This is a genomic window from Candidatus Photodesmus blepharonis (genome assembly GCF_000731795.2).
Taxonomy (GTDB): Bacteria; Pseudomonadota; Gammaproteobacteria; order Enterobacterales; family Vibrionaceae; genus Vibrio; species Vibrio blepharonis.
On record NZ_JGVK01000027.1, the window covers coordinates 1 to 230,686 of the forward strand.

Annotated in this window: 184 protein-coding genes, 1 tRNA gene, 1 other RNA gene and 4 pseudogenes (1 of these 190 cut by a window edge); 126 read left to right on the top strand and 64 right to left on the bottom strand. The window is 35.6% G+C overall.

Annotated features, from left to right (window positions below; all coding sequences use genetic code 11):
• Nucleotides 1-319 precede the first annotated feature (319 nt).
• Nucleotides 320-1,660: a CDP-diacylglycerol--serine O-phosphatidyltransferase gene (pssA, locus tag CF67_RS03045; RefSeq protein ID WP_034414281.1), complete on the bottom strand. Its 1,341-nt coding sequence runs from the start codon at nucleotides 1,658-1,660 to the stop codon at nucleotides 320-322.
• A gap of 485 nt (nucleotides 1,661-2,145) precedes the next feature.
• Here pssA and murB point away from each other — a divergent pair, with 485 nt between their 5' ends.
• Together murB and birA are read left to right on the top strand one after the other, a co-directional pair.
• Nucleotides 2,146-3,183, top strand: coding sequence for a UDP-N-acetylmuramate dehydrogenase (murB, locus tag CF67_RS03050; protein WP_034414704.1), 1,038 nt, complete (start codon nucleotides 2,146-2,148; stop codon nucleotides 3,181-3,183).
• Nucleotides 3,184-3,188: 5 nt separating this feature from the next.
• Complete coding sequence (gene birA, locus CF67_RS03055; protein WP_034414282.1) at nucleotides 3,189-4,148, top strand: bifunctional biotin--[acetyl-CoA-carboxylase] ligase/biotin operon repressor BirA; 960 nt, start codon at nucleotides 3,189-3,191, stop codon at nucleotides 4,146-4,148.
• Nucleotides 4,149-4,359: 211 nt separating this feature from the next.
• Here birA and glmS read toward each other — a convergent pair whose 3' ends face one another.
• Nucleotides 4,360-6,192, bottom strand: coding sequence for a glutamine--fructose-6-phosphate transaminase (isomerizing) (gene glmS, locus CF67_RS03060; RefSeq protein ID WP_034414285.1), 1,833 nt, complete (start codon nucleotides 6,190-6,192; stop codon nucleotides 4,360-4,362).
• 591 nt (nucleotides 6,193-6,783) lie between these two features.
• Between glmS and pykF the strand changes: the two genes are divergently transcribed.
• On the top strand, nucleotides 6,784-8,196 hold the full coding sequence (pykF, locus tag CF67_RS03065) for a pyruvate kinase PykF (protein ID WP_034414287.1): 1,413 nt from the start codon (nucleotides 6,784-6,786) through the stop codon (nucleotides 8,194-8,196).
• A 28-nt stretch (nucleotides 8,197-8,224) separates the two neighbouring features.
• Here the strand turns inward: pykF and CF67_RS03070 are convergent, their stop codons facing one another.
• Complete coding sequence (locus tag CF67_RS03070; RefSeq protein WP_034414291.1) at nucleotides 8,225-8,692, bottom strand: FxsA family protein; 468 nt, start codon at nucleotides 8,690-8,692, stop codon at nucleotides 8,225-8,227.
• An 82-nt stretch (nucleotides 8,693-8,774) separates the two neighbouring features.
• Complete coding sequence (nadE, locus tag CF67_RS03075) at nucleotides 8,775-9,605, bottom strand: ammonia-dependent NAD(+) synthetase (RefSeq protein ID WP_034414293.1); 831 nt, start codon at nucleotides 9,603-9,605, stop codon at nucleotides 8,775-8,777.
• 118 nt (nucleotides 9,606-9,723) lie between these two features.
• On the opposite strand from nadE, the gene CF67_RS03080 reads away from it, so the two are divergent.
• Nucleotides 9,724-10,251, top strand: coding sequence for a nicotinate-nicotinamide nucleotide adenylyltransferase (locus CF67_RS03080; RefSeq protein ID WP_034414295.1), 528 nt, complete (start codon nucleotides 9,724-9,726; stop codon nucleotides 10,249-10,251).
• Nucleotides 10,252-10,487: 236 nt separating this feature from the next.
• Nucleotides 10,488-11,141: pseudogene (locus CF67_RS03085) on the top strand (AAA family ATPase); the annotation flags it as partial.
• 214 nt (nucleotides 11,142-11,355) lie between these two features.
• On the opposite strand, the gene CF67_RS03090 reads toward CF67_RS03085, so the two are convergent.
• The gene (locus tag CF67_RS03090) at nucleotides 11,356-11,787 is read right to left on the bottom strand and encodes a dCMP deaminase family protein (protein WP_034414298.1); all 432 of its coding nucleotides are present in this window, start codon (nucleotides 11,785-11,787) and stop codon (nucleotides 11,356-11,358) included.
• 369 nt (nucleotides 11,788-12,156) lie between these two features.
• Between CF67_RS03090 and CF67_RS03095 the strand changes: the two genes are divergently transcribed.
• The 3 genes from CF67_RS03095 (at nucleotide 12,157) to recR (ending at nucleotide 16,351) form a co-directional block, all read left to right on the top strand.
• Complete coding sequence (locus CF67_RS03095; protein WP_034414306.1) at nucleotides 12,157-13,500, top strand: magnesium transporter; 1,344 nt, start codon at nucleotides 12,157-12,159, stop codon at nucleotides 13,498-13,500.
• A 269-nt stretch (nucleotides 13,501-13,769) separates the two neighbouring features.
• Complete coding sequence (gene dnaX / locus CF67_RS03100; protein WP_034414308.1) at nucleotides 13,770-15,719, top strand: DNA polymerase III subunit gamma/tau; 1,950 nt, start codon at nucleotides 13,770-13,772, stop codon at nucleotides 15,717-15,719.
• A gap of 20 nt (nucleotides 15,720-15,739) precedes the next feature.
• Nucleotides 15,740-16,351, top strand: coding sequence for a recombination mediator RecR (gene recR / locus CF67_RS03105; protein ID WP_034414309.1), 612 nt, complete (start codon nucleotides 15,740-15,742; stop codon nucleotides 16,349-16,351).
• 36 nt (nucleotides 16,352-16,387) lie between these two features.
• On the opposite strand, the gene CF67_RS03110 is transcribed toward recR, so the two are convergent.
• Genes CF67_RS03110 through CF67_RS03120 form a run of 3 tightly spaced genes read right to left on the bottom strand, consistent with a single transcriptional unit; the run spans nucleotide 16,388 to nucleotide 21,170 of the window.
• On the bottom strand, nucleotides 16,388-17,086 hold the full coding sequence (locus CF67_RS03110; protein ID WP_034414707.1) for a peptidoglycan binding protein CsiV: 699 nt from the start codon (nucleotides 17,084-17,086) through the stop codon (nucleotides 16,388-16,390).
• 50 nt (nucleotides 17,087-17,136) lie between these two features.
• Nucleotides 17,137-20,595 carry a transcription-repair coupling factor gene (mfd, locus tag CF67_RS03115; RefSeq protein WP_034414311.1) on the bottom strand — a complete coding sequence of 1,153 codons (3,459 nt, stop codon included), beginning with the start codon at nucleotides 20,593-20,595 and terminating at the stop codon, nucleotides 17,137-17,139.
• Between the two features lie 8 nt (nucleotides 20,596-20,603).
• Complete coding sequence (locus tag CF67_RS03120) at nucleotides 20,604-21,170, bottom strand: hypothetical protein (RefSeq protein ID WP_034414314.1); 567 nt, start codon at nucleotides 21,168-21,170, stop codon at nucleotides 20,604-20,606.
• 211 nt (nucleotides 21,171-21,381) lie between these two features.
• On the opposite strand from CF67_RS03120, the gene CF67_RS03125 reads away from it, so the two are divergent.
• Genes CF67_RS03125 through lolE form a run of 3 tightly spaced genes read left to right on the top strand, consistent with a single transcriptional unit; the run spans nucleotide 21,382 to nucleotide 24,513 of the window.
• On the top strand, nucleotides 21,382-22,587 hold the full coding sequence (locus CF67_RS03125) for a lipoprotein-releasing ABC transporter permease subunit (RefSeq protein ID WP_034414709.1): 1,206 nt from the start codon (nucleotides 21,382-21,384) through the stop codon (nucleotides 22,585-22,587).
• Nucleotides 22,580-23,254, top strand: coding sequence for a lipoprotein-releasing ABC transporter ATP-binding protein LolD (gene lolD / locus CF67_RS03130; RefSeq protein ID WP_034414317.1), 675 nt, complete (start codon nucleotides 22,580-22,582; stop codon nucleotides 23,252-23,254). The genes CF67_RS03125 and lolD overlap by 8 nt, the downstream gene beginning before the upstream one ends.
• Nucleotides 23,248-24,513 (top strand): lipoprotein-releasing ABC transporter permease subunit LolE, encoded by a 1,266-nt coding sequence (lolE, locus tag CF67_RS03135; RefSeq protein WP_034414320.1) that lies wholly within the window; start codon nucleotides 23,248-23,250, stop codon nucleotides 24,511-24,513. The genes lolD and lolE overlap by 7 nt, the downstream gene beginning before the upstream one ends.
• A gap of 7 nt (nucleotides 24,514-24,520) precedes the next feature.
• On the opposite strand, the gene CF67_RS05195 is transcribed toward lolE, so the two are convergent.
• Together CF67_RS05195 and yaaA are read right to left on the bottom strand one after the other, a co-directional pair.
• The gene (locus CF67_RS05195; RefSeq protein WP_155994559.1) at nucleotides 24,521-24,739 is read right to left on the bottom strand and encodes a peroxide stress protein YaaA; all 219 of its coding nucleotides are present in this window, start codon (nucleotides 24,737-24,739) and stop codon (nucleotides 24,521-24,523) included.
• Between the two features lie 70 nt (nucleotides 24,740-24,809).
• Complete coding sequence (gene yaaA, locus CF67_RS03140) at nucleotides 24,810-25,181, bottom strand: peroxide stress protein YaaA (RefSeq protein WP_081847428.1); 372 nt, start codon at nucleotides 25,179-25,181, stop codon at nucleotides 24,810-24,812.
• A 389-nt stretch (nucleotides 25,182-25,570) separates the two neighbouring features.
• On the opposite strand from yaaA, the gene aroK reads away from it, so the two are divergent.
• From aroK to rpe, 5 genes are all read left to right on the top strand, one after another.
• Nucleotides 25,571-26,092 carry a shikimate kinase AroK gene (gene aroK, locus CF67_RS03145; protein WP_034414323.1) on the top strand — a complete coding sequence of 174 codons (522 nt, stop codon included), beginning with the start codon at nucleotides 25,571-25,573 and terminating at the stop codon, nucleotides 26,090-26,092.
• 35 nt (nucleotides 26,093-26,127) lie between these two features.
• Nucleotides 26,128-27,237 (top strand): 3-dehydroquinate synthase, encoded by a 1,110-nt coding sequence (gene aroB, locus CF67_RS03150; protein ID WP_034414326.1) that lies wholly within the window; start codon nucleotides 26,128-26,130, stop codon nucleotides 27,235-27,237.
• An 18-nt stretch (nucleotides 27,238-27,255) separates the two neighbouring features.
• The gene (locus tag CF67_RS03155) at nucleotides 27,256-28,611 is read left to right on the top strand and encodes an AAA family ATPase (RefSeq protein WP_034414329.1); all 1,356 of its coding nucleotides are present in this window, start codon (nucleotides 27,256-27,258) and stop codon (nucleotides 28,609-28,611) included.
• 66 nt (nucleotides 28,612-28,677) lie between these two features.
• The gene (locus tag CF67_RS03160) at nucleotides 28,678-29,529 is read left to right on the top strand and encodes a Dam family site-specific DNA-(adenine-N6)-methyltransferase (RefSeq protein ID WP_034414332.1); all 852 of its coding nucleotides are present in this window, start codon (nucleotides 28,678-28,680) and stop codon (nucleotides 29,527-29,529) included.
• A 70-nt stretch (nucleotides 29,530-29,599) separates the two neighbouring features.
• Nucleotides 29,600-30,277: a ribulose-phosphate 3-epimerase gene (rpe, locus tag CF67_RS03165; protein ID WP_034414335.1), complete on the top strand. Its 678-nt coding sequence runs from the start codon at nucleotides 29,600-29,602 to the stop codon at nucleotides 30,275-30,277.
• A 1,586-nt stretch (nucleotides 30,278-31,863) separates the two neighbouring features.
• Here the strand turns inward: rpe and CF67_RS03170 are convergent.
• A complete protein-coding gene (locus CF67_RS03170) occupies nucleotides 31,864-32,016 on the bottom strand; it encodes a hypothetical protein (protein WP_155994555.1) in 153 nt (50 codons plus the stop codon).
• A gap of 156 nt (nucleotides 32,017-32,172) precedes the next feature.
• On the opposite strand from CF67_RS03170, the gene hldE reads away from it, so the two are divergent.
• Entirely contained in the window at nucleotides 32,173-33,603 is a 1,431-nt protein-coding gene (gene hldE, locus CF67_RS03175) for a bifunctional D-glycero-beta-D-manno-heptose-7-phosphate kinase/D-glycero-beta-D-manno-heptose 1-phosphate adenylyltransferase HldE (RefSeq protein ID WP_034414337.1), read from the top strand.
• A gap of 8 nt (nucleotides 33,604-33,611) precedes the next feature.
• Here the strand turns inward: hldE and CF67_RS03180 are convergent, their stop codons facing one another.
• The gene (locus CF67_RS03180; RefSeq protein ID WP_034414339.1) at nucleotides 33,612-34,916 is read right to left on the bottom strand and encodes a TolC family outer membrane protein; all 1,305 of its coding nucleotides are present in this window, start codon (nucleotides 34,914-34,916) and stop codon (nucleotides 33,612-33,614) included.
• A 141-nt stretch (nucleotides 34,917-35,057) separates the two neighbouring features.
• Between CF67_RS03180 and nudF the strand changes: the two genes are divergently transcribed.
• The 6 genes from nudF to kdsB all read left to right on the top strand — a co-directional run bounded on the left by nudF (nucleotide 35,058) and on the right by kdsB (nucleotide 40,584).
• Nucleotides 35,058-35,699 carry an ADP-ribose diphosphatase gene (gene nudF / locus CF67_RS03185; RefSeq protein ID WP_034414340.1) on the top strand — a complete coding sequence of 214 codons (642 nt, stop codon included), beginning with the start codon at nucleotides 35,058-35,060 and terminating at the stop codon, nucleotides 35,697-35,699.
• A 105-nt stretch (nucleotides 35,700-35,804) separates the two neighbouring features.
• Nucleotides 35,805-36,614: a 3',5'-cyclic-AMP phosphodiesterase gene (cpdA, locus tag CF67_RS03190; RefSeq protein WP_242633204.1), complete on the top strand. Its 810-nt coding sequence runs from the start codon at nucleotides 35,805-35,807 to the stop codon at nucleotides 36,612-36,614.
• 295 nt (nucleotides 36,615-36,909) lie between these two features.
• A complete protein-coding gene (gene msbA, locus CF67_RS03195) occupies nucleotides 36,910-38,658 on the top strand; it encodes a lipid A ABC transporter ATP-binding protein/permease MsbA (RefSeq protein ID WP_034414714.1) in 1,749 nt (582 codons plus the stop codon).
• Nucleotides 38,659-38,661: 3 nt separating this feature from the next.
• Nucleotides 38,662-39,675, top strand: coding sequence for a tetraacyldisaccharide 4'-kinase (gene lpxK / locus CF67_RS03200; protein WP_034414345.1), 1,014 nt, complete (start codon nucleotides 38,662-38,664; stop codon nucleotides 39,673-39,675).
• Nucleotides 39,656-39,835: a Trm112 family protein gene (locus CF67_RS03205; RefSeq protein WP_034414351.1), complete on the top strand. Its 180-nt coding sequence runs from the start codon at nucleotides 39,656-39,658 to the stop codon at nucleotides 39,833-39,835. The genes lpxK and CF67_RS03205 overlap by 20 nt, the downstream gene beginning before the upstream one ends.
• A complete protein-coding gene (gene kdsB / locus CF67_RS03210; RefSeq protein ID WP_034414364.1) occupies nucleotides 39,835-40,584 on the top strand; it encodes a 3-deoxy-manno-octulosonate cytidylyltransferase in 750 nt (249 codons plus the stop codon). The genes CF67_RS03205 and kdsB overlap by 1 nt, the downstream gene beginning before the upstream one ends.
• A 27-nt stretch (nucleotides 40,585-40,611) precedes the next feature.
• Here kdsB and CF67_RS03215 read toward each other — a convergent pair whose 3' ends face one another.
• The 4 genes from CF67_RS03215 to CF67_RS03230 all read right to left on the bottom strand — a co-directional run bounded on the left by CF67_RS03215 (nucleotide 40,612) and on the right by CF67_RS03230 (nucleotide 47,049).
• Nucleotides 40,612-42,147, bottom strand: a complete 1,536-nt coding sequence (locus tag CF67_RS03215; protein WP_034414367.1) for a SpoVR family protein — start codon at nucleotides 42,145-42,147, stop codon at nucleotides 40,612-40,614.
• 12 nt (nucleotides 42,148-42,159) lie between these two features.
• Nucleotides 42,160-43,425 (bottom strand): YeaH/YhbH family protein, encoded by a 1,266-nt coding sequence (locus CF67_RS03220; protein ID WP_034414370.1) that lies wholly within the window; start codon nucleotides 43,423-43,425, stop codon nucleotides 42,160-42,162.
• A 37-nt stretch (nucleotides 43,426-43,462) separates the two neighbouring features.
• Complete coding sequence (locus tag CF67_RS03225; RefSeq protein ID WP_034414373.1) at nucleotides 43,463-45,397, bottom strand: PrkA family serine protein kinase; 1,935 nt, start codon at nucleotides 45,395-45,397, stop codon at nucleotides 43,463-43,465.
• Between the two features lie 368 nt (nucleotides 45,398-45,765).
• On the bottom strand, nucleotides 45,766-47,049 hold the full coding sequence (locus CF67_RS03230; protein WP_034414375.1) for a peptidoglycan DD-metalloendopeptidase family protein: 1,284 nt from the start codon (nucleotides 47,047-47,049) through the stop codon (nucleotides 45,766-45,768).
• 135 nt (nucleotides 47,050-47,184) lie between these two features.
• Here CF67_RS03230 and tyrS point away from each other — a divergent pair, with 135 nt between their 5' ends.
• From tyrS to clpA, 3 genes are all read left to right on the top strand, one after another.
• Nucleotides 47,185-48,372 carry a tyrosine--tRNA ligase gene (gene tyrS / locus CF67_RS03235; RefSeq protein ID WP_034414716.1) on the top strand — a complete coding sequence of 396 codons (1,188 nt, stop codon included), beginning with the start codon at nucleotides 47,185-47,187 and terminating at the stop codon, nucleotides 48,370-48,372.
• Nucleotides 48,373-48,449: 77 nt separating this feature from the next.
• Entirely contained in the window at nucleotides 48,450-50,696 is a 2,247-nt protein-coding gene (locus CF67_RS03240; protein ID WP_034414377.1) for an NADP-dependent isocitrate dehydrogenase, read from the top strand.
• Nucleotides 50,697-51,501: 805 nt separating this feature from the next.
• Nucleotides 51,502-53,748 carry an ATP-dependent Clp protease ATP-binding subunit ClpA gene (clpA, locus tag CF67_RS03245; RefSeq protein ID WP_034414379.1) on the top strand — a complete coding sequence of 749 codons (2,247 nt, stop codon included), beginning with the start codon at nucleotides 51,502-51,504 and terminating at the stop codon, nucleotides 53,746-53,748.
• A gap of 208 nt (nucleotides 53,749-53,956) precedes the next feature.
• Here the strand turns inward: clpA and CF67_RS03250 are convergent, their stop codons facing one another.
• Nucleotides 53,957-54,661, bottom strand: a complete 705-nt coding sequence (locus CF67_RS03250; RefSeq protein ID WP_034414381.1) for a DUF445 domain-containing protein — start codon at nucleotides 54,659-54,661, stop codon at nucleotides 53,957-53,959.
• 222 nt (nucleotides 54,662-54,883) lie between these two features.
• Here CF67_RS03250 and CF67_RS03255 point away from each other — a divergent pair, with 222 nt between their 5' ends.
• The 5 genes from CF67_RS03255 to hemH all read left to right on the top strand — a co-directional run bounded on the left by CF67_RS03255 (nucleotide 54,884) and on the right by hemH (nucleotide 60,233).
• The gene (locus CF67_RS03255) at nucleotides 54,884-55,831 is read left to right on the top strand and encodes a M23 family metallopeptidase (RefSeq protein ID WP_034414718.1); all 948 of its coding nucleotides are present in this window, start codon (nucleotides 54,884-54,886) and stop codon (nucleotides 55,829-55,831) included.
• A gap of 8 nt (nucleotides 55,832-55,839) precedes the next feature.
• Entirely contained in the window at nucleotides 55,840-56,220 is a 381-nt protein-coding gene (locus CF67_RS03260) for a bactofilin family protein (RefSeq protein ID WP_242633205.1), read from the top strand.
• 219 nt (nucleotides 56,221-56,439) lie between these two features.
• Nucleotides 56,440-58,344, top strand: coding sequence for a molecular chaperone HtpG (gene htpG / locus CF67_RS03265; protein WP_034414384.1), 1,905 nt, complete (start codon nucleotides 56,440-56,442; stop codon nucleotides 58,342-58,344).
• 203 nt (nucleotides 58,345-58,547) lie between these two features.
• Nucleotides 58,548-59,192: an adenylate kinase gene (gene adk, locus CF67_RS03270; RefSeq protein ID WP_034414387.1), complete on the top strand. Its 645-nt coding sequence runs from the start codon at nucleotides 58,548-58,550 to the stop codon at nucleotides 59,190-59,192.
• Nucleotides 59,193-59,261: 69 nt separating this feature from the next.
• Nucleotides 59,262-60,233 (top strand): ferrochelatase, encoded by a 972-nt coding sequence (hemH, locus tag CF67_RS03275; RefSeq protein WP_034414390.1) that lies wholly within the window; start codon nucleotides 59,262-59,264, stop codon nucleotides 60,231-60,233.
• Nucleotides 60,234-60,303: 70 nt separating this feature from the next.
• Here hemH and fusA read toward each other — a convergent pair whose 3' ends face one another.
• The 3 genes from fusA to CF67_RS03290 form a co-directional block, all read right to left on the bottom strand.
• Nucleotides 60,304-62,388 (bottom strand): elongation factor G, encoded by a 2,085-nt coding sequence (gene fusA / locus CF67_RS03280; RefSeq protein ID WP_034414392.1) that lies wholly within the window; start codon nucleotides 62,386-62,388, stop codon nucleotides 60,304-60,306.
• 182 nt (nucleotides 62,389-62,570) lie between these two features.
• On the bottom strand, nucleotides 62,571-63,953 hold the full coding sequence (radA, locus tag CF67_RS03285) for a DNA repair protein RadA (protein ID WP_034414395.1): 1,383 nt from the start codon (nucleotides 63,951-63,953) through the stop codon (nucleotides 62,571-62,573).
• 866 nt (nucleotides 63,954-64,819) lie between these two features.
• A complete protein-coding gene (locus CF67_RS03290; protein WP_034414398.1) occupies nucleotides 64,820-65,698 on the bottom strand; it encodes a phosphotransferase in 879 nt (292 codons plus the stop codon).
• Nucleotides 65,699-65,938: 240 nt separating this feature from the next.
• Between CF67_RS03290 and rplY the strand changes: the two genes are divergently transcribed.
• Nucleotides 65,939-66,220 (top strand): 50S ribosomal protein L25, encoded by a 282-nt coding sequence (gene rplY, locus CF67_RS03295; RefSeq protein ID WP_034414401.1) that lies wholly within the window; start codon nucleotides 65,939-65,941, stop codon nucleotides 66,218-66,220.
• 351 nt (nucleotides 66,221-66,571) lie between these two features.
• Here the strand turns inward: rplY and CF67_RS03300 are convergent, their stop codons facing one another.
• The gene (locus CF67_RS03300; RefSeq protein WP_034414404.1) at nucleotides 66,572-67,924 is read right to left on the bottom strand and encodes a DegQ family serine endoprotease; all 1,353 of its coding nucleotides are present in this window, start codon (nucleotides 67,922-67,924) and stop codon (nucleotides 66,572-66,574) included.
• 406 nt (nucleotides 67,925-68,330) lie between these two features.
• Here CF67_RS03300 and zapE point away from each other — a divergent pair, with 406 nt between their 5' ends.
• From zapE to CF67_RS05200, 8 genes are all read left to right on the top strand, one after another.
• Nucleotides 68,331-69,434 (top strand): cell division protein ZapE, encoded by a 1,104-nt coding sequence (gene zapE, locus CF67_RS03305; protein WP_034414407.1) that lies wholly within the window; start codon nucleotides 68,331-68,333, stop codon nucleotides 69,432-69,434.
• A 225-nt stretch (nucleotides 69,435-69,659) separates the two neighbouring features.
• Nucleotides 69,660-70,088, top strand: a complete 429-nt coding sequence (gene rplM, locus CF67_RS03310; RefSeq protein ID WP_034414409.1) for a 50S ribosomal protein L13 — start codon at nucleotides 69,660-69,662, stop codon at nucleotides 70,086-70,088.
• A 15-nt stretch (nucleotides 70,089-70,103) separates the two neighbouring features.
• A complete protein-coding gene (gene rpsI, locus CF67_RS03315) occupies nucleotides 70,104-70,496 on the top strand; it encodes a 30S ribosomal protein S9 (RefSeq protein ID WP_034414411.1) in 393 nt (130 codons plus the stop codon).
• 285 nt (nucleotides 70,497-70,781) lie between these two features.
• Nucleotides 70,782-71,375 carry a ubiquinol-cytochrome c reductase iron-sulfur subunit gene (gene petA, locus CF67_RS03320; RefSeq protein WP_034414412.1) on the top strand — a complete coding sequence of 198 codons (594 nt, stop codon included), beginning with the start codon at nucleotides 70,782-70,784 and terminating at the stop codon, nucleotides 71,373-71,375.
• Nucleotides 71,375-72,640, top strand: coding sequence for a cytochrome b (locus tag CF67_RS03325; RefSeq protein ID WP_034414414.1), 1,266 nt, complete (start codon nucleotides 71,375-71,377; stop codon nucleotides 72,638-72,640). The genes petA and CF67_RS03325 overlap by 1 nt, the downstream gene beginning before the upstream one ends.
• Nucleotides 72,637-73,374 (top strand): cytochrome c1, encoded by a 738-nt coding sequence (locus CF67_RS03330; protein WP_034414416.1) that lies wholly within the window; start codon nucleotides 72,637-72,639, stop codon nucleotides 73,372-73,374. Before CF67_RS03325 ends, CF67_RS03330 begins: the two co-directional genes overlap by 4 nt.
• An 82-nt stretch (nucleotides 73,375-73,456) precedes the next feature.
• Nucleotides 73,457-74,086 (top strand): stringent starvation protein SspA, encoded by a 630-nt coding sequence (sspA, locus tag CF67_RS03335; RefSeq protein ID WP_034414419.1) that lies wholly within the window; start codon nucleotides 73,457-73,459, stop codon nucleotides 74,084-74,086.
• A 181-nt stretch (nucleotides 74,087-74,267) separates the two neighbouring features.
• Nucleotides 74,268-74,411, top strand: a complete 144-nt coding sequence (locus CF67_RS05200; RefSeq protein ID WP_420887590.1) for a hypothetical protein — start codon at nucleotides 74,268-74,270, stop codon at nucleotides 74,409-74,411.
• Nucleotides 74,412-74,475: 64 nt separating this feature from the next.
• Here CF67_RS05200 and CF67_RS03345 read toward each other — a convergent pair whose 3' ends face one another.
• The 3 genes from CF67_RS03345 to CF67_RS03355 form a co-directional block, all read right to left on the bottom strand.
• Nucleotides 74,476-75,048: a BON domain-containing protein gene (locus tag CF67_RS03345; RefSeq protein WP_034414422.1), complete on the bottom strand. Its 573-nt coding sequence runs from the start codon at nucleotides 75,046-75,048 to the stop codon at nucleotides 74,476-74,478.
• A gap of 2 nt (nucleotides 75,049-75,050) precedes the next feature.
• Nucleotides 75,051-75,641: a phosphoheptose isomerase gene (locus tag CF67_RS03350; protein ID WP_034414424.1), complete on the bottom strand. Its 591-nt coding sequence runs from the start codon at nucleotides 75,639-75,641 to the stop codon at nucleotides 75,051-75,053.
• Between the two features lie 134 nt (nucleotides 75,642-75,775).
• Entirely contained in the window at nucleotides 75,776-77,602 is a 1,827-nt protein-coding gene (locus CF67_RS03355) for a penicillin-binding protein activator (protein ID WP_034414428.1), read from the bottom strand.
• Nucleotides 77,603-77,664: 62 nt separating this feature from the next.
• On the opposite strand from CF67_RS03355, the gene rsmI reads away from it, so the two are divergent.
• On the top strand, nucleotides 77,665-78,513 hold the full coding sequence (gene rsmI, locus CF67_RS03360; protein WP_034414431.1) for a 16S rRNA (cytidine(1402)-2'-O)-methyltransferase: 849 nt from the start codon (nucleotides 77,665-77,667) through the stop codon (nucleotides 78,511-78,513).
• On the opposite strand, the gene parC is transcribed toward rsmI, so the two are convergent.
• The 3 genes from parC to gyrA all read right to left on the bottom strand — a co-directional run bounded on the left by parC (nucleotide 78,510) and on the right by gyrA (nucleotide 85,314).
• Nucleotides 78,510-80,747 carry a DNA topoisomerase IV subunit A gene (gene parC, locus CF67_RS03365; protein WP_034414433.1) on the bottom strand — a complete coding sequence of 746 codons (2,238 nt, stop codon included), beginning with the start codon at nucleotides 80,745-80,747 and terminating at the stop codon, nucleotides 78,510-78,512. The two genes, rsmI and parC, sit on opposite strands and share 4 nt — an antisense overlap.
• Complete coding sequence (gene parE / locus CF67_RS03370) at nucleotides 80,748-82,631, bottom strand: DNA topoisomerase IV subunit B (RefSeq protein WP_034414436.1); 1,884 nt, start codon at nucleotides 82,629-82,631, stop codon at nucleotides 80,748-80,750.
• A 106-nt stretch (nucleotides 82,632-82,737) separates the two neighbouring features.
• Entirely contained in the window at nucleotides 82,738-85,314 is a 2,577-nt protein-coding gene (gene gyrA / locus CF67_RS03375; protein ID WP_052538089.1) for a DNA topoisomerase (ATP-hydrolyzing) subunit A, read from the bottom strand.
• A gap of 201 nt (nucleotides 85,315-85,515) precedes the next feature.
• Between gyrA and ubiG the strand changes: the two genes are divergently transcribed.
• Nucleotides 85,516-86,238, top strand: coding sequence for a bifunctional 2-polyprenyl-6-hydroxyphenol methylase/3-demethylubiquinol 3-O-methyltransferase UbiG (ubiG, locus tag CF67_RS03380; RefSeq protein ID WP_034414439.1), 723 nt, complete (start codon nucleotides 85,516-85,518; stop codon nucleotides 86,236-86,238).
• Between the two features lie 79 nt (nucleotides 86,239-86,317).
• Here the strand turns inward: ubiG and CF67_RS03385 are convergent, their stop codons facing one another.
• On the bottom strand, nucleotides 86,318-87,694 hold the full coding sequence (locus tag CF67_RS03385) for an MATE family efflux transporter (protein WP_034414441.1): 1,377 nt from the start codon (nucleotides 87,692-87,694) through the stop codon (nucleotides 86,318-86,320).
• 205 nt (nucleotides 87,695-87,899) lie between these two features.
• A complete protein-coding gene (gene sppA / locus CF67_RS03390) occupies nucleotides 87,900-89,768 on the bottom strand; it encodes a signal peptide peptidase SppA (RefSeq protein ID WP_034414443.1) in 1,869 nt (622 codons plus the stop codon).
• A gap of 864 nt (nucleotides 89,769-90,632) precedes the next feature.
• Between sppA and nrdA the strand changes: the two genes are divergently transcribed.
• Nucleotides 90,633-92,915: a class 1a ribonucleoside-diphosphate reductase subunit alpha gene (gene nrdA, locus CF67_RS03395; protein ID WP_034414446.1), complete on the top strand. Its 2,283-nt coding sequence runs from the start codon at nucleotides 90,633-90,635 to the stop codon at nucleotides 92,913-92,915.
• A gap of 69 nt (nucleotides 92,916-92,984) precedes the next feature.
• Nucleotides 92,985-94,118, top strand: coding sequence for a class Ia ribonucleoside-diphosphate reductase subunit beta (nrdB, locus tag CF67_RS03400; protein ID WP_034414447.1), 1,134 nt, complete (start codon nucleotides 92,985-92,987; stop codon nucleotides 94,116-94,118).
• 86 nt (nucleotides 94,119-94,204) lie between these two features.
• Here nrdB and CF67_RS03405 read toward each other — a convergent pair whose 3' ends face one another.
• Nucleotides 94,205-94,513 carry a hypothetical protein gene (locus tag CF67_RS03405; RefSeq protein WP_034414449.1) on the bottom strand — a complete coding sequence of 103 codons (309 nt, stop codon included), beginning with the start codon at nucleotides 94,511-94,513 and terminating at the stop codon, nucleotides 94,205-94,207.
• 20 nt (nucleotides 94,514-94,533) lie between these two features.
• Nucleotides 94,534-95,217, bottom strand: coding sequence for a tRNA (adenosine(37)-N6)-threonylcarbamoyltransferase complex dimerization subunit type 1 TsaB (gene tsaB, locus CF67_RS03410; RefSeq protein WP_034414451.1), 684 nt, complete (start codon nucleotides 95,215-95,217; stop codon nucleotides 94,534-94,536).
• A gap of 320 nt (nucleotides 95,218-95,537) precedes the next feature.
• Here tsaB and folB point away from each other — a divergent pair, with 320 nt between their 5' ends.
• The 7 genes from folB (at nucleotide 95,538) to rpoS (ending at nucleotide 100,761) form a co-directional block, all read left to right on the top strand.
• Nucleotides 95,538-95,897, top strand: coding sequence for a dihydroneopterin aldolase (gene folB / locus CF67_RS03415; RefSeq protein WP_034414453.1), 360 nt, complete (start codon nucleotides 95,538-95,540; stop codon nucleotides 95,895-95,897).
• Between the two features lie 275 nt (nucleotides 95,898-96,172).
• On the top strand, nucleotides 96,173-96,976 hold the full coding sequence (locus CF67_RS03420; protein ID WP_034414456.1) for an undecaprenyl-diphosphate phosphatase: 804 nt from the start codon (nucleotides 96,173-96,175) through the stop codon (nucleotides 96,974-96,976).
• A gap of 71 nt (nucleotides 96,977-97,047) precedes the next feature.
• Nucleotides 97,048-97,335, top strand: a complete 288-nt coding sequence (gene ftsB / locus CF67_RS03425) for a cell division protein FtsB (protein WP_034414459.1) — start codon at nucleotides 97,048-97,050, stop codon at nucleotides 97,333-97,335.
• Nucleotides 97,332-98,027: a 2-C-methyl-D-erythritol 4-phosphate cytidylyltransferase gene (gene ispD, locus CF67_RS03430; RefSeq protein ID WP_034414461.1), complete on the top strand. Its 696-nt coding sequence runs from the start codon at nucleotides 97,332-97,334 to the stop codon at nucleotides 98,025-98,027. The genes ftsB and ispD overlap by 4 nt, the downstream gene beginning before the upstream one ends.
• Nucleotides 98,006-98,509, top strand: a complete 504-nt coding sequence (gene ispF, locus CF67_RS03435; protein ID WP_034414462.1) for a 2-C-methyl-D-erythritol 2,4-cyclodiphosphate synthase — start codon at nucleotides 98,006-98,008, stop codon at nucleotides 98,507-98,509. The genes ispD and ispF overlap by 22 nt, the downstream gene beginning before the upstream one ends.
• Nucleotides 98,510-98,859: 350 nt before the next feature.
• On the top strand, nucleotides 98,860-99,705 hold the full coding sequence (locus CF67_RS03440; RefSeq protein WP_034414464.1) for a peptidoglycan DD-metalloendopeptidase family protein: 846 nt from the start codon (nucleotides 98,860-98,862) through the stop codon (nucleotides 99,703-99,705).
• 69 nt (nucleotides 99,706-99,774) lie between these two features.
• Nucleotides 99,775-100,761, top strand: coding sequence for an RNA polymerase sigma factor RpoS (gene rpoS / locus CF67_RS03445; RefSeq protein ID WP_034414467.1), 987 nt, complete (start codon nucleotides 99,775-99,777; stop codon nucleotides 100,759-100,761).
• 5 nt (nucleotides 100,762-100,766) lie between these two features.
• Here rpoS and mutS read toward each other — a convergent pair whose 3' ends face one another.
• A complete protein-coding gene (gene mutS / locus CF67_RS03450) occupies nucleotides 100,767-103,358 on the bottom strand; it encodes a DNA mismatch repair protein MutS (RefSeq protein WP_034414471.1) in 2,592 nt (863 codons plus the stop codon).
• A gap of 314 nt (nucleotides 103,359-103,672) precedes the next feature.
• On the opposite strand from mutS, the gene recA reads away from it, so the two are divergent.
• Nucleotides 103,673-104,713: a recombinase RecA gene (recA, locus tag CF67_RS03455; RefSeq protein WP_034414473.1), complete on the top strand. Its 1,041-nt coding sequence runs from the start codon at nucleotides 103,673-103,675 to the stop codon at nucleotides 104,711-104,713.
• A gap of 11 nt (nucleotides 104,714-104,724) precedes the next feature.
• Here the strand turns inward: recA and tsaD are convergent, their stop codons facing one another.
• Nucleotides 104,725-105,759 (bottom strand): tRNA (adenosine(37)-N6)-threonylcarbamoyltransferase complex transferase subunit TsaD, encoded by a 1,035-nt coding sequence (tsaD, locus tag CF67_RS03460; protein ID WP_034414475.1) that lies wholly within the window; start codon nucleotides 105,757-105,759, stop codon nucleotides 104,725-104,727.
• Nucleotides 105,760-105,997: 238 nt separating this feature from the next.
• Here tsaD and rpsU point away from each other — a divergent pair, with 238 nt between their 5' ends.
• The 3 genes from rpsU (at nucleotide 105,998) to rpoD (ending at nucleotide 110,075) form a co-directional block, all read left to right on the top strand.
• Nucleotides 105,998-106,213, top strand: a complete 216-nt coding sequence (gene rpsU / locus CF67_RS03465) for a 30S ribosomal protein S21 (protein WP_034414477.1) — start codon at nucleotides 105,998-106,000, stop codon at nucleotides 106,211-106,213.
• 198 nt (nucleotides 106,214-106,411) lie between these two features.
• Complete coding sequence (gene dnaG / locus CF67_RS03470) at nucleotides 106,412-108,154, top strand: DNA primase (protein WP_034414479.1); 1,743 nt, start codon at nucleotides 106,412-106,414, stop codon at nucleotides 108,152-108,154.
• A gap of 100 nt (nucleotides 108,155-108,254) precedes the next feature.
• Nucleotides 108,255-110,075, top strand: a complete 1,821-nt coding sequence (gene rpoD, locus CF67_RS03475; protein WP_034414481.1) for an RNA polymerase sigma factor RpoD — start codon at nucleotides 108,255-108,257, stop codon at nucleotides 110,073-110,075.
• Nucleotides 110,076-110,219: 144 nt separating this feature from the next.
• On the opposite strand, the gene CF67_RS03480 is transcribed toward rpoD, so the two are convergent.
• Nucleotides 110,220-110,296: transfer RNA gene (locus CF67_RS03480), tRNA-Arg, on the bottom strand.
• Nucleotides 110,297-110,460: 164 nt separating this feature from the next.
• Between CF67_RS03480 and folD the strand changes: the two genes are divergently transcribed.
• The gene (gene folD, locus CF67_RS03485) at nucleotides 110,461-111,327 is read left to right on the top strand and encodes a bifunctional methylenetetrahydrofolate dehydrogenase/methenyltetrahydrofolate cyclohydrolase FolD (protein WP_034414483.1); all 867 of its coding nucleotides are present in this window, start codon (nucleotides 110,461-110,463) and stop codon (nucleotides 111,325-111,327) included.
• Here folD and CF67_RS03490 read toward each other — a convergent pair.
• The 3 genes from CF67_RS03490 to trpS form a co-directional block, all read right to left on the bottom strand.
• Complete coding sequence (locus tag CF67_RS03490; RefSeq protein WP_034414485.1) at nucleotides 111,324-112,616, bottom strand: inorganic phosphate transporter; 1,293 nt, start codon at nucleotides 112,614-112,616, stop codon at nucleotides 111,324-111,326. The two genes, folD and CF67_RS03490, sit on opposite strands and share 4 nt — an antisense overlap.
• Nucleotides 112,617-112,647: 31 nt before the next feature.
• Nucleotides 112,648-113,328 (bottom strand): TIGR00153 family protein, encoded by a 681-nt coding sequence (locus CF67_RS03495; protein WP_034414488.1) that lies wholly within the window; start codon nucleotides 113,326-113,328, stop codon nucleotides 112,648-112,650.
• 68 nt (nucleotides 113,329-113,396) lie between these two features.
• On the bottom strand, nucleotides 113,397-114,413 hold the full coding sequence (gene trpS / locus CF67_RS03500; RefSeq protein WP_034414491.1) for a tryptophan--tRNA ligase: 1,017 nt from the start codon (nucleotides 114,411-114,413) through the stop codon (nucleotides 113,397-113,399).
• Nucleotides 114,414-114,795: 382 nt separating this feature from the next.
• Between trpS and CF67_RS03505 the strand changes: the two genes are divergently transcribed.
• The 22 genes from CF67_RS03505 to lpxC all read left to right on the top strand — a co-directional run bounded on the left by CF67_RS03505 (nucleotide 114,796) and on the right by lpxC (nucleotide 144,371).
• A complete protein-coding gene (locus CF67_RS03505; protein WP_034414493.1) occupies nucleotides 114,796-115,701 on the top strand; it encodes a manganese-dependent inorganic pyrophosphatase in 906 nt (301 codons plus the stop codon).
• A gap of 107 nt (nucleotides 115,702-115,808) precedes the next feature.
• Entirely contained in the window at nucleotides 115,809-117,542 is a 1,734-nt protein-coding gene (argS, locus tag CF67_RS03510; protein WP_034414496.1) for an arginine--tRNA ligase, read from the top strand.
• Between the two features lie 852 nt (nucleotides 117,543-118,394).
• Complete coding sequence (locus tag CF67_RS03515) at nucleotides 118,395-119,441, top strand: rod shape-determining protein (RefSeq protein ID WP_034414499.1); 1,047 nt, start codon at nucleotides 118,395-118,397, stop codon at nucleotides 119,439-119,441.
• Nucleotides 119,442-119,556: 115 nt separating this feature from the next.
• Nucleotides 119,557-120,420 carry a rod shape-determining protein MreC gene (mreC, locus tag CF67_RS03520; protein ID WP_034414501.1) on the top strand — a complete coding sequence of 288 codons (864 nt, stop codon included), beginning with the start codon at nucleotides 119,557-119,559 and terminating at the stop codon, nucleotides 120,418-120,420.
• A gap of 14 nt (nucleotides 120,421-120,434) precedes the next feature.
• Nucleotides 120,435-120,923: a rod shape-determining protein MreD gene (mreD, locus tag CF67_RS03525; RefSeq protein WP_034414504.1), complete on the top strand. Its 489-nt coding sequence runs from the start codon at nucleotides 120,435-120,437 to the stop codon at nucleotides 120,921-120,923.
• A gap of 848 nt (nucleotides 120,924-121,771) precedes the next feature.
• The gene (locus CF67_RS03530; RefSeq protein ID WP_242633206.1) at nucleotides 121,772-125,626 is read left to right on the top strand and encodes a YhdP family protein; all 3,855 of its coding nucleotides are present in this window, start codon (nucleotides 121,772-121,774) and stop codon (nucleotides 125,624-125,626) included.
• A 175-nt stretch (nucleotides 125,627-125,801) separates the two neighbouring features.
• Entirely contained in the window at nucleotides 125,802-127,247 is a 1,446-nt protein-coding gene (gene tldD, locus CF67_RS03535; RefSeq protein ID WP_034414508.1) for a metalloprotease TldD, read from the top strand.
• 172 nt (nucleotides 127,248-127,419) lie between these two features.
• Nucleotides 127,420-127,827, top strand: an RNA gene (gene rnpB / locus CF67_RS03540) — RNase P RNA component class A.
• Between the two features lie 114 nt (nucleotides 127,828-127,941).
• Nucleotides 127,942-128,895 carry a 16S rRNA (cytosine(1402)-N(4))-methyltransferase RsmH gene (gene rsmH, locus CF67_RS03545; RefSeq protein WP_034414510.1) on the top strand — a complete coding sequence of 318 codons (954 nt, stop codon included), beginning with the start codon at nucleotides 127,942-127,944 and terminating at the stop codon, nucleotides 128,893-128,895.
• A gap of 4 nt (nucleotides 128,896-128,899) precedes the next feature.
• Nucleotides 128,900-129,214 carry a cell division protein FtsL gene (gene ftsL / locus CF67_RS03550; RefSeq protein ID WP_034414513.1) on the top strand — a complete coding sequence of 105 codons (315 nt, stop codon included), beginning with the start codon at nucleotides 128,900-128,902 and terminating at the stop codon, nucleotides 129,212-129,214.
• Nucleotides 129,215-129,222: 8 nt separating this feature from the next.
• A complete protein-coding gene (locus tag CF67_RS03555) occupies nucleotides 129,223-130,950 on the top strand; it encodes a penicillin-binding transpeptidase domain-containing protein (protein ID WP_052538115.1) in 1,728 nt (575 codons plus the stop codon).
• 19 nt (nucleotides 130,951-130,969) lie between these two features.
• Nucleotides 130,970-132,454, top strand: coding sequence for a UDP-N-acetylmuramoyl-L-alanyl-D-glutamate--2,6-diaminopimelate ligase (murE, locus tag CF67_RS03560; protein ID WP_034414519.1), 1,485 nt, complete (start codon nucleotides 130,970-130,972; stop codon nucleotides 132,452-132,454).
• A complete protein-coding gene (locus CF67_RS03565) occupies nucleotides 132,454-133,830 on the top strand; it encodes a UDP-N-acetylmuramoyl-tripeptide--D-alanyl-D-alanine ligase (RefSeq protein ID WP_034414521.1) in 1,377 nt (458 codons plus the stop codon). Before murE ends, CF67_RS03565 begins: the two co-directional genes overlap by 1 nt.
• Nucleotides 133,811-134,893 carry a phospho-N-acetylmuramoyl-pentapeptide-transferase gene (gene mraY, locus CF67_RS03570; protein ID WP_034414523.1) on the top strand — a complete coding sequence of 361 codons (1,083 nt, stop codon included), beginning with the start codon at nucleotides 133,811-133,813 and terminating at the stop codon, nucleotides 134,891-134,893. Before CF67_RS03565 ends, mraY begins: the two co-directional genes overlap by 20 nt.
• A gap of 45 nt (nucleotides 134,894-134,938) precedes the next feature.
• Entirely contained in the window at nucleotides 134,939-136,276 is a 1,338-nt protein-coding gene (murD, locus tag CF67_RS03575; RefSeq protein ID WP_034414525.1) for a UDP-N-acetylmuramoyl-L-alanine--D-glutamate ligase, read from the top strand.
• Between the two features lies 1 nt (nucleotide 136,277).
• Entirely contained in the window at nucleotides 136,278-137,477 is a 1,200-nt protein-coding gene (ftsW, locus tag CF67_RS03580; protein WP_052538092.1) for a cell division protein FtsW, read from the top strand.
• Complete coding sequence (gene murG, locus CF67_RS03585) at nucleotides 137,464-138,525, top strand: undecaprenyldiphospho-muramoylpentapeptide beta-N-acetylglucosaminyltransferase (protein ID WP_034414741.1); 1,062 nt, start codon at nucleotides 137,464-137,466, stop codon at nucleotides 138,523-138,525. The genes ftsW and murG overlap by 14 nt, the downstream gene beginning before the upstream one ends.
• A 13-nt stretch (nucleotides 138,526-138,538) precedes the next feature.
• Complete coding sequence (murC, locus tag CF67_RS03590; RefSeq protein ID WP_034414527.1) at nucleotides 138,539-140,008, top strand: UDP-N-acetylmuramate--L-alanine ligase; 1,470 nt, start codon at nucleotides 138,539-138,541, stop codon at nucleotides 140,006-140,008.
• Nucleotides 140,009-140,184: 176 nt separating this feature from the next.
• The gene (locus CF67_RS03595) at nucleotides 140,185-140,967 is read left to right on the top strand and encodes a cell division protein FtsQ/DivIB (RefSeq protein WP_034414530.1); all 783 of its coding nucleotides are present in this window, start codon (nucleotides 140,185-140,187) and stop codon (nucleotides 140,965-140,967) included.
• On the top strand, nucleotides 140,960-142,219 hold the full coding sequence (gene ftsA / locus CF67_RS03600) for a cell division protein FtsA (protein ID WP_034414531.1): 1,260 nt from the start codon (nucleotides 140,960-140,962) through the stop codon (nucleotides 142,217-142,219). The genes CF67_RS03595 and ftsA overlap by 8 nt, the downstream gene beginning before the upstream one ends.
• Before the next feature lie 37 nt (nucleotides 142,220-142,256).
• Entirely contained in the window at nucleotides 142,257-143,444 is a 1,188-nt protein-coding gene (gene ftsZ, locus CF67_RS03605) for a cell division protein FtsZ (protein ID WP_034414533.1), read from the top strand.
• A 9-nt stretch (nucleotides 143,445-143,453) separates the two neighbouring features.
• Complete coding sequence (gene lpxC / locus CF67_RS03610) at nucleotides 143,454-144,371, top strand: UDP-3-O-acyl-N-acetylglucosamine deacetylase (protein ID WP_034414534.1); 918 nt, start codon at nucleotides 143,454-143,456, stop codon at nucleotides 144,369-144,371.
• A 28-nt stretch (nucleotides 144,372-144,399) separates the two neighbouring features.
• Here the strand turns inward: lpxC and CF67_RS03615 are convergent, their stop codons facing one another.
• Entirely contained in the window at nucleotides 144,400-144,909 is a 510-nt protein-coding gene (locus tag CF67_RS03615; RefSeq protein WP_172642391.1) for a DUF721 domain-containing protein, read from the bottom strand.
• Between the two features lie 234 nt (nucleotides 144,910-145,143).
• Between CF67_RS03615 and secA the strand changes: the two genes are divergently transcribed.
• The 5 genes from secA to carB all read left to right on the top strand — a co-directional run bounded on the left by secA (nucleotide 145,144) and on the right by carB (nucleotide 153,893).
• A complete protein-coding gene (secA, locus tag CF67_RS03620; RefSeq protein ID WP_034414536.1) occupies nucleotides 145,144-147,768 on the top strand; it encodes a preprotein translocase subunit SecA in 2,625 nt (874 codons plus the stop codon).
• Nucleotides 147,769-147,849: 81 nt separating this feature from the next.
• Nucleotides 147,850-148,281, top strand: a complete 432-nt coding sequence (mutT, locus tag CF67_RS03625; RefSeq protein ID WP_052538117.1) for an 8-oxo-dGTP diphosphatase MutT — start codon at nucleotides 147,850-147,852, stop codon at nucleotides 148,279-148,281.
• An 87-nt stretch (nucleotides 148,282-148,368) separates the two neighbouring features.
• Nucleotides 148,369-149,181, top strand: coding sequence for a 4-hydroxy-tetrahydrodipicolinate reductase (dapB, locus tag CF67_RS03630; protein ID WP_034414747.1), 813 nt, complete (start codon nucleotides 148,369-148,371; stop codon nucleotides 149,179-149,181).
• Between the two features lie 331 nt (nucleotides 149,182-149,512).
• Entirely contained in the window at nucleotides 149,513-150,649 is a 1,137-nt protein-coding gene (gene carA, locus CF67_RS03635; protein ID WP_034414749.1) for a glutamine-hydrolyzing carbamoyl-phosphate synthase small subunit, read from the top strand.
• A gap of 13 nt (nucleotides 150,650-150,662) precedes the next feature.
• Nucleotides 150,663-153,893 (top strand): carbamoyl-phosphate synthase large subunit, encoded by a 3,231-nt coding sequence (gene carB / locus CF67_RS03640; RefSeq protein ID WP_034414539.1) that lies wholly within the window; start codon nucleotides 150,663-150,665, stop codon nucleotides 153,891-153,893.
• Between the two features lie 32 nt (nucleotides 153,894-153,925).
• Here carB and CF67_RS03645 read toward each other — a convergent pair whose 3' ends face one another.
• Nucleotides 153,926-154,645, bottom strand: a complete 720-nt coding sequence (locus CF67_RS03645) for a 5'-methylthioadenosine/adenosylhomocysteine nucleosidase (protein WP_034414541.1) — start codon at nucleotides 154,643-154,645, stop codon at nucleotides 153,926-153,928.
• A gap of 205 nt (nucleotides 154,646-154,850) precedes the next feature.
• Between CF67_RS03645 and rpsO the strand changes: the two genes are divergently transcribed.
• The 24 genes and pseudogenes from rpsO to CF67_RS03765 all read left to right on the top strand — a co-directional run bounded on the left by rpsO (nucleotide 154,851) and on the right by CF67_RS03765 (nucleotide 176,946).
• Nucleotides 154,851-155,120: a 30S ribosomal protein S15 gene (gene rpsO / locus CF67_RS03650; RefSeq protein WP_034414544.1), complete on the top strand. Its 270-nt coding sequence runs from the start codon at nucleotides 154,851-154,853 to the stop codon at nucleotides 155,118-155,120.
• A gap of 280 nt (nucleotides 155,121-155,400) precedes the next feature.
• Complete coding sequence (pnp, locus tag CF67_RS03655) at nucleotides 155,401-157,527, top strand: polyribonucleotide nucleotidyltransferase (protein ID WP_034414547.1); 2,127 nt, start codon at nucleotides 155,401-155,403, stop codon at nucleotides 157,525-157,527.
• Nucleotides 157,528-157,773: 246 nt separating this feature from the next.
• A complete protein-coding gene (gene flhA, locus CF67_RS03660) occupies nucleotides 157,774-159,867 on the top strand; it encodes a flagellar biosynthesis protein FlhA (RefSeq protein WP_034414549.1) in 2,094 nt (697 codons plus the stop codon).
• 31 nt (nucleotides 159,868-159,898) lie between these two features.
• Complete coding sequence (gene flhF / locus CF67_RS03665; protein WP_034414553.1) at nucleotides 159,899-161,302, top strand: flagellar biosynthesis GTPase FlhF; 1,404 nt, start codon at nucleotides 159,899-159,901, stop codon at nucleotides 161,300-161,302.
• A 13-nt stretch (nucleotides 161,303-161,315) separates the two neighbouring features.
• Nucleotides 161,316-162,203, top strand: coding sequence for a MinD/ParA family protein (locus CF67_RS03670; protein ID WP_034414752.1), 888 nt, complete (start codon nucleotides 161,316-161,318; stop codon nucleotides 162,201-162,203).
• Nucleotides 162,196-162,924 carry an RNA polymerase sigma factor FliA gene (locus CF67_RS03675; RefSeq protein ID WP_034414556.1) on the top strand — a complete coding sequence of 243 codons (729 nt, stop codon included), beginning with the start codon at nucleotides 162,196-162,198 and terminating at the stop codon, nucleotides 162,922-162,924. The genes CF67_RS03670 and CF67_RS03675 overlap by 8 nt, the downstream gene beginning before the upstream one ends.
• A 46-nt stretch (nucleotides 162,925-162,970) precedes the next feature.
• Nucleotides 162,971-163,339, top strand: coding sequence for a chemotaxis response regulator CheY (cheY, locus tag CF67_RS03680; protein ID WP_034414559.1), 369 nt, complete (start codon nucleotides 162,971-162,973; stop codon nucleotides 163,337-163,339).
• A gap of 42 nt (nucleotides 163,340-163,381) precedes the next feature.
• A complete protein-coding gene (locus CF67_RS03685; protein ID WP_034414562.1) occupies nucleotides 163,382-164,089 on the top strand; it encodes a protein phosphatase CheZ in 708 nt (235 codons plus the stop codon).
• Between the two features lie 9 nt (nucleotides 164,090-164,098).
• Nucleotides 164,099-166,012: a chemotaxis protein CheA gene (locus tag CF67_RS03690; RefSeq protein WP_034414564.1), complete on the top strand. Its 1,914-nt coding sequence runs from the start codon at nucleotides 164,099-164,101 to the stop codon at nucleotides 166,010-166,012.
• A gap of 23 nt (nucleotides 166,013-166,035) precedes the next feature.
• Nucleotides 166,036-167,052: pseudogene (gene cheB, locus CF67_RS03695) on the top strand (chemotaxis-specific protein-glutamate methyltransferase CheB).
• A gap of 11 nt (nucleotides 167,053-167,063) precedes the next feature.
• Entirely contained in the window at nucleotides 167,064-167,846 is a 783-nt protein-coding gene (locus CF67_RS03700) for a ParA family protein (RefSeq protein ID WP_034414566.1), read from the top strand.
• Nucleotides 167,833-168,693 carry a chemotaxis protein CheW gene (locus CF67_RS03705; protein WP_052538097.1) on the top strand — a complete coding sequence of 287 codons (861 nt, stop codon included), beginning with the start codon at nucleotides 167,833-167,835 and terminating at the stop codon, nucleotides 168,691-168,693. Before CF67_RS03700 ends, CF67_RS03705 begins: the two co-directional genes overlap by 14 nt.
• 11 nt (nucleotides 168,694-168,704) lie before the next feature.
• Entirely contained in the window at nucleotides 168,705-169,178 is a 474-nt protein-coding gene (locus tag CF67_RS03710) for a chemotaxis protein CheW (RefSeq protein ID WP_052538100.1), read from the top strand.
• Nucleotides 169,168-169,632, top strand: coding sequence for a DUF2802 domain-containing protein (locus CF67_RS03715; protein WP_034414570.1), 465 nt, complete (start codon nucleotides 169,168-169,170; stop codon nucleotides 169,630-169,632). The genes CF67_RS03710 and CF67_RS03715 overlap by 11 nt, the downstream gene beginning before the upstream one ends.
• Nucleotides 169,633-169,749: 117 nt before the next feature.
• Nucleotides 169,750-170,370 carry a cytochrome c biogenesis heme-transporting ATPase CcmA gene (gene ccmA, locus CF67_RS03720; RefSeq protein ID WP_034414573.1) on the top strand — a complete coding sequence of 207 codons (621 nt, stop codon included), beginning with the start codon at nucleotides 169,750-169,752 and terminating at the stop codon, nucleotides 170,368-170,370.
• A 3-nt stretch (nucleotides 170,371-170,373) separates the two neighbouring features.
• Nucleotides 170,374-171,042, top strand: coding sequence for a heme exporter protein CcmB (gene ccmB, locus CF67_RS03725; RefSeq protein ID WP_034414576.1), 669 nt, complete (start codon nucleotides 170,374-170,376; stop codon nucleotides 171,040-171,042).
• 90 nt (nucleotides 171,043-171,132) lie between these two features.
• The gene (locus CF67_RS03730) at nucleotides 171,133-171,882 is read left to right on the top strand and encodes a heme ABC transporter permease (RefSeq protein ID WP_034414758.1); all 750 of its coding nucleotides are present in this window, start codon (nucleotides 171,133-171,135) and stop codon (nucleotides 171,880-171,882) included.
• Entirely contained in the window at nucleotides 171,883-172,077 is a 195-nt protein-coding gene (ccmD, locus tag CF67_RS03735; protein WP_034414578.1) for a heme exporter protein CcmD, read from the top strand.
• Entirely contained in the window at nucleotides 172,074-172,562 is a 489-nt protein-coding gene (gene ccmE / locus CF67_RS03740; protein ID WP_034414581.1) for a cytochrome c maturation protein CcmE, read from the top strand. The genes ccmD and ccmE overlap by 4 nt, the downstream gene beginning before the upstream one ends.
• The gene (locus CF67_RS03745) at nucleotides 172,559-174,514 is read left to right on the top strand and encodes a heme lyase CcmF/NrfE family subunit (protein ID WP_034414584.1); all 1,956 of its coding nucleotides are present in this window, start codon (nucleotides 172,559-172,561) and stop codon (nucleotides 174,512-174,514) included. The genes ccmE and CF67_RS03745 overlap by 4 nt, the downstream gene beginning before the upstream one ends.
• Nucleotides 174,515-175,069 (top strand): DsbE family thiol:disulfide interchange protein, encoded by a 555-nt coding sequence (locus CF67_RS03750; RefSeq protein ID WP_034414586.1) that lies wholly within the window; start codon nucleotides 174,515-174,517, stop codon nucleotides 175,067-175,069.
• Nucleotides 175,066-175,464, top strand: coding sequence for a cytochrome c-type biogenesis protein (locus CF67_RS03755; protein WP_052538103.1), 399 nt, complete (start codon nucleotides 175,066-175,068; stop codon nucleotides 175,462-175,464). Before CF67_RS03750 ends, CF67_RS03755 begins: the two co-directional genes overlap by 4 nt.
• A 10-nt stretch (nucleotides 175,465-175,474) precedes the next feature.
• A complete protein-coding gene (locus CF67_RS03760) occupies nucleotides 175,475-176,071 on the top strand; it encodes a tetratricopeptide repeat protein (RefSeq protein ID WP_052538105.1) in 597 nt (198 codons plus the stop codon).
• 140 nt (nucleotides 176,072-176,211) lie between these two features.
• On the top strand, nucleotides 176,212-176,946 hold the full coding sequence (locus CF67_RS03765) for an MlaA family lipoprotein (RefSeq protein ID WP_034414588.1): 735 nt from the start codon (nucleotides 176,212-176,214) through the stop codon (nucleotides 176,944-176,946).
• A 15-nt stretch (nucleotides 176,947-176,961) separates the two neighbouring features.
• Here the strand turns inward: CF67_RS03765 and CF67_RS03770 are convergent, their stop codons facing one another.
• Complete coding sequence (locus CF67_RS03770; RefSeq protein WP_034414591.1) at nucleotides 176,962-178,071, bottom strand: phosphoribosylaminoimidazolesuccinocarboxamide synthase; 1,110 nt, start codon at nucleotides 178,069-178,071, stop codon at nucleotides 176,962-176,964.
• A 56-nt stretch (nucleotides 178,072-178,127) separates the two neighbouring features.
• Nucleotides 178,128-178,847 carry a DUF2786 domain-containing protein gene (locus tag CF67_RS03775; protein ID WP_052538106.1) on the bottom strand — a complete coding sequence of 240 codons (720 nt, stop codon included), beginning with the start codon at nucleotides 178,845-178,847 and terminating at the stop codon, nucleotides 178,128-178,130.
• A gap of 583 nt (nucleotides 178,848-179,430) precedes the next feature.
• On the opposite strand from CF67_RS03775, the gene glnS reads away from it, so the two are divergent.
• Nucleotides 179,431-181,104: a glutamine--tRNA ligase gene (gene glnS / locus CF67_RS03780; RefSeq protein WP_034414767.1), complete on the top strand. Its 1,674-nt coding sequence runs from the start codon at nucleotides 179,431-179,433 to the stop codon at nucleotides 181,102-181,104.
• A 119-nt stretch (nucleotides 181,105-181,223) separates the two neighbouring features.
• Nucleotides 181,224-182,429 (top strand): enoyl-ACP reductase FabV, encoded by a 1,206-nt coding sequence (gene fabV, locus CF67_RS03785; RefSeq protein WP_034414594.1) that lies wholly within the window; start codon nucleotides 181,224-181,226, stop codon nucleotides 182,427-182,429.
• A gap of 88 nt (nucleotides 182,430-182,517) precedes the next feature.
• Here fabV and panP read toward each other — a convergent pair whose 3' ends face one another.
• The 8 genes from panP to CF67_RS03825 form a co-directional block, all read right to left on the bottom strand.
• Nucleotides 182,518-184,143 carry a pyridoxal-dependent aspartate 1-decarboxylase PanP gene (gene panP / locus CF67_RS03790; RefSeq protein WP_034414596.1) on the bottom strand — a complete coding sequence of 542 codons (1,626 nt, stop codon included), beginning with the start codon at nucleotides 184,141-184,143 and terminating at the stop codon, nucleotides 182,518-182,520.
• 295 nt (nucleotides 184,144-184,438) lie between these two features.
• Nucleotides 184,439-185,221, bottom strand: a complete 783-nt coding sequence (locus tag CF67_RS03795; protein WP_034414599.1) for a peptide ABC transporter ATP-binding protein — start codon at nucleotides 185,219-185,221, stop codon at nucleotides 184,439-184,441.
• Nucleotides 185,218-186,216 carry a peptide ABC transporter ATP-binding protein gene (locus tag CF67_RS03800; RefSeq protein ID WP_034414601.1) on the bottom strand — a complete coding sequence of 333 codons (999 nt, stop codon included), beginning with the start codon at nucleotides 186,214-186,216 and terminating at the stop codon, nucleotides 185,218-185,220. The genes CF67_RS03795 and CF67_RS03800 overlap by 4 nt, the downstream gene beginning before the upstream one ends.
• On the bottom strand, nucleotides 186,216-187,109 hold the full coding sequence (locus tag CF67_RS03805; RefSeq protein ID WP_034414602.1) for an ABC transporter permease subunit: 894 nt from the start codon (nucleotides 187,107-187,109) through the stop codon (nucleotides 186,216-186,218). Before CF67_RS03805 ends, CF67_RS03800 begins: the two co-directional genes overlap by 1 nt.
• A complete protein-coding gene (locus tag CF67_RS03810; RefSeq protein ID WP_034414605.1) occupies nucleotides 187,096-188,058 on the bottom strand; it encodes an ABC transporter permease in 963 nt (320 codons plus the stop codon). The genes CF67_RS03805 and CF67_RS03810 overlap by 14 nt, the downstream gene beginning before the upstream one ends.
• Nucleotides 188,059-188,388: 330 nt before the next feature.
• Nucleotides 188,389-190,587 carry a hybrid sensor histidine kinase/response regulator gene (locus tag CF67_RS03815; protein WP_052538108.1) on the bottom strand — a complete coding sequence of 733 codons (2,199 nt, stop codon included), beginning with the start codon at nucleotides 190,585-190,587 and terminating at the stop codon, nucleotides 188,389-188,391.
• A 134-nt stretch (nucleotides 190,588-190,721) separates the two neighbouring features.
• On the bottom strand, nucleotides 190,722-191,816 hold the full coding sequence (locus CF67_RS03820) for a mechanosensitive ion channel family protein (protein ID WP_034414607.1): 1,095 nt from the start codon (nucleotides 191,814-191,816) through the stop codon (nucleotides 190,722-190,724).
• 48 nt (nucleotides 191,817-191,864) lie between these two features.
• Nucleotides 191,865-193,466 (bottom strand): Na+/H+ antiporter NhaC family protein, encoded by a 1,602-nt coding sequence (locus CF67_RS03825; protein ID WP_034414609.1) that lies wholly within the window; start codon nucleotides 193,464-193,466, stop codon nucleotides 191,865-191,867.
• A 536-nt stretch (nucleotides 193,467-194,002) separates the two neighbouring features.
• Between CF67_RS03825 and CF67_RS03830 the strand changes: the two genes are divergently transcribed.
• The 3 genes from CF67_RS03830 to CF67_RS03840 all read left to right on the top strand — a co-directional run bounded on the left by CF67_RS03830 (nucleotide 194,003) and on the right by CF67_RS03840 (nucleotide 197,217).
• Complete coding sequence (locus CF67_RS03830; RefSeq protein ID WP_034414611.1) at nucleotides 194,003-194,413, top strand: H-NS family histone-like protein; 411 nt, start codon at nucleotides 194,003-194,005, stop codon at nucleotides 194,411-194,413.
• A gap of 717 nt (nucleotides 194,414-195,130) precedes the next feature.
• Complete coding sequence (pgsA, locus tag CF67_RS03835; RefSeq protein WP_034414613.1) at nucleotides 195,131-195,685, top strand: CDP-diacylglycerol--glycerol-3-phosphate 3-phosphatidyltransferase; 555 nt, start codon at nucleotides 195,131-195,133, stop codon at nucleotides 195,683-195,685.
• A gap of 98 nt (nucleotides 195,686-195,783) precedes the next feature.
• Nucleotides 195,784-197,217 carry a coniferyl aldehyde dehydrogenase gene (locus tag CF67_RS03840; protein WP_034414616.1) on the top strand — a complete coding sequence of 478 codons (1,434 nt, stop codon included), beginning with the start codon at nucleotides 195,784-195,786 and terminating at the stop codon, nucleotides 197,215-197,217.
• 39 nt (nucleotides 197,218-197,256) lie between these two features.
• Here the strand turns inward: CF67_RS03840 and CF67_RS03845 are convergent, their stop codons facing one another.
• Nucleotides 197,257-199,728 carry a penicillin-binding protein 1A gene (locus CF67_RS03845; RefSeq protein ID WP_034414618.1) on the bottom strand — a complete coding sequence of 824 codons (2,472 nt, stop codon included), beginning with the start codon at nucleotides 199,726-199,728 and terminating at the stop codon, nucleotides 197,257-197,259.
• Between the two features lie 1,140 nt (nucleotides 199,729-200,868).
• Between CF67_RS03845 and CF67_RS03850 the strand changes: the two are divergent.
• Nucleotides 200,869-202,176 (top strand): annotated as a pseudogene (locus CF67_RS03850) (MATE family efflux transporter); the annotation flags it as partial.
• Between the two features lie 199 nt (nucleotides 202,177-202,375).
• On the opposite strand, the pseudogene metG reads toward CF67_RS03850, so the two are convergent.
• Nucleotides 202,376-204,040, bottom strand: a pseudogene (gene metG / locus CF67_RS03855) (methionine--tRNA ligase); the annotation flags it as partial.
• Between the two features lie 232 nt (nucleotides 204,041-204,272).
• On the bottom strand, nucleotides 204,273-206,054 hold the full coding sequence (locus CF67_RS03860; RefSeq protein WP_034414622.1) for a DUF3413 domain-containing protein: 1,782 nt from the start codon (nucleotides 206,052-206,054) through the stop codon (nucleotides 204,273-204,275).
• Nucleotides 206,055-206,645: 591 nt separating this feature from the next.
• Here CF67_RS03860 and CF67_RS03865 point away from each other — a divergent pair.
• The gene (locus CF67_RS03865; RefSeq protein WP_034414630.1) at nucleotides 206,646-206,993 is read left to right on the top strand and encodes an Hpt domain-containing protein; all 348 of its coding nucleotides are present in this window, start codon (nucleotides 206,646-206,648) and stop codon (nucleotides 206,991-206,993) included.
• Nucleotides 206,994-207,086: 93 nt separating this feature from the next.
• On the opposite strand, the gene CF67_RS03870 is transcribed toward CF67_RS03865, so the two are convergent.
• The 8 genes from CF67_RS03870 to CF67_RS03905 form a co-directional block, all read right to left on the bottom strand.
• On the bottom strand, nucleotides 207,087-207,419 hold the full coding sequence (locus tag CF67_RS03870) for a hypothetical protein (protein ID WP_034414632.1): 333 nt from the start codon (nucleotides 207,417-207,419) through the stop codon (nucleotides 207,087-207,089).
• A gap of 271 nt (nucleotides 207,420-207,690) precedes the next feature.
• Complete coding sequence (phaC, locus tag CF67_RS03875; RefSeq protein WP_034414634.1) at nucleotides 207,691-209,463, bottom strand: class I poly(R)-hydroxyalkanoic acid synthase; 1,773 nt, start codon at nucleotides 209,461-209,463, stop codon at nucleotides 207,691-207,693.
• Nucleotides 209,464-209,527: 64 nt separating this feature from the next.
• Nucleotides 209,528-209,875, bottom strand: coding sequence for a phasin family protein (locus CF67_RS03880; protein WP_034414635.1), 348 nt, complete (start codon nucleotides 209,873-209,875; stop codon nucleotides 209,528-209,530).
• 27 nt (nucleotides 209,876-209,902) lie between these two features.
• Nucleotides 209,903-211,111 (bottom strand): acetyl-CoA C-acetyltransferase, encoded by a 1,209-nt coding sequence (locus CF67_RS03885; protein ID WP_034414638.1) that lies wholly within the window; start codon nucleotides 211,109-211,111, stop codon nucleotides 209,903-209,905.
• 14 nt (nucleotides 211,112-211,125) lie between these two features.
• Entirely contained in the window at nucleotides 211,126-211,881 is a 756-nt protein-coding gene (locus CF67_RS03890) for an SDR family oxidoreductase (RefSeq protein ID WP_034414640.1), read from the bottom strand.
• Between the two features lie 336 nt (nucleotides 211,882-212,217).
• Nucleotides 212,218-212,745, bottom strand: a complete 528-nt coding sequence (fldA, locus tag CF67_RS03895) for a flavodoxin FldA (RefSeq protein WP_034414642.1) — start codon at nucleotides 212,743-212,745, stop codon at nucleotides 212,218-212,220.
• Nucleotides 212,746-212,796: 51 nt separating this feature from the next.
• Nucleotides 212,797-213,015: a DUF2788 domain-containing protein gene (locus CF67_RS03900; RefSeq protein WP_034414647.1), complete on the bottom strand. Its 219-nt coding sequence runs from the start codon at nucleotides 213,013-213,015 to the stop codon at nucleotides 212,797-212,799.
• A 79-nt stretch (nucleotides 213,016-213,094) separates the two neighbouring features.
• Complete coding sequence (locus CF67_RS03905; protein WP_034414649.1) at nucleotides 213,095-213,868, bottom strand: alpha/beta fold hydrolase; 774 nt, start codon at nucleotides 213,866-213,868, stop codon at nucleotides 213,095-213,097.
• A 94-nt stretch (nucleotides 213,869-213,962) separates the two neighbouring features.
• Here CF67_RS03905 and seqA point away from each other — a divergent pair, with 94 nt between their 5' ends.
• The 3 genes from seqA (at nucleotide 213,963) to CF67_RS03920 (ending at nucleotide 217,189) form a co-directional block, all read left to right on the top strand.
• A complete protein-coding gene (gene seqA, locus CF67_RS03910; protein WP_034414650.1) occupies nucleotides 213,963-214,505 on the top strand; it encodes a replication initiation negative regulator SeqA in 543 nt (180 codons plus the stop codon).
• Nucleotides 214,506-214,624: 119 nt separating this feature from the next.
• The gene (gene pgm, locus CF67_RS03915) at nucleotides 214,625-216,259 is read left to right on the top strand and encodes a phosphoglucomutase (alpha-D-glucose-1,6-bisphosphate-dependent) (RefSeq protein ID WP_034414653.1); all 1,635 of its coding nucleotides are present in this window, start codon (nucleotides 214,625-214,627) and stop codon (nucleotides 216,257-216,259) included.
• A 171-nt stretch (nucleotides 216,260-216,430) separates the two neighbouring features.
• The gene (locus CF67_RS03920; RefSeq protein ID WP_034414655.1) at nucleotides 216,431-217,189 is read left to right on the top strand and encodes a Nif3-like dinuclear metal center hexameric protein; all 759 of its coding nucleotides are present in this window, start codon (nucleotides 216,431-216,433) and stop codon (nucleotides 217,187-217,189) included.
• A 57-nt stretch (nucleotides 217,190-217,246) separates the two neighbouring features.
• Here the strand turns inward: CF67_RS03920 and CF67_RS03925 are convergent, their stop codons facing one another.
• Complete coding sequence (locus tag CF67_RS03925; RefSeq protein WP_034414656.1) at nucleotides 217,247-218,533, bottom strand: citrate synthase; 1,287 nt, start codon at nucleotides 218,531-218,533, stop codon at nucleotides 217,247-217,249.
• A gap of 381 nt (nucleotides 218,534-218,914) precedes the next feature.
• Here CF67_RS03925 and sdhC point away from each other — a divergent pair, with 381 nt between their 5' ends.
• The 8 genes from sdhC to sucD all read left to right on the top strand — a co-directional run bounded on the left by sdhC (nucleotide 218,915) and on the right by sucD (nucleotide 228,364).
• Complete coding sequence (gene sdhC / locus CF67_RS03930; protein WP_034414657.1) at nucleotides 218,915-219,307, top strand: succinate dehydrogenase, cytochrome b556 subunit; 393 nt, start codon at nucleotides 218,915-218,917, stop codon at nucleotides 219,305-219,307.
• Nucleotides 219,301-219,648 (top strand): succinate dehydrogenase, hydrophobic membrane anchor protein, encoded by a 348-nt coding sequence (sdhD, locus tag CF67_RS03935; RefSeq protein WP_034414658.1) that lies wholly within the window; start codon nucleotides 219,301-219,303, stop codon nucleotides 219,646-219,648. The genes sdhC and sdhD overlap by 7 nt, the downstream gene beginning before the upstream one ends.
• Entirely contained in the window at nucleotides 219,649-221,415 is a 1,767-nt protein-coding gene (gene sdhA, locus CF67_RS03940; RefSeq protein WP_034414659.1) for a succinate dehydrogenase flavoprotein subunit, read from the top strand. It begins immediately after the preceding gene.
• Between the two features lie 13 nt (nucleotides 221,416-221,428).
• On the top strand, nucleotides 221,429-222,145 hold the full coding sequence (locus tag CF67_RS03945; RefSeq protein WP_034414661.1) for a succinate dehydrogenase iron-sulfur subunit: 717 nt from the start codon (nucleotides 221,429-221,431) through the stop codon (nucleotides 222,143-222,145).
• 97 nt (nucleotides 222,146-222,242) lie between these two features.
• Complete coding sequence (gene sucA / locus CF67_RS03950; protein WP_034414662.1) at nucleotides 222,243-225,050, top strand: 2-oxoglutarate dehydrogenase E1 component; 2,808 nt, start codon at nucleotides 222,243-222,245, stop codon at nucleotides 225,048-225,050.
• 46 nt (nucleotides 225,051-225,096) lie between these two features.
• Nucleotides 225,097-226,272: a 2-oxoglutarate dehydrogenase complex dihydrolipoyllysine-residue succinyltransferase gene (gene odhB / locus CF67_RS03955; protein WP_034414663.1), complete on the top strand. Its 1,176-nt coding sequence runs from the start codon at nucleotides 225,097-225,099 to the stop codon at nucleotides 226,270-226,272.
• A 48-nt stretch (nucleotides 226,273-226,320) separates the two neighbouring features.
• Nucleotides 226,321-227,508, top strand: coding sequence for an ADP-forming succinate--CoA ligase subunit beta (gene sucC, locus CF67_RS03960; RefSeq protein ID WP_034414664.1), 1,188 nt, complete (start codon nucleotides 226,321-226,323; stop codon nucleotides 227,506-227,508).
• Entirely contained in the window at nucleotides 227,489-228,364 is an 876-nt protein-coding gene (sucD, locus tag CF67_RS03965) for a succinate--CoA ligase subunit alpha (RefSeq protein ID WP_034414666.1), read from the top strand. Before sucC ends, sucD begins: the two co-directional genes overlap by 20 nt.
• A gap of 144 nt (nucleotides 228,365-228,508) precedes the next feature.
• On the opposite strand, the gene rnt is transcribed toward sucD, so the two are convergent.
• Nucleotides 228,509-229,147, bottom strand: coding sequence for a ribonuclease T (gene rnt, locus CF67_RS03970; RefSeq protein ID WP_034414668.1), 639 nt, complete (start codon nucleotides 229,145-229,147; stop codon nucleotides 228,509-228,511).
• Between the two features lie 152 nt (nucleotides 229,148-229,299).
• On the opposite strand from rnt, the gene motY reads away from it, so the two are divergent.
• The gene (motY, locus tag CF67_RS03975) at nucleotides 229,300-230,172 is read left to right on the top strand and encodes a flagellar protein MotY (RefSeq protein ID WP_034414670.1); all 873 of its coding nucleotides are present in this window, start codon (nucleotides 229,300-229,302) and stop codon (nucleotides 230,170-230,172) included.
• 36 nt (nucleotides 230,173-230,208) lie between these two features.
• Here the strand turns inward: motY and gloA are convergent, their stop codons facing one another.
• Together gloA and nth are read right to left on the bottom strand one after the other, a co-directional pair.
• Nucleotides 230,209-230,607 carry a lactoylglutathione lyase gene (gene gloA / locus CF67_RS03980; RefSeq protein WP_034414672.1) on the bottom strand — a complete coding sequence of 133 codons (399 nt, stop codon included), beginning with the start codon at nucleotides 230,605-230,607 and terminating at the stop codon, nucleotides 230,209-230,211.
• A 12-nt stretch (nucleotides 230,608-230,619) separates the two neighbouring features.
• Nucleotides 230,620-230,686, bottom strand: partial view of an endonuclease III gene (gene nth / locus CF67_RS03985; RefSeq protein WP_034414675.1) — the 3' end only. It continues 566 nt past the right edge of the window; only the last 67 of its 633 coding nucleotides appear in the window; its start codon lies beyond the right edge, outside the window; the stop codon is at nucleotides 230,620-230,622.

Below are 230,686 nucleotides of genomic sequence, written 5' to 3' on the forward strand. Positions count from 1 at the left end.
AAAAAAAATTGCCAACCTTCAGAATTGGATAGTCTGCTTAATCTATCAGTTCATTTCTCTATAATCAAACTTTACAACCAAATTATACTAAATGTACAGCACATATGCTAGTTTGGTGCGTTAACCATAGCCAATATTTATCAGTCATAATTCTTGATATCAAAATTATCTTCAATGGAATCAAAAGCTTGTTTTTGTTACCAACCTATATTTTTCCGATGACAATGTTAACTGCATCAGTTTAGCCCAGAGGAGGCTTACTTGGATAGTGTCTACTTTCATCTTATAAAAGCAGGAGTAGATTCAAAAATTGGTATATTTACAAAATTTGCTTTAATACTCGATCGACCTTCACTCTAGTTATTTTACGAATCAGTTTTTGTACATCTGTTGGATAATTCTCCACTTTTTCTAATTGTCGGTAGGTCCGAATTGCTTGAGTATGCTGTAAAATGTTATTTACTTCTTTGTTAAATTGTGATGTCAAATGCTGAAAGCAATCTTGAATGAGGATAGCATTTTCCAGATCAAGTTTCCATGCACGTGGGTTCAGGTTATGACCTGTAATTAACATGTAACGCTTATCAACCCAAATTCCTTTTAAGTGAAAACTGTTATTACCGTGTTTCCATAGATTAATGGAAAGTTTACAATTAGCAATATTTGTTTCATTGGTTTTAGCAAATTGCCGTAAATTTACTTCATATAAGTAAGGTAGACCGCCTATAGCCTTAAATTTTTTTTCTGGTGAAATGTAGAAGTCATTGGCTGTTTTATCACCGATGACTATTGTCACTTTAACTCCCCGTTGTATTGCGATCTTAACTTTTTTTTCTATATTTCTGGGGAAATTAAAGTATGGAGTACAAATGAAAATTTCGTTTTCTGCTTGAGTGATAAGTTGAATAATGCTTTGATTAAGTTTGTTACGGCGTTTTCCAATACCTACAATAGGTGTAATGGCAATTTGTTTCGGTCCTGCTTTTTTTGAAATAAAGTGATAGCTTGATTTTGCCAACGACGCGCGCAATTGTCGAATATCGACTTTAATTTCTTTAGTTGTAGGCTGGACACTGCAAGTTAGATCGTTAACTGCCGGGTGTTCTATGATAGCTTGGCGAACGAATTGTACCATGCTTTCAGCTAATTCTCGACACTTAAACACATGATAGCGATCAAAGCGATAGCGGTGATGATAATTTAAATACATATTATTCAAACTAGCACCGCTATAGATCACTTGATCATCAATAATGAAACCTTTCAAGTGTAATACACCAAATACTTCCTTAGCTCGAACTGGCACTCCATAAACTGGAATTTTATGTATATTTTCATTGGCAAAAGATTTATACATTGCTATATTCCCTTCTGAGACTTTTTCGCCAATTAAGCCACGTTGTGCTCGATGCCAGTCTACGCAGATATTGATGTCTAGTCCTGGTTTTTTTTGCTTTGTTGTATAGAGTTCAGACAAAATTTTTCGACCCGCTTCATCATCTTCCAAATATAAAGCAACGAGATAAATCCGATTATCGGCTTTTTGAATTGCTTCAATAATCTTAGTTCTAAAATTTTTCGCTGAGTAGAGAGTTTCAAAGTTCTCCGAGTTCATTGCGATAGTAGGAAGATGACTAAATGAATTCCTATTACTCATCATGTTAGATGTATTACCTCAATCAAGTAGTATAATCAAATTTAAGGTGTGCATAAAACTTTGAAAAGTAAATAAACAACTTATCAAAGTAGCTGTGTTAGTGACTTAATTAAATAGTATACTGAACATATGTACTTAAAGTGGGATTTCTAATTATAACTTTATTCTGCTGGTAGAATCGTATTTAAATCAGCTCGATAGTTTTAAGTATAAAATGCTGTACAAGCATGTATGAGAAAAGTGATCATTTACTTTGATAGTGAATTCTATAATTTTTAGTAGTAATGGTATCATATCCAATTATAATTGATTAGATGGATATTTTTGTAGCAAAGTAAGATTACTATTTCATTTTGTGTTAATGCAACGATAGTTTGTGCGTTGTTTCCTTTATATCTTCAATTTACCTGCTCTAAATTTATCTTTAAATTATGGTAGAATGCAATCAGTTTATGCAACTGAATCAAATCTTTATGTACTCCAACTTGATGAAAATATATTCCAATTATAATTTAAGTTCCCGTCATACCTTTTCTATTTCACAATTATGTCAGTGGCTTATTGAAGTTTTCTCAGTAGAAGATTTACTTACAATTTATCAAAGTTCTCGGTGGTGTCATTTACCTAAAATTGTATTAGGAAAAGGCAGCAATATTTTATTTACAGAGAAATTTGATGGTATAGTGGTAATAAATAAGCTTCATGGAAAATCAGTTTTTGAATCTGAAACTGATTATCATCTGCGTATTAAATCCGGTGAAGATTGGCCATCATTGGTGGAATGGAGTGTCAGAGAAGGTTATTTTGGTCTGGAGAATTTAGCTTTAATCCCAGGATGTGCAGGGTCTGCACCAATTCAGAATATCGGTGCTTATGGTGTTGAGTTGACAGATGTGTGTGAGTACGTAGATGTACTTTGCTTAAATACATTCAAGATAAAAAGGTTGAGTAGTAAGGAATGTTTATTTGGATATCGTGATTCTGTTTTCAAGCATCAACTATATGAAAAGGTTATCATAGTAGCAATTGGTCTCAAACTTACAAAAAATTGGCAAGCAAAAGTTAGGCATAAATCACTGAATAGATGTGATCCTAGATCTGTAACCGCTAAGCAGATTTTTGATAAAGTGTGTAGCGTTCGTCGAAAAAAACTGCCTGATCCTAGAGTTATGGGGAATGCAGGAAGTTTTTTTAAAAATCCAGTAATTTGCCAAGAACAATATCAAGAATTGATATGTAAATTTGCCAATATAGAAGCTTATCCTACTAAAGGTGGAATGAAAATTTCTGCAGGTTTTTTGATCGATAATTGTGGTTTAAAGGGAAAGGAAGTAGGAGGGGCTAAGGTGCATTCTGAACAGGCATTAGTCATTGTTAATGACAGTAATGCCACTGCACAAGATATCATTGATTTAGCAGTTTTTATTCGCAAGAAAGTACTAGATAGATATGGTGTTGTACTGGAATATGAGGTTCGTTTTATAGGATCTAGATCAGAAATTACTTTGCCAGTGATGTTGGATTAACGAGGATGAGAAATTATGATCTTGAGCTTTCTATTCTTCAGACACTTTCTCAAGGTTGCTTTCACTCAGGCAAAGAGTTATGCGAACAATTTTCTGCGTCTCGTATAGTCATTATTAGATCTATAAGAAGTATTCAGGAGTGGGGTGTTGATATTTTTTGTATATCAGGAAAAGGTTATCAGCTTGCTCAAGTAATGCAACTGATCGATCCAAGAGTAATAAAAGCTAAAACGAAGTGTTTAATTGAATTCATTCCTATTGTTGATTCGACCAATCAATACTTGCTAGACAGAGCAGATGTTTTAAAATCTGGAGCTGTATGTATTGCTGAGTATCAAATGAAAGGTCGTGGTAGGCGTGGTCGAAAGTGGGTGTCACCATTTGGTGCTAATTTATGTTTCTCTATGTTTTGGAAATTCGATACTCATATCGCTATTAAAATGAGATTAAGTCTAATAGTTGGCATTATCATGGTTGAGGCACTAGAGAATCTTGGCGCGAAAGGGCTTAAGTTAAAGTGGCCAAATGATTTGTATTATCAAGACCGTAAACTTGGAGGAATTTTGTTGGAAGTATCCAATCAAGCAGGTTTCTCTGTTAATTGTGTCATAGGTATAGGCATTAATCTATTCATGGAACTAGCAACAAAAGGTATCATTCACCCTTGGGCGAACTTATCTGAAGTTTTCCATGACGCTCGGCTAATCCGTAATGAATTGCTCGTTATATTGATTAACACTTTGTTTTGCATCTTAAGAGAGTGTGAATTGCATGGTGTAGAAAAATTTGTCGAGCGTTGGAATCGATTAGATAATTTTTTAGGTCGTAAAGTACAGTTGATTGTAGGAGAACATAGGATTAAAGGTATAGCTCAAGGTATCAATGAAGAGGGCGCAATAGTACTCGAAACTAAGAAAGGTTTAGAAAGCTATATTGATGGAGAGATTTCGTTAACAAAGTCATGACTTTCAGAAGTGCAAGTTATCTAATTAATACTTTAGTTGATGAGGTGCAGCAAACATATCAAGACTTTACTTGGTTTAATTGCCGATTTCGGTTTCCTGATCGGCTAATTTTCCGCATACCTTAGGTCGTTGATATTAAAGTTGCGGTCAGCTTTGTCCTTAATTAAAGTGATAAACCTCATCAACTTTTTTTCTAATTCTAATACTGATCTTATTCCACCGTTACTGATTTGGCAAGGTTACGAGGTTGATCGACATCTGTTCCTTTAATTAGCGCTACATGATAAGAGAGTAACTGCATTGGAATGGTATAATAAATTGGCGCTGTAATTTTAGCAACATGAGGAAGGGTTATGATTTTCATTGTTTTGTTGGCATTGAAACCTGCATTTTCATCGGCGAACACATATAATAAACCGCCACGAGCACGAACTTCCTCAATATTTGATTTAAGCTTTTCTAATAATTCATTATTAGGCGCAATAACTATTACTGGCATATCTGAATCAATTAAAGCAAGCGGTCCATGTTTTAGCTCGCCTGCTGCATATGCTTCTGCGTGAATGTATGAAATTTCTTTCAGTTTCAAAGACGCTTCCATTGCTATTGGATAGAATTCCCCGCGTCCTAAAAATAATGTATGCTTCTTATTAGCAAAATCTGCTGCTAGAGTTTGAATTTTTTTTTCGAAAGAAAGTACAGCCTTAACTTGTTTTGGTAATGCATGCAAAGCTTCAACAACTTCGCGTTCTTTATGACGATCAATTGATTGCTTATGTTTACCTAATGCGGTTGCCAGTATTAATAAGGTAACGAGTTGAGTAGTGAACGCTTTAGTTGAAGCCACACCAATTTCAATTCCTGCACGCATCATGAAGGCTAAATCTGATTCACGAACTAAAGATGATCCTGCCATGTTGCAGATTGTCATAGCCAGCATGTAATCTTTTTTTTTGGCTAAACGTAATGCTGCTAATGTATCTGCGGTTTCACCAGATTGTGATAATGTAATTAGTAAAGTATTTGGATGAGTAACGAATTTACGGTAACGGAATTCGGATGCAATTTCGGCATCACAGCTGATATTGGCTAAATTTTCAAACCAGTAACGTGCTGTCATAGCGGCGTGATAAGAAGTACCACATGCAACAATTTTTATATGTTCAACTTTTTTTAGAATTTCAACAAAATTTGGAGCAATGTTTTCTGTTAAAATTGAGTCTTGGGTTATGCGCCCTTTCATCGTATTAATAAAAGCGGTTGGCTGTTCGAAGATTTCTTTTTTCATAAAATGACGGTATTTACCTTTTCTACCTTCATCATTCTTTGCATTAAATTCAGTAACTTTGCGTTCAACTTTTTTACCTTGAGAATCAAATGTGTCCACTCTTTGATGAGTGATTTCAGCAATATCTCCTTCTTCTAGGTACATAATAGTCTGAGCTACATTCCGTAATGCTAATTGATCGGAAGCTAAGAAGTTTTCACCAACTCCGAAACCAATGACAATTGGGCTACCGGAACGAGCTGCAATTATGCGTTTAGAATCTTGGCGATCGACTATAACAGCACCGTAGGTTCCTTCTAGTTGAATTATTGCTTTCTGTACTGATTGACGTAACGAAGTAGAATTACGTGATTCCCATTCAACTAAATGAGCAATAGTTTCTGTATCGGATTCCGACTCAAATACGTAACCACGATTCTGCAAAGTTGCACGTAGTTCTTCATGGTTTTCAATAATCCCATTGTGAACAACAGCAATATTTCCAGATATATGCGGATGAGCGTTAATTTCTGAAGGTGCACCATGCGTTGCCCAACGAGTATGAGCAATACCTATATTTCCTGAAAGCTCTTGTTGTTTAGTTGCCTCTGCTAGTTCTTTTACCTTACCCAAGCGACGTATACGAGTTAGGTTAGATTTTTGATTAATAACAGCAATTCCTGCAGAGTCATAGCCGCGATATTCCAGGCGGCGTAGTCCTTCTATTAAAATTTCTGCAACATTTCGTTGTGCTACTGCTCCTATAATTCCACACATAATTGTTACTCCATTGTAATTTTAATTTTTAAAAAATAAAAATATAAAGGCTATAAAATCAGATCATTATATATACGAGATTTGATTTGTATGGTGTGTTTCGCAAATCACTACCCATAGACTGTATAGCAAGATTCTTTTTCCAAAAAATTAGCATTCTCGAGTAGTCTTTTTAAAGATTAAGGTATTGGAAACATTCCATAGAATTAACCATGGTTTTCTTTTTAAAAGTTGATTATAATATGGAATAGAATTTGACTTCTAATCAATAACTGATTAGTCAATATTATAATTAGATATAGATTCTTTTTAAAAAAACAAAAAGTCAATACTTTTTTTTATAACTGTCAGTTTATTTTAGGATGAGTTGCAATTGCAATCGTTCTCATTATCCCCTCATAATTTTCTCATCTCAAGGACTTAATATTAAAATAACTTTCAGTTAATGATATTATATGTAGTAATCTACAGATAGGGTTCGCCTAATTTAGAGAGCAAAAATATAAGGTTCTTGTTGTTCTAAATTTGATTTCTTGGAATTAAAATAAAAAATTTAAGTTATGATATTCGCCGATCTAGGAGCACTGTTTTATGAAGAAAACTAAAATCGTATGTACAATTGGGCCTAAGACTGAATCGATAGGTCTCTTAAGCAAATTGGTAACCGCAGGAATGAATGTAATGCGATTAAATTTCTCTCATGGTAGTTTTGCAGAACATGCAATTCGTATTGCAAATTTTCGTGAAGTAATGAAAAAAAAAGGTGAGCAACTTGCTATTTTGTTGGATACTAAGGGTCCAGAAATCCGTACGCTCAGGCTAAAGGATAGCAATGATGTTAATTTAGTCACCGGCCAAGACTTTATTTTTACAACCGATATTTCAGTTATAGGGAACGAAGGCATCGTTGCTGTAACTTATGCTGGTTTCGCTCAGGATGTAATGATAGGCAATACGATTTTGGTTGATGATGGTTTAATCAAAATGGAAGTTACTGAGACAAGCGCGATTGAAGTGAAGTGCAAAGTTCTTAATGGTGGCGTACTAGGTGAAAATAAAGGTATTAATCTTCCGGGTGTTTCTGTGCGGCTTCCTGCTTTGTCTGAAAAAGATAAAGCTGATCTTAAGTTTGCCTGTGAACAGGGGGTGGATTTTGTCGCTGCTTCTTTTATTCGAAAAGAGGACGATGTTAAAGAAATTCGTAAAGTTTTAAATAAAAATGGTGGTCAGGATATACATATAATTTCTAAAATCGAGAATCAAGAAGGGGTTGATAACTTTGATTCAATTTTGACAGCTTCTGATGGTATTATGGTTGCACGTGGTGATCTTGGTGTTGAAATACCAGCGGAGGAAGTAATTTTTGCACAAAAAAGGATGATTGAACAATGTAATCGTGCACGTAAAATGGTTATCACTGCAACTCAAATGCTTGATTCTATGATTAATAACCCGCGTCCAACTCGTGCAGAAGCAGGTGATGTTGCGAATGCTATTATGGATGGTACCGATGCTGTCATGCTTTCAGGTGAAACAGCTAAGGGTAGATATCCGGTAGAGGCTGTGACTATTATGGCTCGAATTGCTAGTCGTGCTGATAATGCACTGAAAGCTGAATTGGGTTCTCGTCTTGATAGCCCGCGTTTACGTATCACTGAAGCCGTATGTAAGGGTGCGGTGGATACTGCTGAAAAATTGGCAGCTCCATTGATTGTTGTTGTTACTGAGGGTGGTAAGTCCGCGCGTTCAGTGCGTAAATACTTCCCGACTGCAAACATTCTTGCTCTTACTACAAATGAAAAAACTGCGGCTCAGTTAGTCTTAACCAAAGGTGTTAAACCAGTTCTTATTGATTCTGTCAAAAGCACTGATGAGTTTTATATTAATGGGAAAAAAATTGCTCTGCAATCTGGACTTGGTAATAAAGGTGATGTAGTGGTCATGGTTTCCGGTGCCTTAGTTGCTTCTGGTACAACTAATACGGCTTCTGTGCATGTGTTGTAAAGAGTGAAATATGGTCTGTTAATATTTATCATCTATCCTCCTTTTCTTTTTTATGCTCGTATTCTCCCTCGAAAGTGTTACCACGTTGACAGGAGTGATCTACTGAGCTCGATCTTTGTGTAAGCCAATTTTCTAATATAGATCTCATTGCTGTCTTGTGTATTAAGTATTTAACGATTAAAGCATACGGTTTTGGGAATAGTGCTAGTGTACCCAGTACATCAGTCATAAAGCCTGGTATTAGTAGTAGAATACCTGATACCGTAAATACGATACCTTCAAATATCTTTTGTTCTAGTAGCTGTTTATAACTTGAGTAATTTTGTACTGATCTCAAGATTTGTAGTCCCTTTCGATATACTGAGGAGCCAATAGAGGTTGTTATTAACGTTAATGCGATGGTTGACCACAAGCCCAAAAAGATGCCAACTTGCACAAATAGTCCAATTTCTACAATAGATATGCCAATAAATAGCAACAACAGGACGGGAAGCACATGCTCTCCTTGCTTAAATGACGTAGTTAGGTATCTGTCTTAGAATACTTTGAGATTCAAGTTTATCATGTTCTATTTGGAATTAGTTATAAATGGTTGGAATTGCTTGACGTTTGTGTTGGGTTGCTTTGTAAATAGAAATCAAACGATTGGAAATTTCTTTGGAAACAGGTTTGCCTTCAAGAAAATCGTCGATTTGATCATAAGTTAAATTTAGTGCTTCTTCATCTGTTTTTTGCGGCGTAAGATCTTCTAGATCTGCTGTTGGTGTTTTGTTCACTAATTTTTTTGGTGCTTCAAGCGTTAAGGCTATTTCACATATCTGTCTTTTATTTAAACCAAACAAAGGAGCTAAGTCACATGCACCATCGCCGAATTTTGTGTAGAAACCGGTCATGTTTTCGGCTGAATGATCTGTGCCTAAAACGAGACCCTCTAAATACCCTGCTATTTCATATTGTACTACCATACGAGCACGAGCTTTTACGTTGCCTTTTATAAAATCTTTTTTTTTGGAATCAATGGTCATTAACCCTATATTAATTAATGCTTCATCAGTAGATTCATGCAATCTATCAACGTATTGCTTAATATTAATTGAAACAGAATGAGTAGGTTGAATAAATGAAAGTGCTAATTGCACTGCGTTTTGATCTTTCTGCTCGCCATATGGTAAGCATACTGCAATGAACCGGTAACCTTTATGGGATGACTGTGAGTTTAGTTGAGCAATTGCGAGTTGAGCTAGTCGTCCACAAGTTGTTGAGTCAATGCCACCGCTAATTCCCAGAACTAATGATTTGTGACCGCTTTCTTGTAGTTTATTTTTAATAAAATTAACTCGTCGACTAATTTCAAAGTGAGGGTTGATCGAAGGGAGCACACGCATTGCATCTCTAATTATTTGTTCCATTACTGTACCTTTTATAAAAAGTTAGACTCGTTTCTAGTACAATTATACGCTAATTTTATTCATTAATTTATTTCAAAATGGTAAATAAAATTTTCATATGTTTAATTAGGATTCCATAATGAGAAAAATTGCAGTGTTTGGTAGTGCATTTAATCCGCCAACTCTAGGACATAAAAGTATTATCGATTCTCTTGGGCACTTTGATAAAGTTTTGCTTGTTCCAAGTATCGCCCATGCTTGGAAGAAGAAAATGTTTGATTATAATGTGCGTTGTGATTTAGTGGATGTATTTATTAGTGATTTGAATTTATCCAACGTTGAACGATCTCAGATTGAGGAACAATTGCCAAAATTGGGAGGTTCTGTCAAAACTTATACGGTGTTATCAGAATTATCAAAAAAAAATTCGCAAGCTGATATAACTTTTGTTTTAGGGCCTGATAACCTGTTAAATTTTGAAAAGTTTTATAAATCAGAAGAAATCTTACAGTGTTGGAGTGTGTTGGTATGTCCTGAAAAAGTGGCGATTCGTAGCACAGAAATTCGTCAGAGAATTGCTGATGGTTCTGATATTGGCTGCCTAACCACACCTAGCGTCTCGTCTCTGTTGAGAAAATTATCTATTGAACAGTTATTTACGATTTGATTATATCTTGTTATTGTCTAATTTTTCATTAAATTGAACGTCTCTTTTAATGTTGTTTAAATCACTCCTATTTAATAGAGTGGAATTTCATTTTTGTGAAGGGATGTTAAAATAACTTAATGTTTGCATAAAAATAAATTGTTTTGAAATATACGTTTCAGTAACTAAGATGATTGAAGAATCAACAATAGATAAAATGTATAGTACTAGTCTAGAAGTATTTTGAAGAGCAAGTTATTAAACAATCTAGTTTAATTGCACAGTTATTAATTACGTTACTTTCCGATAGCCATATCGTTCCTGAACTTGCTAAAACATGAGCGGTGAAATCGTTAGTCAGTTGTATTGAATGCAATTTTCATCGTATTCAATTTACTCCAGATCTTTTTTCTGCAGATTTGACTAGTACTGATATTTTTCATCCTGAAAACGGAGAATTTATTTTCCAGCTCGGTCCTATCTTCAACTCTTTTGTGCTTGCAGACGAAATTAATAGAGCTCCGGAAAAAGTTCAAGCAGCAATGCTTGGAGCTATAGGCGAAAAACAAATTGCTATAGTCAGAATGAAAGACTTATAAGTTACCAATATTATTTTTGGTAGTAGCAATGTAGAATCCAAATAGATCAGGAAGGGACTTATCCACTGCCAGAGACCCAATTAGATCGCTTCACTGCACTTGAATGTTGATTGTCCGAGTTTTGAAAGTGAACTGACTACTATCTTGAAATCGCAATGAGATAATAAATAAAAATTGCGTAACGATACCAAATTTATCACAAGATAAAATCTTTTCCGTTCGTCAAGAAGTACTCAACCTCTATATATGGTATACATAATCAGATTGGTAATAGCTACGAGAGATCCTAGCGTATACGATACTAAAACAGCGATCATGATGAGGACGTTAAAATTAATTTTCATCTAATTGCTCTAAAAATGTATTACAATGCAAGGATACGATCAAAGTACAGTACCATGTAACATGCTGGTTTAGTAGATAAAAAACATAACCGAGAAGGAAAAACAAATTTTAGTACTGAAGTGTTAGCTAAGCTTTAACAGTAGTGTTTAGGATCATCGGTATTTTGGTTTAATTAATACTTTTAAAATAGTATCCAGTCTAGTTTTACTTGAGCCTCTGAAAACATATCTTCGCTGATCTTGATTTTATCTTGCCAGCGTAACAAGAAATTTGCAGTTTGTTTTGGGCAGTGTACCGCTGAAATTCCAGTTTGAATGATTTTTGCTGCACAATTTGGGCAGGGGAAGTGAGTAATCCAAATTTCACATTTTTCTAAGTCACTTTTCGCGAATAAAATTGCATTTTCTTCCGCATGAAGTGTTTTAAGATACTTTACGTCACGATTATCAACATTAGCACTGTCTGCAATACCATGAGGATATCCATTAAAACCAACTGAAACGATGCGATTTCGCCTGGCAATAACAGAGCCAACTTGTGTTGATGGATCTTTACTCCAGGAACTAACTAATTTTGCCATTTGGAAAAAGCGTTTCGACCACTTTGAAACCATTGTTTAATTTTTCCTAAACTGAATAAATCGGATTTCAATCCTATTTATTTTTTAAATAAATATCAATAATATATTTTGGAAAATTAGGGAAAATAGTAAAAGATGTTAGAAACAATACCTTATGATGATAAATAGGTATAAGTATCAAAAAGTAAATTTAGTAATAAATTCACATCAAAGCTAGCAGATTTTGCCATTTCGTTAGGATATTTTTCTCATTTTTTTTTATATAAATACTAAAATAACCACCAAACTCATACTTTTCATGATTTTAATGTTTTAATTAGTCGTTTATTCTGCTGTCTTTTGTTAATATTTACTTGGCTTATTGATATCTGTCTATTAACCGTTTCAAAACGGAGTTTTAAAGTGAACAAATGTCAAGATTTATCTTATCAAATTGAATTGATTTCTTTAACCAATGAAGCAGAGCAAAGTACAGTTTTTAATCATTTTATTGAAGAAGGATTGGAATCTTGCGCTATAGCCTTGATATTGGAAGCGTTTCCTATTGAAGCTCGTGTTCGCTTGTGGCGTGCTCTTTCATTGGAATTGCACATTGAAGTTTTGACTGAAATGCGTGCCGATGTGCGATTTTCGATTATTAGTTCACTTTCTAAAACAGAGTTAAAGTTGACTCTTGCTAAACTCGATAACTTGTCACTCATTGAGTGGGCTGACTCATTACCAGAGGAAATTATCAGTGAGGCAATTTGTTTAATTGAAAAGAATGAATTAGAACTATATGACCAAGCTAATGAGTTTGAAGAAGACGAGCTTGGCCGTTGGGCAGAACGTAAAGTTATCACACTGCCATCTAATATTACTGTTGAAAAAGCCAGATTGTTAATAAAACGTTATAATTATGGGCATTACCAAGTGTATTTGATTAATCATCGTAAGCAGTTTAAAGGGGTGGTTAACTGTTATGAAATCTTGCGTAGTGATGGCCATGTTAGCTTAAAAGATTTAGTCATTGATAACGTTCCTGTTCTAAATGGTAAATTAAGCTTACAGGACGGTCTTGAAGCTTTAGAGCATAACTCTTTACCCGCGCTACCAATGGTAGATAATGATCATGTTTTAATTGGTGAAATTGGTTGGCAGTTTGCTTTGAGCACTCAGCGCGAAACTTACGAGACTCGTTTGATGGCAGGTACTGGTATAGATGAAGGAGACGATCTTTTCGCTCCTGCATTAAAAAGCTCACAAAAACGAAGCGTTTGGTTAGGTATCAATTTAGTAACAGCAATTTTAGCTGCGATAACCATTGCTTTATTTGAAGATGTCATTGCTCAGTTAGTAGCACTCGCAGTATTGATGCCTATCATTGCTTCAATGGGAGGAATTGCAGGCAGTCAGACTTTGACTTTGATAGTGAGAGCTATAGCGCTCAAGCAAATTGCTTCAGGTAACCGATTAGCATTGCTACAAAACGAGCTAGCTATTGGTCTCATTAATGGTTTAGTTTGGGCAGTGATGAGTGGTGGGCTAGCTGGGTTATGGTATCAATCTTTACTGCTAGGTGCTACTGTTGCGTTGGCAATCGCAGTTAATTTCATTACAGCAGCATTATTTGGTGTACTTATCCCTATTTTGCTTGATAAGTTTAATTTGGATCCAGCATTAGCAGGCTCTGTTGTATTAACCACTGCTACCGATGTAGTAGGTTTTTTTACATTTCTCGGTACTGCAAAATTAGTAATGTTGTAAAACAGTCGTATGATTATGAAGGGGATTAATTGTTAGCTTTCGAGTTAATTTTGATAGTGAGACGGTTATGTATTATGTCAAGAATTATTTATTAGCGTCACTGTTTAAGATTTGTTTAAAAGTTGTTTTTTGCAATCAGTGAAGTATTACTTTTCCAAAAGAGAAGACTGAAATTCTCATTTAAAGTGAAATGATAAATTTTAGGAAAATGGCGGCGTTTCTTTTCGTGCATTTAAAGGAGTGTTTATTTTGTTCAATTGGAGTATGTCATGAGTTATTTTGCTTTAGCGCGGAAGTGGCGTCCAATTAGGTTTGGAGAAGTAATTGGACAGTCGCATGTGTTGACAGCATTAGCAAATGCTTTTGCTCAAAATCGGTTGCACCATGCTTACTTGTTTAGTGGAACCCATGGTGTTGGTAAAACAACTATTTGTCGTTTGTTTTCCAAAGGACTTAATTGCATAGTAGGTATCACTTCGACTCCGTGTGGTGTGTGTAATAATTGTAAAGAGATCGATGAAGGTCGTTTTGTTGATTTGTTAGAAATCGATGCAGCTTCGAGAACCAAAGTCGAGGATACCCGTGATTTGTTGGATAATGTACAATATAAGCCTTCATGTGGTCGTTTTAAGATTTACTTGATTGATGAAGTTCATATGCTATCTAAACATAGCTTTAACGCATTCTTAAAGACATTAGAAGAACCTCCAGAGCATGTCAAATTTTTGTTGGCAACGACCAATCCAGAAAAGCTACCTATGACTGTTTTATCTCGTTGTTTACACTTTCACCTGAAACCAATTAGCGCCGATGATATCAATCAGAAACTGGAATATATTCTCATGAAAGAAGAAGTTGCAGTTGAAACTCGAGCGCTGAGAATGATTTCCCATTTTGCTGATGGTAGTATGCGCGATGCTCTTAGTTTGATTGATCAGGCTATTGTTTTATGCAACGGAAACAATATTGATTCAGATACAGTTACGCAAATGTTAGGTACGTTAGATTCGGAAAAAGTTATTCATTTACTTGAAGCAATTTGCTGTAGCCAATCTCAGGCTGTCATTGATAGTGTTCGGACTTTAGATAGAAATGGCGTGGATTGGGATAATTTGTTACAGCAACTTGCTATTCAATTGCATTCTGTCGCAATGCATCAAGCGCTGCCATCAACTTTGGATAAAACTCAACCAGGATCAGAAAAAATTGAGTTGCTAAGTAAGTCTTTATCGCCACAAAAAGTGCAGCTTTATTATCAGATTGCATTAAAAGGTCGTGAAGATTTGTCTCTTTCTCCAAGTAAACGTGTTGGGTTAGAAATGATATTATTACGTATGATAGCCTTTAAACCAGAATTTCCTATAGTAAATTCCATCAGCACTAAGATTCCGGGTAAATCTTCAGCACCTGTTTTTTTCACTGAGTCACGTTCAAGAGAAATTCAACCTACCGCTATAGTTTCAAAAAAATCAAAGGTGGTAGAGACAATGAAAGCAGAGGGGTTGTCTACTAGTAGTTCAGTTATGCAATCAATTGGTTTACGACATAAATTACGTTCTCAACGCCAAGATTTAGAAGTTAGTAAAGATGTCAAAACTAGTGGTCTAGTACTCGATTATCTGGCGCAAAAACAATCAGGTACTAGCAAGAAGCAGGTATCTAGAAGACTTGATTCTGAGCAGGAATTGGTGTCGAATATTTATTTAAAAGATGAAGATGAAATTGATCGGTTGAAATTAACTAAATCTGTATTTGAAACTACAACCAAGAAATTGGATAAGGAGAAAAAAGTTCTAAAACACGTTAAAACACCGGAAATTATGAAAAAAATAGTAGAGGAGTCCATTGAACAAGACGCTTGGTCTGCTGTGATTTACGATTTGAAGAGCAGCGAACGCGCTAAAGAGTTAGCTTTGAATTCATTTTATAAGAAAGTTGGTAATTCTATTATACTTGTGTTACGTCCTAACCAGGTTCATTTAAACACTGATGAAATTCGGAAAGAATTGCTAGAGTCTTTAAATATGTTTTGGAACGCAGAATGCAATTTATCAGTGAAGATTGGTAGAGATGGAGAAACACCGATAGAATTGAGGGAGAAGATTTACCAGAGTAGATTAAAAAAAGCATTCATAAGTTTGGAAAATGACTGCAATATTCGGTTTATTAAAGAGCGTTTTTTGGCTGATTTAGATAAAGATAGTGTTAGACCGATTTAAGAGCAAGGTTAAATTAGAGTATGGGTTTATTTGAATTCGCTAGTTATGCACTAGATCATTTAGTTGATGCTTTGCGTTGCTTACCTGGAGTCGGTCCAAAGTCAGCACAGCGTATGGCATTTCATCTGTTGCAAAGAGATAGGCAAAGTGCTTTGAGGTTAGCAGAAGCCTTGTCTCGGGCTGTGAATAACATAGGGTATTGTATAGAGTGTCGAACTTTAACTGAAGAAAAAGTTTGTCAAATTTGTCTTGATCCTCAACGTAAAGAAAATGGTCAACTTTGTGTTGTTGAAAGTCTTGTTGATATTACAGCAGTAGAAGCAACTGGACAATTTTCCGGTCGCTATTTTGTGTTAATGGGGAATTTATCTCCATTGGATGGTATCGGGCCAAAGGACATTGGTCTAGATTTGCTGGATTTACGTTTACGTCAAGGTGATGTTAGTGAAGTGATTTTAGCTACCAATCCAACTGTTGAAGGCGAAGCAACTGCTTGCTACATAGCTGAATTGTGCAATACCCATAAAATATTTGCAAGTCGGATCGCTCATGGCATTCCTATTGGAGTAGAGCTTGAATTAATTGATGGTGCGACCTTGTCTCATTCTCTTATGGGTCGACGTAAACTGTAAAAAAGCCAAGCATTTATGCTATAATAGGCGCCTTGTTTACAGCAAGGTTGACTCTTCTGCGCGGCGAATCTGAACAATGATTCCTATGAATGGATGATCTAGATAGTGTGTTTCTGAGCTTCGTATAAGACGTTTTTGCTCCATCCGATAACTTTTGATGAACTTATTTTTTTTTGTTTCTTGAATAATGTTTTTTTCTCTTCTAACTGTGCTCTGTTGTACCTGGTTTCTTTCTAAAGGCACATCATCGGAAATTTTAATTTCCCTTAAATCTATTTGTGTTTCTAAGTATAAATAGTGTTGTACGTAAACTTGCAGTTTTCCATCTAGTTCGTAAAACGGTTCAGGCATACGCTTAAAACTGCTTTGTTTTGAATAATCTTCCCCTCCTTGAATATGAAATATAGGTGAATAGGCCTTCCCTTGATTGCCTTGACGCCAGGTTCTATGGAAGAGGACCGTGAAGTCTTCGTATTTTTCTAAGGACTTTGCTTGATCAATTAGTTTGTATTCGGAGTAGGGCAGTACTTTAGCTTTTTTCTTTACTAAATAATTCTTATCCTCAAAACTTCCGACATGCTCCATGCTAATTTTCGGTATGATATTGGGCCATGACTCACTACTTTTTCGTTCATCAGCAACACGTTTAAAAATGATTACTTCTATATCAAATTGCTTTTTCGCCATTGTATCTAAAGGAAGAAAAAGTACTAAAAGTGAAATGAGAGTTTTTATTCTAACTCCATTCATATAATCAATAAACAAATTTAAATAAAGTGAAGGAATCATTCGTTGGGTAATAAGTTTTTTTTAAATTTTTCTAGCATGTCAGCAATATATTGAATACATCTATCTTGTGATGGTATTGCAAATCTGAATTTCGTAGGATTTTCCATTACTAATTCTCGTGATTGAAGAAGTTCAGCTACAAAAACAGGGTTTATATCAGCATCAGGATAGAATTCAACAGAACCACGTTGCTCGTATTTATATATTTTGATTTTTTTGATTTTTAATGGTGTCGCTTGTATCCGTAAAGAACAGACAGATAATAGGTTTTGTGCAGCGTCTGGTAAAGTACCAAAACGATCAATAAGCTCAGCTTTAAGTTTGATTAACTCATTTCGGTTAGGGGTGTTAGCTATTTTTTTATACATAGATAAACGTGTATTTACATTAAATATATAACTTTCTGGTATAAATGCTGGTGATTGCATTTCTATCTCAGTTTTTTCACGCAGTAAGATATCAAGGAGTGGTTCTTTGCCTGTTTTGAGAGATTCTACTGCTTGTTCAAGCATTTTTATATATAATGCGAAGCCAATGGATTGAATTTGTCCACTTTGCTCTTCTCCAAGTAGTTCACCAGCGCCACGAATTTCTAAATCATGGGTTGCAAGAGTAAATCCTGCTCCTAAATTTTCAAGTGATGCAATAGCACTAAGACGTTTAGTAGCATCTTTCGTCATTTCTTTAGGACTTGGTGTAAGTAAATAGGCGTATGCTTGTTGATGTGCACGGCCGACACGTCCGCGTAACTGATGCAATTGCGCTAACCCTAAGTGATCTGCTCTGTTCACAATAATAGTATTAGCTGTTGGTATGTCAATACCAGTCTCGATGATTGTGGTACATACTAATAAATTGAAACGTTGATGATAAAAATCATTCATTACTTTTTCTAACTTACGTTCTGGCATCTGGCCATGAGCTGTTATCACATGAGCTTCTGGAATCAATTTTTTTAAATTAATAGCAATTTCATCAATAGTTTCTATTTGATTATGCAGGAAGTAAACTTGTCCACCACGCATAATTTCGCGTAATACTGCATCACGGATCATATTGTCATCACTTCTCATTACAAGGGTTTTTATAGATAGTCGACCGACTGGTGGTGTTGTGATGATAGAAAGGTCACGTATGCCATGCATCGCCATATTTAATGTTCTTGGAATTGGTGTTGCGGTTAGTGTTAGTATGTCGAGGTTGGTTCGCATTGTTTTAACCGTTTCTTTTTGACGAACGCCGAAACGATGTTCCTCATCAATAATTAGTAGACCTAGATCCTTAAATTTAATATTGCTTGATAGTAATTTATGTGTTCCGACAAGAACATCGATTTTACCGTTAGCCACATCTTGAATAATGATCTTTTGCTCCTTAGTTGATTTAAATCTTGAAAGGACCTCTACTCTAATTGGTAGATTAGCAAAGCGGTCTCGAAAATTTGCAAAATGTTGTTGTGCTAGTAGAGTAGTTGGAACCAAAACAGCAACTTGTTTATCATTGTTGGTGCTAACAAAAGCAGCACGCATTGCTACTTCCGTTTTTCCTAAGCCGACATCACCACACACCAACCTATCCATTGCTTTTTCTTGACACATATCAGATAACACAGAATCGATTGCTGTTCTTTGATCTTCAGTTTCTTGAAAAGGAAACCCGGCCTTAAATATTGAATATTGTTTATTGTCTAAGACGAACTTGTATCCAGAGTTTATCTCTCTTTTAGCATAGATATCAAGTAGTTCAGCTGCAATATCGCGGATTTTTTCTGCAGCTTTTCGTCGTGTTTTAATCCAAGTCTCACTACCTAACTTATGTAGATTCACATTTTCTTTTGTGCTAGTTGAATATTGACTAATTAGGTTTAATGATGAGACAGGCACGTAAAGTTTAGCGTTGTTTTGATATTCTAGTACCATAAATTCTGTCGTTACACTTCCTATGGTTAGAGTTTGTAAACCGATGTACTGACCAATTCCATGTTCAATATGAACAACAAGTTGACCTCTCTTGAGTTCTTCTAAATTGTGAATAATCGCATCATTGTTAATAGCTTTTGCATGATATTTTATTTGTTGTTGATTTTCTTGGTTTTCAAATAGATCATTTTCACAAATAAGGGCTACTTGTCGTTCTGTATGAATGAAACCATGCTCTGATTCACCTAAAATTAGGTTGTATTTAGAATTGTTTTCTAAGGCGGTATATAAATTTTTTACCGAAATGGGATAAAGTTTGATATCTTGAAGTAATGCCAACAGTGTTTCTCTGCGTCCTTCTGACTTTACAGAAAAAATGATTTTACCAGAAAATTTTTTGCTGAATTGAAGCAGTGCAGTGAGTCGTTTTGTACTCGTGTGTTTTATTAATAAATTTGGTAGAGGATTAATTAAAACATTAGTTCGTCCTTGTTTCTCTACAGTCGGGTTTATTGATAGGGTTGCTTGAGGAAATTGTTTAAATTTTTGAAACAATTTATCTTTTTTTAGCCATAGTTCATTTGGTTCTAATAATGGACGTAATGGATCTGCTTTACGTTGTTCGTAACGGTAATTGATATGAGTCAAAAAAGTATCAATTGCAGATTCTATGTTACCAATAGTGATCAATTGACTGTCTTTAGTAATATAATCGAACAAAGTTTCAGTATGTTCAAAAAAGAGGGGTTTCCAGTATTCGATGCCTGATGGCCATATACCTTTAGAAATTTTCATATAAATAGATTCTGATTCAGATCTAACATCAAAGCGTTGTTTCCAGTTATTTTGAAAGTTTTTTATAGCTGTTTTTGTAATCAGGAATTCATGCGCAGGAAGTAAAAGAATTTCAGTAATGTTTTTTGTTGAACGTTGATTTTCTAAATTGAAAGTACGAATGGTATCGATTTTATTATTTAGAAAATCAATGCGACAAGGTTTTTTATTTCCCATTGGAAACAAATCTAAGATTGAACCATGACTGGTATATTCTCCAGGTGTAGAAACTTGGTTAGTTTGGTGGTAGTTGTACTGTTTTAATTTCTTGCATAGCTCGTTAGGAGAAAAGAGAGCACCAATTTTTAATATTAAAGTGTGTTCTAATAAGTATTGACGTGGCGACTGTTTTTGCAGTAGGGTACTGATTGACACAACAGTAATGCCATTCTTTCGGTTTGGGAGTTGATATAGACATTTAATACGATCTGATATAACTTTTTTTTGTGGGGAAAAATTGTCATAAGGAAGTGTTTCCCAATCTGGAAAAAAAAATATTTTTTCGTTGGTAAATTGCTTAATCTCTCTCAGTATTTTAAGTGCGATTTGTAGGCTTGGAGAAACTAGCAGAGTATGATTATCATGTTGTTTAGCTAACTCTGCTGCAGCGATAGTCAAGCTTGCACCATGTAAGTTTCCGACCTGTTTTTTATCTCTTATTCCTGTAGGGTTCACGAGAGAAAGAAGAATGGGTATAGTCATAGTATTTGTTATTGCTCTTGATTTGAGGAACGTTGGCGTAGTAATTTTTTTTGCTGATAAAGGGCTGCTTTAATTAGTAAATCTTGATCGCAATCTTGTAGCAATCTGTATTTTACTGTAACTATCCAATTTTGTTCCATTTTTTTACAGTTGATAATTTCTCCATAGGAGTAAATCGCTGAAGGTGGATGCTCCAAGAACAATTTGACTCTTACTATAGTATTCACTTTTAACTTGTCTTCACTAACGTAAGAAAATTGGCTAGCTCCAAATGATAGAGTTGAATGTCGATATTGCTCTTGATCTTGTTGTGATAGGATGAAGGTTAGTAACAAATTTAATTTAGAGTTTTGGTTTTCAAGTAATTCAAGCGTGTGGTTGAGATTTTTATTTTGAAGTTCCAAGCGAGCTTGATGATTAAATTTATCAAGTTGGCTAAATTGGTTAATAACGCTGAACGGAGTAGGAATTTCTGATTCAAATTGTGTTATAGAAGGAAGCAGAAATTTGCAACTCATGAGTTCAATGTTAGCAATCAGTTTGTGATACACAGTAAAAAATTCTTGTTCTAACATGAAATTTTCCTTTATTAGCAAATAGGCAATGGTTTTTCTGTGTCATCTTGAGTAAAATGAACCGATATTTTTAATCTTGTGATTATCATCATACAGATGAATTAATCAAGATATTCAAGTGTTATCAAAATTATTTAGTATAATAATCAACGAAATAAGGTTGTAATTTTGCTTTCTTAATCGTTACAGTTTGTTGCTTCGTCATCGAAATATGTTTCATCCAGTTACAGTTTTTATAAGTTTGCGTTACTCAAAGGGATATTCAGGAAGCAGATTCAGTCGTCTTGTCCCTTACATCTCCGTTACAGGTATTGTGATTGGTGTAATGTCACTCGTGATAGTTTTATCAGTTATGAATGGTTTTGAGTCTCAGCTCAAGAATCGTATTTTAGGTGTTCTTCCACAGGCAGTTATTTCCTATCAAGATAACAAGACATCTAAAACTGTTACTGCCCCGGATTTCATCCTCGCCATGTCGAATATTCCAGCGAAACCGATAGTTCGTAGTGAAGTTGTTGTACAAAGTGTTTCTCGTTTCTCTGGAGGACATATTGTAGGAATAGAAGCAAACGATTATGATCCAATCGAACAATATTTGATTCTCGGATCCTTATCTGATCTTAAAGCAAATAGCTATCAGATTTTTATCGGCGAAACATTAGCTCGTTCTCTAAATGTTTTGTTAGGTGATAAAGTGCGTTTAACGGTGGTAGGTTTAAGAAGGTATACTCCATTTGGGTTGATGCCTTCTCAGCGTAATTTTACAGTTGCAGGTATTTTCAATACAGGTTCTGACGTTGATACTCAATTGATAATGACTCATATTTCAGATGCGGGGCGTTTATTACGCTATCCGATGGACACGATTTCTGGATGGAGGTTGTTTTTTGATGATCCTTTTGCCGTTGCTGATTTGTCAACTAAACCTTTACCTAAAGGTTGGTGTTGGAGTGACTGGCGTGAACAACGTGGTGAGCTTTTTCAAGCAGTACGTATGGAAAAAAACGCGATGAGTCTAATGTTAAGCTCAATTATTGTGGTTGCTGTATTCAATATTATTTCTGTGCTTGTTATGCTCGTTATCGAAAAACAGTCAGAGTTTGCTATTCTAAAAACTCAGGGTGTTACGTGTAAGCAAATATTTGCAATTATCATTGTACGTGGTCTTAGTCTTGGTGTTATAGGATCTATAATTGGTAGTTTTACTGGTGTAATGATAGCAAATAATTTAAATGTTATTCTGGGGAAGATCCCTGTTGCATTGCTTGCTTTTGGCGATCGATTTCCAGTTCTTATTAATCCAATACAAATAATAGGAATTATTTTTTTATCAGTATCGTTGAGTCTTTTGGCTACTATTTTTCCTGCCTATAAGGCATCATCCATTAAACCTGCTGAGATTTTAAGATATGAGTAACCTTATTGAATGTAGAAATCTTTGTAAAACTTATCGTGATGGTCTGTTTGATGTTCAGGTTCTTAAAGGTATTAGTTTTGCCATGAAACGTGGAGAAATGATATCAATCATTGGTGCGTCAGGTTCTGGAAAAAGCACTTTTTTGCATATTCTTGGAACGCTAGATGAAGCCAGTAGTGGAAAGATACACTTTTTAAATCGAGACATGATGAAGTTAACTTCTAATGAACAAGCCAAAATTCGTAATCAACATTTGGGTTTTATTTATCAATTCCATCATTTATTGATAGATTTTTCCATATTAGAAAATGTTGCTATGCCACTTTTGATTAGTGGAATGAAAGTTTCTCAAGCAAAGAAAGAAGCCAAGATACTTTTAGATAAAATTGGTTTAAATTGTTGTGCGAATAAGAAACCATCGCAACTTTCTGGTGGTGAGCGGCAACGAGTAGCAATTGCTAGAGCATTGGTTAATAAACCCGATTTGGTTTTAGCTGATGAGCCAACGGGTAATCTTGATCAAAGTACAGCATTGGTTATTTATGATTTGATTTTTGAGTTAAATAAAGAATCGGATACGGCGTTTTTGCTGGTAACGCACGACGCTGAGCTGGCTTCGAAGATGGATCAACAATTTAAGATGCAAGATGGTTTATTAATATGTTGAGGAAGTTGGTAGATGTTTTCTTTTTAGCTATTTGTCTTGGTATACGATTTAGTAAAATTAAGCAGTGTAACAACAAAATGGTGTTGTTTATTTCTCTTTCTTCTACGCTTGGTATTGCTATCAGCGTTTCACTAATCATTGTTGTTCTTTCCGTAATGAATGGTTTCGAGTATGAGTTGAAGAATCGTATTCTATCTGTGATTCCTCATGGTGAGTTTGAAGGTTTTGGAAAACCTATTGCTGATTGGGCATCATTGCTGGAACAATTAAAAAAGCAAAAACGTGTCGAGAGAGCGGTGCCGTATATTCGGTTGACAGCTTTAGCAGAAAAAGGATCTCAAATAAAGACACTTGAAATACGTGGTGTGACATCTCTTCTTGAAGAGAGTGGATTTCGTTTTGCAGGCTTTATTCAAGCAGGAGTATTGGATTCATTCCATTCAGATTTTCAGCAAATTATTTTGGGAAAGGGTGTTGCAGATTCTATTGGTATCGTAAAGGGGGAGTATCTGACTTTGATTATTCCAACTGTCAATTTTATTACAAAAGTACGAGCAGTTAAGCGAGTTCGTGTTAGAGTTGTTGGCCTTTTTGAATCGCATGGACAGTTTGATTACAGTTTAGCGCTAATTCCACTGAAAGATGCTCAAAAATACGCTAGCTTAGGAAATAGTATTACTGGTGTTGCCATCAAGGTAGATGACATGTTCGATGTTACAAGGATCGTATCTGAGATGAATGGTCTTATAGATTTTGATCTTTACTTTAGTAGTTGGGAAAAAAAATTTGGTTTTTTATATCGTGATATTCAGTTAATAAGGACTATTATGTACTTAATAATGGTTTTGCTTATAGGAGTAGCGAGTTTTAATATCGTTTCTACTCTCATGATAAGAGTAAAGGAACGTTTAGATGAGGTTGCGATTTTAAAAACTTTGGGCGCTACTGATGCTTTTATAAAAAGTATTTTTGTTTATCAAGGGGTATTTTCTGGTATATTAGGTAGTGCTTTAGGCAGCTTTTTCGGAGTTATCATTGCGATGCATTTTACATTGATAATCGAAGGATTGGAGTCATTATTTGAAAACAAATTTCTATCTAAAGATGTGTATTTTATAGATTTTCTTCCATCTCAAATCAACATTTTTGACGTTTTTCTAGTTTTTTGTACTGCAGTTGTTTTAAGTTTGTTAGCAACATATTTTCCTGCGATAAAGGCTAGTAGATTAAGCCCTGCTTCTGTACTTAGTTCAAAATGAAAACATCTTATACAAAATACAAACTTAGCTCAAGTAACAAATAAGTAAAAATTATTTTACAATTACCCCCCCCCTTTAATTTGATATCAATGCAGAGGATGGGTCCTTGTCGCTTCTTGTACTCTAGAGTAATAACATAGAGGAGCATTTTTCCATGAGCCTCTTTGGCATAAAAGCTAATGACGTCACACTGGCCGTTTTTGCAATCTTTAAATATTGGAGTGATTACTTAAGCGTTCAAATTCTGGATGCGCAAAACTTCATTCGTAAAGAAGAGTAGTGCTATGTTGATAGATTCATTTAGCACTCATTTGAAGACGGTATGCGTAATTGAGAGAAGTTTCAGATGAGGTTTCAACTTTAAATTCCGTATATACATTGCCTTTAAAGACAAGAATTGCTTGACGAGAATCGCTCGTTGTGGAGTTTTCACTCCATTTTTTAAATGGGCAACGCTTAGCTGCGCTATTTCTTCGCTGACTTTTATCAGTGTTAATACAATCGAAAAGAGTTAATTTTTGGTATTTTAAAATTAATTTAGCTGAATATGTTGCTAGTTCAGGTTGCGGAAGGCGTTCTGTTATCAATTTTAATTGATAGTCCAAAATATTGGATTGAGAGATCAGAATAAGCACGATGCTGATACTATATTTTTGAAAAAATTGCACATGTTATTGCGTATTGCAAGAAAAGGTTGTGTAATGCTCCCGTGAATTTTCAGTGGAAATATTGTAGGTTGCCTTCTCTTATCTTACATATTGAAGGTCAATTTATTTTTCAATTAATGATGAAAACATGCGATTTTATCGTGGAGGATAATCAACAGTGGTATGCTGTTCGAACGTTTCTATTCTTTAAGGTTATAATTCAACAGTCATAGTTATTAGTATTGATACATAAAGAAAAATAAATTTGCATTGGTGGTATCATACTTAGATAATTTTACATCCAACCACAAATTATCTGTGAGGGATTAGGTGCCGCAAGTATTTGTGAAGCTAGAATTGGCTTCTCTTGTCGGTGATATTGTTAATTAACGTTGTAAATACTTCTAAACATGGCTGAAAAACGCAATATTTTTCTTGTTGGTCCTATGGGGGCTGGCAAAAGTACAATTGGTCGACACTTAGCGCAACAATTGCATATGGAGTTTTTAGATTCCGATATAGCTATTGAAGAGCGCACTGGTGCTGATATCGCATGGGTTTTTGACGTTGAAGGTGAAGATGGTTTCCGAAAACGTGAAGAATCTATTATAAATGCTCTTACTGAGCAGAAAGGCATTGTTCTCGCAACTGGAGGGGGATCTGTAAAGAGTAAAGAAAATCGAAATCGTTTATCTGCTCGTGGGACTGTCATATACTTGGAAACGGCAATTGAGAAGCAACTAGCACGTACGAATCGTGATAAAAAGCGTCCTTTACTACTGCAAACCGATAATCCAAGGGAAACACTTCAGTCCTTAGCCAGTGAATGTAATAAGTTATATGAAGAAATAGCAGATTACACCATTAGCACTGATGATCAAAGCGCGAAAGTAGTAGCCAATCAAATTATAAAAATACTCGAAGAGCGTTGATTTTTTTATAATAACTTTAAATTAGAGAGGTACATATGGAGCAGCGAATTTGGGTCAATTTAAGTGAGCGTAGTTACTCAATCTTAATTGGTGCAGGATTGTTTAATGATTCAACCTCTCTTGCGTTTCTGAAAGAAAACCGGCGTTCTTCGAAGCAACAAAGAGTAGTTGTTGTGAGTAATGTTACGGTTGCTCCTTTGTACTCAGGACAGATTTTATTTTTGCTTAAACAACTTGGTTGTGATGCTTCTTTGTTGGAATTACCTGATGGTGAGCAACATAAGAATTTAGATACATTTAATATGGTTATAAGTTACTTGCTAGAAGGCCACTATGGTCGTGATGTTGTTATAATTGCTTTAGGAGGCGGAGTTGTTGGTGATTTAGTCGGTTTTTCCGCTGCTTGTTACCATCGAGGAGTAGATTTCATTCAAATTCCAACTACACTATTGTCTCAGGTAGATTCTGCAGTAGGTGGTAAGACAGCAATCAATCATTCTTTAGGTAAAAATATGATTGGTGCTTTTCATCAACCGAAATCTGTTGTGATTGATATAGAGTTTTTATCTACGTTGCCTAAGCGAGAGTTTGCTTCGGGTATTGCAGAGATAATTAAGTATAGTGTTGTCTGTGATGCGTGTTTTTTTGATTGGTTAGAATTGAATCTTGATAGATTGTATTTTTTTGACAAAAACGCGTTAAGTTTTGCAATTTTACGTTGTTGCCAAATTAAGAGCAAAGTAATTACACAGGATGAAAAAGAGTTTGGCGTTCGCACTTTATTGAATTTAGGTCATACATTTGGTCATGCTATTGAAGTTGAGTTAGGCTATGGTCATTGGTTACATGGGGAGGCAGTATCCTCTGGTATGGTGATAGCGGCAAAAATAGCCCAGTTACAAGGGTTTATTTTAGAGCATCAAGTTGAAAGAATTATTTCTATATTGAAAAAAGCCAAATTGCCGGTATGTATCCCTGCCGGTATACTTTTTGGTGATTTTATGAAACATATTATGTGTGATAAAAAAGTGCTATCAGGTGAATTGAGGCTTGTATTGCCAACGAGTATTGGTACAGCGAATGTAGTTACAAATGTCTCAGAGTCAGTTCTGGAGCAAGCTGTTAATTATTGCCGCACGCTATAGTTTTCATAGGACTGCTTGATGAGTCTGATGTATCGGTCGTTCCTTTTGGAGTTGAAATCTCAAACAGAGTTGCTTAAGCGTCTGCAGCTTTTAGCTAGTTTTAGTTCGAATTTGGTTGCTGTTTTAGGAGAGTCAGGTTCAGGAAAGTCTTGGTTAGCTCCCCGTTATTTGGAGGCTTGGGTAGAAGATAAAAATCAATCATTGTTAGTATGTCATCCAAATCAAGAGGATGAAGAGCGCCGTTCGATTGTTCTTAATCAAATTGTTTTAAATCCTTTATTTAATCCAAAAGAATCATTACTTGATAGCTTAAATCGTATTTTACATGATAATGTTTGCGATGTAGTTATTGTTGTCGACGACGCACATTTATTAAGCGATTTTTTTATCGCTGAGCTTTGGATGTTAGTATTAGAAGCTCAAAAAAATCCGCATTGGACAATTAATGTCGTTTTATTTGCTAGATTAAATAGTATCGAGGGTTTGTTAACTCGTTTAAGTTATGGTCAAGCACATAAACCAATTGAATTGGAGATTGATGCTTTATCTCAAAATGAAGCAGATCACTTCTTTGAATTGCTTGTGCTACGTTTTATTGAAAATGATATGGAAAAGCATATTTGTGATGCGTATAAAAAAGTTAAAAAATTACCTGGAGAGATTATAGCTTTAGGTGAACTAAAGGTTAAAGAAGAAGTTATTTCTGGCTCTATTTTTACCCCCTCAACTAAGATTCTTACCTTAGCCATCTTCTTTTTGATAATGGGTAGTAGTTTTTGGTGGTCATATATTCCAATTGTTTTCAACGAGAAAGTGGAGAGAATTATAGATAGTTTCAGACAAACCGCAATTTTTTCATTAAAATCTTCATTGGGACAATTTTCGCGAAGTGATCATATAGCAAGAATTAATATCAATGATGTGCTTTTAGATTCGAGCAATCAGAGTGATGTTTCATTTTCTTCTGATTTTAATCGGGGTATTGCTGTTGTTTTGGATGATAAGTCATCAATTGTTGATTTCCCTGAAATTGAATTGGTGATTCCTCCTGAAAGAATGGTTACTTTTTTCGAGGTGCATGAGGAATTGAAAACATTTCCACCGCATAGCTATACATTGCAGCTAGCTGCAATGCATTCATTTTCTGAAGTGCAAAGATTTATTGAGCAATACAATTTACAAGATAGAGTTAGAGTCTATTTAACATTCCGAAATGGGTTGGACTGGTACATTATAACTTATGAGAATTATTCTACTATTCAAACTGCACGCGCTAGTATAGAAAAATTATCAAAGGCCTTGAAAGAATTAGGACCTTGGGCAAAATCTATGAAACTAGTGCATCAGGAGATAGATAGTGCGGAGTGGCGATGAATTTTAAATTTTAAATATGATACAATTCGCAGTTTCATTTTTAGTGATATTGATTAGAGCAGTATGATGAGAAAACAGCGTGCTTTTCTAAAATGGGCTGGTGGTAAATATAGTCTAGTAGAGCATATTCGACGTCGTCTGCCACCCGCGGAAAAGTTTGTAGAGCCATTTGTAGGTGCTGGGTCTATATTTCTTAATACAGATTATGAGCATTACTTGTTAGCTGATATTAATCCAGATCTAATCAATCTTTATAATCTTCTTAAAGAGCAGCCAGAGAATTATATTTTTGAAGCTAAACGTTGGTTTATTTCAGAGAATAATTGCAAAGAAGCTTATTTGGATATACGTCTTCAGTTTAATAGTACTAATGATATTATGTACCGATCCTTAGCGTTTCTATATATGAATCGTTTTGGCTTTAATGGATTATGCCGTTACAACAAAAAAGGCAGTTTTAATGTTCCTTTTGGTTCTTATAAAAAAACTTATTTTCCAGAGGCTGAATTAGAGTTTTTTGCTGAAAAGGCTTTAAAAGCAACTTTTATTTGTAAAGGTTATCAGGACACTTTTAGAGGTGTTAGCAAGGGTTGCGTCGTTTATTGTGATCCTCCTTATGTACCACTTTCTATAACAGCTAATTTTACTTCTTATGTGAGGAGTGGTTTTTCTCTAGATGATCAGGTTTCTTTAGCAGATGTTGCAGAAAAAGCAGCACTAGAACGTGATATTCATGTCCTTATTTCTAACCATGATACTAAATTAACACGTCGTTTATACCATCGAGCTCATTTGAGCGTAGTAGAAGTTAAACGTAGCATTAGCCGTAATGGAAATGGGCGTAACAAAGTTGATGAATTACTTGCTTTATTTCGTCCTAAAAAGTGTTTGCGAGATAGGTTGATAGTGGAAAACTAAGAATTTGAATAATTGATAACTCTAAACATTTAGCGTTTTTTCAATTTAAAATTTACAACTAGAGGTCTGTATGAAAGATTTCCTTATTGCTCCATCAGTTTTGTCTGCTGATTTTGCTCGTCTTGGTGCAGACGTTGAGAAAGTACTTTTAGCTGGAGCTGATGTTGTTCATTTTGATGTGATGGATAATCATTATGTACCTAATCTGACCTTTGGCGCGCCAATTTGTAATGCGTTACGCAATTATGGTATTACTGCTCCGATTGATGTACACCTCATGATCAAACCAGTTGACCGTATTATTCCAGATTTTGTTAAAGCTGGTGTATCAATCATTACTTTTCATATTGAAGCTTCTGAGCATGTTGACTATACTTTGCAGCTCATCAAAAACCACAATTGTCAAGCAGGAGTGGTGTTAAATCCAGCAACGCCAACATCGTGTTTGAGCTATATTATGGACAAAGTTGATTTTATTCTTCTCATGTCTGTAAACCCAGGATTTAGTGGGCAGACTTTTATTCCTCACACGCTAGATAAGCTGCAGGTTGTTCGTAAATTGATCAATGAATCTGGCCGTAAGATTCGTTTAGGAATCGATGGTGGTGTAAAAGTGGAGAACATTCGTAATATTGCTGAAGCGGGTGCTGATATGTTTATTGCAGGTTCAGCTATTTTCGATCATATAGATTACAAACAGGTTATCGATGAAATGCGTGTAGAACTTTCAAAAGTAAATTCATATTAATCTTGGTTAAGTATGCTTTATTTAAAATGTTCTTTTTAGAAAAAAATATACTTGTTTTTTTTCGATTAGATCTATGCTTAAAGAAAATAATTTCATTTAATTATAGTATGAAAGAATATGCAATGACCCATTGATCTTGAATCTTATTCATCATTTTGAAATCACTATTCATTATGGCAATATTCTGAAATTGATAATTAGCTTAATGTTTGAATTAAATAGATATATTATCAGGTTAAGCTGCTTTGTAGTAGAAATTCTTTTCTATATTTGTTATTATGTTAGCAATTGTTCAGTATAGAATTGCGATTCGTATCGTTTCTAAGTTGAATGCAAAGATAATGCTGGTGTTCTTCGTTACTTGCTATTAATGAAAAATAGTTTGTGTTACATAGCGTGATTTTACTCAGGTGTAGTTTTGCTAAGAAAATTTAGAACATCTTGCTCGATTAGTCAAAGCGATGATTTTTGAAACTTATCGTCGTAAAATATGAAGTGCGTTGTCAGGAGTAGAAGAACACTAAAAAATAGAGCAAGACATACAGCTAATGTTGTTTATTTGTAACAGGTGAGCTGAGTGGTGAATTGCATCTTCCCTCCGATATCGATCTTATTTTCACTTATCCCTAAAGTGGTTATATGAAAGGATCTAGTTGTAGTATTTCTTATAGCATCAACTTACTGCTGTTGATGTTGGCGATCTCAATTAGATTTATAGTATTTTGTGCTGTTTTGAAGGTTTTTTATAAGCAATGTAGGATAAACAAATACGAGCTTTTCTAGATTTAGATATTGATAGATTAAAACTCACTACTGCCGTTAGGTATAAGAGTTAAGATCAACTATTGGTGCGCAACATGGTAATCTAATATGTATAGTATTTTTGAGCGCTTAATTAGTAATAAAAAAATGGAAATACAGTTAAGAAACCTTGCTCAGAACCTTTGGAATATGGCTAATAAATTTGATATGATCACGTGAATTCTGCAAAATGCAGGTGCTAAAAATGGCCTAAGTATTGTCATTGTTATTTTAAGCAAAAAAACCTTAGGCATCCAGAGGATGCGAGGTTATCAGTCTAGCTGACGTTTAAAGTATTACACGTAATTTTTAGTGACTGAGATAGAAAATTTGGCTTGTTCCGAGCGCCATATTTATTGCGTAAAATTGTTACGAGGACAACTCATCTAGAATTACTCTATTAACACCTCAAAATGTTTATTGATGTTTATGAAGGTAAAGATTTTATTACTCTTGGTTATGGAAAATTCAGTAGTTAGAAGTTAGGTTATAATTCAGATTTCGGCATTGTAAAAATTGATGGTTGTCACTTTTGCTTATGTCTTGCTGGTGTAATCGGGTCCATTATTAGTGATTTCTGTAGAAGCCTTAGTCTTTGTTGGGTATCGATAATGCGTAGACGTAGAAATATCGAGCTTTAGTTAGAGCTGGAATGATTTGTGTTGAGATCAACTACTTCATTACTGGATATGTAAAAATGCGTACGTATTTCATCGACAAAGAAAGCTTAGCGTTTTACATTGGAAAAAGGACTTAGGTGATATAATCGATGTTGAGTTTCTTGCTCAATATTGAGTACTCAGCCATAGCCATGCGAACCCAAATTGACCAGTTGGTCTAATAACGTGAGGATTTCTAAATCCCTTATAGCTGATTGCTTTATCAATAGTGAGTAAGCGACTACAGTATTGATCTATATTTTTATGTGTATTTATCATAGAAACTTGCTTAATCTTAATTTTGATGTTGCTTATGATACATTTCAACATGAAAGAGATTTAGTTAATAAAATATAGAAGAAACGGTTGGGCTAGCTAGAAAATAAAACCTATTTGATTTTCGCATCTAATTATTTAAAAGTTGGAGAGCTGTAAATGAAACCAATTGTACCAGATTACAGTCAATCTGATGTTTTAGTTGTTGGTGACGTAATGTTAGATCGATATTGGTATGGATCAACTGAGTGTATTTCACCAGAAGCTCCTGTTCCTGTAGTAAAAGTAAGGAATAATGAGGAACGTCCAGGTGGTGCTGCAAATGTAGCAATGAACATCGCTTCGCTTGGTGGACATGCCTATGTAATTGGTTTGACTGGAGTTGATGAAGCGGCTTCAGTATTAACTGAAGTTTTGACATCTTTAAAAATTACTTGTGATTTTGTCGCACTTCCTAACTATCCAACTATTACTAAATTACGAGTATTAAGCCGAGGTCAACAGCTAATTCGTTTGGATTTTGAAGAAAAATTTGAAAATATCGATGCTGAGCTTATTTTGTCTCGTGTTGAACAAGCATTGCCTAAAGTGAAATCAATGATTTTATCCGATTATGCTAAAGGAGCCTTGGAGCATGTTCAAAAATTGATTCAAAAAGCCTGTAATGGAAATATTCCGGTATTCATTGATCCTAAAGGTACTGACTTCGAACGTTATCGTGGTGCGACACTATTAACTCCAAATATGGCAGAATTAAGTCTTGTCGTTGGTAAAATCAAGTCAGAAAAAGAATTAGTAGAGAAGGGTTTAGCATTAATTAAGCAATATAACTTTGAAGCTCTATTGGTAACACGTAGTGAGCATGGTATGACGCTACTACGTCGTGATGAACAGCCATTACATCTTCCAACACTAGCAAAAGAAGTATATGACGTTACTGGTGCAGGCGATACGGTAATTTCTGTATTAGCAATTTCTGTAGCTGCAGGAAAACCTCTTGATCAAGCTTGTGTGCTTGCTAATGCGGCAGCTGGTGTAGTTGTTGGAAAATTAGGTACGTCAACATTATCAACTGTTGGATTAAAAGAAGCAATGCGTAATAGCCAAGACATATATTATGGTGTAGTCAGCGAATCTGTTCTTATTGAAGTTGTAAAACAAGCGAAAGAAAAGGGTGAAAAAGTTGTTATGACCAACGGGTGTTTTGATATTTTACATGCCGGACATGTGTCGTACTTGAATAATGCAGCTGAGTTAGGTGATCGTTTAATTGTTGCTGTCAATACTGATGAATCAGTTAGAGGTTTAAAAGGTTTTGGACGTCCAATCAACTCAACTGATAGACGTATGGCTGTGTTAGCGAGTTTATGTGCTGTTGATTGGGTTGTTGCATTTAATGAAGATACACCTCAACGTCTTATTTCTAAGGTATTGCCGAGTGTATTGGTAAAAGGTGGTGACTATAAACAGGGTGAAATAGCCGGTGGAAAAGAAGTTGTTGCAGCAGGTGGTGAAGTACGTATACTTAATTTCGAAGAGGACTGTTCGAGTACTAAGATCATTGATGCAATTAAGGGTATTAAAGGTTGAAAAATGGATTATTTCGCTAGTTTTAGGATTGAGTTAATATCTAAGATATCTTGCTCGCCTAAAGTACCAAGTACTTGGCGTAATTTTAGCACACTTAAAATATAATCATAACGAGCATTCGATAAATTTTTTTTTGCACTATATAAATGATGTCTTGAATGTAACACATCAAGTATAGTACGGGTGCCAACCTCAAATCCAGATTTTGTTGCTTCAAGGGAAGAGTTTGCGGAAATAACTATTTGTTTGTGTGCATATAATGCGTTAATTGACGCGTTGATGTTGTTTGTCAACAAACGGACACTTTTTGTTACGTTACGATATATTGCTTCTAGTTCTTGTCCTGCTATAATATAAGCAAGCTCTGCTTGTTTAGTTTTTGAAGTAATGTTACCACCAGAATATAAAGGTACAGTTAGATACAAACCAATATTAAAATCATTGTAGTTTCGGTGCGGGAAATTGATGTTATTTTCGCTTCTTTGACTATAACGACTATTTAATGTCAAAGATGGGAGATGACGAGAGTTAGCCAAAGAAATATTATTTTTTGCTATCTCCTGTGCGACTTGTGTGGCTAAAAGAGCAGAATTTTTCTGCAGTGCTTCGTCAATAAGTAAATCTACCGAAGCAGTAATTTTGTTTGTCGAAAATAGCTTAGTATCAAGGGTATTCAGATTGGAATTTTCCTGATTTGTTATTTCACGCAACTCTTCATACTGATTAGCTAATCGATTTGCAGAAAGAATTTCATTTGCGATAACTCTATCATACTCAGCTTGTGCGTTGTAAACGTCAGTAATGGTTGCAACGCCGGTTGCAAAGCGATGCTTAGTTTGTTTCAACTGCTGGGTAACCGCTGCGTTTTCTAAACGAATAAACTCTAAGTTTTCTTGAGCACGTAATACGTCGAAATACATTTTCGTAACTCGAATGATTAGGGATTGTTTTGCTGCTTTATAATAAAGATCTGATTGGATAGCTATTTTTTCTGCTTGGTTTAAAGTAATCCAGCTAGAGCGATTATACAGTTTTTGAGAAAAATTAATGCTAGCAGTTAATCTGTCGCTATCTCTTCTATCTTGGTTGCTACGACTTAAGTTATAATCGGTAGTTAAGTTAACTTCTGGTAATAGATCACTACGACTTGAAGTTATTGCTTCAAAAGCAGCATTACGCTGAATTTCTAAGCGTAATAGTTTAGTATCATTTCTCTTTGCCTGGCTATAAATACCGGAAAGCGTCTCCGAGTATGTTAACGTGCTTAAATTACTTAGTATTATACCAATCAATAGTAGAATTAGCTTATTCATTTTTTTCCTAAAACATAAAAGCTCGCTGTTTAAAACTTTAGCCTAGATTACTAGGAATTTTCCCGGAAATTTGCACAATCCCATGCATTTCCGCTCAATGTGCTTAAAGTAAAGTGCGAAGCTAATTTAAGGAGGTGTCAAATGCAACTTACTGGTAATAATCCAAAGGTTGAATTTACTACACAAGATGTAGAGATTATCTCAAAAAAAACGTTATTCCAAGGTTTTTTCAAGATCATTCAATATAGATTAAGATACCGACTTTTCGAGGGTAATTGGAGTGAGCCTATTGAACGTGAAATGTTTGAACGTGGTCATGCAGCTGCAATTTTGCCTTATGATCCGATTACTGATCAGGTTGTGATTGTTGAGCAAATTCGTATTGGTGCATTAGAAGATCAGTCTCCATGGCAATTGGAGATTGTTGCTGGTATTGTTGATGCTGAGGAATCGTCTGAAGAAGTTGTTCGTAGGGAGTCTATAGAAGAGGCCGGAATTAATATTGGACGGGTGATGAAAATTACTTCGTATTATCCTTCATCTGGAGGTTGTTCTGAAAAATTGGATTTATTCATTGGTGAAGTCAATGCGGCTAAGGCATATGGTATTCATGGTTTAAAATATAGGGGAGAAAACATTCGTGTTTTGGTGATGAACCGAAAAGAAGCATATCATTTAGTCAAAGAAGGGAGTATCGAGAATGCTTCTTCAATAATTGCATTACAGTGGTTAGAACTCAATCATTTTGGCTTAAAATCTCGATGGAACAATATCAACAAGTAAATGTATCAATTAAACTATAAATACGTAATGCTATCATGATATTTTTCAAGTTTTGTAATTTACTTAGCTAAAATTAAATAAACGACTATATTTTGGATCTCGAAATTGTTTAATTTATTAGGCAGTAGTATCAAGTTATTACAGATTACGGATACTCATTTGTTTGCCCGAGCAAACGGTAATCTTTTGAGTATTAAAACATTGGATAGCTTTCGGGCTGTTTTAGATGCGATTGTAGAAAATGATATTCAGTTTGATATTATTTTGGCTACAGGTGATATTTCTCAGGATCATAGTGCTAAATCTTACCAACGTTTTGTTGATGGTGTGTCTGTATTAAAGCAACCATGTTTATGGTTACCAGGTAATCACGATGATAAACTTAGTATGTGGAGTGGAGTACCTTCTAAGAGAATTTTCAATTTAGAGCATGTATTACTAAGTGAGCATTGGCAAATCATTATGCTTGACTCTCAAGTTATAGGTGTGCCTTACGGTTATTTGAGAAGGCGGCAAATCGAATTACTTGATAGAAAGTTAAGTCAATATCACAACTATCATACCTTGGTTTTGCTTCACCATCATCCTCTATTAGTAGGGAGTATATGGTTGGATCGTCACTCACTTAAAGACAGTAAAAAGTTTTGGAAAGTGATTGATAAGTACGATACCGTTAGAGTTGTCTTATGTGGACATGTTCATCAGAACATGGATCAATATTTTAATAATGTACGAGTACTGTCTACACCCTCAACATGTGTACAATTCAAACCAAATTCAAATAATTTTGCGCTAGATAAATTGTCTCCTGGTTGGAGAGAGCTAGAGCTTCATACTGATGGTTCTATTTCTACTAAGGTACAACGTTTGGGTAATGGTTGTTTTTTGCCTAGTTTCGATGAACATGGCTATTGAAATGAAGAGATAGAAAATTTCTTTTATTTTGTATATATACTAATCTTTAATCTGCATACTCAAGTTTTGGAAAGGAAATACTCCAAATTATAGCGAATTTTAGATAAAGCAATAAAGTGAATTACAGGACACATTTAGATGGATGTTAAGTTATGAACGCAAATATATAGTTTGGATTCTGCATAGTTACTCATTATAATCGGCAGTCTTTTGTAGAGCAAGTTATAGGTGATTTTCCATATTGAAAAAGGTAGAATGTAAGAAAGATTTAAAAATTAAGGAAAGAAATGTTTCTATGTCGCTTCATAAAGACGAGACAACTTGGCGGACTTTTAATAGACTTTGGACATACATTCGATTGTATAAAATGGGTTTGGTTGCAGCAATTGTAGCATTAATCGTTAGTGCTGTGGTTGATACTTATATGGTGTCTTTGATTAAACCTTTGTTAGACGAGGGTTTTGGAGATGCTGGATCTGATTTTTTATCCATACTTCCCATTATTATCTTTGTTATGGTAGTAATTCGTGGTTTGAGTAGCTTCGTTTCAACTTACTATTTAAGCTGGGTATCAGGGAATGTTGTAATGCAGATTCGTCGAAATATTTTTCACCAATTCATGCATATGCCGGTGGCTTTTTTTGATAAGGAATCGACAGGTGGCTTGCTTTCTCGTATTACCTACGACTCAGAGCAAGTCGCTACCGCTACTAGTCATGCCTTGATAAGTATCGTTCGTGAAGGTGCTAGTATTATTGGTTTGCTAATGCTGATGTTTTGGAACAGTTGGCAATTATCTTTAGTATTGTTTGTGGTTGCTCCTCCAGTTGCTTTGGGTATTAGTGTTGTTTCTAAACGTTTTCATAGAATTTCGAAAAATATGCAAACGACTATGGGACATGTGACCTCTTATGCAGAACAAATGTTAAAAGGACATAAGGTTGTTTTATCCTATGGAGGTCAGGAAGTTGAGCGTAAGCGATTTGATGATGTCAATAATCAAATGCGTCAGCAAACAATGAAACTAGTAGTAGCTCAGGCTATTGCTAATCCAGTGATTCAAATTATTGCGTCTACTGCTTTAGTAACAATATTATTTCTAGCAAGCATTGAATCTATTCGAATGGAGCTGACTTCTGGTACGTTTACAGTTGTATTTTCAGCTATGTTTTGTTTGATGAGACCCTTAAAATCATTGACTAATGTAACTTCAGAATTTCAGCGTGGCATGGCAGCAAGTCAAACTTTATTTGATTTGATGGATTTAGAAACTGAGTTGGATAATGGTAGGTATGTCTCAGATAGAGTTAGAGGTGAAATTGAAGTAAAAGACGTAACCTTTACTTATGAAGGTAAAGAGAAACCAGCGTTATTACATATTAGTTTTTCCATAAAGCAAGGTGAAAAGGTTGCACTTGTTGGACGTTCTGGTTCAGGCAAAAGTACTATCGCAAGCTTATTTACTCGCTTCTATGACATAGATTTTGGCTCTATTTGTTTAGACGGACATGACGTTCGCGAGTATATGTTGAGTAATTTACGGAGTCACTTTGCTTTGGTATCGCAGAATGTTCACTTATTTAATGATAGTATCGCAAATAATATTGCCTATGCAGCAAAAAAACAGTTTAGTCGTACAGAAATTGAACGCGCAGCGAATCTAGCCCATGCTATGGAATTCATTGAGAGTATGGATTCTGGTTTAGATACGATCATTGGTGAAAATGGCATAAGTTTATCTGGGGGTCAGCGTCAACGAATTGCTATTGCTAGGGCTTTGTTACGTGATGCCCCTATACTTATTCTAGATGAAGCAACTTCAGCGCTTGATACAGAATCCGAGCGTGCGATTCAGGCAGCATTGGATGAGTTGCAAAAAGATAAAACTGTTTTAGTCATTGCACATCGTCTGTCGACAATTGAGGAAGCTGATGAAATTTTAGTGATCGATGAAGGTAAAATTATTGAACGTGGGCTACATCTCGAATTGATAAAAAAAGGTGGTGTATATGCACAATTATATCAAGTTCAGTTTGGCAAGTAGTGTGTGATTGAGAAAATTTGGTTTGGACAAAATCATTCAACGAAGTACCTATTTTTTTTCCCTATTTTGTGGATATTGAGTGTACTTTTCTTAAAAGTAAGCATTCTAAGAAAATTTTTTTATGTAAATGTCAGGAAAAAAAGTTATCGTGCTCCCGTGCCCGTTGTTATTGTAGGAAATATAACTGTTGGAGGAAACGGCAAAACACCTGTTGTTATCTGGTTAGTTAAATTGCTCCAAAGTCAAGGTTATATACCAGGAGTTGTATCCCGTGGTTATGGTGGTAAGGCATCAACTTATCCACTAATCGTAGAAGCTATAACTCCGACAAAAATTTGTGGTGACGAGCCGAAATTAATTCGGCAGCGAACAGGGGCTCTAGTGGCAGTCTCGCCAACTCGTAGCGATGCAGCGAAAGCATTATTACCGTTTGGTGTTGATATAATTATTGCTGATGACGGACTTCAGCATTATGCTTTGGAGAGAGACATTGAACTTTCTGTTGTAGATGGAGTGCGTCGTTTTGGTAATAGCAAAATGATACCATTAGGTCCGTTGAGAGAACCTATTACGAGATTATCTAAAGTGGATTTTGTTATAATCAATGGAGGTAAGGCAGTAGATAATGAAATTTCGATGATACTTAAGGCTGATTTGGCTGTTAATTTGCGAACTGGAAAAAAAGTTTCAGTATCTCAGCTTGGCGAATTGGTTGCTTTTGCGGGGATAGGACATCCAGAGAGGTTCTTTGTTACGTTACAAAAGCTTGGAGCTTGTTTGGTTACAACTCATAGTTTTATTGATCACAAAAATTTTCAACAAAAAGACTTAGATGCTCTTTCAGAGCACAGATTTAATGTCATAATGACAGAAAAAGATGCTATGAAGTGTCAGGGATTTGCCAAGCATCATTGGTGGTATTTGCCGGTTTCAGCAGTCTTTTGCAGAAGAGATAAAGAGCGTATTTTAAATAAGATAAAAGAGGTAGCAGAGTATTATGGACCACCGTCTTCTTGAGATTCTAGCCTGCCCAGTTTGCAAAGGAAAACTAATCTTTAATAAAGAAAATCAAGAGCTCATATGTCAATTGGATCGTTTGGCATATCCAGTTCAAGCAGGTATTCCTGTTTTGCTCGAATTCAAGGCTCGTTGTATATCTGTAAAAGAGGAAAGTTAATGTCTTTTACTGTTATTATTCCTGCTCGTTATCAATCCGTTAGGTTGCCTGGAAAGCCGTTGCTTGATATCGCAAATAAACCTATGATACAATGGGTATACGAGCAGTCAATTCGATCTGGTGCTCGTGATGTTATTGTTGCGACTGATGACAAGCGTATACTTAACTCTGTTAATTGTTTTGGCGGTACGGCGTATCTGACTTCCTCTCGGCATCAATCTGGTACAGAACGTTTAGCAGAAGTGGTCAAGGTTGTTGGCTTTCCTAGAGATCATATTATCGTGAACGTTCAAGGTGATGAGCCATTGATTCCTTCTTGCATTATTCGTCAAGTTGCTAATAGCCTTCTTAGAAACAATTGTCCAGTGGCTACTCTTGCAACTAAGATTACTGATCAAGCCGAAATTTTTGATCCAAATATAGTGAAGGTGTTAACTGATAAAAATGGTTCTGCCATATATTTTAGTCGAGCTGCAATTCCTTGGCATGAGGTTAATGAAGATAAGGAAATTATGGAGTCGTTGTTGATGCGTCATATCGGAATTTATGCTTATCGCGCTGATTTTATCAATACTTATATTGGTTGGAAGCCGACAGTATTAGAAAAAATTGAACGTTTAGAGCAGCTACGTGTACTTTGGTATGGCGAAAAAATATACGTGGAAAAGGCTGAAAAAAYACCCCAAACAGGGGTAAATACTCCTGAAGATCTTGAAGTTGCAAGAGAAATTTTAACTAATCGTTTTTAAAACGAGTTGGCTTGTCTTACATGTTAATTAATTATTGTTGCGCTTATTAGGACAAGTTGCTAAGATGTTTCTTTTTCCTGTTTCCTCCACTTCTTCTAAAATAACATCAAAACCCCATAATCGATAAAGGTGTTTTAGTACTTCGTTTTGGTTTCCATCTAATGGAATTCGATTATGCGGTATATATTGTAATGTTAATGATCGATCTCCTCTTACATCAACATTCAATACTTGAATATTGGGCTCTAAGTTGCTTAAATTATACTGTGCTGCTAGTTTTTCCCGGATTATACGATATCCGGAGGTATCATGAATTGCACTAATTTCGACAAAGTCATTTCTGTTATCATCCATTATTGCAAATAATTTGAAATCACGTATTAATTTTGGTGATAAATACTGGCTTATGAAACTTTCATCTTTAAAGTTATGCATTGCGAAGTGCACTGCATCCAACCAGTTAGTTTCGGCTAGATTAGGAAACCAGACTTTGTCTTCATTCGTTGGTTTTTCACAAATACGTTTTATATCTCGAAACATAGCAAAACCGAGAGCATAAGGGTTAATTCCACTAAAATAAGGACTATGGTATGGCGGTTGTGCTATTACACTAGTATGTTTATGCAAGAATTCTAGGATGAATTTATCTGATACTAATCCTGTATCGTATAGATGATTTAGTATTGTATAATGCCAGAAGGTTGCCCAACCTTCATTCATTACTTGAGTTTGTTTTTGCGGGTAAAAATATTGACTGATTTTTCGAACTATGCGTATAGTCTCGCGTTGCCATGGTTCAAGGAGAGGGGCATTTTTTTCGATAAAATAGAGGATGTTTTCCTGAGGTTCGCTGGGAAATCTTATCTTAGCATATTCTTCTTTGATTTTGGTTTTAGGTACGGTACGCCAAAGTTCATTTACTTGTGATTGTAAGTATCTTTCACGTTCTTCTTGCCGAACTTTTTCTTCTGAAATCGAAATTTTCTCAGGTCGTTTATAACGATCAACACCATAGTTCATTAATGCATGACAAGAATCCAATAATTCCTCAACTTCACTGATCCCATACTTTTCTTCACATTTGGTTATGTAATTTTTAGAAAATAATAAATAGTCAACAATTGAACTAGCGTCAGTCCACGTTTGGAACAAATAATTACCTTTAAAGAACGAATTATGTCCGTAGCAAGCATGTGCAATGACTAAAGCCTGCATAGTTAAGGTATTTTCTTCCATTAAGTATGCAATGCATGGATTTGAATTGATAATAATTTCATATGCTAAACCCATCTTACCATATTTATACTCTTGTTCTGTTTGGATAAATTTTTTTCCGAAAGACCAGTGATGATAATTAATTGGCATTCCAACACTTGAATACGCATCCATCATCTGTTCAGAGGTAATGATTTCAATTTGGTTTGGATAGGTATCAAGATGGTAGTACTCAGCTGCTTGTTTTATCTCTTTGTGATAAGTCTTAAGCGAATCAAATGTCCAATCTGGATCATCCGGTAGTAGTTTATTTCTTTTTTTAATGGATTTTCGTGTTTTTATTGTCATAAGAGACCTGCTCTAAGTTATTTCTTTTTTAAATAGTTCTCGAAATATTGGAAAAATATCATCGACGGTTTTAATATTTTTCATTGCAAAGTTGTTGGATGATTGTTCAACTTTTTCATATTCATGCCATAAAGTTTGATGGGGACGTTTGGTGATTTCAATGTAAGAATAATATTGGCAATTAGGCAAGAGCTTTTTTAACAGTAGCTCTCGACAATTAGGAGAGTCATCAGCCCAATTGTCGCCATCTGATGCCTGCGCAGCATATATATTCCATTCTGCAATTGGATAACGGTCTGTATCTTGAGTGATTTTTTGCATTAATTTGAGAGCACTAGATACAAGAGTACCCCCGGTTTCTGTCGAATAAAAAAAATCATGCTCATTCACCTCTTTTGCTTGTGTATGGTGACGAATAAACACTACATCAACATTTTTATAGGTACGAGTTAAAAACAAATATAGTAGAATGTAAAAACGTTTAGCAATATCTTTGGTTATCTTATCCATAGAACCGGAAACATCCATTAGACAAAACATAACAGCTTGGTTAGATAAAATGGGTTGTCGTTTATAATTTTTAAAACGAAGATCAAAAGTATCAATAAATGGAATGCTCTCGATTTTTTTACGTAGTGATTCTATTTCTTGTTTTAAACGTTGTTCTTCATCAACTTGATTCGGTTTGATACTTTGAATTTTATTTAGTTCTATTTCTAGTTCACTAAGTTTTTTCTTTTTGTTCGCACTCATTGCTGTGCGACGAGCAAAGGACCGCTGTAATGAATGTATGATTGAGATATTGAAAGGAACACCTTTTGTCTGAAAACCTGCTCGGTGTGTTTTCCATTTAATCATTTTGTTCATTTGATTATTTTTAAAATTTGGGAGTTCTAAATTTTCAAATAATAAATCGAGATACTCATCTTTGGATATTTGAAATACAAACTCATCTTCATCTACAATCTCCGAATTAGTTGTTCCTTTGTCGGAGTCTTTAGTTTTAGAACGTTTGATTTTATCACCGAAAACAAATTGGTCATTACCAGGATGAATTCTTTCTTTTGTACCACCGTCACCTTGACGGAATATTGGTTCTCTTATGTCTCGACGTGGAATGGAGATATCTTCACAGGAATCGATATTAGTTATTGATCTACGATTAGCTGCATTAGCCACTGATTCCTTAATCTGTTTTTTGTGACGGCGTAGAAAACGTTGACGATTAACTGCACTCTTATTTTTTCCATTCAATCGTCTGTCTATAAATTGTACCATGAATTTTCTCCTGAGTTGTCATGTCGCTACAAGCTAATTAAGATGATTTACGAACACGTAAATACCATTCGGATAGCAATCTGACTTGTTTTTCGGTATAACCTTTTTCCATCATACGAGCGACAAAGTCATCGTGTTTTTTTTGATCTTCTGAGGAGGTTTTGGCATTGAAAGAAATAACTGGTAACAACTCTTCTGTATTAGAAAACATTTTTTTTTCGATGACTGTACGGAGCTTTTCATAACTTGTCCATATTGGGTTTTGACCATGATTATGAACTTTGGCACGTAAAACAAAGTTTATGATTTCATTACGAAAATCTTTAGGATTGCTAATCCCTGCGGTTTTTTCAATTTTTTCCAATTCGTTATTTAATGATGATCGATCAAATAATTGACCAGTTTCAGGATCACGATATTCTTGGTCTTGAATCCAAAAATCAGCGTAAATAACATAACGGTCAAAGATATTTTGTCCATATTCAGAGTAAGATTCAAGATAAGCAGTCTGAATTTCTTTTCCAATAAATTCGATATAACGTGGTACTAAATAACCTTTGAGATATTCCAAATATTTTTCAGTTTGTTCCTTAGGAAATTGTTCGCGCTCTACTTGTTGTTCAATGACGTAGAATAAATGGACAGGGTTTGCTGCAACTTCTGTCTGATCAAAGTTAAATACACGCGACAAGATCTTAAATGCGAAACGAGTCGATAGACCTGACATACCTTCATCAACGCCGGCATAATCGCGATACTCTTGGTAGCTTTTAGCTTTAGGATCGGTGTCTTTTAAGGTTTCACCGTCATAAACACGCATTTTAGAGAAGAGGGAAGAATTTTCTGGTTCTTTAAGACGGGATAAAATACTGAATTGGGCCAGTGCGTTTAGTGTATTTGGTGCGCATGGTGCTTTAGCTAATTCAGAATGATCTAGTAATTTCTGATAGATTTTTGCCTCTTCGGAAACACGTAAGCAATACGGTATTTTTACAATGTAAACACGATCTAAAAACGCCTCATTATTCTTATTGTTTCGGAAGTTTTTCCATTCAGACTCATTTGAATGGGCAAGAATGATGCCATCAAATGGTAACGCAGATAACCCTTCAGTACCATTGAAATTGCCTTCTTGAGTCGCTGTTAGTAACGGGTGAAGAACCTTAATTGGTGCTTTAAACATTTCTACAAATTCCATTAGGCCTTGATTAGCTTTACAAAGGGCTCCAGAATAACTATAAGCGTCAGGATCATTTTGAGAGAAATGCTCAAGTTGTCGAATATCAATCTTACCTACTAAGGAAGAGATATCTTGGTTATTTTCATCACCAGGTTCAGTTTTAGCAATAGCAACTTGATCTAAAATAGAAGGGAAAACTTTTGCTATTTTGAATTGAGCAATATTACCACCAAATTCATGTAGGCGTTTTCTAGCCCATGGAGACATGATTGAGTGAATATAGCGTTTTTCAATACCATATTCATCTTTTAGCAATTCTCCATCTTCATTGACATCAAATAGGCAAAAAGGAGCATCATTAACGGGGCTACGTTCACCGTTAGCAGAAAGTACATAAATGGGTGTCTTTTGCATTAGTGTTTTGAGCTTCTCTGCTAGTGATGATTTGCCACCACCTACAGGACCCAATAAATAAAGGATTTGTTTACGCTCTTCTAATCCTTGAGCTGCATGTTTTAAGTAGGAAACAATTTGCTCAACAGCATCTTCCATGCCGTAAAATTCTTCGAATGTTTTATACTTTGATATGACACGGTTCGAAAAAATACGACTTAGTTGAGGATCTTGTGCGGTATCTATGATCTCAGGTTCGCCAATAGCCATTAGCAGACGTTCAGCAGCGTTAACATAAGCGCTTTTATCTTTTTTGCACAATTCTAAAAAACCTTGTAATGATAGCTCTTCATCTTTAGTTGATTCATAACGTGCTTGGAAGTGATCAAAAATACTCATGATAAAATTTCCTATGAAACTGACAAATAATCTGTATTAAGGTACAAATCTTTTCTTATTCAAGGGTAGACAGAGTTTTGGAATTATGCTGAATTTTTCAGTGTTTATTTTAATTTATTAGAAATAATATGAGCTTGATTGGAATTTTGCTTTAAGACGAAGGTAATCATAAATCTTTTATAAATACAATGCTGAGAATTCTGCTTAGATCTTTATATTTATTGTTATAGTTAGTTAAATAATTTTTTCCTCAATAATAAGTAGAAAAGAATACTTTCAAAGATCAATCCATAAAACAACAAGAATAGGAATGATATGATTGAATGAGGATACGTACTACTATTTTTTTAAAAAAATAGTTTTCTCCTTCAATATAACAATTTGCTGTAGTGTTCCAACTTTTTTAAGAGAATTTTAGCGTTTGCGATAAAAGCTATCTTTGCTTTATCTTTTAAAGATTGAGATTGAGGTAGTTTAACGGTACGAGCATTTTGATGAATGCCTTTGAATAAAAATTCGTAATGTAAGTGCGGTCCGGTTACTCTTCCGGTACCACCAAGAGTTCCAATAATTTGTCCTTGCTTAACACGTTGTCCAGTTTTGACCATTCGACGTTCCATATGCAAGTATTTTGTTATATAGTCGTAGTTGTGACGAATAAATACATAGTGTCCATTTAAGTTGTTATAGCTTGATTTTTGGACTACACCGTCACCAGCAGCCCATATTGGTGTACCAATGGGTGCAGAGTAGTCAGTACCCCTATGAGGCTCCACTTTACCGGTTATTGGATGTAAGCGATGAGGATTAAAGTTTGATGTTACACAACGAAAATCGATTGGAGAACGTAAAAACGCTTTTTTCATTGCATCGCCATCTAGATTATAATATTGGCCACTTTCGTTATCTAAGATTGCTGTAAATGTATCGCCTTGATTAACAAATATAGCTGCTATAATATGACCTCGTCCTATTATTTCTCCTTCGACTATTTGTTCTTGGTAGAGAATTTTAAATTGATCACCTTTTCGAATATCTAACGCGAAATCTATATCCCAACTGAAGATTCCTGCAAGATCTATGATTTGATTGCCCGTTAAGCCAGCATTAATACCTGCATTCCAGAAATTAGAAGTAATTTTTGCCTCTTTATAATTATATTGAAAGTGTAATGCTTTTTTATTGAACTTAGATCTAAATCCTGAATTGGTTTTGTAAACTACAAACGTTTCTAGAGCATTTAATATACGCCTTATCTTGACCAAATTGTTATTTTCATCGAACCCGAATTCCATTATGTCTCCAGGTCTTAATTTTGTTAATTGGCTTTTAATATCGCTGTTTATGTTGATTAGTTCATGAAGTAGGCGAGAGGAAAGACTATGTCGTTGAAACAAAACAGCAGTGTTTTCACCAGAACCGATAGTATGTTTGTTCCAGCGCAAAATCTTGGAAGATTGAATGGAAGCGTTACTGGAAGATAGAGCCTCGGTATTAATTTTTATGGGATAAAGGGGTCCAATTTCATAGTTTTTTTTCCCTTGGCTTAGTTCCTTAGGATTTGGAAGAAAAGAGATAATGATCACTAGTAAAAGAAGGAAAAAAATAAATATTTTATGGATTGATGAAATTCGAGTGAAAATGGACGACATTTTGAGCTTTATTCTGCAAATTCTAATAGATACTAACGTGGTTTTGCTAACTTAGTTTATTTTAAAAAATATCGCTGTTCAAGTAAGATGAATAGTTTTCATGTTTTTCTAAATTTGTAGGGGGGATAAATGGGAATAGCGAACATTAAAGAGGCGTTATGGGAAATTAAACAGGGTGTAAAAGAACTAATTTCTGAAGAAGAATTAATTCTAAAATTGAAAAAGGGGTGTCCTCTTCGTGTAAAATTAGGTGCAGATCCTACAGTTCCAGATATCCATTTAGGTCACACGGTCGTTTTCAACAAGTTGCGTATTTTTCAAGAATTTGGTCATGAGGTGATTTTTCTGGTTGGTGATTTTACGGCGATGGTAGGTGATCCTTCCGGTAAGAATAATACTCGTCCGAAGCTTAGTCATAAAGATGTGTTGAAAAATGCTGAAACTTACAAGGAACAAGTATTGAAAATTTTAGATCCAGAGAAAACAGAAATTCGGTTTAATTCTGAGTGGTTATCAAATTTGAGTGCTGAAGACATGATTCTCTTAGCATCAAATCAAACTGTTGCTCGTATGCTTGAGCGTGATGATTTTAAAAAACGCTATCTTGGAGGCAAACCGATTTTTATCCATGAGTTTATATATCCATTATTACAAGGTCATGATTCAGTAGTGCTCAGAAGTGATGTTGAACTTGGTGGAATAGACCAAAAGTTTAATCTACTAATAGGTCGTGAATTACAAAAAACGGTTGATCAAAGTCCTCAAACTTTATTAATGATGCCACTTTTAGTTGGCTTAGATGGAATAAAAAAAATGTCCAAGTCAGTTGGTAACTATATTGGTATTAATGAAAATCCAGTTGAAATGTTTGGTAAAATTATGTCAATTTCTGATCGTGTAATGTGGAGCTATTATGAGTTATTATCATTCCGTTCTTCTCAAGAGATCAGTCAGTTAAAAGCGGATGTTAGCTTAGGAAGAAACCCTCGTGATATTAAAATTCTATTGGCAAAAGAGATTGTCGCACGTTTTCATAATCAAGTAGATGCATGTATGGCAGAACGAGAATTTATCAATTGCTTTCAAAAACGGCTTATCCCGGAAAAAATGCCAGAATTTGACTTTGAGGTAGGCTTGCCGATTAGTAGAATTTTAAAAGAAGCAAGACTATGCGTATCAACTTCTGATGCTATTCGTATGATTAAGCAGGGCGCAGTAAAAATTGAAGGTAAGAAGTTAATGCACACAAATTTTTTTCCTGAACCTGGTGCTTATGTGTTTCAAGTAGGCAAGAGGAGGTTCGCATGTATTAAAATTAAATGACATAAATACCTTAACAATGATAATGAGTTGGCCTCGTTTTAGATATTCAATTTAAAGCTTAGATATAGGAAAATTTTATGTTTACAGAAAAACCTACAATTATTTACACCATCACCGATGAAGCTCCAGCACTAGCAACATATTCATTACTTCCTATTATCCAATCATTTACAGCTTCTGCGGTTCATATAGATACTTATGATATTTCTTTAGCGGCTCGTATCATAGCAAATTTTCCTGAATATTTAAAAGAGGGACAACAAATTGATGATGCTTTGGAAAAACTAGGTAACTTAGCGAAAACTGCATCAGCAAATATTATTAAGCTTCCTAATATTTCTGCATCAATTCCTCAGCTAAAAGCGGCAATTAAAGAACTGCAGATGAAAGGATATAATCTTCCTAATTATCCTGAGAAGCCAACCGATTTCAGATCAGAAACTGTGAAAGCCACTTATGATCGCATTAAAGGTAGTGCGGTAAATCCGGTACTGCGTAATGGTAATTCAGATCGTCGTATACCAATATCAGTTAAAAACCACGCAAGGAAGCATCCATACTTAATGGGAGCGTGGGAACATGATTCTAAGTCTCATGTATCAAGTATGCTAGAAAAAGATTTTTTTGGTAGTGAAAAATCATTAACACTGAATAGGACAACACAAGTTCAAATTGAGTTTGCTACAAATGATGGATCAAGCAGAGTACTCAAAAATAGATTTATATTACAAGACAAAGAAATTATCGATGTTTCAGTAATGAGTAAGTCAGCATTAATAGATTTTTTTGAAAGAGAGATTGCTGATGCCAAAGATAAGAATGTACTTCTTTCTTTACATATGAAGGCAACCATGATGAAGGTTTCTGATCCAATCATTTTTGGGCATGCTGTTAGAGCGTATTACAAAGATGTGTTTGCAAAGTACGATGATGTATTTAAGAGATTAGGTGTAGACGCAAGCAATGGTTTAAGTGATGTGTATGAAAAAATTGTTTTATTGCCACAAGCTCAAAAAGAAGAGATAGAATTAGCTATCGATAATGTATATAAAACTCAGCCTGCATTAGCGATGGTTGATGTAAATCTTGGTATTACTAACTTTCATGTTCCAAGTGATGTTATTATCGATTCATCCATGCCAACGATGCTTCGTTCATCCGGTAAAATGTGGGGGCCGGATGGTCAGAGGAAAGATACAAAAGCTATGATACCAGATCGTAGTTACGCAAGTATTTACCAAACTATAATTGACTTTTGTAAAGAGAATGGTTCTTTTGATCCTTCAAAAATGGGGAGCATTTCAAATGTTGGTTTGATGGCTGAGCAAGCAGAAGAATATGGTTCACATGATAAAACTTTCATTCTCGATGATGAAGGTACAGTTAGAGTTGTTGATATTTCAGGAGAAGTCTTGTTTGAACAGAATGTAGAAAAGGGAGACATTTTTCGCATGTGCCAAGCTAAAGATACAGCAATTCAAGATTGGATCGAATTAGCCATAACGCGTGCTCGTATCACGAATTTACCAGCTGTTTTTTGGTTGGATAAAAATCGTGCGCATGATGTTGAACTTATTAAGAAAATAAAGATTTATTTATCCGATTATGATACTTCTAATTTAAATATTAAGATTTTATCTCCTTCAGAGGCATGTCAGTTCTCTTTGGTGCGTATGCGAAATGGATTAGATACAATCTCAGTAACAGGCAATGTATTGCGTGATTATCTGACTGATTTATTTCCAATTCTTGAATTAGGCACATCTGCAAAAATGCTATCAGTTGTGCGATTAATGAATGGGGGTGGATTATTTGAAACTGGTGCTGGTGGTTCAGCTCCGAGGCATGTTAAGCAAGTTGAAACAGAAAATCACTTGCGTTGGGATTCTTTAGGTGAATTTCTAGCATTATCTGCTTCTTTAGAACATGTAAGTTTATCAAGCGATAACGCAAAAGCAGGAATTTTGGCTTGCGCTTTAGATAAAGCTATAGGTAAATATCTAGATAACGATAGGTTTCCTTCATATAAAGTTGGTGAGTTGGACACTCGTGGTAGTCATTATTATTTGGCACTTTACTGGGCAGAAGCCTTAGTTGAGCAAGTTATAGATTCAGAGCTGGCTATCGAGTTTATTCCTGTTGCAAAGGCGCTTATTGAAAATGAAGGTACGATTGTGTCTGAACTTAGAAATGTACAAGGTATAGAAGGAGATTTAGGAGGCTACTATTTGTTTGACAAGAAAAAAACTGTTGCGTTGATGCGTCCAAGTTCAGCGTTAAATAAAGTTATTGATGAGCTGCAGCGATTAAATCAGCGAACTTGACCAGTGTAAAATCTGTATAATAGACATGGTTGGTTTATTTTGAGATTGTTTTGATGCTGTTTTTCGTAAGTTTGATAACACTCGCATGGTAGCTTTTATATCATGATGCAACTTGGTGTTCTGATTTTGATCGGTATCCATCTTGTTTTATACTGGAATGATAAGCAAAAATACTTCTATCCCTTCTTAGTGTGAAATGAAAAATAAATCCCTTGTTTTTGTTGATATTTTTAAATGACTGGGTTAGATGTGTGATTCAGTTTTGTATTGTGAATACAAATCCAGTTGTTGTTCATTTTAAAATTTCTTAAATTACTAATTTAGTTTATTTTTAGTGTGGTCAATAATTTTAGATTTTTTATGTCTCAACTCAATTCGTCATAGATGGCGAATATTTTTTGCAGAGAAAGTTATAATATCCTGTTAAAGAAAAAATTATAAATGAAATACGAATCATTCTATAATATGTTTTTATTTGCAGCAGCTTTAATGCTGCATTAGTCTTTAATGTAAAAAAGATTAAAAATTTAGATCTATCTACTTGTCCATATTTTCAAAATATGCGGTAAACATGGTAACAAAACTGAGTTTTTTTATCAAAATCTTCGAAGATTCATTTAATCATGATTCCTGATAAAATATGCTTTATGCTTAATTGTGGAGAAAAAAGCAGTTTATACTTACCTCGCTATGCTTGCTGGAACAAAGGCCTATCAAATTAGCGTTTACCTGACAAAATAAATATCCACTACCGTACAAAAGGAAAAAGTTTAATGCTATGGAGTTTTTCTCAAAGGAGGTACTTATGCTTAGCAAAGAATTAGAGTTGAGTTTAAACGGTGCTTTTGCCAATGCTCGAGAAAAACGGCACGAGTTTATGAGTGTTGAGCATCTTTTGTTGGCACTATTGGATAATCGTGCCGCTAGGGAAGCGTTACTAGCTTGTCAGGTAAATTTGGAAGTTTTACGTCAAGATTTGGCTTTGTTTATTGATCAAACTACCCCTCTTATTCCCGAGAACGATATGACTAAGGAAACACAACCTACTCTAAGTTTTCAACGGGTTCTGCAAAGGGCTGTATTTCATGTCCAGTCTTCTGGACGTAGTGAAGTTATTGGTTCAAATGTTTTGGTCGCTATTTTTAGTGAGCAAGAATCTCATGCTGCATATTTACTTAAAAAAAATGATATTAGTCGTCTAGATATTGTTAACTTTATTTCTCATAGAATTACTAAATCTTTAGACTCTTTACAAAATGAAAACAATATTGAAGAAGTGAATTCTGAAGAACATTTAGCAAATTTTGCTATTAATTTGAATCAAGTTGCAAAACAAGGTGGTATTGATCCGTTGATTGGTCGTGATAGAGAACTTGAGCGTATCATTCAGATCTTATGTCGTCGTCGTAAAAATAATCCGCTTTTGGTAGGGGAAGCTGGAGTTGGAAAAACGGCAATTGCCGAAGGTTTAGCATGGAGAATCATGGAAGGTCAGGTGCCTGAAGTCATCCAGAATAGTATTATTTACTCTTTAGATATTGGTTCTTTATTAGTTGGTACAAAGTATAGAGGTGATTTTGAAAAGCGCTTTAAAGTGCTTTTAAGACAGCTTGAAAAAGAAGAGAATACCATTTTATTTATTGATGAAATTCATACTATTATTGGTGCTGGTGCTACTTCTGGCGGTCAAGTTGATGCTGCAAATTTGATTAAACCATTATTGGGAAGTGGTAAGCTTCGATGTATTGGTTCAATTACTTACAAAGAGTACAGCAATATCTTTGAAAAAGAACGAGCTTTGTCTCGTCGTTTTCAGAATATCGATATTCTAGAACCTTCTTTAGAGGATTCTATGAAAATTTTAATTGGTTTGAAATCTAAATATGAAGCTTATCATGAGGTTCGCTATACCTATAAAGCTTTGCGTGCTGCTGTAGAGTTATCGGCGAAATATATAAATTTACGTCATTTGCCAGATAAAGCGATTGATGTTATTGATGAAGCTGGTGCACGTAGTCGTTTGCTTCCTGCAAGTCGTCGTAAGAAAACTGTAGGTGTTGCTGATATTGAGGCTATGGTTGCAAAAATTGCTCGTGTTCCAAAGAGGTCGATGTCGTCATCTGATAAGGATATTTTAGAAAAATTAAGTAAAAAGATGAAGATGTCAGTTTTCGGTCAGGATTTTGCGATTGATGTATTGAGTGAAGCGATTAAGTTAACTCGTGCAGGTTTAAAATCAGACAAGAAACCAGTTGGTTCTTTTTTATTCGCAGGTCCTACAGGAGTAGGTAAGACAGAGGTTACTATTCAGCTATCAAAACTATTGGGTATTGAGTTAATACGTTTTGACATGTCGGAATATTCTGAGCGTCATTCTATAAGTCGTCTCATTGGTGCACCTCCTGGGTATATCGGTTACGATCAAGGTGGTTTATTAACTGGTAGGGTAAATAAAAATCCATATTCAGTTGTACTTCTGGATGAAATTGAAAAAGCGCATCCTGATATTTTAAATTTGTTACTTCAGATTATGGATAATGGCACACTCACAGACAATAGTGGTCGTAAAGCAGATTTTCGCAATGTAATTCTAGTAATGACTACTAATATTGGAGTACGAGAAATGGAGAAGAAATCCATAGGTTTAATTCAGCAGGATAACAGCTATGACTTTCTATCTGCAATTAAGAAGGTTTTTACACCTGAATTTAGAAATCGTTTAGATAATGTTATTTGGTTTAACAGTCTTGATGAAAATATTATCCATCAAGTAGTTGATAAGTTTATAGTAGAATTACAAGCTCAACTGGACGTGCGTGGTGTGTCTTTAGAAGTTTCTTCGGATGCAAGGCATTGGTTAGCAAGGAAAGGTTATGATAAATTGATGGGGGCTCGTCCTATGAGTCGAGTGATTCAAGAGAAACTTAAAAAACCTTTGGCAGACGAACTATTGTTTGGTGCGTTGATTTATGGTGGAGTAGTTAAAGTGTCAGTTAGGGAAAGTGAGCTTAACTTTCAATATTTTAGTGCAAAGGAAAAGGTTGTATATTAAGTCTTAATGGCAAAGGTAGCTGGGTTTAAATTGTTTAGCCTAGTTATTTTATTTTTTGTAGTAAGAGAGATTCTAGATTCATTGTTCAGTTCTAATTCAGTGTTAGCTTTGTTTCAGCTAGATTTAGCTATATTATGGAAAACACCGAAAAATACTTGGCAACTTATGTAGAGAAGTAAGGTATGTTTAGCACGGCTAGAACATAAAGTTAGATTAAAGTAAAAAACGAAGATATGACACCAATTATGCTACCCAAGATTCCTCCCCAAACTACTAGCCAACCAAGATGTTTTTTTATTATAGTCTGGACCATTTTTTTAATTAATTCCGGCGTCAATTCATCTAAGCGCTGATTGATGATTTTTTCGATATTCTCCTTAATTTCGTTTGCCATAGGGAGTTCAAATTGTTTTTTGAGCGTATTTTTCACTTCTAGAGTTTGAGTTATGTCAATCATTGATTTTTGCATTTTTTTGACAAAAGGTTGTTTTAGTGATTGAAGCGTATCCTCTCCAAACATAGCCAGCATGTTTCCGAATGGGGATTCAGAAATTACTTGTATTAGGGAGTCAAAAGTTGGATTAAAGTCAATTTCTTTCAGTATTAGATTCAATTCTAGAGGGATGCTACGAGATTTTCCTTTGTTTAGAAAGCGATCTATATTTTCGGTAGTAAAGAATTGTTCCATCATCAAGTCTTTAATTGATGCTTTGAATCCTTCAAATTGAGCTGGAATGATACCAGATCCGTAAAGTCCAGGAACTTTTTCAAACAGCATATGGACGGCTAATGAGTTGGTGATTGCACCGGAGAAAGCAAAAAGACCAGCATTTAAAAAAAACTGATTGTTCAAGTAGTAACCTACCATCAGCACCATTAAAGCGAGAATATTGGTAAGTAAGCTTTTGTTCATAATTGTGATAGAATCGCAGGGGAAAATGCAGTCATTCTAAAAGATTTTTTCTTTTTAAGAAAGACCTATATTCAGCGATCTTAGGTTATAGTTATCCATAGCAATAATTTCAAAAATTAATAGACTTTTAGTAAATTAATAAGATCAATGCTGAATCACAGACTGGGGAATCAATCATTTGTTAAAATTAAAGCAGTTTTTATTTTGGCAAATCAAAAAATTATGACAGAAAGAGTCGTTGTTTCGATTTCCTCTATTCACGGTACTCGATATTTTCATTTTGATAAGTGGTTTCACCGTTTTCTAAAGGGTTTTGGTTATTTTTTTGTGTTTGGAGTCTTAACAATAGTTGGTGTGATTTATTATTTGTTAGACGAGGTTGATTTCGCTAAATTAAAACAGCAGGAACTTGAAAGTAAATCAACGTCTTTAAGGGAAGAGGTCGCTTCTCTTCGGGAACTTAAATTTACTTTAGAAAATGATTTAATTGAACGTGAAGAAAAAATAAATTTGGTTTCATATAGGCTTAGTGATTTAGAAAAAGTGTTGGGTATGAACGATAGCGAAGGTGAACTAGAGTCGCGTCTTAACACTGCAGCGATCACGTCATCAGTCAGAATGATGATGTTAAATCAGATACCAAGTGGTTTTCCTGTACGTAATGCACGGATTTCTTCAGGATATGGTAGGCGAAAGCACCCAATCACAGGAAAGACTAGTGTTCATCGTGGTCAAGATTTTGCGGTAAATATTGGAACACCAGTTTATGCATCAGCTGACGGAGTAGTTGAAGTTATTCGTTCTAGCGGTAAAGGGTCTGGAAATTTTTTGCGTCTACAGCACAATTATGGATTTTGTAGTTCCTATTCTCACTTGCAAAGGTTCAAGGTAAAGAACGGTGACTTTGTTCAGAAAGGTGATTTGATCGCTTATTCTGGAAATAGTGGTTTATCATCTGGTCCTCACTTGCATTATGAGATTCGTTTTATTGGGCGATCGTTAGATCCAATTCCTTTTGTTGATTGGACTATTAATAATTTTGAGAGTATATTTGATAAAGTAAGAGGTATTCGATGGGAATCTTTAGTAAACAAAGTCGAGCTCAGAGTCAGCAGTCAACTTCAACTCTCATCGCAAAGGGTTGTGCAATTAGCGGCGAGCTCAGGCTAAAAAGTGATATGCAAGTTGATGGAACTGTAGAAGGACAGGTGCACGTTGATAAAACATTAATTATTAGCGAAGCCGGATTTGTTAATGGTGAAATTTTTGCGGAACGAGTAATTGTTAACGGTTCTTTCGAAGGAACCTGTCGTGCTACAAGGATAGAAATTCTTAATCAAGGTAGTGTCCATGGAACGATCTACAGTGATAACTTGAGTATTGAGCCAGGTGGTAAATTTAATGGTGTAACTGACTCGAATTCTGAGCAGAAGGAGAGCGGTGGTGTTAGTAAAGCGCTCTACAACGATAACTTAATCGGTGGTCAGTTTGATGATGTAACTGACTCGAATAAACAGCAGATCGTTGAGCTTACTGATGCAAAAAAGAAATTAAGTTAAGGGTTGGTTTTTTCACTTTAAAGTAGTTTAAGTTAATCGACTCTTAATTTAGCCAGAGATTAGAGCAGTCGTTGGTGTGTTTTATTTTTCTTATCTTTGGCCTTGATATTTATTTTGGTTATCCCCATTTGGCACGGGCAGAGCCTCAATAATTAGCAAATGCTTTTTAAATTAGTATTTTTTTAGGTATCCTTAAACTGTAGATATTATGGAGTTAACATGAGCGAAACGGCGACGATAAACAAAGAAACGCGTGGGTTTCAATCGGAAGTCAAACAGTTACTTCACTTGATGATCAATTCTCTTTATTCAAACAAAGAGATTTTTCTTCGTGAATTAATTTCTAATGCTTCGGATGCGTCTGATAAGTTGCGTTTTCAAGCACTTTCAAATCCAGATCTTTACCAAGGTGATGTTGATCTTGGTGTTAGGTTATCATTTGATGAAACAACTAGTACTCTAACAGTTTCAGATAACGGTATCGGTATGAGCCGTGATGACGTAATCGAACATTTAGGTACAATTGCTAAATCAGGGACCGCTGAATTCTTCTCTAAGCTTTCAGCAGAGCAAAGTAAAGATTCACAGCTTATTGGTCAGTTTGGTGTAGGTTTTTACTCGGCATTCATTGTTGCTAAAGCAGTAACTGTTCGCACTCGTTCTGCTCTTTCATCTAGCTCTGGCGTCCAGTGGCATTCTTTAGGAGAAGGGGAATATACTATTGAGGATGTTAACAAGAAATCGCGAGGTACAGACATTATACTTCATATGCGTGAAGAAGGCAAAGAGTTCCTCAATGAATGGCGTTTGCGTGAAGTTATCGGGAAATATTCCGATCATATTGGTATTCCAGTTTTTGTTATGACAAAGGTAAAGGATGAAAAAGGTAAGGAGACAGAGGAAACTAAGTGGGAGCAGATAAATAAAGCCAAAGCGCTTTGGACTCGGAATAAGTCAGATCTGAAAGCAGAAGAATATCAAGAATTTTATAAGCATGTATCTCATGATTTCGCTGATCCTTTGATTTGGAGTCACAACCGTGTTGAAGGCAAAAATGATTATATCAGCTTACTTTATATTCCAGCCAAAGCTCCATGGGATATGATGAACCGTGATCGTAAATCTGGTTTAAAATTGTATGTGCAACGCGTTTTTATTATGGATGACGCTGATCAATTGTTGCCGTCATATTTGCGCTTTGTTCGCGGTCTCGTGGATTCAAATGATCTACCGCTTAACGTCTCTCGGGAAATTTTGCAAGATAATAAGGTGACCCAATCTTTGCGTAGCGCGTGTACTAAGCGCGTATTATCGATGCTAGAGAATTTAGCTAAAAGTAATACAGAAAAATACCAAATTTTTTGGAAAGAATTTGGTCTTGTCATGAAAGAAGGCCCCGCAGAAGATTTTGCGAATAAAGAGAAAATTTCAGGATTACTTCGCTTTACTTCGACACAAGTGGATTCTTCTGATCAAACAGTAAGTTTATCTGCTTATATCGAGCGTATGAAAGAAGATCAAGAGAAAATTTATTATTTGACAGCAGATAGCTACGCGGCAGCTAAAAATAGTCCTCACTTAGAGCAATTTTATGCAAAAGGTATTGAAGTTATTCTTATGGTTGATCGTATTGATGAATGGCTTATGAACTACCTAACTGAGTTTAATGGGAAAAAATTTCAGTCTATTACAAAGGCAGGGCTAGATCTGAGTAAATTTGAGGATAAAGAAAAAGAGGAGAAACAAAAAGAGACTGAAGAAGAATTCAGATCCGTAATTGATCGTACTAAAGAGTATTTGGGTGATCGAGTTAAGGAAGTGCGTACAACGTTTAAGTTACTGACGACGCCTGCTGTAGTCGTAACTGATGACTTTGAAATGGGTACCCAAATGGCTAAGCTTTTAGAAGCTTCTGGTCAGGATGTACCAAAAGTGAAGTATATTTTTGAAATTAATCCAAAAAATGAATTAGTCAAACGTATGGCTGACGAAGCTGATGAAGAAGTGTTCGGTCGTTGGGTTGAGGTTTTATTTGGCCAAGCAATGTTGACTGAACGTGGTTCTGTAGAGGATCCGTCTCAATTTTTAAGTGCCATTAATAAACTTTTAGCTGAGGTTGAGTAGTTTTAAAGAGCTCGTATAAGTGCGGGCTTTTTCTTCGGTTTATGATTTAGATAGTTGTTGTAGCGTTTTTTTTGACTATGCTATGTTTTGTTCTTGTAAGTTCAGATGTTCTTCATTTGATAATTGGACTGCTGTTAAATCTTAATTTTGATACTGACATGAGTTCAGTGTAGATTTAGGTTTTTACTTAAAGAGGGTCGAATATGCACATAATTCTCTTAGGTTCTCCAGGTTCAGGAAAGGGTACACAGGCTAAATTTATTATGGAGAAGTATTGTATCCCACAAATTTCTACCGGCGATATGTTGCGTTTTTCCATTAAGGCAGATACTGAGCTCGGTAAGCAAGCTAAACTTATGATTGATACCGGTCAATTGGTTTCTGATAAAATCATTCTAGGTTTAATTAGAGAACGCATTCTACAAGAAGATTGCCGAAGAGGCTTTTTATTAGATGGTTTTCCTCGGACTGTTTTTCAAGCTCGTGCTCTAAAAAGGATGGGTGTGCGTATAGACTGTGTCATTGAATTTGATGTTGCCGATGATGTAGTTATTAAACGAATTACTGGGCGTCGTATACATCTTGCTTCTGGTCGTACTTATCATACAATGTACAACTTACCTAAAGTGCTCTGGAAAGATGATATGACAGGAGAGGATTTGGCTGTTCGTGATGATGATAGAGAAGAGATTGTTCGTACTCGTTTAGATGTATACCATGCTCAAACAGCTCCGCTAATTTCCTATTATCATAAAGAAGTTGAGAAAGGTAAGACAAAATACTTTAGGTTAGATGGTAGTAAAGAAGTAACTGAAGTAAGTGAAGATGTTGAAAGAGTTCTATCGTAGGTTTGATTTTTTTAAAAAAATCCTTGCTATCATCGTTAAGATTTTATCTTCAAAGTTTTAGCTAGAATTATGGGTAATATAACACATCATAACAAACGACAAGGTGTTCTGTTAGTTAATCTTGGAACACCCAATAAAGCGACAGTTCTTGGAGTAAAGAAGTTTTTAGGTGAGTTTTTACGAGATAAAAGGGTTGTAGATGTGACTCCTTGGTTATGGTTTCCATTTTTATATGCTGTGTTATTACCTATTAGAGCAAAGAAAATAGCTAAGTTATATCAAAATATTTGGATGGAGAAAGGTTCGCCTTTGATGGTCTATTCTCAGAGTCAGGTCAATCAATTAAGAAAAAGACTAAAACTACCAGTAGAATTAGGAATGACCTATGGTTCACCAAGCCTAAAATCTGGGATAGAGAAATTAATGTTAAAAAACGTTGAAGATATTATTATTTTACCTCTTTATCCTCAATATTCAAGAACAACAACAGCTGCAGTTATGGATGCTTTATCAAGGGTATTTAAACAGATACCTGTGATACCGTCGTGTAGATTCATCTCTGGTTATCATGATCATACCTTGTATGTTCAAGCGCTTGTTGCAAGTGTTAAACAATTCTGGAAAAAAAATAATAGAGGTGATTATTTACTATGTTCTTACCATGGTATTCCGGAGAGCTATGCGGTTAACGGAGATATTTATCCTAAACTATGTAAAAAAACAACGAGTCTACTTGCTCGAGAATTAGGATTAAATTCCAGACAAATTGGGATATCGTATCAATCTCGTTTGGGTAGAGGAGAATGGTTAAAACCTTATACCGATAAAATGCTGAAGGAACTTTATAACAACGGAATTAAAAAGATCGATGTCCTTACACCTGGTTTTGCATCTGATTGCTTAGAAACTTTGGAGGAAGTTTCTAAGCAATATAAGAAAATTTATATAGAAGCTGGTGGTGTTCAATTCAATTTCATACCTTGTTTGAACGATTCAAGTTTACATATTGAAATGATGATGGCACTCGTCACGGAAAAATGAGCTTAAACCGTATTTTCCTTGATTTTCGATGATAATGTCCATTCATTGTTATCTGTATTTATCTCTTTGGTTACTTATTTTTTTCGGATTCTTTAGTCTTAGCGATTATAGTTTCGGCAATGCTTGTAGGACATGCTGAATAATGGCTGAACTCCATTGAGAATTGACCACGGCCAGAGGTCATTGTACGAAGGTGGCCAATATATCCAAACATTTCCGATAAAGGCACATCGGCTTTAACGCGTACAGTACTCCCAGCCTGTTGATCTTTGATCGCACCACGACGACGATTCAGATCACCAATTACATCGCCAACATGATTCTCCGGAGTAAATACATCAACATGCATAATTGGTTCGAGAAGCTGCGCGCCTGCTTTAGGCATAGATTGACGGAATGCGTTTTTTGATGCGATCTCAAAGGCAATAGTTGATGAATCAACTGAGTGGAAACTACCGTCAAATAGTTCAATTTCAACGTCTAATACAGGGAAACCGGCGAGAATACCGTTGTGCATCATAGATGCGAAGCCTTTTTCTACTGCAGGCCAAAATTCTTTGGGTATGTTACCACCAACAACCGTTGAAGAGAAGGTGAAACCAGAGTTTGCTTGACCTGGTTTAATGCGGTAATCTATTTTAGCAAACTGGCCAGAACCACCAGATTGTTTTTTATGTGTATAGCTATCTTCAACGATCTTCGTGATGGTTTCACGATAAGCCACCTGTGGAGCACCAACGATTAAGTCTACACCGTAGGTACGCTTGAGAATATCAATTTTGATGTCTAGGTGGAGTTCACCCATACCTTTGAGTATAGTTTCTCCTGTATCTTTATCAGTTTCAACTTGAAAAGATGGATCTTCTGAAATCATTTTGCCGATCGCAATACTCATTCTTTCAGAGCCACCTTTATTCTTTGGAGATACAGCGATCGAAATTACAGGAATTGGAAAGATCATTGGTTCAAGCATGCAATGATTTTTAACGTCGCACAACGTGTGACCAGTTTGAACATTTTTCATACCGATAATTGCAATAATATCACCAGCTTGCGCAGTGATTAATTCATTGCGTTCATCTGCTTGCATTTCAACCATACGGCCAATACGTTCAGTTTTGTTTGTCGCGGAATTAAGAATAGTATCACCCTTTCTCATTCGACCAGAGTAGATGCGAAGGAAAGTCAGAGCACCAAAACGATCATCCATAATCTTAAATGCTAGAGCACGTAGTGGCTCATCAGGAGAGACTGTAGCCACTTCGCCGGTTGCTTCACCAGTGTCTGGATCTATTAACGGTTGTGGATCTACTTCTGTTGGGGCAGGTAGATAATCAACAATTGCATCAAGAACTAGTTGCATACCTTTGTTTTTAAACGCGGATCCACAAAATGTTGGGAAGAATTGCAGATTACGAGTACCCTTACGGATACAAAGCTTTATTTCTTCGATGGAAGGTTCTATACCTTCCATATAGGTTTCCATCAAATTGTCATCCTGTTCTATGGCAGTTTCAACCAATTCCTCTCGATAAGTTTCAACATCATCCAGCATATTAGCTGGAATATCTTGAATTGTATAATTTTCAGGAAGATCAGTACTATCCCAAACGTATGCTTTTCGGTTAAGTATATCTACTACACCTATGAACTCATCTTCACAACCAATTGGAAGGGTCATAATGAGAGGATTTGCATTGAGAACGGTCTTTATTTGTTTAATAACACTTAGAAAATCAGCACCCATACGATCTAGTTTATTGACAAAAATGAGACGAGCTACTTCTGATTCGTTAGCGTAACGCCAATTGGTTTCTGATTGAGGTTCTACACCACCAGAGGCGCAAAATACACCAAGGCCACCGTCAAGCACTTTGAGTGAACGGTATACCTCCACTGTAAAATCAACATGCCCAGGAGTATCGATAATATTTAGACGATGGGTATTCCAGAAACAGCTTACAGCTGCGGATTGAATAGTGATACCACGTTCAGCTTCCTGTTCCATAAAATCAGTTGTTGATTCTCCATCGTGAACTTCGCCTGTTTTATGGATCTGACCAGTCAATTTTAGGATACGCTCAGTAGTGGTTGTTTTACCTGCGTCAACGTGTGCGAAGATACCAATGTTTCTGTATTTTGATAAATCTACCATTATCTATTACTCTGTTTATATAGGATACAAAACCGCGTGCGGAGTATATCATAATTCGTTATATCCAACAGACTTTTACTTATTAAAAAGGAAAAAAATATATTAGGTAGTATGTTGGATATTAAAATTCATATAAAACGACTTAGTTTTGGAATGTTTGCAAGATTTATCTAACTCATATGTCATAATTCTTCAAATATTTTTATTGCTTCAGATAACTTTCTAACACCATAAATTTGTATTCCATCAGTATGATTTTTTGTGATGTTGGAAGTTGGAACAATTGCTTTTTTGAATCCATGTTTGAATGCTTCTACTAAACGTTCCTGTCCATTAGGGACTGGACGTATTTCTCCTGATAAACCAACTTCACCAAATACTACAACATCCTTAGGTAATGCTTGATTTCTGAAGCTAGAAAGTAATGCTATGGATAAAGCCAGATCTGCGCTAGTTTCCATGACTTTTACACCACCAACTACATTAACAAATATATCTTGATTAGCCATTTTGAGATTACAATGCTTATGTAGTATGGCTAACAATAATGACAATCTGTTTTGTTCTAAACCGACTACAATACGTCTTGGATTGATTGATTGTGAATCATCAACTAAAGCTTGAATTTCAACAAGAAGTGGACGGGTACCTTCCCATAATACCATGACTGAGCTACCTGCTGTTTCTTCTGTGTCTCCTGATAAAAAGATTGCAGAAGGATTAGTCACCTCTTTTAGACCTTGTTTTGTCATAGCAAAAATTCCAAGTTCGTTGACTGCACCAAAGCGGTTTTTATAACTACGAAGTGTTCTAAATCGATTATTCATTTTAGAATCTAGCAATATAGAACAATCTACGATATGCTCAAGAACTTTCGGACCAGCTAAGGTTCCGTCTTTAGTAACATGTCCTACAATAAATACTGTGATATCGTTTTGCTTTGCATAACGAGTTAATATCGTAGCTGATTCACGAACTTGAGCTATACTGCCTGGTGGGGAATGGAGGCCACTAGTACACATAACTTGAATAGAGTCAATAACCATAATACATGATTTCTCTTTAGTGGAAATTTGGCAAATTTTAGAAATATTGGTTTCAGACAGTATTTGGATGTGCTTTGTAGGAAGTTCTAAGCGTAATGCACGCATCGCGATTTGTTGAAGGGATTCTTCTCCGGTAACATATAAGATGGGTACTGTTTTCGATAACAAACACATCGTTTGCAGCAGTAAAGTAGATTTACCTGCACCAGGGTTGCCACCAATTAAGATAGCGGAACCTGGAACGATTCCACCACCTAAAACTCTATCTAATTCTTTGGAACCACTTTTAAAACGCGGTGCTTTTTTCAGATTAATTTCGGATAGCGTTCGTGCTCTATTTTCAAGTTTGAATCTAGTGTAACCTGATAATTCTCTATCTTTTTTTTCAAAAATAGTTGGTGTGACTGATGTGATTTTAGACACAGTGTTCCATGTATTGCAAGAACTACATTGTCCGTGCCAACGTAGGAAATTTGTATTGCAATTACTACATATGTATGTAAATTTCGTTTTTGTCATTTCATTTTTCTTTTATTTATATCATGTGTATATGCAGTATAATTTTTGTACATTTCGGATGAAGATCTGTATAAATATATCAGTGAAATTTTGATACAATATTTTTGCTACTTTAAAAAAACAGAAAATACAGCGCATGGCGTCCTAGCTAAATCTGTAATTTTGGATATGCTGTTTCACGTTTATTTCTAAAATAGCAAGCAACGATCAGTTCTTCTTTTCATTTATTTAATAGTTGAGAGTCATCTTCAATTCTTTATATTGTCTTAATATCCAGTTCAATATTGCATTCTTTACTTTTGTGAAGTAAGATCTGCATTTTGATTTATGTTACAAAAAGCATTGCTTAAAACTACACTTACCAATTTAGCATGATCTCTAAAAATGCTGATTCTCGTTATAAAATAATTGAAAAATAAGTAAGTGAATCCTCCGAACTTGATAATTTTACTGTACCTTTGATTCTTATGTCTCTCAAGTTGCTACTATCTTAAACAAAGTCCATTTTGTTTCGTGTTTGGTTATTATCTTGAATTCTAGATATGGAATAATTTGATCAATGCACCCAATTTAAATTATTGTTAAATTTATAATAAGTCGGACTTGATCTGGAAAAATTGGGAAATGTTAAATAAATTGCCATGATCCAACTGAAGTGTTCTGATAATTTTTCTTTCCATTCATGGTGGTTAACTAAACACAATCTAAATTAGCTTTTTCTAAAAAATGAATGCAACTTGCATTAAGTTGAAGAAAAAGAGAATATTTGTGCACATTATATAGTGGATTACATACGTTAAAATGGAATTTTAATCAAAGATTTATGTTACTCTGGGCAAAACAATAGAACAGGTCAGCATTGTTTGCTAGTTTAAATTGTTTAGGCTATTATTTCTCAATTGAGATCTAAGTCCTTCAGCTTCGCGTAAATAGTTTTTCTTTTTCCATAGTTGATAACCTAATAAGTACCATAGCATTGTCATCATCATTGCTTTAGGTTGCCAAACTAAGACACTTTGAAACCAATCATCTATTTTTTCTATCTTACGTAGTTGACAGTAACGGTATACGGATTTTAGTACATCTGCTTTGTTTGTGTTAATCGTTAAAGTTAAATCTAAGCGTGGATCAGCAATCGAAGCATACTCCCAATCAATAACTTTATTTCCAAACTTTGTTTTAATGATATTTTTTTGTGTTAGATCAAAATGACAAAGTGTATTCTTAACATTATTAACTAAATTAGGAGAATCTCTCCAAGAGTGATACAATTGCCAATACTCAGAAGTTCGAAATTCGTTTTTGATCTGTAGCCAATAACGATCTACACATTTGGTAAAATTAAATGGAGGGAGTGATATGCAACTAAGATCAATCTGGTGGATTTTGACCATGATTTTAAGCAAAGAATCAAAATTCAACTGAGAGCTTAGTGGATCCTTTTCGATCCAGTCAACAAGTAAGCCTTGATCGTTCACAAGAATAGGATTAGATGCAATTGAGGAAGATCTGATATTGGAGAGGATGTGATATTCTTGGAACCGAGAAATGGAGAAGGTTTTAACTATGGATGCATTTGACTTCCAGACATATGAATTTCCATTAGTTAGCATTATTCTCCAGGGACAGTTTGTTAATCCTTCAGTAAGAGTCTCTGCATAATCTGGAGAAACTTTGAATAAACGTTGAAGAGAGAGCAATGAGGAATCAAGTTGGCATGCTTCATGCCAGGGCATTTTTGTCATCAGAATTATACTTCTTTATTTTCGATTATGTATGACTACGTATTTTAGTTTTGACGATACGCTCTATATTTTAAAGCAAGACCTATGCGAAATGGCTCTAACGAAATCTTTCAGGTTGAGATGATTATGTCAAGACAAATAATTTATTGCTTGCAAGCATGTCCTATGTGATAATAGTTCTCTCAATTTAGCAGCAAAGCTGAAGTGATATTTAATTTTACTAACATTGAGAGTAAAGTAATGAAATTTGAAGCGATAGTACGTACTGAGTTAGGTAAAGGTGCAAGTCGCCGCCTCCGCCGTGCTGGTAGATTTCCAGCGATTGTTTATGGTAACCAAGCAGTGCCAATCTCTATTGCGTTGATACATAATGAAGTGATGAATCAAATAGACAAACCTTCATTTTATGAAGGAAGAATCACTTTAATGATAAGTAGTGAAGAGATTAAAGTTAAGTTACAAGACATCCAACGTCATGCATTTAGGCTCCAAATTGAACATATAGATTTTGTAAGAATTTAGTATTTTGTTAATGAGTCAGCTTCAATTGCAAGCCTTGAAACCTATGAGATTCTTAGCCTTCTAAAGGTTTTTAAATTCAGTCTTTTTCGGTCACTTTTTCCTATCTAAGTTTTAAAAATAAGTGCCGTTTCAGTGCTATTTGGCCTCTCATTGCGTTTATCGTTTTGAAATTTATTGATAAATTTACTAGCTGGTATGGAACCTATTTAATGTTATCGCAGATGCATTAGAGCTCACATCTTTTCTATATTTCGTCTTTTTGTTTTGGATAGATTGTAGTCTGCTATTTCTAATGTAAGAGAACCTCACGCACACTAAACTAAAGCGATTTGCGTGAGGTCTTGTTTTTGCTTATTTGATGACTAAATAGATAGTACGGTCCCCTCTTTGAATATTAAGAGCTAATATCCCAGGCTTTCTCTTGATGATAGCACGAAGTTCTGAAAGATTTTTTACTCGTTTACGATTTATACCCATGATGATATCATCCGGTTTTAGCTGATATGCTGCTGCGTTTGAGCCTTGAGCAACAGAAATTATCTTTACTCCCTGAACAAAATCTTTTTCTTCCGTATTAGCTAACTCAGCTCCGGCTAATCCTTCATGCAGTTTACCAGCAGAAGTTTTATTAATTAGATGTTCGCCTAATGTTACATCAAATTTTTTTAACTTCCCATCTCTTATAACACTTAAAGTAATCTTTTTTCCTGCCCCCACAGTTGCTACTTTCGCTCTAAGTTCTCCAAAGGTATCAATTTTTTTTCCATTAATAGAAACTACGATATCGCCTGCTTTTAATCCTGCTTTATCAGCAGCACTTTCAGGTACTACTTGGCTAACAAAAGCACCTTTGCTTGATTCATAACCCAAGGCCTCAGCTAACTCTGAAGTAATTTCTCCACCTTGAACGCCTAACATACCGCGCTTTACTTCACCAAATTCTTTTATTTGTTCGATGAGATTTTTCATCATGTTAGATGGAATAGCAAAGCCAATCCCGACATTTCCTCCATTTGGACCCAGAATAGCAGTGTTAATACCAATAAGTTCACCATTAAGATTTACTAAAGCACCACCAGAGTTTCCACTGTTAATGGCCGCGTCAGTTTGGATGAAATTTTCGAAATTCTCAATGTTTAAACCACTCCTTCCTAGTGCTGAAACGATTCCTGAAGTTACAGTTTGTCCAAGACCGAATGGATTACCGATTGCTACAGCAAAATCTCCTACACGTAATTTATCTGAATCAGATATCTGAATTTGAGTAAGATTTTTTGCTTTTTCTAGCTTTAACAATGCAACATCAGACAATTGATCGCTACCGATTGGTTTAGCATCATATTCTTTACCATCGTGGAGTTTAACTCGGATCTTCTCAGCACCATTAATCACGTGATAATTGGTAACAATATGACCTTCATTGGCGTTCACTATCACTCCAGAACCTAATCCCTTAAACGGGCGTTCTTGTAGTCTCTCTGTAGGAAAATTAGGACCAAAGAAAAAATGAAATTGTTCAGGTAATTGTTGACGAGATATTCGCGTGCCTTCTACAGAAATTCTAACAACCGCAGGAGTGACTTTTTGTAGCATTGGTGCAAGGCTTGGAAGTTGCCCTGTAGGCAAAGCTGCACTGCATAGAAATGATGCGGAGATGAGAACACTCAAAGATAAAATGGTTATAGAAAGCAAGTTTTTTTTCATATGAAAACTCCTATATTGGTTATGAAGTGCTTTATAGCAATTAGATAGAATGTGCTAAGTCAGTCGTTTTCTGGTTCTTTTTTCTAAAAATTAGGACTATTTTGGGATAGTTAATTGATGTTATTTTCTGACAAGTATTAGATATGCCTTATTAATTAGATACAGGAGACTGCCTTAATTGATCAAGGACTCTAAAATTTCAGTGCATATCGATTTATCAGTTTCGCATGCCGGGCCCTATTCTGATAATATTAGAGTAAAGGAGAAGTAAAAATCGCATAGGATCATCTTTGTTTTAATAGTACTTAAATCCAAAGAACGAAATATTATGTGATGCTGTTACGATCATCCGTATCCTACAAAAATAAAATATACCCTATGGTACTAGCATGATAGTGGTGTGCTTGTGACATTTAAAGAAAAATTTCAAAAAGATTTGATGAAATTGGAATTTCAAAAAGATATAGCCCAACAAAAAGCGATCAACGCTTTAAATGACTTGTACTTAGAAATCGTTAAATATTGGAGTACTTCCTCTAGTTTTTTTATTCAATTACGGAAGTTTTTTACCCGAAAGACCGCAAAGCCCCAAATTCCTAAAGGGGTTTATCTTTGGGGTGGGGTTGGACGAGGAAAAACTTATCTTATGGATTCTTTCTACGAGTTTTTACCGATACAAAAGAAAATACGAATACATTTCCATCGCTTCATGTCTCGAGTTCATAATGAGTTAAATCAGCTAAAGAATTTGAGTGATCCATTGGAGATAGTAGCTAAGAAATTGCAGGAAGAGAGTACAATTATTTGTTTTGATGAATTTTTTGTTTCAGATATTGCTGATGCAATGATTCTTGCTACATTGTTCCAGAGCTTATTTAGGCGTGGAATTATCTTGGTTGCTACTTCAAATATGCCTCCATGCAATTTGTATCGCAATGGGTTGAACCGTATTAGATTTTTGCCTGTAATTGATTTGATTAAAAAAAACTGTATTGTTATGCGTATCGATAATGGAGTTGATTATCGATTGCGAGAATTAGAACAAGCTCAAATTTATTATTATCCTTTGAACGCAGTTGCAGATGAAAAATTGCTTGCTCATTATCCAAATAAGTCCGAAAAAACGAAAGAGAGGAAGAATAGAATCAAGATTAATTATCGTAATATAACGGTCATTGACACTTTGGACGGAATATTGCATGCAACGTTTGAGCAATTGTGTCAAACTCCTCGCAATCAAAATGATTATGTCGAAATTTCGAGAAACTATCATACTGTGCTATTGGCTAACGTAAAAAAGATGAACTGCGTTAGCGACGATGCTACGAGGAGATTTATTTCTTTAGTTGACGAGTTTTATGAGCGCAATGTTAAGCTAGTTATTTCAGCAGAAGTTAAGTTAGAATCTCTTTATACCCAGGGAAAATTGGAGTTTGAATTTAGACGTTGTCAATCTCGATTGATTGAGATGCAGAGTTGTGTTTATTTATCTAAAAAACACTTAACATAAACTAGATGTGATGTCTCAATTTTAAAATTGAGATTTTGTTCGAAAATAAGTGTTTTTCTAATCATTTTTCTCTATAATCGTCACTTATGCTATTTCTGCATGGGTTTTAAGTTGCAGAAATTTTAGCGAGGTCTCAACACTTGCAGGAGTGATACGCGGATCTCTACATGAATAAACGGGAACTTTATTTCTCGAAATGTTAATTTTAAATAGGTAATTGTTAGCATGAAAACTTTCGTTGCTAAGCTGAAGTCTGCAAGACGAGATTGGTATGTTGTAGACGCTGAAGGTAAAATTCTTGGTCGTCTGGCGAGTGAAATCGCTTCTCGTCTTCGTGGTAAGCACAAAGCAGAATATACTCCTCACGTTGATGTAGGTGATTATATCATTGTTTTAAATGCTGCAAAAATTACTGTAACTGGTAATAAAGCTAGAGGAAAAATTTACTATCGTCACTCTGGATTTCCAGGTGGCCTGAGATCTGTTACCTTTGAAAAATTGCTTAATCGCAAACCTCAAATGGTGCTTGAGCTAGCCGTCAAAGGTATGTTACCTCGTGGTCCTCTTGGTCGTGTTATGTACCGTAAGCTAAGGGTTTACGCTGGTGATCAACATAAACATGTTGCTCAACAACCGACAGTACTAGATATTTAATTGGAAATCATAAAAATGGTATATAATCGATATTATGGCACAGGTCGTCGTAAAAGTTCGACAGCTCGTGTTTTTATCAAACCGGGCTGTGGTGAGATTATGATTAACAAACGTAGCCTTGATGTTTATTTTGGTCGTCCGACGTCTCGCATGGTGGTTAAGCAGGCTTTAGAGCTTGTTAAGTTAAATGGAAAGTTAGATTTGTATATTACTGTGAAGGGAGGGGGTATTTCTGGTCAAGCTGGTGCTATTCGTCATGGTATTACTCGTGCATTGATAGAGTACGACGGGTCTTTGCGTTCTATTTTGCGTTCAGCTGGTTATGTTACTCGTGATGCTCGTAGTGTTGAACGTAAGAAAATAGGTTTACGTAAAGCTCGTCGCCGTCCACAGTTTTCTAAGCGTTAATTTCTATATTATCCAATTGTCATTCTAAACGAGCCTAGTATTTTCTAGGCTTTGTTCCGTTGTTTTGCTTAACTTAATAGATTTTTAAAATAACTAAAATTTGTTCCTGATTTTAAGATCCTGTAATGTTGTAAAAAGATCCTTATTACCTTGTTGGCAAGTAATATTTGAACTATCATTTTTCATTAATGATGGACATGGTTAAATCTGCATTTTTTGATAACGCTTTAATAAGAAAAATAACGATGCTTGGAAGTAAGCAACAGAATTAGGAGGATGTTCTAGATGAGCGATGTTCCCGTGAATAATAGTCGTAGGCGTTTTTTAACTTCAACAGCTTTGGTTGTCGGTGCCTTAGGAGTTTCTGCATTTTCTATTCCTTTTATTAAATATTGGAATCCAAGTGAGAGAGCTAAAGCTGCTGCTGCTCCTGTCGAGGTCGATATCAGCAAACTTCAAGAAGGGCAGATGCTCCGTGTTGAATGGCGTGGAAAACCTGTATGGATTGTCCGTCGTACTCAGGCGGCTGTTCATGCTTTGCAGAAACTTGATTCTCAATTGCGTGATCCACAGTCAAAGGAAAAGCAACAACCTGTGTACGCTCAGAATATTTATCGTTCAATTAGGTCTGAGTATTTCGTTGCTGTTGGTATTTGTACACATTTAGGTTGTTCTCCTACTTATTTATCGGACAATTTTAACACACAGATCCAGAATGTAAAATCAGGTTTTTTTTGTCCCTGTCATGGTTCTAAATTCGATATCGCAGGGCGTGTGTTTCATGGTGTTCCTGCACCATTAAATTTAGTTGTGCCTAAACATATGTATTTAAGTGATAGTAAAATCATCATAGGTACTGATGAAGTAGAGGAAGCATAATGCAAAAACTACTTAATTGGGTGGAAAAACGGTTACCGGTGATGAACGCTTTTAGGAAGCATTTATCCGAATATCCAATGCCGAAAACGTTTAATTTTTGGTATTTTTTTGGTGCATTAGCAATGCTTGTTTTAGTTAATCAAGTTCTTACAGGTATTTGGTTAACGATGAATTATGTGCCTTCTGCTGAGAGGGCTTTTGCTTCTGTTGAGTATATTATGCGTGATGTAGAATACGGTTGGTTATTGCGTTATATGCATTCGACAGGTGCGTCAGCATTTTTTATTGTGATTTATTTTCATATGTTTCGTGGTCTAATTTATGGCTCTTATCAAAAACCGCGTGAATTGTTATGGTTGTTCGGGATGTTGATATTTGTGGTTTTAATGTCCGAGGCATTTATGGGTTATTTATTACCTTGGGGGCAAATGTCTTATTGGGGAGCGCAGGTTATCATTTCTCTATTTGGCGCTATTCCAATTATTGGTGATGAATTAGCATTGTGGATACGTGGTGATTATGTTGTTTCTGGAGCAACATTAAATCGTTTCTTTGCCCTTCATGTTATCGCACTACCTATTGTTCTATTATTGCTCGTTGTTTTGCATATTTTAGCATTACACGAAGTAGGTTCAAATAATCCTGATGGTATTGATACTAAACTGCCCAAGGGTAGTATGGGTAAGGATTATATAACTCAGTTTAAGTTTCATGAAAGCTACACAAAAAAGTATGATATCATCGACTCTATACCATTTCATCCTTATGGTATAGTTAAAGATATGGTCGGTGTATCTGTTTTTTTGTTTTTTTTCTGTTATATTCTGTTTTTCAATCCTGAGATGGAAGGTTATTTTCTTGAAGGATCTAATTTTGAGGCTATGAACCCTCTCAAAACACCAGAACACATTGCTCCCGTGTGGTATTTTACCCCATTTTATGCAATTTTGCGGGCGGTCCCCGATAAGTTAGCAGGAGTTATTGCGATGGGGATGTCAATAATCATATTGTTTATATTGCCTTGGTTGGATCGCTGTACAGTCCGTTCTTATCGTTATCGTAGTAGACTTCATCTTTTAAATTTAATCCAGTTTACCATCAGTTTCGTTTTTCTTGGTGCTTTAGGTGCATTGCCTGCAACACCGAATCGTACCTTGTTAGCTCAAATTTTCAGTTTAGGTTACTTTATGTTTTTTGTTTTTTTGTTTTTCTATAGTAAAAATGAAGTAACTAAAGTTCTTCCAGAGAGAGTAAAATTTAAATGAAGAAATGGATTGTAATCCTATTTACAATGCTACCCTTTCTAGCACATTCAACTGCTGGAGTTTTACATTTAGATAAAGCCAATAATGATTTATCCAGTCTTCCATCATTACAAAATGGTGTTAAGTTGTTTATGAATTATTGTTTTGGTTGCCACTCTACTCAGTATCAACGTTATAAACGAGTTGCTAAGGATCTTGGTATTCCTATAGAATTGATGAAAGAAAATTTGATCTTTGATCCTGAAGCAAAAATAAGTGATTTAATGGAAAATGCAATCCCAAAGGATTCTGCAGCCAAATGGTTTGGTACTTCACCTCCAGATCTCACTCTTGTTGCTCGGGTGCGTGGTACAGATTGGTTATACACTTATTTGCGTTCTTTCTATTACGATCTCTCTCGTCCTTTTGGAGTAAATAATATTGTTTTTCCGAATGTTGGTATGCCACACATTCTAGAAGAATTACAAGGTATTCCTCAGCCTATTTACGCAACTGAAATGGTTGGTGATGAACAGGTTCAGGTAGTGGTTGGTGTTAAGTCTGATGGTACTGGTGAGTTGAATGAGGAGGAGTATAATCAGGCTGTACTTGATCTAGTTAATTTTTTAGAATATTCATCTGATCCAATAAAATTGGAACGACATATACTCGGTTGGTGGGTAATGGCATTTTTGTCCTTGTTTACTATCGTTTTTGTATTACTGAAAAAAGAATATTGGCGTGACGTGTACTAATCGTGTTATAATTGTACTTTGCACACGAATGAGAAGGTAGGTTAGAAGGCTATCCTTGTTCTGCTTCATTCTGGAGAACTTCATGGTTGCGATTGCCAATAAACGTTCTGTAATGACTTTGTTTTCCGGATCATCCGATATATACAGTCATCAGGTTCGTATTGTTTTGGCCGAAAAGGGTGTTAGTGTAGAAATTGAATTGGTTGATAAAGTGGATTTGCTTGTGGATTTAGTTAACTTTAATCCGTATAGAACGGTACCCATTCTCGTCGATCGCGAACTAGCGCTTTATGATTCAAAGATTATCATGGAATATTTAGATGAACGTTTCCCTCATCCTCCTTTGATGCCTGTTTATCCTGTAGCTCGTGCTAGTAGTCGTTTGATGATTTATCGTATTGAACGTAATTGGTACTCTTTATCTGAGCGGGTATTGAAAGGTAATGCAAAAGAGTCTGACAGGGCTCGTTGTAAGCTGTTCAATGATTTACTTGCTCTTTCTCCAATTTTTGCTGAGTATGAATACTTTATGAGCGAAGAGTTTAGCTTGATCGATTGTTATTTGGTTCCATTATTGTGGCGTCTTCCAGAGTTAGGAATTGAGTTAATTGGGAAAGGTTCGAAGGATCTTAAAGTTTATATGAATCGTGTTTTCAAGCGTGATTCTTTCTTAGCTTCATTGACAGAAGCTGAACAACATATAGCCCGTTGAGTTTATAGTTTATCTACTATGACAGCGCTGCATCCGTATATACTGCGTGCTTTCTACGGTTGGTTAATTGATAATGCTTTCACACCACATTTGCTCCGAGAACAGTCGGGAATTTGAACCTTGGCAATGAAATAGTTACTTTTAATCAATTAATACTCGTTTTAGCGGTGGTTTGTACTCAGTGGTTCTTCTTTTTCGTTCTATTCAGGCCATCTACGCACGCGAAAACGGAGTGGGTACAGTATTTGAATCTGGAAAAGTTTATATCCCTGATAATCTAGCCAATTTTTTCAAAGATGATTTAAACACAGTAGTAGGTGGTTAAACAGATGAGCTACCTCATTGTGATAAGCTAAAATTAAATAAAGTTAGGTTTGGCCAATATTTACTTATTTATCCAGATATTGAAAAGCTCTTATGACTCTTTTTACACCTGATACATTGCGTGCTATGTTTGCTGCCGTATCTGCAGTTTTCCGAGAAACGAAACCAAATAAAAATACTTCTTTATCTTCTGTCATGACTTTGGTGTCCATTCCGTTTAATTCAGCATTAATCAACAATGCTGCTTTTACCTTTAATGTAATCCAAGCGTCATGACCAACCTGCTTAATAGAAAAAAGAGGATTCTTAATTTTAACCTGATTATGTATTTGGGTGATACCAGGTATTTTTTTTACTCGATTTTTAAAATCGTCCAATTTTTTTTGATTTTTAGCTTGTCCTAGTAAAACTACTGTACCATTGTACGAAACTCCTGTTACTCTTACTTGGCCTTTTAGCGATGCTTTATTGTTAAGTCCTGCAATTTCGAGTTTTATGTTGTTGTCCTTCCATATTTCTTTAATCGTTCGTGAATATATGGCATCTTGCGAGGTATTTATTGTAAATAAACTTGCGCAACCTAATAGCGATATAGTTAATGGGATCAGTAAAAGGGTAAATTTGATAAATAATTTCATAGTTAATTTTTGTGGGTTGGAAATAGTACTTGATCTATGAGATCACATAAGCAATGTAGAGTTACCATATGAACTTCATGAATTCTAGATCTTCTATGAGATGGAACACGAATTTCGACATCATTTTCACCTAGTAGTCTTGCCATTTCACCACCATCTTTACCTGTTAAAGCGATAATTGTCATGTTTCTGGTCACTGCTGCTTCCATCACTTTTATAATATTTTTACTATTACCGCTAGTGGAAATAGCCAACAGAACATCACCAGTTTGACCAAGCGCGCGTACTTGTTTAGAGAAAATATCATGGTAGTGAGAATCATTAGCAACAGCGGTGATCGTTATGTTATCAGCTGTGAGTGCTATAGCTGGTAGGCTTGGACGTTCAGTCTCAAATCGATTTAAAAGGCATGCTACAAACTGTTGGGCGTTTGAAGAAGATCCGCCGTTGCCACAACATAATATTTTATTGCCGTTGAGCAAAGTTGCAACCATTGCTTGAGCTGCGTGAGTAATAAAGTTCGGCAAGGCTTCAGCTGCAGCAATTTGAATTTGGATACTTTCTGTAAAACTATCTTTAATGCTGCTTAGCATTGATTTTCCTTAAGTAGTTTATTCTATTTTCACACTCATTAAGTCTATAAAAGCCGATTATATCAGAACGGAAATTATTTAAACAAATATTCAATGTTTTCAAATTTCCAAAGTAATGTTATTAATGAATGGTTTCACTTGTGTTCCAACGGTGAAAAAACGCCATGTTTACCCCAGCTAATTTTACGCTGTATTACACATTGATCGTCGATAGTTAGTAAGCCAGTCTTGCCATTGATTGAATACCCATCGATTAATTTCATTTTTGGTAGCTGTTTGATTAGCGTATACGCATCCATACCGAGTGCTTGTAAGCGTTTTTCTGCGTTAGAATTTTTCCACAACATTTCCATTTGGGTTTGTAATAGGATATCTGGTTGTAGTAAAAATGGGATATCACTATATTCTATTCCAGTTAAATCTTCGTACTGTTTGCTACCATTATTGCTGTATGAGTTTGCAAATAACTTCGGTGGACGAGCATCTGGATTAATCGCAACTTCAATAAAGGGTTTAATCAGAGTAAGTTCGGAGTTGTTGGCTACGATATATATTGAATCAATGTCACGGTGGCTACGCGGTTGACTTTTAAGAGGTATCTGGATTATATGCTCTATCTGGATTATATTCTGCTTACTTGCTTCTAATCCAAATATTACATTGATATCTTGCTGTAGTTGATCTTTATCACCAAATAATCCTATTTTCACTTTATTATTATTGTATTTTTTCCATTCTGTAATAAAAGCTTCGATTATGCGTTTTCCAAGATGACCTTGAGGCGCAAGAATAAGAGGATACTCGAAGCCTTGATCTAGCAAGTATTTAGCGGCCTGTGTGACTTCTTGCTCTGGTGATAGTGTCAGATAACAAGTACTTGTTTTATTAGTAAAATTATTAGGAATATTTAAGGCCAACACTTGAATATGCGGTTTTAGTTCAACTTGAATTTGTTCTAGCTTTTTGACGTTGTCCTTTGTTAAAGGACCAACGATAAAATCGATGTTTTCTTTAATCAAAGTTATTTTAAGTGTCTGCATAGAAGTTTTATAACTGTCAATAATTATCAATTTTGTATCTGTATCTTTTTTTTTGTCATTCATCATAGCAATTATGAAACCATTTCGAATAAGTTGGGCTTGCTTGATAAAAGGACCCGACAATGGAAGAAATAATGCAATATTAATTGGTTGAGTTATTTCTATGCTCAAAATGTCGATAATAGCTTGTGGAGTGTGAAGCGCTGCTGGATGGTGAGGATTTCTTGTAAACCATTGTTGTAGAGATTTTTTAAGTTTAGGAATATTATTCGATAGTTTTTTTGTGTACAAAGTAAGTTCAATCCAAGCATTTAAAATTTTTTCTTCAGGAGTAATATTTAGATTGGCGATTTCTTGTTTGTCGTATCGATTTAAGTAATTCCAAATCATTGTTGCGATTTTGTTTTGTTGCTCTATCGTTTCATATTGTGTCAGTTTAATTAATTCTTTAGCAGCGAAAAAATAATTGTGTTGTTCAGCATATAGTTTTGCTCTAATTTCGTGATATTTTTTCCACTGCTTGTTTGGTAATTTCCAATTTGGATGAAAATAAAGCTGAGATAATCCTGTTTCAGATTGTTTCATTGTCATGAACCATTTAGTTTTTATTAATTTCAATTCAGCTTTTTGGACTTCAGATAGCGATTGTTTTATGATGTGATTGTTTAAATCTTGAGCTAAGTTTAAGTCTTGATGGTTGATGGCAGCTTTAAGGGCCATAATTAACCAATTATTTTTTAGATCACCTTTACTGTAATATGATTCTATCAGGTACTCTTGTGCGGGTCCTAATGCATCAAGGGTGATATCTATGTTATTAGATATCAACGGTTTAGAGGAACAAGCAAGTAATGTTATTATAAGAGAAACGAGCGTTAGTGAATGTAGAAAACTAATTTTTTTATAATTTTTTATGACCATAAATATTATTTTTAAAAAATGTAAGATTCTTCCGTATTAACTATTCAATTAATAGTAAACAAATGTTGCTAAAAGAAACACCAATTCTCTACATAGTCCCTACTCCTATTGGAAACTTAGAGGACATTACGAAACGTGCTGTTAAAATCTTATCAAGCGTAGATCTTCTTGCTGTTGAAAATACTCGGCACTCAAGCAAGCTATTGTCTCACTTTAGTATAAAAACTAAAACTTTCTCTTTGTGTGATCACAATGAACAACAAAAAGCACAAATTTTAATTGAACGATTATTAGAAGGAAAATCTATCGCGCTGGTTTCTAATGCTGGTACTCCATTAATTAGTGATCCTGGTTATCGTTTAGTCAGCAAATGTCGTCAGATAGGTATTAGGGTTGTACCATTGCCCGGTGCATGTGCGGCGATTACAGCGTTAAGCGCATCAGGTCTTCCATCTGATAGATTTAGTTTTGAAGGATTTATACCCATAAAAAGAAAAAGTCGTAGAGATAAATTTTTTCAAATAGCTAAGGTTAATCGTACTTGTATTTTTTATGAGTCACCACATCGTATCATTCAGTCTCTTGAAGATATGTTGGATATTTTAGGCTCAAAAAGAGAAGTAGTTTTAGCTCGCGAGTTAACAAAAATTTTTGAAACTATTCAAAGTATGCCTCTGGGTCAGCTGATTGAATGGATTAATAAGGATCTAAATCAACAACGTGGTGAGATGGTATTGCTAATTCGCGGGTATTCTTCATCAAATGATTATTTAGGAAATGAAGCTATAAGGATACTAACTATTTTAAACCAAGAGTTACCATTGAAAAAAGCGGCGGCGATAGCTGCGAAAATTTGCGACTCAAAAAAAAATGCATTATATCAATGGGGATTAGAAAATTTAAAGAATTAGAGCAATTGCTGGTGTTTTTCAACAGAAATGATTTTCTGTAATTCTTTGGGTAGCAGTTTGCCTTTATTATCATTTTCCTCATGAAGATCTCTAATATCTTTAGGTTTTAGGACGAGTTTACGTTTTTCTGAATAAAGTGTGATTGATTCCCCTTGAGATAATACGATTAGATGAGAGATAAAATTACGGCATCCTTTTGATGATTTGTTATTTGGAACCTTGATGATTTTATTTCCTTTGCCTTTAGATAATATTGGTAAAGATTTCGCTGATAGAAGTAATATTCTGCCTTGATTAGTTATGGCTAAGATTTCATCAGAATCCAAGCTATTGATTTTGTTTGGAATTATCATTTTAGAATTTTTTGGTAAATAAACTAAAGTTTTTCCAGATCGATTTTTAGATAGAAAGTTTGTACCTTTACATATAAAAGCGTAGCCTGCATCGGATCCAACAAGCCAAAATTGTTCGTCTGTGCTCATGATTATTTGGCGTATTTTAGTGGGTGTATTGATGTTTAAACGACCGGTAATTGGTTCACCTTGGGTTCGTGCTGATGGTAAAGAGTTAGGTTCGAGAGAATAACTACGTCCATCATTACTAAGGAAAATGATATGTTGATTGCTTTTGCCGTACGCGTGAGTAAAATAGCTATCACCTGATTTATATTTTAAACTTTTTGTATTTATATCGTGTCCTTTTGCATAACGAATCCAACCTTTTTCTGAAAGGATGACTGTAATTGGTTCAGTAGGTGCTAAATTAGTTAAAGTAGAAATTGTCCCTTTTACTGTACTTTGAACAATAGGAGAACGTCGTTCATCACCATACTTTTCAATATCAACCTTAATTTCTCTCTTTATTAATGTATTTAATCGTTTTTCAGAAGCTAATAATTGCTTTAGTTTTTCGTGCTCTTTCCTAAATTTATCTTGTTCGTTACAAATTTTTTCTTCTTCTAGTTTAGCTAGGTGACGAAGTTTAGTATCGAGGATTGCATCAGCTTGAATGTTCGAAATTTCAAAACGTTTTGTTAGTATACCTTTTGGCCTGCTTTGTGTTCGGATGATTTCAATCACTTCATCTAGATTAAGGTAGACAACTAGCAAACCTTCCAAGATATGCAATTTATTTAAGACATTGTTTAATCGATGCCGTAAACGCAAACGAACTGTTTTACGACGAAATTCAACCCATTCAGATATTATCTGTATTAGACCTTTAACCTGAGGACGGTTATTTAAACCAATCATGTTTAAGTTAACGCGATAACTTTTTTCTAGGTCGGTTGAAGTAAATAAATAATTCATTAGTTGATCGCAATTGATACGATTGGAACGAATGGCGATAACAATACGGGTAGGGTTTTCGTAGTTTGACTCATCACGCAGATCATCAATCATTGATAGTTTTTTGGTACGCATTCGTTCAGCAATTTGCTCAAGCAATCTAGAAGAAGATACTTGATGAGGTAGAGAAGTAATAATTATCTCATTTTTTTCTTGATGCCAGACAGCACGTGCCTTGATACTACCACGACCAGTTCGATAAATTTTTTCAATATCAAACTTTGAAGAAATAATCTCTGCCTTTGTCGGATAATCTGGACCTTTGATGTGTTTCATAACATCTGATAGTCCTAATCTAGGATTATCAATAAGAGCAATAGTTGCTTTAGCAATTTCGTGTACATTATGAGATGGAATATCCGTAGTCATACCTACAGCGATTCCAGTTGCACCATTTAACAAGATATTAGGGAGGCGCGCTGGAAGTATCCTCGGTTCTTTCATGGTACCATCGAAGTTAGCTTCCCATTCAACAGTGCCTTGATGTAATTCATCTAGCAAAACTTTAGAAAATCTTGATGATTTTGCTTCAGTATAGCGCATTGCTGCAAAAGATTTTGGGTTGTCTGCTGCTCCCCAGTTTCCTTGACCATCGATGAGTGGATAACGATAAGAAAAGGGTTGAGCCATAAGTACCATTGCTTCATAACAGGCCAAGTCACTGTGAGGATGATATTTGCCTAATACATCACCAACAGTACGAGCAGACTTCTTATACTTCGATTCTGATGAAAGACCTAGTTCTGACATTGCGTAAATGATACGTCGTTGAACTGGTTTTAAGCCATCGCCAATATGTGGTAAGGCACGATCCATAATTACGTACATGGAATAGTTTAAGTAAGCCTCTTCAGCAAATTTATGCATTGGAAGTTTTTCAGACATCTATTTTATTACCTTAGCCATATTTCCATGTTGCTGTAGCCAAATGCGACGATCAGCCGCATGTTTTTTACCAAGTAGCATATCCATCATTTTATCGGTAACTTCATTATCATTAATTGTTAGTTGGATAAGACGACGAGTATTCGGATCCATAGTTGTTTCACGGAGTTGAAATGGATTCATTTCACCTAACCCTTTAAAGCGTTGTATATTAATTTTGTTTTTTTTATTTAATTTTTTTAATACAGCATCTTTTTCGTTAGAATCTAAGGCATAGAAGACTTCTTTTCCAGAATCAATTCGGTATAAAGGTGGCATAGCTACATACACATGACCCACCTCGACGAGAGTTCGAAAATGACGTGTGAACAAACCACATAACAAAGTGGCAATATGAAGTCCATCCGAATCTGCATCAGCCAAAATACAGATTTTTCCATAACGTAGTTTATCTAAGTTATTACTATTAGGGTCAATTCCTAATGCAATTGAAATATCGTGAATTTCTTGGGAAGCAAGTATTCGTTCTGGGGAGATTTCCCATGTATTTAAGATTTTGCCTCTCAATGGCATTACTGCTTGATATTCACGATTACGAGCTTGTTTAGCAGAACCTCCTGCTGAATCGCCTTCCACAAAAAAAATTTCAGTTCGGTTGAAATCTTGTATAGAGCAATCAGTTAACTTACCAGGAAGGGCTGGACCAGATGCTATTTTTTTTCGAATAACTTTTTTGCTTTTTTGAATGCGACGATGAGCGTTGAGGATGCAAAGTTCAACCAAGAGTTCTGCTAATTTTGGTTTTTCATTAAGCCATAAGCTGAAGGCGTTCTTTACAACGTTCGAAACAAAAGATGTGGTTTGACGAGAGGATAAGCGTTCTTTAGTTTGACCTGAGAACTGTGGGTTTTGCGTTTTAACCGATAAAATATATGAACAGCAGTCAAAAACATCGTCACCGGTAAGTTTGACAGCACGGGGAAGCAAGCTACGAAACGCACAAAATTCACGGATTGCATCGAGCAAACCTTGACGTAAACCATTAACATGAGTGCCTCCCTGCAAAGTTGGAATTAAGTTAACATAACTCTCAGCGACTGTTTTTCCACCTTTTGGTTGCCAAATAAGAGCCCAATGTACTACTTCTTTTTCTACAGTACACTCACCGGTGAATGGATTTTCAGGTAATACTGCATGGCCTTTTATTTCCTTGATTAAATATTCTTTTAAACCATCTTTGTAAAGCCATTTATATTCATTATTATTGACCTTATCTGAAAATGAAATTTCAAGTCCTGAGCATAATAATGCTTTAGCTCGAAGATTTTTGATTAGATGCGTAGTTGAGAAATCAACAGAATCAAAATAGCTCTTATTAGGCCAGAAATGAACTTTGGTTCCTCTATCGTCTGAACTACATTGTCCTACGATAGTAAGCTCTTCTACTTTATTACCGTCTTTGAATGCCATCTCGTACACTTGGCTATTATGATAAATACTCACTCTAATGTACTTGGAAAGTGCGTTGACGACTGAAATTCCTACTCCATGCAATCCGCCCGAAAATTGATAGTTTTTATTAGAAAATTTGGCACCAGCATGTAATCTACAAAAAATTAGCTCTACGCCAGAAATTTTTTCTTTTGGATGAATGTCTATGGGCATGCCACGTCCATTATCAATAACTTCGAGAGACTGATCAGAATGAAGAATTACCTGTACTTTAGAAGCATATCCAGCCAATGCTTCATCAACACTATTGTCGATAACTTCTTGAGCTAAATGGTTTGGAGTAGCTGTATTTGTATACATTCCTGGTCGGTGGCGTACCGGATCTAAGCCCTTTAGAACCTCAATGGCTTTGGCGTTATATTTTTGAGTCATAGTATAAAATAGTGACAAAACTCCTATTTCACAAATTACCAAGCAGTGTTCCGTGCTTTGATGTAAATTTTCATTTGCTTGTTGGAGAAAAATTAAGTAGTAAATTCTAGTCAGATAACAAAAGATTTCGTTTCTTGGATAATTTTATTTCTTCAACTTCGTCAATAATGCGCTGTAAGGCAACTACTTTTTCATCTTCATTAGTACGAATTAATGTAACGCCTTGGGTATTACGAGCAATCTGGCTAATTTCAGATACACGAGTGCGAACCAAAGTACCAGCATCAGTGATCATCATTATTTCATCATTTTCTCCAACTTGAACAGCACCTACTACAGAGCCATTGCGTTCAGAAATTTTAATAGATACAACACCTTGAGTCGCTCGACTTTTTGTAGGGTATTCAGATAACTCAGTACGTTTTCCATAGCCATTTTGTGTTACGGTCAAGATGTTACCTTCATTTGAAGGAACGATCAATGAGACGACTTGATCATTATCAGCTAATTTTATACCACGAATACCTGCTGCAGTACGTCCCATTGCGCGAACTTTTTTTTCGTTAAAGCGAACCACTTTCCCCATTTTTGAAAATAGCATGACATCACTTTCCCCATTTGTGATATCCACATTAATGAGTAAATCGCCATCGTGTAAATTAATCGCAATGAGGCCATTAGAACGTACATTAGCGAATTGATCCAACGGAGTCTTCTTCACTATACCATCGTTTGTTGACATGAAAATAAATTTCTCAGAATTAAATTTGGACACTGGTAAAATTGCAGTAATGCGTTCGTTTTTCTCTAAAGGAAGGATATTAACAATTGGTTTGCCGCGTGCTATACGGCTAGCTAATGGTAATTGATAAACTTTCAGTCGGTATGCTTTTCCACGAGTGGAAAAGCACAGAATGCTGTCATGAGTATTTGCTATAAGAAGACGCTCAATATAATCTTCTTCTTTCATTTTTGTTGCACTTTTGCCTTTGCCACCTCGGCGTTGTGACTCGTAATCGCTTAATAATTGATACTTAACATAACCTGCATGAGATAGTGTTGCAATAATATCTTCGCAGGCAATTAATTTTTCCATATCGATATCATGAATAGCAGTTGTAATTTCTGTACGACGGTCATCACCAAAAATTTTACGAACCAGCTTTAATTCTTCAGAAATGATCTCCATTAAACGCTTAGTACTTGTAAGAATATGTTTTAACTCTTTTATTTCACACAAAAGTGTTTTATATTCTTTTAGAATCTTTTCATGTTCCAGAGCGGTTAGCTTATGTAAACGTAGATCTAGAATTGCTTGCGCCTGTATTTTCGTCAGAAAATATTGCTGATTATGAATGCCGTACTGTTTTTGTAACCAATCTGGTCGAGCCTCATGAATATCAGTGTTTGCAAGCATTGTTGCAACGTTACCGAGATGCCAACCACGAGCAACCAATCTAGTTTTTGCTTCTGCTGGTACTTCTGTATGACGAATTAGTTTAATTATTTCGTCAATATTTGCTAGGGCTAAGGCTAATGCCTCTAAGATATGAGTACGTTCGCGTGTTTTTTTTAGTTCAAACATAGTGCGACGGGTTACAACTTCGCAACGGTGATCAATAAAATGTTTCAACATATCCTTCAGATTAAATAGCTGTGGTTGACCATTACCATTTAGTGCAACCATGTTGATTCCGAAGGTTGTTTGGAGTTGCGTATGAGCATAGAGATTATTTAAGACTATTTCTCCTAATGCATCGCGTTTACATTCAATGACAATGCGCATGCCGTCTTTATCAGATTCATCGCGCAATGCGGTGATGCCCTCTACTTTTTTATCTTTAACCAACTCTGCAATCTTTTCAATTAAGCGAGCTTTGTTTACTTGATATGGAATTTCTGTAACAACAATGGTTTCTTTGCCGTTTTTTTCAATTTCTATTTTTGCTTTTGAGCGTATATAAATTTTACCACGACCAGTTGTATAAGCATCTATAATGCCTTGATCACCACTTATTGTCGCGGCAGTCGGAAAATCTGGACCTGGAATATAGTTCATAAGTCCGTCAACAGTGATTTCATCATTCTCGATGTAAGCTAAACAACCGTTAACTACTTCCATTAAATTATGTGGAGGAATATTGGTTGCCATTCCTACTGCAATACCAGAAGTTCCATTTACTAATAAATTAGGAATTTTTGTGGGAAGGACTGAGGGAAGTTCCTCTACACCGTCATAGTTAGGTATATAATCTACGGTTTCTTTATCTAGATCTTCCAATAATGTATGGGCAATTCTTGCCATACGAACTTCAGTATAACGCATTGCTGCTGCTGAATCGCCATCTATGGATCCAAAATTACCTTGACCATCTATCAGCATATAACGTAATGAAAACGGCTGAGCCATGCGGACAATCGTATCATACACTGCACTATCGCTATGTGGGTGATATTTACCGATCACATCTCCCACCACGCGGGCAGATTTCTTATATGCTTTGTTCCAATCATTACCTAGTATATTCATCGCAAATAAAACGCGTCGATGCACTGGTTTTAATCCATCACGTACATCTGGTAGAGCGCGTCCTACAATAACTGACATTGCATAATCTAGATATGATCCCTTAAGCTCATCTTCGATGTTTACAGGCGTAATTTCTTTGCTTGGTTCGCTCATAGAGCCGTTGTTTCCTTATTGGATAAAAATCGATAGTTAAACGAAAAATTCTAGTATAATAGATCAAGTCTAGCATTATTTTTTTTATATCTTGTAGCAAGGTTGTGAGATTGATTATAAATTCCACTTTTTTTAAAAAAATATCTTGGAACGTTGCTAGAATCTCAAAAAAAATTAGTTGCGGAATGATACCTTAGGTATATGAATAAAAAAGCTGTAATAAAAAAAGGAAATATTAATTTCCGCGAAGTGAAAAAATTTGAGGAAATATCCCCTCATTGGTGGAATGTCGAAGGAAAATTCAAGCCGCTTCATCGAATTAATCCTTTAAGACTCGATTATGTGTTAGAAAAAACAAATGGATTATTTAGTAAAAAAGTACTCGATGTTGGTTGTGGTGGTGGGATTTTTTCTGAAAGTATGGCAAAAGAGAGTGCTGAAGTTACTGGGCTTGATATGGGAAAGAAATTGTTGAAGATCGCTCGTTTGCATGCCTTAGAGACGGGAGTCAGTGTGAATTATATTCACAGCACAGTAGAAGCCCACGCTTGTAAGCACACGGGCATCTACGATATTGTGACATGTATGGAAATGTTAGAACATGTTCCAGATCCGTTTTCAGTGGTGTTTGCATGTTCGAAGTTAGTCAAATCTGACGGTCACGTATTTTTTTCGACTCTCAACCGAAATTTAAAATCTTACTTGTTCGCTGTTATTTTTGCTGAAAAACTATTTAAAATTATTCCAGAAGGAACCCATAGTCATAGAAAATTTATTCGTCCGTCTGAACTTATGCGAATGATTGACAGAACGGATCTCCAGGTATCAGGGATCGCTGGGTTGCATTACAATCCAGTTACCGATAATTGTAGGTTTAGTAGCAGTGTTGATATAAATTATATCGTTCATTGTCAAAAGTTTTAATTTTGATAAGATTACAAGCGGTCGTCTAGAGTACATTGCTGAGGTATATTATACTCCTTCGTTATTTTATGTTGATTGTTTAATTCTCAATTAAGTTTTGCATCCATCTTTTACTTTTCATCCGATGTAATGAACCAGTCCACTTGATTATTTCTTCTGTTAAAAAAAGCAGGTAGATCCATTCAGGTGGTAAGTTTAGAACAGTAGCAGAAAAGGCAGATAATGGAATGCTAACCAGCCATTGTACGATCAAGTCTTGGTATAAACAAAACTTGACGTCGCCGCCCGCACGGAGTATGCCAATGATAACAATCATAGGAATGGAACGAAGAACAATACCAAGACTTAATATGATGATAAATTTTTCGGCTAATGCTCTTGTTTCTGTGGTTAACGCACTGAATAAATTAAGGATTGGGATGTGAAGTAAATACAGCGTAATTGAGACTATGATACCAAGCATCAAATTAAGAGCGGTTAATCCTAGAGCTTGGTAGTAGATTACGTCATAATTTTTAGCTCCTAGTTGGTTGCCTACTAGTACTGCGGCAGCGTTTGACATGCCAATTAGTAATGTTAGCGAAATGGATTCTATCGGTATCATAACTGAAAGTGCGATTAAACCTTGAATACTCGATCGACCCATAATTGCATGGTAGGCAAATAGACCTGCTGCCCACACGAAAAAATTAAATGTTGTAGGTAAAGATAGTTTGAGAAATCTGATTATCTTCTTCCATTCTATGGCTTGAGTGATGTCATAAACCCTAAAAGCTAAAAGGTGTTTTTTCGCATATAAATAACCGTATAGTGTTAGTACTTCAATTATGCCACTGAACACTGTTGCAATTGCTGCTCCTTCAACACCCATAGGTTGGACGCCAAAATTTCCTAGAATAAATATCCAGTTTAAAAAAATATTAGACAAAATACCAATTCCGCTAAAGAACGTACTGATGCTGGGTTGATGTATTGTACGTAATCCAACAGACATACTTGCAATACAAGCAATCGCGAACATGTTTACAGCTGTAACGGAGAGATATTGACTACCCAAAGCTTTTACTTTTTCAGAGCTTGTTGTTAATAACATAACTTGGTTAGGGAATAGAATGAAAAAAGTAGCAATTAATGCTGCAAACAACATTGAAACTAACCAAGTTAATGCTGTGCTCTCACGGACTCCGTTTTCATCACCAGCTCCCCAATATTGGGCAGTTAAAAGCGATCCGCCTGTTGTCACGCCAATTAATACGACTGTAGTAATAAACGTTGCTCTTGCCGCTACTCCAATAGTTGCAATTTCTACTTCTCCCAATTTTCCTATCATTAGTAGATCAACTAATCCTCGGCTTGAAAACATGATGCTTTGAAGTGTAATGGGTATTGCTATTGTAATAACACTACGCAGAAAATTACCTTTAGTATGAAATAGTATTTTGGAAAATAAAGACAAGCTATAACTCCAAGAGATTAGATAAAGACAAACGGTTTAGCTTTTATTTATAATCATACGATTGATATTGTAGTATCTACAAATTCGAAAGTATTATAATGTCAGGTTAACCAACATTTTAGTTATTTTCTGAATTGGTTGAAGTTTTATTGAAATAATTTTTGCAGAAGAATAAAAAAATTTATCATATAAGCGAATAAAATCACTAAGTATAGTACTGTTCGATTTGGCAGTTTAAACAAAAAGCATAATGCCCTTTAGGATCATTAAAGTTTTGTAGAAGATTTGCATATCTAGTCATTTGATCTGTGAGTGGTTTTATCGGGCTTGATAATATGTCTAAGTTATTAAATTCTAGACTTATTTTTATCTGCCTCATAATATCCTGAAAAAATTGCTTAGTTGGGGATAAAAATGCTTCTTCAATTCGGTACACTCTGTAAGTTTCAAGTTCAGCAAGTTTTGCAGCCTCAATAATTGCATCGTCAAAATTACCAATCTGATCAATTAAACCAAGTTCCATAGCATCTTCCCCGGTCCAAATTTTGCCTTGAGCGAGATTACCCATTTTTTTGAGCGTAATATTACGATTTTTGCTAACTAGAGTAACAAAACGTTGGTACCCATGCTCAATTTCCATTTGAAAGACATCAGAGGCTGGTTGAGAAAGTCCAGTTGTTACCCCAACGTCTGAGAATGGATAGGTGCCAACACCATCAGTATGAATTCCCATTTTTTTGAGGATTTTTTCAAAGGTAGTAATTATACCAAAGATACCGATCGAACCTGTCAATGTAGTTGCTTGAGCAATGATCTTATTAGCACTCATAGAGATCCAATAGCCACCGGAAGCAGCAATGCTAGACATCGAAACTACTACCGGTTTGCCTGCATGTTTTAGTGCTTGGATTTCGTTGCGAATAACCTCAGAAGCAAACGCACTGCCACCTGGACTATCTACACGCAGCACAACTGCTTTGATATTGCGATTGTTTTTTGCTTGTTGGAGTAAAATAGCTATTGTATCACCAGCGATTGTACCTCGTATTTGAGAACCATTCACAATAGTTCCGCTTGCAACGATCACAGCTACACCATCAGTTTTGGTATCTATCTTAATTGGAATTGTTGTAATGTAATCATAGTAATCTATCGCATTATAGCTATTTTTATCATTTTCACCAAATATTTTAGTTAGTTCGGAACAGATTTGTTGACGGGTTGCAAGTTCGTCAACCAAACCAAATTTAAGTGATAAAGCTGCCATATTTCCATCAACGCTTTTTAGTTCAGCTAAAAAATTCTCTGTAGTTGGCTTTAATATTTCGCTTTTGATCTTACGATTTTTGGAAACATCGTCTACATACTTATCCCATAACTGATTTAGCCAATGAGATGTCGATTTTTTTACTGTATCTGACATGTCATCACGGATGAACGGTTCAACGGCTGATTTGTAAGCACCAACACGAAATACATGGGCATTGATGTTTAGCTCTTTTAAGAATGTTTTGTAGTACATAGAGTAAGATCTATAACCTTTAATTGAGACGCCACCTTCTGGAGCTAAATATACTTTGTTTGCATAGCTTGCTAAATAGTATTGACTTTGGGTATAAAAATCGCCTACGGCATAAATGGGTTTTCCTGATGATTTGAATTCGTTTAGCGCTGAAGCAATATAACGTAATTTAGTTATGTTAGTTTCCTGCATATCACGCAATGCCAGCACAATCCCGGAGATTTGGTTATCTTCTTTTGCGTAGCGAATAGTATTGACTAAGTCAAATAGTACGTTTTCTTTAGGGAAATCGTTACTAAAGAGTGATCCTGCTAAAGAATCCATTGCTTTTGCATAACTACTGCGCTCAACAATAGGTCCAGATAGATTAAGTACTAAGGCTGATTTCTCTTGAATTTTGGGAAGCGAAGGATTCAAACTCATGTAGGCGAAGTATATCAAACTCGAGAGTAAGGCTAAAAAAAACAAATTAGCAAGGGTAAGACGAATTAAAGTTATGGTTTTCCAAGTTCCTTTTGCGACTGAACTGGCAATTCTACAAACATTCTTCATCCTATCTCCATCATTATTTATTCATCAGATTTAACATGCTTACTGTTATAGTTACAGTTAAGCAAGAACTCTAATATGCTTTTATACACTTAAACACTCACGAAATTTAACGGTTTAAAATTTTTTATTTTCCATCTGGTGTACTTGAAAACACCATACTTTGGAATTGCAATAGTTCATACATCAAATCCTATCAATACGAATCATTGAAAATTTTTCTTAGCGAAAAATGCACTTAAATATCGATTAGAATTGAGAAACTTACACCACGACGCTAATAGCTATATAGGACGTCCGATTTTGAAGTAGTTTAAAACGAATATTAGGTGTAGTACTTCCTTATGTCAGAATGAACAAATCTTTTCAAGCATATATTCGTTCGCATTCCTAGTTGCATCGAAAAATTGTAACCGCAATTATAGGTTTTAAGTATGGTTTTTTCTAATTTTTAATAGATAAGTTCGGATTTAGTTGAAATTCATTATTTTTGCTGGTTGTTTCTGTACTAAATTTGTGTTCCTAATGATATTATGACTACACAGTTGAAATTTGAGACGTTTTTTTAAAAAAACAAATTAATAACAGGTGTTGTTATAGCTAGATGGATGTCTTGGTTTCATGCTTTTTCTACATTTATATCCAAGTTTGGTTTAGTTGTTAGGGGAATGCCCCCATCAACTTCTCCTTAAATGCTGAAACAGTTTATATTTTTCAAATTTTTATTTCGATCGAGTCTTTGTTGTAATTTAAGGAATTTATATTTGATAATATAATGTTTTCTCATTTCAAAGCTAATCTAGGATTGAGTTATAAGAAAGGTAAAAAATATGACTTTGATAAATTTTTTCAGGAAAATAAAATAGAATGAACGAACAACTTACTGTTACTAAACGTAATGGTTGTAAAGAAATCATAGATCTTGACAAGCTGCACCGCGTCATTACATGGGCTGCGGAAGGACTGCAAAATGTTTCTGTATCGCAAGTAGAACTAAGAGCTCATATTCAATTTTATGATGGTATTACCACTTCAGATATTCATGAAACTATTATTAAATCTGCAGCCGATTTAATTTCAGAAGAAACACCTGATTACCAATATCTAGCAGCACGTTTGGCTATTTTTCATTTACGAAAAAAAGCTTATGGAAAATATGATCCACCAAAACTCTATGATCATGTTGTAGAATTAGTAGGTATAAGGAAGTATGACAAACACTTATTAGAAGATTATTCAAAAGCAGAGTTTGATGAACTGAACAGTTGCATTGATCATAAACGTGATTTAAATTTTTCGTATGCTGCTGTAAAACAGCTAGAAGGTAAATATTTTGTACAAAATCGTGTTTCAGGTGAAATTTATGAAAGTGCACAATTTTTGTATATTTTGGTATCAGCTTGCCTGTTTGCTAATTACCCAAAGAAAATACGCTTGAGTTATGTCAAGCGTTTTTACGACGCGGTTTCATTATTTAAGATTTCTTTGCCTACTCCCATCATGTCTGGTGTACGTACTCCCACACGTCAATTTAGCTCGTGTGTTCTGATTGAATGCGGTGATAGTTTGAATTCTATTAATGCGACGGCAAGCTCGGTTGTACGCTATGTGTCACAACGAGCGGGAATCGGCATCAACGTTGGGCGTATTCGTGCTCTTGGTTCTGAGATTCGTGGGGGTGAGGCATTTCATACTGGTTGTATCCCATTTTATAAATATTTCCAAGCAGCTGTGAAGTGTTGTTCTCAAGGGGGGGTGCGTGGTGGTGCTGCGACTCTATTTTACCCGTTATGGCATAGTGAAGTTCAATCTTTGTTAGTATTAAAGAATAATCGCGGTGTTGAAGAAAACCGTGTTCGTCATGTGGACTACGGTGTCCAACTAAGTAAATTGATGTACTCTCGTTTACTTCAAGGAGGAAATATTACTCTGTTTTCTCCTTCAGATGTTCCTGATTTGTACGAGGCTTTTTTTGAAAATCAAGATAAATTTGAAAGTCTTTATATTAAGTATGAAGGTCTTGTTTCAATTAAAAAGGAAAGCGTTCGTGCTATCGAATTGTTTTCTTTGCTTATGCAAGAACGCGCATCAACTGGTCGTATTTACATTCAGCACGTCGATCATTGTAACACGCATAGTCCATTTAATTCAGAGGTCGCTCCTATTCGTCAATCTAATTTATGTCTTGAAATCACTCTGCCAACAAATGCATTACTAAATGTTCAGGATAGTCAGGGTGAAATTGCGCTATGCACACTTTCTGCCTTTAATTTAGGTGTTTTGGAATCACTGGACGATTTAGAAGAGCTTTCTGATTTGGTGGTTCGTGCTTTAGACGCGTTACTTGATTATCAAGATTATCCCTTACCAGCAGCATATAAATCAACAATGAACCGTCGCTCACTGGGAATTGGCGTCATTAATTTTGCCTATTATCTAGCTAAGAACGGCGTTAAATACTCTGATGGAAGCGCAAATGATTTAACTCACCGTACCTTTGAAGCTATCCAGTATTACTTACTGAAGGCATCGGTTGCGCTGGCTAAAGAACAAGGTAAATGTCCGTTATTTAATGAGACAAATTATTCAAAAGGCTTGTTGCCTATCGATACCTATAAAAAAGACGTTGATTTAGTTTGTAGGGAACCATTATATTACGACTGGAGTGGTTTACGAAAAGATATTACAAAGTATGGTCTACGTAATTCTGCTTTGACTGCATTAATGCCATCTGAGACATCGTCTCAAATTTCTAATGCAACAAATGGTATTGAACCCCCACGCGGATATGTATCCATTAAAGCATCAAAAGATGGCATCTTAAAACAAGTGGTTCCCGATTTCTTCAACTTAAAAGAGGAATACGAGTTATTATGGAATATTGGCTCTAATGACAATTATTTGCACTTAGTTGGGATTATGCAAAAATTCGTGGATCAAGCCATTTCTGCTAATACAAATTATGATCCAAATATTTTTCCTAATGGTAAAGTGCCAATGAAAAAGCTACTTCAAGATTTACTCACTGCATACAAATTTGGTGTAAAAACGCTTTATTATCATAATACACGTGATGGAGCTAATGATGAGCAACCAAGTCCAGTAGTGGTGCAGGGGAATGATTGTCAAGATGGTAGTTGTAAAATTTGATGAGCCATAAACAAAGGGGAATAATTCTACTCCAGCTTCCATTTTATTTACAAAAGAGAGTGATACACTATGGTTTATAGCACTTTTTCTCAAAAGCATAATGATCAATTAAAAGAACCAATGTTTCTTGGTCAATCTGTAAACGTGGTTCGTTATGATCAACAAAAGTTTGAGATTTTTGAACAACTTATTGAAAAGCAGTTAAGTTTTTTTTGGCGTCCAGAGGAAGTAGATGTCTCTAATGATCGTATTGATTATAATGGGTTGCCAGAGCATGAAAAACATATTTTTATTTCAAACCTTAAGTATCAAACATTACTCGATTCAATTCAAGGTCGCAGTCCAAACGTCGCACTACTTCCGTTAGTATCATTACCTGAAGTAGAAACATGGATTGAAACATGGTCGTTTTCTGAAACAATCCATTCTCGTTCATATACACACATTATTCGTAATATTGTGAATGATCCTAGTGTTATATTTGATGATATCATTCAAAACGAGCATATTTTAAAACGTGCGAAAGACATTGCATATTATTATGATAGCTTGATTCAAGCGACAAATGATTATCATCGTTATGGTGAGGGCATCCATAAAGTCAACACAAGAAGTATTGTAGTTAGTTTAAATGATTTAAAGCGAAAGCTCTATTTATGTTTGATGTCGATAAACGCACTTGAATCAATACGTTTTTATGTAAGTTTCGCTTGTTCTTTCGCTTTTGCAGAACGTGAACTGATGGAAGGTAATGCAAAGATAATTAAATTAATCGCACGTGATGAAGCTTTACATTTAGTTGGTACGCAATATATGCTGAATCTTCTTCGTCATGGTCAAGATGATGTCTCCTTTATTAAAATTGCTAAAGAATGCCAAAAGGAATGTTTTAGCTTATTTAAAAAAGTTGCAGAGCAAGAGAAGGAATGGTCTGAATACTTATTCCAGGGTGGTTCAATGATAGGTTTGAACAATGATATACTTTGTCAATATATTGAGTATATTACAAATCTTCGCATGAAAGCTGTTGGTCTGGATTCCGCTTATCCAGCAGCGAAATCCAATCCTATTCCCTGGATTAATGCCTGGCTTTCTTCAGATAATGTTCAGGTTGCTCCACAAGAGGCAGAAATTAGTTCATATCTCGTTGGTCAAATTGACAACGAAGTTCATGCCGATGATTTGAAAGGATTTGAGTTATAACGTTGAGTTTAATTCAGTTTATGGAGATTTAGGTACATTGTCGTTCTTCCTGTTATAGGTTTCCTAGTATCACAACAGTTACTTTGTTAGATATATAGATCGACACCAAATAGCTGGGCTAATTCTTCTTTGTGAGCTTGATTGACAATTCCAAGATATACTTGTATTGCTTTGTATATATTTTCTTTAGGTGAGTCATATTGGACTTGGTTTTTCCAAGTTTTTAGTTTCTCAATACTGCTGATTGAGCCTGAAGTGATATTCATTGGCTGATCAACAAGTGTGCTATCTTGCTTTTTACTAGCTTTGTTTTTTTTAGCAGTTTTTGTTACTTTGTTGTTTTTATTTACATCTAATACCCCTACTAAAGCAGGTAACTTATTGATTGAATGCATGATACCCCTTTAAAATAAAATCATTTTTTTAAAATTATGTCACGTAAATACACGGGATTTGCTTGTTCGGCATCTGTTGCGTTGCCTTTCAACAATTCAAATTTAGCTAAATAGGCAATATCTTGGGCCTGTGAGTAAAGTATCTGACTATTTTGATAATTTTTTATAAACTTGCCTAGTTTTTTAGGGTATGTACTCCAACCTGTGCCTGCTGTTCCCCAAATTAGCTTGTCATTAAACAAGTGTTTTGTTAAATCGCCAAGCGAGATTACGCATTCAGTATCAACTTCTTTCCAATTACCGTCTTCTTGATGAGTAAAGCATCCCCAGTACACTTCGTTCATACGTGCGTCTATTGCACAAGCTACCCGAGTTAGACCAAGTTGGCGATATGCACTCTGAGCTATCGCCTTCAAGTTCGAAATGCCAACCATTGGTAGATTTTCAGCAAATCCCAGTCCTTTAGCGATACTAACTCCAATTCGTATACCAGTAAAACTACCTGGTCCACGATTATACGCAATCGCATCGATTTCGGATAAATTGACATTGGCTTCCTTTAGTACTTCGTCAACCATAGGTAGGATTTTCTTAGCATGCTGTTGTGGGGAAATTTCACTACGAGTATAAAGTTTATTATTTATCGAAAGAGCAACAGAGCACTCTTCGGTCGCCGTACTTAAAGCAAGAATTTTTGTATTCATTTGATTATATAGCTAAATTTAAATTTTTTTATAAATGGTGTTTTTCAGGACTGAAATCGGTTAAAATTACGAGTCGGTTTTCTTGTATTTTGCCTTTAAGTTAATGATTTAGTCAAACTTTTTAGCAAAACTAAACGCTGTTATTGCAGTTTGCTATCAGGGTTTCTAAAAATGCTTTATTTAGTCCTAGAGAAATGCATCAGCAAAAATATGTTAATTTGGATCTCAGTATTTTAATCAATCTTTAACTTAGAGCTTCAAACTGTTTGCTTCTAGGTGCCTTTTGACAAAAAAGTTTTAAATAAGGAGCAATGTTTGATATGGACAAAGTATTCATCGAACAATTAGAGGTAAGTACTAGTATTGGTGTATATGACTGGGAACAAAAAATTAAACAAAAGCTTGTTTTAGACATTGAAATGGCATACGACAATCGGCTTGCAGGCAGAAGTGATAACATTGTTGACGCATTGGACTATTCTAAAGTCAATGAGTTAATTTCAACTCATATTGAAAGTGGCCGCTTTTTTTTAATTGAACGAGTAGCAGAAGAGGTTGCAGAGTTAGTTATGGCCTATTTTTCCGTATCTTGGATCAGAATTCGTCTGCTTAAACTTGGAGTAATTCCGAAAGGAAAAGGAGCAGGTGTGGTGATCGAACGTAGTAAGCGTAGGATGTAGAAGCGTGCTACGATTTCTGCTATATCAGTGTTAAGAAGGAAATTGTAGATTGTTAGCTAAACTCAACGCTATATTTGATAAAAGCATTTATATATCAAAAATCTTGTTGCTTATACGTATTATTAAATTCACTGTTTTAATATTGGTAGATCTTGTAAATTTCTTACGTTGGGAGTCTGTTAGTAACAGTACAATTTGCTATGTAAAAATTTATGCAAATTTTCTTGAAATTAGTTTCAATGTGCATTATCCCTTTAAGTCTGGAACACAGTCAAATGAATTACTTTGAAGTTTTTTTACTAGCTTTGATTCAGGGTTTTACTGAGTTCTTGCCTATTTCTAGTTCTGCTCACTTGATTTTACCTTCGATTGTTTTTAATTGGCAGGATCAAGGTTTGTTGTTTGATGTAGCAATGCACATGGGAACGTTAGCAGCAGTAATAATTTATTTTCGACAAGAAATTGTCCTGTTGTTTGAATCCTTTTTAACTTCTATCCTATTAGGTGACTCAAATAAAGAATCCAAATTATTTTTGATGGTTATATTATCAAGTGTTCCAGCCTGTATTTTTGGATTGTTTATTGAAGATATCATTGAGCTGTACTTGCGTAACGTACAGGTAGTTGCGATTAACACTGTATTTTTTGGTTTGCTGCTTTGGTATGTAGCTAATAATGTTAGTTGTATTTATCATGAATATGAAATAGATTGGAAAAAATCACTGTTTATTGGTATCTCACAAGCATTAGCAGTAATTCCTGGTGTCTCTCGTTCTGGTATAACTATTACTGCTGCATTATATCTAGGTTTTACATATAAAGCTTCTATTCGTTTCTCTTTCCTTATGTCTATCCCAGTTATCATGTTAGCCAGTGCCTATTTAGGTTTAGAATTTGTTACAAGTGAAGAGTTTGTTCGTAAAGACCTTTTATTAATTGGTGTTTTAACATCATTTACTAGCGCTTATATTTGTATTCATTTTTTTTTAAAACTTGTTAATTCCATTGGTATTACACCTTTTGTAATTTATCGTTTGATTCTCGGATTTTTTTTATTTGCATTTCTATTTTTGAATTGATCCGAAATATTATAGGTATTGCCTAGTGTTCCTCATCGCGTGACTTCTCCACAATATTATACGATAACTCAATGCGAATTTTTACTTTTATCCTAGTGTTTTTGTTTTGTTGGTTGCAATATGCATTTTGGTTTGATAAAAACGGGATGATTGATTTTCAAACTGTGAGTAATGAGATTCAAGCTCAAAATCAGATAAATATTAGTCTTCAGATGCGTAATGCTGAGATGTTTGCTGAAATAGATGACTTACGTCGAGGGTTTAACGCGATTGAAGAACGTGCAAGGTATCAGCTCGGTATGGTAAAAGAGGGGGAAACTTTCTATCGCCTAGTCATAAAGGAAGTAGAAATAGGATGAAGTTATTGGATTCTATTGTAGCTGTTGTGCCTGCTGCAGGTGTTGGAAGTCGTATGAAGATTGACAAGCCTAAACAGTATTTAACACTTTATAGAAAGACTATCCTTGAGCATACAGTAGAAAAATTGTTAAGTCACCAATGTATAAACAAAGTAGTTGTTGCGATTGCTGATTTTGACCCTTACTATTCAAGTCTGTTTATGGTAACAAATCCTAATATTATTCGTGTTGCAGGTGGTAAAAAACGGGTTAATTCAGTACTTTTAGGGATTAAACATGTACAAGAATATCAGCTGTCTGAGTGGGTTATCGTTCATGATGCAGTTCGTCCTTGTATCCAATTGTCGGACATAGATAAAGTCATTGCAAGTGCGCTAAAGCATGATGTTGGTGCTGTTTTGGCTTTGCCTGTTCGAGATACAATCAAGCGGGCAAACAAAGAACAAAATATTCGCTATACTGTGAATAGGGAAAAGTTATGGCATGCTTTAACTCCACAAATGTTCAAAGTCGAGATCTTACTTCATGCATTAAATAATGCTTTAGATTCTGGAGCTGTTGTCACTGATGAATCGTCAGCATTAGAATTGTTAGGGAAGCAACCTGCGTTGGTTTTAGGTCGGACAGACAATATAAAAATTACTTACGTAGAAGATCTTAATTTAGCTAAATGTTATTTATTTCAAACATAAAGGTTGTAATGAGAATTGGTCATGGTTTTGATATTCATAAATTCGGTGGTAAAGGTCCAATTACCCTTGGTGGAGTCTCAATTCCTTATGAATGTGGTTTAATTGCTCATTCAGATGGTGATGTAGTCTTACACTCTTTATGTGATGCATTGTTAGGTGCAATTGCTGCAGGTGATATTGGTCATTTTTTTTCTAACAAAGATGACAAGTGGAAAAACGCTGATAGTTGTGAATTGCTCAAAGATGTATATCATAAGGTTCGTAATCAAGGCTATGTACTAGGTAACGCAGATATTACTGTTATTGCTCAATATCCGAGGATAATATCTTATATTAGGTCGATGCGTGAAGTTATAGCAAAGAATCTTAAAGTACATGTCAAAGATATTAATGTGAAGGCAACAACAACTGAGGCTTTAGGTTTTATTGGACGTAAAGAAGGTATCGCGTCTGAGACGGTGGTTTTGCTTGTTCGTAAATAGTTTTCTTGTAATATAAATTGCCTGTATCCTTTTTTGTTGCGAGATATTGTAGAAATAGAATGCATTATCCAATGTTTTTCTAGGCACTATTGGAATCAGAGAATATAAAATTTTCCAAAAATTGTATGAGCCAGATGATTTTAATATTTTCGATAAATATTCTGGTACTTATTAAGTTGAGATGGAAGAGTCTCCATGAAATCGCATTACTGTTTTAGCTAGATTTTTCTGAGTTTTTAAAAGAAGGTACAGATTGTAGACAAGTAATTCTTGTTATTAGACAAAAATGTTGATGAGCATTACAAAATATACCACTTCGTATTTTTTCTTCCTGGTAAATTAAAAGTAGAATGGGAATATTTTATAAAAATTTATTAACTATATGCATTTTTAGTACGTTGCTAGGGTGTGCCATAAGTCAATTTACTTCAGATTGGGAGTTAAATGAGGGTTATGATCAGGGTAGTTATCGTGGCAGTTATTATGAGGTTGAGAAGGGTGATACGCTATATTTCATTTCTTATATTACAGGTAAAGATGTAAAAGAAATTATTCGTTATAATAATTTAAAAGTACCTTATATTATTTATCCTGGTCAGAAACTTCGATTGTGGAAATTTTCTTATGTTTTCAACAAATCTAGAACAGATGACGTTTCTCCAGTTTATATTGTTCGTAAATTGGATAATGATCGTCGTCAAAATTCGAAATTGATCGAAAAAGAACCTATTAATAAGGTTGAACAATTGAAATCAAAGGAGTATGTTGAGCCTGGAGATAAGTTAAGTACCACTAAGAAAGTTAGTCATGCTAATCTTCAAAACAATGATGCTGTTAAGTGGTTATGGCCGACTAGTGGTAAGATAATTAAAGATTTTTCCTCTGGAAATCAAGGAAATAAGGGCATAGATATTGCTGGAGAACGCGGTCAGATCGTGTTATCTGCAGCGGAAGGGGTAGTCGTTTATTCTGGAAATGCCCTGCGTGGTTATGGAAATTTGATTATTATAAAACATAATGATGACTATATTAGTGCGTATGCGCACAACGAAAGCTTGCTCGTAGGTGAAAGAGAAAATGTTGTCGCAGGTCAGAAAATAGCAACAATGGGTAGCTCAGAAGTTGGAAACGTTCATTTGCATTTTGAAATTCGATACAAGGGAAAATCAGTGAATCCTAGACGCTATCTACCATAAAGTTTACCTTTTTGGAATCAAAATTCGCAATTAATTCGCAGTGATGTCTTGCTAAATCAGGGAGGTGTTATGAGTGTTGACAACATGGCGACGAAAATTGAAGAACTCAATTTAGAAGAGGAGTTTATTGTTGGGTTTGAAGAGGAGGAAAGCAAGTCTAAAATTTTACAAATGGATGCTAACGAAAAGGAAGAATTTGAAGTATCCGCGAAAAGTTTAGATGCAACACAACTATATTTGGGTGAAATTGGTTTTTCTCCTTTGCTTACTGCAGAAGAAGAAGTGCTTTACTCTCGTCGTACTTTGCGTGGAGATGAGGTCGCTCGTCGGCGTATGATTGAAAGCAATCTTCGGTTGGTAGTGAAAATATCTCGTCGATATAGCAATCGTGGTTTAGCGCTTCTTGACCTTATCGAGGAAGGTAATTTAGGTTTGATTCGCGCAGTTGAAAAATTTGATCCAGAAAGGGGGTTTCGCTTTTCAACGTATGCCACCTGGTGGATAAGACAGACTATTGAGCGTGCATTGATGAATCAAACACGAACTATTCGCTTACCGATTCATGTTGTTAAAGAACTGAATGTCTATTTGCGGACAGCCCGTGAATTATCGCAAAAATTAGATTATGAACCTACAGCGGAGGAGATCGCAATTCAGCTTGATAAGTCTGTTGACGATGTCAGTAAAGTTTTGCGGCTTAACGAACGTGTGAGTTCTGTAGATATGCCGATCAGCAGTCATGGAGAAAAAGCATTACTGGATATTATTCCCGATACGAATAATGCGGATCCTGGAGTATTCACTCAAGATAGTGACATTAAGGACTCATTAATTCAGTGGTTAAACGAGCTGAATTCCAAACAAAAAGAAGTTCTTGCGCGCCGTTTTGGTCTATTAGGTTACGAACCATCAACATTAGAAGAAGTTGGTCGAGAAATCAATTTAACTCGGGAGCGCGTCCGTCAAATTCAAGTAGAGGGTTTGCGCAGATTGAGAGAAATTCTTGTTAGGCAGGGTCTAAATATGGAAAATTTATTTAATGTTGAAGATGAGTAATAGGTTTATTTCTGGTCATTTTTTTTGTTGCCATTTAGAATGATTCCCTTTAATCTATAAAGCTCATCTAATGCTTGACGAGGCGTAAGATCATCAGGCTGTATATCTCTTAAAGCTTTCGCTAGTAAGTTTAAAGTAGGTATGATATTTTTCTGATTCCTAACGGCTGCTAAACGAAATTTTGTTTCATTCGGTTTTATAGCAGTCTCTTCAAGCTCTTTTAGTTTTATGAAAGCCTCTTTGATAGCCATTTTTGGGATTCCAGCTAGCCTAGCGACAGCTAAACCGTGGGATTTGTTTGCTGGGCCTGTTTGTATTGAGTGCATAAAGACAATTTTATTTCCATGTTCTACTGCGTTTAAGTGTACGTTAGCGAGATTAGATAGTTGATCTGGCAACTTGGTTAACTCAAAGTAATGAGTAGCGAACAGTGTCAACGAATTATTTTTTTCAGCAAGATATTGCGCGCTTGCCCAAGCTAATGACAATCCATCGTAAGTGCTAGTTCCGCGTCCAATTTCATCCATTATCACTAAACTGTAAGCGGTGGCGTTATGAAGAATATTTGCTGTTTCTGTCATTTCGACCATAAAGGTTGAACGACCAGAAGCCAAGTCATCTGATGCTCCAACACGAGTAAAAATACGATCGACAGAACCAATTTGAACCGATTCTGCTGGTACATAAGAACCGATATGTGCCATTAGGACAATTAATGCTGTTTGGCGCATATAGGTTGATTTTCCTCCCATATTCGGACCAGTAATAATTAGCATTTTTCGTTCTTCGTTAAGTTCAATTGAGTTAGGAATGAAAGGTTTATCAATCACTTGTTCAACTACTGGATGACGTCCCGATTGTATATAAATTTCAGAGTTTTGAGTCAAAAAAGGACGGCAATAATTTAATGTTTCTGCTCGTTCAGCAAGGTTTTGCAAGACATCGATCTGTGCAATCGCTGATGCGAGGTTTTGTAATGATTCTAAGTTTGGCATGAGCAGATCAAAGAGTTCTTCCCAAAGTTTTTTTTCTATCTCTAAAGCTTTTGAGCGTGAGTTAAGAACTTTATTTTCGTACTCTTTCAATTCTGGAATTATATAACGTTCGGTGTTTTTCAATGTTTGACGACGAAAATAATTAGGTGGTACTAAGTGACTTTGTTTACGACTAACTTGAATAAAGAAACCGTGTACACTATTATAACCAACTTTAAGCGTGTCGATACTATGACGCTTGCGTTCATTAATTTCTAGTTTATCGAGATAATCTTTTGTACCCTTTGCTAGGTTACGCCATTCATCTAGTTCTTTATTATAGCCTTCAGCAATTACATTACCATCACGTATTAGAACTGGAGGATTTTCTTTTATTGCGTTCTTTAATAATAAATATATTTTTTCTCTAGATCTTGATGACATAGCTAATTCAGCCAAATAGGGGTGAGTCACGGAGCTTAGTATGATTTCTAGTTTAGGTAGTTGTTCTAAAGCTTGACGTAAACGGGTCATATCTCTAGGTTTTGCTGAACGTAGTGCTACTCGTGCTATAATACGCTCAATATCGCCAATTTGTTTTAGGATAGGTCTAAGTTCTGAAAACAGGAAGCGATCTTTGATTTCTTCGATAGCACTAAGACGTTTATTTAAAGTATTAATGCAGCGAATTGGTTGATGTAACCAACGTTTAAGCATGCGACTTCCCATAGTAGTCGCGCTATGGTCAAGTACTTTGGATAAAGTGTTTTCGCTACCACCTGATAGATTGTGAGTGATTTCTAGATTACGCCGTGTAGTCGCATCTAATAGCATAAATTTTTTTTGATGTTGAAAAGTTAAAGAGCGAATATGAGGTAGTGCAGCACGTTGGGTATTTTTTACATATTGTATTAGGCAACCTGCAGCGCATAAACCTAAGATTGCTTCTTCAATTCCAAATCCAACTAGGTTGTTTGTATCAAATTGCTGATTGAGTTGTTGTTTTGCTGTGTCAAATTCAAATTCCCAAACAGGGCGACATCGATTGCCATTTCGGTTGTGTATTAGTTGAATGGGTTCAAAATTTTCTGGAAAAAGAAGCTCTCTTGGAGAAGTACGCAGTAATTCTGAGGCCATTACTTCCTCTGTTTCGATTTCAGTTAGCTGAAATCGACCAGAAGTTATATCTAAGGTTGAATAGCCAAATTTGCCTTTACAATGATAGATAGCGGCAATTAAGTTATCAATTTTTTCAGGTAATAGAACTTCATCAGTAACAGTACCTGGCGTTATAATTTGTACTACTCTTCTTTCTACTGGTCCTTTGTTAGTATGTGGATCACCAACTTGTTCGCAAATAGCTGCCGATTCACCAAGTTGAATTAACTTTGCTAGATAGTTTTCAAGTGAGTGGAATGGGATACCAGCCATTGGAACTGGTTTTCCTGCTGATTTCCCTCTATGAGTTAAGGAGATATCTAATAATTGCGAAGCAAGTTTTGCATCGTCATAAAAAAGCTCATAGAAATCTCCCATACGATAAAATAGCAATATTTCGGAATGTTCGGCCTTTAATTTTAAGTATTGCTGAATCATGGGGGTGTGTTTTTGATCATTTTGCATGGAAGCACATTTCTTATTTATGTTGTGTGAAACACAATACGTGAATTATGGTTATACGAAAAGATTTAAATAGATTTAAAATGCTCAGGATTGCGTTCTCAGGTAATAGATTTGAAAAAAAATTAATTATGATGAAGTCTTATTTCAATGAGTTAAGCAGTGGCTTTAAAAATGTTTTGTTGAAAAAATTAAAACTTGATAAGTAAACAGTAGAATGGCAATTCATGGTAAGCTTAACCAGTCTGGAGTGATGTCTTGTACATGCTGAGCAATGAACAGTTATCTATCAATAAGCAGATATATTGGAGAAAGTGATGGACGAAAATAAACAGAAAGCCCTAGCTGCAGCTCTAAATCAGATTGAAAAGCAGTTTGGCAAAGGGGCAATTATGCGCCTTGGTGATAATCGAGCGATGGACGTTGAAACTATTTCTACGGGTTCGCTTTCTTTAGATATTGCTTTAGGTGCTGGTGGTTTGCCAATGGGACGTATTATAGAGATCTATGGTCCAGAATCATCCGGTAAAACAACCCTCACTCTTGAATTGATTGCTGCCGCGCAACGTGCAGCTAAAACCTGTGCGTTTATTGATGCAGAGCACGCATTGGATCCAATTTACGCAAAAAAATTAGGTGTTGACATTGATGCACTTTTAGTATCTCAGCCAGATACTGGCGAGCAAGCACTAGAAATTTGCGATGCTTTAGCTCGTTCTGGAGCCATTGATGTTATGGTTGTTGATTCTGTAGCCGCACTAACGCCGAAAGCAGAAATTGAAGGAGAGATGGGAGACAGCCACATGGGTTTGCAAGCCCGTATGCTTTCTCAAGCCATGCGTAAATTAACTGGTAACTTGAAGCAGTCTAGTTGCATGTGCATTTTTATCAACCAAATTCGCATGAAAATTGGTGTTGTGTTTGGTAACCCGGAAACGACTACTGGCGGTAATGCTCTTAAGTTTTATGCTTCAGTTCGCCTAGATATTCGTCGTGTTGGTTCCATTAAAGAAGGTGATGAAGTTATTGGTAACGAAACACGTATTAAAGTGGTCAAGAATAAGATTGCTGCACCATTTAAGCAAGCTGAAATGCAAATTCTATATGGTCAAGGTTTTAATCGTGAAGGAGAGCTAATTGATTTAGGTGTCAAACACAGATTGATTGAAAAATCGGGGTCTTGGTATAGTTACAATGGTGATAAGATTGCTCAGGGTAAAATAAATGCAAGTAAGTATTTGTGTGAAAATGTAGAGTTAGCACAAAAGATTGATGCACAACTTCGAAAGATGTTGTTGATACAGTCTTCACCTAAGAGTGAAACAATAACAGAAGAAATTGTCGAGCGTTCTAGTTAAGCTACGTTGTTCTAATTAATTGAATTTTCTTGTATTAGTTTGATTTGATCAATTGGCCAACGAGGTATAGTTTGGATAGATAAATTATTGGAAGTTTCATTGTTTTTCAGTTTTTGCATCCCAGCATATGCGATCATTGCGCCGTTGTCGGTACAAAATTCAGTTCTTGGGTAGTAAACTTTAGCGCCAATTTTTTTGGTTAGTTTATCAAAAGACTTGCGTAGTTGCTTATTTGCACTGACTCCACCGGCTATAGCGATGCTTTTCATTCCAGTTTGCTGTAGTGCGCGTTCGCATTTGATGAGTAGGGTATCACAAATTGCTTCTTGAAATGCATAAGCAATATCTGCACGTGTTTGACTATCATTACGGTGAGATCTAATAGTATTGGCAGCAAATGTTTTTAAACCTGAAAAGCTCATGTCTAGCCCCGGTTGATTTGTCATTGGACGAGGGAATTTAAAACGACCTGGATTGCCTTTTTTGGCTAAATGAAAGAGCAAGGGACCACCAGGATAATCTAAGCCCAGTAATTTTGCAGTTTTATCAAATGCTTCTCCTGCTGCATCATCAAGCGATTCTCCGAGAATTTTATATCTTCCAACACTTTTTACTGCTACTATCATAGTGTGGCCTCCGGATGCTAACAGGGCTATAAAAGGAAAGGAGGGGCGTATATCTTCTAGCATTGGTGATAATAAATGTCCTTCCATATGATGTATGGGTAGGGCAGGGATATTCCATGCGTAAGCGATGCTGTGTCCAATTGTAGCTCCAACCAGTAAGGCACCAGCTAAGCCAGGACCTGCAGTATACGCAATAGCATTAATATCTTTTTTCGTCAGCTGAGCTTCTAGGAGGGCTTGCTTAATCGACGGGATTATTTTTTTAATGTGATCTCTCGATGCCAATTCTGGGACTACACCACCATATTGAGAGTGCAATTTAGCTTGGCTATATAACACATGAGAAAGCAGCCCCTTTTCTTCATCATATATGGCTACACCTGTTTCATCGCAAGAAGTTTCAATACCAATAACACGCATTTCGTTAAAATATTTTTTGTACTTTAAGAACTTGAGTAAAGTGGATCTACTCTACTCTGCTTACTTAAGTTTCGCAAATAAGTTTTGTATGCAAAATGTGTCAGGATAAAATACTTTACAAAACAATTGTGATCAGATTAAAATTCCATGCTACCTTAGATAAGGCTATTTAAAGGTAGCAACTTTTTTTATACATAGATATAAGTGTTAATGAATAATTTCTAAGGTGGAAGGGTATATGCCAATAGTTAAAGTGCGTGAAAACGAACCGTTCGACGTTGCGCTGCGTCGTTTTAAACGGTCTTGTGAAAAGGCAGGAATCCTTTCTGAGGTGCGTCGTCGTGAATACTATGAAAAGCCGACAACAGTCCGTAAACGCGCAAAAGCAGCAGCTCAAAAACGTCACTTTAAAAAACTAGCTCGTGAAAACGCGCGCCGGATCCGTTTATACTGAGAGTATCTAGACACTTAGCAGGATAACAAGTTGGTAGTAGGCGTTTTTTGAAATTTGCTGATTTAATTAATTATTTTTATTTAATTATTTGTAAGCACGTAATAAAGCATTTTGAGTATTGGTTTCAGGACTTGAATGAGATAGTAGGCGGTAGATACATAACTGGCTTGTCTCTGTTCTTTCGATTTCCGGATTTTTATGGTAGGGCGTATTCCTCGTAGCTTTATTCTTGATCTTCTAGCCCGATTTGATATCGTGGACATTGTTAGCACGCGTATTAAACTGAAGAAGAAAGGTGAGAATTATACTACTTGCTGTCCATTTCATACTGAGAGGACTCCTTCTTTTTCCGTAAGTTCAGCAAAACAATTTTATCACTGTTTTGGCTGTGGTGTACATGGTAACCTTATCGATTTTTTAATGAAATATGATGGGATAGGTTTTGTTGAGGCTATAGAAGAGCTTGCTTTACTTTCAGGTCTTGATGTTCCACACGAACGATGGAGGTCTGGTCAATTTACGAGAAACGTTGAGCAAAAACGTAACCTATATCATCTGATGAATAAAATTGCTCAGTTTTATAGCGATCAGTTAAAATTTACTAAGTCTGTGGTTGCTGTAAGTTTTCTAAGAAAGCGTGGGCTTTCTAGCGAAATTATTCAAAAATTCGGTGTTGGTTATGTTCCTGATGCATGGAATTTAATAGGTCAAAAATTTATTCAAGAGCATGAAATGCTTATTGATCTCGGTATGCTAGTTAAAAAAAATAAAAATAAACACTATGATCGTTTTCGCGATCGGATTATGTTTCCAATTCATGACCGTCGTGGTCGAGTTATTGGTTTTGGTGGACGTGCTCTTAAGGAAAGCGTGCCAAAATATCTTAATTCGCCAGAAACATTTATTTTCCATAAAGGAAGGGAACTCTATGGTCTTTATGAGGTGTTGAAAAACTATTGCTGTTGCGTGATTCCCAAAATTTTAGTTGTAGAAGGCTATATGGATGTGCTTGCTTTAGCTCAGTATGGTATCGATTATTCCGTTGCTTCACTTGGAACATCCACGACGGGTAATCATTTGCGGACACTCTTTCAGCAAACTAACACTGTTATTTGCTGTTATGATGGAGATAAAGCAGGTAAGGGAGCAGCATGGCGTACACTAGAGAATTCATTAAAATACTTAAAAACTGGCGGTATGCTTAAATTTTTATTCCTGCCTGATGGTGAAGATCCTGACAGTTATATTCGTCAATATGGTAAAGATAGATTCGAGGCATTAATAAAAAATGCGACTCAGTTTTCTACGTATTTATTTGAAAATTTAATCAAATTATATCAGTTAAATTTAGGAACAAATGAAGGTAAATCAGCGTTACGTGCCTATGCTAGTAAGTTAATTAATAAAATTCCTGATATTTATTTTCAGGAAGTTCTAGATAAATTGCTAGACGCAAAGACTGGATTTGATAGTCAATTAAGGCAAACAAAGTCGTGCTTTTATCAAAATCAATTTCAGTTAGGTAAAAATTTTAAACGAACTCCGATGCGAGAAGTTCTTGCTTTGCTCATTCAAAATCCAAATTACGCTAGTTTGGTACCAGATCTTTCAAGTGTTAGAGAATTATCGTTACCTGGATTGGGTTTATTGTTTGAAATTCTTGATTATTGTCGAGTTCACCCCAACATCAAGGCTGGTCAATTACTGGAACATTGGCGATATAAAGAGAATGGAGTGCTTTTATTTCGTCTAGCGAATTGTGAGATTCCTTTATTAAACGAAGAGAATCAAAAAGATGTATTTTTAGATTCGTTAGATAAAATATTAGCTCGATGTGTAGAAAAGAAAATTGAGGTTTTGCAAGCTAAAGATAGAAGTGCTGGTTTACCAGACCAAGAAAGAAAGGAATTATTGGCTTTGATGTTAGATTTCAAAGCATAAGTCAGTTTAATTGACTAGAAATAAATGAATTTGTTAGTATTTACGATTTGCAACTCGTATTGCTAAGTCTATTACTAGATTATGAAGTTGGATACCATCTATGGATCAAAATCCGCAATCACAGTTAAAGTTACTTGTTATTAAAGGTAAAGAACAGGGTTATTTGACCTATGCTGAAGTTAATGACCATTTGCCTGAAGAAATTGTAGATTCTGAACAAGTGGAAGACATTATTCAGATGATTAATGATATGGGAATTAAAGTAGTAGAAACTGCTCCTGACGCAGACGATCTAGCTCTAAATGATGACAGTACAATTACAGATGAGGATGTAGCTGAAGCTGCTGCTGCCGCCTTATCAAGTGTAGAAAACGAAATTGGCCGTACGACAGATCCTGTTCGTATGTATATGCGAGAAATGGGAACGGTGGAGTTATTAACTCGAGAAGGTGAAATTGATATTGCCAAGCGTATTGAAGATGGGATTAGTCAAGTGCAGAATGCAGTAGTCGAGTATCCTGGTACTATCCCTTACATCCTTGAACAGTTTGATAGGGTTCAAGCAGAAGAGTTGCGTTTGACCGATCTAATTTCCGGGTTCGTTGACCTTAACGATGATGGAACTGCAGCGCCAACTGCTACACATATTGGTTCTGATCTTACGGAATCTGATCTTGAAGATGAAGACAAGGAAGAAGATGGAAGTACAGGTATTGATCCAGACTTAGCTCTTGAAAAATTTACTGATTTACGTAAATCTTATCAGGAACTTCAATTAGTAATTAATAAGTATGGTGTCGAAAGTACTAAAGTATTTCAAGCAACTAAAATATTGCAGGAGGTATTTTCTGAATTTCGTCTCACACCAAAGCAATTTGATTACTTAGTGAATGAATTGCGTATTTCAATGGATCGTGTGCGTACTCAAGAACGCTTAATTATGCATCAAACTGTTGAATACGGCAAAATGCCAAAGAAATCATTTATTGCACGATTTACAGGGAATGAATCGAGTCAAGTATGGCTAGATGAAGTTTTCGCCTCAGATAAGCCATATGTAGAGAAAATTAAATCTAGTGAGGATAATATTCGTCGTTCCATAGAAAAATTGGATATTATTGAGAATGAAACTTCTTTGACAGTGCAGAGCATTAAAGAAATAAGTCGTCGTATGTCTATTGGTGAAGCGAAGGCTCGTCGTGCAAAAAAAGAAATGGTTGAAGCAAATTTACGTTTGGTTATCTCTATAGCTAAGAAGTACACCAATCGAGGTTTGCAATTTTTAGATCTTATCCAAGAAGGTAACATTGGTTTAATGAAGGCGGTAGATAAGTTTGAATATCGCCGTGGGTATAAATTTTCAACTTATGCGACATGGTGGATTCGTCAAGCAATCACTCGTTCAATTGCGGATCAGGCACGTACCATTCGTATTCCAGTACATATGATCGAGACAATTAATAAATTAAACCGAATTTCTCGTCAAATGTTGCAAGAGATGGGACGTGAACCTTTGCCAGAGGAATTAGCAGAACGTATGCAAATGCCGGAAGACAAAATTCGCAAGGTGCTGAAGATTGCTAAAGAGCCAATTTCAATGGAAACACCTATTGGGGATGATGAAGATTCGCACTTAGGTGACTTTATTGAGGATACCACTTTGGAGTTACCGCTAGACTCTGCAACTTCAACGAGTTTGAAAGTTGCAACTAGAGATGTTTTATCTGGCTTAACTCCTCGTGAAGCGAAAGTCTTGCGTATGCGCTTCGGTATTGATATGAACACCGATCATACTCTTGAAGAGGTGGGTAAACAGTTTGATGTTACTCGTGAGCGCATACGTCAGATAGAAGCAAAAGCTCTACGTAAATTACGTCATCCAAGTCGTTCCGAAACACTTCGTAGCTTCCTTGACGAGTGATTAAACTCCAAGCATGCTTAGTGTTGTAACATTTTTGTGGAGTTGCAGTTAGTTTATTCATACCAGTTCAGGTGTTTATCATTGAGGGGCAAGTTTCGACTGCTATTTCAATTTCGTAGTAGGTATGTACTTTAAAATTGTAAGTGGTGCGCTCTGAAGGATTCGAACCTTCGACCACATCCTTAGAAGGGATGTGCTCTATCCAGCTGAGCTAAGAGCGCGTTTAAATTTTGAGGAGTTCATTGTACTGATTTAATTAACGTAATCAACAATTTTTAGTTAAGGTGTTCTTAAACGAAGAGCAAAGCAAATATTTTTTATGGATGTTGATATAAATTTCTGCGACAATGCGCCCAATGGTTATGGATCAGAATGAAGGATTTTCATGACTGCTCAAAATATCGATGGAACGCTGATTTCTCGGATTGTTCGTTCAGAAGTTGCAGCTCGCGTTAAGGAACGCATTAAAGTAGGGTTACGTGCTCCTGGGCTTGCCGTGGTATTAGTTGGTGAGGATCCGGCTTCTCGAATTTATGTTGACAGCAAGCGTAAAGCTTGTGAAGAGGTAGGATTTGTTTATAAATTTTATGATATCCCGGAGACGGTTTGCGAAAAAGACCTGTTGACTCTCATAGATAAATTGAACACGGACTCTGAAATTGATGGCATTTTGCTTCAACTTCCATTGCCTCTCGGTATTAATACTATGAGTGTAGTAGAACGTATCATGCCAGAAAAAGATGTGGATGGTTTCCATCCGTATAATATTGGTTGTCTTGCTCAACGTATTCCGAAATTACGTTCATGTACTCCCAAGGGTATTATTACTCTTCTTGATCGTTATAACATTAGTTTGTGTGGTAAGCATGCAGTAGTAGTGGGTGCTTCAAACATTGTAGGTCGTCCAATGACATTGGAGTTGCTTTTAGCAGGTTGTACTACAACAACATGCCATCGTTTTACCAAAGATCTTGAAAGTCATGTTCGCCAAGCTGATTTAGTCGTCGTCGCTATCGGGAAACCTAATTTCATTCCTGGATCTTGGATCAAGAAAGGTGCTGTTGTAGTTGATGTTGGCATTAATCGCTTAGACTCCGGTCAATTGGTCGGAGACGTGGAGTATAGCGTGGCAAAAGAAAATGCCAGCTTTATTACTCCAGTACCTGGTGGTGTCGGTCCAATGACAGTTGCAGCCTTAATAGACAACACAATGATTATCGCCTCATGTGGGTGGAATCTCTCAAATGTTTAAATGCCCAGCATAATATTCTTAATTATGTAAAAGAAAGCTACTGAAAGCAATCCACCTGCGGGCAGTGTCACAATCCAAGAAGCCACAATATTCCGCACTACTCTTAGGTTCAGAGCAGCAATACCACGAGCAAAACCAACCCCGAGTACTGCACCTACCAAGGTTTGTGTAGTAGAAATTGGTAAACCTGTGCCGGATGCCAGCACCACAGTGCATGCAGTTGCTAGTTCAGCTGCAAACCCACGACTTGGGGTCAGTTCTGTTATACCAGTTCCCACTGTTGCAATAACTCTAAATCCAAGGACAGCGAGGCCAACAACAATACCCAGACCACCTAACGGAAGGGCCCACCATGCGATTCTACTTTGGGTTGTAATTTCTCCTATGTTTTCAACGGTTGCTACAATGGCAGATAAAGGGCCAATCGCATTGGCCACGTCATTTGAACCATGCGCAAACGCCATAGCACATGCGGTGACAACGATTAATGAGGCGAATACCCTTTCTAGATCAGAATAACCACCTTTGCTTTCATTTTCATCGCTATTCTCCTCACTTTTTTGGTTAGGGTATTTTTTTTGAATATTTATATAACCAATAAGCATGACGACTGCAGATACACCCACTGACCAAAAAAAGGCCTCAGAATTACTTAGATGTAAGTTAATGTGCTTAAGACCTTTTTTAACTGTTATAAAGAAAAGAACCATTACAGTGAGGAACATATAAACAGGTATTAACCGTTTTGCGTTTACAAGAGGATTTGCTGTGTTAAATATTAGCTTTTGCGCACTGATAAAGATAGCATATGCGATAAGTCCAGAAATTGCCGGCGTGATGACCCAGCTGGCTACAATCCTTTGAACGGATACCCAGTCCACGATGTGGGTTCCAACTGATGTACAAGCGAACCCGATTATAGCTCCTATAATTGAGTGAGTCGTAGATACCGGCCATCCCATATAGGAGGCCAACAATAGCCACGTTCCTGCAGCTAATAGGGCGGACATCATACCATAGACTAAAATATCTGGCTGATGAACAAAAGAAGAAGTTTCAATGACGCCTTTTCGAATTGTGCTTGTTACTTCACCTCCCGCAAAATATGCACCTGCAAATTCGAAGACTATTGCTATTAAAATTGCTTGTTTAACAGTCAATACCTTTGTACCGACTGAAATTCCCATTGAGTTTGCGACATCATTAGCTCCTATCCCAACAGCCATAAAGAAACCGAAAACTGCCGAAATAATCACTAATATAGTGCCATAGTTTATTAAAACATCCATTTTTTTATTTTTAAGTTATGTATCGTATATGTTAAGAACGCGAAAGCATAAGTTCTAAACGTGTACCTACACGTTGAGCTTGATCAGCGATTCCACCTGTCCATTCTATAATCTCATATAAAAATATGATATCAATAGGACTATGTTCTGCTTCTATTTCCATTAATTTTTGACGTAGTTTCACCTGCATGTTATCAGTATCATCTTCAATTTCATCGAGTTGATGAATCATTTCAGCTACTAGTGTTATCTCACGAGCTATAAATCCAGTTCTTAATAGCTCTTCAAGTTCATTAATCACCATTTGCGCTTGATTAGCTGCCTCCAGGCAGCGTTTTAAGTAAATGATGAAGCCCTCTTGCAACGTTTTTGGTATAATCAATTGACGACCATAAACGCGACCAGCAATATCTTTTGCTAGGTTAGCAAGTTTATCTTGTTGAGTTAGTAATTCAAGCATGTCTGTACGGTTGACAGGCATCAGCAAACCGCTAGGTAATTTAAGACGAATCTCATGTTTTAATTTATCAGCTTTTTCTTCTAGACGAGATATTTGCAAATGAATGTCGGATGCTTTTTTCCAATCTCCTCGCGAAGAGCTTTCAAAAAAATCTACCAGATGTGAACAACATTCATTTACATAAACCACATGGCGTTGCAAAGGTTTAATCGGGGATTGCGCGAACAACCCCATAATGGTATTAGGTGACATTTTTCCCTCCAAATTTTGAATTTATTAAAGGTTGCCAATTTTTTTGAAAAAAAACCGTAATACATTTCTCATTTTTGAGTAATCAATCCAATTGTCTTATACACTTTTTTTAATTGCTTTTCGGCACGGATTGAAGCTTTTTTTGCTCCATCTCGCATTACTAAATCTAAATAACTTTGATCTTGACGAACACGTTTATATTCATTTTTTATTGGTTGAAGCATTTCAATAATTGCCTCACCAACGTCTTTTTTAAACGATCCATACATTTCAACATTTTGATATTGTGTTTCGATTTCGGAAAAAGTTTTACCCGTTGCTGCTGAGTAAAGACTTATTAAATTTGAAATTCCAGCTTTTTTTTCTGAATTATAAACAATACGTGGTGGTATTTCAGAGTCAGTCTGAGCCTTGTTAATCTTCTTAATAATTGATTGGGGTTCTTCTAGAAGGGTGATCACATTCTTACGATTATCATCTGATTTTGACATTTTTTTATCTACATCCTGTAATCCAGTTATTCGTGCATTTGCATCTTGAGTATACGCTTTGGGTACAGTGAAGATCGGATCTTGAGGACTGTAAAGATTATTGAAGCGTATCGCAATATTACGGGCTAGTTCTAGGTGCTGTTTTTGATCTTCGCCAACAGGAACTTGATGAGCGCCGTAAAGCAGAATGTCTGAAGCCATTAATACAGGATAATTGAATAAACCTATATTTATATCGTTAGCATAGCGTTGAGATTTATTTTTGAACTGAGTCATACGCTTTAATTCTCCCATTTGCGTATAACAGTTCAAAAGCCAGCTGAGTTGAGTATGCTGTGGTATATGTGATTGAACGAACAAAGAGCTTTTTTTTGGATCAACACCAACAGCTAGGCAGATAGCAAGCGTGTTTAGGGTTGTTTCGTATAGTGTTTTGGGGTTCTGACGAACTGTAATAGCATGAAGGTCTACTATGCAGTATTGACAATCATAATCATCTTGCATTTGTTTCCATTGACGTAGTGCTCCCAGGTAATTGCCTATGGTTAAGTCACCTGATGGTTGAATACCGCTAAGAACGATATTTTTTTTCATAATTACCTACCTCAATATTTAACATTTTCATAAGTAGTGTACTTATTGATAGGTATTTTACTAGCAGTTTTGTTAGTTAACTATTCTGTATTTGTACACCTGAATATCTATTTCTGTTTTAGAATTTATCATAAAATGTACGTTTAAATACAAGGTGAGTGGGAGAATATGAGTTTTTTGCACGTTGATTTTGAAATTTTTTAATGTTTTATAGTGTTGTTTAAAATAATTGCAACGAAAGCTTGCTTATCTGACTAAGAACAGGGAAGCAAGAGTCTTCTTGGTAGAGAATGACAATGTTTGAAAAAAGAGGTAAGATGCGGTGCTTAATTGGTAATGTTTTAGATAAAAGCTAGCATGCTTTAAAATGGGAAACTTAAGGATGATTTTAGTTATTGGTCATAAAAATCCAGATAGCGATAGTATCTGTAGCGCTTTAGCAGCCACAGAGTTGCTTAAAGCACGTGGTCTCAAAGCAAAGCCGATACGTCAGGGTGAAATTAATTATGAGACGAAGTACATTCTTAAAACTGCAGGTGTGGAAGAACCTGAACTGATCACAAGCATTGCTGGTAAAAAAGTATGGTTAGTCGATTATACTGATTTATCGCAAGCACCAGATGATATTAATCAAGCTGAAATTTTAGGTATTGTTGATCATCATAGGTTAGGTGATGTGACCACAGTGAACCCTCTAGAAGTTTGGATTTGGCCTGTTGGTTGTACATGCACTATTTTGTTTTACCTATTTCAGATGGAAGAGATAAAAATCACTTACCAATTAGCAATTCTTATGATATCCGCGATTCTTTCTGATACAGTAGGTTTTGCCTCTCCAACTTGTACACAAAAAGATAGAAAAGCAGTCCAAGAGCTATCAAAAATTGCTGAAATTGAAGATTTAGATGCATTTATCAAGATGCTCATGATTGCCAAGACAAATATTAAGGGTTTATCTGCAACTCAGTTAGTGGAGAAAGATCTTAAAATGTATCTGGTACATGCTCGTAATGTCCTTGTTGCTCAAGTTGAGCTTGCGGCTTTAGAACAAGCGGATAGTATGATCCAGGCGTTAGGATTTGATCTTGAGCATCGTTGTAAAGAAAATGATTTGGCACTTGCTGTCTTGATGCTTACGGATATTACAACGAATCGAACTTGTTTAATTTATAGGGGTGAGTGGGCATTTAAGTTAGATAAATTTTGGAAAAAGGGCATGCTTGTAATGGAAAATACACTGAGTCGTAAAAAGCAGGTTTGGCCTTGGATTCAGGCTAAACTTCTTTAGAATTTTTACAGTTCATGTTCGATATGTATCAATTTCGAAGCCTCATTAAGTTTAGATTTCTATTACTTTGGAGTGATATTAAGTTTTAGGAGTTCAAGATAGCGCGTGTGAATATTCAAATACTACTTAATAATAAAATATCTCAAGCTTTTGAAGACGCTGGTGCACCTAAAGGAAGTTTTGTCGCTGTTCGCGAATCAACAAGGGTACAGTTTGGTGACTACCAGTTAAATTGTGTCATGGGTATCGCCAAAAATCTAGGTGTGAATCCAAAAACGTTTGCAAAGAAAGTGCTTGACTTCTTAGATCTTAGCGGAATTGCAAACAAGATAGAAATTGCAGGACCTGGTTTCATTAATATTTTTTTAAATGAGGATTTTTTACTTTCAAAGGCAAATTTTGCATTTGGAGATGATTCTCTTGGAATAGAGAAAGAAGTCACTCAAACTATAGTTGTCGATTATTCTGCTCCAAATGTTGCAAAAGAGATGCATGTTGGTCACTTACGCTCCACAATTATCGGTGATGCTGTTGTGCGCGTACTAGAATTCTTAGGTCATAAAGTTATTCGTGTTAATCACATTGGAGATTGGGGTACTCAGTTTGGTATGCTCATTGCGAACCTTGAATTTGTTCAGAAAAAATCAGGTGTAGTGTCGACGAATCTGTCTGATTTGGAGGCTTTTTATCGCGAGTCGAAGCAGCTTTATGATGAAGATGAGGAGTTTGCGGTTAGAGCTCGTAGCTGTGTTGTTAAGTTACAAAATGGTGATCAATTTTGTAGTAACATATGGAAAAAATTGGTTGAGATCACAATGGTTCAGAATCAGCGTAACTATGAGCGATTAAATGTTTCTTTAACTAGGGACGATATTATGGGAGAAAGTACATACAACGGAATGCTCCCGGGTATAGTCGCCGATCTTAAGAAGAAAGGTTTAGCTAAAGAAGACAATGGTGCACAAGTTGTTTTTCTAGATGAATATCAAAATAAAGATGGCGATCCTATGGGTGTCATTGTTCAAAAACGAGATGGTGCTTTTCTTTATACTACTACTGATATTGCTTGTGTAAAGTATCGTTGTGAGTGTTTGGGTGCTGATCGTATACTTTATTTCGTTGATTCTCGTCAGCATCAGCATTTAATGCAAGCTTGGATCATTGCTCGTAAAGCGGGCTATATTCCTGAAAATGTGTCTTTAGAACATCATGCGTTTGGTATGATGTTAGGTGAAAATGGTCGACCATTTAAGACACGATTGGGTAACGTTATTCATCTTACAGATTTATTGGATGAAGCTCAAGAACGTGCCATAAAAATAGTTGAGTTGAAAAATCCAAAATTGTCTTTAAAAGAAAAAGAAAATATTGCTAGCACAGTTGCAATAGCAGCAATTAAGTACGCAGATCTTTCAAAGCATCGTACTACCGATTATGTATTTAATTGGGATGAGATGTTATCTTTTGAAGGAAACACTGCACTGTATATGCAGTATGCATATACTCGTGTTATTTCTATATTTGTCAAAGCAGGTGTTTCAATGGAGTTTCTTGAAGGCGAGATTAAAATTACCAACGCGAAAGAGAGAGCACTTATTATTAAGATTTTGCAGTTCGGAGAAGTAGTGCGATCAGTGGCTCGTGAAGGGCAGCCTCATATGATGTGTAGCTATTTATTTGAACTAGCAGGCCGATTTTCTTGTTTTTATGAAATGTTTCCTATTTTAACTGCGGAAGATATATCCGTTAAACAAAGTCGTTTGAAGTTGTCTGCACTAACAGCAAGAATTATCAAACAGGGTTTATCTTTGCTAGGTATTGATACCTTGGAGCGTATGTAAGAGATCGTAGTAGTAGAAAAAATAAATTAATTGCCTTATCAACGTTCTTAGTCCTGTTAGCGATTTTGATAAAATTTGTTAATCTAGTTGTCCTCGCAGCTTGTTTGTTCTATTTATTTTCCTAAAGAGAAGAATGTAGAATACATATCTATACGGAGTTCTCTTCATCACTGTCTTTTTAGTTCTTTTTTATGCATAGTTAGAGTGCTTGCTGCTCCGAAAGATTCATTTTACAAAGTATCAATATGTATTTATTAACATCAAAACTAGTCAGAATTTTGTCGATTCATAGGTTTCGGTAATACACTTAATTTTTGCTACGAATTTTTTTACGTTTGATAGTTGATGTACTTTTATTATTAGATCTGATAACTGTCATAGAGAGGGAAATTTTCCGTTTGTTTGGAAGGAAGATTTTTCCTTGAAGAATTTACTACCCGTCTATATAAATTCTCGTGATTTTGATACTACAAGATTTTATGTTGTATTATCATAAAGAAATAAGTGTATAATGGCGAATATAATTATTTTCATAGTTTAGTGCAGTAATATAGGTAATTTGCTTTTTCAAAAAAAGTTTTTCTTAGTCAACACAGAAGTATTTTGGTATTGATTTGGATACAAGGAACAGATACTATGTCTTCAGTTAAGTGTTCCATGCAATGTAATTATGCAATAGTGATGTAGGTTGTTTGCTGTCGTTATTATTTTGACAACGCGTTCAGCTGCTCTTTTGATTTTCTTTATTTAAGTGTGCTGGAACGATAATTTATGCATTTACCCTTTAGATGCCGTGATGGCAATTCGTTTATTCAACTATCTCAACTTTAATTTTTAGGGCTAGCGAAGAACATGTTTAAGAAACTTCGTGGTATGTTTTCGAATGATCTTTCTATCGATTTAGGTACTGCTAATACGCTTATCTATGTTAGAGGGCAAGGTATTGTTCTGGATGAGCCTTCAGTAGTCGCAATTCGTCAGGATCGTGCTAGATCGGGAAAAAGTGTTGCAGCTGTTGGTTGTGCTGCAAAGCAAATGCTAGGTCGTACTCCCGGTAACATTTCAGCGATTCGTCCCATGAAAGATGGGGTTATTGCTGATTTTTATGTAACTGAAAAAATGCTTCAACACTTCATCAAACAAGTTCATAAGAATAATAGCATTCTAAAACCCAGTCCACGTGTCTTAGTTTGCGTTCCTTGCGGTTCAACACAAGTTGAACGTCGTGCTATTCGTGAATCAGCATTGGGTGCTGGTGCTCGTGAAGTTTATCTTATTGATGAACCTATGGCTGCTGCGATTGGTGCTGGTCTTCGTGTCTCTGAACCAACAGGTTCAATGGTTATTGATATTGGTGGTGGCACGACTGAGGTTGCAGTTATATCCTTAAATGGCGTAGTGTATTCTTCTTCCGTTCGTATTGGTGGAGATCGTTTTGATGAAGCAATTATTAATTATGTACGTCGAAATTATGGTAGCTTAATCGGTGAAGCAACAGCAGAAAGAATTAAACACAAAATTGGTTCGGCTTATCCAGGAGACGAGGTTGAAGAAATTGAAGTGCGAGGTCGCAATTTAGCAGAAGGTGTTCCTCGTAGTTTTAGTTTAAACTCAAATGAAATTCTGGAAGCGCTTCAGGAACCATTGACAGGTATCGTTTCAGCAGTCATGCTGGCATTAGAGCAATGTCCGCCAGAATTAGCTTCTGATATTTCAGAAAATGGTATGGTTTTAACTGGTGGTGGTGCTCTATTAAGAGATTTTGATCGCTTGTTAACTGAAGAAACTGGTATTCCGGTTGTAGTTGCAGGGGACCCGTTGACTTGTGTCGCATTGGGTGGTGGTAAGGCGTTAGAAATGATTGATATGCATGGTGGTGATTTGTTCAGCGAGGAATAATTTTAAGTTTTTGTCAGAATCCTTCGATATATTTAATAAATAGTATAGTTGTATCGGTACATTTAAATCATGTAACCTGTATTTTAAAACTCGTATTAGTAGGATCTTTAATAGAATGAAGCTGATATTTGGTAAAGGACCTTCACTTCAACTTCGATTATTTTTGGCGATAATTTTTTCAATTTCTCTTATGTTGGCTGATAGCCGTTTAGATGCATTTTCACATGTTCGGTATTTGCTTAATACTTTAGTTTCACCATTGCACTATATGGCAGATATGCCTCGAATAATATTTAGTGGTTTTTATTCAAGTATTAATACTCGCAAGTCATTAATTCATTCAAATCAAAGTTTAAAAGAAAAAATTTTATATCTCAAAAGCGACTTAATGCTGTTAGAGCAATATCGAGAAGAAAATAAAAGACTTCGCAAACTTCTTGATTCCTCATTCATACGTGACGAAAGGAAAATTGTCACTGAAGTTATGGCGATTGACAGTACGCCATACCGTCGTCAAGTTGTCATTGATAAGGGTCGTGTTGATGGTGTTTATGAAGGTCAACCAGTAATTAGTGAAAATGGAATTGTCGGCCAGGTAGCTGTTGTTGCAGCCCACAGTAGTCGAGTTTTATTGTTAATCGATAATAATAGTGCAATTCCGGTTCAAGTTATTCGTAATGATATTAGAATTATCGCATCGGGTACTGGGAATGTGAAAACTATTCAGTTAGAGCATATTCCGGCTAGCACTGATATAAAAGAGGGTGATTTGCTGGTTACTTCAGGTTTGGGTGGTGTGTATCCTGAAGGTTATCCTGTTGCTTACATATCCACAATTAATCGTGATAATCAGAGGGAGTTTGTGTCAATCAGTGCTAATGTAGTTACAAACTTTGAACGTTTAAGGTATTTGCTTCTGATTTGGTCCAATGGATCCCGTACAGGTAGCATGATGCAGTCAGATTTTCAAGAAAGTTAAATCGGTATGTGTCTATGGGTAATGGTGTGTTGAAAAGTCAACTGGTGATTAGTGGTTCCTTTCTTATCGCGTTAGTTTTGCAGACTCTTCCGTGGCCGGGTATCCTTAATTTGCTTCGTCCTTCTTGGTTACTTTTAGTCGTTTGCTATTGGATACTATCCTTACCGCATCGCATTAATGTAGGCACTGCATTGATACTTGGTTTGCTGTGGGATTTATTACTTGGTTCAATGCTTGGTATACGAGGTATGATGATGTCTATTGTTTCTTACGTCGTGGCATTGAATTTTTTAGTATTGCGTAATATGGCTTTATGGCAGCAGGCGATTGTAATGGCTTTGTTATCAATAGTTCTGAAAGTTTTCATTTTTTTTGGTGAGTACTTAATTCAAGATATCACTTTTAATTTTCTCTCTTTATGGAGTAGTTTGGTTAACTGTGTGCTTTGGCCTTGGGTCTTTTTATTAATGCGAAAAGCCCGCCGTCATTGGAATGTGAAATGATCGATAGCGGAAAGTGATTATTTTAGGGCTATTAGGGCTACCTGTTGCTTGTTCTTAAAATTTTACTTTGATAGTGTTCTGTACGGCTGCAGAGCTGGTGTTAAATGTTATGCTGAATGAAACGCATATGCTTATTTAAGAATCGAATTCTTTAAAAAATTTGTTCTAAAATTTAAGGGAAAACGTGATTTTGTTTAAAAAAATCTGAAAAGGAAAAGTTAGTCAAGCATTCTCTAGAATGCTCTTGGCTTTTGTTGATATTTTTATACGTATCTAATATTTAATACAAAGAATATTGTTGTTCAGCTTATCAAAGATCTTTGARGAACTTAAAGGTGTCTAGTTTAATTTTTAATATCACTTTATTTTGCAGAGAGTTAAAAATAAATGCTATGGTTAATTTCGTATCGCTATTGAAAGAATTAAGTCTTGAACTCAAGATATTAAAGTTAAGGGGTTTGTAATAATCAAAAGTCTTAGAACCCAAATGTGAAATATGCGGTACTCTTTAATAATGAGTTTGTTGGTTGTCATAGTCTTGAAAAAATAGCTTTTCTCAAGTGAGAGTATGTAATTTGGATAGAATTATCATTACAGATTTTATCTGTATGATGTTTGAGGAATACTGAAAAAGTATTGAAAACCTTTTTTATTCTCATTGTTTTGGATGTGAAGGTTATGAGAATGTAAAAATGCGTAAAAGACAGAGCAGCTTCTAATCTATACTGCTTCTCTAATTCATATTGGTGAACTAGGGGCGATTGTATGTATTCAAGCTGAACCATTTTATTTTTGAGAGCAGTTTGATATTGTTGTCTTATGCTGATAAAAATTTTGTGAGCTTACGTTTGACACGTTTATTACGCTTTGTGTCATGGTTGACGATGGCGATATTGGTCTTCTTGATTGTCACAACACTCATTCTACGTGTTACCTTCTTCTATCTGAATCATTTTCAGGATAATGTTCAAGAGTGGGGGAGTCAGCTTAGTAATATTGATTTACAAATTCAGAAAATAAAGGGTTCTTGGAGCAGTGCTTATCCGTCAATTTCTTTACAAGGTGTGACTGCTCAGTTACCAGAGAATGCTAAGGCTTATTTTTCTACTGAGAAAGTGGAAATTAAGTTAGATCTGATTCAATCATTGATTCAGCTGCAACCTATTATTGCTAATATAAATATACACAAACTTAGATTGAATGCTAGGAATCTTACTCCTTTTAAACTTTATGAAAAAAAAATAGGTTTAAAAGAAAATATTGTTTTTAAGTTTGATCAGTTCTTAAAGAGAATAAATGCATTTTCACTGCTTGATTCAACTGTTTGGTATAAATCTTATGATAAAAAAAATCTTCAACTTAACATTCAAAAATTACATTGGAAAAATCAAGGTAAAAGCCACTTAATAGAGGGACTTATTGGTGCTGATAAGACAAATAACTCAGTACTAATTAAGGCTAATTTTATTGATCATGGGTCATTAAACGATGTTTCTGGAGAGTTTTATGTATCTGCAGATGATTTTTTAATAACTCCATGGTTAAGTAGTTACTTTCAAAAGGCAACTGGGCTGGAAAGAGGAGTAGTTAGTTTCAATAGTTGGTTGACTGTAGTTCATAATAGGCCTATTGATGCTTATGCAGAGATAAGACCATCAGAGCTTATTTGGACAAAAGATTTTCAACATCAATTTTTAATAAAGTCAGGTGTCTTTAGATTATCTCCGACTGGAAATGGTTGGATAGTGAACAGTCATGAACTTAATATTCAAACAGATGGCGTTTTTTGGCCTAAGCTCAGTATTGTTTTTGATTGGCAGCCTAAGAAGTGGCGACTTAACATGCTGCAAATTGATATGGGATCTATTCTGCCACTTGTTAAATTAGCTCCTAATTCCAATGCAATAAGCAAATTTTTAGATAAGTTTAAATTAGTTGGCTTGTTGAGTGATATCCGAGTATCTGGGATGGGATCTTTAAGTTCTTTACGTTATTCTGCTAAGCTAACTGGTAGTGTGATGGCGCAGTGGGGTTTTGATCCAGAAATTCATAATGTTATTGCATTTGTGTCTGGTAATACTCAACAAGCTAAAGCATCCGTTACACTTACTGATGATAGCTTACTTTATGGTAATATATTTCAATCGCCTATCAATCTTAAGACAAGAAAAGTAGATCTTTTTTGGCAAACTAATGAGGACGGTTGGTTTATATGGTCAGATAAACTAATAATTTTAACTCCTGAACTACAAATTTTAGGTACATTTCGCTTAGACTTGCCTAAAAACCATAGCCCACCATTTTTATCTTTTTACGCTGAAGCTAACTTAGACAATGACAAAAATACTTGGAATTATTTGTCAACTTTATTATTTAAAAATTATTTTTTTTCTGAAATACAGGCAGGCTATGTACGCACTGCTAAGATATTATGGTATGGAAAATTATCTAATTTCCCATACCATAATCGCGATGGCATATTTCAAATTTCAGTTGGAGTAGAAAAAGCTAGGTTTAGTTTTAATGCGGCGTGGCCTCCAATTGTTAATCTGCAGCTTGATTTGTTGTTTGAAAATGATCTTGTGTATTTGGATTCGAATGACGCAAGTTTAATGGATGTAAAAGTTACTCGCATAATTGGCGTAGTTCCTTTTTTAAATAAGAGTGATTATGTTGACATCGAGATGAGTATAGTAGCTTCAGGTAATGAAATTAGAGATTATCTACTTATTTCTCCATTAGCTCAGACTGCAAATAGTGCATTCAATGTTATTCAAATTAGCGGTGACATTCATTCTACTTTTCGAATTAATATTCCTTTCAACATTAAAGATAAAATAAAAGTGTGGGGTTATGCTGATCTTAATAACAATCATATTAATATAGGCATGTTGTCTACGACATTAGAGTCAGTTTCAGGTCGCATTTCCTTCGACGATAATGTAGTAAAAGCCTCAAGACTCTCTGCTAATTTATTGAATCAGCCAATATTGTTTGATTTTTTGAGTAAAAAATCTGAAGGAAATTATCAGGTTGGTATTGATGTATTGGGCAAATTTGATGTTAAAAGGTTGAAGCCATATATAGGTGAAAGTTGGGCAGTACCTTTATCTGGTTATGCTCCCTTGGAAATAGCTATCGATATTCAACTTAGTGATTTTGATTTTACATATAAAGTTGATGTTGTTGCTGATTTAAAAATGATAAAAAGTGACTATCCATATCCGTTGATGAAAACCTTAAACCAAGAAGGTCAAATGCATTTTCAGTTTTCGGGAAATAAAAAATCGATGCTTGTGAAATTGGAATTGCTAGAAGTTAAATATCAAGCTGAAATGAATATTAACTTAGGGAAGTTAGTACCAACAGCAACAAAATTAGTTGTTGGTCAAGGAAAATTTGGAGTTGGTCCTGTGTTTGGACATAATGCTGAGATTAATTCTGATGAGTTTAATATGGATAAGTGGATGATGTTTTTTAGTTCATCCTTAGCTAGTCAATCTATATTAGATTTGCTTAATATATCCCTAATCCCAATACCGCAACAAATTAAAATTAATGTATCAGAATTAGTTTTAGGTGATGTTGAGTGGCATGATGTTAGTTTTTTAGCTCAGCGAAAAAAAATAGATTGGTATTTTACTTTAACGAGCAAAGAAGTAGAAGGTGAGGCTAGTTACGACGAATCACGTAATAGTCTCAATATATTTTTAAAAAAATTGCATCTGTATTTTCTGAGTGTTGAGAAAAAGTTTAAAAAGGAGTCATTGTTGATTATACGGCAAGAAAACTTGCCGTTAGTCAGATCGTTTGAACGAAAATTGCATCGAGCAATTCCAAATGTAGTTCTTGTTATTGACGATTTTTGGTTGCAAGGGCACAGAATAGGTCAAGTTGATGTTGAAATTCAAAGAAAAAATGAAAAAATAGTAGAGTGGAAAAAAATTTCCTTGACTAGCGGGAATAATAAGGTTGATGCTACTGGATCATGGGTATTGAATAAGGATCAAAATCGTACCAATGTAAATTTACATATAACTGGAGAGAATAACAGTGAGTTAATGGAACGTTTCGGTATTAATTCAGGTGTTCAAAAAGCTTCGTTTAACTTGTTTAGCCAGTTAGAATGGGATGGTCCACTTTGGTCTATAAAGTTAGATACTCTTGAAGGGGAAGTAAAAAGTAAATTTGGCAAAGGAATAATCTCTGATGTTAGTGGTGGTACGCATCTGTTAGGTTTTTTTAGTTTGGATTCTATCATCCGTAAAATGAAACTAGACTTCAGCGACGTTTTTGATAAAGGCATGGCTTTCAACTCTATCATAGGAACTGGCAAAATTCGATCAGGTGTTTTTGTGACTAACGATATTAAAATGGATGCTTTAGCTGGTCAAATGAATATAAAAGGATTAGTGGATTTAAAAGTACAGACTGTTAATGCTGAAGTTAATTTTGTTCCCGACATTACTTCGGGAATACCTGTTCTGACTGCTTTTGCTGTAACTCCTCAAACTACCTTATATGTATTGGCTATTACTACTGTTATTGCTCCTGTTGTAGAAGTTTTTACACAAGTTAATTATGAAGTTAAAGGGCCGTTAGACAATCCAGTGGTTAAGGAGATTTCTCGTAGTAAAGGCGAATTTAAGTTAAGAGAAGTTGCAAAAAAGGTAAGCTATAGCGATGAGCATGAAATACACTGAGATCATTTTAATCTACAGAGTTATAATAGCTGAAATGTTTTTAGTTTCAAAAAATGGAAGATTGATTGCTAAATAATGAATGTTGCAAGAGACTTCTTAAACGCTGTTTGTTGAGTGTTTAGTGGAAATACTATTAGGTTTAAATTAATCTTTAAAGAGAAATTAAGAGTAAATTATGATTATGCGGTGCATAGAAGATGCGTTACTTAAACCAGCAGGTATAATAGAGAGAGATGTTACTGACGTTCTTGCAAGTATCGTCACTCGTCATATTGATTATGCTGATATTTATTTTCAGTCAAGTTGTAATGAGTTACTAGTTTTAGAAGATAGTCTGATTAAAGAGGGTTCATTTAACATTAATGGTGGTGTTGGTGTAAGAGCGATAGCAGGAGAAAAAACGGGTTTTGCTTATTCTGATCAAATTCAACTTGAAGGATTAAAGCAAAGTGCTGTTGCCGCGCGCAGTATAGCTAAAAAAGGGAAAAATGGCAGAGTTCAGGTATTTAATCGTAATATACATCAGAATCATTATTCTGCAATAAATCCTTTAGAAAGTTGGAAAAAAGAAGAAAAAGTAAATTTTCTTAAAGAGTTAGATATTTATATTCGTACTAAAGAACCTCTAATTGATGAGGTATCAATAAGTTTGAGTGGTACATATGAACAAGTATTAGTTTTCGCAACTGATGGCACTTGTGCAGGTGATAGCCGTCCATTAGTTCGTCTTTCAGTTAGCGTATTAGCGCAAAAAGGAAAACGGCGTGAACGCGCTACTTCTGGAGGGGGAGGGCGTTTAGATTATGATTTCTTTTTATGCGCTAAAGAAGGTTCTCAAATCGCGTATAAATTTGCTGATGAGGCTATTCGTCAGGCTCTTGTAAATCTTGAGGCAATTTCGGCACCTGCTGGAAGCATGCCTGTTGTTTTGGGTTCTGGATGGCCTGGAGTTTTGTTGCATGAAGCAGTAGGACATGGTCTTGAAGGAGATTTTAACCGTAAAGAGTCTTCTGTTTTTTCTAGAAAAATAGGTCAGCAAGTAACGTCGAAGCTTTGTACTATTGTAGATGATGGGACTTTGAAGAATTTACGTGGATCTTTAAATATTGATGATGAAGGTACGAATAGCCAGCATAATGTTCTAATAGAAAACGGTATATTAATGGGTTATATGCAAGATAAGCTAAACGCTCGTTTAATGGGAGTCAATACAACTGGAAACGGTCGACGTGAGTCTTATGCTCATTTGCCAATGCCACGCATGACCAACACTTATATGTTGCCAGGTCAGCACACACCAGAAGAGATAATTTCGACGGTTAAGAAGGGTCTTTATGCTTCTAATTTTGGTGGTGGTCAAGTGGACATTACTTCTGGAAAATTTGTTTTTTCTACTTCTGAAGCCTATTTAATTGAGGATGGTCAGATTACTTTTCCAGTGAAAAACGCAACTTTAATTGGTTCAGGAATCGAGGTAATGCAACGAGTTTCTATGGTAGGTAATGATCTTAGTTTAGATTACGGTGTAGGAATTTGCGGTAAGGCAGGACAAAATATTCCAGTTGGAGTTGGACAACCAACATTGAAGGTAGATTCGCTTACTGTTGGTGGTACTGAGTAGAAATTGTGTAGTGGCTTTTATCTTTGATTTTTATAGATTTGAAATTTTGGATTTTTTATATTCTTTCTTTCATTAGGTATCCTGTTTCATCTGAAGTTGTTTAGCATGCAGATTTTTACAATAGTTAGATTTAGACTGGACACTCCAAAGGTTTGTCTATACCATGCCAACTGGAGTTAGCTGGATAGCCGCTGCTTCATGAATTTCCTGAAAATGGTAATTGTATGGAAGGAGAGGAAAGTCCGGGCTCCACAGGGCAGGGTGCCAGTTAATGTCTGGGAGGCGAAAGCTTACGACAAGTGCAACAGAGAGAATATCGCCGATGGCTAAATTTCTTAAGAAAAGAAAATAGTGCACAGGCAAGGGTGAAAAGGTGCGGTAAGAGCGCACCGTGCGGCTGGTAACAGTTCGTAGCAAGGTAAACTCCACCCGGAGCAAGACCAAGTAGGCTTCTATTATATTGCGTTGCCCGCGTAAGGAAGCGGGTAGGTTGCTTGAACCAGTGAGTGATTGCTGGTCTAGATGGATGGCTATCATCGCGCGAGCGGTACAGAACCCGGCTTATATGTTGACTCCATTTATTAGATCCATCATAGCATTTATATGCTATGATGGATCTTTCTTTTTTGTGCTCATGTTTTAAATGTTGAGCTTCAGAGAGTTTAGTCTTAATTTCTAGAGATTAATACTTTGTATGACCAAATCATTTCAACATATTGCCGTGCTGCTTAACGAATCTATAGACAAGCTGTCAATTAAGTCTGATGGCATATATATAGATTGTACTTTTGGCGCTGGTGGACATAGTCGGGCTATTCTTTCTAAATTAGAGAGAAATGGTCATCTTTATGCCATCGATCGTGATCCTCAATCCATTGTAGAGGCGAAAAAAATTAATAATCCTCGTTTTACAATAATTCATGGTCTATTTTCCAACACAGCTGAATACGCTAGACGTTATAATATTTTGGGTAAAGTGGATGGGATTTTGCTGGATCTTGGTGTATCGTCACCACAGATTGATAATGCAGAGCGCGGTTTTAGTTTCATGAGGGACGGCCCTTTGGATATGCGTATGGACCAAACTGTAGGCGTATCCGTTTCTCAATGGTTATTAGAGGCCGATCTTGATCATATTGTCTGGGTGATTCGCGAGTTTGGTGAAGATAGAAATGCTTATCGGATTGCTAAGGCAATTATTCGACACCGTAACGACAAAGGAAAAGAACCACTCACTCGAACTAGTCAGTTAGCGAGGCTTGTGTCTAAAGTTACCTCCTCAAGAGGCTTTAGGCAAAAAAAACACCCTGCAACTCGTGTATTTCGAGCCTTTCGTATGTATATTAATAGTGAAATCGAAGAAATTGAGACCATTCTCAAAAATGCGATAAGTATTTTGGTTCCTGGAGGTCGTTTATTAGTGATTAGTTTCCATTCCCTGGAGGATCGTATAGTAAAATCCTTCATTCGGAAAGAAAGTCAAGGGCCTGAGATTCCAAGTGGTATTCCGTTGACTGAAACTCAAATAAACAAATTAGGTAGTGCAAATATTAAGGTAATCGGTAAAGCTGTGAAACCATCAAAACATGAAATTGGAGTTAATGTTCGTTCTCGTAGTTCAGTGTTGCGAGTTGTACAGAAGTTGTAGACTCGTGCATAACGTACATTCTAATTTAGCTAAGATTATTGCCAAGGACTTATTTACGGTTGGACGTTTTCCTCTGATCTTATTGTTGCTTATTTTTATAAGTGCAGTTGCGATTGTATTTATTACTCATCATTCTAGACAAGCTATTTTTGAAAAAAATCAAATGTTGCTTGAACATGATAGATTAAGCGATGAGTGGTATAATCTTATTCTGGAAGAAACAGCTTTGTCTGATCACAGTCGTGTCCAAGAAATAGCAAAAGGAGAGCTGAATATGCAACGTCCCGATTCAGATAAGGAAATTATTATAAGTCCGTAGTGAAGAGTATCAAGGTGGAATTCAGTCTTAATAAAAGAGAGGGGAAACAAAAAGTACAATTATTAATACGTTGGCGTTTTTATTTAGTACTTTTTTTGATCTGTACTTCGTTTTCCATTCTAATAGGAAGAGTATGTTATATACAAATTATTGAGCCTGATAATCTTATTCGTCAAGGTGATATGCGTTCAATTCGTTCTAAGACTCTTCGTTCTGCTCGCGGAATTATTTCAGACCGTAATGGCGAACCGCTTGCTGTTAGCGTTCCTGTTGAAGCAGTTTGGGCTGATCCTGTTGTTATTTTCAACGAAAATGGTTTAGATAATTTGGATCGTTGGTATGCATTAGCTGACGTATTACAACTTAATCGAGGTGTTTTGGTTGAAAAAATTAAAAAAAATTGTAGTCGTCGTTTTATTTATTTGCAACGTCAAGTTAGTCCTGCAATGGCGAGTTATATTCGTGGGTTAAAACTTCCAGGTGTCGGTTTAAAGTCTGAATCTCGTCGCTATTATCCAGCTGGAGAAGTTAGTGCTCACGTTATTGGTGTTGTGGGTATTGATGGACATGGTTTAGAAGGTATTGAGCATAGTTATGACCAGTGGTTAAGCGGTGAAGCTGGTAAACATATTATTCGTAAAGATCGTTATGGACGAGTGGTCGAAAACATTTCTTTAGAGAAGCGAGAAGAAGGCAAATCTTTGGCGTTGACTGTTGACCAGCGTTTGCAGGCAATAGCATTTCGTGCTGTCAAACAAGCAGTAGCAGACTTTCAAGCAACATCAGGTTCAGCTGTTTTGCTTGATATAAAAGCTGGTGCGGTATTAGCTATGGTTAACGCTCCTTCTTATAATCCTAACAATCGATCTGATATGCAGTCTTTTAAAATGCGTAATCGGGTTATAACTGATGCTTTTGAGCCAGGTTCAACTGTTAAACCATTTGTAGTACTCGCAGCGCTAGAAAACGGCATAGTAAACAAAGATACTCTAATTGATACAGGTGATGGTATTATGCGAATTGGTGGTAGTCGCGTACGTGATATATTCAAAGTAGGTAAGGCTAATCTTGGCACCATACTAAAGAAATCGAGTAATGTTGGTATGGCAATATTAGCCTTAAATATTCCGTTGGAAACATTATTAGGAATTTATAGTTCAGTTGGTTTCGGCGAGATTTCAGATCTGAATTTAGTGGGGGAAACAGCCGGCATTTTTGAAAATCGTCCTCGTTGGTCTAAGTTTGAGATTGCAACTTTAGCGTTTGGTTATGGCTTAGCTATTACACCTCTGCAATTGGCACATGCTTATGCAACTTTGGGCAATTATGGAAAATACCAACCAATACATATTGTTGAAAACAAAAAAAAAGGCTTATCTCGACAAATTGTAGATTACAATACCGCTAAAGAAGTTTTAGCTATGCTAGAAACGGTTACTCAGTTTGGAGGAACAGCGAGTAAAGCAGCAGTGCCTGGTTATCGGGTAGCCGCGAAGACAGGAACATCACGTAAAGCGATTATTGGTGGATATGGTGATGAATATTTTGCTTATACTTCTGGAGTGGCTCCCGTCAGCGATCCTAGATTAGCATTAGTTGTCGTTGTAAATGAACCTCAGGGAGACAATTACTATGGTGGTTCAGTAGCTGCTCCTGTATTTTCAGAAATTATGCAAGGTGCATTACAAATCTTAAATATCGCACCTGATGATGAAAATAAATTAAGAAATAAGTAGTGAAGATAAAAGTGTTGCCATGGCCTCTGATATTACGCTTGCTCAGTTAATTTTTCCCTGGATTAAATTATCGAATACTATTTTTTCCGATTTACCTATTCAGCGTTTGGAGTTAGATAGTCGAAAAATAATTCAAGGAGATACTTTCATTGCGCTAATTGGGTATGTTTTTGATGCCAGAAGGTTTATTGGCCATGCAATAAGTTCTGGAGCTAACATAGTCCTGGCTCAGTCTTGCTCTCAATACGCTCATGGTAGAATTGAATATATAGCTGATGTACCTATTATTTATATTAAAAATTTGAATATGCACTTGTCTGAGTTAGCTGGACGTTTTTACCAAAATAACTCAAATACTTTGATTGGTGTTACTGGAACCAATGGCAAAACAACAATTTCTCAGATCATTGTTCAATGGTTAGAATTGCTTGGGAAGAGAGCAGCTGTTATGGGTACAATAGGGAATGGTTTTTTAGATAATTTGAAAAAGACGGCTAACACTACAGGTAATGCTTTAGAAATTCAGCATATACTAAGTGATTTAGAACAACAGGGTGCTGAGTACACTGCATTAGAGCTATCTTCTCATGGATTACAAGAAGGAAGAGTAGGTGCATTAAAATTTTCTGCAGGTATATTTTCCAATTTAAGTCGCGATCATTTAGATTATCACGCTAACATGCGAGAATATGCTGAAGCAAAATTTTCTCTCTTTAGCAAACATTCTTGTCAGCAAATAATCATCAATGCTGATGACAAAATAGGCTCTTCATGGTTGAAACGTTTACCAAACGCATTAGCAGTTTGTCTTTCTACATCTCCTACTACTTCAAGCTCTGTTTTTACTCAATTAGTCGAGTATTCTAATTCTGGTATTAAAATTTCTTTTTCTGGTAAGTATGGAAAAGGTGTATTATCGGCTCCGTTTATTGGTGCGTTTAATGCTTCGAATTTATTATTAGCTTTTTCTTGTTTATTGGCTCTTGGTTTCGATAAAAAAAAATTGATTGAAAGTTCCTCTAAATTAGTACCGGTTATAGGACGTATGGAGTTATTTCAAGCGTCAGGTAAAGCTAAGGTTGTTGTTGATTATGCGCATACACCTGATGCGTTGAAAAAAGCTCTCATAGCGTTGCGTACCCATTGTTCCGGTCATTTGTGGGTAATTTTAGGTTGTGGTGGAGAACGAGATAGAGGCAAGCGTCCAATTATGGCTGCAATCGTAGAAAAACGAGCGGATAAGATTGTCCTAACCGATGATAATCCTCGTGGTGAATCGCCACAATTGATTATTGAAGATATGCTTAAAGGTTTGAAATATCCCTTACTTGCTTATGTTGAACATCATCGTTATGAAGCAATACGTTTTGCACTAAGTCAAGCGAAGGGAAAAGATATTATTCTTTTAGCAGGTAAAGGTCATGAAGATTATCAAGTTATGGCTAATGAGAGAATACATTACTCTGATCGCGAATCTGTGCGGCAGCTATTAGGAATTAATTGATGATTACAGTTTCCTTAAAGCAGTTGTCTAATCTGCTGAACGGATATCTTATTGGAAAAGATCTTAAAATTTCAGATGTTTCAACTGATAGTCGTAGTGTCGTTCGTGATGCATTATTTGTAGCCTTAGTTGGTAAAAATTTTGATGCGAATGATTTTGTTTACCAAGCAGTAGGCAAGGGTGCTAAGGCGTTATTGGTTAATAAGCCATTCAATGTTTCTGTGCCACAGTTAGTTGTAAGAGACACAACACTTGCGTTAGGACAGCTGGGAGCTTGGGTTCATCAAAATTGTGGGATGCCGACAGTTGCTATTACTGGAAGTTGTGGTAAAACCACCGTGAAAGAGATGTTAGTGAATATTTTATTAAAACAAGGTCGAGTTCTTTTCACGATTGGAAATTTTAATAATGAAATAGGTGTTCCTATGACTTTATTGCGTTCAACACCACAAGATGATTATGCTGTTATTGAACTTGGTTCGAATCACATTGGTGAAATAGCCTATACTGTATCTTTAGTTCAACCTGATATTGCATTAGTGAACAATGTAGGTGCAGCACATTTGGAAGGTTTTGGTTCTATTGAAGGAGTAAAGTGTGCAAAAGGAGAAATTTACCAAGGATTAAAATCAGGTTCAGTTGCTATAGTAAATTTAGATAGCAATGGTGGTCAATGTTGGGAGCCTTTTCTATTAGATAAAAAGGTTATCACTTTTTCTAAGCATAATAAAAATGCGGATGTATATGCATCTCGAATTACTCTTGATATTGATGGAAAGGCTCAGTTTTGTCTCCATACTCCCCAGGGAACTTGTGATATTCAGTTAAGCGTAGTTGGGAAACATAATGTTTCTAATGCGCTTGCTGCAAGTTCTCTGGCCCTGCAATTTGGGATTGATTTATCTGAAATTAGATGTGGTTTACTACGTCTAGTTAAAGTAAAAGGTCGTGTTGAACTCATTAAATTAACAGAGAAAATTAAGCTTATTGATGATACTTATAATGCTAGTGTCCCTTCTATGAAAGCTTCGGTTGATTTATTAGGCGTTTTTGAAGGTTTACGTTGGCTAATTTTGGGTAACATGACAGAGTTAGGAAGTGAAAGTCTTACACTTCATCGTCAAGTTGGAGAATATGCTGCTTCATTCAATTTTGAGTATGTTCTCACGTATGGTAGTGATGTAAAATTAATTAGCGATATTTGTCATGGATTACATTTTGATACTTACGGAAATATGGTTACATACATAAAACATAAGATCGAGAAACATAATGATAAGCGTCATACTTTATTATTTAAAGGGGCTAATAGTGTTGAAATGAATAAACTAGTGCTTTTATTAAGGAGAAGCATCAATGCTCATTTGGCTTTCTAAGTTATTACAGCCATATTTTTCCTTTTTTAGGTTGTTTGAATATTTATCATTTCGAGCGATTGTTAGCGTTTTAACTGCGTTAATGATTTCGTTGTTGATGGGACCTCATTTGATTAGGAGCTTGAGATTACTTCAGATTGGTCAGGTTGTTCGTACTAACGGCCCTAAATCGCATTTTAGCAAGCGTGATCGACCAACAATGGGTGGAATAATGCTTCTTGTTTCTATTATTGTTACAGTTTTACTTTGGACGGATTTATCGAACCTTTATGTATGGTCTGTTCTTTTTGTTTTAGTTGGATATGGAGCTGTTGGATTTGTAGATGATTATCGTAAAGTAGTGAGCAAAAACACTGATGGTTTACTTGCCCCTTGGAAGTATTTTTGGCAATCAATGATTGCTTTAACTTTAGCATCACTGCTTTACGCTTATGGTAAAAACACCGTTGCTACACAATTGGTCATCCCTTTCTTTAAGGAATTACTACCACAGCTTGGGTTGGGATACATTGTATTAACTTATTTTGTCATTGTTGGAACAAGCAATGCAGTAAATTTGACTGATGGTTTAGACGGACTAGCCATTATGCCAACTGTCTTAGTATCTGCTGGTTTTGCTGCTATCGCTTGGGCAACTGGTAATGTAAATTTTTCTAATTATTTACACATTCCCTATATTCCTCAAACTTCGGAACTAGTTGTTGTATGCACAGCTGTTGTTGGTTCTGGTCTAGGTTTTTTATGGTTTAATACTTATCCGGCACAGCTGTTTATGGGGGATGTTGGCTCATTAGCGCTCGGCGGGGCTTTAGGGATTATTGCTGTACTAGTTCGTCAGGAGTTTGTTTTGATCGTTATGGGCGGCGTTTTTGTAATGGAAATATTATCAGTGATTTTGCAGGTAGGTTCGTATAAATTACGTGGTCAGCGTATTTTTCGTATGGCGCCTATTCATCATCATTACGAACTCAAAGGTTTGCCTGAACCACGTGTAATTGTTCGATTTTGGATCGTATCAATTGTTTTGGTTTTAATTGGTTTAGCAACCTTAAAAATTCGATAGAAGCACGTTTTTATACCTGACAAATCACTCTGTTGGATTAGCGCAATGAACCGTTGGAAAACAATTAAAAATGTAGTAGTAGTTGGACTTGGTGTTACTGGTCTTTCCGTCGTTAATCACTTAAAGAAATTGCCTAAAAGGTTATTGATTAGAGTGATTGATACTAGGATGGATCCTCCAGGCAAAGAGAATCTTCCAGATTCAATAGAGTTAAATGAAGGTGGATGGAATTGTGATTGGTTATTTAGCGCTGATATAATTGTAGTTAATCCAGGAGTTTCTCTTTCTACAATAGAAATTAAGCAGGCAGTTGCACAAGGAATCCCTGTTGTTGGTGATATTGAGCTTTTTGCATGGCAGGTAATAAATAAGCCTATTATTGCTATCACGGGTTCAAATGGTAAAAGTACAGTCGCTGATTTAACCGGAAAAATAGCAAAGGAAAATGGGCTGAAAGTTGCGGTTGGTGGGAATATTGGTACCCCAGCTTTGGATTTAATTGAGGATGAAGTTGAGCTGTACGTTTTAGAGATATCAAGTTTTCAATTAGAAACTACCTCAAGTTTACAGTTAGTTGCTGCTGCATTTTTAAATTTCTCAGAAGATCATTTAGATCGTTATCGATGTATAACAGATTATCGTCAAGCTAAATTGCGCATTTTTAATCATGCTAAAGCATGTGTTGTTAATGGAGATGATTCGCAAACTTTCCCGGATAATTTCTCTAAAAAATTACTTGTATTTGGATTTAATCAATCGTTTTTTTTTGGTGTTCGTAAATATGGTGCGCAGGAGTTTTTAACTGTACATAATGAACCAGTAATTGCCTCTAGTTCACTTTCTCTTGTTGGTCGCCACAATGTTGCTAACGTTTTGGCTTCTTTGGCATTGCTATCAGAAATCGGTGTGGACTACAGTAAAGCTGTGGATGTGCTCAAATCCTATAGAGGTTTAAAGCATTGCTGTCAAGTTATTGTGGATAAATTCGGAATCAAATGGATCAATAATTCAAAAGCTACTAACGTTGCTGCTACTTTGGCAGCCTTATCTGGTATAGAGTGTCAAGGGACTTTATATTTATTGCTTGGTGGTGATAGTAAGGGTGCTGATCTTTCTGAGTTAAAATTAGTATTAGCAAGTTTAGATGTAAAATTGTGTTGTTTTGGCGTTGATGGAGGCAAGTTTATGTTCTTACATCCATCTGCTAGTTTATACAATTCGATGGAGTCTATTGTGATTGCAATAGATGCAAGTTTAAAAGAGGGTGATGTAGTAATGTTATCACCGTCTTGTTCTAGCTTGGATCAATTTAAAAATTTTTCGGAGAGAGGTGAGATATTTGAAAAACTTGCCAAAAATAGTCTTAGACTGAGTGATAATTAAGATGCTGTTAAAAACCTTTTCCAAGCTGAAAACGTTTTTTGTTTATCCTTATAGTTCTAAGCTCATTTTTGACAGACAGTTGGTATGGATTTCACTCTGCTTAATGATGATAGGTTTACTTGTTGTAGCTTCTGCTTCTGTTCCGATCAGTATACGTCTAACAAATCGTCCTTTCTATTTTATGTTTCGTCATTCAGTATTTTTAATTTTAGCCTTGTTTATATCAGCGGTAATTTTGCAAATTTCATTGCACTATTGGTTTAAGTATAGTTCAATTTTGCTTGCTATCTCATTCCTTTTCTTAGTATTTGTATTGGTCATGGGAAAATCAGTCAATGGTGCATCTCGATGGATTTCTTTAGGTGTGTTCAATTTTCAACCTGCAGAAGTTGCTAAGCTTTCCTTATTTGTATTTATGGCAGGATATTTAGTTCGTAAACAACAAGAAGTGCAAGAAACTTTCTTTGGTGGATTTATGAAGCCTATGATAGTGTTTGCATCTTTAGCTATTTTATTACTTGGTCAGCCAGATTTTGGAACAATAATTGTGATGTTAGTTACTTTATTTGGTATGCTTTTCATTGCAGGAGCAAAGATATCACAATTTATTGCACTTATGGTTTCCGGAGTTATAGCTATTATTGCTTTAATAGTGGCTAAGCCTTATCGTATGCAGAGAATTACTTCCTTCTTAGATCCTTGGCAAGATCCATTTGGAAGTGGCTATCAGTTGACTCAGTCATTAATGGCATTTGGTCGTGGTGCCTGGTTTGGTCAGGGATTAGGAAATTCAGTTCAAAAACTTGAGTATTTGCCAGAAGCTCACACTGATTTTGTACTTGCAGTGTTAGCTGAAGAGCTAGGCTTTGTCGGTGTTGTTTTAGTTCTTATGTTAATTTTCGTTTTGGTTATGAAAGCTATTTTTATTGGTGAGCAAGCTTTTAAAAATAACCAATTTTTTAGTGGTTATTTGGCGTTTGGCATTGGTATTTGGTTTGCGTTTCAAACATTAGTTAATGTAGGTGCTGTTGTAGGTATCATTCCGACTAAAGGGCTTACGTTACCATTGATTAGTTATGGTGGTTCAAGCTTAATTGTTATGTCTATTGCAATATCTATCTTGTTGCGTATTGACTACGAATGTAGGTTTTTGCTCCAGAATGGTTATTCTGCAGATAAAAAAATTAATGAAAAAGAATAAAAAAATAATGGTAATGGCTGGAGGAACTGGGGGACATGTGTTCTCAGGACTGGTCTTTGCTAAAAAACTTCAACGACGAGGTTGGAAAGTTTTTTGGCTTGGTAGCGCTGACCGTATTGAAGCAGATTTGATACCGAAGCAGGGTATTGAAATTAGTTTTATAAAAATCAGTAGTTTTTCAGAACAAGGGGTTTTGAATTTACTTAAAGTGTTCTTCCAGATTTTTTTATCAATTATAAAAACTAGGAAGTATATCAAAAGTTGGCAACCTGATGTGGTACTTGGTATGGGAGGATATATTAGTGGACCAGGAGGAATTGCTGCTTGGTTAAGCGGCGTTCCTTTAGTGTTACATGAACAAAATATGGTCGCTGGTTTAACGAATAAATGGCTAGCAAAAATTGCTAAGAAGGTTTTTCAAGCTTTTCCGGGTGCATTTTCGGCAGCAGAAGTGGTAGGTAATCCAGTGCGTGCCGAAGTAACGGAATTAGATTTTCCACGAGATCGTATGAAAGGACGAATTGGTCCTATTCGTATTTTAGTGATAGGGGGTAGTCAAGGATCACGAATCCTAAATGAAATCATGCCTAAAGTAATGTTTAAGCTGGGTAACGGTTATTGTGTTTTGCATCAAACTGGAAGGGGTGAGCAAAAAAGTGTTCTTGAATCTTATTTACAGGCTGATGTTACACAGAGTGAAGTAGTTGAGTTTATTGATAATATAGCACAAGCTTACGATTGGGCAGATCTATTGATATCTCGTTCTGGTGCTTTAACTATATCTGAGGTTTTAGTTGCTGGTATCGGAGCTATTTTTATTCCATTGACTCATAAGGATTGCCATCAAGTGCTTCATGCTAAGTATTTAGTAGAATGTGGTGCAGCAAAATTAATTGAGCAGTCAACATTAACTGTGCATGCTCTCGTTGATGAGATTGTTATGCTAAACAGAGAGCTTCTTATTGAAATGGCTAGTAATGCTCGCAAAGCAGCAAAGTTTGGAGCTGAAGAAATAGTGGCCGATGCAATTATTGCTTTAGCAAAGTGATGAGTTCAGATTCATGATCATGAAAGGTAGTAGAGATCTGATTAAAGTGTGCGCTGTTGTTCCTGAGATGCGTCGTGTGAAATCTATTCATTTTGTTGGTATTGGTGGTGCCGGAATGAGTGGTATCGCAGAAGTGTTGCTCAATGAAGGTTATCACATCAGTGGATCGGATGTGAATGAAACTTCTATAATTAGTCGATTGATTAGTAAGGGTGCTATTTTTTATCTTGATCATCAAGCAAGCAATATAGGAAAAGCAAGCGTGGTAGTAGTTTCAACTGCTATTAGTAAACAAAATCCAGAAATTATTGCAGCTCGTAAGCGTTGTGTTCCTGTTGTTAGCCGCGCAGAAATGTTAGCTGAATTGATGCGCTTTCGCCATGGGATCGCAATTGCAGGAACTCATGGAAAGACCACTACTACCGCCTTAGTTACCCAAATTTACTCAGAAGCTGGATTAGATCCAACCTTTGTAAATGGTGGTTTAATTAAAAGTGCCGGTAGTAATGCTCGTTTAGGATCCAGTCGTATTCTTATTGCGGAAGCCGATGAAAGCGATGCTTCATTTTTGCATTTGCAACCTATGGTAAGTATAATTACTAATATTGAAGCTGATCATATGGATACATATGGTGGAAATTTTGAAACCTTAAAGGAGACTTTTGTAGATTTTCTGCACAACTTACCATTTTATGGTCAAGCAATAGTATGTGTTGATGATCCTGTTCTACGTACCTTGATACCTAAAATAAGTCGTCCATTAATTACGTACGGTTTTTCAGAAGGTGCAGATGTACGGCTAGAAAATTATCATCAGCAGGGTTTGCAGAGCAAGTTTACTGTACTCCGTCGTAGCAAAAAAGATTTGGATATTACACTTAATATTCCAGGTCGTCATAATGCACTAAATGCTTTAGCAGCTATCGCTTTAGCAACAGAGGATAACATCGACGATAAAGTAATATTGTCAGCAATGGCTAAAACTCAAGGAACTGGGCGTCGTTTTGACTATTTAGGTGAATTTAATACAGGAAAAGGGAAGGTTGTTCTTGTTGATGATTATGGGCATCATCCAACAGAAGTTAATGTTACTATTAAGGCAGCTCGCACTGGTTGGCCGGAAAAACGTTTGGTAATGATTTTTCAACCTCATCGTTATGGTCGTACTCGTGACCTGTATGATGATTTTGTTAATGTACTAGAAAAGGTTGATGTGTTGATTATGCTTGATGTTTACGCTGCTGGTGAAAAATTCATTTTAGGTGCAGATAGTCGTTCTTTATGTCAAACAATTCGTAATCGTGGGATAGTTGCTCCAATTTTTATTGAAAAAGAAAGAATTTTACTTTCAGTTTTAGCCAATATTTTACAAGACGGTGACTTAGTGTTAACTCAAGGTGCAGGTGATATTGGTAAAGTAGCGAAGCAGCTTGCTACTCTTCAGTTAAATGTTAATAGAATGCAGTTTATATCAGAGATATAGAAATGTTTTGTGAAGTTTTGAGCAGTTTGTGTATCTCAATCTTTTAATTTATCACTTTCTGTATTTGATACTTTCAATTAGCCTAGTATAATTACGGGTAAAAACATTAACATTGCGTGTTACTTTCTTCTTTTGAAAAATTCAAGGGATTTAAAATCGAGCGAGGATAGCATGCTTTGATAAAGAATGCTTTAGGGGAAAATAGTTGTTTGTCTTATGTATCTCTAGTACAACGACATACTCCTGGTGGCTTATTTTTGCTAGTAGTTCTAGCGTCTATTGGTTCTCTTCTTTACTCAACATTGTCATGGATGTGGGATGAGCAGCGTTTACCACTTTCTAAAATGGTACTTAAGGGTGATTTGGATTACGTTACAGCGAGGGATGTACAGCTGGCTTTTGGTCAGTTGGAAAATATTGGAACATTTATGTCTCAAGATATAAATATCCTGCAAAATGCTTTGTCCTCAATCCCTTGGGTGTCACATGTTTCGATTCGTAAACAATGGCCTGATACAATTAAGATTTTTTTAAGTGAATATAATGCTGTAGCTATTTGGAATGAAGACCGATTTTTAAATGAGAAAGGAGATGTATTTAAGGCTGATGTTGGCAAACTAAAAGGTGATCGAGTCAAACTATATGGACCATTAAATAGTCATCAGGAAGTTTTAGCTGTTTGGAACAATGTATCACCTGTTTTTCAAGAGTTAGGTCTAAATATTGCCTCTTTAATTTTGAATGAGCGTCGCGCCTGGCAGATTATTTTGGATAATGGTATTTATCTTAAATTTGGTAAAAGATCATTAAACGAGCGAATAGAGCGTTTTTCAACGCTTTATAAAAATTTGGGAAGTAATGCCGAACAAGTTGATTATATTGATCTAAGATATGATACCGGAGCCGCTGTTGGTTGGCTACGCAAGCAGAAGTTAGGACAAGAGAGCGCATATGAGTAAGCCATCTAGTGACAATGTTATTGTCGCTCTTGATATAGGCACCGCAAACGTATCAGCTTTGCTTGGCGAGGTTTTGCCTGATGGACAGATTAACGTTCTGGGAGCAGGTACTACTCCATCTAGAGGTATGAAAAAGGGAGGAGTTAATGATCTTGAGTCAGTTGTTAGATCTATTCAACGAGCAGTAGACAAGGCTGAATTAATGGCAGAATATCAAATTAGTGATGTGTTTTTATCACTTTCTGATTCTCATATTGCAAGTCGAATAGAAAAGGGTATGGGCACGATTTCAGATCAAGAAGTGTCTCAAGAAGATATGGATCGTGCAATTCATACGGCTAAATCAATAAAGATCGGCAATGAGCAAAGAATTTTGCACGTGATCCCACAAGAATTTACCATTGATTCTCAAGACGGTATTAGAAATCCACTTGGACTTTCTGGTTTTCGTATAGAAGTAAGTGTTCATCTTATATCTTGTCATAGCGCTATGGCTAGAAATATTATTAAAGCTGTTGAAAGCTGTGGACTTAAAGTTGACCAACTTGTGTATTCAGGTTTAGCTGCTAGTAATGCTGTTATTACTGATGATGAACGTGAACTTGGTGTGTGTGTAGTTGATATTGGTGCTGGCACGATGGATGTATCTATTTGGACTGGTGGTTTTTTTCGTCATACTGAAGTTTTTTCTTATGCAGGTAATGCGGTTACTAGTGATATTGCGTTTGCATTTGGTATGTCTCTTAGCAGTGCTGAAGAAGTTAAAATTAAATATGGTTGTGCAATGAGCGAAATGATTCGTAAAGGTGACACAATTAATGTTCCAAGTATTGGTGGTCGTGTGTGTAGCTTAGAAAGACAGACATTGTCTGAGGTGATAGAAGCACGCTATACTGAACTAATGGGTTTAGTTAATCAGACTATTGATGTAGTTCAAAGTAAGTTACGTGACGATGGTGTTAAACATTATCTTTCAGCTGGTGTTGTTTTTACTGGAGGGGCTTCCCAAATAGATGGTTTGGCAGAATGTGCTGAACGGGTATTTCGTAATCAAGTTAGAGTTTGTAAGCCACTAAAAGTTGCTACTTCAACGGATTGCGTCAAAGAACCATATCATTCTACAGTGGTCGGTTTGCTTCATTATGCGAAAGATAATCAAGTAAGCGAGGATGTTGGATGTAGTGCATTCAAACCTCAGTTTGTGTTGAATTTTTTTGGTCGTTTGCGTAGTTGGATAAAAAAAGAGTTTTAATCTGGTCTAGAAAGAAATAGAAAAACGGAGATAACACATGTTTGAACCGATGATGGAAATGTCCGATGATGCTATAATTAAAGTTGTCGGGGTTGGTGGTGGTGGCGGAAACGCTGTAGAACATATGGTGCGTGAATCCATCGAAGGCGTAGAATTTATCAGTGTTAATACTGATGCTCAGGCATTGCGCAAAACAAGTGTAAGCAGTGTTATTCAGATTGGTGGCGATATCACAAAAGGTCTTGGTGCAGGAGCAAATCCACAGGTAGGTCGTGAAGCTGCTCTAGAAGATCGTGAAAGAATTAAAGGAGTTTTAAATGGTGCTGATATGGTGTTTATCGCAGCTGGTATGGGGGGAGGAACTGGAACTGGTGCTGCTCCTGTCATTGCTGAAGTTACCAGGGAGCTTGGTATCTTGACTGTGGCTGTTGTGACCAAGCCATTTAGTTTTGAAGGTAAAAAGCGTTTGGCATTTGCAGAGCAAGGAATTGAAGAACTTTCCAAGCATGTTGATTCTTTGATTACGATTCCAAACGAGAAATTATTAAAAGTCTTAGGCCGAGGTATCACATTGCTTGAAGCTTTTGCCAGTGCGAATGATGTTCTCAAGAATGCAGTGCAAGGCATCGCAGAGCTTATTACTCGTCCTGGTATGATTAATGTTGATTTTGCAGATGTGCGCACAGTTATGTCTGAGATGGGTCATGCAATGATGGGGAGTGGTGTGTCTAAAGGTGAAGATCGTGCTGAGGAAGCAGCTGAATCCGCAATTTCTAGTCCTTTGCTTGAAGATATTGATTTGGCTGGTGCGCGCGGCGTTCTGGTGAATATTACTGCTGGTTTAGATATGCGTTTAGATGAGTTTGAAATTGTAGGTAACACTGTTAAAGAATTTGCTTCTGATAATGCAACAGTTGTGATTGGAACGTCTTTAGATCCTGATATGACTGAAGAAATTCGAGTTACCGTTGTAGCAACAGGTATCGGTGCCGAGAAGCAGTCCGACATTGCCTTGACTTCGGGTACTCAAGCTAAGATTGCTTATTCCTCTCAAAAAGCAGTAAAAATTGAGGATACGCTAGGACAGTCTGTATCGGAAAATTCCCCAATAATTTCTCAACCTTCTGCTGTATCGCTAGAAAATAGTCAGGGTTTGAGAACAAAATCGGAAAAAGATGGTGGGTATTTGGATATTCCAGCGTTTTTACGTCGTCAGGCTGATTGAGGGAGATATATGATCAGACAACGTACTTTAAAGGAAATAGTTAAGACTACTGGTGTGGGTCTCCATTCTGGTCGTAAGGTGACGCTTACTCTTCGTCCTGCTGTTGCAAATGCTGGTATCATCTATCGTCGCACTGATCTTAATCCTCCCGTAGATTTTCCAGCTAATCCAGAATCCGTTCGTGATACTACGCTGTGCACAACACTGGTTAATGATATAGGCGTGCGTATTGCGACAGTTGAGCATTTAAACGCTGCACTTGCAGGTGTAGGCATTGATAATGTTATTATTGAAGTTGATGCATCTGAAGTCCCTATTATGGATGGTAGTGCTAGTCCTTTTGTTTTTTTATTACAACAAGCTGGTATCGAAACTTTGAGTGTGCCTAAACGCTTTATTCGTGTTAAGAAGACAGTGCGTTTTGAAGATGGTGACAAATGGGCAGAGCTTGTCCCATATAATGGTTTTCGTATGGATTTTAAGATTAAATTTAATCATCCAGCAATTGACTCTGATCAACAGCATTTACGTTTTGATTTTTCATTTCAAAGTTTTTTAAAAAAGATTGCACGTGCCAGAACTTTTGGTTTTATGCATGATATTGAATGTCTTCAACTGAAAAATTTGTGTCTTGGCGGTAGTTTTGATTGCGCGATTGTGTTGGATGAATATCGAATTCTTAATGAAGAAGGCCTTCGTTTTGAAAATGAATTTGTTGCTCATAAGGTGCTCGATGCTATTGGTGATTTATATATGTGTGGGCATGCTATCGTAGGCGAATTTCGTGCTTACAAGTCTGGACATGGATTAAATAATCGATTACTAAGAGCTCTTCTTGCAGACGAAGAAGCATGGGAATTAGCAGTGTTTGAAGAAGCAGTTGGCTCGCCAGTTGCTTTTGCTGAGCCTGGTTTATTGTCGGCATAGCTGATTTATGAAAAATTTGTACTAAAAGTTAATCGATATTTTTTTTGTTTATTTTTCCAAGTTCTACTAATTTTTTTAATCGTTTTTGAATCTTTGAGGAAGTAATCTTTGAGCTCATCAATATAGCTTGAGTGGTGTGCTTTGATGGTGTTTTAGGTTCTTTTTCTGGATTGTTAGTCATATAGTTAAACTGCTTGTTTCTGTATAAATCTGGATTGATTTTAATCCTCACTTTAGTTAGATAGCCGAAACCACTATCTTTTAATCGATTTAAGATCATTGGAATGTCAGAATCAATTTTTATTTTTAATGAGGCACTAGCACTTTCAATAATTAAGCAGTTTTTTCTCACATTTGCTACGCGATAATAATTAACTGTTTTTTTAGAAAGAATTTTTTTTAATTCCTGATTAATTTTTAAAAGTTTTTCCGCATGCTTTTGAATCGAATTGAGCTCCGATTTTGAGATAAGGTTCTGAAATAAAGTTGGGCGATGATTTCTCATAAATGGCATCATTGCTGAATTATCTTTGGGCATTCTAAGCCATATGTTCATGTAATAATAGAAGTTTATATATAATAGATATAAAAGTAACAAAACTTTTAAAATAAGTAGTGTTTTTTACCGTTGAAGTTGTTTAAATATAATCCGTTGGTTATAGTCGAGCTTTGAAATTTATTTTTTATCATGGTTTTACTGGCGTATAGTTTATCTCATGTATTCTTACATATAAAAAAAGTTGAAGCATATTGGAAGAGAGATTTTAAATAAATGATCACTAAGCTACTAACTAAATTTATTGGTAGTCGCAATGAAAGAACATTATGTTTTCTTAAGAAAATTGTAAAGAAAATTAATGACTATGAATCTAGGTTCGTATCTTTTTCCGACAGTAATTTAAAAGAAAAGACTATCGAGTTTCGTCAACGCATTAAGCAAGGTGAATCACTGGATAATTTACTTCCTGAAGCATTTGCAACATTGCGTGAAGCATCCAAGCGTGTATGTGGGATGCGACACTTCGATGTGCAACTAATTGGAGGGATAGTACTCAATTCTGGAAAAATAGCAGAAATGCGTACAGGTGAAGGAAAAACTTTAACGGCTACTTTACCTGCCTATTTAAATGCTTTAGCAGGTAAAGGAGTTCATATTGTAACGGTGAATGATTATTTAGCTAGGCGTGACGCAGAGGTTAATCGTCCACTTTTTGAATTTCTTGATATGAGTGTTGGTGTAAACATATCTAATATGTTGGTGAAAGAAAAAAAAGAGGCTTATCAAACTGATATTTTATACGGTACAAACAATGAATTTGGTTTTGATTACTTGCGTGATAATATGGTGTTCCGTAGTGAGGATCGTGTTCAACGTGAGCGTTTTTTTGCTGTAGTTGATGAAGTAGACTCGATCTTGATTGATGAAGCTCGTACTCCTCTTGTGATTTCTGGGCCTACAGAAAATAGTTCTGATCTCTATGCTTCTATTAATTCGTTGATTCCTTTTTTGCGTAGACAGGATAAAGAGGATTCAGAGGATTATCGAGGTGATGGACATTATACAGTTGATGAAAAATCCAAGCAGGTTTACTTAACTGAAACAGGTCAAGATTTTGTTGAGGAACTGCTGTTTCAAAATAATTTGATGAAAAGGGATGATACTCTTTATTCGCCAAGTAATATTAGTTTGTTACATCATGTTAATGCTGCTTTACGTGCGCATGTGTTGTATGAGAAGAATGTTGACTATATTGTTCATAAGGATGAGATTATTATTGTAGACGAACATACGGGACGCACAATGCTAGGCCGTCGTTGGTCTGAAGGTCTACATCAAGCGGTGGAGGCGAAAGAGGGAGTAAAAATTCAAAATGAGAACCAAACTTTGGCATCAATTACTTTTCAGAACTACTTCCGTTTATATGAAAAATTGTCAGGCATGACAGGTACTGCAGATACTGAGGCATTTGAGTTTCAATCAATCTATGGATTGGAGACAGTTGTGATCTCAACTAATAAGCCAATGATTCGTCATGATATGCCAGATATGATTTATCGCACTGAAACTGAGAAATTCAGAGCGATTATTGAAGATATTAAAGAGCGTGTTAAAAAAGGTCAGCCTTCTCTTGTTGGTACAGTTTCCATTGAAAAATCAGAATTACTTTCTAATGCTCTAAGTAAAGCTAATATTAAACATAATGTATTAAATGCTAAATTTCATGAACATGAGGCTGAAATTATCTCTAAAGCTGGCATGCCAAGCGCGGTGACAATTGCAACTAATATGGCTGGTCGCGGTACTGATATTGTGTTAGGTGGAAGTTGGAAAGAACAAGTTGCATCTTTTGATAATCCAACTCAAGAACAAATCAGTGTCATTAAAGCGAAATGGAAGATTCTTCATAATCAGGTGATTGAAGCGGGTGGGTTGCATATTATAGGTACTGAGCGTCATGAGTCTCGTCGTATTGATAATCAGTTGCGTGGTCGGTCTGGTCGTCAGGGTGATCCTGGATCTTCGCGTTTTTATTTGTCAATGGAAGATTCTTTGCTTCGTATTTTTACATCTGATCGTATTGCAGGTTTTATTCAGAGTGGTATGGATGAAGGTGAAGCAATCGAGAGTAAGCTGTTATCTCGTTCTATTGAAAGAGCTCAACGTAAAGTGGAAGGTCGTAATTTTGATATTCGTAAGCAATTGCTTGAGTATGATGATGTTGCAAATGATCAGCGTAAGGTAGTCTATGAGCTTCGAGATGAACTTATGAGTGTTGATACTATTACTGAAATACTTGAAAAAAATCGTAGTGATGTGATTACCTCAGTAATTGATGAATATGTTCCCTTGCACTCTTTGGAAGGAGGGATATCGAATATAGCTGATCTTGAAATACGTTTAAAAAATGATTTTGATCTTCATGTATCGATTCAATCTTGGTTGAATTTAGATGATCAGTTGAGAGAAGAGGAGATATACAAAAAAATTTTAGAAGAAGCTACTAGGGTTTATAAACAGAAAGAAAAATTATTGGGAAAGTTGGTGCTTCGTAATTTTGAGAAATCAGTTATGTTACAAACTTTGGATGTTCTTTGGAAAGAGCATTTAGTCGCTATGGACTATTTACGTCAAGGTATTCATCTGCGCGGTTACGCCCAAAAAAATCCTCAGCAGGAATACAAACGTGAATCTTTTGAGCTATTTGGGCGTTTTCTAGATTCGCTCAAATTTGATGCAGTTTCGACATTATCAAAAATTTCTGTTCAACAAAAGCAAGAAGTTCAACATGTTCAAGTTCATCCTGTAATGCGTGAAGGACGTAAGATAGGTCGTAATGAACTTTGCCCATGCGAGAGTGGTAAGAAGTACAAGCATTGTCATGGAAGAGTAGATTAGCATGGCGTATGCCCTATAAAACAGAGTCGCTTGAGCGACTTTATTTGTTTAAGGATGAGGTTAAATGCTAAAAATTATATGGTGAAATTTTTTCATGTTGTTGCAGCGATTATTTTGAATCGTACTAAATCAAAGATCTTTATCACTAAGCGTTTCAAAAATTTGCATAAAGGTGGTTACTGGGAATTTCCTGGTGGTAAAATTGAGGTTGGAGAAAATCCAGAAAAGGCGTTAGTTAGAGAATTAAACGAGGAAGTAGGAATAGTCGTCAAAAAGTTTAGTTATTTTGGAGGTTTATTCCACTGTTATTTGGATAGAAGGTTACAACTCGATTTTTTTGTAGTATATAGGTTTGATAATTATCCATTTGGGAAAGAGGGACAGGAAGGAAGATGGGTGAAAATAAATGAATTGGAAAATTATCAGTTCCCTGAAGCTAATACACGCATCTTGCAGAATATTAAAAAATTGTTAGGCGGTGGATTATGTCTTAATTTAGGTCCAGTCAGATAATACTATTGTGAAAAATAGATTCAGAAAATTTTATATGTTCGTTATATTTCTACACTTGGAATTTGAGATAACATGGAGAATGTTGAAATGATAAGGATTGGAATTTCAGGAGTAGCAGGTCGAATGGGACGTAGCTTGGCAAAGGTAACTCATTTGAATCAAGATATGATTGTTGTAGCAGGTTTTGAGCGTCCAGGTTCTTCCTTTATTGGAGTAGAAATTGGTGAGCTATATGGCGAGGTTAACGATAAAGTTGTTTTAAAAGATAGTTTAGATGAATCGACACCAGATTTCGATATTCTTGTAGATTTTACGATACCAGAGAACACTTTAAAAAATGTCAAGTTTTGTAAGAAGCATAATAAAAAAATGGTAATAGGTACAACAGGATTCAGTGATAAGGAACGTATTTTTATTGAAGAAGCAGCCAAAGAAATAGCTATTGTGATGGCCCCGAATTATAGCATAGGTATCAATTTGATTCTAAAACTGCTAGAAAAAGCAACAAAGGTAATGGGAAGTTGTTGTGATATTGAAATACTTGAGGCTCATCATCGTTGCAAAGTTGATATACCTTCTGGAACAGCCGTTAGGATGGGAGAAGTGATTGCTGAGACCATGGGAAACAATTTAAGCGATGTGGCTTTTTACAACCAAGATTCTAATTGTGCTGAACGTATTAATGGAGGAATTGGTTTTTCAACAATAAGATCTGGTGATATCGTTGGTGAGCATACTGTGATGTTTGTTGGCGTTGCTGAGCGTATAGAAATTACTCACAAAGCTTCAGATCGTATGGCCTTTGCTAATGGTGCTATTAGAGCTGTTGCTTGGTTAAATTGTCAGAAAGATGCAGGTCTTTTTACTATGATCGATGTTTTAGGATTAAGCAATCTTTAGCTTATACTACTTTATTCGGTGTTTACATGAAATATTCATCATAATTTTTTAAAGCAAAGCCTTAAATTATCCATTCATTATATATGAATTGTTGGATTTGACTTAATTATTTATTGAATAACAAACTTGTTTTTCAGGTCTTTCGTGCGCTATCTTTTTATATTATTGCTATAGCGATTATCTTTTATGTCATTGATGAACGTTGACACGTATTGTATACATCCTTAGACTGTCTGAGGATTATCTAAAACCTTCTTGATTTAGCAATAAATATAAATTAGAGAAGATGAGGTTAAAGTTCGATTTTTGCGTTTTTTATTCTGGAGGTATCTTGAGTAAATCAGCATTATTAGTGCTAGAGGATGGAACGGAATTTTATGGTATTTCTATTGGTGTGTATGGTTTATCAGTTGGTGAGGTGGTTTTCAATACTTCGATGACAGGATACCAAGAGATACTGACTGATCCTTCTTATTTCCAACAAATTATTACGCTTACCTATCCTCATATAGGTAATACTGGGGTTAGTTTAGAAGATGAAGAATCTTCCTTAATTCATGCGAAAGGTCTCATAATTCGTGATTTCCCTTCGGCGTTTTCTAGTTTTCGCAGTGAACAATCTCTTTCAGATTATTTAATTTCTCAGAATGTTGTTGGTATAGCTGATGTTGATACTCGTAAATTAACTCGTATTCTTCGTAAAAAAGGTTCACAAAATGGCTGTATTATTTCTGGAGAAAAACCTGATAGGATGTTGGCTTTGTCTGAAGCAAGAAAATTTCCTGGTTTAAAGGGAATGGAGCTTGCCAAGGAGATCACAACAAAGGAAATATATTGTTGGAAGCAAGGTTCTTGGAGATTTGATAGGGGTTTTTCTGAAGTAGAAGATGAGAAATTGCCATATCATATCGTTGTCTATGATTTCGGTGTAAAGCGTAATATTCTGCGTATGTTGGTCGATCGTGGTTGTCGATTAACGGTTGTTCCTGCAGAAATGTCAGCCGAAGATGTACTGGAATTAAATCCGGATGGTGTCTTTTTATCCAACGGTCCGGGTGATCCTGAAGTCTGTACATATGCTATTGAAGCAACAAAGGTTTTTTTAGAAAAAAGTTTACCAATTTTTGGTATTTGCTTAGGTCATCAAATTTTAGCCTTAGCTTCTGGTGCCAAAACAGTAAAAATGAAGTTCGGTCACCACGGTGCAAATCATCCAGTTCAGGATATTGAACATGGTGTAATAATGATAACTTCACAGAATCATAGTTTTGTAGTAGATGAAGTAACATTACCTAGAAACTTAAAAACAACACATAGATCTTTGTTTGATGGTTCTGTGCAAGGTATTCGACGTATAGACAAACCAGCATTTAGTTTTCAAGGGCATCCAGAAGCCAGTCCTGGTCCACATGATGCAGCACCGTTATTTGATCGTTTTATTGATTTGGTTAAACAGAATATAGCCTAGGAGAACATAGCAGTTGCTAAAAAATATTGAGATTAAAAGCGTCTTAATTCTTGGTGCAGGTCCTATTGTCATAGGTCAGGCTTGTGAGTTTGATTATTCTGGAGTCCAAGCTTGTAAAGCTTTACGCGAAGAGGGATATCGGGTTATTCTTGTCAATTCTAACCCTGCCACTATTATGACTGATCCTGATGTGGCTGATGTAACTTATATTGAAGCAATTCATTGGGAAGTTGTACGCAGGATCATTCTTAAAGAGCGTCCGGATGCTCTTTTGCCAACAATGGGTGGTCAAACTGCGCTTAATTGTGCTTTAGAGTTAGAAAAACAAGGTGTTTTAAAAGAATTTAATGTTGAAATGATTGGAGCTACTGCTAATGCTATTGACAAGGCAGAAAATCGCTCTCGTTTCGATAAAGCAATGAGATCTATTGGTCTTCAGTGCCCTCGCTCTGGTACAGCAAAAACCATTGAAGAAGCTTATACTGTTCTCGAGATGGTTGGTTTTCCTTGTATTATCCGTCCATCTTTTACTATGGGAGGGAGTGGTGGTGGTATTGCTTACAATGAAGAGGAGTTTGAAGAAATTTGTCTCCGTGGCTTAGATCTGTCTTCAACGAGTGAGCTTCTGATTGATGAATCTTTAATTGGTTGGAAAGAGTATGAGATGGAAGTCATACGCGATAAGATAGATAATTGTATTATTGTATGCACAATTGAAAATTTTGATCCAATGGGAATTCATACTGGTGATTCAATCACTGTAGCTCCTGCTCAAACGTTAACTGATAAGCAATATCAACTCATGCGTAATGCTGCTTTAGCAGTGTTGCGTGAAGTTGGTATTGAAACTGGTGGTGCAAATGTGCAGTTTGCTATTAATCCAAAAGATGGTCGTATGGTTGTGATTGAGATGAATCCTCGAGTATCTCGTTCTTCTGCTCTAGCTTCAAAGGCAACAGGCTTCCCTATTGCAAAAATTTCGGCAAAGTTAGCAGTTGGTTTCACTCTTGATGGGTTAATGAATGAGATAACTGGTGCTGTAACGCCTGCCTCTTTTGAACCAACTATCGATTATGTTGTAACTAAGGTTCCTCGTTTTAATTTCGAAAAATTTGCAGGTGCAAACGATCGCTTGAGCACGCAAATGAAGTCAGTAGGTGAAGTTATGGCAATAGGTCGAAACCAACAGGAATCATTGCAAAAAGCTTTACGTGGATTAGAGGTGGGTGTCAGCGGTTTTGATGAGATGGTTGATTTAGATGCTTCCGATGCATTAATAAAAATTCGTTATGAGTTAGAAAAAGCAGGTTCTTGGCGTATTTGGTATATTGCCGATGCGTTTCGCGCTAACATGTCTGTTGATGAGGTTTTTCAATTAACACAGATTGATCCTTGGTTTTTAGCTCAGATTGAAGATATTGTTTATTTGGAAAAAAGGATTAAAGTTATTGGTTTTTCTGGTCTTAATAAACAAGTGCTTACTAAAATGAAGCGCAGAGGTTTTTCTGATGCGCGTTTGTCTACAATCTTAGATGTTTCTGAAAACCAAGTTCGTTATTTACGCAACCAGTATGGAATTCACCCTGTCTACAAGCGTGTGGATACTTGTGCTGCGGAGTTTGCTTCTAATACAGCTTATATGTATTCTTCTTATGATGAAGAATGTGAAGCATATCCTACCAATAGAGAAAAAATTATGATCTTAGGCGGTGGTCCCAACCGTATTGGTCAAGGTATTGAATTTGATTATTGTTGTGTCCACGCATCATTAGCATTACGCGAGGATGGTTATGAAACAATCATGGTAAATTGCAATCCTGAAACTGTTTCAACAGATTACGACATATCTGATCGTCTGTATTTTGATCCAATTACGCTAGAAGATATACTGTCTATTGTTCGTGTTGAAAAACCAAGGGGTGTAATTGTACAGTTTGGTGGTCAGACTCCACTTAAGTTGGCTCGCGCTCTTGAAGAGGCTGGCGTACCAATCATTGGTACGAGCTCTGAGGCTATTGATTATGCGGAAGATAGAGAACGTTTTCAATTAGCCGTAGATAGCTTAGGTTTACTTCAACCTAACAACGCAACAGTAATGAAAATAGATCAAGCTATTGAAAAATCAAAGGAAATTGGTTTTCCACTTATAGTTCGTCCTTCGTATGTTCTCGGTGGTCGTGCGATGGAAATCGTATACGATGAGCAGGATTTATATCGTTATTTTAGCGATGCAGTGAGTGTTTCAAATGAGTCACCAGTGCTGCTTGATCATTTTCTTGATGATGCAATTGAAGTTGACATTGATGTCGTTTGCGATGGTAAATATGTACTTATAGGTGGTATCATGGAGCATATTGAGCAAGCGGGTATTCATTCTGGCGATTCTGCATGTTCTCTTCCTGCGCGTACATTAACTCAAGAAATCCAAGATCTCATGCGGGTACAAGTAAGGAAGCTTGCCTTTGAACTAAATGTTTTAGGACCAATGAATACACAGTTTGCGGTTAAGAATAATAAGGTATATTTAATCGAGGTAAATCCTCGAGCGTCACGTACTGTTCCGTTTGTTTCAAAGGCAACAGGTATACCAATTGCTAAAATTGCAGCTCGTGTAATGGTTGGGCAATCTCTTGAGTTGCAGGGTTTTAGAAAAGAGGTTATTCCTCCTTATCATTCAGTGAAAGAAGCTATTTTTTCGTTTAACAAATTTCCTGGTTCTGATCCGTTATTAGGTCCAGAAATGCGTTCAACCGGTGAGGTTATGGGCGTTGCTACAACGTTTGATGAAGCTTATGCTAAAGCAAAGTTAAGTTGCGGTGATGTGCATCCTAAATGTGGTCGCGTTCTTCTTTCGGTACGTGAAGCGGATAAAAAACGAGCTGTAGATTTGGCGTTTAAGTTGATTAAATTAGGTTATCAATTAGATGCAACTCATGGGACTGCAATTGCTCTTAGCGAGGCCGGTATTAATTCTCGTTTGGTTAATAAGGTTCATGAAGGACATCCACATATTCTTGACCGTATCGAAAATAACGAGTATGACTATATCGTGAACACCACTTCAGGTCGACAAGCGATTGAAGATTCAAGAGTTTTGCGTCGTAGTGCACTGATCGAGAAAGTGAATTATACAACAACATTAAATGCAGCATTTGCAACTTGTATGGCGTATGCGGTCGATGACTCTCACACAGTAACCTCGATTCAGGAATTGCATGAAAGAATTAAGAGAAGTTTGAGTTGATGATATAACAGTAAGAATTTTTTTAAAAAATACTATGGTTTCTTGGAGTGCATGCTTACTTTCATTAATTTAAGTATTTCAATTGTTACTTCTGACAAAATCTTTGGTATAGTATCTGGGAGCAGCTTTTTAAAGTTTTCTGCTGAGTTATGGTTAGCGACATCAGAAATCACGCGTACTACGATAAACGGTACATTAAATTGATGACAAGTTTGAGCAACGGCCGCCCCTTCCATTTCAACTGCAACAGCTGATGGAAAATATTTTTGGATGAATTTTCGATGTTTGGTATTACAGACGAAAGTGTCACCTGTACAGATGAGGCCTTCCATTACATGTGTTTCAATTTGAGAAGAAGCTCTCTTAGCAAGTCTGACAAGTTCTTGGTCGCTGGAGAAAACTAACGGTTGACCTGCCATTTTTCCCATTTTGTACCCAAATCCAGTCATGTTCACATCGTGATAACATAGTTTGCTTCCAATGACGATATCGCTAGGGTTAAGATTAGCACTGAAGGCGCCCGCGGATCCTATGTTGATGATAATATTGGATTGGTATTTTTCCAAAAGAGTGGCTACACCAATTGTCGCTGCAACTTTTCCGATACCAGATTGATTAACTACTATGTTTATATCGTTTAGTTTACCAAAAAAGAACTTACAGTTATTTGCGCTTGTCACCTTAGTCAGGGACATATTTTCTTTTAAAATGGAAACCTCTTGTTGCATCGCAGCTAGAATGCCAATTCTCATCGTGTTATTATATTTTAGAAAAGTGAACTTGGAATGAGTATACTATGAGAAATATTTTTGCCAAAAAATATTGTAATCGAATGCCAGGTAGGTTGATATGTTTAATTAATCTACTTATAATTCCGAGTTCTACGTGGTAGTTCGAAGCAGAGAGATTGACTACTGCTACTTAAGAAACTTATTCTTATCTTCGTAAGAGGAAATTATGTCTCTAAATAAACAAACTAAAGCAGCGATTATCGCTGAATATGCCAAGAGCGAAAGCGATACCGGTTCGCCAGAAGTTCAAGCAGCTTTGCTGACAGCTTCAATTAATAATCTACAAGATCATTTTAAAATTCATAAGGGTGATCATCATAGTCGTCGCGGTCTTTTATTTATGGTTTCGCGCCGTCGTAAACTTCTTGATTATTTAAAAGTTAAAGATCTCATTCGTTACCAACGTATAATAGAACGCTTGGATTTACGTCGATAAATTCATAATTTTAAGTTTGTTTATAAAAGGGGCACGAAAGCCCTTTTTTTATTCTCCAAACTTTCCCAAACAATCTCTGTAGTTTATACTATTCCAAATCGAGGTTGCTTCCAAAGTTTTTTTGCTGTTAATTGTGTTAAGGTTATATTTGTTGAAGCTGATCATAAGTTCATTGAAGATTTAGCTATTTGCAATGTACTAATACTTTTTTCTGGTTGCGATTTTTAATGTACGTTTATCATTAACTCAATCTAAGTTTTGCTTAGTGCAAGGAATTACAATGTTCGAAAAACCGGTTGTTAAGACATTTCAGTACGGAAACCATACAGTTACCTTAGAGACTGGCGTCATTGCGCGTCAAGCTACATCAGCAGTAATGGCCACTATGGACGATACAGCAGTATTTGTATCTGTGGTTGGTAAAAAAAAATCGGTAGAAGGTCAAGATTTCTTTCCTTTGACAGTGAATTATCAGGAACGCGCCTATGCAGCAGGTAAAATTCCTGGTGGTTTTTTTAAACGTGAAGGGAGGCCGTCTGAAGGTGAAATATTAACGGCACGTCTAATCGATCGTCCGATTCGTCCTTTATTTCCGGAGTTTTTTAGAAATGAAGTACAGGTTATTGCAACAGTGATGTCAGTTAATCCTGATATTCAACCTGATGTGGTTGCAATGATTGGAACTTCGGCAGCGCTTGCTATATCTGGTATCCCATTTCACGGTCCAATCGGTGCAGCTCGTGTCGGTTATTTAGATAGTCAATTGTTTCTTAATCCAAGTAATAAAGAATTAGCAATTTCTAGGCTTGATTTAATTGTTGCAGGTACTGAGAGCGCAGTGCTTATGGTTGAATCTGAAGCTGATAACTTAACTGAGGAAGAAATGCTTTCTGCAGTGGATTTTGGATATAAACAGCAACAAGTTGTAATTGATGCAATAAAAGCATTTTCGGCTGAAGTTGCGACGCCGGCTTGGGAGTGGAAAGCGCCATTAGAGAATGTCCAACTCAAGGCTCGTATCTCTGAATATGCAAGAAATCGTTTTGCTGATGCATACCAAATTACAGAAAAACTAGCTCGTTATGAGCAAGTTGCTTTAATTAAGAATGATGTTGTTGAAGCATTGTTAGAAGAAGATGAGAAATTGGATGAAAATGAGATTCGTAACTTGCTTTCTGCTTTGGAAAAAAAAGTAGTACGTGCTCGTATTATTGCCGGTAAGCCGCGTATTGATGGTAGAGGTAAAGATATGATTCGTGCGTTAGATGTACGTACTGGCATTCTTCCTCGTACCCATGGCTCTGCCATGTTTACTCGTGGTGAAACTCAAGCAGTTGTTGCTGTGACCTTGGGTACTCAGCGTGATGCACAAGTCATTGATGAATTGACAGGTGAGCACAAAGAACACTTCTTGCTGCATTATAATTTTCCTCCTTATTGTGTAGGTGAAACTGGTTTTATAGGTTCACCTAAGCGTCGAGAAATTGGTCATGGAAAACTAGCTAAGCGTGGTATCACAGCAGTTATGCCCTCTCTTGAAGAATTTCCATATACAGTTCGTATAGTATCCGAAATTACAGAATCTAACGGTTCTTCTTCGATGGCTTCTGTTTGTGCCGCTTCCTTAGCACTTATGGATGCTGGTGTGCCCATCAAATCTTCTGTTGCTGGTATTGCTATGGGACTAGTGAAAGAAGGGGATAATTTTGTTGTTCTTTCTGATATTCTCGGTGATGAAGATCATTTAGGTGATATGGATTTTAAAGTAGCAGGTACTAGCGAGGGTATTACTGCCCTTCAAATGGATATTAAAATAGAAGGAATTACTAAGGAAATTATGCAAATTGCTTTGAGTCAAGTGCAGAGTGCGCGTAAGCATATTTTATCTGTGATGGATAAAGCAATTTCTAGTGCGCGCAAAGAAATTTCTGAATTTGCTCCACGTATTCACACCATGAAAATTCATACTGATAAAATCCGTGATGTAATTGGTAAGGGTGGTGCTGTTATTCGTGCTCTTTGTGAGGAGACAGGAAGTACAATTGAAATCGAAGACGATGGTATAATTAAAATTGCTGCAACTTCTGATGAACAAGCCAAAGATGCAATTAATCGTATTAAAGCTTTAATAGCTGAAGTTGAGGTTGGAGCTGTTTATGTAGGTAAGGTTGTTCGCTTGGCTGATTTTGGTGCATTTGTCACTATTCTACCTGGTAAGGATGGTTTAGTACATATTTCTCAAATTGCTGATAAGCGTATTGAGAAAGTATCTGACTATTTGTCAGAAGGTCAAGAAATTCAAGTCAAAGTACTGGAAGTAGATCGTCAGGGACGGATTCGTCTAAGCATGAAGGAAGCAGCAAAAAGAACAGTTAAAATAGATATTGCGGATGCAGAAATTGAATAATTCTATTACTGCTATTATTTATGAAATATAGCGTGGCTTCTATACATCTTTAGTGTTGTTAACAGTACATGATTGGAGGACAAGGGAGCATTTTGCTTCCTTAATTTTGTTAATTAACGTCTATTAAACTTCGGAAAGTGATGCATAAAGTTTTTCTTATTGAAGCGACGAGTACATTCCTATAGATATCAAAATCTTATGTTTTTTATTTTCTGATTATTCAATAATTTGATGCCAATTTGATCTATGAAGTTTATTTATCCGTTGACAGGTAAATTACCGTCGCTTCTACAAGGTGCGATTCCTATAGTTGGTGCTCCAATTATGGTTTTAGCTACTTTAGCAATGGTCGTTTTACCAATTCCAGCATTTGTTCTTGACTTGTTTTTTACATTTAATATTGCTTTATCTATGGTAGTTTTATTAGTAACGTTTTACACTCGCAGACCATTAGATTTTTCTGCATTTCCTACAATCCTTCTCATTGCAACTTTATTTAGATTAGCGCTTAATGTTGCGTCGACTCGTATAGTGCTTCTTCATGGTCATGAAGGTTTTGGAGCTGTTGGTAGCGTTATTGAGGCTTTTGGCAACGTGGTTATTGGTGGTAATTACGCTGTTGGTCTAGTCGTATTTTTTATATTGATGATTATTAATTTCATGGTTGTCACTAAAGGCGCAGGACGTATTTCTGAAGTAAGTGCGCGTTTTACGCTCGATGCTTTACCAGGCAAGCAAATGGCTATTGATGCTGATTTAAATGCAGGTCTTATTGATCAAGATCAAGCACGAATTCGCCGTTTTGAGGTAACTAAAGAAGCTGATTTCTATGGTTCAATGGATGGTGCCTCCAAGTTTGTTAAAGGAGATGCTGTTGCTGGTATTCTAATTCTTTTTATAAATATTGTTGGCGGACTCTTGATTGGGATGATCCAATACAATGTAAGGTTCAGTGAAGCAATACAAATTTATGCTTTGTTAACTATTGGTGATGGCTTAGTTGCACAAATTCCTTCGTTGTTACTTTCAATTGGTGCAGCGATTATGGTAACTCGACAGAGTACTGACGAAGATATGGGTCAACAAGTTATCTTTCAGCTATTTAATAATCCTAAGGCTCTCATGATTACTTCTGGTATTTTAGGGGTTATGGGGGCTGTACCTGGTATGCCGCATTTTTCTTTTTTAATTTTGGCTGTTTTATCTGTTGCAGCTGCATACTGGATTTTTAATCAGCAGAAAAAAAAGATTGAAAAAACAAAGCTTACAGATGAAAAAGAGGCAGATATTTTTAGGCAGAAAGAATTGTCTTGGGGAGATGTACAACCTGTAGATGTCATTGGTTTAGAAGTGGGTTATAGACTTATTCCACTAGTTGATCGTGAACAAGGTGGCGAGCTTTTAGATCGAATTAAGGGAGTGCGTAAAAAGCTATCTCAGGATTTTGGTTTTCTTATTCCTGCTGTGCATATTCGAGATAATTTAGAGCTTACACCGAATGGATATCGCATTACCTTAATGGGGGTTGTTGTTGGAGAAGCAGAAATTCGTCCTGAAGAGGAATTAGCAATCAATCCAGGTCAGGTGTATGGTGTAATTGAAGGAGAGAAGACTATAGATCCTGCATTTGGTTTAGAAGCAGTTTGGATCCGAGGAGAACAAAGAGAGCATGCACAAGCATTAGGTTATACAACCGTAGATGCACCAACAGTATTAGCTACACATCTTAGTCAAGTGTTAACTAACAACGCAGCTCAACTAATTGGGTATGAAGAAGTTCAAAATTTATTAGAAATTTTAGCACGTAGTACACCTAAGTTAGTTGAAAATTTTGTGCCTGATCAACTTCAACTAGGAATTGTTGTAAAAGTTTTGCAAAATTTATTAAATGAAGCAGTCCCTATTCGAGATATACGAACTATCGTGCAAACTTTATCTGAACATGCTAGTAAAAGTCAAGAATCTGACATTTTAACAGCTGCTGTGCGTATTTCGTTGAGAAGATTAATTGTTCAGGAAATCAATGGAGTAGAGGAAGAATTACCAGTGATAACTTTAGTTCCTGAATTGGAGCGAATATTGCATCAAGCTATACAGGTATCAGGTGGGGAATCTTCTGGTATTGAGCCGGGGTTAGCAGAGCGTTTACAGACTTCATTAGGTCAAGTAACTCAAGAGCAAGAACTGAAAGGTGAGCCTGCCGTGCTGCTGACTTCTGGAGTATTACGTTCGACACTTGCTAAATTTGTTAAGAGCACTATTCCTTCCTTAAGAGTACTTTCTTATCAGGAAATTCCAGATGAAAAACAAATTCGAATCGTGCGGGCAATTGGTAATTGATCTATAGACGATTCAGCGATGGATATATACTTTGAAGATTAAACGTTTTTTCGCGAAAGACATGCGTTCAGCACTACTTCAAGTAAAAGAGGAGTTTGGCTCTGAAGCTGTAATTATGTCAAATAAAAAAATTACAGGCGGTGTGGAAATTGTTGCAGCAGTTGATGGTGAGCAGGTTAATACTTATTTGAAGAGTAAACGTAATTCTGAATTGAAAAGTAGTCCAACACAATTATCGTCGTACAGTCCGATGACTCAATCAATATTGAGTCAATTGAAAACGGATAAGGTTAGTTTGAAATCAAAATTTACTGTCGATACTACTCATTCTGTTGAACGATTTGCTAATTTACTTAAGAATTATGGTGAAAATTCTCATCAGATGGATTTTGATAAAAAATTAGGGAATGAAGATTCATTGTCAGCACCCTTGAAAAGACCAAGTAACAAGAATGTATCCAACAGTGATGGGATAAGTCCTGATTCTAAGTCAGTGTTAACTCAATTAATCTCGAAGGGACTAGAGGGAATGCATGAAGAAATGACATCTATTCGTCGTTTGCTTGAAGAGCAAGTTTCAGGTTTAATGTGGCAAGAGATAGAGCGACGAGAGCCTCTACGCGCTATGCTCATAAAACGCTTAGAGCGAATGGGAGTTGCATCTGAACTTGCAGATCAACTTGCTTGCTATATTCCGGAAAATACGCCACCAACAAAAGCATGGAAGGCTTTACTTGGCTTAGTGGCCGATCAAATTCCTGTGTCAAAAAACGATATTTTAAAACATGGTGGAATCGTTGCTTTACTTGGTCCAACTGGAGTAGGTAAAACGACAACGATTGCTAAATTAGCTACAAGAGCTGCTATGGAATATGGTTCAGATAATGTTGCATTGGTGAGTACTGATACTTATCGTATTGGCGCATATGAGCAGCTTTCTATTTATGGAAAAATAATGGGATCTCCGGTAAAAATTGCTAAAAATTCCAATGAATTAGCTGATATAGTATATCAATTAAGAAATCGTCGCCTGATTTTAGTTGATACTGCTGGAATGGGACAACGTGATGTACGTTTATCCGAACAACTAGATACTTTAATTCAAGAAAGTGGTGAAGTAATTCACAGCTATTTGGTGCTGTCTGCAACCGCACAGAGAGAAGTACTACAAGAAACTATTGAACATTTTAGAAAAATTCCACTTGCTGGTTGTATTATGACTAAGCTTGATGAATCGTTGGGTTTAGGTGAATTCGTTAGTGTAATAGTACAAAATGCATTACCCGTGGTTTATATAGCAAATGGTCAACGTGTTCCCGAAGACATTGTTTTAGCACAACCCAAATATATGGTTGAAAAAGCAAGTGAATTATTGGAAAAGTCGATAGATAACAAGCCTCATTATTGGAATCATGATTTGGATGATGGGCTTTAAGCGGCGAAAAATTATGATAGATAACATGATACATGATCAAGCTAGCGGCTTGCGTCGCTTAGCACAACCGTCTTTAACCAAAGTGATTTCTGTTACTGGTGGAAAAGGTGGAGTGGGTAAGTCTAACGTCGCTTTAGGCCTCGCGATTTGTATAGCTCGTCAAGACAGGAAGGTTATGGTGCTAGACGCAGATCTAGGTTTGGCTAATATTGATGTTATGCTAGGTATTCGTCCAAAACGTAATTTAGGTCATGTTTTAACAGGGAAATGTGCACTTAAAGATGCCATTGTTGAAGGTCCATATGGTATCCGAATTATTCCAGCGACTTCTGGAACGCGAAGTATGACGGAATTATCTTATGCGCAGCATGCAGGATTGATTCGCGCATTTAGTAGCCTAGAAGAGGATATGGATGTAATGCTCATAGATACTGCTGCAGGTATTTCCGATATGGTTATTAGTTTTTCAAGAGCTGCTCAAGATGTTATTGTGGTGGTATGTGATGAGCCTACTTCAATCACTGATGCATACGCTTTAATTAAGCTTTTAAGCAAAGATCATCATGTACAACGGTTTAAAGTTGTTGCGAATATGGTTAGAAGTTATCGTGAAGGAAGAGAACTATTCGCGAAATTAACTTTTGTTGCAGAAAGGTTTTTGAATGTAACTCTTGAACTTGTAGCATGTATTCCATTAGATGATAAGGTTCGTCAATCAGTTAAAAAGCAAAAAATTGTTGTTGATGCTTTTCCTCGTTCTCCAGCAGCGTTAGCGATTAGCTCTTTAGCCAATAAAATTTTAACATGGCCTGCCCCTAAAACGCCAAGTGGTCATTTAGAATTTTTTCTAGAACGGCTACTTAATAATCAAGCAGGGATGGGAGAATCATTTGGTGAATAAAGCGCTGACTTATGAGCAATTTACCAATGACAATAGTCAAAAGTTTTTTTTAGAGAAACATTCTGTGTTAGTTAAGCGTATTGCGCATCATTTATTAGGTCGTTTACCACCTAGTGTTCAGGTTGAAGATCTGATTCAATCAGGAATGATTGGGTTACTTGAGGCTAAAAAAAATTACGATGGAATGAAAGGAGCTAGTTTTGAAACTTACGCTGGAATTCGTATTCGTGGTGCAATGTTAGATGATATTAGACGTGGTGATTGGATTCCTCGTTCTGTACACAAGCGTAATCGAGAGATTAGTCAAGCAGTTTCCTTTCTTGAAGGTAAACTTAACCGTTGCCCAACTGATTTTGAAGTTGCGAAACACTTAAATATGTCGCTTGATCAGTATCATACTATTTTGATAGATGTGAACTCTTCTCGATTGATAGGGCTTGAAGATTTAGGAATATCAGATGATTCTATATCTTCGGGAAGTGAGGATGATACTCCATTCAATGGAGTTGTTAAGGAATCTTTTCGTAAAGAATTGATAGATTCGATCAAAATGTTACCACAGCGTGAGGCTTTAGTGCTTTCGCTTTATTACGATGAAGAGTTAAACTTAAAAGAGATTGGTGAAATCGTTGGTGTAGGTGAGTCTCGTATAAGCCAAATACTTAGCCAATCAATGAAGCGTTTACGTATGAAGTTAGGTGATTGGATAGAATATGAATGATAATTAATAATGTTAGATTTCACTGGAGGTAATTTTGAATAAAAATATGAAAATTCTTATTGTTGATGATTTTTCGACAATGCGTCGTATCGTTAAAAATTTACTTCGTGATTTAGGTTTTAATAATACGCAAGAAGCTGACGATGGTCTTACCGCATTACCTATGTTGAAAAGAGGAGGGGTTGAGTTTATTGTTACAGATTGGAACATGCCAGGCATGCAGGGTATTGATTTACTAAAAAGTATTCGTGCTGATAACGAACTTAAACATCTTCCAGTATTGATGATCACTGCTGAAGCAAAACGTGAGCAAATTATTGAAGCGGCGCAAGCAGGAGTAAATGGTTATATTGTAAAACCTTTTACAGCTGCCACTCTTAAAGCAAAATTAGAGAAAATTTTTGAGCGGCTATGAGCGTTTTTGTAAGTTTCAATTAATCAGTAAGGCTAATTTTAAATGATTTCATTAGAACAGGCAAAGCAACTTATTAAATTGCTAGAACAAGGACAACAGGAGGAAGCTGATATACTTGTAAAAGTAATTTATGAAGGTAGCGAAAACGCTATGCTTCAGGAAATAGGAATTTTGACTCGTGATTTACATGATTCTCTTAAAGAGTTTAATTTAGATGAAATTACCAATAATGAAATTCCGAATGCGAAAGAACGACTTCAGTATGTTATTGATAAAACTAGGTTAGCAGCGAATAAAACTATGGATGCTGTTGATGAATGTATGCTTATTGTCGAAAATTTTCATAGTGTTTTGCTTGAAGTGCGACCTCAATGGAATGAACTTATGTCTGGAAGGATAAAATTAGCTGAGTTTAAATCACTTTGTCACAAAATCGATGAGTTGTTGAGTAAAGCTGAACGCAATAACCCTGGATTAAAAAAGCAGCTCACTCAAATATTAACAGCTCAAGATTTTCAGGACTTAACAGGTCAAATGATTCAAGGTGTCATTACATTAGTAAGTGAGGTTGAATTTAGGCTTGTTCAGATTTTAACTGTATTTGGAGAAAATCAAAATAAAGAGAAAAAAAATAATCAAAAGGTATCACTTGAACCTTCTGGACCTGTTTTGAATGCTAAAAAGAAAGAAGATGATGTAGTTTCATCTCAAGATGAAGTGGACGATTTGCTTGCAAGTCTTGGGTTTTAAGGAGTAGGTATGAGCTACGATTTAGATGAAGATATTCTGCAGGATTTTTTGGCAGAAGCATGTGAAATACTTGATTTACTTTCTGAGCAGCTAGTTGAACTCGAAAATAATCCTGAAGATAAAAATTTACTTAATGCAATCTTTCGTGGTTTTCATACAGTTAAAGGTGGCGCTGGATTTCTTTCCTTATCTGCGCTTGTTGATATTTGTCATGGTGCAGAAAATGTTTTTGATATCTTAAGAAATGGACAACGTTCAGTAACTTCAGGTTTGATGGATACTATGCTTCGGGTACTTGACTCTGTAAATGAGCAATTTCAAGCTCTTCAACGGAAGGAGCCGTTAATTCCAGTAAATCAAAATTTGTTGAATGAGTTGCAGTATTTATCCAAACCAGAACTTGATAATGGTCATGAATTAATTTCTCAAGAGTTAAATGATGCTATTGAAAAGAAATCCGAAACGGGTGGAGCAGTTGATGATATTTCTCAAGATGAATTTAGTAAGCTATTAGATGAGCTGCACGGTTCTTCTCAAAGAGCATCCAGAAGAAATGTTAAACTTTCAACTTTAAAAGATTCAACAGTTAAGTCAAACAATGACAATTTAATGACAGAGGATGAATTTGAAGAATTATTAGATGATTTACATGGTTTAGGTCAAGGTCCAAAGCCAATGTTGGCTCCCGGTACTTCTATTTCAGAACAGTTAGAACCTACTACTCAGTTGAAAAAAATTCAAGTTTCTGAAACTACGGTTCGTGTAGATACTTCAACACTTGATACTATTATGAATATGGTGGGTGAATTAGTTCTTGTCCGTAATCGTTTATTAAGCTTAGGTTTAAACAGTAGCGATCAAGAAATGTTTAAGGCAGTGTCTAATTTAGATATTGTTACGGCAGATTTACAAGGTGCTGTAATGAAAACTCGTATGCAGCCGATCAAGAAAATATTTGGTCGATTTCCAAGAGTAGTTCGTGATTTAGCTCGTAGTCTGAAAAAAGATATTTCTTTAGAAATGAATGGTGAAGATACTGATTTAGATAAAAATTTAGTTGAAGCTTTAGCAGATCCATTAGTCCATTTAATTCGAAATTCAGTTGATCATGGTATTGAGATACCAGACGATCGCATAGTCTTAGGTAAATCCCGTGTTGGTAAAGTTATTCTTTCAGCCTCCCAAGAAGGCGATCATATCGAACTTTCTATTACTGATGATGGTGCTGGTATGGATCCTAATAAATTGCGTAAAATTGCAGTGCAACGTGGTTTGATGGATAAAGATACTGCTTCTCGTTTAGATAACAAAGAATGTTTTAATCTAATTTTTATGCCTGGTTTTTCTAGTAAAGAAAATGTATCAGATATTTCAGGTCGTGGTGTTGGTATGGACGTTGTAAAAACTGCGATCAATACTTTGAATGGTTCTATTGATATCGATTCTGAAATAGGTAAGGGCACTAAGATTACTATTCAGGTTCCTTTAACGTTAGCTATTTTACCAACCTTAATAATAGGAGTTGGTAAATATCCATTTGCTTTGCCACTTGCAAATGTAAATGAGATTTTTCATTTGGATCTCAGTCGTACCAATGTTGTTGATGGTCAATTGACTATTATTGTTCGTGATAAATCTATTCCACTATTTTATTTGCAAGAATGGTTAATTCCAAAATCAGATTCGATTAAAGAGAGTGAAGGACATGGCCATGTTGTTATTGTCCAAATCGGAGTACAACGAGTCGGTTTTGTTGTGGATGCTTTAATTGGACAAGAAGAGGTAGTTATCAAACCGTTAGATAATCTTCTTCAAGGTACTCCAGGAATGGCTGGTGCAACAATTGCAAGTGATGGTCATATCGCGCTGATTTTGGATGTTCCAGATTTATTAAAGCAGTATGCAGCTATTTTTCGGATTTAAATTGCTTTTTTGAAAGGAAAACTATGTTGATAAAAGTATTAGTTGTTGATGATTTAAGCTTTTTTCGTCATAGAATCAGCGAAATCATTAACTCAGTTACGTTTAGAAGTCATTGATGTTGCTATTAATGGAAAAGATGCTGTTGAGAAGATTAAATGTTTAAAGCCAGAGTTATTATTACGGATATTAGAGATGTCTGTTGTGAATGGTATAGCTGCTATAAGAAAAATTATGGCAACATGTCCGACTCCTATTCTTATGTTTTCATCTTTGGGTTATAACGGAGAAAAAGTCAAATTAGATGCTGGAGCGTTAGATTTTTTACCTAAAAATTTTGAAGCTATTTCCTATAATCAAAATGAAGGAGTTAGCTTGCTTAAAGAGAGAGTTCTTCAAATTTCTAAAATAAAAAAAAGTGTGTCGGTACAACGAACGCTTCTTGAGAAAAGGAGTGCTGGTGTTTCTTTTTCGCGTTTTAAAGCATCCGACAAAAAGTATCAGTTGACTGCTATAGGTGCATCAGTAGCTAGTCCAGTTGCACTACAGAAAATTCTTGCTCAGTTACCGGCTAATTATCCACATCTTAATTGTGCTGATTCAGCATATGCCAGCAACGTTTACAACGGCTTTCGCGAGTCGTTTGAACTAACTGTGTATAAGCAAAAGACGGCGATATACTTTTCCCAGGTGTTGCTTATTTAGCTCCTGGTGGAAAACGGACGATGATTGGTGAATCAGCCTGGTTCTCTGCTAACTTGCAGATTACTGATGATGGAGCAGGAATGAATTATCAACCGTGCGTTGATGTTACTTTTAATTCTGTCGCGAAGATTTATTCTGGTCAAGTATTATCTATGCTATTAACTGGAATGGGAGCTCGTGCCCTAAAAAAACAGGTGCTACTATTTGGACTCAATGATGAAGAGAGTTTTGCCGTGTGTGGGATGCCTGAAGTTGTAGTAAAAACCGGTATCTCGACTGAAAATTTACCGTTGGATCTTATAGCTGAACGAATGTTAGTCGAAGTTGTTGTATTATAAGAGGATTAATAGTGATTGTTTGGAGTACCGCGAACCAAAAAGGGGGAGTTGGCAAAACAACTACCACTATAACTCTAGCCGGTTTGTTGAGTAAACAAAATAAGAAGATCTTGTTGATTGATACTGATCCGCATGGTTCTTTAACAGCTTATCTTGGCTATAATCGCGATACCATCCATATGAGTTTATTTGAACTTTTTCAATTTAAAAAAATTAGGAAACAAAACATTCTTTCAATAATTTTGAAAACGAATATGCATGGAGTTGATATTGTTCCTGGACATATTTCATTGGCGACATTAGATCGAGTCATAGTAAACAAGAGCGGAATGGGGCTTATTTTGAAGCGAGCCTTATTTGAGTTATATAATGATTATGATTATGTTTTGATCGATTCTCCCCCTATTTTAGGTGTTATGATGGTGAATGCCTTAGCGGCGAGTGATCGTGTACTCATTCCAGTACAGACAGAGTTTTTAGCTATGAAAGGTCTAGAATGGATGCTTCGTACATTAGGGATGATGCAAAAATCTCGTGATAGAAGTTTTAAAATAACAATTATACCAACGATGTACGATAAACGGACTAATGCTTCTTTAAAAACACTCAATCAGCTTAAAAAAAAATATTCGAATTGGATGTGGGATTCAGCGGTACCAATTGATACTAAATTTCGAGATGCTAGTTTAAGGCATTTACCCATATCTCATTTTACGACATATAGTCGCAGCCGTGGTCTCATGGCCTATAGTCAGTTACTTTTATATCTGGAAAGATTAAATGATGATGAATAATGATCTATTATTTTCTAGTAAACGAGTTCTCGAAGATTATTTTTCAGCTTTACTTGATGGAGAGGATGAATATTCAGTTGTTGAAGATCTTGAAGAAATAAATTTATCTACAGAAATAGAATTGCAAATGCTTAGAAAAGCAAGATCAAGGGAAGGAAGTTGCTATTTACTAGAAGATAGAGAGACTAAGATTTCCTATCTTCAAAATGTTGAAGGACTTTTAAGCCAATTAGAATCAAGTAAGTCGAATGAAAAATTAGGGTTTGAGGAATTTTTTGAAAAGGAGGAGACCCTTCGAATTGAAAAAAAAGATGTATCAGTTGTAGAAAAAATTCAGGGTATTAGCAGTCAATTTTCCAACTGGAATGTTAAGCGTATTAAAAAAATTCCAGTGCTATATTTCGAAATTAATGCTATTACTTTTGCTGTTCCTTTAGATGAACTAGGCGGTGTTTATCGTATTAAGAAGTTAAATCATTTAATAGGAAAACCTAATTGGTATTTAGGATTACAGATTAATAAAAATAGTAAGCTTAATGTTGTCGATGCTGTGCAATGGGGATTATCTGGAAAAGGTAATTGCGAAGATTATAGGAAACCGTATCAGTATATAGTAATGCTTGGAAAAAGCACGTGGGGCTTGGCAAGTACTGACGTAAAAAGTACTGAAATTTTAGATATAGATAAAATCTACTGGCGTAAAAATACAGGTAGACAACCTTGGCTTTCAGGTATGATAAAAGAAAAAATGTGTGCTTTGATTTACGTTGAAGCATTAGTGGTTATGCTTAGTGCGGGTCTTGATATAAAAGCATTAAACAATATATTAGTTTCGACACAGACTTAAAGAGGGAAAATATGTCTCAATCTAATGAAGAGGTTCTCCAATGGGTTACGTTCCAATTAGAGGGAGAAACTTACGGTATCAATGTGATGCAAGTACGTGAAGTATTACGTCATACTGAAATTGCTCCAGTACCAGGTGCTCCTATCTATGTGTTAGGTATTATTAATTTGCGTGGTAATGTCGTAACAGTTATTGATACGCGTTCTCGTTTCGGTTTGGAAGAAGGTAAAATTACAGACAATACACGTATTATTGTGATTGAATCTGAATCTCAAGTAATTGGTATTTTAGTTGACAGTGTCGCAGAGGTAGTCTATTTACGTTCTTCTGAAATTGATACTACTCCAAGTATTGGTAGTGACGAAAATTCTAAGTTTATTCAAGGCGTTAGTAACCGAGATGGAAAATTATTGATTTTGATCGATCTTAATCAGCTACTCTCTAACGAAGAATGGAATGAGATAACTTATCATAATGGTGATTAAATTTTTATTAAACACTCCAATTTTTTTGAGTGTTGTTGCCTTACTCACACTTGTTTTTGTTCTATTGGTATTGCGTTTAAGGTTTTGGATCTCAAGCAAAGAAAAACGTCAAAATAAAGAAATAAAAGAGCTAGAGAAAAGGCTACGCAAGGCAAATCAGCAATTATTGGAGTTTCGTTCAATAGTCGTGGGTCTCGGAGAAAAGGTCAGTGGACAACAAGGTGTTGTAGAGAATCTTAGAGAGAGGGTTTTTAAGTTAGAGTATACAGATGATAATGATCGTCTTTATACTAGAGCCACTAAGATGGTTCAGTTAGGCGCAGAGTTACATGAGTTAATTGAAGAGTGTGAGTTACCGAAAGCGGAAGCCGAGTTTATGATGTCTCTTCAAAAAAAGTTGACAGGGCAGGAAAAAATTCCACCACTTGAGATAAATCCGGATACAAAATCTTAAGTGAGGTTGCTTTTATCTTGATTTAAAGATGAAAAGGGGTTCAAATTATTTTTTGTTTCTTTTGCCTAGGAATAACTGTGATAGTATACACTTTATGTATTTTCATGATGACAGAATATGCTTGAAGTTAAGCACCTAACGTCTATTCGTAATGATAGAATTATTTTTAAATCTCTTTCTTTTAAAATAAAATTTGGTGAACTTGTCCAAATAGAAGGCTACAACGGTGCAGGCAAGACGACACTATTGCGTATTATCGCTGGCTTTGGTAGTTGTGATGATGGAGAGGTATATTGGAATAATGAAAATATTGCAATTAATCGGGATATTTTTCATCAGCATTTGCTGTTTCTCGGTCATCAAACTGGTCTGAAGCGTGAATTGACTGCATTTGAGAATCTTAATTTTTACCAGTGTATTCATGCACCTGATTTAAATAATAGAAATATAATTTATCGGGCCTTAGCTAAAGTTGGTTTAGTGGGTTCCGAAGATGTACCTGTTGCTCAGCTGTCTGCTGGTCAACAACATCGTGTTGCGCTGGCTAGGTTATGGTTAAGCAAGAAAAAATTGTGGATTTTAGATGAGCCAATGACAGCAATAGATTCTCAAGGTACAAAAATCTTGAAGAAATTATTTTTAACACATGTAAAAGAGGGGGGAATTTTGATGCTAACCACTCACCAAGATATGTTTATTAACAATTCAAAATTAAGAAAAATAAGATTAGGTACTTAAAGGATGGTTTCAAAGTTGCTTCTCATTGTTTATCGTGAGCTTCTTATCGTTTCTCGTCGTCGATCTGACATGTTTAATCCATTGTGTTTTTTTATAATGGTTATTGTCCTTTTCCCTTTGAGCATTGGACCAGAACCGAAGCTTCTTTCTCGAATTGTTCCTGGTATTGTTTGGGTAGCAACTTTACTTTCAGCGCTTTTATCGCTGGAACGATTATTTCACGATGATTTTCAAGATGGTACATTGGAACAAATGATGCTTGTGCCTATCCCTTTATCATTAATTGTCTTTGCTAAAGTAATAGCGCACTGGATGATCACTGGATTGCCGCTGATATTAATCAGTCCTTTATTATTGGTTTTATTATCGCTAGATTTGAATACTTGGTTAGCTATTGTTTTAACTTTGTTAGTAGGAACACCTACACTCAGTTTTATTGGTGCTATCGGTGTTGGTTTAACAATTGGTTTATCTAAAGGAGGACTACTACTTAGTTTGTTGATATTGCCTCTGAGTATACCCATTTTAATTTTCGCTACCTCAGCAATTAATGCTGCCTCCTTAGGAATGCCTTATAATGCTCAATTAGCAATGTTAGGCGCTATCTTTATGGGAACTATGACTTTGACTCCATTTGTAATTAGTGTGGTATTGCGTATTAATGTAAATTAATTTTTTTATTAAGCTTAGCTCGCTCTTTTATTATGGTTATAAATGGTGGCTATTTTTGAAATTAAGAAGCAAGCAGTGAGAATGACATTAATGTGGAAATGGCTTTATCCTTACACAAAATTTGAATCGGTTTATCAAATATGTGGTAAATTATTTTTATTGTTTGCCGTATTAGCGTTGTTATTTCTTTCTATTGGAACAATATGGGGACTTATGTATGCCCCTCCAGATTATCAGCAAGGTGATGGATTTAGAATTATTTATATTCATGTACCTTCAGCAATTTTGTCTATGAGTATTTACATGTCTATGGCACTTGCTGCTTTTGTCGGGCTTGTTTGGCAAGTTCAATTATCCAATATGGCGGTTGTTGCTATGGCGCCGATTGGTGCCGTATTTACTTTTCTTGCGTTGTTCACTGGTTCGATTTGGGGCAAAACGATGTGGGGGACTTGGTGGGTATGGGATGCACGTCTTACGGCTGAGTTAGTTCTTCTTCTCCTTTATTTAGGTGTGATTTCTCTTCATCATGCATTTAATGATCAAGAAGTTGCAGTTAAGATCTCTAGTGTTTTAGCGGTTGTTGGTGTGGTTAATTTACCAGTTATTCATTTTTCAGTGGAATGGTGGAATACTCTTCATCAAGGTGCGACGATTACTAAGTTTGAAAAACCTTCGATTTCAAATGATATGCTTTGGCCGTTGCTTTTTAATATTTTTGGTTTTGCTTTTTTTCACGCTACGATCATCATGGTTCGCATGCGCAATGAAATTATTCGTAAAGAGAGAAATCGCTTGTGGGTTATTGAGCTTGCAAGAAAAAATGTGAGAGATAGTTAAATGTATTTTGAATTGAACGAATTATTTTGTATGGGTCGATATACTATTTATATATGGGTTGCCTTTGGTGTTACTTTTCTTTCTATGTTTGTTCTGCTTATCTTCAGTGTTCGTCAAGGTCGGAATCTCTTAATTGAAATTCAGGCTAAAGTTGAAAGGAAAGTACATATCGAAAAGTTGGAGAATACTTTATGACTTTCAGATGTCGTAATCGGTTTGGTATTGTTCTTCTAATATTTTCGGGTATTGCTTCAACTGTTGCTTTGATGCTTTATGCACTGGAGCAAAACATAGATCTTTTTTATACTCCGACAGAGTTAGTAAAAGGTAAGAAACATAATGGAAAAAAACCAGAAATTGGTCAGCGTTTGCGTGTCGGTGGCATAGTTGTTGACGGTTCTCTTAAGCGCGATGTAAATTCTCTAAAAGTAGTTTTTGAACTACGCGATGAAGAATTTAAGGTGACAGTTATTTATGATGGAATTCTTCCGGATTTATTTCGTGATGGTCAGGGAATTGTTGCACAAGGTATTCTTGTCGATAGAACAACATTTGAAGCATTTGAAGTTTTAGCTAAGCATGATGAAAAGTATATGCCGATTCAAGTAGCAGAAGCAATGAAGAAAACCCATAAACCTCTTCAGTATTCAGAAAAGCAAAAGAAAGGAAACATTCGATGACTGCTGAAATTGGTCATTTCTCATTAATTCTTTCATTAAGTATGGCAATATTACTAAGTGTTCTACCTTTGATTGGTCTATCTCGAGGCAATGTCATTCTAATTGACTCTGCTAAACCCTTATCTTTCGGAACATTTTGTTTAATATTAGTATCGTTTGTTACTTTACTATGGGCGTTCTATACCCATGATTTTACATTATCTTATGTAGTAATGAATTCAAATACACAATTACCTTGGTACTATCGATTAAGTGCAACATGGGGTGCCCATGAGGGTTCGTTGTTGTTGTGGGTATTAATTCAGGCAGGTTGGACTCTTTCCTTAGCGATTTTTAGTCCTGGTATACCTCAAAAATCAATTGCCCATGTATTATCAATTATGGGAATGATCACTGCAGGTCTTTTGCTGTTTATTATAATGACCTCAAACCCGTTTTTGCGTACGTTACCATTTTTCCCTGTTGATGGGAATGATCTTAATCCATTTCTACAAGATGTGGGATTAATTTTTCATCCCCCTATATTATATATGGGTTATGTTGGTTTTTCTGTCGCATTTTCATTCGCTATAGCTTCATTGATGATCGGTAATTTTGATACGTCATGGTTTAGTTGGTCTCGTCCGTGGACAACTACAGCATGGTTATTCTTAACATTAGGCATTACATTAGGTTCATGGTGGGCATACTACGAACTTGGCTGGGGTGGGTGGTGGTTTTGGGATCCAGTGGAAAACGCATCTCTTATGCCTTGGTTAGCAGGAACTGCTTTGATGCATTCTCTCATCGTTACAGAGAAACGTGGTACCTTTCAGATTTGGACGATACTCTTAGCTATCTCCACATTTTCTTTGAGTTTGCTTGGTACATTTTTAGTACGTTCTGGAATCTTGATATCAGTGCATACGTTTGCTTCTGATCCATCTCGTGGTATGTTCATTCTGCTTTTTTTAGTCTGTGTTATTGGTGGATCTTTGTTATTGTTTGCTCTGAAAGTGAAAAAAGTGCGCGTACAAGGTAATTTTGAACTGATATCTCGTGAAAGTATGTTGCTTGGTAACAACGTTTTATTTATTGCTGCTTTAGTTGTTGTGCTTGTTGGAACCTTATTGCCATTAGTGCATAAACAAATTGGTTTAGGCTCACTGTCGGTTGGTGCTCCGTTTTTTAATATATTGTTTGCCTGGTTAATGATTCCATTTTCATTTTTCTTAGGTATTGCACCGATTGTTCGATGGAAACGTGATCGTCTATCGAGACTAATTAAACCAGTATTGATTGCAGGATTGATTTCTTTAATTTTTGGTGCATTAGTCATATTCTTTTTTTTAGAGCATCATACAAGTATGGTATATGCGGGCTTGGTAATGGTGTTTTGGGTTGTCATTTTGCATTTCTTTGGGTTATATGAGCGTATTATTCATTGCCAGAATTTTATAAAAGGGATAAATAGGTTGAAATCCACCTATTGGGCGATGATGTTTGCTCATATTGGTTTAGCCATTACAGTGATCGGAATTGTAATAGTGGAAAATTATAGTATTGAACGTGATGTGAAATTAGCACTCGGTGAGCGTTTTCAAATTCGAGACTATGAATTTTATTTTCAAAAGCTACGCAATAAAGATGGTCCTAACTATGAGGGTTATATTGCTGATTTTGAGGTAAGCCAACGTGGAAGATATATTAATACTCTTCAAGCAGAGAAGCGTTTTTACACTACTTCTCACCTAGTTACTACTGAAGTGGCAATTGACGTCGGCATTATGCGTGATCTATATATTGCTATGGGCGATCGTCTAGATGAGAAGCACTGGGCAGTCCGTGTTCATTATAAACCTTTTATACGTTGGATTTGGATCGGTTCGTTATTTATGGTGTTAGGTGGATTAATTTCTGTTTTTGGCAGGCGCAAGCATTGTTGTAAATTAGCCGAAACTGGATCATGGTAAGTGAAACAGAAAATTGTATTTATTCCGTTAGCAATATTTGTGTTCCTAATTGTAGTACTGTTTATCCAGCTTTACCAAAATTTGGATGGTGATCATCCGAGTAAGTTAGAATCAGTGTTGATTGGTAAAACAATACCTGAATTTACTTTAGAAGACTTAGAGGAATCTGGGAAGTTTTATGATAAAACTATTTTTAATGGAAAACCTCTGTTACTGCATGTATGGGCAACGTGGTGTCCTGCTTGTTATGCTGAGCATCAATACTTAAATGAGTTAGCCAAAAAGAAAGTGAGAATTGTTGGCCTTAACTATAGAGACGAACGTGTTAAGGCAATACGATGGTTAAATGAGCTAGGGAATCCTTATTTTGTTAGTCTTTTTGATAAATATGGTACATTGTCCTTAGATCTTGGTGTGTATGGTGCACCCGAAATGTTTTTAATCGATAGAAATGGTATCATCCGCTATCGGCATGTAGGTGAAATTAATTTGCATAGTTGGAACACAGTATTAATGCCCATGTATAACAGCCTTTTAAGGGAAGTTGGGTTATGAAAAGCTTCCATTTTTTTCTGCTTACAACGATTTTTATTTTCTTAGAAGATGTACACTCGGCTATCAATATGTATGAATTCAATGACTTAAAGAAAGAGCTTCAGTTTAAAGCATTGCGTAATACGTTGCGTTGTCCTGAGTGTCAGAATAATACTATCGCCGATTCAAATTCAGAACTTGCAAAACGTCTTAGCCAAAAAGTGTATGAAATGACAATAAAAGGCAGATCAGAGCAAGAAATTATTGATTATATGGTTGCTCGTTATGGTAATTTTGTGACTTATAACCCGCCTTTAACTCTTGCTACTCTGATTCTTTGGATTAGCCCAATTTTTGTTATCATTCTCGGTTTCGGCCTAATTATTAACTATAGTTGCAAATCGAAAGTGAGATAGGGGAGTAGCGATGTTATTTTGGATAACCTCTATAGCACTTATTTTATTTAGTTCCTTTCTCCTTATTTTGGCGATAATTAAACAAAAAAAGACGTATGATTGTAAGCTACTTATCAAGGAAAGTCAGGTACTTACTCAAACTTTGGAAAAAAAAGAACAGGAAACAGTAGTTTGGCCAGTATGGGTATTGGTTTTGTCTATTCTCTTAATGGTAATATTTTCTTATGGAATGTACGCAAAATTTGGGGCAGCTTCTAAAGTTTTAGATTGGAAGAAAGTGAGTGATAATTTACCTAAATTGTCTAAAAAGATCGTATTAGACGGGATTTCTTCATTAACTGATGATGAAATGCGAGATTTTATGTTGAGTTTGCGCACGCGATTGCACCATCAAGCAGAAGATGTAGCAGGTTGGGTACTTTTGAGCAGTATAGCACTGATGAACCATGATTTGCAGACATCTATTGATGCTATGAAAAGGGCGTACGTTCTAGAACCAGAAAATGTAGATGTAAAGTCTAGTTATGCTCGGGTATTAATGCTTTCGCAAAATAATTTAGATCGAAATCGTGCCCATATGCTTTTTAGTCAACTTCATCAAAAATAATTATATTATTTTCGATAAGTTTTTCTGCTTAGCTAAAAGGCTATTTGAAATTCATGAAATAAATATTCATTGATATGTGGTACTATTTTTTAGGTCGATAGCGTTTTATTTTATAGAAGCGGTTTCCGGTGGCATACTATATGATTCGAGCGTTGGTTATTTCTTTGTTTATTACTTCAGCTTTAGGGTGTGCAGTAGTGCCTAAAAGTAAAGTTGTTACTAACAAGGATGATCCACTAGAGAAAGTTAACCGTGTTATGTGGATTGTAAATTACGATTATTTAGATCCATATCTTTTACGTCCTATTTCTCTTGCTTACGTCGAGTATATTCCGAGATTCATTAGAAGCGGGATCTCAAATTTTTTGGGTAATTTGGATCAACCTTCAAGTGCAATTAATACTCTAATAGCGGGAAATAATGCAAAGTCATTAGCTCATTTAAGCCGTTTTTTAGTAAATAGTACATTTGGTTTATTAGGTTTTATAGATGTTGCTTCAGAAATTGGTATTGTTAGGCATACTAATAAAGCTTTTAGCGATGTTGCTGGGTATTACGGAGTAAAAGATGGTTTGTACACAGTTTTGCCTATTTATGGTCCCTGGACTATAAGAGAACTTGTGAATGTTACCGATGTTTTATATCCACCACTATCTTATCTCAACATTTACTTGAGTTTCGGAAAATGGATATTAGAAGCAATGGAATCTAGAGCTTCTTTGATATCCTTAGAATTGCAACTGAAAGATTCTCCAGATCCATATGCGTTAACTAGAGAAATCTATCTTCAGAGTCGAAGTTTTAAAGCTGGAATCGAGGTTGATCGTGATCTTTATGAGAATGAAGAGTATTTCGACGAGTATTTTAATGAATAATTGTAAATCAAGTTCTCAGTCAATGATATTGTATTCATTTTTTAATATCTGAATGATTTCTTTTCTAGGTTTTTGAGCTAATGCAATTCTACTCCCAGTAATAATTTCAGCGACGTCTACGTAAGTCTTTGACATTTTTTGAAAAAAATAAACTGGTAATTCGCTATTCAGTGCTAGTTGCTTTCTTTCCAGCACTCGCTCTTTATTTAGCAAAATATCATAATCTACGAAATAATTCAGCAGAAGTTGACGAAATTTTTCTTTTGAGTTTTCAACAGTATTCCCCATTTGATATGCTTGAGTATCCCAAATTCGAGAAGAATCTGGTGTTCCGACTTCATCTATATAGAGAAGTTTTTGTTTACCATATACGTCAGTCACATAGCCAAATTCAAATTTTGTATCAACGAGAGTGAGTTTGACGTTTGCTAACCTGTTACTAATAAGAGAAAATCCTTCCTTTAAGAGTTTTTCATATTGTGAGATATCTTCCATTTTTAAAAAATTGAAGACGGAAAAGTTTTCTTCGATGTTTTCACGAGTAATATGAATATCGTCAATTTCAGGGATCCCTGGAACTCCTTTGATGATTCCTTTAGTGGATGGTGTGACTAAAAGTTTTGGTAACTCCATGTTTTCTTTTAGGTCTTCTGGTAGGGTAAGACCACAAAATTTGCGTTTTCCATCTTTATAGGAGCGCCACATTGATCCTGTAATAAACCTACGACATATACCTTCAATCATGATAGGCTTGGCTTTTCGCACAACCCAAACTAAGGGATGTGGGATATCTAAAATATGATTGTCAGCTAAGTTGTTTTTTTTGAAGAGTTTAAACCAGTAGTTTGAGATAGCGTTAAGAGATGCTCCTTTGCCTGGAACACCTTTTATGTTGTTTTTCCCATACCAGACACAGTCGAATGCTGATATACGATCGCTAATTATCATAATTGCTAGCGGTGTATTGAGGGGGACTTTATATTTTTTCTGTTTTATCAGACGTTGGCTATCTTTTCGATTTAACCAATATACGGACCGCACCTTACCTTTGTGTATTGGTTGATCGGTGCGAATTGGAAAATCATCGGTAATAGCTAAAATGCTACTATCTTCTATGAATTCCATTCGATATGTTCCTATTTTCAAAAACATCTGACTCAAATTTAAGAAATAGAGTTCAGTTATGTTGTTTTTACTTTTGGTAAGAAACCAGATTGGCAAGGTCTGTCACTCTTTCCATCTATAGGGCGATTGATTGAAAGTTTACGGCCTTTTTTTAGTCCAGTTTCATAGTCTACAGTAAGGTTTTTTATTGTTTTATAGTATCGTTGTTTAAACATCTCACGATTAATATTTTGAAATTCTTTTTCAATAAAATCATTGATCTTACTTTCTGCTTCCTTTGGTCTGTTTTGACTTATTATAACCGGGAGTTTTTCAAGCGCTCCCTCGATCCAACCAGAGATAAAAGAATTTACGCGACGGATAATTTCTAAGTTCGAAAGACCGCTACCGATAAAGCTATTCTTGAACTGACCTGCGTGTTCATTCATTCTTTTATAAAGAACGTCAAACGCAAAAGCAGCAAAAATTGCGTACTCAATCTCCCCTATGAATTCAATACGTTTTAACCCTTTATGATTCAGTAATACTGCTTCGACACCAAATTTTTTATTAAGGCCTCTAATTATTTTTAACAACGTAGAGCTCATATCTGCAGGAAGTAAGTGAATAGATTGAGTTTTTCCCATTTTTATAAAATGAATGTCGTCCTTATCAAGACCATACTTAAGCATAAGGGCATGCGCCATTTTGATGGCGTTTGCTGCCTCGTTTAGATTACCAGAGTTTCCCAGTTCTAAACATTTAGTGATCTTTTTCAGGGCTTTTTGTTTATTCATTGGGATCAACGCTGAAGATGAAATCTGAGTTTATCTTTTAAAAAACTAAATTGCCAAAACCCTCGAATCTGAGTATTATACAGTCAGGAACATTGTTGTGTAAAGAGTTTCAATTTACAGTTAATAACTCCAAATGTTAGGATTGATCTTAAAAAAACTATTTTAGTAAATATTTAAATATGATTGTTGATATGTGAGGGCTATTCATTTTTAAAGCCGATTATCTATAAATAATGAAGAGTATACTAAGGGTAATGGATCTGAAGAATTCAGCTTCTATTTTCATTAAATATTTTTAGTTTTAGGTATAAATTAAAATATTATTTATTTGCATAGATTGTCTAATTTCTTAGGTAATATGATTTAAAGATAATGGAAAAGCTTAATACGTTGCGATATAATTGTTAGTGTGATGTAGATATTATCTGGCAAAAACTAGCGTCGATTCTATCGTTCTGCTTAATTTTTTATATGGTCTGTCTAGTTCTACGTATATGAAATAGTAGCATTGTGGAGGGGTAGCATTTATTTAAAGAGCGTTAGTTGTTTTTTTTACACAAATATTATTGAGGCGCTATAAATGATGAATGAAAGCGAGGTTATTCGATCCAATTTCGTTCGCCAAATCATTGATAAAGATTTAGCAAATGGTAAACATAGTAAAGTGCGTACTCGTTTCCCACCGGAACCGAATGGTTATTTACATATTGGTCATGCAAAGTCTATTTGTTTAAATTTTGGTATTGCTCAAGATTATGATGGTGAGTGTAATCTTCGTTTTGATGATACTAATCCTGAAAAAGAAGATATTAAATATGTTGAATCAATTAAAAACGATTTAAATTGGTTGGGTTTTCGTTGGTCTGGAGATATTCGCTATTCGTCGGATTATTTTGATAAATTTTATGAATATGCGATAGAATTAATAAATAAAGACCTGGCGTATGTTGATGAATTGAATCCAGAAAAAATTCGTGAATACCGCGGTACATTGAGCAAGCCGGGAAAACCTAGTCCTTATCGTTCGCGAAGTATAAAAGAAAATTTAAGTCTGTTTGAAAAAATGCGTTTAGGTGGCTTCAAAGAAGGTGAGGCCTGCCTCCGTGCTAAGATTGATATGAGCTCATCCTTCATTGTGATGCGTGATCCTGTTTTATACCGTATCCGTTTTGTCAAACATCATCAAACTGGCGATCGATGGTGTATTTATCCTATGTACGACTTTACTCACTGTATTTCCGACGCGTTAGAAGGGATTACCCATTCCATTTGTACTTTAGAGTTCCAGGATAATCGTCGTTTATATGATTGGGTGTTAGATAATATCACTATTGCTTGTCAACCTAATCAATATGAATTTAGTCGACTGAACCTTGAATATACAGTGATGTCAAAACGTAAGCTAAATCAATTAATTTCGGAGAAATTAGTTGAAGGTTGGGATGATCCGCGTATGCCAACCATTTCGGGTTTACGTCGTCGTGGCTTTACTCCAGGATCAATTCGAGAATTTTGCAAACGTATTGGTGTAACTAAACAAGAAAATATGATTGAGTTTACTGCTTTAGAATCTTGTGTTCGTAATGATTTGAATGAGAGTGCGTTGCGAGTGATGGCGGTGCTCAATCCTGTTAAGATAATTATTCAAAATTACGATGAAGATAAGGTAGAAATGCTGTCGATGTCCAATCATCCCTGCAAAGCTGAGATGGGTTTTCGTCGTGTACCGTTTTCTCGTGAAATTTGGATTGAACGTGATGATTTTCGTGAAGAAGCTAGTAAGCAATATAAGCGCTTAGTATTGGGCCAAGAAGTTCGTTTGCGTGGAGCTTACATTGTTAGAGCCGAAAGTATTGAGAAGGATAATCAAGGTAATATTACAACTATTTACTGTAGTTATGATGTTAATACTCTAGGTAAAAAACCTGTAGATAAACGTAAAGTAAAGGGAGTAATTCATTGGGTATCAGTAGGCCAAGCTTTATCAGCTAAAATTTGTCTATACGATCATTTATTTACAGTTAGCAATCCTTCTACTTTTAACAACTTTTCTAAGGTTATTAATCCTAAATCTTTGATAAAAATACAAGGTTTTGTGGAACCTAGTTTAATTACAGCTAAACCGGAACAGAGCTTCCAGTTTGAACGCATTGGTTATTTTTGTATAGATTCAAAAACATCCAATCCAAAAGCTTTAGTTTTTAACCGTACTGTTGCTTTACGTGATAGTTGGAGTAAAATTCAAGATTATCAATAATTTTGATGAGTAAATTTATGCTAATGAATACCTATTTCGGTGGTCTATTTGTATGACGTAGTCGGGTACTTAGTTTGAAATATTCATTATCATTTATCCTAATCAAAGGAAGCTTAGATATGGTTATTAAGCCTAAAATTCGTGGATTTATTTGTACTACAGCACATCCTATAGGTTGTATGGAGAATGTAAAAAAACAGATTAATTATATTGAAAGACAAGGGAAAATGAAGGATATGCCTAAACGCGTCTTGATTGTTGGCTCTTCAAGTGGCTACGGTCTGTCTTCCCGTATAGTTTCAGGATTTGGTGGTAGTGCGTCAACTATTGGTATTTTTTTTGAGCGGGCAGGTATAAATAAAAAAACAGGTACCGCTGGTTTTTACAACGCAGTGGCTTTCGAGAAACTGGCACATGAAAGAGGGTTGTATTCGAAAAGTTTGAATGGTGATGCTTTTTCAAATCAAGCTAAAGAAAAAACGATTAATTTGATTAAAAGAGATTTAGGTCAAATCGATATGGTAATCTATTCTTTAGCTGCGCCAGTGCGTAGGCTTCCTCAAACGGGTGAGTTGCTTCGTTCAGTTTTAAAACCCATTGGCAAAACCTACACATCAATAGCATTGGATACAAGCAGAGATTTGATTACTAAGGCAAGTGTTGACCCTGCAACAGAAAAAGAGATTAGAGATACTGTACGTGTAATGGGTGGTGAAGATTGGCAACTTTGGATCAATGCGCTCTTTCAATCGGGTGTACTATCTGAGGGTTGCAGAACGCTTGCCTACAGTTATGTTGGTACAGAACTAACTTGGCCTATTTACTGGCATGGTACATTAGGTAAAGCTAAAATAGATCTGGAGAATACAGGGTTGGCGCTGAACGAAAAATTGTCAGCAATAGGTGGTAGCGCCAATGTTGCAGTGCTTAAGTCTGTTATCACTCAAGCAAGTTCTGCTATTCCAATGATGCCGTTATATATTTCTATACTCTTTAAAAAGATGCGTGAAGAAGGTGTTCATGAGGGATGTGTAGAACACATTTATCGTATGTTTAGTCAGTTATATAGTAAAAATACTGATAATAGTCTTCTCAAGACAGATCTTAAGAATCGTTTGCGTTTAGATGATTGGGAACTTCGTGAAAATATTCAAGAGCATTGTCGTAAGGTATGGTCAAATATTGCTTCAGAAAATTTTAAAGAATTGACGGATTATCTTAAATACAAGGAAGAATTTTTAAATCTGTTTGGTTTCGGGATTAAGGGTATAGACTATACGACTGATGTTAACCCAATTGTTAAAAGTAATATCATTAACATTTAGTCATGAGGTTTAAAAAATTATTATCTATGAGCTGTGTTTCAGATTTTTGTCTTTGTTGATGTTTTTTCTGGCAGAAAGTTTTTATTAATCAGAATAATGACCTAATTCGTGCGTTAAGTTTTGCATCCTGTAGCGCAATTTTCCTTTGCTCTATTAAAATATCCTTTAGAATATCTAATGTAGTTAGAGGATTGGCAAGTACAACTCTGAATGCGACTATTTCTATTCGTTTCCATTTCACTGGATTTAGTTTTGTCCGAGATACAAAAGATTTTCCTATGTCACGTTGTCTTTTTTGAATAAATTTAGTCAATTCATTGATTAGTGCATTTATTTCTATAATTTCTTTTTCAGAGGCCATAGATAGAATTTTTTGAATTCTATGAGGGATGTACCGGTAAGTTAGCAAGCATAGTTCAGGTTGTGATAGTAATTCAAAATCCGATTGTTGATTAATTAATGAGGCAAAGTGTTCGGCTTTTTCTATGCTTTGATCAATAAGCAATTCATAACCTAATCGACCAATAATATGCATACTTGCATATACAAGCATCACAATACCGGAACGAGATCCTTCCAAAGTGCGAGTACCTAAGTCTTTTGAACCTTTACGCAGCACATATTGTGCATGATATTCAATAGAGTTTGTGATATCGGGTTTTTTAAATAGGACCATTCCGACACCTATTGGAATATAGAGTTGTTTGTGTGCATCAATGGTAACTGAATCAGCTAGTTCTATACCGTCAAGTAAATGTCTATGATTATTAGACATCAATGTAGCACCACCCCATGCGGCATCAACATGGAAATGACAGTTTTCTTTTCGACAAATTGCTGCCAATTCTGTAAGAGGATCAATGTTACCAGTTTCTGTCGTACCTGCTATACCAATTATTGCAAATGGTTTAACTTTCTTTGTTCTTAATGTAGTAATTTTGTTTTGCAAGTCAATACAATCAATGCGATGATCAGAATCTGTTTTGATCATTACTAGTCCTTCTTGCCCAATGCCAAGTATGTCTGCCGCTTTTTTAAGAGAATAATGAGCACGTTCCGAAACTAATACTGCTAGTCCGCTATATCCATAGTATTGTATTGCTCTAAATAAACCCTCCTTCTCTATACCTGTAAAATTTCCTTGAGCTTTTAGTGCATTATTTCGAGCAACCCATAATGCAGTAATGTTAGCAATGGTACCACCAGAACAAAATGCTCCTAGCGAATATTTAGAATTGTGCATCCGTTTGGAATAAAATGTTTCATTTTTTGAATAAATAAGTCGATGTAACATGCCTAACACTTGGCGTTCTAAGGGTGTAAAAGCTTTAGAGGTTTCTATTTTGACTAAGTTTTGATTAAGAGCAATCATAATTTTTGAAAGAGACATCAAAAAATAGGGCAATGCAGAGGTCATGTGGCCAACGAAACTAGGTGAGGATGTATAAGCTGAATGCGCCACTAAAGCATCGAGCAGATGTTGAGCATGTTTAGAAATAAATTCTGGTTGTTCTGGGATAGCTGAATTGGAAAAATCTTGTTCCATATCATTAAGTGTTTTTTTTTGACTGATAATATGTTCGCTGAAAAATAGGTTTCGATCTTCCGAAATTTGTTTTTCCATTTTTGCTAGCGTGGAATCAGGTTTTTCGGGAAGGGTGAAAATTTGAAGTATATTCTCCAAGCTCACATCTGCTATTTTTTCTGGCACCATGGAAGTGAGAGTCGAAAGACTACCTTTAAGTTATATTATAGAGCGAAAAATTTAAGTAAAGCTGTTAAATCAACTTAGAATCTACATCTTAGTTGGTACAATTAAACCTTGTATTTAAAGGGGTAAATCCGGATTCTACACTCATTGTTTTAAAAAACAAGAAAGATTTAATGTTTCAAAATTATAATTGAAAGGGTAAAGATTTTATCTTCTCTCTTTAATTAAATGCGGTGTATTTATGTGAAGATATGTAAGAGGAGATTGCTCAAAAATTTCAGTTAGTAATGGTAAGATATTAGTAGGAAGGTATTTTATTAAAGTAGCTTTTAACTATACGTTGAGTAATTTGATTTTTTGGATTACATAGAACTGTTTGAGTATCTCCAGTTTCCACGACCTCACCTTCATTCATGACAATGATTTTGTCAGTTATATGTTTTATTATTCCAATATGTTGTGATATGTACACAAAAGATATACCTGCTTCTTTTTGCAGCTCTAAAAACAGATTGATAATTTGAGATCGCACTGCCATATCAAGGCCATTCAATGCTTCATCTGCTACAATGATAGAAGGTCGCAAGATCAAAGCTCTGGCTAAGCATACACGTTGTTTTTGTCCTGTGGCCAGCATATGAGGGTAAAAGTAGGAATGCTCGGGAAGCAAACCAACTTGTAGCAGTGTTTCGTTTACTCGTTTGATACGTCCCTCTTTCGGGATATTTGTATTACGCTTTAGTGGTATTTCCAAGGTATGAGCGACTTGTGCTCTAGGATTTAAAGAGGTATTCGGATCTTGAAAAATCATACGTATTAGCTTGCATCGAACGTTATAATCTTTGTACTTTAAAAGCTTTCCATTGACTCTAATTTCACCAGAGGTAGGTTTTGTTGCTCCCGCTAACATACGTGCTATCGTAGATTTTCCTGAGCAATTTTTTCCTATGAAACCAATAGTTTCACCGTTTTTTAACGAAAAACTTACAGGTTTTACTATATGTTGTATGTTTCTTTGAAATAGACCAGAATAAATGGTCAAATTTTTTGCTAGATCTTTTACTTCAAGCAAAGTACTCATAGTACTTCTTTTATATTTAGTGGAAAATGGCAAGAAAATCTATGATGCTTTATTTCTCTGGTCGAAGGTACTATAACACATTTCTGTTGAGCATAGAGGCAGCGAGGTCCAAAACGACATCCAATGGGTAGATGTTTTAGAGGTGGAATGGAACCAGTTAAAGGTTGTAGTTTTTTCTTGTGCGGAATGGACCTTCCAAAGTTTGGCATCGCTTTTAGCAATGCATCAGTATAAGGGTGTTTAGGTGCTTTTAAAATTTTGTTAGTATCAGCTGACTCTATGGCTTGGCCGCAGTATATTACCGTGATTTTAGTTGCCCACTGAGTAATCATAGTTAGATCATGTCCAATGAGCATAATAGTCGTGCGATTCACTTGATTCATACGGCTTAGTAAACGTAGAATTTGAGATTGAGTAATTGGATCCAAATCGTTAGTTGGTTCGTCAGCAATTAGAATTTTTGGTTTAGTAGCAATCGCCATAGCAATCATGATTTTTTGGCATTCACCATCAGTTAGTTCATATGCATAACTTTCCATTAATCTCTTGTGATCTCTAATTCCAACTTTATGTAGCAAGGTGATTGCCTCTTTTTGACGCCACTTAAATTGTTTCCAGATTTTTTTTGAATAGGAAGAACTTGAGGGAATAGATTCAGTGAGTTGTTTTCCAATTTTTTCAGAAGGATCTAAACAGGTTGATGCTTCTTGAAAAATCATAGCAATGTCCCGAGCGATAATTCGACGTCGTTCTGTTGGAGTGAGTTGTAATAAATCAATGTTGTTCAGGCATATCCGATCAGCAGTGATTTTCCAATTATTCTTACAGATTCCTACAATCGCTTTGGCAACTAAGCTTTTCCCAGATCCAGATTCTCCTACTAAACCACGAATTTCACCTTCATTTATGGTCAGACTAATACGGTCCACTGCTTTAACTAATCCTTGAGACGTATTTATTTCGATTGTTAAATGACGAATATCTAGTAATGGCATTACTCTACCCCTGCACTAAGTGTTTCTCGAATGCCTTCTCCTGTTAAATTGACAGCGATAACAGAGAGTATGATAGGTAGTCCAGGAAGTATGACTGTCCAAGGAGCTATGTAGATAAATTCAGCATAATCCCCTAAAATAGATCCCCATTCAAGAGTTGGAGTTTTAGTATCTCCTAATAATCCTAAAAAACCAAGTGCTGCAATATCTAAAATAGCGACTGAAAGAGCGTAGGTAATCTCTGTTGCTAGTACAATGAAAATATTAGGCAATATTGAATGCCAAAGTAAGTAAAATTTGTTTATTCCATCTAGACGGGCAGCTAGGACATAATCTTTTCCCATTTCATCGTACATTGCAATATAAACAGAACGCGCAAAGCGAGGTATAAGAGCAAGACAAATTGCAAAAAAAATATTACATGTATTAGAGTTCAAAAAAGTAACGAAAATAATTGCTAAAGGCAGTGAGGGTATTGACATTACAGTATCAAGTAGATGATTTAAAGTACTTGATAAGAGACCTTTGGTCATGCCAGCTAGAATACCAATAGAACAACCTATTATCGCTGCTATCAGGGTAATGACAATAGCTGCACCGAAAGTAAGTTGTGAACCAACAATTAGGCGGGATAAAATATCGCGGCCTAGATTATCAGTACCCATAAAGTGTTCACTGTTACCAAGTGAATGCCAAGACGGTGGTATTAGCGATTCTCCTGTTTGAGCTTCAGGTTGATAGGGTGTTAGCCATGGAGAAGTAAGAGTAATTAAAATTAAAAGTAATAAGCACCATAAACCAAATATTCCACAACCATTATCACAAAAATTGTTCCAAAAACGTTCAAATTGCGTTGGAATGTGTTCTTCCTGATAAATATTATTTGTTAGCACACCATTTTCTCCTTGCTAATGGATTTACCATAACAGAAAATAAGTCTGAGAGAGTATTAGCGCTTAGTACGAGTATTGCAATAGCTATCACACCGGCTTGAATAGCTGTATAGTCTTTGTGTTCGAGAGCATCCAATAACCAATTACCAATACCGGGCCAATCAAAAATTGACTCAGTTACAATAGCTAATGTCAACATATTTGAAAGTTGTATACCAATTTTAGGAATAATAGGTGCAATAGCATTTTTAAAGACATGCCGTATTATAATCGCGTAGGTTGTTAATCCTTTGATTTTTAAAACTTGAATATAGTTTTGTGTCATTGTTTCTGCAACCGAATTCCGAATTAATCTAATTACTTGAGTTGTTGGGGAAAGCGCTAATACTAAACAAGGTAAAATTAGATGTTTAATTATATTTTTTAAGCTATGAACACGGTATTGTTCTTCAAGAAAAAAAACATCAATAAGGGCAAATCCAGTCACATATTCCACTTGATAAAGCAAATCGAAACGTCCTGATATAGGTAATATTTGAGAGTGTAAAGAGAAGATCATTATGAATAATAATGCTGTCCAAAATAGTGGTGTAGAATAACCTACCATTGAAGCAAATGAGATTGTAGCGTCAATCCAGGTACCTTGTTTAATGCCTGATAACATACCAAGCGGAACACCAAGTAATATTGAGATTAAAAATGCTATAAAGCAAAGTTCAAGTGTTGCTGGAAAGACAATAAGTAATTCTTCAAGAATAGGAGCACCACTACGATTGATACCAAAATTTAAATTTATCAATTCAAAAACATAGATCAGCCAACCACTCCAAAAATACATTTTTGACCAAGAAGATGTTTCATCAAGCCTTAGAATGCTAAAACCAACAATACTTAAAATCAGAAGTGTAACTACAAAAAGGTTTAAACGACGTACTGTGTAGAACAACATTATTTTACCCTGTCTATTAACGAATCGCATATTAAATTCTAATGAGAGAATAGCATTCAAAATGTTTTATGTTCATTAAAAAACTTATGTAACCATAAAACTTATTGATTTTATTAAATGTCAGACTATTGTATAGCTTAGTTAGCCAATTTGGATAGACTTTACCAATGCTATTTTACCATCAAACTTTACCCTGTAATGCTCTTAGACATTGGTATGGAGTGCCGAGCATCTCAATGTTTTCTAGATCGACTAAAAATTTTTTAAACAGATTTTTTTGAAATTTTTATTGCGTAGCGGTTTATTAAAGAGTTTTGATAATGGATCATACTAGCTATCGATTCTAATTTTGTGTTTTGGAGAATATTGATACAATTTTTCAGAGTAGTGATGTAATGCTTCCTCTAATTTATTTGCATCTATCGGTTTTACGATGATAAAATCAGCGCCAGCTTTTAGCATTGGAGTAAAAGTCTCTTTGAATGCATCCGCAGTGCAGCCAAATATGAGCACTTTGCTTTTTGTATTTTTCATGGTTCGAATGCTATTAATAGTATTAACACCATCCATAAAAGGCATGTGGTTGTCCATTAAGATGAAATCATAGTGATTCTTATGCAGCATTCCTAATGCGTCCTGTCCGTTGTCAGCGCATTCACAATGAAAGCCTTTATTTTTCATAAAAGTTTTCATGACAATGCTGTTAATTAAATTATCTTCAACGATTAAAGCCTTCAATCCGTTATAGTGCAGTTGTTTTTGTAGTGAAACTTTTTTGAAATCAGGGGTGCCCTTTTCAATTTTCAGGCTTACTTTAAAGTTACTTCCAACCCCAATTTTACTACTTAAAATTATATTACCACCATTCAATTCAAGAATTTTTCGCACAATTGCTAGGCCTAGTCCTGTTCCTCCAAAACGATGAGTTATTGATGATTCAGCTTGTTCAAAAGGTCTAAAAACTCTTTCTTGGGCTTCTTTTGAAATCCCGATACCTGTGTCTTGAACATCGATTTTTAAATGAAGTCGACCGTTTTCAATTCTCTCTTTTAAATATACTTTAATGGAACCATTTAAAGTAAATTTCACGGCATTGCTTAATAAATTGAACAAAATTTGGCGTAATCTGGCTTTATTGGAGAAATACCAACGATCATGAGGTATCTCGGAATAAATTTGAAATTTCAGGCCTTTTTTTGTGCATAAAGCTTCGTAGACATTATTAATGCTATTAATAATTGACTCAAGTGGAAATAGTGTTTTATCTGATTCTAGATGTTCCTGTTCAATTTTTGAAAAATCTAATATTTCATTAAGGAGAGCTATCATATGTTCTCCCGAATCGCATAAAGTATTGAGGTAGTTTTTTTGTTCGGTGTTTAAATTACTTTTCAAAAGTATTTGCACTGTTCCTAGAATTCCATTCATAGGAGTACGAATTTCGTGTGATAGCGTCGCAAGAAATTTACTTTTTACCTTAGTTGAAGCTTGTGCTTTAATTTTTTCTGCTTCTAAAAAAATAGTTTTTTGATTGAAGCTCTCTATTAGATAACGGATTTCATCTTTGCTATCATATGTTAAATCAATAATCCCTCCTTCTTTGGATGCGTCAACTTTTTTAGCGATTAAGATGATTGGTTTAATTAAATAATGGTTGAGAAGGTAATAGCCAAGCATTACACATAATAACAAAATTGGAATAATACCAAATTCAACTTTAGAAACGAGTTCGTATACTTCTTCGTTTACTGTATGTTTTGAATTAATGATATTCATACTCCAATTAAATTCATCAAATTGATATTTGCTGATATAGATATCGTCTATTTTTTTGAAGTTATACTTCGTAATAACTTCATTAAAGTTGTCTTTTAAAATCACACCTAGATTATAGTTTTCAGCATGATTATGTGTGAAGGCAACAAGGTTTGATAACGAAATGTCTATAGTCGCAACTCCAGAAAACTGATTTTCAATATAATAAGGCATACTTGCTGTTATCATTTGAACATTAGTGTGAGTATCAATGTATATTTTAGACCAAAAAATGTTTCCAGAAGGTTTATTTTCTGCTACTTTGTACCAAGCTTCTTGATCGTACTGATCTCTGGAAGACTGATTCCAAAGGGAAATGTCATTCACTTTTCTGTTAGAATTTTTATAATAAAACAGACTCATGTAAGGTTTATGTTTATCGATAGAATAAGGTTTAGGCCATAGACCACCGCTGACCACCATTCCATCAAATTCACCAAATATAGTAAGTAAGACTTTATCTTGTTCTTTTTGTGTCTGAGAGGCCTTACCTAAACTTGCAATGCTTTTAAGTAAAAAAATGGAATGATCTAGGGATTTTTCAATTTGAATTGCTAAGAGTTTAGTGCGAAGTTCCAGATTTTGTTGTATTTCAATATATATGGGAGATTTAATAACATGATAGCTTACTGTTCCAACAGTAATAAGGAAAAAACATAGGTATGCAATTAATGCATAAATACTTTTATGTTTTAATGAAGATTTTATTTCCATCTAAACATGTTGCAAGCTTCCATTTGTAAAAAGATTATAGTAAATATTTTGAATGAGATTTCGCAGGTAGCAATAAAAAAACAAGAATAATCGAGCAAATATTTTCGATAAGCATTACTCTTTGACTTTTTAACTCAGGATTTTTTTGTAGCTTGCAGACCTGAATATTGAGGTTCTAATTTAAGTGTTTGTGTTGAAAACGCGATATCGGCATCATGCTGATGGATAATATCTATGATTTTAAGTAATATGTCTTGTCTTACTTCGTGGTAACGAATCCAATTTACTGTTTTTGTAAAAGCGTAAATGAGTAGATCTAAAGATGAAGAGGAAAAGGCGTTTAGATTAACTATTAATGTTTGATTTGCATCGATATCTGGATGATTTTTTAGCATAGACTTAACTTCGGATACGATAAAAGTAATTTTATTTTTATCGTTATAACGAAGACCAATATTCTCATTGATACGACGATTGAGCATACGTGATGGATTAGCAACTACAATGCTGCTAAATACTGAATTTGGTACATAGATCGGTCTTTTATCAAAAGTGCGGATAATCGTTATACGCCAGCCTATTCGTTCAACTATTCCCTCTATTTCACGATCTGGTGAATAAATCCAATCACCAACTTTAAACGGACGATCGAAATATATCATCATACCGCCAAAGAAATTAGACAGTAAATCTTTAGCTGCAAGACCTACAATTAAACCACCAACACCACCAAAAGTCAGCAGGCCTGACAAGCTGAAGCCAAAAGCTTGCATTATTGTTAATATGCCAATTATTATGAAGAATGAACGAGCTATTTTTGCTATTGCTTGGACAGTGGCTTCATCTTTGTTTTTTTCTTTTAAAATATACTTTTCGATATTGTTTACAAGTCGGATCGTGATCCAGATAAAAATTACAATCATCAGTAATGATTTTAATGTATTAAGCCAGATGAATTTAAAATCTAATGTATCTTTCAGTAAAAAACCGAGAGAAATAGTACCCGGCCAACACCATATCAGTGTACTGATTGGAGTTTTAAGGGCGCATAACATTAAGTTATCCCAATGAAATTGAGTTTTTTTTGCTAAAATTTCTAAACGATTGTAAACCATATGCCAAATTAGCCAGACAAAAAAGCTGGATACGGTAATGAAAAGTACATTGTTATTCCAACTTTGTAGAAAATAGCTGATATAAACATAAAGTTGGTTCATTAGTTCATTCATGGTGCTGAGTTTTATTTATCTAAATATAATATATGTACTATGATAGCTTTATTCGCGCCTATTTCGAAGATTTACAATTTTAGATTTAGCAAGAATTGAAAATATTAAACATACTATTATAAATGCTGCAAAAGTTATAGAAATAGAGAGAAAAACGGAGGTAGTTATCCCTAATACCAAGAATCCAATAGATGAAACTAGGGCTACTGATAACGAATATGGAAGTTGAGTTGAAACGTGATCGATATGACTACACTTTGCACCTATAGAAGATAAAATAGTTGTATCAGAAATTGGAGAACAGTGGTCGCCGAAGACTGCGCCTGCGAGAACAGCGCTTAGCATTGGTAGTATTAAGGTAATATCTGTCGCATTAGCTATATCACCAGAAATTGGAAGCATGATACCGAATGTTCCCCAGGAAGTCCCAGTTGAGAAGGCTATTAAACCAGAAAGCAAGAATAGGATGACAGGTAAATAATGGACGTTAATATTTACCTGCGAAACAAGAGATGAAAGATAAATACCTGTTTTCATATCGTTGATAATGATACCAATCGTCCAAGAGAATATCAAAATTAAGGTTGCCCCAAGCATTGATTTAATTCCATAACACACCGTTCTTAAGATATGGTGTAATGGTACCCTTTGTTTAACTACACTTAAGAGTGCTAAACTAGTTCCAATTAAAGCACCATTAATAAGAGAAATAGCCATATTAGCGTTTTCAAATGCCTTGAAAATCTCAAATTCTTTACCATCTTTTGTCAAGGATTCTTGTCCAGTATATAGCATTGTGGAAATTGTTGTAACGATCAGAAAAACAATGGGTATAAGAAGGTCTGAGGCTTTACCTTGATTGCTTTCTGCAAGATCTGATTTTGGGTTCATTTTTTGAAATTGATTTTCTTCATAATTATGAAATCCGCGGCCTTCAGAAGCATCAATTTCATGTTGACGCATCTGACCAATATCTAATTGGAAGCATACGACAGCAAAAACCATAAGAAGGCTAAAAATTGCATAGAAATTCATTGGAATTAAACATAGGTATGCATTTAGAGGTGAATACTCTATTATGTTATGAGAAGCTAAAATACCACTAACGATTGTCATAGCATACGCACCCCAGCTAGAAATTGGAATAATAACGCATACAGGTGCTGCAGTAGAATCAAGGATATAGGCGAGCTTAGCACGTGATACATAAAAGCGATCAGTTATAGGACGAGATACTGAACCAACAGCTAAGCTATTAAAATAATCATCTACAAAGATAAACAGACCAAGAAAGGTAGCAAGCAATTTTGAACCACGTTTGCTCTTAATCCTGATCTGAGCCCAATTAGCGAAAGCATGACTTCCACCAGACAGTGTCAATAGAGCATTCATGGCGCCTAATAGTAGTAGAAAACCTAATATACTCATATTCCAAGAGTTAACTTCTCCATTTACAACAAATACATTGAGAATGGTTATATTTGCATAATTTAAGGACTTTTCGAGTACATAATCGTTTAGAAGAATAGAGCCGAGCAATATACCAATACCTAAAGAAGTCAATATCCTGCGTGTAACTATAGCTAATCCTAGAACAGTAATGGGAGGTAATAAAGATAATGAAGATGATGTAAAATCTACTAAATTCATGATTTTGTTTTACACATTGGTATAGTTCTAGAAGACATTGTAAGTGAATTAAATGATGGAAGTAGATGGAATCGAAGCATTCTACCTGCAAAACACACTGTTGCAATATATTTTCTATTATAAAAAGAATTTTTTTGTCTATATAAGTTTTATATAGACAATATTGAAAAGTTTTTCATCTTGAAACTTAGCAGTCATTAGGATAGTCAAGATATAAAGTGATACTGTGTTACTGCTGTTTTGAAGGTAATATTTTATGAAGTTTTATTTAAATATTTTAGATCATCGTAGATTAAAATTTAAAGATAATTTTTGTTCCTTTTTAGAAATGAGTATTTGTAAATATTTTTACAAAAATAATTATAATATGTAAATTACTATACATCATTTTGTATACAATAAATGGTTAGAAATTAAAAAATAAGAATATAGCTATAGATTTTTCGATAGGTAATATCATTACATTTCACATTGAATTTTGTCCTTTGTAAGTTTAATATCATTTTGGTGTACTTAAAAAGTTTATAGGTGTAGTTATGTCAGATTTTAAGAAAATTTTATTAAATGTTCGAAACCTTCGTGCTTTTTCCCGTGAATTAACGCTTAGACAATTAGAAGAAGCTTTAAAAAAATTAACAGTTATTGTTCAGGAACGAAAAGAAATTGAAGAGAAAAGACATGTAGAAAAAGCTAAGCAAGAAGCTAAACTAGTAGCTATTGCAGATCAAATTTTGAAAGATGGTGTCGATATTAAAGCTCTGATTTCAGCTCTTTCATACGATCTGAAAAATAAGAGTATTTCATCAAAACGCCCTCCTCGTCCCGCTAGATATAAGTATATAGACTCAAATGGTGATGAAAAAACTTGGACTGGTCAAGGTCGCACTCCTTCAGCGATTCAAGAGCAACTAAATTCTGGTAAATCTTTAGAATATTTTGCAATATGATTTTTTGTAGAAAAATTAGTATTGTTTATTATTAGGCAGATATAGGATATTTATCCCAATTTAGATTTGTGTATCTTCAAAATTTATTAAAGATTCAATTAAGAATTGAATCATAGTAATCAAATTTTCTTTTTCTAGAACTGTAAATAAATATGAAATAAATTTTTTATTTAATTTAGTATTCTTTATTTTTAAAAATCATGTTTAGAATTCTCATATTTTCAGATAGACTAAAGATAGTTATTAGCAAAAAAATTTTGTTAAAAACATAGTTAAATTAAAGAACTATTTCTTGAAGTATAATGAAGTCATATTATCTGGAATTTGATATACTATTCTTTAAATACGACATATATTATGTGTAAGTTAACAACTTGAATATCTAGCAAGCGGTTATGCTTGTTTAAAACTAAAACATATACTAGGTGTCTTTTAGATTCATAAAGATAGCTTTGCTCATTAGATTTTTTAACGTTAATAGAATTGTTCAAAGCAATTGAAAACATTTGATATTGAAAAAAGATGTTATAAGCAAAGTAGAATTTTAAATTTGTGTTCGCTTTATAAAATAATATGTGTAAGAGTAAGGGCTTAAACCTGCTAATTTTCGTAGAAATTTTTTAAGTGCTAAGTATTAGCCTTTTTCTAAAAAAATGTTTCGCAAGTATTGAAACAATATTAAAAATTCAGCACTATTAGATAAAAGAGCTAATAAATATGCGTTTTAATATTCCTAACATATTGTCTTTATTACGACTTTTCTTAATTCCTATTTTCGTTGTTGTTTTCTATCTTCCGCATAGTTGGGCACCTTTTTCCGCTTCGATGATATTTTGGGTAGCAGCCTTTACAGATTGGTTGGATGGCATGTTAGCAAGAAAGCTTGACCAAATTTCTCGTTTTGGCACCTTTATTGACCCTGTAGCAGATAAAGTTTTGGTGGCTACTGCTTTGATTATGATTACTGAAAATTACCATAATATGTGGATCACTATTCCAGCAGTAGCTATGATTATCCGCGAAATTGTTATTTCCGCATTACGGGAATGGATGGCTGAAATCGGTAAACGAGCAAATGTGGCAGTGTCATGGGTTGGAAAAATTAAAACATTAAGTCAAATGTTTGCACTATGGTTACTTATTTGGCGTTATGATGACTGGATGATTGGGATAGGTTATGCTTCCATATATGTAGCTGTAGTTTTGACATATTGGTCTATGGTTCAATATTTCATAGCGGCAAAAGTTGGTTTTTTTAGCAAGAAAAGGTGATCATACTATTTCGAATATCATTTTTTTTGAAAAAAACTAATATACTAGGGCGAATTCTTTTATATGGACATAAAAAGTTATTTAGGACAATCGTTTTTATGAAAAAAATTGTGAATGTAGGTGTTTCTAAAGAAGAAAATTTTGGGATAAAAAGGCTACATAAGGTATTTGATGATATCCGATCTCGCTATCAGTCAAAACCTTGTCCTACTTATTCTGATCGAATTAAGAATCTTAAGCGTTTAAAACGAGCTTTACTTGAACAGCAAATGTATTTGATTGAATCACTTGAACGCGATTATGGGTTTCGTAGTCGGTTTGATACTTTAATTTGCGATATTCTTCCTACTGTAAATCATATCAATTATACCATTTCACACTTACGTTGTTGGATGAAGCCGAGTGCACGTTCAGTAGGTTTATTGTTATTTCCTTCAAGAACAAAAGTGTATTATCAACCTCTTGGGATAGTTGGAGTAATTGTCCCTTGGAATTTTCCTATTGTGTTAAGTGTTATTCCAATTGTAACAGCTATTGCTTCAGGTAATCAAGTAATGGTTAAATTGAGCGAACATACACCAAATACTAATAGTGTATTGAATAAGATTTTTTCGATTTTAAATTCTGATATTAGCATAATAGAGGGTGGTTCTGAGATAGCGTCTTCGTTCAGTCAACTTCCTTTCGACCATTTGATTTTTACTGGTTCGACTCACGTTGGGCGTACTGTAGCGCAAGTTGCAGCAAAAAATTTAACTCCAGTGACTCTTGAACTAGGAGGAAAATCTCCTGCTATTGTTGCTTATGATGTAAATTTAAAGTCGGCAGTTGACGCGATTATGTTAGGGAAAAGTATCAATGCTGGGCAAATATGTGTAGCGCCAGATTATGTTTTTGTTCCTGAGGGTAAGGAACAGGAATTTATTCATTTATATCTGAAGCGTTTTAATGACGTATTTTCTAAAAAGAAAAGAAAAAAGGAAATGACCCATATTATCAATACTAATCATTACAAGCGTTTAGAAAATTATTTAAGTGACGCTAAAGCGAAAGGAGGTAATATTCATACTCTTAAAGGAATAGAGATAGAAGGACTTCAAATGATGCCTCACCTCGTAACAAATATTACTAACGACATGATTTTGATGAAAGAGGAAATTTTTGGTCCAATTTTACCCATTCTCAACTATCAAAATATAAAGCAAGTTTTTGAATATATAAGTAGTAGACCTAGACCATTAGCATTGTATTTAATGAGCAATGATAAAATGTTACAAAGGAAAGTGATTGAAGAAACGCATAGTGGCGGCGTTTGTTTTAATGAAACCTTGTTACACTTTGCAATTGATGATTCCCCATTCGGAGGAGTAGGTAATTCTGGTGTAGGTCACTATCATGGTGTTGAAGGTTTTAAAGAATTCTCTAAAGCAAAAACAGTACTTTTTACTCCAAGTTGGTTACCTCGAAGTCGAATTATGTTACGATGGAGGTGTATTGTGCAGAAAATTTTGGCTATTTTATTTATTCGTTAAGTAGAAAATAACCTCGTTTGTGTGGATTTTTAAAATCACTTAAAAAAGCTCTTCAACTTCAGAATTGTTGTAAATATTATTAGTAGTTTCTGTGTATTCTCTTGGTTCAGTACCTCGCAAAAAATACTCAAACATTGAGTTTGCATCAAATTTATTCGTGAGCAGACCTGATTTTCTATCTATACGTACTCGAATAATTTCTGGAGGTAATAATTTATCCTGAGTCTTTTGATTTTGAAGAGCAATGCGCATAAACTTTATCCATGCTGGTTGTGCGGTTTTAGCTCCTGTTTCTATGCCTGAAATTCTTTGCTCATCAAGTTTTTTACTTCGTTTTGTTTGACCTAAACTACGATTATAATCATCAAAACCTACCCATACTGTAGTGACTATATTCGGTCCATATCCACTGTACCAAGCATCTTTAGAACGATTAGTTGTCCCTGTTTTTCCACCGATATCATGACGTTTGAGATTTTGCGCTCGCCAACCTGTTCCATTCCAGCCACTATTATCATGCCAATTACCACCTCCCCAAATGTTACTGTACATCATCTCACGTACTAAAAATGCCGTTTGTTCTGAAATCACCTGAGGAGCAAAATGTATAGTTGGATTATCAAGTGAGATTTCAGGACAATTTTGTCGACAGATAATTTTTGGATTTGCTTTAAATTTTAAATTTCCATTTGGTCCTTCTATTTTGCTAATATAGAAAGGCTTAATGTAGTATCCGCCATTAGCAAATACTGAATAAGCTTGAGTCATTTTAATTGGCGTTAAACTGCTAGCACCCAAAGCGATCGTTTCTGAATGAGGTAATTTATCTATGTTAAATCCAAATCGAGTTAAATATTGACGTACTTTACCGAGACCTACTTCACGTAAAACACGAACTGCCATTACGTTTTTAGATTGTGCTAAACCAATACGTAAACGAGTTGGACCGGAATAAATTTCTGGAGAATTTTTAGGTCTCCATGCTACTCTTTGATTTTTCTTCCATTGATTAATTGGTGCATCGTTGATTAAGGTCGCTAAGGTCATCCCTTGTTCAATCGCTGCAGAATAAATGAATGGTTTCACACTTGATCCGATTTGTCGGAGAGATTGGGTAGCGCGGTTAAATTTGTTGTAACTAAAATTAAATCCTCCTACTAGAGACAATATCGCACCGTTTTCGGGATTTATTGCTACCAATGCAGTATTTGCATTAGGTATTTGACTCAATAGCCAAACTTTTGATTTTTTAAGTTGTATATTGGTTGTTGGTTTAACACGAACCCAAATTTTTTCTCCTTCATGTAAAATGTCGCTAGCATATTTGGGTTCCGGTCCTTGGATTTCGTCGGTTAGGAACTTACGAGCCCAACTCATGCCAGCCCAATCTATAGTTTGTTCACCACTGTTTTTCACCCAAATTTTAGCGCTTTTCGAACCAACGGTAGTAACAATAGCTGGAGCGATCTGACCATATACTGGTGTTTTTTTTAATTCGTTTTCAATTTGTTGTTGAGTAAACGCTGCTTGACCAACTTTCCATAGTATTTTTTCAGCACCACGATAGCCATGACGTTCATCATAGGCTAACAGATTATCAATAGCCGCCTGATTGGCTGCTTTTTGTAGTTTTGAATCAATTGTGGTGTAAATGTTCATTCCCGATGTATAGGCACTTTCGCCGTAAAGTTCCACTGCCCATGCACGTGCTAGTTCAGCAACATATGGAGCATCTACTTCAATGTCAGATTGGTGATAGCGTGATTCAACTATTTCTATCCGTGCTTTATCATACTCTTGCTGAGTAATATATTTTTCTTCGAGCATGCGTAAGAGTACTAAATTACGACGATTAGTAGCTCGTTCAAGGGAGTAGATTGGGTTCATTGTCGAAGGTGCTTTAGGGATACCTGCCAACGTTGCAATTTGACTCAAAGATAAATTTTGCAAATCTTTACCAAAGTAAGTCTGTGCAGCAGCAGCAAAGCCATAGGAGCGATGTCCTAAGAAAATTTTATTTACGTATAATTCCATTATTTCTTTTTTAGAAAGAAGTTGTTCTATATGCATAGCTATAAAAATTTCTTTAATTTTACGAAGAATTTTTTTTTCATTTGATAAAAAAAAGTTTCGTGCTAATTGTTGAGTGATAGTGCTGGCTCCTTCTCTTACTGAACCGGATCGTATAATAACCAATACAGCGCGTGTGATTCCAATTGGATCAACTCCAAAATGTTTATAGAAACGGCTATCTTCAGTTGCGATTAGCGCTTCAATAAGATATTTAGGAATATCACTATAGGTTATCGGAATACGACGTTTTTCACCAAATTGAGAAAGTAATTTGCCATCTTGACTGAAAATTTGCATTGGTGTTTGTAGCGTAACATCACGCAAAGCTGTAACATCCGGTAATTTTGGCCTTTCGTAATAGTAGAAACTAAAAATAGCGCATATACTGAGAGTCATACAAATTACTATAAAAATGAATAAATGCTTTATTAGTTTCACCGAAAAAAATCCTGATTTAATTTAAAGTAGTTTATTGCAAAATCTTCATATCATAGAGCATGATCTACAGTAATCAATCATCTCAAACAGAAAGAAGTGAGACAGATACTGATTAGTATCTTTGAAGAGATATTTGTAGTTCGCGGCTGCATTCAGAACGTGTAACATACTAAATTTTAGAATTCTAAATGGAAGCATGGATATTTTGAGGAGCGCTTTCAACGCATCAGTTTATGACTTTTTAGCAATTTGAAGATGGATGAATACCTACAGCTTTAGGTTGTTGTACCATGTTCATACTTTGTTATTGCGGGCAAGTTTTCCGTACTGTTTTGCAAGTGATTATTAACTTCTATTAGATGATCATCTTATCATTTTATAAAGTAAAAAAAAATCTGAATTTACGGTATTTTGTTAATTTAATTTTCTGATTTTTTGAAACTAGTAAATACAAAGAAATAGCAAATGGTTTAAAGCACATATCAATTTAGAATTTTCACGTGTTCTGCTTGGTTTGCTATTGTAAAATAGCAAAAAATATTTTTTGTTATATGATAAAGCATTTCGTTCTCGATAAAATTTATAGAAATAGTTAATTTTTATAAATGACTTATTTTTGCGTGATCTTTTTTACTCTATACTACTTTTTAGTCTTAATGAAAGCGCTTAATCTTGCTTGTTATTAATTTATAGAATGATTATATCGTTTGATGGATTTATAAGAATCTGATTGATGATTATAGCTAAGAAAAAAGTCTTGAGTTTTACTCAGAATTTTTTGTTCTGTCTTAGTTAATATAATAAGACTTTAATTGAAGTAAATAGGAAGATTTTATTTTAAACGTTATTGATGTGTATACATGATAATATCATTATTAAAGCGATATGCTTTAATTGTCAGTAAATATTTAGACCTTAATATATCCACTAATACTATCTCAACTTCAATTTAAAGTCTCGTTTGGTAACGTATTCTTAATCTGAGCCACTAAAAGTTAATCTAAATATAACCACAACTTGCTATATTACGTGTGTAAATTTACCTTGATTAAGAAAAATTAATTCTTGCTAAATATATCTAACACACTGTTTTATATAATACTGTTCTTGTAAGTGCAAATATTCATAATGGCAAAATTTATCTCTGATCAAAATCCAAAATTTACTGAAGGTTCGACTATAAAGCACATATTGGTTATGTCTGGTGCAAGCTCAATAGGTTTAATAGCGCTTTTTCTTGTCGATTTACTTGATATGTTGTTCATCAGTATGTTAGGAGAAGTAGAACTAGCAGCAGCAGTTGGTTTCGCAGGAACTTTGGTTTTTTTTTCAACTTCGATTTCTATTGCAACTTCAATTGCAATGGGAACTTTAGTGTCAAAAGCTATTGGTGAAAAGAATAGAGGATATGCAAAGCAACTTAGTATTAGTATTATGATAACAGCTTTTACTATTAACGTCTTTGTCAGTGGGGCTATATTTTTTTATATGTCAGATTTACTTTCAGTTATAGGGGCTTTAGGATATGCTGCGGAGAGAGCAAAGGCATACTTGTATATTTTATTACCAAGTACTCCAGTGATTGCGTTAGCAATGGCTTCGGGAGCTGGACTCCGAGCTGTGGGTGATGCAAAGCGTTCTATGTTGGCAACGCTTCTGGGAGGTGTTGTTAACGCAATATTGGATCCGCTATTCATATTTGGTTTTTCTTGGAATGTTGAAGGTGCAGCATTTGCTTCAGTTATAGCTCGTTTGACTGTTTTCGGTTTTTCCATGTATTCGCTTATTTTTATTCATAAACTAGTTGCTAGGCCATCATTTTTCGATTGGCTGAATAATATTAAAGTTATTTTGACTATTGTAATTCCAGCAGCCATAACTAACATTGCAACTCCGATAGGTAATGTAATTGCGACTTCTTTTATAGCTCGATTCGGTGCAGATTTTGTAGCAGGTTATACAGTAATAGGGCGTTTAACTCCTGTTTGTTTTGTAGCTATATTTGCACTTTCTGGTGCGGTGGGTCCTATACTTGGGCAAAATTTTGGTGCAAAGAAATTTGATCGAGTGAAAGAGATTTTGAATAATTCTCTGATTGTTGTGGTTAGTTATACAATTTTTGTTTGTATCATCCTTTATTTCATTCAAGGTTTTATCATTCAAAGTTTTAGTTTAGAAGGTGATGCATCCAAAATTGTTTCTGCATTTTGTACCTATGTAGCAATTAGTTTTATTTTTAATGGTACTTTATTTCTTGCAAATACTTTTTTCAATAACTTTGGTAAACCGTTTTATTCTACTGCTCTAAACTTGGGTAAAGCAACATTTGGAACATTACCATTTGTCTATGTGGGATCACAGTGGTTTGGTGCGTTGGGTGTACTTTACGGTCAAGCATTAGGTGCAATGCTATTTGGTGTAATAGCGATAACTGTACTCAGAGCACATTGTAAATGTTATGTGAAGCTAAAAGCTAGCAATAAAAAAAATACCCTATGGATTATTTAAATTATTTCATTTAGCGAAAAGGCGTATAGACAATTTGTGTGTTGCGCATTGACTTTGATTTTTTAAACACGGAAGACATGTACCAAGTGCAACTTGGCTACCTCATGTAAGGAATTTCTATTGTATGCTAATTTAAAAAAGATTCTATTTCTGTATCTTTCTTTGCCTCTTTAATCATAGCTTCTACTTGTTTAGAGTCAATACGATTAAATAGTGTTTTAAATTCGGTGATTTTGTGATCAATAAGTGGATTAACAATACAATTCCATGTTAGTTTCTCATTAATAAATGCTTCAGCACGGGCTGTAAGCTTTGGCATGATTGGTTTCAAGTATAGCATTAAGATACGAAATAGGTTGATACCAACAGAACAAATGTTTTGAAGTTCCTTTTCTTTATCTGTGTTTTTTGCTATAATCCATGGCGCCTTTTCATCAATATATTGATTAGCTTTGTCTGCTAAAGTAGTAATTTCACGGATGAGATGGCTGAATTCGCGTGTTTCATATAATTCTGCTATAAGTTCAGAAGAAGCAACGAACTCGTTATATAATTTTTTCTCTGTGAAATTAGCCGATAATTTTCCTCCAAAACGCTTAGAAATAAAAGTGGCATTACGAGATGCTAAATTGACGATTTTATTTACTATATCGGAATTAAAGCGTTGAATGAAATCTTCTAGATTCAGATCCAGATCGTTTATATGCTTGTTTAGTTTTGTAGCATAGTAGTAACGTAAGCACTCTGGATCTAGGTAACGTGAATAAGTATTAGCTTTTATAAAAGTACCTTTTGATTTAGACATTTTCATGCCATTTATTGTTAGATACCCATGCACAAATATATTATTTGGTTTACGGAAATCAGATCCTTCAAGCATTGCAGGCCAAAATAAGCTATGGAAGTAAACAATATCTTTGCCGATAAAATGGTAAAGCTCCGTTGTACTGTTTTTATGCCAATATTCGTTGAAATTTAAATCTTCACGCTTAGTGCATAAATTTTTGAATGAGCTGATATAGCCAACCGGAGCATCGATCCATACATAAAAAAATTTTCCCTCTTCACCTGGAATTTCGAAACCGAAATAAGGAGAATCGCGTGAAATATCCCATTGTTTTAGTCCAGCTTTAAGCCATTCCTGCATTTTATTTGCTATTTCGCTTTGTAGTGTTCCAGAGAGGGTCCATTCTCTTAACATTGCTTCAAATTTTGGTAGATCGAAAAAAAAGTGTTTGGAATTTTTTATTATTGGATCTGTACCAGAAATAGTAGATTTAGGTTCAATGAGTTCCGTTGGACTGTAGGTTTCACCACACTCATCGCAATTATCTCCATATTGATTTGTAGATCTACAGTTAGGACATGTACCTTTTATGAAGCGATCTGGTAGAAATATTCCTTTTTTAGAATCAAATAGTTGAGAAATTACACGGCTAGAAATAAAACCTTTTTTCTTAAGATTGAGGTAGATATGAGAAGTTAAAAGTTCAAAGTTTTCACTACTATGCGTGCTGTGGTAGTTGTCAAAGCTGATGCCAAAAGTAACCAAATCTCTTTGATGTTCCTCACTAACTGCTTTGATCATCTCTTCTGGAGTAATCCCCATTTGTTCTGCTTTAAGCATAATTGCTGTACCATGAGCGTCATCAGCGCAAATAAAGTTTACAATATGACCGCGTAGACGTTGGTAACGAACCCAGATATCAGCTTGAACATGCTCAAGCATATGACCAAGGTGAATAGATCCATTAGCGTATGGAAGGGCACAAGTGACTAAGATTTTTCTTGGATCAGTTGGCATAATTAATAGTTTACCCTATAAAGTTTTTTGTTGATATTATCTCATACAACTCTTAACTCCAATACACTAGATAAATGAACATCTCAAACTTTAGATCATTAATATACTAAGATATAAAAAGATAAAGTTTAGAGTATTGATTAGCTCTAAAGAGTTTTTTGCTATCGAAAGAAACAAATGCTAACATAGAACATGATTTACTTCTTTATTTTTAAAACGGTTTATTTGTTAATTACATAGCATAAAATCGTTTCAGTTCAGTTAGGCCTTGCATCAATATTGGTAGATTTGGGTTTTCTTCTAGGCGTTGATAGTTTGGACCATACAACTTATAATTACCAAATTTGTCCATAACTGTCGTTTTCCTCGGTGTTATTAACGCTAATTCTTGAGAATTGCCAGCTAAAATCAATTTCCTTTTGTTTTTTCTGAATAAACTGCGACCACTGCTGAAATCTGTTGGGTTTGATGAAACACCGAGAAGATCTTGTAATAAGGTAACAGATATATCTAGATGGCTTGAACGATGGTTATATTTAGCTGCAAGCTTGCCTGGCCAATGAATAATCATTGGAACTTGTAATTGATAACGACTATAATTACTGTTAGAGTCCCAGTTGTTTCTTTTAGTTTCATTGAATTCTATACCATGATTAGAGGTAATGATTACAACTGTATCTTTTTTAAACCCTAAAGTTTCTAGTTGTTCGTAAAGCTTTTTAAGTTCGCTATCTACTTGGTTCACTGAGTGATTGTAGCTTGTTCGTAGGAGGTCATCGGCGATTTTAGCTTTGTAATTGTTTAAGTCGTTGAGCGTTGTTAACTCAATAAAACTAAGCCAGGGTTGTTTTATATCTTTAGCCCATTTCGCCCATACATTAATGGTTTGGCTATCAGAGGACTCATTATTAGAAAAGGTAATAGAAGAAAAATGTAAGCCTCTAAAAATTGTCTGCACATATAGTTCATTATTAAAATTATCGCTGCTAAATAAACCAAATTGGTAGCCTTGATCTTGTAAGGTACTGATTAGCAGTGGTAATGTTCCTTGTGATTTTATACTCGAAGCATAGACGCTTGGTAAACCATAAAATAGACCGAACATTCCGTATATATCATTGCTTGAACTATAATGGTTAGTGAAATTTAGGTTGTTTTTAGAGTAAATAGTTGTTGCCGGCATGGTACTATCATTTAATCTATCGCTACGCAGATTGCTAACATTAACTACTAAAATATTTAATTTTTCAGAGTGGGGACAAAAAGTAATTTTTTCTAGTGGGTATTTGATTAGCTCGCTGCCAATTTCATTTTTGGCAAGGCGTTTTAAGTGTTTTTCACGGTTTAAAAGACCGTGTCTTTCCATAAAAGATTTGGCCGTCATAGGATATGACAATGGAAAATTTGTTTTTTGATTAGTTACTGGAGAGTAGAAATAAGCATCTGACCAAACATAAATTAAATGGCTAGAAATAAAACTTATAAAAAAAAATGTGGCAATTAAAAATCCTATTCGTTTGTTGAAAAGTTTATGTTTCTTGTACCAAATCCACTCTGATAAAATCAGCTCGGATAAAAAAATGAATGGTAGGATGATAAACACATTCTGCAAATTGGAATTGATTGTGTTATTTTTATCGTTGAAGAGAAGTTTCCAAACTACTGGGCTGAGATGTAAATTTATAGTTTGATATGCTTGGGCATCTATCAGTAAGAAAACGAGACTTAAAGTGAAAAAACAAATGGTTATTAGGCGAAATACTTTACGTGATGGTATCAGAAAGGTAAGAGGAAATAAGATAAGTAAATAAAAAGCTAATACTAAGAAAGCAAAGTGACTGCACCATGAGGATATAAGGTAAAACAAGCCGAGCCATGTATCAGGCAAGGGTGAGTGAACGATATACTTCACACCAACAAGCATTGCAGCGATAATGTTGAAGAAAGAAAACCAGTGTCCCCAACTCACAAGGTGTGACACCCGACTACCGTATTTACTTCCGCTATCTAGCATTTATTTTGTTCTTTGATTATCCGTTTTTATTTATTGTATTCATTGAAAAACAACTAATGCTTGAGCAAATCTTTAGCCATTTTTTTTCAAGAATTTTACTACTGTATGTGATTTTTCCAGAAAACTTAAGGATAAGATAAGCCAGGTTGGCAAAAACTACTGATCTTTTTTTGAAGTTTCCTTAGTTACTTTGCTTTTCCTGTGGTAATAGTACAGCTTTCCTCAAATATACTCAAGAATTGAGTTTATAAGTTAGAAAAAAATTCTATCTGAATCTTTTCAAAAAAATATATTGAGTTATGAGACTTAAGAAGATTTTATCATTTTTTTCGTTTTTTTCAGTAGCATTATGATCTTTAGATAGTTTTTTAATACAGCTAGCAACTGAGTCTTTAAGTATTGTAAAGTCGGAAGGGATCATTGCGTGTTATATTTCCAGTTACTTTAAGCAGTCATTAAAGTAGATTAGTATTATAATTCTTACAATTATTTTCATGTCAGTTTTGTTAGCGATACTATTAAAGTATAAAAGATTGATAAAAAGTTCAATAATAGTACTCTCATCTTGTCAGTCTAAGGATATTGTTAATTATGAAGGCTAGAATAGAGATAGACATTTTATACGTGATAAGTGTATTGGGAGGTGATAAATGTGCTGTAGAACGCTTACTAGACGTGTTTGTTCAGAATCATGCAGATGATGCTTACGAGTTATCTAACTTATTAAGAAATAAGAACATGGAAGAGGCGCTTAGAAAAATTCATAGCTTAAAAGGTATAGCTGGCCATTTAGGCTCAGTAAAATTAAAAATGATCGCAGATCAAATTGAAATGGATATGAAGAATGAATTTCTGGTTAGCGAGATTAAACTAGTAGAATTACAAGAAATTTTATCTGCAACAGTCGAAAGTGCACAGAATTACCTCATAAGTAAATAGAAAAAAACTAGAAACATTTCAAGGCAATTTCCATAACTTTTCCTGCTTATTTGGAAAATTTTATCTGGAGTGATAAGAAAATGGATCTACATTTCAGTGGTAGGTATACAGTACCTGGGGATTGGTTTGTGTAAAATGCAGAGCTCTACTGCTCACGTTTTTAAATGTATTTTTGCTCTCTCCTTTTTTACCTAGAATAGCACTTTCGATATTTGAGTTCAGAGCGTAAAAAAACTGACTTATGTCTCCTTTCACTGTGACAAGTGTCTTAATATTTTGTGCAGAATCACTTTGCGTATTTTGTTTATTATCGAACCAGTACAAACCCCCTTCATTGATAACAATGATGCCAGTAATTGCAAAATTTAGTTCTTTAGCTTGCTTAAGAAGTGCTTTGCACAAGTTTTCTAGTGTTTCTATTGACATTTTTGCTTAACCTCTTTGGTGTTCAATTGTACTGAGAACTCTAAAATTTATCAAGTGGTATCATCGAAATCGTTTTGAGTTCTCGAACTACGTTGAAAATTTCAAAAAAAGCATACATCTTTAAACAATTATGATAACGAGTAAACATGTACCTCCATTATGGAAAGATCAGGCAAGGTTGTCTAGTGTTGCTTGAAAAAAAATACGGAGATATTGATTCATTTCACGGGTAAGTGGTACCTAATCGATATATTTATGGTACAGAACGAATTTAAGTGATAGGCAAAACTTGTTTTACGTATTTTCCGGGTGCTTTGGCAATTACGGGATTTTGCTCTGAACCCTGCTTAAAGGGTTTTATTTGTTGTTTTTCTGAATTAAGGTTCATTAACCACTCATGCCAATGGGGCCACCAGGAACCTTTAGTATAATTGGCACTTGCCAACCACTCGTCAGCGGATTGAGTAGTGTTGTTATTTAACCAATAACCATATTTGTTCTTACAAGGGGGGTTAATGACACCAGCGATATGACCGGCTTCGCTAAGTACAAAAGTCTTATTGTTGCCACCAGACTTTAATAAACCACGGTATGTACCTTGCCAGAGTGCTATGTGATCTTCTTTAGCGGATATGAAGTAACTAGGTATTCTTATTTTGTTTAAGTCAATCCATACGCCACCAATTTTTATTCCTTTTTCTTTGATAAGCTTATTTTCAAGATATAATTCACGTAATAAAAAATTATGACAGGCTGCTGCTACATTCATATTATCGCTATTCCAGTAGAGCAGATCAAAATCCATAGGACTATTACCCTTTAAGTAATTTTCAATATAGTAGTTCCAATATAGAGTATTTTCTCGTAGTAAACTAAAAGTGACACTTAATGAACGGCCATCCATATATCCTTTTGTATTATTTTGAATTTCGATAGCATCGACAATCGTATCATTAATGTACGCGCCAATCTCTCCTGGTTGAGAAAAATCAAGCAATGTAGCAAAGAAAGATGCTGATTGTATGCGTTTTTTCATGCGCTTAGCTGAATAATACGCAATTGTAGAGGCTAAAAGTGTACCTCCTATACAATAGCCAGCAGCGTTAATTTGTTCTTGTTTAGTGATATCTTCAATTACAGCTACCGCTTTTACTACACCTTCAAGAACATAGTCACTAAAGTGAATTTCAGCTTGCTTCTTACCTGGATTACGCCATGATATCATGAACACGCTGTGATTTTTATTTAATAACCACCGAACCATAGAGTTCTCTTTACGCAAATCCAAAATGTAGTACTTGTTGATGAATGGTGGAACAATTAGTAAAGGTGTTGAATTGATCGTATTTGTAAGCGGTTTATATTGAATAAGTTCAAAGAGATCGTTGGAAAATACAATATCTCCTTCTGTATTCGCGATATCATCACCGATACGGCATGCATTATTATCGTTCATGCGTATTTTTAAAATGTCTGCACTAGACTCCAGATCTCTCTTTAGTTGTTCCAATCCAAAAAGTAAATTTTCACCGTTTTTCTCAATTGTGAGCTTTAAAAGTTCTGGATTTGTTGCGACAAAGTTGCTTGGGGATAGCGCATTAATAGCTTGGCGAGAAAAGAAAATAAGACGTTCTTTAGTTGGTTTGTCTATTCCATCAATACTGTTAATGGTGTTGAGATAGGTTTTACTAAAAAGTAAATAAGATTGTTTAATAAAATTATAGAAGGTATCAGTTTTCCACAACTCGTTGGTGAAACGCTTATCTTCTTTCTCTTCTTCGACAAATTTTTTTTTCTTACCTGCTAATGCAATGTTTTGCCAAATTTGCAACTGTTGTTCCCACCATTGCATTTGTAACTGTAACAAAACTGCTGGTTGTTCTCCTGCTTTTTTAAGCAGCTGAATACTATCTTCTAAACTTATTTTTTGTATCGCCTCACTAAGAGGAGAATTTACAGATGATTTAATTTCAAGACCTTGCCACCATTGCTTATTGATTTCTTGAAGTCTTACGAGATAATCTGAGAAAAAATTTTGAAACATAATAAATACTCCAGTTATCTAAAACCGCCTTAAATAATAAAGGCGGCAAATAAACATGATTACATCACACAGGAGTGACAGTTTTAAGATTCTCCGAAGTGAGCGATTCAACATCGTCTTTAAATTCTTTGGCGATAGATTGAAGTTTGTTACTATCATCCATCATTTGCTGTGAAAACTTCGTTAAGACTGATAGTTGTTGGCTATTGAAAGCAGTTAGCGAAGTTATATCTTTAATTTGGCTGGCAGCTCTCATTTGAGTTAATCCCATTTCACTATATGTTCGGATAGCATTGAGTTGTAGTTCAGTTAACATCTCAACGTTTTTTGTTATTAATTGGTTGAATTTAAGATAAGGTTGCAAATTTTTTTCAGCTTGTTCTGAAAAAGTTTTAAAAAAATCTGTATACATGATCTTGCTCCTATAATGATTATGTTTCTATTTGATTTTTTCAACAACAACCGCCGTTCCCATACCTCCGCCCACACATAGGGATGCAACACCATAACGGCCGTTACGTCGATTTAACTCATGGATAAGGGTGACTAGAATACGATTTCCAGATGCTCCAAGTGGATGACCTAAGGCGATTGCTCCTCCATTAACATTGGTTTTCTCCAAAATAGAGGAGGACGATACATTATATTTTTCTGCTAATTTGTAAATCACTCCCAAAGTTTGAGCGGCAAATGCTTCATTGATTTCATATAGTTCCATATCTTCAATGTTTAGATTGACTGCGTTTAAGGCCTTAGCTATAGCATCAACAGGTGCTAGCCCCATGATTCTAGGAGCGATGCCGGATTGTGCATAACTAGTAATTTGACAAATTGGAGATAGGCCATGTTTCTTGACTGCTTCTTCGGATGCTAGAACGATTGCACTTGCACCATCGTTAATGCCAGACGCGTTGCCGGCAGTCACGGACCCTTCCTCACTAAAGGCAGGTTTTAATTTTTGTAAAGCACTTAAGGTTGCTGTTGCTTTAGGATATTCATCAGTATCGAAAGTGATCATTTTACGAAATTTCTGTATATCAACTGATATAATTTCATCTTTAAACACACCTACCTCAATCGCTTTAATTGATTTAAGTTGACTATTTAATGCGTATTCATCTTGTTCCTGACGACTAATGGACATTTCGCTTGCTATATTTTCAGCCGTTATACCCATATGGCATTGGTTGTAGACATCAGTTAAACCATCAGAGATAAGAAGATCAATTAGACGCATATCACCCATTTTGTGCCCTTTTCGAATACTATAGGGTGTTATAAATGGAATTTGTGACATAACCTCGACACCAGCTGCAACTACTATTTCTATGCTGTCGCTTTTTATATGTGAGACTGCATCCATCACACTTTTCATGCCGCTACCACATACCATATTTAAAGTATAAGCTGGAACCGAATCAGGAATACCTGCGTAGATAGCAGCTTGGCGTCCAATGCCCATACCTTGTCCAGTACTCAGAACATTACCAACGATAACCTCATCGACAATATTTGTTGGAATATTTCCTGAGAGCATTGCAGCGTTGATAGCGATTGAGGCCAATTTCCCAGCATGAATATCGCTCAATGCACCGCCAAAACTACCAATTGGAGTTCTTTTAGCTGAAATCACATAGACTTTTTTCATGATATAAACCCTTTTTATTTCATGTACAACCCACCGTTTATCGACACTGTCTCGCCTGTAATATAAGAAGCAGCATCACTTGCAAGAAAACTAACAATTTTCGCTACTTCCTCAACTCTTGCAAAGCGTTTAAGAGGAATTTTGGATTTAATAGACTCGAGTATTTCTGGTTTTATCTCTCTTACCATCGGAGTATCTGTATAGCCTGGAGCAATAACGTTGACGGTTACACCATAACGAGCTCCTTCTTCTGCTAACGCTTTAGAAAAACCTATAACTCCAGCTTTTGCAGCAGAATAATTTGTTTGTCCAAATTGACCTTTTAGAGCATTAACTGAAGAAATGTTAATGATTCTTCCATCGCGTTTTTCACACATTGAAGAGAATAGGGGGTGAATTACATTAAATAAACTATTTAGATTAGTGTTTATGACTTGATACCAGGACTGTGCGGACATTTTCTTAAAAATACTATCTCGTGTTATACCTGCGTTATTAACGATTAAATCAATCTGACCTTCTTCCCCTAAGAGTGCACCTAAACGTTTTGCGCACTCATTCGTATCAGTTACATCCAATTCCATTAAACGCGCTTGATTTTGATTGAAATTTTTCTCATTCAGCCATTCTAGTGCACGACGGTAATTTTCAGCAGAGTTTTTTGTGGTCGCATAAGTAGCGATTATGCGATAACCATCGCTAACAAGTTGAGATGAAATAGCAGATCCAATTCCACCTTTTGCTCCGGTAATCAAAGCAATTTTTTTCATGAGAAACTCCATTTTTATTAGTGCCGACTGGGTAAACACGTCCAAACTAGTTTCCAAGTCCAAATAATATACAGGAACTTGAAACCTTGAACCTCAAATACAGACGATAAAATAATGTTTACTTCTCATAATTGTAAATAGTATTTGTAGTTAATTATGCATAAAGTTGAGCGATGTCTCACTAAGATGCGCAAGAAATGAATTATTTTTAGATCTTCATTGTGAATAAGAACTCGATTTTATCAATTAAATCAAAACTTCTTCTATCATATTGAAAATTAACGAGTTAATTCAAAAGGTTTTTCAAACAAGTCTGGAAGAAGCTCTTATATAAAGTTAAAGTGCATCTAAATTCATTTCTGTATAGATTTGGGAAACCCAGTCTTTTACACGTTTTTTTGTTAATTCAGGTTGTCGATCTTCATCGATACATAAGCCTACAAATTTTTTTCTATCCTCATTTACAAGAGCTTTTGAGGCCTCAAAGTTATAACCTTCAGTGGAAGTATAACCAAGAATAGTAGCGCCCTTCCTCTCGATGATATCATGCATCGTTCCCATTGCGTCACAGAAATACTCTGCGTAATCTTCTTGATCACCGCATCCCCAAATGGCGACAATTTTAGTTGAAAAATCTATATTTGATAACTCAGGAAAAAAGTCGTCCCAATCGCATTGTGCCTCTCCGTAGTACCATGTTGGAATACCAAAAAGCAAATAGTCAAAATTATTAACATCCTCTTTTGCACTTTTAGCAATATCTTGGACATAAACCAGTTTTTTACCTAGTTGTTTTTGAATCATTTTAGCTACAGCTTCAGTATTGCCTGTATCACTACCGAAGAATATTCCTACCATTGCCATTAGAATTATCACTCCCAAGATATTCATTATTCATGCTTATTAATGCTAGCTTTAAGCAAGACCAGAATTTTCCCAAACCAGTTGGATTATACCTTTTAATGCAAAACCTGCACAACCCAAAAACAAAACCAGCCATGCAATACTACGACCTAATAGAGAAACATTGCTTTTAAGCAAATCCTTTATTGCCATGCCTATAAGAAAAAAAACAGATACAAAAAGAAAGCCTAATCCGAGAGATTCTAATATACCTATATGCTCATAAAGCATAAACGTTCCTTATATTACAGAGCAGCGATTCTACTCAATTTACCAGTATAGTCGGTAATAGTTAATGCATAAAAATTATTCAGATTTTTTCTTTAAAGAAGGTTCTGATGACTTTTATTACTTCAAACGGATTTTCAGCATGAAGCCAATGTCCTGTATTAGCGATTACATGTATCTTAAAATTGCTGACTTGTTTTTTTAGCAAACTTCGATGTTTAGGGAGTAGATAACTTGAATTCATTCCCTTTAAAAATAAAGTAGGAGTTGAGTTTAAAGCAACAGGTGTCCAATCCAGTATATGTTCGTAATTAGCAATGATTGAATCGGAATTAAAACGCCAAGTGATAATTCCTTTGTTAGAGTACAGGGATTTTCCTAAGAATTGTCTCACGTTTTTAAGTTGAATATATTTTCTTAGAATACTTAAAGCATCCTTGCGATTTTTAGGTTGTTCCTGTTTTACAGCTTGTATTCCATCAATCGTATTATCATATGTTCTAGCAGAATACTTCACAGGCGCTATGTCTAAAATGACAAGCTTACTTATTTGATTCTGCATAAGTTCAGCAACTTTCATAGCAACCTTTCCTCCCATAGAATGACCAATGATTTTGATTGTAGATAGATTAAGTTTTGTAATCAGAGTAAATATATCGCTAGCCATTACCTCGTAATTATGCTGATTATTATGAAAAGAAAATCCATGATTACGAAGATCAATGCTTAAGATTTGATGATCTATTTTGAAATTGCGAGCAAGCATACCCAAATTATCTAGATTTCCAAATAATCCATGGATCAAAATGATGGTTTTTCCTTTACCTTCTAATTTATAATTGAGAAATTTAAACATTTTATTTCATTAGCACCTAGTTTAACCTAGAGTATCGGCGAAGATCTGTTTATACTTTTCCAGATCATTAAAACATAGAGATTGTAAAAAGCGAATGAAAATAATTGAAGTTGACGAAGATTTATACCATTACATTGCTGCTCAAACTAAACATATTGGCGAAAGCGCTTCAGATATTCTTCGTCGTTTGCTCAGTGTTGATGGAAACCTTATGGATTCTATCGAGTTGATAGAGCCAACTAAGCAAGACACTACAGCGAATGAAGATGAAAAGCAAAACATTCAACTTATTGTTGGTGTAAAAGAAATACGATCATTACTAATTTCTGATGAATTCATTAGGTCAAAAAAAGCAATTGATCGTTTTATGTTGGTACTGTCGAGACTGTATCATATTAACCCGGAGAGTTTTGCAGAAGCAGCGCAAGTTAAAGGACGTACGAGAGTGTATTTTGCTGATAATGAAAAAATATTGTTAGCGCATGGTAATACGACCAAACCGAAAGTAATTCCAAATACCCATTTTTGGGTTATTACGAATAACAATACGAGTCGTAAGCGTCAAATGGTTGAGCAACTTATGATGAAGATGAGCTTTCCTCTAGGTTTAATTAGAAAAGTAAGCAATGCAATTTAATTATTTACACTTAATTTATGTATCTGTGCATCGGCCAGTCTAATGGATTTAATCATTCTGTTAATCAATGAAGAGAAAAATTTTGACATTAAATAGTGTTCAAAGAAGGATCATCTGATATGGGTACATACTCCAGGATAATACAAGAGAGCTTACATAATATTCCTATCTTAATCTCTAATTATTTTTTATTAAAGCCCGATTCAAATAACCCTAGTCATGGAGTGAAATTTGGCACTTCAGGCCACCGTGGTAGTGCAGACAAATTTACATTTAATGAGTTACATGTTTTAGCTATTGCTCAAGCGATAGTTGAGGTTCGCGCCGAACATAATATAACAGGTCCATTATTCATTGGTAAAGACACCCATGCTTTATCTGAGCCTGCTTTTTTAAGTTTAATCGAAGTGTTTATTGCAAATAAAGTGAAAGTTATTGTTCAAAGGAATAATGGTTATACACCTACCCCTAGCGTATCTTATGCAATATTAAATTTTAATTTAACGAACAATAATAAAGCAGATGGTTTAGTAGTAACCGCATCACATAATCCACCTCAAGATGGTGGTATTAAATACAATTTTATTCATGGAGGTCCAGCTGAGATCGAGCTGACTCAGTCAATAGAAAACAGGGCTAATTTTTTGATGGCAACAAATCTAGAAGGTGTCAAGCGTATTCCTTTATGTGATGCTAAAATTTCAGATCTGTTTTTTGAAACAGATTTAGTTACACCTTATGTAAATGATTTAGCAAACGTAATTGATATGGAGATACTTCAAAAAGTAGATTTGAAGTTGGGAGTTGATCCGCTCGGTGGTAGTGGTGTGGATTATTGGCGTCAAATTGGAAAAGTATATAATTTAGACTTGACTTTGGTACGCCAGGATATTGATCCTTCTTTTAAGTTTATGTATTTAGATAAAGACGGTGTAGCACGGATGGATTGTGCGTCTTCCCACGTAATGGTAGGCTCATTGGAATTGAAGGATGATTATGATCTTATTTTTAGCAACGATCCTGATTGTGATCGCCATGGAATTATAACTCCAAAAGGGTTAATGAACCCCAATCATTTTTTAGTAGTATGCATTGACTATTTATACCGTCACCGTAAAAGTTGGAAAAAAGATCTTGCTGTAGGGAAGACTTTAGTATCGAGTTCCTTAATTAATCACATTGTGAGCGATTTGGGTCGAGAAATATGTGAAATGCCAGTAGGTTTTAAGTGGTTTGTTAATGGTTTGTATCATGGAACTCTGGGGTTTGCAGGCGAAGAGAGCGCTGGTGCTTCTTTTTTACGTAAAGATGGTACACCTTGGTCTACAGATAAAGATGGAATAATTTTGTGTTTGTTAGCAGCTGAGATTACTGCAGTTACTGGTAAAAATCCTCAGCAATATTATGAGGAGTTAAGTGTCAAATATGGTGAATTTCAATACAATCGTATTCAAGAATTCGCGACTTCTTCTCAAAAGAATTTCTTGGATAACTTGTCGTCAGAACTACTTTCTTTTGAAACTTTAGCAGGTGACGCTATAATTTCAAAATTGACTCATATCCCAGAAAATAATATTGCTATTAACGGTCTTAAAGTAACTACCGAGAATGGTTGGTTTGTAGCTCGTTCTTCTGGCACTGAAAATATCTATAAGATTTATTGCGAAAGTTTTAAGGGTGCAGAGCACCTAAAATTAATTGAACTTGGAGCGCGTAAAATTGTGAAACAGCTATTTCTTAACGCTGGTTTATAAGCTCCTGTTAATGGAGCTTTCAACAGATTTTTTATTTAATTAGTTTTTTAGTCTATTGCACTGGGAGGCACTAATGATTTTCTTAATCTACATTTATATCTTGTTATGCGTTAATGTAGATCTAAGGCAAGGATATGTGAAAAGTGGATTACCAAGATTTGGAAGCAGTGAATGAATAATATGAAGTTGGAAAAAATACTGAATCATGAATTGTCTGCTAGTTCGGTGAAAGATTACACCACCAATGGAATGCAAATTGAAGGTAAAGGTGAAGTTGAACGTGTGGTTACAGGTGTGACTGCATCACAATTATTGATTGATCAGGCTGTTAAATTGAATGCAGATGCATTGCTTGTTCACCACGGCTATTTTTGGAAAGGTGAACCAGCTCCAATTAGAGGGATGAAGGGAAAACGTATTCGTACTTTAATCAAGCATGATATTAATTTGTATGCTTATCATTTACCATTAGATATTCATCCTAAACTAGGAAATAACGCTGAGTTAGCTCGCTTATTAAAAATAGAAATTGAAGGTGGTTTAGAAGAGAATAAAAATTCTCTTGCCATGTTTGGAAGATTGAAGGAGCAAACCAAAGTTAGCGATTTTATTGGTAGAATCAATCAAGTACTTGGTCGTTGTCCATTACATGTTTTTCCAGAAAATCTAGATCAGATGATCCAAACAGTTGGTTGGTGTACAGGTGGTGGGCAAAATTATTTGGAATTAGCAGCTCAACATGGTTTAGACGCATTTATTTCTGGAGAAATATCAGAGCGTACGACGCATTTAGCAAGAGAATTAGGTATTCATTACTTTTCTGCTGGCCATCATGCGACTGAGCGTTATGGAATAAAGGCTTTGGGTGAATGGCTAGCACTGAAATGTGGGTTAGAAGTCAAATTTGTTGATATTTATAATCCAGCATAGGAAAAATGCAAAGGGATCTGGGCTTGATAGTTTTGTAGCAAGCCCTGCCGGCTCTTATTAAGGTTTGTACAATGGTTTAAAATCACGTTTTTTTTGGCCAGTGTATAGTTGGCGAGGACGGCCTATACGATTGCTGGGATTACTGTGCATTTCGTTCCAGTGGGCAATCCAACCTATCGTACGTGACATTGCAAAAATAACCGTAAACATATAGACGGGGATACCGATTCCTTTGAGAATAATTCCTGAATAGAAATCTACATTGGGATAAAGTTTTTTTTCAACAAAATATTCATCAGAAAGTGCAATGCGTTCTAGTTCTATTGCGACCTCAAGAAGCGGATCTTTGATGTTGAGCTCTTTGAGTACTTTGTGACATGCCTCGCGCATGACAGTTGCGCGCGGATCATAATTTTTGTAGACACGATGACCAAAACCCATTAAACGGAATGGATCGTTTTTATCCTTAGCCTTGTTTAGATATTTCTCAATGCTATCTACATTAGCAATTTCTTCAAGCGTATGAAGGCATGCTTCATTGGCTCCACCATGAGCAGGACCCCACAATGAAGCAATACCTGCTGCAATACATGCGAACGGATTTGCGCCTGATGAACCTGCCAGACGCACTGTCGAAGTTGATGCATTTTGTTCATGGTCTGCATGTAAAGTAAAAATTTTGTCCATTGCACGTGCAATAATGGGGTTAACTTCATATTTTTCACATGGGTTAGCAAACATCATATGCAAAAAATTTTCTGAGTAATTTAAATCATTACGCGGATAAATAAAAGGTTGACCGATTGAATATTTATAGCACATTGCTGCTAGAGTCGGCATTTTTGAGAGAAGACGATATGCTGCAATTTCTCGATGCATGTCGTTATTCACATCTAATGAGTCATGATAAAAAGCTGCCAGTGCTCCAACCACGCCGCACATAACTGCCATTGGATGAGCATCTCGTCGAAAACCGCGGAAAAAACTAGCAATTTGTTCATGTACCATTGTATGATGGCTGACCGTAGTTTTAAATTTTTTATACTCTTGATAATTTGGGGCTTGACCATAAAGTAGTATGTAACATACTTCCAAGTAGTCAGCATTGTTCGCCAATTGGTCTATTGGATAGCCGCGATGCAGTAGTATCCCTTTATCTCCATCAATGTAGGTGATTTGAGACTCACAAGATGCGGTGGCGAGAAAGCCAGGATCGAAAGTGAAGTATCCGCTTGTGCCTAATTGACGAATATCGATTACTTGGGGACCTTGTGTTCCATTAATAATCGGCAATTCGATCGGTATGTCACCTTCAATATGAAGTGTAGCTTTCTTACTTGCCATAACAATCTCCTTACTAGTATCTAGATTTTTTGAGTAAAAATATGCTCGTGCATGATTTTTTGTACGTGTGTTTGTTATCAAAGTCAATTTCTCATCTTTTGATGTGTGGGCTTGTTAGGATTTTTATATTTGTGGAATAAAAGATATTGAAAATATGTTCTACATGGCAAAAACCATTGTTTTAATTATGTTAGAATGGGTTGGTGTTTTGTATAAATACTATGGAAATACAATTTTAGCGTTCAATAAATAAATCCTAGGTAAAAAAGAAATAACATTCCGTTGCTTTCAAAGTTTGTTTTGTTTCCAAATGAAGATTAGGATTTCGGAGTTTGCAGTATAAATTTTTTTAAAATTGTATAGTGTCAAAAGGAAATCAACTTGAAAAGATCTGTGAAAGAGAAAAAATCAAGACCGATTAATTTAAATTTATTAACCATGGATTTTCCAATTACGGCTATCGTGTCTATTTTGCATCGCATATCTGGAGTAGTTATGTTTTTTGCTATTGGAATTTTTCTCTGGTTGTTATCTGAATCTTTAGAGTCTGACGAAAGTTTTGTAGAAATAAGTCAGCTCATGAACTCTTTGCTGATGAGGTTCATTCTTTGGGGGATTTGTACTGTTTTTTCCTATCATTTTGTCGCTGGAATTCGTCATCTCTTGATGGATATTGGTTGCTTTGAAGAGTTTGAACGTGGTGTATTCAGTGCTAAGTTTACCTTTTTCATTACAGCACTACTTTCTATTTTCCTAGGGGTATTTATATGGTAGGCAATATTTTCTCATTTGGTCGTAATGGGGTCCATGATTTCTTACTTATTCGCGCCGCTGCAGTTGTTATAGCTGTTTATTTTCTTTATATTCTTGGTTTTTTCCTGATTTCTCCTACTGTCTCCTATGAATCTTGGAAACATTTTTTCAGCAGTTTGTTTACTGAAGTTTTTACAATGCTTGCTTTAGTTTCTATATTGATTCATGTTTGGATCGGTTTATGGCAGGTATTGACAGATTATATTAAATGTTCAAAATTGCGTTGTTGTCTGCAATTAGGTGCTGTTCTGACTTTGTTGGGATATTTTTTTTCTGGATTATTTATTCTATGGAGTGTTTAGGTGAGTATTCCTATTCGAGAGTTTGACGCTGTAGTAATTGGTGCTGGTGGTGCTGGTATGCGATCTGCATTGCAAATTTCAGAGCAAGGTTTTTCCTGTGCATTACTTTCTAAAGTATTTCCAACTCGTTCTCACACAGTGTCTGCTCAAGGCGGTATCACTGTTTCTTTAGGTAATGCGCATGAAGATTGTTGGGAGCAGCATATGTATGACACCGTTAAGGGTTCTGATTATATCGGTGACCAAGATGCTATTGAGTATATGTGTAAAAATGGTCCAGAGTCAGTAATTGAGCTTGAAAAAATGGGATTACCTTTTTCTCGTTTTGATAATGGTACGATTTACCAGCGTCCATTTGGAGGACAATCTAAGAATTTTGGTGGAGAACAGGCAGCGCGTACAGCAGCAGCGGCAGACCGAACTGGCCACGCTTTATTGCATACGCTTTATCAGCAAAATATTAAGCAAAAAACTACAATTTTTTCTGAGTGGTATTCGATAGACATTGTTAAAAATATGGATGATGTAGTTTCGGGTTGTGTGGCGTTTTGCATAGAAACGGGGGAAATTTGCTATTTCAAAGCCAAAGCAACTATTCTAGCGACTGGTGGAGCAGGTCGTATTTATGCTTCTACGACTAATGCGCATATTAACACTGGTGACGGTATAGGTATGGCGATTCGGTCTGGTGTTCCTATGCAAGATATTGAAATGTGGCAGTTTCATCCGACAGGAATAGCTGGATCTGGTGTACTAGTTACTGAGGGTTGTCGTGGTGAGGGTGGCTATTTACTAAACAAAGATGGTGAACGTTTTATGGAACGTTATGCCCCTAATACTAAAGATCTTGCCAGTCGTGATGTGGTTGCGCGATCAATGATGATTGAAATCCGTGAAGGTCGTGGTTGTGATGGTCCATGGGGTTCCCATATTAAGTTAAAATTGGATCATCTCGGCGAAGATGTATTGCAATTACGTTTACCGGGTGTTTGTGAATTATCTCGTACGTTTGCTCATATAGATCCTGTCAAAGAACCGATTCCGGTTATTCCTACCTGCCATTATATGATGGGAGGTATACCAACTAAAATTTCCGGCCAAGCTATTAAAAAAGATGTAAATGGTAGAGATATAGAGATTCAAGGTTTGTTTGCTTGTGGGGAAGTTGCTTCCGTTTCGGTACACGGCGCAAATCGGTTAGGTGGTAATTCACTGCTGGATTTAGTCGTATTTGGTCGTTCTACAGGTTTGTATCTAAGCGAGACGCTAGATAAGCAAGCTGACTCTAAGCCAGTGATAAAAGAAGATATTGAGCGTTCGCTTGAACGTTACAATCGTTGGGAAAACAGTAAAAGCGGTGAGGATCCTAATCGCATTCGTAAAAGTTTGCAACAGTGTATGCAAAATAATTTTTCAGTGTTTCGTGAAGGTAATGCTATGGCCAAAGGTTTAGAAGAATTAAAAGAAATTCGTGATTCTTTGAGGTATGCGCATCTATCAGATAAATCGATTGAATTCAATACACAACGTGTTGAATGTCTTGAATTGGAAAATTTAATGGAAACAGCGTATGCGACTGCAGTTGCAGCTAATTATCGTACAGAAAGTCGTGGAGCTCATGCTCGTTTTGACTTTCCTGAACGTAATGATAAGCAGTGGTTATATCACTCTTATTATAATCCCGAAACAGAATCAATGTCTAAGCGTGAAGTTAATATGGATCCTATTCATCGTGAAAGATTTTTACCTAAAGTGCGTACTTACTAGAGAGAGTTAAAAAGTGAAATTGCATTTCTCTTTATATCGTTATAATCCTGATATTGATTTAAAGCCTTATATGGAAGATTATGTTCTTAGAGTTGAAGAACATTCAGATATGATGCTTTTAGATGCGTTAATTTTGCTGAAAGAGCAAGATCCAACAATTTCTTTTCGTCGCTCTTGCCGTGAAGGTGTTTGTGGTTCTGATGGTTTAAACATCAACGGTAAGAACGGTTTAGCATGTATCACACCCTTGTCTACATTATTGGCATCTCGAGATCGAATTGTTGTTCGACCATTGCCTGGATTGCCAGTGGTACGTGATTTAATCGTTGATATGGAGCAATTTTATTACAATTACGAAAAAATAAAGCCATTTTTAATTACAGAAGGCAATGATTTTTCTTCTAGTGAGAATCTTCAAAGTCCTAGTCATCGTGCACGTCTAGATGGTTTATACGAATGTATTATGTGCGCATGTTGTACCACATCTTGTCCTTCTTTTTGGTGGAATCCTGATAAATTTATAGGTCCTGCTGGCTTACTTGCAGCATACCGCTGGTTGCTTGATACTCGAGATAGAGCAACTGATGAGCGTTTATCTGATCTTGAAGATTCGTTTAGTGTTTTTCGTTGTCATGGTATAATGAACTGCGTCAATGTTTGTCCTAAGGGATTAAATCCCACAAAGGCTATCGCTCATATTAAATTAATGTTGGTTAATCGTTCTATTTAGTGAGCGAAACGATTGCTTAGCTACTTTAAATTAAGTTTTTCTTGTACCAATATATGTAAATCTAATGACGAACACCAGATACTCATTAAGGAATAGTATGCATGAAGATGCAATTGAGGTATGGCTGAAGTCTTCACACTTGGCTGGTTCTAATGCAAGTTATGTGGAAGAACTTTACGAATTGTACCTAGATGATCCAAATTTGGTAAGTGAAGAGTGGAGGCGCGTATTTGAAGATTTGCCTGTATCTTCTTCGATTCTCGAACAGCCACACTCTCCCATTCGTGATTACTTTAAGCGTCTTGCTCGAGAGATAAAATATTGTAGTTTTCAAGTCAAGGATCTTGATATCGATGTTAAGCAAGTAAAAGTTTTGCAGCTTATTAATGCTTATCGATTCCGTGGTCATCAGGCTGCGAATTTAGATCCACTAAATCTTTGGAAGCGAGATATTGTCGCTGATCTTGATCCTTCCTTTCATTCACTTTCTAAAGATGATTTCCAAAAGTCTTTCAATGTGGGTTCGTTTTTTTCTAGTCAAAAAACCATGGCATTAAAAGATTTGTACAAAGCGCTTAACCAAACCTACTGTGGCTCGATAGGTGCTGAATATATGCACATGACTAATACGGAAGAAAAACGCTGGATTCAGCGGCGTTTAGAATCTATTTTAGGTCAACCTGCATTTAATAAAGAAGAAAAATATTCGTTTTTATCTGAGTTAAGCGCAGCAGAAGGTTTAGAACGTTACTTAGCTGTAAAGTTTCCTGGAGCAAAGCGTTTTTCATTAGAAGGTGGTGATACTTTAATTCCAATGATGAAGGAAATTATCCGTCATTCTGGTATTCAAGGTATACGTGAGGTTGTTGTAGGCATGGCGCATCGTGGCAGGCTTAATATGTTAGTCAACGTTTTAGGAAAAAAAACACAGGATCTGTTTGATGAATTCGCTGGGAAAAATGATGAAACTTGGGGGACAGGTGATGTTAAATATCACCAGGGTTTTTCTGCTGATTTTGCAACATTAGGTGGTAACGTTCACTTAGTTTTAGCATTTAATCCGTCTCATCTCGAAATTGTAAATCCAGTCGTTATTGGTTCGGTTCGTGCTCGTCAAGATCGTTTAGGTGACAAGAGTGGTAGTTCTGTTTTGCCAATTACAATACATGGAGATTCAGCTGTTGCAGGACAAGGAGTCGTTCAGGAAACATTCAATATGTCACAAGCACGCGGCTTTTGCGTAGGAGGAACTATTCGTGTTGTTATTAACAACCAAATTGGTTTTACTACTTCAAATCCTCGTGATACTCGCTCTACCATGTATTGCACTGACATCGCTAAAGTAGTACAAGCACCAATATTTCATGTAAATGCAGATGATCCAGAAGCAGCTGCTTTTGTAGCTCGTTTAGCCTTAGATTATCGTAATACTTTTAAGCGTGATGTAGTTATTGATTTAGTGTGTTATCGTCGCAACGGCCATAATGAAGCTGATGAACCAAACGCAACTCAGCCTCTTATGTATCAAAAGATTAAGAAGCACCCAACACCGCGTAAACTATATTCTGATACATTAATCAAGAGTGGTGAATTTGATATTGAAACAACAGTTCGACTAGTTAATGAGTATCGTGATGCTCTAGATCGTGGCGAAGTTGTAGTTAATGAGTGGCGTCCAATGGCGCTCCAATCAGTTGATTGGACTCCTTATTTTAATCATGATTGGAATATTGAATGGGATAGCCAAGTGGCTATTGACAGATTAAGGGATCTTGGTAATCGTATTTGTCGTTATCCAGAAACTCATAAACTTCAAAATCGGGTAAAAAAACTTTACAGTGATCGATTATCCATGATCAATGGTGACAAGCCAGTTGATTGGGGTATGGCGGAAACTTTGGCTTATGCGACACTAGCTGATGATGGTAAGCGTATTCGTATTTCAGGTCAAGACTCTGGGCGTGGTACTTTTTTTCATCGACATGCTGTCTTGCATAACCAGCTAGATGCTAGCATTTATATTCCACTTGCAAATATTCATGATAAACAGGGTCCGTTCCAAATTTTCGATTCGGTTTTGTCTGAGGAAGCAGTTTTAGCTTTTGAATATGGTTATGCAACTGCGGAACCGGGAGGATTAACGCTATGGGAAGCTCAGTTTGGCGATTTTGCTAATGGAGCTCAAGTTGTTATAGATCAATTCATTTCATCTGGTGAGCAGAAATGGGCACGTTTGTGTGGTTTAACAATGCTTTTACCACATGGTTATGAAGGTCAAGGTCCTGAACATTCTTCTGCGCGTTTGGAGCGTTATTTGCAATTATGTGCAGAGCAGAATATGCAAGTTGTTATTCCTTCAACACCTGCGCAAGTTTATCATATGATACGTCGTCAAGTTATTCGTCCTATGCGTCGTCCATTAATTGTTATGTCACCTAAATCTTTGTTACGCCATCCACTATGCACTTCATCTCTCAAGGAACTTGCTGAAGGTACTTTTCAAGCTGTTCTTGGAGAAGTTGATTCTTTAGATAAAGAAAAGATCAAGCGAGTTGTATTTTGTTCTGGAAAGGTTTATTTTGACGTCCTTGAAGAACGTCGTAATAGTAAACGAGATGATGTCGCAATTATCCGTGTAGAGCAGCTTTATCCGTTTCCGTTGGAAGAGTTAGAAACTGCCATTGCAGAATATACAAATGTCGTTGATTACGTTTGGTGTCAAGAAGAGCCTCAAAATCAAGGTGCTTGGTATAATAGTCAACATAATTTCCGTATGGCTATTCCATCTAGTGCAAATTTAAGGTATGCAGGTCGTCCAGCTTCCGCCTCACCAGCAGTAGGTTACATGTCCGTACATTTAAAGCAACAAAAAGAGTTAGTTAAAGATGCGCTTAATGTTAGGTAAATAAAGTTTTGAATTTAAGAACGAGAAGCAAAAGGAATGATATTACATGACAATTGAAATTCTGGTCCCGGAATTGCCCGAATCGGTTGCGGATGCAACTATAGCAACATGGTATAAAAAAACAAACGATGTTGTGGATCGTGATGAAGTTATTGTTGATATTGAAACGGATAAAGTAATTTTAGAGGTACTTGCTCCTAAGACTGGAGTGCTACAGGAGATTATTGAGCCAGAAGGTGCTTCAGTATCTTCTAAACAGTTAATTGCTAAGTTGCAGCCAAGCGTTATTTTAGGTAAGTCGATCACAGATATAACTCAAAAGTCTGAATCTTCATCGGAAACGCATGAAGCACTTAGTCCTTCAGTACGTCGTCTTCTCGCCGAGCATGATTTAAAATCGAATCAAATAAAAGGTACTGGAGTGGGTGGTCGTATTACTCGTCAGGGTATTAATGCTTATTTAGCTACTATTAGTTCAGGTTCTGATGAGAATGAAGATATTAAACGAAATCCTGTCTTAGATCGTAGAGAGAAACGTGTTCCAATGACTCGATTACGCAAGACGGTTGCAAATCGTTTACTGGAGGCTAAAAATAATACAGCAATGTTAACTACATTTAATGAAGTTAATATGAAATCTGTTATAGATCTTCGTAAAAAATATAGAAAGAAATTTGAAGAGCGTCATGGTACTCGTTTAGGATTTATGTCTTTTTATGTGAAGGCAGTCATCGAAGCTCTTAAGCGTTATCCGGAAATTAATGCTTCAATTGATGGTGAAGATGTTATTTATCATAATTATTTTGATATCAGTATTGCAGTCTCAACACTCCGTGGTTTAGTTACACCAGTTTTGAAAGATTGTGGTGTACTTACTTTTGCTGAAATTGAAAAAGGTATTAAAGAATTAGTAACGAGAGGTCGTGATGGTAAATTGACTGTTCAAGAATTAATGGGTGGTAATTTTACTATTACCAATGGTGGTGTGTTTGGATCACTTATGTCTACACCAATTATCAATCCTCCTCAATCAGCAATTTTAGGTATGCATAAAATTCAAGATCGTCCCATGGTTGTTGATGGAAAAATAGAAATTTTGCCTATGATGTACTTAGCATTATCATACGATCATCGTTTGATTGATGGACGTGAATCAGTGAGTTTTTTGGTTACGATAAAAGAGTTAATTGAAGATCCAGCCTGTTTGTTGCTGGATATTTAACACTGGAATTTTGATTTTTTTCATAGATGAAATGAACGGAACACCTAAATGAATTTACATGAGTATCAATCTAAACAGCTTTTTATAGAGCTTGGTTTACCTGTACCTAAAGGTCATATATGCGATACACCTCAAGAAGCTTTTGATGTTGCAGATCGCATTGATACTGAAAAAAAAATTATTAAATGTCAGGTGCACGCCGGTGGTCGTGGTAAGGCTGGCGGTATTAAATTATATGATAATGGAAATGATATAAAAAAGTTTGCGCAAAAGTGGTTAGGTAAAAGACTGGTTACTTGCCAAACAAATGCAAACGGTCAGCTGGTATCGAAAATCTTAGTCGAAGAAGTACCTAGTATTGTTAAAGAGTTTTATTTAGGTGCTGTTGTAGATCGTGTAGCTTGTTGTATTGTTTTTATGGCGTCGACTGAAGGAGGAGTAGAAATTGAAAATGTTGCAAAGGAAACTCCTGATCTGATTCATAAAGTTTCTCTGAATTCACTGGTTCCTCAAGCGTATCAGGGTCGTGAGTTAGCTTTTAAACTTGGTCTTGAAGGAAAGCAAATCAACCAATTTGTTGAAATTTTCATGATTCTTGCTGATATGTTCGTTAGGTATGACCTAGCTCTACTGGAAATTAATCCTTTAGCTATTACTGATCAGGGTAATTTTTTATGTCTTGATGCTAAAATTAGTCTTGATCCAAACGCAATGTATCGCCAGAAAAAATTGCATCAAATGTACGATCTTTCTCAAGAAGATGAGCGTGAAGTGCAAGCTGCTCGATGGGGACTTAATTATGTAGCCCTTGAGGGTGATATCGGTTGTATGGTTAATGGTGCAGGTTTAGCTATGGGCACGATGGACGTTGTTCATCTCCACGGTGGACAGCCTGCTAATTTTCTTGATGTAGGTGGCGGTGCTACTCAAAATCGCGTAGTGGAAGCATTTAAGATAATTTTATCTGATACTAATGTTAAGGCAGTGTTAGTTAATATTTTTGGTGGAATTGTTCAGTGTGATCTTATTGCCGATGGCATTATTGGAGCAGTCGAAGAAGTAGGCATTGAAATTCCTCTTGTTGTTCGTCTTGAAGGTAATAGCGCATCTTTAGGTTCTAAAAAGCTTGCAGATAGCTCTTTTAGAATCATTATCGCCGCCTCTTTAACCGAAGCAGCAAAAAAAGTGGTTGAAGTAGTCAGAGCAAGGAGGGACAATGTCTATACTGATAGATAAAAAAACTAAAGTTGTATGTCAAGGTTTTACTGGTTCTCAAGGAACCTTGCATTCAAAACGAGCAATTGATTATGGTACGAAGATAGTTGCTGGTGTCTCGCCAGGTAAAGGTGGGCAGATTCATTTAGCTACTCCTGTATTCAATACGGTGCGTGAAGCAGTACATTTTACTAATGCAACTGTTTCTGTTATCTACGTACCAGCACCTTTTTGTAAGGATGCTATCCTTGAAGCAATTGATGCAGGTGTCAAGTTGATTGTCACTATTACTGAAGGTATTCCAGTATTAGATTTGTTAAATGTAAAATTGCGTTTAAATGAAGCAAAGGTCGTTATGATCGGTCCTAATTGCCCAGGTATTATTACTCCAGAAGAATGTATGATTGGTATCATGCCGGATTGCGTTCATAGGAAAGGTAAAGTGGGTGTTGTATCTCGTTCTGGTACTCTTACTTATGAGGCTGTTAAGCAGATTACAGATGGAGGTTTTGGTCAATCAACCTGCGTAGGTATTGGTGGAGATCCTATTTCTGGCTCAAATTTCGTTGATATTTTACGACTGTTCGAGGAAGATCCGGAAACTGAGGTAATTGTTCTGATTGGTGAAATTGGTGGTACCTCTGAAGAGGAGGCAGCTGAGTTTATAAAAAGTAATATAACAAAGCCTATTGTTGCTTATATTGCTGGTGTTACAGCTCCTTCCGGCAAACGAATGGGGCACGCTGGCGCAATTATATCAGGTGGAAAGGGTGCTGCTAAGGACAAATTTGCAGCATTAAAATGTGCTGGTGTAAAAACTGTTAACAGCATAGATAATATTGGTGATGCTTTGTATGAAATTACTAGTCCGTGTTAGCACGGGTATATCTTGTATTGATTTCGTTGGCTAGTAACTATATGAAAAATCACTGTAAGTGTTGATTATTTAAGTTTTTAGACACTGTGTTTGATATTATAATGTTTCTTTGGGTTGTTTTTAGCGAAAATGTTTCTTGATTTTTCACTTTTGAAGTGGCCAGCCTCCGAGAGTTTTCCATTTATTAATAATTCCACAAAAGAGTTCAGCTGTTTTTTGTGTATCATAGAGTGCAGAGTGTGCTTTTTCGTTATCAAATTTAATATCAGCTGCTTTGCATGCTTTAGCAAGTGTAGTTTGACCATATGCCAGTCCACTCAATGTCGCAGTATCAAAGGTTGTGAAAGGATGAAAAGGTATTCGCTTTAGATTACAGCGTTCGCTGGCTTCTATAATAAAACTTAAATCAAAAGCAGAATTATGGGCGACAATTACTGCACGGTTACAATCGGCAAGTTTTTGTTCTTTACGGATAAGCTTATACGTTTCTTTTAGTGCTTCTACTTCAGCGATAGCATTACGTAATGGACTAAATGGATCATGAATACCGTTAAACTTTAACGCAGCTGCTTCAAAATTAGCGTTTTTGAAAGGTTTAATATGGAAATGAATTGTTGAAGAAAACTGTAAATGACCATATTCATCCATGCGTAATGTAATAGCACAAATTTCTAAAAGAGCGTCAGTCTTTGCGTTAAAACCAGCAGTCTCAATGTCTATAACAACAGGAAAATATCCACGGAATCGTTTTTTAAGTGTTGATACTTCATTTTCAAAATTCATATTGTAATATTTAAACTTTGCTTTATAAGAACAAAAGAGTATTATCGCAGATTCTAGTCTAGATTAGAAGCGAGTATCGATTTCTTCTAAATAAAATTGAATATTTAAAAATTGGTCGCGTATTATTCAAATAACGCTTGCTGTTACTCAATATGAAAAAAGTTCTTGTAAGCAATTTGCTCATTAGCCTGTTAAGTTTTCAAAATATTCAGGCTGTGGAGGGCCGTTATGTTTCCTCTCCTTTGGAATCGCAGTGGAATGTAGTTACTAACACTCCTTTGGAGTGTCGTTTAGTGCATTCTATTCCTAACTATGGCAGTGCAGAATTTTCATCGCAAGCTAGTAAAAAAATTAATTTAAACTTTGAACTTAAAATGCGTAAACCTACAAGGCAAATCAGCGATGTTAGTTTAGTCTCCATACCACCTTACTGGAGACCTGGAGAGGCTGCCGAACATATTGTTAATATAAAATTTTTTAAGCAATTTGATGGCTATATTGGTGGAGAAACAGCTTGGAGAATTTTATCGGAGTTAGAAGATGGACGTTTTCCTACTTTTATTTATAAAGATTGGGAGAGTAGTAATAGAAGTGCTGAAGTTGCTTTATCCTCTGTTTTGTTTCAAAAAGAGTATTATTTGTTTAACACCTGCATAGCTAATTTATTGCCATATAGTTTTGAGGATATTTCTTTTACAATTTTACATTATAATCGCAATACTCTTCAATTAAACGAAGATTCGGAAAAACGCTTGTTAAGAATAGAAGAATATATTCGCTATAGTAAAGATATTGATTTGGTGCTGATATCCGCTTACACTGATGGAGTTGATAGAAAAAATGAGAGTCAACATTTATCTGAGGTACGAACAAAAATGCTTGAAGAGCATTTTAAATCATTAGGTTTACCAGAAGATCGGATCCAAGCACAAACGTATGGCAGGCGTCGTCCTATTGCTGATAATTCCTCTCCACTTGGTAAAAACCAAAATCGCAGAGTAGTTATTTCTCTAAGTAAAACTTAATTAACTGTGATGAAAGGAAGCCGTTCATCACAGTCCTTAGATAGTGTTGTTTTGGATTAGTTCAATCATGTAGCCGTCTGGATCTTTAATAAAAGCGATATGTGTTGTTCCACCTTTGACTGGACCAGGCTTGCGTATTATGTTAACTCCATAAGCTTCTATTCTATTGCAAGCGGTGTAAATATCGTTGACACCAATTGCAATATGACCAAATGCAGAACCTAAGTCATATTTGTTTATATCCCAGTTGTATGTTAGTTCTATTACTGACTCTTCTGCTATATCTCTAAAACCAAGAAATGCGAGTGTATATTTATACTCTCTATTTTCATGAGTACGTAATAACTTCATTCTCATGACCTTAGTGTAAAAGATTATGGATTCCTCTAAGTTACTTACACGTAACATAGTATGTAAAATACGAGAATTTGACATGATCTTCCTTAATTATTTCGTTTTTGCTTTAAATTCGCACAATTCCTCAATAGTACAATTTTTACAGCGAGGTTTACGC

Bases quoted from the DNA above. Each gene is read 5' to 3' on its own strand.
- pssA (WP_034414281.1), bottom strand. From the start codon at position 1,660: ATGATGAGTAATAGGAATTCATTTAGTCATCTTCCTACTATCGCAATG.
- murB (WP_034414704.1), top strand. From the start codon at position 2,146: ATGAAAATATATTCCAATTATAATTTAAGTTCCCGTCATACCTTTTCT.
- birA (WP_034414282.1), top strand. From the start codon at position 3,189: ATGAGAAATTATGATCTTGAGCTTTCTATTCTTCAGACACTTTCTCAA.
- glmS (WP_034414285.1), bottom strand. From the start codon at position 6,192: ATGTGTGGAATTATAGGAGCAGTAGCACAACGAAATGTTGCAGAAATT.
- pykF (WP_034414287.1), top strand. From the start codon at position 6,784: ATGAAGAAAACTAAAATCGTATGTACAATTGGGCCTAAGACTGAATCG.
- nadE (WP_034414293.1), bottom strand. From the start codon at position 9,605: ATGGAACAAATAATTAGAGATGCAATGCGTGTGCTCCCTTCGATCAAC.
- CF67_RS03080 (WP_034414295.1), top strand. From the start codon at position 9,724: ATGAGAAAAATTGCAGTGTTTGGTAGTGCATTTAATCCGCCAACTCTA.
- CF67_RS03090 (WP_034414298.1), bottom strand. From the start codon at position 11,787: ATGGTTTCAAAGTGGTCGAAACGCTTTTTCCAAATGGCAAAATTAGTT.
- dnaX (WP_034414308.1), top strand. From the start codon at position 13,770: ATGAGTTATTTTGCTTTAGCGCGGAAGTGGCGTCCAATTAGGTTTGGA.
- recR (WP_034414309.1), top strand. From the start codon at position 15,740: ATGGGTTTATTTGAATTCGCTAGTTATGCACTAGATCATTTAGTTGAT.
- mfd (WP_034414311.1), bottom strand. From the start codon at position 20,595: ATGACTATACCCATTCTTCTTTCTCTCGTGAACCCTACAGGAATAAGA.
- CF67_RS03120 (WP_034414314.1), bottom strand. From the start codon at position 21,170: ATGTTAGAACAAGAATTTTTTACTGTGTATCACAAACTGATTGCTAAC.
- CF67_RS03125 (WP_034414709.1), top strand. From the start codon at position 21,382: ATGTTTCATCCAGTTACAGTTTTTATAAGTTTGCGTTACTCAAAGGGA.
- lolD (WP_034414317.1), top strand. From the start codon at position 22,580: ATGAGTAACCTTATTGAATGTAGAAATCTTTGTAAAACTTATCGTGAT.
- lolE (WP_034414320.1), top strand. From the start codon at position 23,248: ATGTTGAGGAAGTTGGTAGATGTTTTCTTTTTAGCTATTTGTCTTGGT.
- aroK (WP_034414323.1), top strand. From the start codon at position 25,571: ATGGCTGAAAAACGCAATATTTTTCTTGTTGGTCCTATGGGGGCTGGC.
- aroB (WP_034414326.1), top strand. From the start codon at position 26,128: ATGGAGCAGCGAATTTGGGTCAATTTAAGTGAGCGTAGTTACTCAATC.
- CF67_RS03155 (WP_034414329.1), top strand. From the start codon at position 27,256: ATGAGTCTGATGTATCGGTCGTTCCTTTTGGAGTTGAAATCTCAAACA.
- CF67_RS03160 (WP_034414332.1), top strand. From the start codon at position 28,678: ATGAGAAAACAGCGTGCTTTTCTAAAATGGGCTGGTGGTAAATATAGT.
- rpe (WP_034414335.1), top strand. From the start codon at position 29,600: ATGAAAGATTTCCTTATTGCTCCATCAGTTTTGTCTGCTGATTTTGCT.
- CF67_RS03170 (WP_155994555.1), bottom strand. From the start codon at position 32,016: ATGATAAATACACATAAAAATATAGATCAATACTGTAGTCGCTTACTC.
- hldE (WP_034414337.1), top strand. From the start codon at position 32,173: ATGAAACCAATTGTACCAGATTACAGTCAATCTGATGTTTTAGTTGTT.
- CF67_RS03180 (WP_034414339.1), bottom strand. From the start codon at position 34,916: ATGAATAAGCTAATTCTACTATTGATTGGTATAATACTAAGTAATTTA.
- nudF (WP_034414340.1), top strand. From the start codon at position 35,058: ATGCAACTTACTGGTAATAATCCAAAGGTTGAATTTACTACACAAGAT.
- msbA (WP_034414714.1), top strand. From the start codon at position 36,910: ATGTCGCTTCATAAAGACGAGACAACTTGGCGGACTTTTAATAGACTT.
- CF67_RS03205 (WP_034414351.1), top strand. From the start codon at position 39,656: ATGGACCACCGTCTTCTTGAGATTCTAGCCTGCCCAGTTTGCAAAGGA.
- CF67_RS03215 (WP_034414367.1), bottom strand. From the start codon at position 42,147: ATGACAATAAAAACACGAAAATCCATTAAAAAAAGAAATAAACTACTA.
- CF67_RS03220 (WP_034414370.1), bottom strand. From the start codon at position 43,425: ATGGTACAATTTATAGACAGACGATTGAATGGAAAAAATAAGAGTGCA.
- CF67_RS03225 (WP_034414373.1), bottom strand. From the start codon at position 45,397: ATGAGTATTTTTGATCACTTCCAAGCACGTTATGAATCAACTAAAGAT.
- CF67_RS03230 (WP_034414375.1), bottom strand. From the start codon at position 47,049: ATGTCGTCCATTTTCACTCGAATTTCATCAATCCATAAAATATTTATT.
- CF67_RS03240 (WP_034414377.1), top strand. From the start codon at position 48,450: ATGTTTACAGAAAAACCTACAATTATTTACACCATCACCGATGAAGCT.
- clpA (WP_034414379.1), top strand. From the start codon at position 51,502: ATGCTTAGCAAAGAATTAGAGTTGAGTTTAAACGGTGCTTTTGCCAAT.
- CF67_RS03250 (WP_034414381.1), bottom strand. From the start codon at position 54,661: ATGAACAAAAGCTTACTTACCAATATTCTCGCTTTAATGGTGCTGATG.
- CF67_RS03255 (WP_034414718.1), top strand. From the start codon at position 54,884: ATGACAGAAAGAGTCGTTGTTTCGATTTCCTCTATTCACGGTACTCGA.
- CF67_RS03260 (WP_242633205.1), top strand. From the start codon at position 55,840: ATGCAAGTTGATGGAACTGTAGAAGGACAGGTGCACGTTGATAAAACA.
- htpG (WP_034414384.1), top strand. From the start codon at position 56,440: ATGAGCGAAACGGCGACGATAAACAAAGAAACGCGTGGGTTTCAATCG.
- adk (WP_034414387.1), top strand. From the start codon at position 58,548: ATGCACATAATTCTCTTAGGTTCTCCAGGTTCAGGAAAGGGTACACAG.
- hemH (WP_034414390.1), top strand. From the start codon at position 59,262: ATGGGTAATATAACACATCATAACAAACGACAAGGTGTTCTGTTAGTT.
- fusA (WP_034414392.1), bottom strand. From the start codon at position 62,388: ATGGTAGATTTATCAAAATACAGAAACATTGGTATCTTCGCACACGTT.
- radA (WP_034414395.1), bottom strand. From the start codon at position 63,953: ATGACAAAAACGAAATTTACATACATATGTAGTAATTGCAATACAAAT.
- CF67_RS03290 (WP_034414398.1), bottom strand. From the start codon at position 65,698: ATGACAAAAATGCCCTGGCATGAAGCATGCCAACTTGATTCCTCATTG.
- rplY (WP_034414401.1), top strand. From the start codon at position 65,939: ATGAAATTTGAAGCGATAGTACGTACTGAGTTAGGTAAAGGTGCAAGT.
- CF67_RS03300 (WP_034414404.1), bottom strand. From the start codon at position 67,924: ATGAAAAAAAACTTGCTTTCTATAACCATTTTATCTTTGAGTGTTCTC.
- rplM (WP_034414409.1), top strand. From the start codon at position 69,660: ATGAAAACTTTCGTTGCTAAGCTGAAGTCTGCAAGACGAGATTGGTAT.
- rpsI (WP_034414411.1), top strand. From the start codon at position 70,104: ATGGTATATAATCGATATTATGGCACAGGTCGTCGTAAAAGTTCGACA.
- petA (WP_034414412.1), top strand. From the start codon at position 70,782: ATGAGCGATGTTCCCGTGAATAATAGTCGTAGGCGTTTTTTAACTTCA.
- CF67_RS03325 (WP_034414414.1), top strand. From the start codon at position 71,375: ATGCAAAAACTACTTAATTGGGTGGAAAAACGGTTACCGGTGATGAAC.
- CF67_RS03330 (WP_034414416.1), top strand. From the start codon at position 72,637: ATGAAGAAATGGATTGTAATCCTATTTACAATGCTACCCTTTCTAGCA.
- sspA (WP_034414419.1), top strand. From the start codon at position 73,457: ATGGTTGCGATTGCCAATAAACGTTCTGTAATGACTTTGTTTTCCGGA.
- CF67_RS03345 (WP_034414422.1), bottom strand. From the start codon at position 75,048: ATGAAATTATTTATCAAATTTACCCTTTTACTGATCCCATTAACTATA.
- CF67_RS03350 (WP_034414424.1), bottom strand. From the start codon at position 75,641: ATGCTAAGCAGCATTAAAGATAGTTTTACAGAAAGTATCCAAATTCAA.
- CF67_RS03355 (WP_034414428.1), bottom strand. From the start codon at position 77,602: ATGGTCATAAAAAATTATAAAAAAATTAGTTTTCTACATTCACTAACG.
- rsmI (WP_034414431.1), top strand. From the start codon at position 77,665: ATGTTGCTAAAAGAAACACCAATTCTCTACATAGTCCCTACTCCTATT.
- parC (WP_034414433.1), bottom strand. From the start codon at position 80,747: ATGTCTGAAAAACTTCCAATGCATAAATTTGCTGAAGAGGCTTACTTA.
- parE (WP_034414436.1), bottom strand. From the start codon at position 82,631: ATGACTCAAAAATATAACGCCAAAGCCATTGAGGTTCTAAAGGGCTTA.
- gyrA (WP_052538089.1), bottom strand. From the start codon at position 85,314: ATGAGCGAACCAAGCAAAGAAATTACGCCTGTAAACATCGAAGATGAG.
- ubiG (WP_034414439.1), top strand. From the start codon at position 85,516: ATGAATAAAAAAGCTGTAATAAAAAAAGGAAATATTAATTTCCGCGAA.
- sppA (WP_034414443.1), bottom strand. From the start codon at position 89,768: ATGAAGAATGTTTGTAGAATTGCCAGTTCAGTCGCAAAAGGAACTTGG.
- nrdA (WP_034414446.1), top strand. From the start codon at position 90,633: ATGAACGAACAACTTACTGTTACTAAACGTAATGGTTGTAAAGAAATC.
- nrdB (WP_034414447.1), top strand. From the start codon at position 92,985: ATGGTTTATAGCACTTTTTCTCAAAAGCATAATGATCAATTAAAAGAA.
- CF67_RS03405 (WP_034414449.1), bottom strand. From the start codon at position 94,513: ATGCATTCAATCAATAAGTTACCTGCTTTAGTAGGGGTATTAGATGTA.
- tsaB (WP_034414451.1), bottom strand. From the start codon at position 95,217: ATGAATACAAAAATTCTTGCTTTAAGTACGGCGACCGAAGAGTGCTCT.
- folB (WP_034414453.1), top strand. From the start codon at position 95,538: ATGGACAAAGTATTCATCGAACAATTAGAGGTAAGTACTAGTATTGGT.
- CF67_RS03420 (WP_034414456.1), top strand. From the start codon at position 96,173: ATGAATTACTTTGAAGTTTTTTTACTAGCTTTGATTCAGGGTTTTACT.
- ftsB (WP_034414459.1), top strand. From the start codon at position 97,048: ATGCGAATTTTTACTTTTATCCTAGTGTTTTTGTTTTGTTGGTTGCAA.
- ispD (WP_034414461.1), top strand. From the start codon at position 97,332: ATGAAGTTATTGGATTCTATTGTAGCTGTTGTGCCTGCTGCAGGTGTT.
- ispF (WP_034414462.1), top strand. From the start codon at position 98,006: ATGTTATTTATTTCAAACATAAAGGTTGTAATGAGAATTGGTCATGGT.
- CF67_RS03440 (WP_034414464.1), top strand. From the start codon at position 98,860: ATGGGAATATTTTATAAAAATTTATTAACTATATGCATTTTTAGTACG.
- rpoS (WP_034414467.1), top strand. From the start codon at position 99,775: ATGAGTGTTGACAACATGGCGACGAAAATTGAAGAACTCAATTTAGAA.
- mutS (WP_034414471.1), bottom strand. From the start codon at position 103,358: ATGCAAAATGATCAAAAACACACCCCCATGATTCAGCAATACTTAAAA.
- recA (WP_034414473.1), top strand. From the start codon at position 103,673: ATGGACGAAAATAAACAGAAAGCCCTAGCTGCAGCTCTAAATCAGATT.
- tsaD (WP_034414475.1), bottom strand. From the start codon at position 105,759: ATGCGTGTTATTGGTATTGAAACTTCTTGCGATGAAACAGGTGTAGCC.
- rpsU (WP_034414477.1), top strand. From the start codon at position 105,998: ATGCCAATAGTTAAAGTGCGTGAAAACGAACCGTTCGACGTTGCGCTG.
- dnaG (WP_034414479.1), top strand. From the start codon at position 106,412: ATGGTAGGGCGTATTCCTCGTAGCTTTATTCTTGATCTTCTAGCCCGA.
- rpoD (WP_034414481.1), top strand. From the start codon at position 108,255: ATGGATCAAAATCCGCAATCACAGTTAAAGTTACTTGTTATTAAAGGT.
- folD (WP_034414483.1), top strand. From the start codon at position 110,461: ATGACTGCTCAAAATATCGATGGAACGCTGATTTCTCGGATTGTTCGT.
- CF67_RS03490 (WP_034414485.1), bottom strand. From the start codon at position 112,616: ATGGATGTTTTAATAAACTATGGCACTATATTAGTGATTATTTCGGCA.
- CF67_RS03495 (WP_034414488.1), bottom strand. From the start codon at position 113,328: ATGTCACCTAATACCATTATGGGGTTGTTCGCGCAATCCCCGATTAAA.
- trpS (WP_034414491.1), bottom strand. From the start codon at position 114,413: ATGAAAAAAAATATCGTTCTTAGCGGTATTCAACCATCAGGTGACTTA.
- CF67_RS03505 (WP_034414493.1), top strand. From the start codon at position 114,796: ATGATTTTAGTTATTGGTCATAAAAATCCAGATAGCGATAGTATCTGT.
- CF67_RS03515 (WP_034414499.1), top strand. From the start codon at position 118,395: ATGTTTAAGAAACTTCGTGGTATGTTTTCGAATGATCTTTCTATCGAT.
- mreC (WP_034414501.1), top strand. From the start codon at position 119,557: ATGAAGCTGATATTTGGTAAAGGACCTTCACTTCAACTTCGATTATTT.
- mreD (WP_034414504.1), top strand. From the start codon at position 120,435: ATGGGTAATGGTGTGTTGAAAAGTCAACTGGTGATTAGTGGTTCCTTT.
- tldD (WP_034414508.1), top strand. From the start codon at position 125,802: ATGATTATGCGGTGCATAGAAGATGCGTTACTTAAACCAGCAGGTATA.
- rsmH (WP_034414510.1), top strand. From the start codon at position 127,942: ATGACCAAATCATTTCAACATATTGCCGTGCTGCTTAACGAATCTATA.
- murE (WP_034414519.1), top strand. From the start codon at position 130,970: ATGGCCTCTGATATTACGCTTGCTCAGTTAATTTTTCCCTGGATTAAA.
- CF67_RS03565 (WP_034414521.1), top strand. From the start codon at position 132,454: ATGATTACAGTTTCCTTAAAGCAGTTGTCTAATCTGCTGAACGGATAT.
- mraY (WP_034414523.1), top strand. From the start codon at position 133,811: ATGCTCATTTGGCTTTCTAAGTTATTACAGCCATATTTTTCCTTTTTT.
- murD (WP_034414525.1), top strand. From the start codon at position 134,939: ATGAACCGTTGGAAAACAATTAAAAATGTAGTAGTAGTTGGACTTGGT.
- ftsW (WP_052538092.1), top strand. From the start codon at position 136,278: ATGCTGTTAAAAACCTTTTCCAAGCTGAAAACGTTTTTTGTTTATCCT.
- murG (WP_034414741.1), top strand. From the start codon at position 137,464: ATGAAAAAGAATAAAAAAATAATGGTAATGGCTGGAGGAACTGGGGGA.
- murC (WP_034414527.1), top strand. From the start codon at position 138,539: ATGATCATGAAAGGTAGTAGAGATCTGATTAAAGTGTGCGCTGTTGTT.
- ftsA (WP_034414531.1), top strand. From the start codon at position 140,960: ATGAGTAAGCCATCTAGTGACAATGTTATTGTCGCTCTTGATATAGGC.
- ftsZ (WP_034414533.1), top strand. From the start codon at position 142,257: ATGTTTGAACCGATGATGGAAATGTCCGATGATGCTATAATTAAAGTT.
- lpxC (WP_034414534.1), top strand. From the start codon at position 143,454: ATGATCAGACAACGTACTTTAAAGGAAATAGTTAAGACTACTGGTGTG.
- CF67_RS03615 (WP_172642391.1), bottom strand. From the start codon at position 144,909: ATGCCCAAAGATAATTCAGCAATGATGCCATTTATGAGAAATCATCGC.
- secA (WP_034414536.1), top strand. From the start codon at position 145,144: ATGATCACTAAGCTACTAACTAAATTTATTGGTAGTCGCAATGAAAGA.
- dapB (WP_034414747.1), top strand. From the start codon at position 148,369: ATGATAAGGATTGGAATTTCAGGAGTAGCAGGTCGAATGGGACGTAGC.
- CF67_RS03645 (WP_034414541.1), bottom strand. From the start codon at position 154,645: ATGAGAATTGGCATTCTAGCTGCGATGCAACAAGAGGTTTCCATTTTA.
- rpsO (WP_034414544.1), top strand. From the start codon at position 154,851: ATGTCTCTAAATAAACAAACTAAAGCAGCGATTATCGCTGAATATGCC.
- pnp (WP_034414547.1), top strand. From the start codon at position 155,401: ATGTTCGAAAAACCGGTTGTTAAGACATTTCAGTACGGAAACCATACA.
- flhA (WP_034414549.1), top strand. From the start codon at position 157,774: ATGAAGTTTATTTATCCGTTGACAGGTAAATTACCGTCGCTTCTACAA.
- CF67_RS03670 (WP_034414752.1), top strand. From the start codon at position 161,316: ATGATAGATAACATGATACATGATCAAGCTAGCGGCTTGCGTCGCTTA.
- cheY (WP_034414559.1), top strand. From the start codon at position 162,971: ATGAAAATTCTTATTGTTGATGATTTTTCGACAATGCGTCGTATCGTT.
- CF67_RS03685 (WP_034414562.1), top strand. From the start codon at position 163,382: ATGATTTCATTAGAACAGGCAAAGCAACTTATTAAATTGCTAGAACAA.
- CF67_RS03690 (WP_034414564.1), top strand. From the start codon at position 164,099: ATGAGCTACGATTTAGATGAAGATATTCTGCAGGATTTTTTGGCAGAA.
- CF67_RS03705 (WP_052538097.1), top strand. From the start codon at position 167,833: ATGATGATGAATAATGATCTATTATTTTCTAGTAAACGAGTTCTCGAA.
- CF67_RS03710 (WP_052538100.1), top strand. From the start codon at position 168,705: ATGTCTCAATCTAATGAAGAGGTTCTCCAATGGGTTACGTTCCAATTA.
- CF67_RS03715 (WP_034414570.1), top strand. From the start codon at position 169,168: ATGGTGATTAAATTTTTATTAAACACTCCAATTTTTTTGAGTGTTGTT.
- ccmA (WP_034414573.1), top strand. From the start codon at position 169,750: ATGCTTGAAGTTAAGCACCTAACGTCTATTCGTAATGATAGAATTATT.
- ccmB (WP_034414576.1), top strand. From the start codon at position 170,374: ATGGTTTCAAAGTTGCTTCTCATTGTTTATCGTGAGCTTCTTATCGTT.
- CF67_RS03730 (WP_034414758.1), top strand. From the start codon at position 171,133: ATGTGGAAATGGCTTTATCCTTACACAAAATTTGAATCGGTTTATCAA.
- ccmD (WP_034414578.1), top strand. From the start codon at position 171,883: ATGTATTTTGAATTGAACGAATTATTTTGTATGGGTCGATATACTATT.
- ccmE (WP_034414581.1), top strand. From the start codon at position 172,074: ATGACTTTCAGATGTCGTAATCGGTTTGGTATTGTTCTTCTAATATTT.
- CF67_RS03745 (WP_034414584.1), top strand. From the start codon at position 172,559: ATGACTGCTGAAATTGGTCATTTCTCATTAATTCTTTCATTAAGTATG.
- CF67_RS03755 (WP_052538103.1), top strand. From the start codon at position 175,066: ATGAAAAGCTTCCATTTTTTTCTGCTTACAACGATTTTTATTTTCTTA.
- CF67_RS03760 (WP_052538105.1), top strand. From the start codon at position 175,475: ATGTTATTTTGGATAACCTCTATAGCACTTATTTTATTTAGTTCCTTT.
- CF67_RS03765 (WP_034414588.1), top strand. From the start codon at position 176,212: ATGATTCGAGCGTTGGTTATTTCTTTGTTTATTACTTCAGCTTTAGGG.
- CF67_RS03770 (WP_034414591.1), bottom strand. From the start codon at position 178,071: ATGGAATTCATAGAAGATAGTAGCATTTTAGCTATTACCGATGATTTT.
- CF67_RS03775 (WP_052538106.1), bottom strand. From the start codon at position 178,847: ATGAATAAACAAAAAGCCCTGAAAAAGATCACTAAATGTTTAGAACTG.
- glnS (WP_034414767.1), top strand. From the start codon at position 179,431: ATGAATGAAAGCGAGGTTATTCGATCCAATTTCGTTCGCCAAATCATT.
- fabV (WP_034414594.1), top strand. From the start codon at position 181,224: ATGGTTATTAAGCCTAAAATTCGTGGATTTATTTGTACTACAGCACAT.
- panP (WP_034414596.1), bottom strand. From the start codon at position 184,143: ATGGTGCCAGAAAAAATAGCAGATGTGAGCTTGGAGAATATACTTCAA.
- CF67_RS03795 (WP_034414599.1), bottom strand. From the start codon at position 185,221: ATGAGTACTTTGCTTGAAGTAAAAGATCTAGCAAAAAATTTGACCATT.
- CF67_RS03800 (WP_034414601.1), bottom strand. From the start codon at position 186,216: ATGCCATTACTAGATATTCGTCATTTAACAATCGAAATAAATACGTCT.
- CF67_RS03810 (WP_034414605.1), bottom strand. From the start codon at position 188,058: ATGTTGTTCTACACAGTACGTCGTTTAAACCTTTTTGTAGTTACACTT.
- CF67_RS03815 (WP_052538108.1), bottom strand. From the start codon at position 190,587: ATGGAAATAAAATCTTCATTAAAACATAAAAGTATTTATGCATTAATT.
- CF67_RS03820 (WP_034414607.1), bottom strand. From the start codon at position 191,816: ATGAATGAACTAATGAACCAACTTTATGTTTATATCAGCTATTTTCTA.
- CF67_RS03825 (WP_034414609.1), bottom strand. From the start codon at position 193,466: ATGAATTTAGTAGATTTTACATCATCTTCATTATCTTTATTACCTCCC.
- CF67_RS03830 (WP_034414611.1), top strand. From the start codon at position 194,003: ATGTCAGATTTTAAGAAAATTTTATTAAATGTTCGAAACCTTCGTGCT.
- pgsA (WP_034414613.1), top strand. From the start codon at position 195,131: ATGCGTTTTAATATTCCTAACATATTGTCTTTATTACGACTTTTCTTA.
- CF67_RS03840 (WP_034414616.1), top strand. From the start codon at position 195,784: ATGAAAAAAATTGTGAATGTAGGTGTTTCTAAAGAAGAAAATTTTGGG.
- CF67_RS03860 (WP_034414622.1), bottom strand. From the start codon at position 206,054: ATGCTAGATAGCGGAAGTAAATACGGTAGTCGGGTGTCACACCTTGTG.
- CF67_RS03865 (WP_034414630.1), top strand. From the start codon at position 206,646: ATGAAGGCTAGAATAGAGATAGACATTTTATACGTGATAAGTGTATTG.
- CF67_RS03870 (WP_034414632.1), bottom strand. From the start codon at position 207,419: ATGTCAATAGAAACACTAGAAAACTTGTGCAAAGCACTTCTTAAGCAA.
- phaC (WP_034414634.1), bottom strand. From the start codon at position 209,463: ATGTTTCAAAATTTTTTCTCAGATTATCTCGTAAGACTTCAAGAAATC.
- CF67_RS03880 (WP_034414635.1), bottom strand. From the start codon at position 209,875: ATGTATACAGATTTTTTTAAAACTTTTTCAGAACAAGCTGAAAAAAAT.
- CF67_RS03885 (WP_034414638.1), bottom strand. From the start codon at position 211,111: ATGAAAAAAGTCTATGTGATTTCAGCTAAAAGAACTCCAATTGGTAGT.
- CF67_RS03890 (WP_034414640.1), bottom strand. From the start codon at position 211,881: ATGAAAAAAATTGCTTTGATTACCGGAGCAAAAGGTGGAATTGGATCT.
- fldA (WP_034414642.1), bottom strand. From the start codon at position 212,745: ATGGCAATGGTAGGAATATTCTTCGGTAGTGATACAGGCAATACTGAA.
- CF67_RS03900 (WP_034414647.1), bottom strand. From the start codon at position 213,015: ATGCTTTATGAGCATATAGGTATATTAGAATCTCTCGGATTAGGCTTT.
- CF67_RS03905 (WP_034414649.1), bottom strand. From the start codon at position 213,868: ATGTTTAAATTTCTCAATTATAAATTAGAAGGTAAAGGAAAAACCATC.
- seqA (WP_034414650.1), top strand. From the start codon at position 213,963: ATGAAAATAATTGAAGTTGACGAAGATTTATACCATTACATTGCTGCT.
- pgm (WP_034414653.1), top strand. From the start codon at position 214,625: ATGGGTACATACTCCAGGATAATACAAGAGAGCTTACATAATATTCCT.
- CF67_RS03920 (WP_034414655.1), top strand. From the start codon at position 216,431: ATGAATAATATGAAGTTGGAAAAAATACTGAATCATGAATTGTCTGCT.
- CF67_RS03925 (WP_034414656.1), bottom strand. From the start codon at position 218,533: ATGGCAAGTAAGAAAGCTACACTTCATATTGAAGGTGACATACCGATC.
- sdhD (WP_034414658.1), top strand. From the start codon at position 219,301: ATGGTAGGCAATATTTTCTCATTTGGTCGTAATGGGGTCCATGATTTC.
- sucA (WP_034414662.1), top strand. From the start codon at position 222,243: ATGCATGAAGATGCAATTGAGGTATGGCTGAAGTCTTCACACTTGGCT.
- odhB (WP_034414663.1), top strand. From the start codon at position 225,097: ATGACAATTGAAATTCTGGTCCCGGAATTGCCCGAATCGGTTGCGGAT.
- sucC (WP_034414664.1), top strand. From the start codon at position 226,321: ATGAATTTACATGAGTATCAATCTAAACAGCTTTTTATAGAGCTTGGT.
- sucD (WP_034414666.1), top strand. From the start codon at position 227,489: ATGTCTATACTGATAGATAAAAAAACTAAAGTTGTATGTCAAGGTTTT.
- rnt (WP_034414668.1), bottom strand. From the start codon at position 229,147: ATGAATTTTGAAAATGAAGTATCAACACTTAAAAAACGATTCCGTGGA.
- motY (WP_034414670.1), top strand. From the start codon at position 229,300: ATGAAAAAAGTTCTTGTAAGCAATTTGCTCATTAGCCTGTTAAGTTTT.
- gloA (WP_034414672.1), bottom strand. From the start codon at position 230,607: ATGTCAAATTCTCGTATTTTACATACTATGTTACGTGTAAGTAACTTA.